This window comes from Pseudomonas sp. PsB, assembly GCF_043658375.1.
GTDB lineage: Bacteria > Pseudomonadota > Gammaproteobacteria > Pseudomonadales > Pseudomonadaceae > Aquipseudomonas > Aquipseudomonas putida_Z.
Genome location: NZ_JBIGLU010000003.1, coordinates 56411 through 287096, shown reverse-complemented (window position 1 = coordinate 287096; position 230686 = coordinate 56411). Strand labels below are relative to the sequence as shown.

The following is a 230686-nucleotide window of genomic DNA, read 5'->3' as shown; positions in this document are numbered from 1 at the left end:
GGATCATGGAGCCGAAGATATCTGGATTGATCTGCTTCCAATCCAGCGCGCCAATATGCAGCAGATAACTGCGGGCGATCTTGGAAAAGCGCGGCACGTCTGGCTCACCAGAGAACAGGCCACCGTTAACGTAGGGAAAAGCATCCGCCCAGCGCGGCAGATTGGCCGAAGCGCGCTGCGCAATCGGTGTGTTCATGGCGCGGAAGATCTCGCCCATAACCTCATGCAGATTGCTGGAATCGCGGTCACTCATCTGCGTGAGGGTATTCGTGAACAGGCCGGTGCCGTTGAAAATGTCGGTGTCTTCAGCGAAGAAGCAGAAGATCAGCCGCGCCATGAAATGGTTCATCTCATGGCGACGCTCAGCGGTGCCCCAAGCAGGGTTGTCCTTGAGCAGCTCCACATAAAGCCGGTTCAGCCGACTGGTCGCACGGATGTCAAAGGAGTTCTCGCGGATCTGCTTGACCGTGGAAATGCCTGCCAGCGGCAGGAAAAATCCGAAGTGGTCAGGGAACTGCGGGTAGTCGCAGGCTACCGTCTCGCCGCTTTCCAGCTCCGCGGCTTCCAGCGTCTCGCCATCGGTAGCGAGCACGTACTTAGCCTTGGCACGGGCCGTGGCAGGGCTGGCCTTGAGCGCCGCCAGGGTTTCGGTGACCTTGCCCGGCTCACACACCGCCAGATGGATATTGCTGGTTTGCAGCACACCGCCCAGATCAGACTTATTGGTTGCGCCCGAACGCAGGCGCTTGAGGGTGGTTTCCTTATTACCGAAAGCCTGCAGGAAGGCATAAGGGAACTCGACCCGGTCAAACGGCTGACTGGCCAGGTCGGTGATGGCTTGTTCGATTTCTACGGCGTTCATATAGGGCTGTTCCGATCACTGCTGCCAAGGCGGCAAAGGGGGCCTCTAGGCCCACCATCCATGCAAAGTGCATGGATGATAAAGGAACGAGCATTGGCATGTGAAAAAGATCCAAGCCGGCGCCCCTAAGGAAACTCCGAACAAGTTGCTCATCAGTCGGAAATGGGCGGCTTAGGGATGCCGAAAAGCCCGCTTTTCAGTCGCTGATTATTGGATAACCAAGGCAAAGTTTCACGTGGCCCGCCAAGTCGGCCACCGTCATGCCATCGGCACCCGGCGCCCCCTTGTTGCTGACTACGCGTTGATACGCACGCCTGAGGTTGGCCGGTGCAAGCACCCGCTCCATCAGCGTGCCCGACTCCGCGCTCGTCCACGCCACTGACGCCATCGATACCTTTGCACTGTCAGGCATCATCCTCGGCTTCTGGCCGGGACTCAGGATGATAGTTTCCGCTGTGGGAAATTTCTGCATTACGGCTACCAACGAGACAGTGACGCCTACTGGCGGCATAACCTGTTCGGCCCTTGGTAGCGTGGTTAACCGCCACTTACTACGGCCTCGGCTGACTTCTGCACGCCCATCCCGTCGCCTCTCGACGCTCGGTAGCACAAAGGCAGGTGTGCAGATCTCCCAGGGTAATTCGCGTGACCTTCCTGCTTATGCCTGTCGGATTTACGTCACAGCGTTCCGTGCAAGTATTGGGCTTCGACGATTTGGGCCGCCTTACCCCGCTGTGCCGCCTCTATCCGCTTCCTGTTCGTCAGGCCAGCATTTTGCCTCGGGCTTCCTTCAGATTCGCAGTCACCCGCGACACCCTTGCCTCTGGCTAACACTTCCCCTTGCCGGGTGTGTAGAGGACTTCCACCTCCAAGTCACCCGCCTGGTCACCACAACCAAGCGGGTTGCGCTGACGCGCAACGCGCCATGCCTGGCGCACCCAATGAAGCGCATTGAGGCCTGACTCAATGCGCCCAAACTAGACATGCAAGGCAGCGGCTATCAGAGCCTGCTTGCACCGAAACCATGCTGGCCATTCCCATAGACCTTAGTAGCGACCTTACAGAGGTAGCTGGCTCTGTAGAAAAAGTCAGCCTGGCTCTGTGGATCGTTACGAAGCAGGCAATAGGTTGGGTTGGCAGGTATCTCTACCAGCCCCCTAACGCCTTCCACTGGTAGCCCCAAAGCACTTGCCCAAGCCTGAGTAAGTCGGTTGAACATGTTGTCTCTCCCTGGCTCGAATTTGCCCAGAGAATTGAAGGCTTCGAAGTTCAGCAAAATAGCCATGTGATAGTGGGGCCTGCCATACAGCCCTACTTCCCGTGCCCATACAAATCGTACATTGCTGCCATGCGCATACCTGTTCTCTTGGCGTGCCATATACCGATTATGACGGATCTTCGCCTTGAGGGACTCGACAAAGCGCTCTACTACGTGATTCGAATAGACTTCCGGCAGATCTATTCCAGCAGGAAACCTCAAATCAACCCTAAAAGCAAAGACCCTCGAATATTGCTGAAGCGCATTTTCAATCGTGTTATGCAGCCTTTCCAGATACTGCTGAACAAACGGACCCTTATCACCCTGAATAGGCAGACCACAGTAGTCTGCCCCATGATGAATCTTCAGATTGTGATTTGCATGATGACGCTGCATTGCTAGATACCTCGCTGTTGATTACATAACCTTCTAACAGCGAGTAATTTTTAACAGACACCAATACACAAATTATCAACAAGCACTGTAAGTGCTTGCCATACACACAGTCACACCAGAACAAGACAAGTTAAAGCATACTACCAATACCGAGAACCGAAACACCAAAATACAGAACAAACAACACACACGTCATGGCATACACCGCAATAAGCCACAAAAATCTCACTCCGGGAAAATATCACCATGACCGGGCACGCCCGGTCATGGTGATAGCCAAATACCCTTAAACCAGCCTTGCCTTCACGCCATAGCGACTTCTTGCAAGTCTCGTTCTGACACTCTTTCCAGAATCCACTCAGCTACCTCACTCTCCAGCCAACCCACACTCCTCCCGCCCAAGGGAATTGGCTTCGGAAACCAGCTTTCAGAAACATACTTGTAAATAGTGGAGCGCCCGAGACCGGTCATCTCCATTACCTGCTGCAATCGAATTACTTTCATGATGAGCTCCTAATTTGACTCATCAGATCTGGCTTCCCCGTATTTATTTACATGCCGCCAGGTATCGACCCGGATAACAGACACCCCATTTCACAACCCCTGAACCGCCCCAACATTCCTCCGCCCTCGTCTTTCTCCGCCGCACCCAGAAACAAAAGCTCCAGCAGACTGCGCCCGTCTAACGACTGACTGGACAAGCTCGCTGCGCAGCCTGCCGTCACGCGCTGCCTGGAGTCAGTCTCTTAGCCCCCGACAATCTGATGCTTTTTTCGGTGCGAAAAGCCATTCAGGGCTAGATCCCCCCTGTAGATCCTGATGTACACTGAGATGAAGCTTTAAAAATACACTAGAGAACAAGTAGAAAACCTCATGAAGACGGCATGAATCCCTCACAAAAACCACTATTTTTCTACTAGAGATTATCCTTTCAGAAAGAACCATCCCATGACCAATGCAATCAATGACAGGCTTCAGAAGACGCTCAACGGACTCAATGTCGATAGCAGACTAGGCAACTGGCTATGGCACTTTCTAAAAGGACAAGCCCCACATGCCAACCTGGGTGAACTCGGCAGCCCCGGCATGCGAGACCGCATAGCAGACCTCATCCAAAACACCCCAACAGGCGCAGAATTTGTTGAGGCACAAAGCGCCATGTCCCTGCTGCCCGAGAAAGATCTAGAGTGGATAACAAATAACAAGAGACAGAACTTATTCGTAGCCAGAAAATTAATTGAGAAAAACGGGAACTATCCAATAATTGGAACAACCACCCTGTCAGGCAGACCACTAACCATTACAACAATTGACATATGGACAGTTGAAATAAGCAAAAAACTATGGCTGGTAAATCAGATAAAGTTTGAATGGGAGCAACATTCAAGCTCAGATCACATATTCAAATGGCTAGATGGCGCCGACGCCACACAAAAACTAGAAACAGCCTGGGAAATAACAAAAAGCAAGCACCCCATGCTGACATTCCAGCAAAGCATTCCAAAGGAAAAAGATGACTTTATAACTCTACTCGACTCTCAATTCATTTCCAAACACGAAAAAATATTGCTAATGGACTCCATCAAAAAACGGTGGAGCCAAAACAAATACAGAGCCAAATTAACAGGCAAGAAGCAGTACAACTTCATCCTATCCGACAAAGCAATTAATCGCCTTGATAAGTTAGCCGACAAACACGACTTAAAAAGAACCGAAGTGCTGGAGATACTGCTCCAGATGGAAGAAGAAAAAGGAACTTACATTCAAGAAAAGAAAAGCATCACAAAAGGAATAACTTAGCCCATCTCAACTCAATCGAACCAAGCAGGTGATCAGCCATAAGAAAATAAAAACCCAATTAGATCGCATCCAGAAATCAGAAATCAAGGAAGAGTCTTGGCAATATTTGCGTCAATATCATCAGCCCAAGCCTGCATCATCTGGCGCCGCTCTTCCAGATATTCCGCTTGGTTGTAGCTTGCGCGCACTTTGTTTCTCTCGGCATGCGCCAACTGACGCTCGATAACATCTGAGCGGTAGCCCATTTCGTTCAGCATTGTCGAAGCTGTTGCGCGAAATCCATGAGCCGAAAAACCGATACTGTCTTTACCATTGAACCCCATGCGCTCAAGCGCTCGATTCAATGTCGTTGCTGTCATACATTCGTTCGGTTTTCGATAGTTTGGAAAAAGCAGCCGACGACCACCAGTATGGGCATGCAGTTCACGCAACAGATCCACGGCCTGCCTGGATAACGGAACGATGTGCGGCTCTCGCATCTTCATGCGCTCTGCAGGAATACGCCACTCTGCCCGATCCAGATCGAATTCACTCCACTCCGCCTTGCGGAGCTCTACGGTGCGAACAAATGTGAACAGCATCAGACGCAGTGCGATCACCGTAGTCCTGTAGCCGCCGTATTGTTCCAATGCTCTGAAGAACTCAACTACCTGCTCACGACTGAGCGGCTTGTGATGCTGCACCCTGGGCCGGTGGATAGCGCCTTTCAGGGCTGCCGCCGGATCGGCGTCGGCGCGCAATGTCGCGACGGCGTACCGAAAGATTGCCGACGACCACTGCCTTACGAGCAGAGCCACCGTTGCAGCGCCTCGGGCTTCAATCCGACCGAGAATGTCCAACAGATGCGCGGCAGATACATTGCGTATCGGCAGCCTCCCCACGAAGGGGAAGACGTCGGCCGCCATGGACCTCTCAACCTGCCGCAAGTAGTACGGAGTCCAACTGGGAGCTTTCTTCTTGATCCACTCGCGGGCAACTGCCTCGAATGTGTTCGCATTGGCAGCGCTGCTAGCCAGTCGCTCAGCCTGCCGGTTATGCGATGGATGGATGCCTTGACGAATCAGAGGCTTGGCCTTTTCCCGCGCATCACGCGCATCCGCCAAGCCGATCTGCGGATAAGCACCGATAGCAAAAACGTTTTCCTTACCGCCTATGCGATAGCGCAAACGCCATAGCTTGGTACCGGTCGGCCGAACCTCCAAGTACAGCCCACCACCATCGGTGAGCTTGAGGGGTTTATCGCCAGCCTTAGTGTTGCGGATTTTGGCATCGGTTAGAGGCATGGTGCGGGTATCCGTACATTGATACCCGCAACGATACCCGTATTATCCATAGATGCCAACGGACGCCATGGACACCAACGAACGTGAAAGCCTTTAAAATAGAGGGACTGGGAGGGAGGCGTAGACGCCAACGGACACCAAAAGAAGCCGATGCCGCTTATCGATCATCAGTAACATCGGGTTAAACCTCTTGAATCTACTGACTTCAGAATTCGAACCTTTCTGCACCAGCCAACAGGCGCGGCTTTGCCACAAGGGGCGGTAGACAGGAAGGCAAACGGGGGCGGGCCGGACGGGCCGGCAGGGGATAAAGTCAGGCGCGCCAACGCCAACGGGCGTGGGCCTTGATTACGCGCATCAAGAGTTTGCTGACGATCAACACAGGATAGGTCTCGCTCATACGTCCCGGCACAGTAGCCTACCGGGGCGGCGGGCGCAATATGCCTGTAAACACGGGGAAACGAATGGACTTGGGAGGGATGCACTGCGATTTGCTAAGGTCGATCGGGTTGTCCTTCATAAAAACAAAGAAAAGGATGTTCACCGATGCGAAAAGCACCGTTATTGCGCTTTACCGTTGCCTCACTGGCACTGGCCTGCAGCCAGGCGTTCGCAGCACCCTCGCCCTACTCCAACATGATCGTGTTTGGCGACAGCCTCAGCGATGCCGGGCAGTTTGGCGGGGTGCGCTTCACCAACCGCGATGCCAATGGCAATTATGCGCCAGTGTCACCGATGATCCTGGGCGGGCGGCTCGGTGTGAGCCCGACCGAGCTTGGCCCTTCCACCTCCCCGGTCAATCCGGTGCTGGGCCTTCCCGACGGCAACAACTGGGCAGTCGGTGGCTACACCACCCAGCAGATCCTGGATTCGATCACCACTACCTCCGAGACTGTCATCCCGCCAGGGCGCCCCGGCGCCGGGCAGGTGCTGCGTGATAAACCGGGCTACCTGGCCAATGGCCTGCGCGCCGACCCCAATGCGTTGTATTACCTGACTGGCGGCGGCAATGACTTCCTGCAAGGCCTGGTCAACAGCCCGGTCGATGCCGTGGCCGCTGGCGCCCGCCTGGCCGCCAGCGCCCAGGCCCTGCAGCAAGGCGGCGCCCGTTACATCATGGTCTGGCTGCTGCCCGACCTCGGGCAGACACCGAACTTCAGCGGTACGCCGCAACAAAACCCGCTGTCGCTGCTATCCGGCGCGTTCAACCAGTCCCTGCTCAGCCAGCTGGGGCAGATCGATGCCGAAATCATTCCGCTGAACATCCCCGTGCTGCTGAGCGAAGCGCTGGCCAGCCCCGAGCAGTTCGGCCTGGCCAGCGGCCAGAACCTGGTCGGCACCTGCTACAGCGGCGAAGGCTGCGTGGAAAACCCGGTGTATGGCATCAACGGCGCCACGCCAGACCCGACCAAGCTACTGTTCAACGACTCGGTGCACCCGACCATCGCCGGCCAGCAACTGATTGCCGACTACGCCTATTCGATTATCGCCGCCCCCTGGGAACTGACCTTGCTTCCGGAAATGGCCCACGCCAGCCTGCGTGCCCACCAGGACGAACTGCGCAACCAGTGGCAGACACCCTGGCAGGCAGTTGGCCAGTGGCAAGCCTTCGTTGCCACCGGCGCCCAGGACCTGGACTTCGACGGCCAGCGCAGCGCGGCCAGCGGCGATGGCCGCGGCTACAACCTGACCCTGGGCGGCAGCTACCGCCTGAACGATGCATGGCGCCTGGGCCTGGCCGGCGGCGTGTACCGGCAGAAGCTGGAAGCCGGCGCACAGGACTCGGACTACAAGCTGGACAGCTACCTTGCCAGCGCCTTCGCCCAATACCGCCAGGACCGCTGGTGGGCCGACGCGGCGCTGACCGCCGGGCACCTGGACTACAGCGACCTCAAGCGCACCTTCGCCCTTGGCGTGAACGACCGCAGCGAAAAGGGCGATACCGATGGCGAGGCCTGGGCGGTGTCGGGGCGGCTGGGCTACAACCTGGCGGCCGAGAGCAGCAGCTGGCAGCTGGCGCCGTTCATCAGCGCCGACTATGCGCGGGTGAAGGTGGATGGCTATGACGAGAAAAGCGGGCGCTCGACGGCGCTGGGCTTCGATGACCAGGAACGCACATCACGCCGTTTGGGCGTGGGGTTGCTGGGCAGTGTGCAGGTGCTGCCGAGTACCCGGCTGTTCGCCGAGGTGGCGCAGGAGCATGAGTTCGAGGATGACCAGCAGGATGTGACGATGCACCTGACCAGCCTGCCAGCGAATGACTTCACCCTGACCGGGTATACGCCGCACAGCGACCTGACCCGGGCGAGCCTGGGGGTGAGCCATGAAGTGGTGGCGGGGGTGCATTTGCGCGGCAACTATAACTGGCGCAAGAGTGATGAATTGACGCAGCAGGGGGTGAGTTTGGGCGTCAGCGTCGACTTTTGAATTGATGGGGCCGCTTTACGGCCCTTCGCGACACAAGGCCGCTCCTACAGGCGATCGTGTTTCCCTGTAGGAGCGGCCTTGTGTCGCGATGGGCTGCAAAGCAGCCCCAATGCCCACTGAATTACTTGGCCGAAGTCTGCTCAGCCAACGCCACCGCGCGGAACATCGCCCGGCGCTTGTTGATGGTTTCTTCCCACTCCAGCGCCGGCACCGAGTCGGCAACGATGCCGCCCCCGGCCTGCACATGCAGCTCACCGTCCTTGATTACCGCGGTACGGATGGCAATGGCGGTATCCATGTTGCCGTTCCATGCGAAGTAACCGACGGCACCACCGTAAACCCCACGCTTGACCGGCTCCAGCTCGTCGATGATCTCCATCGCGCGAATCTTAGGCGCCCCCGAAAGCGTACCGGCCGGCAGGATCGCCCGCAGTGCGTCCATCGCCGTCAGCCCTTCGCGCAGCTGGCCAGTGACGTTGGACACAATGTGCATAACGTTGGAGTAACGCTCGATCACCATCTTCTCGGTCAGGCGCACGCTGCCGGTCGAGGACACGCGACCGACGTCGTTACGGCCCAGGTCGATCAGCATCAGGTGCTCGGCAATTTCCTTGTCGTCCGACAGCAGGTCGTCTTCCAGCGCACGGTCGGCCTCTTCGGTAGCGCCACGCGGGCGGGTGCCGGCAATCGGGCGTACGGTGACCAGGTTGTCCTCGACGCGTACCAGCACCTCGGGCGAGCTGCCGACGACATGGAAGTCGCCAAAGTTGAAGAAGTACATGTACGGCGTCGGGTTGAAGCAGCGCAGCGCGCGGTACAGGTCGATTGGCGCAGCCTTGAAGTCGATCGACATGCGCTGCGACGGCACCACCTGCATGCAGTCACCGGCCAGGATGTATTCCTTGATGCGGCCGACGGCGTTCTCGTAATCCTCGCGGGTATAGCTGGAGCGGAATTCCGGCTCGGCAGCCTGCGGGCCACTCAGGTCCAGGCCACGGCGCGGGGTGATCGGCTGACGCAGGGTTTCCAGCAGGCCTTGCAGGCGTGCCTGGCCCTGTTCGAAAGCCTGCTCTTCAGCCGGGTCGACCAGCACGATCGCGTGCATCTTGCCCGCCAGGTTGTCGAACACCACCACCGCATCGGACACCATCAGCAGAATATCCGGCACACCCAGCGGGTCTGGGTTGGGGCTGGCGCCCAGGCGCTTTTCCACATAGCGCACGCAGTCGTAGCCGAAGTAGCCGACCAGGCCGCCGTTGAAGCGCGGCAGGCCAGGAATATCGGCGACCTTGTAACGATCCTTGAATGTTTCGACAAAGGCCAGCGGGTCTTCTACATCGTGGCTTTCCACCTCCACGCCATCCTGCAGGATGCTGACGTGGTAGCCGTGCACACGCATCACCGTGCGCGATGGCAGGCCGATCATCGAGTAACGGCCCCATTTCTCGCCACCCTGCACCGATTCGAGCAGGTACGAGTTGGGCTGGTCGGCCAGTTTCAGGTAGATCGACAGCGGCGTGTCGAAGTCGGCCAGGGTTTCGCAGGCCAGGGGAATGCGGTTGTAGCCGGCAGCGGCCAGGCGCAGGAATTCTTCGCGGGTCATGGGTAGCCTCGTGGCAAGCAGCAATAGGTCAGGCAAACGGACGGGCCGGCACGCGCCGGCAGGCTGAAGTCAGGCGCGCCAACGCCAACGGGCCAGGGCCTTGATGACTTTCATCCAGAATTTGCCGGTAACCGCCACGGTGGACTCTCTGTCTTGTGAGGCTTGAAGGTCCGCCAACGTTATCCCAGTGGCCGGGTCTGCGCAACCGGGCAGCAATGCGCGCAGGTCGTCGATCACCAGGCTGGGGGCTTCGTCGTGGATCGGTCGGCCGTGGTTGTAGCCGTAGGTCAGGCCCACGCACTGCACGCCAGCCGCCTTGGCCGCCAGCACGTCACTGCGTGAATCGCCGACAAACAGCGACTGCTGCGGGGTGACACCAGCCATCTGCATGACGAACAGCAGCGCCGCAGGGTCGGGCTTTTTCTGCGGCAGGGTGTCGCCGCCGATGATCCAGCGGAAGTAGTTGCCGATCTTCATCTGGTCCAGCAGCGGACCAACGAAGCGCTCGGGCTTGTTGGTGATCAGCGCCATTTCCACGCCCTGCTTGCGCAGCCAGCGCAGGGTGTCCTGCACACCGGGGTAGACCACGGTCAGTTCGTGGCTTTCGGCATAGGCGTCCATGAACAACGCCAACGCCTGCTCGGCCAGCGCATCGTCCACGGCAGCGTGGTCGATGCCACCGGCCAGCGCCCGGCGCACCAGCACCTGGGCACCGTTGCCCACCCAGTGGCGCACCGCCTCCAGGCCGGCAGGCGGGCGCCCCAGTTCGAGCAGCATGCGGTCCACGGCGGCGGCCAGGTCTGGCACGGAATCGATCAGGGTACCGTCCAGATCGAACATCACCAGCCTGGGCAGCGTCCCCGGGAACAGCTGCTCGAAGCCGCTCATGGGCGGGCCTGAGCCAGTTCGGAACGCATCCTGGCGATGACTTCCTGGTAGTCCGGGGCGTTGAAGATTGCCGAGCCGGCCACGAAGGTGTCGGCGCCAGCGGCAGCGATCTCGCGGATGTTGTTGACGTTGACGCCACCGTCGATTTCCAGGCGGATATCACGGCCGCTGGCGTCGATCAGCGCACGCGCCTCGCGCAGCTTGTCGAGGGTGCCAGGGATGAACTTCTGCCCGCCGAAGCCCGGGTTGACGCTCATCAGCAGCACCATGTCGACCTTGTCCATCACGTACTTCAGCGCGTCCAGGCTGGTGGCCGGGTTGAATACCAGGCCGGCCTTGCAGCCACCGTCCTTGATCAGCTGCAGCGAACGGTCGATGTGCTGCGAGGCTTCCGGGTGGAAGGTGATGTAGGTGGCACCAGCTTCGATGAAGTCGCCGATGATGCGGTCGACCGGGCTGACCATCAGGTGCACGTCGATCGGGGCGGTGACGCCGTACTTGCGCAGGGCGGTGCAGACCATCGGGCCGATGGTCAGGTTGGGGACGTAGTGGTTGTCCATGACATCGAAGTGGACGATGTCGGCACCCGCGGCCAATACCTTGTCGACGTCCTCGCCCAGTCGGGCGAAATCGGCGGAGAGAATGGAGGGGGCAATAGCGTAGGGCTGCATGGCGCACCTGTTGGCAGAATCACGGTGGCGCGCATTGTAACCCAGGGAAGCGGATGAAGGCTGATTGGTATCAATTGGTGTCCGACACATGGGGGGCGCTTTGCGCCCCGATCGCGACACAAGGCCGCTCCTACAGGGAATCGCGGCCTCCTGTAGGAGCGGCCTTGTGTCGCGAAAGGAGGGCAAAGCCCTCCCACCGGTCAACCAGGCTGCTGGGTCCTCAGCTTCTCGCTACGCCCACGCAACCACTCCAGAGTCAGCAGCAACACTACCGAGAAGGCAATCAGCAAGGTCGCCGCCGCGGCAATGGTCGGGCTCAGGTTCTCGCGAATACCACTGAACATCTGCCGCGGCAGGGTCGCCTGCTCCGGCCCGGCCAGGAACAGGGTCACCACTACTTCGTCAAACGACGTGGCAAAGGCGAACAACGCCCCCGAAATCACCCCGGGCGCGATCAGCGGCAGGGTCACCCGGCGGAAAGTCAGCAGCGGCGAGGCGCCCAGGCTGGCTGCCGCGCGCACCAGGTTGTAGTTGAAGCCCTGCAAGGTCGCCGACACGGTAATGATGACGAACGGCACGCCCAGTACCGCATGCACCAGAATCAACGAGGTGAAGCTGTTGCCCATGCCCAGCGGGGCAAAGAACAGGTAGCTGGCCACACCGATGATCACCACCGGCACCACCATCGGCGAAATCACCAACGCCATCACCAGCGACTTGCCCGGGAAGTCGCCACGGGTCAGGCCGATGGCCGCCAAAGTGCCGAACACCATGGCCAGCACCGTGGCTGCGGGGGCGACGATGATGCTGTTCTTCAAGGCCCGCATCCACTCGGCCGAGCCGAAGAAGTCCTGGTACCACTGCAGCGAGAAGCCCTGCAGCGGGTACACCAGGAAACTGCCACTGTTGAACGACAGCGGCACGATCACCAGCACCGGCAATATGAGGAACAGCAGGATCAAGCCGCAAAGAATGCGCAGGCTGTAGAACCACACCCGCTCCACGGGCGACATGTAAGGGCTCAGCATGACAAGGCTCCTCAGCTCAGGCGCAGGCGGCTGGCGCCGACCAGCCAGCTATAGATCAGGTACAACAGCACGGTCGCCAGCAGCAACAGCCCGCCCAGCGCGGTGGCCATGCCCCAGTTGATGCTGGTATTGGTGTAGAAGGCCACGAAGTAGCTGACCATCTGGTCATTCGGGCTGCCCAGCAGTGCCGGGGTGATGTAGTAGCCGATGGCCAGGATGAATACCAGCAGGCAACCAGCGCCAACCCCGGCGTAGGTCTGCGGGAAGTAGACCCGCCAGAAACTGGCGAACGGGTGGCAGCCCAGCGAGATCGCCGCACGCATGTAACTTGGCGAAATGCCCTTCATCACGCTGTACAGCGGCAGGATCATGAACGGCAACAGGATGTGCACCATCGAGATGTACACGCCGGTGCGGTTGAACACCAGCTCCAGCGGCTGGTCGATGATGCCCATGGCCATCAGCGCGCTGTTGATCAGGCCACCCGACTGCAGCAGCACGATCCACGCCGCCACCCGCACCAGGATCGAGGTCCAGAACGGCAGCAGCACCAGGATCATCAGCAGGTTGCTCTGCCGGGTCGGCAGGTTGGCCAGCAGGTAGGCCAGCGGGTAGGCCAGCACCAGACAGATGGCGGTAATCACCACACCCATCCACAGGGTGCGGGCGAAGATATCCAGGTAGATGGCCTGGTCCGGGGTGGCCTTGGCCAGTTCGCCAAGGTCATCGATGCGGTGGTCGAGCGAAGCCAGCAGGTAGAACGAGGTGACCGTACTGGTGTTGCGGCGGATCGCCTGCCAGTAGGCCGGGTCGCCCCAACGCTCGTCGAGGGCCTGCAAGGCATCTTTATAGGAAGCGGGTTCGCTCTTGAACGGCAGCGCCCGCGCGGTCTTGGCCAACAGGCTGCGGTAACCGGCCAGCTCCATGTTCAGGCGCTTGGAAAGGTCGCCCAGGGTCTGGTTCTTGCGCGACTCGGCCAGGTCCTGGCTCAACGCCTTGTACACGTCCTCGCCCGGCAGGCTCTTGCCATCCCACTGGGTGATGACGCCCACGGTGCGCGGCAGGCCGCCAACCACTTCCGGGTTGCCGACGCTCTTGTACAGCAGCGCCGCGATCGGCACCAGGAACACCAGCAGGAGAAACAGCGCCAGCGGCGCGATCAACGCCTGCGCCTTCCAGCGGTTGACCCGCTCGGCGTGCTTGAGGCGCTGCTTGAGACTTGGACCTGCGCCTTCTTTGAGGGGCACTGCAATGGCCATGGCGAACTCCGCGATACAGGCTGAAATGGGGGCTGCAATGCAGCCCCACACACTGGTCGTTTACTTCTTCGCCGCCCAGGCGTTGAAGCGTTGCTCCAGCTGCTCGCTGTTGTCAGCCCAGAAGGCCACGTCGATCTGCACCTGGTTGGCGATGTTTTCAGGCGTGGTCGGCATGTCCTTCTTCACCGCGTCCGACAGCAGGCTCACGGCCTTGGAATTGGCCGGGCCGTAGGCGATGTTCTCGGAGTAGGTCTTCTGCTGCTCGGGCTGCACGCTGAAGGCGATGAATTTCTTCGCTTCCTCGGCATCCTTGGCGCCTTTCGGGATGGCCCAGGCGTCGAAGTCGTAGATGCCGCCGTTCCACACCACCTTCAGGTTGCTCTCTTTCTGCACCGCAGCGATGCGGCCGTTGTAGGCAGAGCTCATGACCACGTCACCCGAGGCCAGGTACTGCGGCGGCTGGGCGCCGGCTTCCCACCACTGGATGCTTGGCTTGAGTTCGTCGAGCTTCTTGAAGGCGCGGTCCACGCCCTCTTTGGTGCCCAGCACCTGGTACACGTCCTTCGGCGCCACGCCGTCGGCCATCAGGGCGAATTCCAGGGTGTACTTGGCGCCCTTGCGCAGGCCGCGCTTGCCCGGGAATTTCTTGGTATCCCAGAAATCGGCCCAGCTGGTCGGTGCGGTCTTCAGCTTGTCGGCGTTGTAGGCCAGCACCGTGGACCATACGAAGAAGCCCACGCCGCATGGCTGGATGGCACCCGGCACGTAGTCGGCCTCATTACCGAACAGGGCCGGGTCGAGTTCTTCGAACATGCCCTCGTCACAGCCGCGGGCCAGTTCTGGCGACTCGACTTCCACCAGGTTCCAGGACACGCTCTTGGTGTCGACCATGGCTTTGACCTTGGCCATCTCGCCGTTGTACTCGCCTGCGACGATCTTGCCCTTGCCGGCCTTCTCCCACGGTTCGTAGAACGCCTTGACCTGGGCCGCCTTGTTGGCACCGCCGAACGAGACCACGGTGAGGTCTGCGGCCATGGCCTGGCCAGCGGCGAACAGCCCCAGGGCCAGGGCGGTCAGTTTCAACTGCTTGCGCATTATTATTCTCTCCACAGTACAGGGTTGGTGAAGCAATCCATCAATGGGCTTCGGCAATAGGATCGAGCGCGCGGGCGTGCTCCACCTCCCAGCCCAGCGGTACCACATCGCCCACGGCCAGGGCCGGGTCGAGCTCGGCAATCGGCTGTTTCACGAAGAAGTCGCCCTTGCCGCAAACTTCCAGGCGCACCCGCACGTGGTCGCCCAGGTAAATGAATTCGGCCACCCGGCCCGAGAAGCGGTTCACGCAGCTTTCGCTGTGGCCGTTCAGGCGCACGCGCTCCGGGCGGATCGACAGGGTCACCGGCTCGCCGGCCTGGCCGACATTCACCGCCAGCGCCTCGACCCGCTCGCCACGTGGCAACTGCACCTGGCAGCGCTTGCCATCACTGGCCAGCAAGGTGCCATTGATGCGGTTGTTCTCGCCGATGAAGTTGGCGACGAAGGTATTGCAGGGTTCTTCGTACAGCGTGCGTGGGTCGGCGATCTGCTGGATTTCGCCCTGATGGAACACGGCCACCCGGTCGGACATGGTCAGCGCTTCGCCCTGGTCGTGGGTCACGTACACCACGGTCACGCCCAGGCGCTGGTGGATGTGCTTGATCTCCATCTGCATGTGCTCGCGCAGCTGCTTGTCCAGCGCGCCCAGCGGTTCGTCCATCAGCACCAGCTGCGGCTCGAACACCAGTGCGCGGGCCAGGGCCACACGCTGCTGCTGGCCGCCGGAAAGCTGGCCGGGGTAACGCTTGGCGAAGGCATCGAGCTGGACCATGTTCAGCACCCGCTTGACCCGCTCGCTGATGTCGGTCTTGCTCAGGTTGCGCACGGTCAGCGGGAAGGCCAGGTTCTCGGCCACGGTCATGTGCGGGAACAGCGCGTAGTTCTGGAACACCATGCCGATGTCGCGCTTGTGCGGCGGCACGTTGTTGATCGAACGCCCGGCCAGCTGGATTTCACCGGCGGTGGGGGTTTCGAAGCCGGCCAGCATCATCAGGCTGGTGGTCTTGCCCGAGCCGGACGGGCCAAGCAGGGTGAGGAACTCGCCCTTGCGAATATCCAGGTTGAGGTCTTTGACGATCAGCGACTCGCCGTCGTAGCTCTTCTGCACACCACGGAAGCTGACCAGCGTTTCGCTGGTTGCAGCGTTCGACTTCGCCTCGCTCATGCCTGCACCTTCTTGTTGGATGACTGCGTAGGCAAAGACTAGACAAGCGGCAAGCACCGGAAAATCGGGGGTGCTGAGAGAATGCCATCATCCGGATGGAAGATTTGTTGTAGGGATTCCCCTACAAAGATGGCGGGTTTGGAATACTTCCCTCAGCCCTCCGGCGCGCCCGTGTGGGAGCGGGTTCACCCGCGAAGAGGCCGGCCCAGGCACCGCAGATGGCAGGTCAGGCCCTTTCGCGGGTAAACCCGCTCCCACAGGGATTCGCTACAGGCGGCAGGAAGCGCATGTCGCAATCAGACCAGCTTGTGCTCCATCGCGTACTTCACCAGCTCAGCCAGCGAGTTCACTTTCAGCTTCTGCATCAGGCGCGCCTTGTGGGTGCTGATGGTCTTGCTCGACAGCGCCAGCTGCTGGGCGATGTCGTTGACGTTGGCGCCCTGGGCCAGGCGTTCGAACACCGAAAACTCCCGCTCGGACAGCAGCGTGTGCAACGGCCGCGACTCCGTCAGGCCCACTTCGAAGACCATGCGGTCGGCCAGAGCCGGGTCGATATAACGCCCGCCAGCGGCAACCCGGCGAATCGCGGTCAGCAACAGCGCCGGGTCGCTGTCCTTGGTGGCATAGCCCGCCGCCCCGGCCTTCAGCGCCCGCGCCGCCATCTGCGCTTCATCGTGCATCGACAGCATCAGGATCGCCGGGGCGTCGTGCAACGCGCGGATCCGCGGGATCGCCTCCAGGCCATTCACACCCGGCATCGAGATATCCAGCAGTACCACCTCGCACGGCGTGTGGCGCAGGGTTTCCAGCAACTGCTCGCCGTTACCGGCCTCCCCCGCCACCTGCATGTCCTTGGCCAGGCCAATCAACTGCTTGATGCCCTCACGGACAATGGTGTGGTCTTCGGCCACCAGCACTCGAATCACGATCGCTCTCCTACTCCAACGGTATGGCCACGCTCAGGCTGGTGCCTTCGCCCGGTTCACTGTCCAGCGCCATGCTGCCGCCCAGCATCAGCACCCGCTCACGCACCCCTACCAGGCCGAACGAGGTGGGCCGGGGCTGGTCGCGGAAAAAGCCCTGGCCGTCATCGCTGACGGTCATGCGCAATTGCCCGTGCTCACGCACCAGTTCGATCTCCACGCTGTGCGCCTGGGCATGGCGCATCACGTTGGTCAGCGCCTCCTGGAGGATACGGAACAGCCCGGTGGCCTTGGCATCGCTCAATGCTGGCAGATTATCCGGTACTTGCACCAGGCAGGGGATCTGCGTGCGTGCTTCAAAGCGCCGCGCCTGCCATTCGATGGCCGAGGCGATGCCGGCATCGAGAATCGGCGGGCGCAAGGCGGTGGCCACGTCGCGCACCAGCTGGAACAGTTGGGCGATCAGGCGTTTCATGCTGGTCAGGCGCTCGTTCAGGCCCGGGTCCAGCTCGGCGAAAGCCAGCTCGCACATTGACACCTCCAGCTTGAGCACGGTCAGCATCTGCCCCAGTTCATCGTGCACTTCCCGGGCAATGCGGGCCTTTTCTTCCTCTCGCACGCTCTCCAGGTGGGCCGACAGTTCGCGCAGTTGCTCCTGGGACCTGGCCAGCGCCAACTCGGCCCGCTTGCCCTGGGTGATGTCCCAAACCACGCCGTCCCACACCACCTGGCCGTTGCCCAGGCGCCGGGTGCTGGCCTTGATGTCGGCCCAGCGCTGTTCACCCTGGCGGGTGAGGATGCGCCCCTGCCAGGACCAGTCCTGGTCACTGGCCAGGGCCAGGTCCTGCACTCGGTGGTAATCGGCGCGGTCCTCGGGATGTACCAGATTGCGCAGGCCCATCTGCGGGTGCTGGATCTCGCTGGGCGAATAGCCCACCAAGGCCTCGCTGCCCTCGCTGATGTAGGGGAATTCCAGGTCGCCCTCGGCCGGGTCGCGCTCCAGGCGGAACACCAACCCCGGCACGTTGCCGGCAATGCCCTTGAGCCGCGCCTCGCTTTCGCGCAGGGCCGCAAGGGCGCGGTGGCGCTCGGTAACGTCGGCGAGGTAAACCACCAGGTACTCGGAATCACGAAAGCGCAGAAAACTCAGCGACAGCTCGACCGGCAGCAGGCTGTGGTCAGCCCGGCGGCACTGCGTCTCGAACTGGCCGACACCGCCCGCCCCGGTGCGCGCGCCCTTCCACAGCTCCAGCCAGCGATCCATGGTCAGGCTGGGTTCAAAGTCGCTCAGCGGCCGCTCCAGCAGCGCGCCTTCGCCATAGCCCAGCATGCGCTCGGCGGCATGGTTGGCGTAGCGTACGTGGCTGTCCCAGTTGACCCAGAGGATGCCCACCGTGCTCTGGTCGATGGCGAACTGGCTCAGGCGCAACGCTTCTTCGCGCACCTGCCGCTCCACCAGGCTTTCGCGCGTGGCCAGCAGGCTGCGCTCCAGCTGGCGCTGCTGCCGACGCTGCCACACCAGGGTGGCCAGCACGCACAACAGCAGCATGCCGAACAGCAGGGCCAGGTTCTGCCAGAACCCCGTCGACTCGCTCAGGCGTGGGTACTTTGGCTGCAGCCAACGCTGGTGCAGTTGCTCCAGTTCCTTGGCCGGCAGCGTCTGCAGGCCACGCTCGAGCACATCGGCCAGCAGTGGCCAGTCGCGCCGCGAACCGATGCGCAACAGTTGCGGCAGGCCGATATCGCCGACCACCGCCAGCTCGCCGAACTCGCTTTCGCGCGACAGGCGGCTGAGCTGGGCTTCGTCCAGCACTGCGAAACTGGCCTGGCCGCCCACCACCAGTTGCAGGGCCTCGCGCTCGTTGGGCACCCCTTGCAGGTTGAGGTTGCTGTAGTTGCCACGCAGGTAGTCCGCCAGCTGGCTGGGCATGCGCACCGCCACCCGCTGCTCGGCCTCGAGCGTTTCCAGTTCCACGGCCATGGTCCCGGTGCGCGGCCCAACCACCAGTTGCGGCACGCGCATGTAAGGGTCGCTGAACAGCCACAAACGCAGGCTGGCGGGGGTCTGGGTAAGCCCCGGGGCAAAGTCGATTTCGCCGGCCTGTAGGGCATGCTCGAGGCTGGCCTGGTCGGCGAAGTTGCGCCAGGTAAGGTCCAGCCGCAGCGCCTGCGCCAGGCTGCTCACCAGTTCCACGTTGGCCCCGTACAGCTGCTGCAGGCGCCGGTCGAACTGAGCGTAGGGCGCCTGCAACACCAGGCCGACACGCAGGCTGCGGTGTGTATCCAGCCATTGCTGCTGGGCCGGTTCCAGGGCAACCGTGGGCACCGCTTCGGGCCTGGCCAATGCAATCAAGGGCAGCCACAAGCAGCCGATAACCAACAGGCGACGCACTCGCTTCATCTACACGCTCGTCTTGGCAAGGCGGCCATGCAGCATGGCCGTCACGGGCAAATACTATTAGGCTGCCGGTATCATTCTGGCCCTGGGTTGACTCATGTCCACACTTTATCGCACGACGCTGGCAATGTGCTGCCTGGCCTCGATCCTTCCACTCGGCGCCCTGGCCGCCGATGCCGAAAAACCATCCACCACCACCGAGGCACCCGCTGCCCAAGCCCCTCGCCCGCCGCTGCTGGAGCGCAGCCAGGAGGACGCCCAGGCGCTGGAGCGGCTGGTGCCCAAGGCCGAACAGCAGACCCTGCAGGCCGGTGCCGACAGCTTCCTGGCCCTGTGGAAACCGGCCAACGACAGCGACCCGCAGGGGGCAGTCATCATCGTCCCGGGGGCTGGCGAAACGGCTGACTGGCCAAAAGCGGTCGGCCCGCTGCGGCAGAAGTTCCCCGATATCGGCTGGCACAGCCTGAGCATCAGCCTGCCCGACCTGCTTGCCGACAGCCCGCAGGCGCGGGTCGAGGCCAAGCCGGCTGCCGAGCCGCAGCCAGACAACGGCGAAAGCGCCCCGGCCAAGGACGTGCCGGCCGATGCCAATGCCAACGTTGCCCAGGCTACCGCAGCCGATGCCGACACCGCGGAAAGCACTGACGCCAAACAGGCCAGCGAGCAAACCGACCCGGCCGATGCCGAGCGCATTTTTGCCCGCCTGGATGCTGCAGTGGCCTTTGCCCAGCAGCACAACGCCCGCAGCATCGTGCTGATCGGCCATGGCAGCGGCGCGTATTGGGCGGCCCGCTATCTGAGCGAGAAACAGCCACCGCAGGTGCAGAAACTGGTGATGGTTGCCGCGCAGACACCGGCGCGCGTGGAGCATGACCTGGAAAGCCTGGCGCCGACCTTGAAAGTGCCGACTGCCGACATCTACTACGCCACCCGCAGCGCTGACCGCAATGCTGCCGCGCAGCGCCTGCAGGCCAGCAAGCGGCAGAAGGACAGCCAGTACCGGCAGTTGTCGCTGATTGCCATGCCGGGGAACAAGGTGGCCGAGCAGGAGCAACTGTTCCGCCGGGTGCGGGGGTGGATGAACCCACAGGGTTGATCCAGGAATGCTGGGGCCGCTTTGCGGCCCTTTCGCGACACAAGGCCGCTCCCACAGGTGCCGCGCAAAACCCGAGGGCTGCGCTGTACTTGTGGGAGCGGCCTTGTGTCGCGAAGGGGGTGCGAAGCGCCCCCGCTTTTACAGGCCGCGCCGCTTACGGATCATTGCATAGGCCTGATGCAACTCCCGGGTCCGCTCGGTCGCTTCACGCACCTGCGCCTCACTGGCACCAGTGCCCGCCAGCTTGTCCGGGTGGTGCCGGCTGACCAGCCGACGATACGCCTGCTTGACCTTGTCGGCATCGGTATCCGCCTCGACCGCCAGCAAGCGCAACGCCGCCGCATAGGTCATGGCGACCCCTTCCGGCCCCGCCGCCTTGCGTGGTTCGTACTCCAGCGACATGGCTTGCACCTGCCGCCGGCTCAGGCCCAGTTTCTGCCCCCAATCCAGCAGCAGTTCACGCTCCTTGTTGCCCATCTTGCCGTCGGCCCAGACCATGCGCCAACAGGCACGCAGGGTGCCCTCGGCCGCATGCGGCTGCTGGCGAATGCGCCGCAGGTGCCCACTCAGCCGGTCCTTGCCCGCCTTGCCACGGTTGAACGCGGCAATCGCACGCAGCCGGGCCGCTTCGGCCAGGTCCAGGCGCACCATCTCCTGGCGCGCCTGCTGGATATGCTGCTCGCCCACCCGGCCATCGCACTTGGCCAGGCGCCCGAGCATCACGAACAGCAACTCATCGTCCTGCAAGGCCGGGCGCCCGCCCAGGCGCTCACGCATGTCCTCCCAGCCCTGCAAACGCAGGCGGCGGTCCATGGCCTGGCCGAGCAACGCGCCGAGCAAGGCCCCGGGGATGCTGGCAACGGCAAAGCCGGCACCGGCACCAATCACCGTGCTTGGCCACCACATGTCAGGCGCGCTCGCCGATCAGGCGCTCGGCCTCGGCCAGGCGTTCGAGCGTACCGACATCAACCCAGTGACCCCGGTAGTGCTCGCCACTGACCTGGCCCGCAGCCATGGCCTGGCGCAGCAACGGCGCCAGCTTGAAGGCGCCAGGCTGGCAGCCTTCGAACAGCGCCGGGTGCAGCACCGAAAGGCCGCTGAAGGTCAGCGTGCCAGGGCCATCATCACCATCGACCACCCGCTCGCCCACCAGGCGGAAGTCGCCGCGGCCGTGATGGCCTGGGTTATCGACCAGCACCAAATGGGCCAGGCCTTGCAGGGGAGCCAGCAGGCGCGCGAAGTCGTAGTCGGTCCAGACATCGCCGTTCACCAACAGGAACGGCGCGTCACCCAGCAATGGCAGGGCCTTGAAGATGCCACCGCCGGTTTCCAGCGGCTCGCCTTCGGGCGAATAGCGGATGCTCAGGCCGAAACGGCTGCCGTCACCCAGGTGGTCCTCGATCTGCTGGCCGAGCCAGGCATGGTTGATCACCACCTCGGTGATGCCCGCCGCAGCCAGGGCCCGCAGGTGATATTCGATCAGTGGCTGGCCGGCGACCGGGACCAGCGGCTTGGGGGTGTGCAGGGTCAGCGGGCGCATGCGCTCGCCTTTGCCCGCTGCCAAAATCATTGCCTTCATGCACGCGCTCCGGCCTGCAGCTCGGCAATCAGCTCACCCAGCTCCGCCAATTCGGGCCGGCGGCTGATCACTTCTTCTATATAGGCGAAGAAGCGCGGCACGTCGCCCAGGTAACGGGGTTTGCCGTCGCGGTGGCAGATACGGGCGAAGATGCCGATCACCTTCAGGTGGCGCTGCACACCCATCAGGTCGCTGGCACGCTGGAACGCCTCGAAGTCGGCCTGCACCGGGATGCCGGCAGCCTGCGCCTTCTGCCAGTAGTCGCGCAGCCAGCCTTCGACCCGCGCCTGCGGCCAGCTGAGGAAGGCGTCCTTGAACAGGCAGGTGATGTCGTAGGTGACCGGGCCGTACACGGCATCCTGGAAGTCCAGCACGCCGGGGTTGGGCGTGCTCTGCATCAGGTTGCGCGGCATGTAGTCGCGGTGCACCAGTACCTTGGGCTGGGCCAGTGCGCTGTCGATCAGCAGCTGGCTGATTCGTTGCCAGGTGGCTTTCTGGGCATCGCTGAAGGTCAGGCCAAGCTCACGGCCCACGTACCACTCCGGGAACAACTCGACTTCACGGCGCAGCAGCGCATCGTCGTAGCTGGGCAACGGCGCGTCCATCGGCAGGCGCTGGAACGCCAGCAGCGCGTCGATGGCATCGGCGAACAGGCCGTCGGCGTTGTTGGCATCAATGATATCAAGGTATGTCTGGTGGCCCAGGTCACCCAGTAGCAGGAAGCCGCGCTCCAGGTCCTGAGCATGGATCAGCGGCACGTGCACGCCGGTGCTGGCCAGCAAGTGGTCGATGGCGACGAACGGTCGGCAGTTTTCCTGCGGAGGTGGTGCATCCATGATCACGAAGCTGTGGCCGGCGCCCTGCCAGCGGAAATAACGACGGAAGCTGGCATCGCTGCTGGCCGCGGTCAGGCTGCCTGCGGGCACTTCGCCCCAGGCGTTTTTCCGGAAAAGATCATTGAGCTGCTCATCGAGCCAGACCGTCAGTTGTTGCAGGCGTACATCGTGTTCAGGCATTACAAGGGTCTCCGACGGCCCTAGCCGTCAAGCGGGTCATGCTTTATTATCCAGCATCTTTTTCAGACCATCGAGAGGCGTGCGGCCCCACACGCGGGCAGATGGCACGCAGGAAGCCCGGACTAATAAGATGGCATTGAAATCCCCCGCGTTTCGTAGAAAGTTTCCGTTGCTGGTAACCGGCGGTTTGCTGGCCCTGCAACCTCTGGCCACGTCTTACGTGGTGGCAGCCGAACAGTTCGACTGCCAAGTGTCCGCCTCCGGTGGTTGGGACTGCAAGCCCAAGACCCCAGCCAACAACCTGCCGCCGCGCCCGGTGCACGAGGGTGCTGCCGTCAGCACCGGCACCGAAGCCGCGAGCGAAGGCGAAACCGCGGACCGGCCGATGCTGGTCACCGAGGCCAAGGGCCGTGGCCTGAAGTCGCGTAGCGAAGACTACAGCCACCTGGACTGGGTTCCGCGTGAAAAGCTCACTGCCGCACAGCTGGCCGAAACCGGCCCGTACTGCGGTGGCGCCTACATCGAGCCAACCCGCCCGGGCATGGCCGACACCACGCCGAAGGACGAGTCGCCGACCTACATCAACGCCAAGGTATCCAAGTACCAGCAGGAGCAGCAGATCGCTACCCTCGCCGGTGACGTGGTGATGCGCCAGGGCAGCATGCAGGCCGAGGCCGACGAGGCCAACCTCTACCAGACCGAAAACCGTGGCGAGCTCAAGGGCAACGTCAAGATCCGTGACAACGGTTCGCTGGTGGTCGGTGACGAGGCACAGATCCAGCTCGACACGGGCGAAGCCCAGGTCGACAACGCCGAATACGTGATGCACAAGTCGCACATCCGCGGCAGTGCCCTGTACGCCAAGCGTGGCGAGAACGCCATCATCCGCCTCAAGGACGGTACGTACACCACCTGCGAACCGGGCAGCAACGCCTGGCAGCTGAAGGGCAACAACATCACCCTGAACCCGGCCACCGGTTTCGGTACCGCGACCAACGTTACGCTGCGGGTCAAGGATTTCCCGGTGTTCTACACACCGTACATCTACTTCCCGATCGACGACCGTCGCCAGTCCGGCTTCCTGCCGCCATCGTTCAGCAGCACCAGCGACACCGGCTTCATGCTGGTCACGCCGTACTACTTCAACCTGGCGCCGAACTACGACGCCACGTTGTACCCGCGCTACATGACCAAGCGCGGCCTGCTGATGGAAGGCGAGTTCCGCTACCTGACGCCTTCCAGCGAAGGCCAGTTCGGTGGCGCGTACCTCAACGACAAGAACGACGACCGCAAAGACCAGACTGACTACAAAGAGCAGCGCTGGATGGTCAACTGGCAGCACAAGGGCGGACTGGACGAGCGCCTGATGGCCGAGGTGGACTACACCGACATCAGCGACCCGTTCTACTTCCAGGATCTGGAAACCGACCAGATTGGTGTCGAAAGCCAGGACTTCCTGAACCAGCAGGGTGCACTGACTTATCGCGGCGATAGCTATACCGCGCGACTGAATGTGCATGCCTACGAAATGGCTACTATCTCGCAGATCACGCCGTACGATCGCCTGCCGCAGATTACCTTCAATGGCAAGCTGCCGTTTGAACCGGGCGGGCTGAACCTTGCGTATGAGACTGAGGCTGTTCGCTTCGATCGCGACTTGAAGACAGGTCCGGTCTATAACGAAGATGGAATATTGGACACTACAGCTGGCCCCAACGGCCAGCGTCTTGATGAAAATGTCGCAGGCATCGCCCGCGCTAACGGCACACGCCTGAATTTCGCCCCATCGATCAGCCTGCCAATGAAAGCCAGTTATGGCTACCTGACACCAAAGCTGAAATACGCCTATACACACTACGATCTTGACTTGGATAGCAAAGGCAAAGCCGGAGCGATTAACCTTAAGAATCAGGACCCGGTGGCATACGGTACTTACAGCGGTACGGTGAACCGTGATGTACCAATTTTCAGCGTAGACAGCGGACTGTACTTCGACCGCAATACGTCATTGTTCGGCACCAACTATAAGCAGACCCTCGAACCGCGCATGTTCTATCTCTACGTCCCCTACAAGGACCAGAGGGACATACCACTGTTCGACTCCGGTGAAACCCTGTTCAGCTACGACTCGCTGTTCCGTGACAATCGCTTCAGCGGCACCGACCGTATCGGCGACGAGAACAAGCTGTCGCTGGGCGTGACTACTCGCTGGATCGAAGAGAACGGTTTCGAGCGCCAAAACTTCAGCATCGGTCAGGCATACTACTTCAAGGACCGCAAAGTCCAACTGCCGGGTATTAATTACAAAACCCGCAAAGACACGCAGTCCGATGTATCTCCGTACGCGCTGGTGTACAACTACTTCTTCAACCGCGACTGGCGCTTCAATTCGGACTTCAACTGGGACCCGGACAGCCGCAGCACCCGCTCGGGCAGCGCGATGTTCCACTACCAGCCTGAAGACAACCCGAACAAAGTGGTCAACCTCGGTTATCGCTACCGTAACGACACCATCTCCTACGACTCCACGACCGGTACCTGGAAAGTGGGCGGCGGCGACTACGGCACCCCGGGCGACCCGAACTACATCAAGGACTACTACAAGATCCAGCAGCATGACTTCTCGGTCATCTGGCCGATCGTTCCGCAGTGGAGCGTCATCGCTCGCTGGCAGCATGACTACAACCGCAACCGCACCCTGGAAGCCATGGGCGGCTTCGAGTACGACAACTGCTGCTGGAAGCTGCGTCTGATCAACCGTTACTGGATCGATTACGACGACTTCAGCCAAGCACTTCCGACGAACGAAAAAGGCGACCACGGCATCTTCCTTCAGATCGTCCTGAAAGGCCTCGGTGGTGTAGTCGGCAACAAGGTCGAATCTTTCCTCGACCAAGGCATTCAAGGTTATCGTGAACGTGAAGACCAAGCTTATTGATCGACTGCGCCCGGCGTTGCTGGGCGTTGCATTGCTGAGTGGCGCGGTGCATGCCGCGGTGCAACCTCTTGATCGCGTGGTGGCCATCGTCGACAACGACGTGGTCATGCAAAGCCAGCTGGACCAGCGTGTCCGCGAGGTCCAGCAAACCATCGCCAAGCGCGGCGGCGGCATGCCGCCTGCCGGTGCTCTGGACCAGCAGGTACTGGAACGTCTGATCGTCGAGAACCTGCAACTGCAGATCGGCGAGCGCTCCGGCATCCGCATCACCGACGAAGAGCTGAACCAGGCCATGGGCACCATTGCCCAGCGCAACGGCATGTCGCTGGAGCAGTTCCGCGCCGCCCTGGCCCGTGACGGCATGTCGTTCGACGACGCCCGCGAGCAGGTCAAGCGCGAGATGATCATCAGCCGCGTGCGCCAGCGCCGCGTGGCCGAGCGTATCCAGGTCTCCGAGCAGGAAGTGAAGAACTTCCTCAACTCCGACCTTGGCAAGATGCAGATGTCGGAAGAGTACCGCCTGGCCAACATCCTGATCCCGACCCCGGAAGCGGCCAACTCGGAAGCCATCCAGGCCGCCGCACGCCAGGTTGGCGATGTGTACCAGCAGCTCAAGCAGGGCGCGGACTTCGGCCAGATGGCCATTGCCCGCTCCGCCAGCGAAAACGCCCTGGAAGGCGGCGAGATGGGCTGGCGTAAAGCCGGCCAGCTGCCGCCAGACTTCGCCAAGATGCTCAGCAGCATGCCGGTTGGCGAAATTACCCAGCCTATCCGCATCCCCAACGGCTTCATCATTCTCAAGCTCGAGGAGAAGCGCGGTGGCAGCGAGAACGTGCTGCGTGACGAAGTGCACGTTCGCCACATCCTGATCAAGCCTAGCGAGATCCGCAGCGAGGCTGCCACCGAGCAACTGGCCGAACGCCTGTACGAGCGCATCAAGAACGGCGAAGACTTCGGCGAGCTGGCCAAGAGCTTCTCGGAAGACCCGGGTTCGGCGCTCAACGGCGGCGACCTCAACTGGGTTGACCCGAACAGCCTGGTACCGGAGTTCCGCGAGCAGATGGCCAACGCCGCCCAAGGCGAAGTCACCCGTCCGTTCAAGACCCAGTACGGCTGGCATGTCCTGGAAGTGCTGGGCCGTCGCGCCACCGACAGCACCGAGCAGGCTCGTGAGCAGCAGGCCATGAACGTACTGCGCAACCGCAAGTACGACGAAGAGCTGCAGACCTGGCTGCGCCAGATCCGCGACGAGGCCTACGTTGAAATCAAGCTGCCTGGCGCTGACCAGGCCGCCCAGTGAAGCCCCTGCGCTTCGCCGTCACCCCCGGCGAGCCGGCCGGCATAGGCCCCGACCTGTGCCTGCTGCTCGCCGCAGACGCCCAGCCCCACCCCCTGATCGCCATCACCAGCCGTGACCTGCTCGCCGAGCGGGCCACGCAGCTGGGGCTGGCCGTCAACCTGCTGCCGGTAGCGCCGGGCCTATGGCCCGAGCAGCCGGCGCCAGCGGGTAGCCTGTACGTCTGGGATACCCCCCCGGCGGCCCCGGTAGTGCCGGGCCAGCTCGACAAGGCGAATGCCGCGTTCGTGCTGGAAACCCTGACCCGTGCCGGGCAAGGCTGCCTGGACGGGCACTTCGCCGGGATGATCACCGCCCCTGTACACAAGGGCGTGATCAACGAAAGCGGTATCGCCTTCTCCGGGCATACCGAATTCCTTGCCGAGCTGACCCACACCGCGCAAGTGGTGATGATGCTGGCCACCCGTGGCCTGCGCGTGGCCCTGGTGACCACACACCTGCCACTGCGCGACATTGCCGACGCCATCACTGCCGAGCGCGTCGAGCGTGTAACCCGTATCCTGCATGCCGACATGCGCGACAAGTTCGGCATTGCCAACCCGCGCATCCTGGTGTGCGGCCTCAACCCGCACGCGGGCGAGGGCGGCCACCTGGGCCGCGAGGAAATCGACATCATCGAGCCGACCCTGGCCCGCCTGCGCACCGAAGGCATGGACCTGCGCGGGCCGCTGCCGGCCGATACCCTGTTTACCCCCAAATATCTGGAGCACTGCGACGCGGTGCTGGCGATGTACCACGACCAGGGCCTGCCTGTACTCAAGTACAAAGGCTTCGGCGCTGCAGTCAACGTGACCCTGGGCCTGCCGATCATCCGCACGTCAGTCGACCACGGCACCGCCCTGGACCTGGCCGGCACCGGCAAGGTCGACACCGGCAGCCTGCGCGTCGCGCTGGAAACCGCCTACCAGATGGCCGAGAACCGACCATGAACGAGCAATACCAACACCGGGCGCGCAAGCGCTTCGGCCAGAACTTCCTGCACGACGCCGGCATCATCGACCGCATCCTGCGCGCCATCAACGCCAAGGCCGGCGAACATCTGCTGGAAATCGGCCCCGGCCAGGGCGCCCTGACCGAAGGCCTGCTGGGCAGCGGGGCACAGCTGGACGTGGTGGAACTGGACAAGGACCTGGTGCCGATCCTGCAGCACAAGTTCGCCGGTCGCAGCAATTTCCGCCTGCACCAGGGCGACGCCCTGAAGTTCGACTTCAACCAGCTGGGCGTGCCACCGCGCAGCCTCAAGGTGGTGGGCAACCTGCCCTACAACATCTCCACCCCACTGATCTTCCACCTGCTCAGCCATGCCGGGCTGATCCGCGACATGCACTTCATGTTGCAGAAGGAAGTGGTCGAGCGCATGGCCGCCGGCCCTGGCGGTGGTGACTGGGGGCGTTTGTCGATCATGGTGCAGTACCACTGCCGGGTCGAGCACCTGTTCAACGTTGGCCCTGGCGCCTTCAACCCGCCGCCGAAAGTGGACTCGGCCATTGTCCGCCTGGTGCCGCACGAAGTGCTGCCGTACCCGGCCAAAGACGCAAAGCTGCTGGAGCAGGTGGTACGCGAAGCCTTCAACCAGCGCCGCAAGACACTGCGCAACACCATGAAAGGCCTGCTCGACAGCGCGGCCATCGAAGCTGCCGGTGTGGACGGCAGCCTGCGCCCTGAACAGCTGGACCTGGCCGCCTTCGTGCGCCTAGCTGACCAGTTGGCTGACCAACAAGCCTGATATCTCCTGTACCGGCCTCTTCGCGGGTAAACCCGCTCCCACAGGTACTGCACAGCCCTCAAAATCTGCGCAGTACCTTGTAGGAGCAGCCTTGTGCTGCGAAGAAACCAGTAGGGCAAAAAATTTCTTCGACAGTAATGACCTCTTCGCAGCACAAGGCTGCTCCTACAGGTCCTGTGCATGCCTTGAAACCCATGCTGGCCAGGTGGGAGCGGGTTTACCCGCGAAAGGGCCGGGACAGACAACACAAATCCCCAAGCCCCTCACCGCTGGCCCTCCCCCCTCCCAATGGCCTAGACTGCATTATTGCGTCAGTTCGCCCAAGGCCCTTGCATGTCCGACCCCCGCTATCAGATCGACGTCAGCGTCGTGACCCGCTACCTCAAAGAACAATCCGACCCCGAAAACAGTCGTTTCGCTTTCGCCTACACCATCACCGTGCAGAACAATGGCTCGCTCAAGGCCAAGCTGCTGTCGCGCCACTGGCTGATCACCAACGGTGACGGCGAGGTCGAGGAGGTGCGTGGCGCCGGCGTGGTCGGCCAGCAGCCCAATATCGACCCGGGCCAGAGCCATACCTACAGCAGCGGCGCGGTCATCAGCACCCGCGTGGGTACCATGCAGGGCAGCTACCAGATGTTCGCCGAAGACGGCAAACGCTTCGATGCCGAGATCGCCCCCTTCCGCCTGGCGGTGCCCGGGGCGCTGCACTGATGGCTACCTACGCCGTCGGTGACCTGCAGGGCTGCCTGCAGCCACTCAAGTGCCTGCTCGAACGGGTCAACTTCAACCCCGCCGTCGACCGCCTGTGGCTGGTCGGTGACCTGGTCAACCGCGGCCCCGAGTCACTGGAAACCCTGCGCTTCCTTTATTCGATCCGCCAGTCGCTGGTGTGCGTGCTGGGCAACCATGACCTGCACCTGCTGGCCGCCTGGCACAACGTCGAACGCCTGAAGAAAAGCGACACCCTGCGCGAGATCATCGAAGCGCCGGACGCCGACCAGCTGTTCGACTGGCTGCGCCAGCAAAAGCTGCTGCATTACGACGAACCCCGTGGCATTGCCCTGGTTCACGCCGGCATTCCACCGCAATGGACCTTGGGCAAAGCCCTGGAGCTGGCCGCCGAGGTCGAGGAAGTGCTGCGCGACGACGAGCGCCTGAAACTGTACCTGGACGGCATGTACGGTAACGAGCCGAACAAGTGGAGCAAGAACCTCAGCGGCATCGAACGCCTGCGGGTCATCACCAACTACCTCACACGCATGCGCTTCTGCACCGCCGAGGGCAAGCTCGACCTCAAGAGCAAGGAAGGCCTGGATACCGCCCCCAAAGGCTACAAGCCCTGGTACGCACACAAAGGCCGCCGCTCACGCCACGTGAAGATCATCTTCGGCCACTGGGCCGCCCTGCAGGGGCAGGTCGACGAGCCCGGCATCATCGCCCTGGACACCGGTTGCGTGTGGGGCGGTGCCATGACCCTGTACAACGTCGACAGCGGCGAATACCACCGCTGTGACTGCAGCGACGACGGCAACTTACGCCTCCCCACCCAAACGCCTACACTGAACGATCAATCCTGAAGGAAGCCGTACCCATGAGCGAATTCAAGCGCATCCCTCCCGAACAGGCCCTGGCCCTGCGCGCGCAAGGTGCGGTAGTCGTCGACATTCGCGACCCGCAGGCCTTTGCCGCCGGCCACATCACCGGTGCCAAGCATCTGGATAACCATTCGGTCGCCGAGTTCATCCGCAATGCCGACCTCGATGCCCCAACCCTGGTGGTGTGCTACCACGGCAATTCCAGCCAGAGCGCTGCGGCCTATCTGGTGGGCCAAGGCTTCTCGGACGTATACAGCGTCGACGGCGGCTTTGAGCTGTGGCGCGCCACCTACCCGGCCGAAACCGCCCAGGGCACTGCCGAATAATTTTTTCATTTTTACTGCAGCCCGCGCCCCATGCGGGCTTGCGGCTTATCTGACGAACGGTCGTTCGCAACTTCTCCGCCCCTCGCCCTTGACCTTGCGGATAACCAACTATTCTTAAGCGCAGGCCATCCAGAAAAAGGGGAGAGCCGGTACACCGGCGTGCGGGTCATCGGTAGCGTTACAGGGTGTTCTGGGGGGTATACAGCAATCGGCAACCCCGGTTGCATGCCAGCATCAGCTGACTGATCCGGCGTCGTCTCCACGTATCGAGCGAGGTGACGTCATGAGTATTTTTAGCCACTTCCAACAACGTTTCGAGTCTACGCGCCAGGAAGAACTCTCGCTGCAGGAGTACCTCGAGCTGTGCAAAGAGGATCGCAGTGCCTACGCATCGGCGGCCGAACGGCTGTTGCTGGCCATCGGTGAGCCGGAGCTGATCGACACCTCAACCAACTCCAGACTGTCGCGAATCTTCTCCAACAAGGTTATCCGCCGCTATCCGGCCTTTGCCGACTTCCATGGCATGGAAGAGTGCATCGACCAGATCGTGTCCTACTTCCGCCACGCCGCCCAAGGCCTGGAGGAAAAGAAACAGATCCTCTATCTGCTGGGCCCGGTGGGCGGCGGTAAGTCGTCGCTGGCCGAAAAACTCAAGCAGCTGATGGAAAAGGTACCGTTCTACGCCATCAAGGGCTCGCCGGTATTCGAATCGCCCCTGGGCCTGTTCAACGCCACCGAAGACGGGGCCATTCTCGAGGAAGAGTTCGGCATCCCGCGGCGCTACCTGAACACCATCATGTCGCCCTGGGCTACCAAGCGCCTGCAGGAGTTCGGCGGCGACATCAGCAAGTTCAAGGTGGTGAAGCTGTACCCGTCGATCCTCAACCAGATCGCCATCGCCAAGACCGAACCCGGTGACGAGAACAACCAGGACATTTCGGCGCTGGTCGGCAAGGTGGATATCCGCAAGCTCGAGGAATTCCCGCAGAACGACGCCGACGCCTATGCCTATTCGGGCGCGCTGTGCCGGGCCAACCAGGGCCTGATGGAATTCGTCGAGATGTTCAAGGCACCGATCAAGGTCCTGCACCCGTTGCTCACCGCCACCCAGGAAGGCAACTACAACAGTACCGAAGGCCTCGGCGCCATCCCCTACTCCGGGATTCTGCTGGCCCACTCCAACGAATCGGAGTGGCACACCTTCCGTAACAACAAGAACAACGAGGCGTTCATCGACCGGATCTACATCGTCAAGGTGCCGTACTGCCTGCGCGTCAGCGACGAAATCAAGATCTACGACAAGCTGCTGATCAACAGTTCGCTGGCCAAGGCCCACTGCGCGCCAGACACGCTGAAGATGCTCGCCCAGTTCACCGTACTATCGCGCCTGAAAGAGCCGGAAAACTCCAACATCTATTCGAAGATGCGGGTGTACGATGGGGAAAACCTCAAGGACACCGATCCGAAGGCCAAGTCGATCCAGGAGTACCGCGATGCCGCCGGCGTCGACGAAGGCATGAACGGTCTGTCGACCCGCTTCGCCTTCAAGATCCTGTCCAAGGTGTTCAACTTCGACCCGCATGAAGTGGCCGCCAACCCGGTGCACCTGCTGTATGTGCTGGAGCAGCAGATCGAGCAGGAACAGTTCCCGGCCGAGGTGCGCGAACGCTACCTGCGCTACCTGAAGGAGTACCTGGCCCCGCGCTACATCGAGTTCATCGGCAAGGAAATCCAGACCGCCTATCTGGAGTCCTACAGCGAATACGGCCAGAACATCTTCGACCGCTACGTGCTGTACGCAGACTTCTGGATCCAGGACCAGGAATACCGCGACCCGGAAACCGGGGAAATCCTCAACCGTATCGCCCTCAACGAAGAACTGGAGAAGATCGAGAAGCCGGCAGGCATCAGCAACCCGAAAGATTTCCGCAACGAAATCGTCAACTTCGTGCTGCGTGCCCGGGCTAACAACAACGGCAAGAACCCGAGCTGGCTGAGCTACGAAAAGCTGCGGGTGGTGATCGAGAAGAAAATGTTCTCCAACACCGAGGACCTGCTGCCGGTCATCAGCTTCAACGCCAAGGCAAGCAAGGAGGACCAACAGAAACACAACGACTTCGTCACACGGATGGTGGAGCGTGGCTACACCGACAAACAGGTTCGTCTGCTGTCGGAATGGTACCTGCGGGTCAGGAAATCGCAATAAAGCGACAAGCTACCCGCCGCGCGCCCAGGGCTGCTATGCCAGCCCTGGGCGGCGGCAGCTGCTTTGCTGCCTTTACGCGCAGCAGCTCGTAGCTTGAAGCGTGCAGCTGTTCCCAGCTACCGGAGGGACCATGAGCTACGTTATAGATCGACGCCTGAACGGCAAGAACAAGAGCACGGTGAACCGCCAGCGCTTCCTGCGGCGGTACCGCGAACACATCAAGAAAGCCGTCGAAGAGGCGGTTAGCCGCCGTTCCATCATGGACATGGAACATGGCGAGCAGATCAGCATCCCGGGGCGCGACATCGACGAACCGGTGCTGCACCATGGTCGCGGGGGCAAGCAGACCATCGTGCACCCAGGCAACAAGGAATTCACCGCCGGTGAACACATCCCCAGGCCACAAGGCGGTGGCGGTGGCAGCGGCCGAGGCAAGGCCGGCAACTCCGGCGAAGGCATGGACGACTTCGTCTTCCAGATCACCCAGGAAGAATTCCTCGAGTTCATGTTCGAGGACCTCGAGCTACCCAACCTGGTCAAACGTCACCTGACCGGGGCCGACACCTTCAAGACCGTGCGCGCCGGTATCGCCAACGAAGGCAACCCGTCCCGCATCAACATCGTGCGCACCCTGCGTTCGGCCCATGCCCGGCGTATCGCCCTGACCGGCAGCAGCCGCGCACTGCTGCGCGAAGCGCAGAAGGAACTCGCCCGCCTGAAGGTCGAGGAGCCAGACAACTTCACCGATATCCAGGAAGTCGAACACGAGATCGAGCGCCTGAAGGCACGCATCAACCGCCTGCCCTTCCTCGACACCTTCGACCTCAAGTACAACCTGCTGGTCAAGCAGCCCAACCCCAGCTCCAAGGCGGTGATGTTCTGCCTGATGGACGTGTCCGGCTCGATGACCCAGGCCACCAAGGACATCGCCAAGCGCTTCTTCATCCTGCTGTACCTGTTCCTCAAGCGTAACTACGACCGCATCGAAGTGGTGTTCATCCGCCACCACACCAGCGCCCGTGAAGTCGACGAGGAAGAATTCTTCTATTCGCGGGAAACCGGCGGCACCATCGTTTCCAGCGCACTCAAACTGATGCAGGAGGTCATGGCCGAACGCTACCCGGCCAGCGACTGGAACATCTACGCCGCCCAGGCTTCCGACGGCGACAACTGGAACGACGACTCGCCGATCTGCCGCGACATCCTGGCCAAGCAGATCATGCCGCATGTGCAGTACTACACTTACGTTGAAATCACCCCGCGTGAACACCAGGCGCTGTGGTACGAATACGAGCGCATCGGCGAAGCCTTCCCCGACACGTTCGCCCAGCAGCAGTTGGTATCGGCCGGCGATATCTACCCGGTCTTCCGTGAACTCTTCCAGCGCAGGTTAGCCACATGACCGCCAGAGCACAGAGACGCCAACCTATTTCCACCGGGTCCGAGTGGACGTTCGAACTGATCCAGACCTACGACCGGGAAATCAGCCGCCTGGCCGAGCGTTACGCCCTGGACACCTACCCCAACCAGATCGAGGTGATTACCGCCGAGCAGATGATGGACGCCTACGCCTCGGTCGGCATGCCGCTGGGTTATCACCACTGGTCCTACGGCAAGCAGTTCCTCAGCACGGAGAAGTCCTACAGCCGTGGCCAGATGGGCCTGGCCTATGAGATCGTGATCAACTCCGACCCGTGCATCGCCTATCTGATGGAAGAAAACACCATGTGCATGCAGGCACTGGTGATCGCCCATGCCTGCTACGGCCATAACAGTTTCTTCAAGGGCAACTACCTGTTCCGCACCTGGACCGACGCCAGCTCGATCATCGACTACCTGGTGTTCGCCAAGCAGTACATCGCCCAGTGCGAAGAGCGCCATGGCATCGATGCCGTGGAAGACCTGATCGACTCCTGCCACGCCCTGATGAACTACGGCGTCGACCGTTACAAGCGGCCTTATCCGATTTCCGCCGAAGAGGAGCGGCGGCGGCAGAAGGAGCGCGAGGAGCACCTGCAGCGGCAGATCAATGACCTGTGGAGGACCATTCCGAAGAGTGCCGACAAGGGTAACGAGCGCGATGATGCGCGCTTCCCCGCCGAACCGCAGGAAAACATCCTGTATTTCATCGAGAAGAACGCCCCACTGCTGGAGCCCTGGCAACGTGAAGTGGTGCGCATCGTGCGCAAGATCGCCCAGTATTTCTACCCGCAGCGCCAGACCCAGGTGATGAACGAAGGCTGGGCGACGTTCTGGCACTACACGCTGATGAACGACCTGTACGACGAGGGGCTGATCACCGAAGGCTTCATGATGGAGTTCCTGCAGTCGCACACCAGCGTGGTGTTCCAGCCCGGCTTCGACAGCCCCTACTACAACGGCATCAACCCCTATGCACTGGGCTTTGCGATGTATACCGACATCCGCCGCATGTGCGAAAACCCGACCGAAGAAGATCGACGCTGGTTCCCCGACATTGCCGGCAGTGACTGGCTTTCTACGATCAAGTTCGCGATGAGCAGCTTCAAGGACGAGAGCTTCATCCTGCAGTACCTGTCGCCGAAGGTCATGCGCGATCTGAAGCTGTTCAGCATCCTCGATGACGACCAGCGCGACGACCTGTACGTACCTGCCATCCACGACGAGGCCGGCTACCGGACCATTCGCGAACTGCTGGCGGCGCAGTACAACCTGGGCAACCGCGAACCGAACGTGCAGATCTGGAGCGTCGACCGCCGCGGCGACCGCTCGCTGACCTTGCGTCACCAGCAACACAACCGCAAACCGCTGGGCGACTCTACTGATGAAGTGCTCAAGCACCTGCACCGCCTGTGGGGCTTCGACATCCACCTGGAGACCGTCCAGGGCGAGCAGGTGATGAAGACCCACCACATGCCACCACGCGGCGAGCACGGCGAAAGTGCCGACTACGGCCGCATGGACCTGGCCGTCATCCACCACCTCTAGTGCCACGCCATGAGTGCCGACAGGGTATCCTGTCGGCAGTTATGGAGAGCTGCACATGCACATCTACAAAGTTGGCGGCGCCGTGCGCGACCGCCTGCTCGGCCGCCCTGTCAGCGATATCGACTGGCTGGTGGTCGGCGCCACGGTCGAGGAAATGCACGCCAAGGGCTTTCGCCCGGTCGGCGCTGATTTCCCGGTGTTCCTGCACCCGAAAACCGGCGAGGAATATGCCCTGGCGCGCACCGAGCGCAAGAGCGGGCGCGGCTACGGCGGCTTCACCTTCCACGCCAGCCCCGATGTGACCCTGGAAGAAGACCTGATCCGCCGTGACCTGACCATCAATGCGATGGCCGAGGACGAGACGGGTACGGTGTACGACCCCTATCACGGCCAGAGCGATCTCGACCAGCGCCTTTTACGCCATGTTTCCCCGGCATTCGCCGAAGATCCATTGCGTGTGCTGCGTGTTGCGCGCTTTGCTGCCCGTTATGCGCCGCTGGGTTTCCGGGTTGCCGATGAGACGCTTGAGCTGATGCGCCAGATCAGCGCCTCGGGCGAACTGCAGGCGCTGACCGCCGAGCGCAGTTGGAAGGAAATCGAGCGGGCGCTGATGGAGGCACAGCCGCAGGTGTTCTTCCAGGTGCTGCATGCTTGTGGGGCCCTGCAGGAGCTGCTGCCAGAGCTTGGTGACGCCCCCCAGGCCCTGGCGGCGCTGGAACAGGCGGCGATGCACGAACAGCCCCTGCATGTACGCTGGGCCTGCCTGCTGCAGTCGCTGACACCGGCCGCGATCAAAGCCATCAACCAGCGCCTGAAGGCGCCGCGGGAGTGCCAGGAGCTGGCGCTGCTGACGGGTGAGTGCCTGAAGCTGGGCAACCAGGCGCAGGAGCTGCCTGCCACGGCACTGCTGGAGCTGTTGCAGAAGTTCGATGTGTACCGGCGGCCACAGCGGTTCGAAGACTTCCTGATCGCTTGCGAGATGACAGCGCTGGGCGAGGGCAAAGCGGGTTATCCACAGGCCGACTACCTGCGAAGGGCAGCGGCGGCGGCGCGGGCAGTGGATGTCAAGCCGTTGGTGCAGGCTGGGCTGACTGGCCAGGCCTTGGGGGAAGCGCTCAAAGGTGAACGGCTGAGAGCGCTCGAGGCTTACAAGCTCGGCTGAACATACCGGCCCTTTCGCGGCTAAAGCCGCTCCCACAGGTACGGCGTTGCTCTCGAGGTTGTCGCTGTACCTGTGGGAGCGGCTTTAGCCGCGAAAGGGCCGGTACAGGCTTACGCGGGAGTCAGCTGCAACCCACGCCACTCAAAGGCAACCGGGGCCAACACCTGATCAATCCGCGCCTCCTGCCACAACTGCGCCATTGTCTTGCCTACCCCCGGATGTACCAGCTCCGGCGCCAGCAGCGACAGCGGCCACAACACAAAGGCGTTCTTCAGGATCTCGGCTCGAGGCAACACCAGCCCATCGAACGTGCCGTGCAGGCCGTCATACATCAGCACGTCGATATCCAGCGGCAGGCCCTTGCGGTCCGGCGCATAGCGACCATTGTCGGCCTCGATGAACTTCAACCGGCGGTCCAGTTCCATCAACGGCAACGCAGTCTGCCCGGTCACCACGAAGTTTATGAACGGCCCGCTCTTGATCCCCACTGCCTGGCTTTCGAACGCAGGCGAAAAGCGCATGTCGGTCAGGATGCCCGCCAACGCATCGAGCCCGGCGCACAAGTGCGCCTCGCGGTCGATGTTGCTGCCAAGGCCCAGGTAAACCGTGCTCAGAGACATCCGCGCTCGATCTCCACGCCAACACCACCACGGGCCGCCGGCACCGCACCCGGCTTGGTCAGTTTCAACCGCACCCACGGGATGTGGAACTCTTCCATCAACGTTGCCACCAGGCGCTCGGCGAAGGTTTCCACCAACTCGAAACGGGCCTGTTCGGCAAACGCCTGGATGCGCGCCGACACACTGGCATAGTCCAGCGCCAGGTTCAGGTCGTCACCGGCCGCAGCCGGGCGGTTGTCCCAGGCAAAGCTCAGGTCCAGGCGCAAGCACTGGCGAATATCCCGCTCCCAGTCATAGGCACCGATGACGGTATCGACTTCCAGGCCTTCGATGAACACTCTGTCCAAGCACTTCTCTCCACAGCACGACAAGGGCGACTGGCGCCGTTAGAATCAGGGCGTCCTCGCCCGGAATAGTTAGCATGTTTTGGTTACTGGCGTTGCTCGCCTACCTGCTCGGCTCGCTGTCCTTCGCCATCGTCCTCAGCCGCCTTACGGGCAGCCCGGACCCGCGTTCCAGCGGTTCAGGCAATGCCGGCGCCACCAACATGCTACGCCTGGCAGGCCGCAAACTGGCGATCCTGACCCTGCTTGGCGACCTGTGCAAGGGCCTGTTGCCGGTATTGCTCGCCCGCGGTGCCGGGCTGGACCTGCACGCGCAGGCCTGGGTTGGCGTTTGCGCAGTGCTGGGCCACCTGTTCCCGCTGTACTTCCGCTTCCAGGGCGGCAAGGGCGTGGCAACCGCCGCCGGCATGCTCATGGCCCTGTACTTCCCGGCCGCGCTGCTGGCCATTGGCGCCTGGCTGCTGACCTTCTACCTCACCCGCACCAGCTCGCTGGCGGCGCTGATCGCCACACCGCTGACCTTGCCATTGCTGGCCTGGCGCGAGCCAGAGGCCCTGCTGCCGATCACCGTGCTGACAGCGATGATCGTATGGCGCCACCGCAGCAACCTGCGCGACCTGTTCGCAGGCCGCGAACGGCACTTCTAACGCTTAAACCGGCGGCAACTGCTCCATCGGCCAGCGTGCCTGCACGCTGATTGCCAGGTCCTGCTTTTGCCCGGCCAACAACCGCTGGCAGCCGGCATAGGCGATCATCGCGCCGTTGTCGGTGCAGAACTGCGGGCGCGCGTAGTACACGTTGCCCTTGATGCTGCCGAGCATGTCCTCGAGGGACGCACGCAAGGCCTTGTTGGCGCTGACGCCACCAGCAATGACCAGGCGCTTGAGGCCAGTCTGCTTCAACGCCCGCTTGCACTTGATAGTCAAAGTCTCCACCACCGCCTGCTGGAATGCCAGGGACAGGTCGCAACGGGTTTGCTCACTGTCGTCGCCGGCATCGCGGCACTGCTGCCAAGTGTTCAGGGCAAAGGTTTTCAGGCCGCTGAAGCTGAACTCCAGGCCCGGGCGGTCGGTCATCGGCCGCGGGAACACGAAGCGGCCAGGCACGCCGCGCTCGGCCAGGCGGGCGATTTCCGGGCCACCGGGGTAGTTCAGGCCGATCAGCTTGGCGGTCTTGTCGAACGCTTCGCCGGCGGCGTCATCCAGGCTCTCGCCCAACAGCTCGTACTGGCCGATGCCATCGACCCGCACCAACTGCGTGTGGCCACCAGAAACCAACAAAGCGACGAACGGAAACTCCGGCGGGTTTTCTTCCAGCATGGGTGCCAGCAGGTGGCCTTCCATGTGGTGTACGCCAATCGCCGGGATGTCCCAGGCAAAGGCCAGCGCCTGGGCGCAGGAGGCCCCCACCAGCAGGGCACCGACCAGGCCAGGGCCCGCGGTGTAGGCGATGGCGTCGATCTCGGTGGCGACGCAGCCGGCCTCATCCAGCACCTGGCGGATGAGTGGCAGCATGCGCTTGACGTGGTCACGCGAGGCAAGCTCTGGCACCACACCGCCGAACACGCGGTGCAGGTCGATCTGGCTGAACAGCGCGTCGGCCAACAAACCGCGTTCGCTGTCGTATAATGCGACGCCAGTTTCGTCGCAGGATGTTTCCAATCCCAGTACTAGCATGGGTTCGTCCCTTGTGGGGGCTGAATTCGAAGCCGCGCATGATAGTCCCCGTGTCGGATGCCGACCAGCGGTTTTCGATCAGAGGCTTTGCATTCCGGCTTGCTAAGGGTTAACATCCGCAACCCTTGAAAACCGACGTTCTCCAGCACACCTTTGTTTTGCCAGGAGCACGTCTACCCCGGTAATGAATTAAGGTAGCCCTGGATGCCAGCCGTCAAAGTTAAAGAGAACGAACCCTTCGACGTAGCTCTGCGTCGTTTCAAGCGCTCCTGCGAAAAAGCCGGTGTACTGGCTGAAGTTCGTAGCCGCGAGTTTTACGAGAAGCCGACCGCCGAGCGTAAGCGCAAAGCAGCTGCTGCTGTTAAGCGTCACGCCAAGAAAGTTCAGCGCGAACAGCGCCGCGCCGTTCGTCTGTACTAATACAGACGTTCTACGCAAAGCTTCTGCCCTGCCCGGCTAACCGCCGGGCGATGGCAGTGGTCGCTTCAAACTTGAGCAGCTAGCTCAAGGCCCTGCACAAGCTTCATGCGAACTGCACATGGGCAACCTGCCTGAAACGTCAGAGCTGGTCCTCCTTGTTGTATGACCAGACGTGCACGTCCGACTGACGGGCCCTCAGGGGCCGGCGACGAGCACACATTCCCTCGCACTTTCCCAAGCGGCACTCGCCCCATCCGGCGCGTGAGCGATTAGACTTGCCAGCTGCCAGATGACGAGACTGCCATGGCCGGGCTGATTCCCCAGAGTTTCATCGACGACCTTATCAACCGCCTCGACATCGTCGACGTGGTGAGCTCACGCGTCCAGCTGAAAAAAACCGGCAAGAACTACTCCGCCTGCTGCCCGTTCCACAAGGAAAAGACCCCTTCCTTCACGGTCAGCCCCGACAAGCAGTTCTACTACTGCTTCGGCTGCGGTGCCGGCGGCAACGCCCTGGGCTTCGTCATGGACCACGACAACCTGGACTTCCCCCAGGCCGTCGAGGAGCTGGCCCGCGCCGCCGGCATGGAAGTGCCCCGCGAGCAAGGCCGCCGCGACCACAAGCCGCGCCAGCCAACCGATTCGCCGCTGTACCCGCTGCTGGACGCCGCCTCGGAGTTCTACCGCCAGGCCCTGCGCAGCCACCCGACCCGCAAGGCGGCGGTGGATTATCTCAAGGGCCGTGGCCTGTCCGGGGAAATCGCCCGCGACTTCGGCCTGGGCTTCGCCCCGCCAGGCTGGGACAACCTGCTCAAGCACCTGGGTGCCGACACTCTGCAGCAGAAGGTGATGATCGATGCCGGCCTGCTGATCGAGAACGCCGAAAGCGGCAAGCGCTATGACCGCTTCCGCGACCGGGTGATGTTCCCGATCCGCGACAGCCGCGGGCGCATCATCGCCTTCGGTGGCCGGGTGCTCGGCGACGACAAACCCAAGTACCTGAACTCCCCGGAAACCCCGGTGTTCCACAAGGGCCAGGAACTCTACGGCCTGTACGAGGCACGCAAGCACAACCGCAACCTCGACGAAATCATCGTCGTCGAGGGCTACATGGACGTCATTGCCCTGGCCCAGCAGGGCCTGCGCAACGCCGTGGCCACCCTCGGTACCGCCACCAGCGAAGAGCACCTCAAGCGCCTGTTCCGCGTGGTACCCAGCGTGCTGTTCTGCTTCGACGGTGACCAGGCCGGGCGCAAGGCCGCCTGGCGCGCCCTGGAGTCGACCCTGTCGAACCTGCAGGACGGCCGCCGCGCGCGCTTCCTGTTCCTGCCCGAAGGCGAAGACCCGGACAGCCTGGTGCGCGCCGAAGGCACCGATGCCTTCATGGCCCGCATCAACCAGCACGCCCAGCCGCTGGCCGATTACTTCTTCGAGCAACTAGGCGTCGAAGCCGACCCGCGCTCGCTGGAAGGCAAGGCGCATATGGCGACCCTGGCCGCACCGCTGATCGAAAAGATCCCCGGCGCCAACCTGCGCCAGCTGATGCGCAACCGCCTGAAGGAAATCACCGGCCTCGACCCGCAGCAGGTCGAACAACTGGCGCAACACGCCCCGGCCGCCAGCAGCGTGCCGGACTACGACCCTGGCTACGACTACGACGCCATGGCCAGCTACACCCCCGACTACGGCGACATGCCGCAGCATGACTTCGCCCCCGTTCATCAGGAACAGGAGTGGAAGCCGAACAAGGGCGCTGGCAAGAAGCAGTGGAGCGACAAACCCTGGGACAAGAACCGCAAGGGTGGCAAGCCATGGCAGCAACGTGACGAAGCGCCACCACGCGTACCAGCCCCGGTCGAGCCGCCCACCCTGGCCGCCCTGCGCACCCTGCTGCACCACCCGCTGCTGGCCGGCAAGGTGGAGGATGCCAGCCACTTCGCCGACGAAGAACACCTGTATAGCCAGCTTCTGGTGGCACTGATCGAAGCCGCGCAGAAAAATCCTGGGCTAAGCTCAATGCAGTTGATCGCACGTTGGCACGGCACCGAACAGGGGCGCCTGCTGCGGGCCCTGGCGGAAAAGGAATGGCTGATCGTGGCCGACAACCTTGAACAACAGTTTTTCGACACTATAACTAGCTTGTCCGCCCGCCAACGCGAGCGCAGCCTGGAACAACTGCTCAGGAAATCACGTCAAAGCGAATTGACCAGCGAGGAAAAAACCCAGCTCCTCGCCCTGCTGAGCCGGAATGTTCCCGCACAAACGCCGACCTCATCTGGCGCGTGAGGCCCATGCTCGGGTATAATCCTCGGCTTGTTTTTTGCCCGCCAAGACCTTCAGTGGATAGGGTGTTATGTCCGGAAAAGCGCAACAGCAGTCTCGTATCAAAGAGTTGATCACCCGCGGTCGTGAGCAGGGCTACCTGACTTACGCGGAGGTCAACGACCACCTGCCTGAGGATATTTCAGATCCGGAACAGGTGGAAGACATCATCCGCATGATCAACGACATGGGGATCAACGTATTCGAGAGTGCTCCGGATGCGGATGCCCTTCTGTTGGCGGAAGCCGACACCGACGAAGCCGCGGCCGAAGAAGCCGCTGCTGCGTTGGCGGCAGTTGAAACCGATATCGGCCGCACGACCGACCCGGTGCGCATGTACATGCGCGAAATGGGTACCGTCGAGCTGCTGACCCGCGAAGGCGAGATCGAAATCGCCAAGCGTATCGAGGAAGGCATACGTGAAGTCATGGGCGCCATCGCCCACTTCCCGGGCACTGTCGACTACATTCTCGGCGAATATGACCGCGTCACCACCGAAGGTGGCCGTCTGTCCGACGTTCTCAGCGGTTACATCGACCCTGATGACAATATCGCCGCGCCGACCGAAGAAGTGCCGATCCCGGGCACCAAGGCCGCCGCCGCGAAGGAAGAGTCCGACGACGACGAGGAAGAATCCGAAAGCGGTGACGACGAGGAAGAGGCCGAGAGCGGCCCGGACCCGGAAGTCGCTCGCCAGCGTTTCGGTGCGGTCAACGACCAGCTTCAGGCCACCAACAAGGTCCTGAAGAAGAACGGTCGCGCCCACAAGGAAAGCATCGACGCCCTGCAGGCCCTGGCCGACCTGTTCATGCCGATCAAGCTGGTGCCGAAGCAGTTCGAGGTACTGGTAGAGCGTGTTCGTGACGCCCTGAACCGCCTGCGCCAGCAGGAACGCGCCATCATGCAGCTGTGCGTGCGTGACGCCCGCATGCCGCGTGCCGACTTCCTGCGCATGTTCCCGAGCAACGAAACCGACCAGACCTGGAGCGGTGACCTGGCCAAGCGCAACACCAAGTGGGCTGCCGCCCTGGGTGAAAAGGACGCTGCCATCGTCGCTTGCCAGCAGAAGCTGATCGACCTTGAGACCGAAACCGGCCTGACCGTTGCCGAGATCAAGGAAATCAACCGTCGCATGTCGATCGGTGAAGCCAAGGCCCGCCGCGCCAAGAAAGAAATGGTCGAGGCGAACCTGCGTCTGGTGATCTCCATCGCCAAGAAGTACACCAACCGTGGCCTGCAGTTCCTCGACCTGATCCAGGAAGGCAACATCGGCTTGATGAAAGCGGTGGACAAGTTCGAATACCGTCGCGGCTACAAGTTCTCGACCTACGCCACCTGGTGGATCCGCCAGGCGATCACCCGTTCGATCGCCGACCAGGCGCGCACCATCCGTATTCCGGTGCACATGATCGAGACGATCAACAAGCTCAACCGTATTTCCCGCCAGATGCTGCAGGAAATGGGTCGCGAACCGACCCCGGAAGAGCTGGGCGAGCGCATGGAAATGCCTGAGGACAAGATCCGCAAGGTACTGAAGATCGCCAAAGAGCCGATCTCCATGGAAACCCCGATCGGTGACGACGAAGATTCGCACCTGGGCGACTTCATCGAGGACTCGACCATGCAGTCCCCGATCGACGTGGCCACGGTCGAAAGCCTCAAGGAAGCCACCCGTGACGTGCTCTCGGGCCTGACCGCACGCGAAGCCAAGGTGCTGCGCATGCGTTTCGGTATCGACATGAACACCGACCACACCCTCGAAGAGGTGGGCAAGCAGTTCGACGTGACCCGCGAGCGGATCCGTCAGATCGAAGCGAAGGCGTTGCGCAAACTGCGCCACCCGACTCGCAGCGAGCATCTGCGCTCCTTCCTCGACGAGTAAAGACAAAACCCCGGCCCAGGCCGGGGTTTTTCTTTTCCGCCTGTTGCGCAAAATCTGAATTCTGGCGCGATCTCTGTAGGAGCAGCCTTGTGCTGCGAAGAGTCCATTGCAACAGTAGATGATCTTTCGCCTAACTGGCGTCTTCGCAGCACAAGGCTGCTCCTACAGGGCGCGCGCATGCCATGTAGGCACTGCAGGCCGCCCCACAGCCGCAGACCCTGCTGTCTCTGACAAAAGACCCTGCCCTTCCACCGCACACCTGCAGCAATGCCCGTCTACACTCGACTTCATACCACTTGAATGTGAGGCCGCTATGCCGCTGATGCCGGCCATCCTGTTGCTGCTCCTGATTTTGTGGAACACAGCGGCCGGCGCCCTGACCCTGACAGACGAGGAGAAAGCCTGGTTGGCTGCCCACCCGCAGCTGAGCCTTGGTGTAGACGCCTCTTGGCCACCGTTCGAGTTTCGCGACCAGGAGGGCCGATACCAGGGATTGGCCGCCGATTACATCGCCACGATCCAGCAACGCCTGGGTGTGACGCTCAAACCGGTCGAACCCAGCAGCTGGACCGAGGTACTGGCGCAAGCACGCGAAAGCCGCATCGACCTGCTGCCCGGCATCATGTCCACCCCCGAACGCCAAGGCTACCTGGCCTTCACCCGGCCGTACCTCGACTTCCCCATCGTCATCCTCGCCCACAAAGGCGGCGCACAGCCGCGCAACCTGGACGACCTGTACGGTCTGAAGATTGCCGTGGTCGAAAACTACGCCCCGCACGAACTGCTGCGCACCCACCACCCGGACCTCAACCTGGTGGCCCTGCCCAACGTCAGCTCCACCCTGCAGGCCCTGGCCACCGACGAAGTGGACGCGGTGGTCGGTGACCTCGCTTCAAGCATCTGGAGCCTGCGCCAGCTCAAGCTCGATGGCCTCTACGTCAGCGGTGAAACGCCCTACCGCTACCAGCTGGCCATGGCCGCCCCGCGCGACAAGAAGGTGCTGGTCGGCATTCTCGACAAAGTGATGGCCGACATGAGCAGCGCTGAAGTCAGCCAGATCCAGCAACGCTGGGTAGGCAATGTGGTCGACCAACGGATGTTCTGGTCGGACCTGCTGGTATACGGCCTGCCGGCGGTGCTGGTATTGATGGCCGTGCTGGCAGTGGTCATCCGCATCAACCGCCGGCTCAGTTCGGAAATTTCCCGGCGCATCGCCCTGGAACAGGAACTGCGCAGCAGCGAGTACCACTATCGCAGCCTGGTCGAGAGCCTGTCCGCCATCGCCTGGGAAGCCGACGCCAACGACTTCACCTACAGCTACGTCTCACCCCACGCCGAAGGCCTGCTCGGCTACCCATTGGCCGACTGGCTCAAGCCCGGCTTCTGGCGCAGCATCCTGCACCCGGAGGATGCCCTCTGGGCCCAGGCCTACTGCGACAGCGAAACTGCCGCCGGGCGCGACCACAGCCTCGACTACCGGGTAATCCGGGCCGATGGCCAGCCACTGTGGGTACGCAACATCGTCAGCATGATCGAGCATGGCCACCAGCCGGTGATGCGTGGCCTGATGATCGACATCAGCGAGACCAAGCGCACCGAGGACGCCCTGCGCCTGTCCGAGCAGAAGTTCGCCTCGGTGTTCCAGCAGTGCCCCGACATCCTGCTGATCGCCCGCCACAGCGACGGCTGCCTGCTGGAGGTGAACGAAGCCTTCGAAGAGCAGATCGGCCTCACACCGGGCCAGGTAATCGGCCGCACCGCCACCGAGCTCAACCTGTGGGGCGTCGAAGGCACCGGCCCGCGATTGCTCGAACGCCTGCACCGGGGCGGTATCCGCAACCTGGAAATGAGCTTCCGCCGTAGCAACGGCCAACTGTTCACCGGCCTGACCTCGGCCGAAACCTTCGAGCTCGACGGCAACCTCGCGCTGGTGGTAGCGGTACGCGATATCAGCCAGCTCAAGGAAACCCAGGAGCAGCTGCAAATCTCGGAAGAGAAATTCGCCAAGGCCTTCCATGCCTCGCCCGATGGCCTGCTGCTGTCGCGCCAGAGCGACGGCTTGCTGCTTGAAGTGAACGAGGGCTTCTGCCGCCTGACCGGCTATGACCTCAGCCCGACCCTCGACCAGACCTCGCTGGACCTGGGCATCTGGGTCGACCTCAACGAACGCAAGCGCCTGGTCGAACAGCTCAACCGCGACGGCTTCGTACGCGACTTCACATGCCACCTACGCCGCAGTGATGGGCAGATTCGCCTCTGCGAGCTCTCTGCACGGCCGCTGCCGATTGCTGGCGACGACTGCATGCTGACCATCGCCCGCGACATCACCGAGCGCCACCTGATGCAGGAAAAACTGCAGCTGGCCGCCACCGTGTTCGAGAACACCGCCGAAGGCGTGCTGATCACCGACATCGACCAGCGCATCAGTGCCGTCAACCGCGCCTTCAGCGAAATCACCGGCTACAGCGAGATCGAAGCCCTCGGCCAGACCCCGCGCCTGCTTGCCTCCGGCCAGCACGACAGCGCGTTCTATGTCGCCATGTGGCACCAGCTGACCGACGAAGGCCACTGGCAAGGCGAGATCTACAACAAGCGCAAGAACGGCGAGCTGTACCCCGGCTGGCTGACCATCAGCGCCGTGCGCAACAGAGAGCGCGAGATCACCCACTTCGTCGCCGTGTTTGCCGACATCTCCAGCCTCAAGCACGCCCAGGCCAAGCTCGACTACCAGGCCCACCACGACCCGCTGACCGGCCTGCCCAACCGCGCCCTGTTCGAGAACCGCCTGCAGGCCGCGCTCACCTGCTCGCAGGTGTCCAACCGCAAGGGCGCGGTGCTGTTCCTTGACCTCGACCGTTTCAAGCACATCAACGACAGCCTCGGCCACCCGGTCGGTGACCTGCTGCTCAAGGGCATTGCCCAACGCCTGAAGGAGCAGGTGCGTGATGTCGACACCGTGGCCCGCCTGGGCGGCGACGAGTTCATCATCCTGCTGCCCGGCTTGCACAAACCCAGTGACGCCAGCGCCATCGCCAACAAGCTGCTGGCCTGCTTCAACGCGCCGTTCCAGGCCGGCGAGCACGAGTTCTTCACCAGCGCCAGCATCGGCATCAGCCTTTATCCACAGGACGGCACAGACGTTGCCACACTGATTCGCAACGCCGACGCAGCCATGTACCGCTCCAAGGCCAAGGGCCGCAACCGCGTCGAAGCCTACACCCTCGACCTCACCGCCCAGGCCAGCGAACGCATCGCCCTGGAGCACGAACTGCGCCGCGCCATCGAGCGCAACGAACTGAGCCTGTGCTTCCAGCCCAAGCTCAGCCTCAAGACCCAGAGCCTGGTCGGCGCCGAAGCGCTGATCCGCTGGAGCCACCCGACCTTTGGTGAAGTGCCGCCAGAGCACTTCATCCACCTGGCGGAAGAGAACGGCACCATCCTCCAGATCGGCGACTGGGTACTGGAACAGGCCTGCCGGCAGATGCAGGCCTGGAAGATGCACTACGACCCCTTCGGCCCACTGTCGATAAACCTCGCCGGCGCCCAGTTACGCCACCCCCACCTTGCCCGGCGCATCGAACAGTTGCTGAAGCACTACCAGCTCAAGGCCGGCGACCTGCAGCTGGAGATCACCGAAAACTTCATCATGAGCCAGGCAGAGGAAGCCCTGGCCGTGCTGTACCAGCTGAAGAAGCTGGGCGTGCAGCTGGCCATCGACGACTTCGGCACAGGTTATTCATCGCTGAGCTACCTCAAGCGCCTGCCGCTGGACATCCTCAAGATCGACAAATCGTTCATCCGCGGCCTGCCCGACGACCCCCACGACGCCGCCATCGCCCGCGCGATCATCGCCCTGGGCCGCAGCATGCAGCTGACCATCATTGCCGAGGGTGTGGAAAACCAGGCCCAGCAACGCTTCCTGGCGGCTGAAGGCTGTGAACAGATCCAGGGCTACATCGTCAGCCTGCCCCTGCCCCCGGACGACTTCGCGGCGACGTTTCTTCGCATAGCACTATCGGATCTTTCAGATGGCACAGGTGCGAAACCCTCGTTATAATCCGGCCACTTACTGAGGGCCTATAGCTCAGTCGGTTAGAGCAGAGGACTCATAATCCTTTGGTCCACGGTTCGAGTCCGTGTGGGCCCACCAGATGCGAAAAAGCCGCGCGATTGCGCGGCTTTTTTTTCTGTGTTCAGGCGGTGAATCACGCTCGCTTCTTCGGGGCATGCCCGGCCGCCTCATTTGCGAAGCTTCCAGGCAGGTGATAGGGCACACGGCTCACTTCCATGTCAGCCATTCGAAGTGCTTCCCATCCCTTCATCGCCAAAGCGACCGTCCTCGGCACAGGTTTTTCTCCACTACGATAGTAAGCCAACATGCGCCTGCTCAAGCCCAATTCCCGAGCTGCGCGATCCAATGTCAGCTCATGCTTAGCCATCCAGTTCCAGATGAGCTCATGTGAACACTCCCCTGCCTGCTCCACCGCCCGTGCGCGCAGGTTGTCCGCAGCAAGTTCAAGACTGTCGTCATTGGCCCAGATGACTGTGTCTTGCCACTCACCAATCGCAGCCGTTGCAAATACCTTGGGATCCGCAAGCGGGCCCAGAGTCGCGTGCTTCTCAATGATTTCATCCAGCGCCACGGTGAATTGCTGCCCATCCGCAAAAGTCAGTAGCAAGGTGCAAGGGGCAGTGACGGCCACCTCTGTGAGTTGAAAATGTTTGTTGGTCATGGATTCAGCTCCTCCCACATTGCTAGTAGTCGAGCCCTGTTCCGCGAAGCCCATTCAAGCGCCTCGCTCATCTCGCGCAAGGAAACCCGTGAACCACCGAAACCGGCCAGCGGGGACAGGTCATTGATCCCAATCAGTGCCTGACGGCCATCACTGAAACGCAGATGGAAATGCGGTGGTAGATGGTCGTTTGCATAGAGATAGATTACGCAATTGGATAATCGATGGATCGTGGGCATGAGCTCATCATATAGTGCAATGGTTGCACCAAACAATACCATCCGACCAATCTGTTCACAGCCCCAAAAATGTAACTCTTTTGGTTATTCCCCTCTCGACCGCGTCTCAGCCTGCCGCCGATTGCAGAAGGTCATACCCGCCGTAAAGTCCTGCGCGCCCAGCGACATCGCCCCGATCATCAGGTCGCACCAGATTGGACCGCGTCAGCGCAGCCAGCTGTGACTGCCCTTGCTCTGGCCAGCCCTGGCTGGCTAGGCTAGCGGGTCAACCGTAGAGACTCGCCATGTCGGATTCCCGCTCCATCACGCTGGATGAAATCGATCGCCAGCTGATCGCCCTGCTGCAGATAAACGCCCGCGAAAGCGTCGCCACCCTCGCCCGCCAGTTGGGTATCGCCCGCACCACCGTCAACTCGCGCCTGGAGCGGCTGGAGAAGAACAAGGTCATCTCCGGCTATGGCGTGCGCCTGGGCCAGCGGGTGATGGGTGGGGGGCTGCAGGCGTATGTGGGGATCAAGGTGCAGCCGCGCTCGGGCAAGGAGGTGGTGCGGCGCCTGAGTGCCATGGGCCAGGTGCAGCAGCTGTGCGCAGTGAGCGGCGAGTTCGACTATGTGGCCTGGCTGCGTACGGATTCGCCCGAGCAACTGGACCAGCTGCTTGACCAGATCGGCAGTGTCGACGGGGTGGAGAAGACCACCACGTCGATCATTCTCAGCAGCAAGGTGGACCGCGGGCAGCCGCTCTGAACCTGGCTGGCGGTCAGGCCTCCTGGCCGTCGAGCAGGCCTTCCAGAATCGCCGAAAGGCTTTCGGCGGAATGCTGCATCGACCAGACGATGTCACGGCTGCGCTCGGGGGCGTGATGCTGGGCGTAGTCGGTGGCGATCTGATCGAGGCCACGGGCCAGCAGGCAGGCGTGGACCAAGGCGTCTGCGGCATCGATGCCGGGGCGTATGGCGAATAATGGCGGGTGGCTGGATTCGCAGTTGCAGAAGGTTTTTTCTGCGGTGGGTTTCAGTTTTTCGGGTTGGTCGGAATAAGTCTTCTTCATGATGCAATTTCCAAATTGAGTCCTGAGGAAACCGCCTACCAACTCCTTCTCACGGGAAATAGGTGGCAGCCATGCACGGGGTGAGAACCGGCCAACTTGGAAATCCGGCCAGGCGAAAGCCTGCCCGCGCACGGCTGCCATGACATAAGCCTTGGTGCGAAGTTGGAGATGGGTTCTCACACCCAGTCGCCCGAACAGCGGCGACCCAGTGAAGTTAACGATGAGGCGTTTCCCACGCAGCCAGACCGAGGCTATAGCGGGCGTAGGGTAATTCTTTAAATCATGGCATGGGTGTAGGAACTGTCTGATCACACCCTGTGGGAGCGGGCGTGCCCGCGAACACGGGCGCAGCCCGTGCCATACACCGCGGGGGCTTCTTCGCGGGCTCGCCCGCTCCCACAGGGGGCCGATGCTGTGCTTGAGATGGGCAGGCTTCCTGTTCGTCATAAAGCTATCTGGTTTATACATTTCGACGAGACAAGCTACATTCAGACAACAATCTGCACCTTAATAACGAACACCCCACTCCCTAAAATGGCCCCCAGGCATCTCCTATACTCAGGCTCCGCCCGCTGCGCAGCCTCTCTGGCAAGGTCACTTCATGAACAAGAAAAACCGCCACCCCGCCGATGGTAAAAAACCGGTCACCATCTTCGGCCCGGACTTCCCCTTCGCCTTCGACGACTGGCTGGAACACCCCGCAGGCCTGGGCAGCATCCCGGCCGAGCGCCATGGTGAGGAAGTGGCAATCGTGGGCGCCGGTATCGCCGGTCTGGTGGCGGCCTACGAGCTGATGAAGCTGGGCCTCAAGCCGGTGGTGTACGAAGCATCCAAGCTTGGTGGCCGGCTGCGCTCGCAAACCTTCAACGGTACCGACGGGATCATCGCCGAACTGGGTGGCATGCGCTTCCCGGTGTCATCCACTGCCTTCTACCACTACGTGGACAAGCTGGGCCTGGAGACCAAACCGTTCCCCAACCCGCTGACCCCGGCCTCGGGCAGCACGGTGATCGACCTGGAAGGCCAGACCTACTACGCCGAAAAACCCACCGACCTGCCCAAGCTGTTCCACGAAGTGGCCGATGCCTGGGCCGACGCGCTGGAAAGCGGTGCCCGGTTCGCCGACATCCAGCAGGCCATCCGCGACCGTGACGTACCGCGCCTGAAAGAGCTGTGGAACAAGCTGGTACCGCTGTGGGATGACCGCACCTTCTACGACTTCGTCGCCACCTCGCGCTCGTTCGCCCAGCTGAGCTTCCAGCACCGCGAAGTGTTCGGCCAGGTCGGCTTCGGCACCGGCGGCTGGGACTCGGACTTCCCCAACTCGATGCTGGAAATCTTCCGCGTGGTGATGACCAACTGCGACGACCACCAACACCTGGTGGTCGGCGGTGTGGAGCAGGTACCGCAAGGCATCTGGCGCCATGTACCGGAGCGCTGCGTGCATTGGCCGGAAGGCACCAGCCTGAGCGGGCTGCATGGCGGCGCACCGCGTACCGGGGTCAAGCGCATCGCCCGCGCTGCCGATGGCCGTCTGGCGGTCACCGACAACTGGGGCGACACCCGTCACTACAGTGCCGTGCTCGCCACCTGCCAGACCTGGCTGCTGACCACCCAGATCGACTGCGAGGAATCGCTGTTCTCGCAAAAGATGTGGATGGCCCTGGACCGCACCCGCTACATGCAGTCGTCGAAGACCTTCGTCATGGTCGACCGGCCGTTCTGGAAGGACAAGGACCCGGAAACCGGCCGCGACCTGATGAGCATGACCCTCACCGATCGCCTCACCCGTGGCACCTACTTGTTCGATAACGGTGACGACAAGCCGGGGGTGATCTGCCTGTCCTACTCGTGGATGAGCGACGCGCTGAAGATGCTGCCGCACCCGGTGGAAAAACGCGTGCAACTGGCTCTGGATGCACTGAAGAAGATCTACCCGAAGACCGACATCGCCGGGCACATCATCGGCGACCCGATCACCGTTTCCTGGGAAGCCGACCCGCACTTCCTCGGCGCCTTCAAGGGCGCGTTGCCTGGGCACTACCGCTACAACCAGCGCATGTACGCGCACTTCATGCAGCAGGACATGCCTGCCGAGCAGCGCGGCATGTTCATCGCCGGTGACGATGTGTCGTGGACGCCGGCCTGGGTGGAAGGCGCGGTACAGACATCGCTGAATGCGGTGTGGGGTATCATGAATCACTTCGGTGGCCGCACCCACCCGGACAACCCCGGCCCAGGCGACGTGTTCGACGAAATCGGCCCGGTCGCCCTGCCGGACTGAGACAAGGAGGCAGCATGCGCATCGCTCTGTTCCAGGGCGCACCCAAGCCACTGGACATGCCCGGCAACCTGCAACGGTTGCGCCACCAGGCACAACTGGCGGCCGAACGCGGCGCCAGTTTGCTGGTGTGCCCGGAGATGTTCCTGACCGGCTACAACATCGGCCTGGCCCAGGTCGAGCGCCTGGCCGAGGCCGTCGATGGCCCGGCGGCCATGGAGGTGGTGGAGATCGCCCAGGCGCACCGCATCGCCATCGTCTACGGCTACCCGGAGCTCGGTGATGATGGCGCGATCTACAACAGCGTGCAGTTGATCGATGCGCACGGCCGCAGCCTGAGCAACTATCGCAAGACCCACCTGTTCGGCGAGCTGGACCGCTCGATGTTCAGCGCAGGTTCCGACCACTTCCCGGTGGTGGAGCTGGATGGCTGGAAGGTCGGCCTGCTGATCTGCTACGACATCGAGTTCCCGGAGAATGCCCGGCGTTTGGCGCTGGACGGTGCCGAGCTGATCCTGGTGCCGACGGCGAACATGTCGCCGTACGACTTCATCTGCCAGGTGACCGTGAGGGCGCGGGCGCAGGAGAACCAGTGCTACCTGGTGTATGCCAACTATTGCGGCTCGGAAGGCGAGATCCAGTATTGCGGGCAGAGCAGCATCATCGGCCCGGATGGCAGCCTGCTGGCCATGGCCGGGCGGGACGAATGCCAGTTGCTGGCGGAGCTGGAGCATGAGCGGGTGGTGCAGGGGCGCGGGGCGTTTCCTTACCTCACCGATTTGCGCCAGGAGTTGCATCTGCGTAAGGGCTGATGGCCCTTTCGCGGGCACGCCCGCTCCCACAGGGTCTGCGCTGCCTTTCATACCTGCGCCATTCCTGTAGGAGCGGGCGTGCCCGCGAAGAGGCCGGGCCTGCAAACAAATGGGTTAGCATGGACAGCAGTTACCGGAGCCCCCATGCCTGACGCCACCCGCCACCTCACCCTCGCCAACGGCCTGCAGCTGACCCTGCGCCACGCCCCGCGCCTGAAGCGCTCGGCCGCGGCCCTGCGGGTGCACGCGGGTAGCCACGACGCGCCGACCAGATGGCCCGGCCTGGCCCATTTCCTGGAGCACCTGTTCTTCCTCGGCACCTCGCGCTTCCCTCTGGACGACGGCCTGATGCGCTACGTGCAGGCCCTCGGCGGCCAGGTCAATGCCAGCACCCGCGAACGCACCACCGACTTCTTCTTCGAGGTCCCACCCAGCGCCCTGGCCGGGGGGCTGGAGCGCCTGTGCCAGATGTTGGCCGAACCAGACCTGGGCATCGAGCGCCAACGCCGCGAACGCGAAGTAATCCATGCCGAGTTCATTGCCTGGTCGCGCAACCCTCAGGCCCAGCAGCAGTTCGCCTTGCTGCAATCGGCAGCGCCCGGCCATCCATTGGGCGCTTTTCATGCCGGTAACCGGCACACCCTGGCTTTGCAGGATCCTGCCTTCCAGCAAGCGCTCGGTGGCTTTCACCGGCGCTTCTACCAAGGCGGCCAGGTCACCCTGAGCCTGTGCGGCCCGCAATCGCTGGATGAACTGGAATTGCTGGGCCGGCAGCATGCCAAGCTGTTCGCAACGGGTGAACGGGTGCCACAAGCTCTGCCACCGCCTTTATCGGCGACCGACACGCACCTGCTGTTCAGCCACGAAAACCTCTCGGCAGGTGCCGAGCAGGCCCTTGAGTTGCTGATAACCTGCCTCAGCGATAGCCGCCCAGGCACCTGGCTGGATGCGCTTCGCCAGCGTGGCTGGCTGCAAGGCTTCAAGGCCGAGGCGCTGTATGCCTTCGCCGGGCAGTTGCTGTGGCACATTGATCTGAAGCTGAGCGAGGACGCCTGCCCAGAGGAAGCCGATGCCCTGTTGCAGGGCTGGTTCGGCTTCATCCGCCAGGCAGCCCCTGAGCAATTGAGTGCCGAATTCGAGCTGCTGCAGCAAAGCCGCGAACGCAGTGCCAGTGCGCTTGAGCTCGCCCGCCGGGACAGCGCCGGCCAGCCGTTCACCGGCCTGGACACACAAGGTTTGCAGGCCCTTCGTGCCCTGCTGGAAGGCCTGCCGGGCCGCGCACATGGGCATTGGCAACTGCCCGCCGTCGACCCCTTGCTCCTGGCAGACTTGCCTGATGCCAGGCCGCAGCCGCTGCCAGCGGCACTGAAGGTCAGCGACCAGCTGCCTGGCGCCCGTCAGTACGCGGCGCTGTACCTGCGCTGGCATGCCCCGTCCCCCTTGCGCCAGCGCCTGCATGCGCTGCTCGAACGCGCCTTGCATCCCCTGCAGGAGCGCTGCGAGCGCGTATCGGTGCAGTTGCAGTTCAGTGCCGCTGGCGAATACTGGCAACTGCGCTGCGCAGGTCTACCGGCAGCGGTGCTGCGCACTGTAGAACAGGCCTTGGCACTGATGCTCAAGCCCCCGGCAGGCAGCTGGCTGCCCAGTTCGACGCAGCCTCCAGCACTGATCCCCATCCGGGCCCTGCTCAAGCAGCTGCCCGACGCCGTGTTGGGCGCCGCGCCTGCACCTGCGCCGGCCTGCACCCTGGCCCAGACGCATCTCGAGAGCCTGTGGCAGCAAGCACGCTGGCACGGCCTGGCTACTGGTTTCGACGATGCCGCCCTGAACGCATTGGGCACCGTGCTGCAGCACTGCCCTGGCCAAGGCTCGGCGCCTGGCCCCCTGCCCGCCTGGGCCAACCACCGTTGGCAACATGCCGAAGTACCTGGCAGTGAGCATGCCCTGCTGCTGTTCTGCCCACTGCCGGCGGCCATGGAAGCCGCTGGCCGCCTGCTCGCCCAATTGCTGCAAGGGCCGGTTTACCAACGGCTGCGGGTAGAATTGCAACTCGGCTATGCGGTATTCAGTACCTTTCGTCAGGTCGAGGGGGTCGGCGGCCTGCTGTTCGGGGTCCAGTCGCCTCATGCCAGCCAGGTACAGATCCTCGACCACCTGCTCACCTTGCTGCGCCAGGGCGTCACCCTGGCCCCTGCCGCTGGTCAGGCCCTGGCCGGGCAATTCGATGAACCGGCGATGGGCAACGCCGAAGTCGCCGAATGGGCGTGGCAGACATTCCTGGCCACACAACCCGGCAGGCTGGATGCGTTGCGCAGGTCTATCCTGAAAACGCGGCAGACGGATCTGGACCAGCTGCTGAGCCACTTGCTCGATAAGGGCTCCACTTGGCTATGCCTTGCCAACGCTGCCGCACCAGATGCTTCCTGGCTGGGTTCAACCCCATGATTGTTACGAAAACCGCAACGGAGTTTTCGAATAATTAACCTTTCGGTACAAATTTTTCTTGTAAGATAGCGCAATCCCAGCCATGGGAACCTCCAGCCAATGGCGGTACCCAAGTAGTAGCTGACAAACCCACCCCCTCATCCGGAAGGAGTAATTCCATGTGGACCAAACCTGCATACACTGATCTGCGCATCGGCTTCGAAGTCACCATGTACTTCGCCAACCGCTAAGCCCGGCTTACGGTTCAACGCCTCGGCCTGCCGGGGCGTTTTCGTTTTTTCGCTACGGTTTCTGCAGAGAGAGTGGCCATGTACATCCAGGTTCTCGGTTCCGCCGCCGGCGGCGGGTTCCCACAGTGGAACTGCAACTGCGTCAACTGCAAGGGCTTGCGTGACGGCACCCTGCGGGCCACGCCACGCACTCAGTCGTCCATCGCCCTGTCCGACGACGGCGTGCACTGGGTGCTGTGCAATGCCTCGCCCGACATTCGCGCCCAGCTCCAGGCCTTTGCGCCGATGCAGCCGGCCCGCGCCCTGCGCGACACCGGCATCAACGCCATCATCCTGCTGGACAGCCAGATCGACCACACCACCGGCCTGCTCAGCCTGCGCGAAGGTTGCCCGCACCAGGTGTGGTGCACCGACATGGTCCACCAGGACCTGACCACCGGCTTCCCGCTGTTCAACATGCTCAGCCACTGGAACGGCGGCCTGCAGTGGAACCGCATCGAGCTGGAAGGCAGCTTCGTCATCGACGCCTGCCCCAACCTGCGCTTCACCCCGTTCCCCCTGCGCAGCGCCGCACCGCCCTACTCGCCGCACCGCTTCGACCCGCACCCGGGCGACAACCTTGGCCTGCTGGTCGAGGACACCCGCACCGGCGGCAAGCTGTTCTACGCCCCGGGCCTGGGCCAGGTGGACGACAAGCTGCTGACGATGATGCACGGCGCCGACTGCCTGTTGGTCGACGGTACCCTGTGGGAAGATGATGAAATGCAGCGCCGTGGCGTGGGCACCCGTACCGGCCGCGAGATGGGCCACCTGGCGCAGAACGGCCCCGGCGGCATGCTGGAGGTGCTGGATGGCTTCCCGCGTCAGCGCAAGGTACTTATCCACATCAACAACACCAACCCGATTCTCGACGAAGACTCGCCCGAGCGTGCCGAAGTGCTGCGCCGGGGTGTGGAAGTGGCCTTCGATGGCATGAATATCGAGTTGTAAAAAGGTCTGCGAGTTGACACAACCCCCTGTAGGAGCGGGCATGCCCGCGAAAAATCCAACACGGTGTATGGCACCGGCTTCGCCGGTGTTCGCGGGCACGCCCGCTCCCACAGGGGGCGAGGTGAGCCGAGACTCAGCTATACAGGAGCCAGCCGAATGAGCGACGCACTGCCAATGTCCCCTGCCGAATTCGAGCAGGCCCTGCGCGCCAAGGGCGCCTACTATCACATTCATCACCCGTACCACGTGGCGATGTATCAGGGTCGCGCCACCCGCGAACAGATCCAGGGCTGGGTGGCCAACCGCTTCTACTACCAGGTCAACATCCCGATGAAGGATGCCGCGATCCTGGCCAACTGCCCGGACCGCGAAGTACGCCGCGAGTGGATCCAGCGCCTGCTCGACCACGATGGCGCGCCCGGCGAGGACGGTGGTATCGAAGCCTGGCTGCGCCTGGGCCAGGCCGTGGGCCTGGACCCGGACCAGCTGCGCTCCCAGGAGCTGGTACTGCCCGGTGTGCGCTTTGCGGTGGACGCCTACGTCAACTTCGCCCGCCGGGCCAGTTGGCAGGAAGCGGCCAGCAGCTCGTTGACCGAACTGTTCGCCCCGCAGATCCACCAGTCGCGCCTGGACAGCTGGCCGCAGCACTACCCGTGGATCGACCCGGCCGGCTACGAATACTTCCGCACCCGTCTGGGCCAGGCCCGGCGTGACGTGGAGCACGGCCTGGCGATTACCTTGCAGCACTACACCACCCGCGCGGGCCAGGAGCGTATGCTGGAGATACTGCAGTTCAAGCTGGATATTCTCTGGAGCATGCTCGACGCCATGAGCATGGCCTACGAGCTGAACCGCCCGCCCTATCACTCCGTCACCCAGGAACGGGTGTGGCACAAAGGGATCACCCTATGAGTTTCGACCGTAATCAAGTGCCAGCCTGGCGCCCCGGCTACCGCTTCCAGTACGAGCCGGCGCAAAAGGGCCATGTGCTGCTGTACCCCGAGGGCATGATCAAGCTCAACGACAGCGCGGCCCTGATCGGTGGCCTGATCGACGGCCAACGTGACGTTGCCGCGATCATTACCGAACTCGAACAACAGTTCCCCGGTGTCCCGGAAGTGGCCGATGACATCGAGCAGTTCATGGAGGTGGCCCGTGCCGAACACTGGATCGTCCTCGCCTGAGTTACCGCCCACGCCCGCAGTCGGCCTGCCGCTGTGGCTGCTGGCCGAGCTGACCTACCGCTGCCCGCTGCAGTGCCCGTACTGCTCCAACCCGCTGGACTTCGCTGCCCAGGGCCAGGAGCTAAGCACCGCGCAGTGGTTCAAGGTGATGGCCGAAGCCCGGGAAATGGGTGCCGCGCAAATCGGCTTTTCCGGCGGAGAACCGCTGGTACGCCAAGACCTCGCCGAACTGATCGGCGAGGCCCGCCGGCTGGGCTACTACACCAACCTGATCACCTCGGGCATCGGCCTGACCGAGGCGCGCATCGCCGACTTCAAGAAGGCCGGCCTGGACCATATCCAGATCAGCTTCCAGGCCAGTGACGAGCAGGTCAACAACCTGCTGGCCGGCTCGAAAAAGGCCTTTGCGCAAAAGCTGGAAATGGCCCGTGCGGTGAAGGCCCATGGCTACCCGATGGTGCTCAACTTCGTCACCCACCGGCACAACATCGACAAGATCGACCGCATCATCGAGCTGTGCATCGCCCTGGAAGCCGACTTCGTCGAGCTTGCCACCTGCCAGTTCTACGGCTGGGCCCACCTCAACCGGCTGGGCCTGCTGCCGACCCGCGCGCAGCTGGAACGGGCCGAACGCATCACCAACGAGTACCGGGACAAGCTCAAGGCCGAGGGCAACCCGTGCAAGCTGATCTTCGTCACCCCGGACTACTACGAGGAGCGCCCCAAGGCCTGCATGAATGGCTGGGGCAGCCTGTTCCTCACCATCACCCCGGACGGTACCGCCCTGCCCTGCCACGGCGCGCGCCAGCTGCCGGTGCAGTTCCCCAACGTGCGCGACCACGACCTGCACCACATCTGGTACGACTCGTTCGGCTTCAACCGCTTCCGTGGCTATGAGTGGATGCCCGAACCCTGCCGTTCCTGCGACGAGAAGGAAAAGGACTTCGGCGGCTGCCGCTGCCAGGCCTTCATGCTCACCGGCGATGCCAGCAACGCCGACCCGGTGTGCGCCAAGTCGGCCGACCACGGCATCATCCTCAAGGCCCGCGACGAGGCGGAAAGCGCCCAGCTCACCATTGAAGAGATGACCTTCCGCAATGAACGAAACTCCCGTGTCATCGTCCGCGGCTGAGTTCAGCGCGGCCCAGGCAGTTGCCGCCGGCACCGACTTCGCCGAACTCAAGGTCAGCGCCGCGGGGCTGTTCTGGAACGAGTTTCGCCCGGCCGATGGTGCCTGTCGCATCTGGCACTGGCAGCACCAGCAGGCCCGCTGCCTGACCCCCGATGGCTTCAGCGTGCGTAGCCGGGTGTACGAATACGGCGGTGGCAGTTTTTGCCTGGGTGGTGACGGGCTGCTGTTCGTCAACGAAAAGGACCAGCAGATCTATACCCAGGCCCTGGAAGGCGCGGTACCACGTGCCCTGACCCATGATGCCAGCTGCCGCTATGGCGATGTGCAGTGGCACGACGGCCTGGTGCTGGCGGTCGAGGAGCAGCATGGCGAACGGGTCGAGCATCGCCTGGTCGCCCTGGGTGAACAAGCCCGCGAAGTGCTCGCCGAGGGTGCCGACTTCTATGCCTCGCCTACGGTGAGTACCGACGGCCAGCGCCTGGCGTGGGTCGAATGGGACCGCCCGGCACAACCCTGGACCGTCACCAGGCTGATGTGCCGCACACGTGATGCAAGTGGCCACTGGGGGCCCGCGCAATGTGTGGCCGGCGCTGACGAATCGCTGCAGCAGCCGCGCTTCGATAGCGAAGGCCGACTCTACTGCCTGTCTGACCGCAATGGCTTCTGGCAACCCTGGGGCGAGGTCGATGGCTGCTGGCAGGCCCTGCCTGCCGAGCCCGCGGACCACGCCGCGGCACCCTGGCAACTGGGCGCCAGTACCTGGTTGGCGCTGGGGCCACAAAGCTATCTGGCGAGCTGGTTCGAAGACGGCTTCGGGCAACTGGGGCTGCGTACTGCCGATGGCCGCCTGGAGCGTTTCGCCAGCGCCTACACGCGCTTTCGCAGCCTGGCCATGGATGCCGAACACCTGTACGCGATTGCCGCCTCGCCGATCAGCCCGCCGGCGGTCATCGCCATCGCCCGCAGCAACCACGAGGTCAGCGTATTGGCTGGTGGCGCCGAAGTGCTGCCGGCAAGGCATATCAGCCTGCCGCAGTCGATCCACTACGGCAGTGACGGCCAGCGCGCCCATGGCTTCTTCTACCCAGCAGCCCGGTCGCAAGGGGCCGCACCGCTGGTGGTGTTCATCCACGGCGGGCCGACTTCGGCCTGTTATCCCGTGCTCGACCCGCGCATCCAGTACTGGACCCAACGCGGCTTCGCCGTCGCCGACCTGAACTACCGGGGCAGCACCGGCTATGGCCGTGAATACCGCCAGGCCTTGCATCTGCGCTGGGGCGAGAGCGATGTGGCCGATGCTTGCGCGGCGGTGGAATACCTGGCCGGACGTGGGCTGATCGACAGCCGCAAGGCGTTCATCCGCGGCGGTAGCGCGGGCGGCTACACCACCCTGTGCGCCCTGGCGTTCCATGATGTGTTCCGCGCCGGCGCCAGCCTGTACGGGGTCAGCGACCCGGTTGCCCTGGGCCGGGCCACCCACAAGTTCGAAGGGGACTATTTGGACTGGCTGATCGGCGACCCGCTGCAGGATGCCGAGCGCTATCGCCAGCGTACGCCGCTGCTGCATGCGGGGCAGATCAAGGTGCCGGTGATTTTCTTCCAGGGTGAGCTGGATGCGGTGGTGGTGCCGGAGCAGACGCGGTCGATGCTGGCGGCGTTGCAGGCTAACGGGATAGAGGCCGAAGGGCACTTCTATGCGGGGGAGCGTCATGGGTTCCGCAAGGCGGAGAACCTGGCGCATGCCTTGGAAGAAGAGTGGAAGTTCTATTGCCGGGTGTTGGAGGGCTGAGATTCTGGGGCCGCTTTGCGGCCCATCGCGACACAAGGCCGCTCCTACAGGGATCGCACAAGCCCGAATGTGGCGCTGTACCTGTAGGAGCGGCCTTGTGTCGCGATGGGCTGCAAAGCAGCCCCAAAAATCTCAGCGCTTGGCGATGATATACACCGCATGCACGATCCCCGGAATGTACCCCAGCAAGGTCAGCAAGATATTCAGCCAGAACGCCCCGCCAAACCCCACCTGCAGGAACACGCCCAGCGGTGGCAGGATGATGGCGATGATGATGCGTATAAAGTCCATGCGAGTCTCTCCTGAAGGGGTTACATCAGAGACTAGCCGCCCGCCACAGAGGTTCAACAGGCAAAAAAAAACGCCCCGGGCCGAATGAAACAGGCCAAGGGCGATGCGCAGGAACGCCAGACGGTTCGTAGAATTCTCGATGTCACCAGGCCGCTAGGCTGGCACTTCGCGGCGGGCCTGCTGCTGGGCGTGCAAGCGGGCAAAGGCACGGGCCAGGCGCAGCAGCATTTCGTCGATGTTGCCCTTGCTCACGGTCAGCGCTGGCGAAAAACGCACCACATCCGCCTGCGGTGCGTTGAGCAACAGGCCTTCGTGCAGGGCTGCCGCCACCAGCTCGCGGGCCAGGTTTTCTTTCATCTGCAGGGCCCACAGCAGGCCTTGCCCGCGCACTTCGCCCTGGCCGTAGCGCCCGGCCAGCCGGCTCAGGCCTTCACGCAGGTGGCGGCCGTTGTCTTGCACGTGGGCGAAGAAGCCAGGCTCCAGCACGGTATCCAGCACGGCCAGGCCGGCGGCGCACATCAGCGCGTTGCCATGGTGGCTGCCTTCCAGTTCGCCAGGCTCGGCGCAGCACGCCGTGCCCCGGGCCAGCAAGGCCGCCAGCGGCACGCCACCGCCCAGGCCCTTGCCCAGGGTGATGATGTCGGCGCGCACGCCGTAGGTTTCCTCGGCCAGCAGTGCGCCACAGCGGCCGATGCCGGTCTGCACCTCGTCGAGGATCAGCAGGATGCCCAGTTCGCGGCACAGCGTTTCCACACCCTTGAGGTATTCCTGCGTGGCCGGGATGACACCTGCCTCGCCCTGGATCGGCTCGAGCATGATCGCCACGGTGCGCGAGTCCACCTCGGCGTGCAGCGCCGCCAGGTCGTTGAACGGCACCTTGCTGAAGCCCGGCAGGCCCGGCTCGCAGCGGTTGCATGGCAGCGGGTCGGACGCCGACAACGCGCCCAGGCTGCGGCCATGGCAGGCCTGGCTGGCGGTAATGATGTGATAGGCGCCGTTGCGGTGCAGTTGGCCCCACTTGCGCGCCAGCTTGATCGCACCTTCGCAGGCTTCGGCACCGCTGTTGAGCAGGTAGGCCTGGTCGCTGCCGGTGCTCTGGCACAGGCGGTTGACCAGCCCCAGCAGGCCACGGCTGTGGAAGCCCGAGCCCGGGTTGATCAGCGCCTGGGCCTGGTTGCCCAGCGCCTTCACCAGCACACTGGGGCTGTGACCCAGGCTGTTGACTGCACCACCCTGGGTGAAGTCCAGGTAGGCATGCCCTTCGTTGTCCCACAACCAGGAGCCCTGGCCACGCACGAACACCTGCGCTGCGCGTTCGGTGCTGGGCATCAGGCGCTCACGCGACAGCTGCGGCGCTTCCGGCACGATCACCGGCGCACGCTTAGGCTCGGCGACGGCGGCAGGGGCCGGGCGGCGCAGGTTGAACAGGTTCATCAGGGCTCCAACCAATCACGACAGGGGCGGCCACGGTGCGGTCTGGGTGCCGGCACTCGATATTTTGCCTTGCCTATCAAAAGTGTTTTTCATTCGGGGTAACAATCGATCGATTCATCGCTGTAACCCGTTGGAATACGGCGATAGACTAGGCCTCGAGAGGGTTTTCGACCATTTCGTTTTTCCAGCATTTTCGATAAGTGTCACTTATGGATTTCCGCCAACTGCGTTATTTCGTCGCGGTGTATGAAGAAGGCCACGTGGGCCGCGCCGCCGAACGCCTGTCGCTGTCCCAGCCAGCGCTTTCCCAGCAGATCCGCCAGCTGGAGCACAGCCTCGACCTGAGCCTGTTCGAGCGCAGCAACAAGCGCCTGCTGCCGACTCTGGCCGCCCACACCCTGTACAACCACGCCCTGCCACTGCTCGACGGCCTGCAGCGAGCCCACGAGGCCATGCGCAACTTCAAGGGCCAGTCGCTGCGTACTTTGGCCATCGGCGTGCTGCAGACCGTGCGACCGAGCCTGGTGCCGCAGCTGCTCGAACGCCTGCGCAGGGCACAGCCGCACCTTGTGGTGCAGATCTACGAATTGTCGGGGCTGGAGATCGAACGGCGCTTGCTCAATGGCAGCCTGGACATCGGTATCAGCTACCTGCCGCCACGCCAGCCGGGGCTGCATGGTCTGCTGCTGTACGAAGATGAGCTGCAACTGGTCATCCCCGCTACCCACCCGCTGAAGGACTTCAAGAAGGTGTCCATTCGCCAGGCCGCCGAGCTGCCCATGCTGATGCTGGGCGAGGAATTCCAGATCCGCCAGATCTGGCAGGCACAGCTGGCCAGCCAGGGGCGTCGGCCGCAGGTGCAGGCAGAGATGAACAACATGGCGGGGATTCTCGACAGCCTGGCCCATACCGCGCTGGCCACCATCCTGCCGGGGCGGGCCAAGGAGGCCGCCGAGGATGATCAGGGGCTGCTGTGGAAGCCGTTGAGCGAGCCGCGGGTACCGCTGAAGGTTGGCTTGGTGTTCCGCGACGCCCAGCGCCAGCAGGCCTCTGTGGAGCTGCTGCGCACGCTGCTGGAGGAAGAGACGGACGCCCGCCTGTTGGGTGCATCACCGCTGGATGTGCTGGGCTGAAAAACACGCGCACAAAGAAAACCCCGCCGAAGCGGGGTTTTCCAGACTGTTTCCCTGTGACATCCGTATCGCCCCGCCATCCTGGCAGGTGGTCCTTCGTCGTCATCCTTGATCTGTCCTTTGCGCTTCCTGCGCAACGTCCATGTGGTAAAGAATAGCCGTGGATCCAATCTGAGAACAGTGGTGAAAAGTCACCGCGTCGTGTAGGAAAAAGCTTACACGGCAGGGGCCGCTTTGCGGCCCATCGCGACACAAGGCCGCTCCTACAGGGGAACGCATAGCCATTCGAGCTTGCGCGGTACCTGTAGGAGCGGCCTTGTGTCGCGATGGGCTGCAAAGCAGCCCACAAAATCCCTCAGAACTGCTCGGCATCCAGCAGGTACAACGACTCACTCCCCGCCTTCACCGAAGCCACCAGCGAATCCACCCGCGGCAGCAACCGCGCAAAGTAGAACCGCGCCGTACCCAGCTTGCCCGCATAGAACGCTTCATCCCCCTCACCCGCCTGCGCCGCCCGCGCCATCAATGCCCACATGTAGGCATAGGCGACATAACCAAAGGCATGCAGGTACTCGACCGAAGCCGCGCCAATCTCGTTCGGGTTGCCCTTGGCCTGTTCCAGCACCCACTCGGTCAGCCCGTCGAGTTGATCGAGACCGGCAGCCAACGGCTTGGCAAATTCATCCAGCTCGCTATCCGCGCTGGCAATGAACTGGCGAATCTCGTCGGAGAACAGCCGGTAGTACGCCCCACCACTGGCCACCACCTTGCGCCCCATCAGGTCGAGGGCCTGGATGCCGTTGGTGCCTTCGTAGATCTGCGTGATACGCACATCGCGCACCAGTTGCTCCTGCCCCCATTCGCGAATGTAGCCATGCCCGCCGAACACCTGCTGGCCGTGCACCGCGCACTCCAGGCCCAGGTCGGTTAGGAAAGCCTTGGCCACCGGCGTCAGCAGTGCCACCAGCTCTTCGCTGCGCTTGCGCACGGCGGGGTCTTCGCTGTACTTGGCACTGTCCAGTTGCATGGCCACGTAGCTGGAGAAGGCACGGCCACCCTCGATCAGCGCCTTCATGGTCAGCAGCATGCGGCGCACGTCCGGGTGGACGATGATCGGGTCAGCGGCCTTGTCCTTGGCTTGTGGCCCGGTCGGGGCGCGGCTTTGCAGGCGATCGCGGGCGTACTCCACGGCATTCTGGTAGGAGCGCTCGGCCGAGGCCAGGCCCTGGATACCAACACCCAGACGCTCGTAGTTCATCATGGTGAACATGGCCGCCAGGCCCTTGTTCGGCTCACCGACGATATAGCCGACCGCTTCGTCGAAGTTCATCACGCAAGTGGCCGAGGCCTGGATGCCCATCTTGTGCTCGATCGAGCCACAGGTGGCCGGGTTGCGCGCACCCAGGCTACCGTCTTCATTGACCAGGAACTTCGGCACCAGGAACAGCGAAATGCCTTTCGGCCCCGCCGGTGCGTCCGGCAGCTTGGCCAGCACCAGGTGGATGATGTTCTCGGTCAGGTCGTGCTCGCCGCCGGTGATGAAGATCTTGGTGCCGCTGACCTTGTAGCTGCCGTCGGCCTGGGGCTCGGCCTTGGTGCGGATGATGCCCAGGTCGGTACCGGCGTGCGGCTCGGTCAGACACATGGAACCGGCCCACACGCCGGCGTACATGTTCGGCAGGTACTTTTCCTTCAGCGCTTCACTGGCGTGGGCATTGATCGACAGGCAGGCGCCGGCAGTCAGCATCGGGTACAGGCCGAAGGACAGGCTGGAGGCGTTGACCATTTCCTCGACCTGGGCCGAGATGACCTTGGGCATGCCCATGCCGCCGAACAGCGGGTCGCCGCCCACGCCCACCCAACCGCCTTCGGCGTAGGTGTTGTAGGCCTCGATGAAACCGGCCGGTGTGCGCACTGCGCCGTTGTCCCAGTGGCAGCCCTCTTCATCCGCGGCGCGGCTGAGCGGCGCAATGGATCTGGCAGTGACCTTGCCGGCTTCTTCCAGCACCGCCATGGCCGTGGCGGCATCGACAACCTCGGCCAGCCCGGGCAACTGCGCCCACTGCTCGGCCACGTTGAACACTTCATTCAGTACGAAGCGCATGTCGCGCAGGGGCGCTTTATATTCAGCCATGACAACCTCTCGCTAGTCGGGTCGGGGCGGTCTCGGGGAACCGCGACACTGGGTTGCAGGCAGTGTAACCGAACAACTTTTACGAGACATAGGGTCATCACTAGACCGTATAGTCTATTTCGGTCACGCCGTGCGCACTGCCCCTCGCTGCGATTGTTGCCCATGCACCATGACACAATTGCGCCCCGCACCCTTGGCGCTGTACAACGCCTGGTCGGCGGATTTCAGCACGGCTTCGGGGTTACGATGATCGGCCTGGCGCTCGGCCACGCCGATGCTGATGGTGACCGACACCGTGCCACCACTGCTGCCCGCCCGCCGTTGGCGCCCGGTGGTATCGTCCTGCGGGCGGTTGTGCTGGTCGCGCAGGTGCATCACGTAGTTGGCGATCACTTCGCGCACGGCCTCCACGTGCGGCACGCATTCCTCGGCGGTCTTGCCAGCAAACACCAAGGCGAATTCCTCGCCGCCATAGCGGTAGGCGCGGCCACCCCCGGTGACCTTGGACAGGCGGCTGGCAACCAGGCGCAGCACCTGGTCGCCGACGTCGTGGCCGTGGGTGTCGTTGAATTTCTTGAAGTGGTCGACATCGGTCATGGCGATCACATAGTTGCGCCCCAGGCGCTGCATGCGCTCGTTCAGCGCACGGCGCCCCGGCAGGCCGGTCAGCTCGTCGCGGAAGGCCATCTGGTAGGCCTCGTGCGCCACCGCTGCGGCGATCATCAGCATCACCTGGCTGCACATGATGTTCAGGGTGAACGGCAGGATGAAGGTTTGCGGCAGCATCCAGAAGATGCCCAGCAGGCCCATCACCTGCGCAGCGTGCAGCGGCCGTGGCGCACGCAGGTATTGCACCACCAGCAGGATGAATATGCCGAGGAACAGCGGGTAGACCATCTGGATCAGGCTCATCCACTGGCCATGCAAGGTTGGCCAGCGGATTTCGGCCAACCAGGTCAGCAGCGCTTCGGGGTAGCTTTGCTCCAGGGCCACTGCCACGCTGCCCACGGCAAACAGCACGGCGCCACGGGCGACCAAGTCCTGCAGCAGGTGGGTGCGCTCCTGCCAGGCACCATACAGCCCGAACAGGGTGGGCAGCAGCAGGCACACCAGGTGGAAGATCACCGCCGCGTCCTCGCGCACGCGGCCATGGTCACGGTAGAAGTCGGTCTGGGTGTCGAGCAGGTAGTAGGCGATGTACACCGTGAGCATCAGGAACAGCTCGCGCTGGCGACGGTACACCGCACAGTAGGCTCCGCCCAGCAGCAGGACCAAGGTGGGCAGGACGTTGAACAGCGATGTGAAAAAGACACTGAGGTCTCTCACATAGGCCGCGGCGAGGCCTGCCAGCAAAAGAATCAGCGAAGGCAGGAAGTGGCTCGCGCGAACAGCGTTAAAACGAAACAAGGGTAATCTCCAACCCGGCAGATCAATGGTGGCATTGTGCCCTTACTTCATCGGCAGTGCACATGAACAGTTGAATTTCGAATCAGACTCGATTCCGTGTAGGAGCGGCCTTGTGTCGCGATCGGGGTGCGAAGCAGCCCCAGGATTTCTGCCACAGATTGCTGGGGCTGCTTTGCAGCCCATCGCGACACAAGGCCGCTCCTACAAGGGACCGCGCTGGACCTGAAGAAATAAAAAACCCGCCTGCCGGTGAAGGCAGGCGGGTTTCGTTTACAGCGGCAGGATCAGTACGACAGGCCGAAGTGCTGTTCGTCCATCGCCATCAGGTTGTTGGCACCCGACAGCATGGTCGCCACGTGGGTACGGGTACGCGGCAGGATGCGCTGGAAGTAGAAGCGCGCGGTCTGCAGCTTGGCGGTGTAGAACGCTTCTTCGCTGGTGCCGGCAGCCAGTTTCTCGGCCGCCAGGCGGGCGATGTCGGCCCAGAAGTAGGCCAGGCAGGCGTAGCCGGAATACATCAGGTAATCGACCGAGGCCGCACCCACTTCTTCGCGGTCTTTCATGGCGGCCATACCCACTTTCATAGTCAGCTCGCCCCATTCCTTGTTCAGCGCCGCCAGCGGTTCGACGAACTCCTTGACCGCTTCGTTGCCTTCCTGCGCCTGGCAGAACTTGTGCACGATCTTGGTGAAGCCCTTCAGCGCTTCGCCCTGGGTCATCAGCACCTTGCGGCCGAGCAGGTCCAGGGCCTGAATGCCGGTGGTGCCTTCGTACAGCATGGAAATGCGGCTGTCGCGCACGTTCTGCTCCATGCCCCACTCGGCGATGAAGCCGTGGCCACCGTAGATCTGCACGCCGTGGTTGGCGGCTTCGAAGCCGACCTCGGTCATGAACGCCTTGGCGATCGGGGTCAGGAACGCCAGCAGGGCATCGGCCTTCTTGCGCTCTTCTTCATCCTGGCTGTACTTGACGATGTCCACCTGCTTGGCAGTGAAGTACACCATCGCGCGGTTGCCTTCGGCGAAGGCCTTCATGGTCAGCAGCATGCGACGCACGTCCGGGTGGACGATGATCGGGTCAGCAGCCTTGTCCGGTGCTTTCGGGCCGGTCAGGGAACGCATCTGCAGGCGCTCGCGGGCGTACTTCAGGCCACCCTGGAACGCTACTTCGGCGTGGGCCAGGCCTTGCAGCGCGGTACCCAGGCGAGCGGTGTTCATGAAGGTGAACATGCAGTTCAGGCCCTTGTTGGCCGGGCCGATCAGGTAGCCGGTAGCGCCGTCGAAGTTCATCACGCAGGTGGCGTTGCCGTGGATACCCATCTTGTGTTCGATCGAGCCGCAGCTCACGCCATTGCGCTCGCCCACACCGCCTTCGGCGTTGGGCAGGAACTTCGGCACGATGAACAGCGAGATGCCCTTGGTGCCAGCCGGTGCGTCCGGCAGGCGGGCCAGGACGATATGGACGATGTTGTCGGCCATGTCGTGCTCACCGGCAGAAATGAAGATCTTGGTGCCCGACACCTTGTAGCTGCCATCGGCCTGTGGCTCGGCCTTGGTGCGCAGCATGCCCAGGTCGGTACCGCAGTGCGGCTCGGTCAGGCACATGGTGCCGGTCCACTCGCCGGATACCAGCTTGGTCAGGTAGGTGTGCTGCTGCTCGGCAGTACCGTGCGCAGAGATGGTGTTCATCGCGCCGTGCGACAGGCCCGGGTACATGCCCCACGACCAGTTCGAACCGCCGACCATTTCGCTCAGGGCCAGGCCCAGCGACTCCGGCAGGCCCTGGCCGCCGTGCTCGACGTCATGCGCCAGGCTCGGCCAGCCGCCTTCGACGAACTGCTGGTAGGCCTCTTTGAAGCCGGTAGGGGTTTTCACGCCCGATTCGCTCCAGGTGCAACCTTCCTGGTCACCCACGCGGTTCAGCGGCGACAGCACCTGCTCACAGAACTTCGCGCCTTCTTCGAGGATCGCGTCGACCATGTCGGGCGTGGCGTCCTGGCAACCCGGCAGGCTCTGATAGTGCGCCTCATAGCCGAGCAGCTCGTCGCGAACGAAGCGGATATCACGCAAGGGGGCTTTGTAATCAGGCATTGCGATGAACCTCTAGGTGAGTTCTGTGGGGTGACCCGCACTTGGCGGCCGTCGATCAAACAGTTGTTTGAAACTTACGTTTAGCTCCGCCTTATGTCAAGGATGGACTATGGTGCCATTTACGCCACGAAAAATGGCAAAAGCGCCAAGCCATGATATGTACCCCTGTGGGAGCGGGTTTACCCGCGAATGGGCCAGCCCGGAAAACAGAGGTGTCCGGGCGGACGCATTCGCGGGTAAACCCGCTCCCACAGAGATAGCGTTAGGTTCGGGAAGGGCCGCCGTATCAGGCGTAGGTGTCGATGATCCGACCGAGCATTTCGTCGGATGCCTTGGCAACCTTTGCGCCAAGTTCGACTTCTAGTTTGCCCACGGCCAGCTGCACGGTGCTGGTGGCCAGGTCCATCTGCTGGCTGCGGTCGACCGCGCGCAGGCGTTCGGCCTGAAAATCGCTGGACTGGCTGGTGGCGCTACGTTCGGCGGTGGTGCTGGCGATCTGGCTGGCGGCCTGATCGACGCGGTTCTGGCCGGTCTGGATTGCGCTCAGGCCCGCGTAGTAGGCGGAGCTACCGGTGATTTCCATGTCAGGACTCCATTGACGCTGGATGACGAACAGGCCCAATTAAAGCAGGCCAGGGGTGAAAAGGCCCGTTTAAATCCCTAATGGCCTGGTGCCATTTGATAGGCCTTGGGTATTCCTGCACTGGCCTCTTCGCGGGTAAACCCGCTCCCACAGGTACTGCACAAGTCTCAAAAACTGTGGAGATCCTGTAGGAGCGGGTTTACCCGCGAAAGGGCCGGGCCTGGAAACGGCTAATCCAGCAGATCCAGCTGAAGGTGTTCAGCCACCATGTCGGCACTGGCCTGCTTCAATTTGGGCACCCGCCCCAGGCATGGCGCCGGCAAACGCTCGGCCAGGCTGGCCAGGTTCTCTTCCAGGCGCGAAGTACGCGGCTCGATGATGTTCGCTACCCATCCCGCCAATTGCAGCCCGTCACGGGCAATCGCCTCGGCGCTGAGCAAGGCGTGGCTGATGCACCCCAGTCGCACCCCCACCACCAGGATCACCGGCAACTTCAAGGCAATGGCCAGATCGGACAAGTTGGCCTGCCCCGACAACGGCACGCGCCAGCCGCCGGCCCCCTCGATCAGGGTGAAGTCGGCATTTTGTTGCAGCACTTTGCGCATCGCCGCCAACAGTTCCGGTACGGCAAGCGTTACTCCCGCCTCGCGCGCTGCCACATGGGGTGCGATAGCCGGCTCGAAGGCAAACGGGTTGACCTGTTCGTAGGGCAGCTTGATCGTGCTTTCATCGATCAGCGCCTGGGCGTCGCTGTTGCGCAAGCCTTTGGGCGTCATCGTGCAACCGGAGGCCACCGGCTTGGCCCCCAGCGTGCTCATGCCCTGCAACCGTGCCGCATGCAACAGTCCGGCAGCGATGGTGGTCTTGCCAACATCGGTATCGGTACCGGCAATGAAATAGGCCTGGCTCATCTCGCTCCCCTTACACCTGTGGCTTGCGCAACAAACCATAGACCACCTGATAGGTGGCTGGCAGCCCCTCAGGCTGGCGAAATGCCTCATAAGCCTGCAGCAGGCCCTGCATGCGTGCCCGGCCGGTAAGCCCGGAAGGTCGGCCAGGGTTCAGGTTGTGGGCACCGAGGGCCTTGAGTTCATGGGTCAGGCTGCGTACATCCGGGTAGTGCAGCACGTGCGGGCAGCGCTGCAGCCCCAGCTGTTCGAAGCCGCTGGCTGCGCACAGGCGTTGATAGTCCTCGAAACGGCGGAAGCGGTTCACATGCACCAGGCCATCCACCGCCTGCCAACTGGCGCGCAGTTCATCGAGGGTACCCACACACAGGCTGCTGAAGGCCAGCACGCCGCCCGGGCGCAGCACTCGCAGGGCTTCTGCCAGCACGCTGGCGAACTGGTCGCACCACTGCACGGCCAGGCTGGTGAACACCAGGTCGACGCTGGCATCACGCAGCGGCAAACGCTCGGCGTCACCGGCCACGTGATAGAGCGCCCCGCCCTGTTCGTTGCGGGCATGGCACAACATGCCCTCGGCGATATCCACCGCCACACCGCTGGCCTGGGTGAAACGCTCGGCCAGCGCCCTGCTGAAATGACCGGTGCCGCTGCCCAGGTCCAGCCAGCGTGACGGCTGCAGGCCTTCTGGCAACTGCTCCAGCAAGCTCGAACCCACCGCACGCTGCAAGGCTGCCACGCTGTCGTAGCTGGCTGCGGCGCGGGAAAACGAGGCCGCAACCTGGCGCTTGTCGGGCAGCGCGCCGGGCAGGGTCGGACGGGAAAGGTCAGTCATCGCCACTCTCATGCAGGAAACTTTTGATGCCCGCCGCCAGTTCCTGCGGGTACTCCAGCAGGAACGCGTGGGAACTGTCTTCGACCAGGCCCACTTCCACATCGGGCAGCAGCTCGCTCAACGCTTTTGCCGCCTCTGCCGGCACCAGCGCATCGCTGCCGGCGAACAGGTGCAACTGCGGGCCACCGTAGGCCTGCAGTGCTTCGCGGGTGTCCAGCTTGGCCAGCACCTCAAGGCCGGTGGCCAGGTACAGCGGGTCGGTGTCCGGTACGCCGACACCCAGCTGGCGCAGCAGGGTACGCGGTTGCAGGGCACCGTCGCTGCACAAGGTACGGAAGCGCTTCAGGGTGACCTGGGTATGGCTGCGGCAGCCGTCGAGGAAGGTGCCGAAAGTGTCTTCGGCCATGCCGTGGGGCCAGTCGGGGCGAGCCACGAAACTGGGGTTGCTGGCCAGGGTCAGCAGGCCGCAGCAATGGTCGCCGCGCTTGTGCGCCAGCGCGCTGGCCAGCATGCCGCCTAACGACCAGCCGCCCAGCCAGACATCGCTCGGCAGCTTGCGGTCGAGGTGGTCGACCCAGGCCTGCACATCGCTGTGGGCCAGTTCCGGCAAGGGCATCAGCTCTACCTGCAGGCGGGCGTCCTGGGCACGCAGGCTGGCGGCCAGCGGCTCCAGGGAAGCAGTGCCCAGGCCCCAGCCGGGCAACAGAACAAGTCGATTACGCATCGGCGCTCTCCAACTGTGGATAACACTCGGCCAATGCATTCAACAATAGCTGCACCTGCGCCTCGCTGTGCGCGGCGCTCAATGTCACCCGCAGGCGTGCGCTGCCCGCCGGCACGGTGGGCGGGCGGATGGCCGTCACCAGCAAGCCGCGCTCGCGCAGCATGCGTGACAGGCGCAGGGCCTGTGCGCTGTCACCGATGACGATCGGCTGGATCGGCGTCGGGCTGTCCATTAATGCCAGGCCGATCTGCTGCGCGCCTTCACGGAACTGGCGGATCAGCGCGGCCAGGTGCTCGCGGCGCCAGGCCTCGCGGCGCAGCAGTTCCAGGCTCTTGAGGGTGGCGCAGGCCAGCGCCGGTGGCTGGCTGGTGGTGTAGATGTACGGGCGGGCGAACTGCACCAGCGCCTCGATCAGCTCTTCGCTGCCGGCCACAAAGGCGCCAGCGGTACCACAGGCCTTGCCCAGCGTACCGATCAACACCGGCACATCTTCAACGCCCAGGCCGAAGTGCTCGACGATACCGCCACCCCGGGTGCCGAGGGTGCCCAGGCCATGGGCATCATCGACCATCAGCCAGGCACCACGAGCGCGGGCGACATCGGCCAGCGCCGGCAGGTCGGCCAGGTCGCCGTCCATGCTGAACACGCCATCGGTCACTACCAGGGTATTGCCGACGGCCTTGTCCAGGCGGCTGGCCAGGCTGGCCGGGTCGTTGTGCAGGTAGCGGTTGAAACGGGCGCCGCTGAGCAAGCCGCCATCCAGCAGCGAAGCGTGGTTCAGGCGGTCCTGCAGCACCGTGTCACCCTGCCCCACCAGCGCGGTGATGGCGCCCAGGTTGGCCATGTAGCCGGTGGAGAACAGCAGCGCACGCGGGCGCCCGGTGAGTTCGGCCAAGGCCTCTTCCACCTGGTGGTGCGGCGTACTGTGGCCAATCACCAGGTGCGAGGCACCGCCACCGACACCCCAGCGCTCGGCGCCGGCCTGCCAGGCGGCAATCACCTCGGGGTGGTTGGCCAGGCCCAGGTAGTCATTGCTGCAGAAGGCCAGCAGGCGCTGGCCATCGACCACCACTTCCGGCCCCTGCGGGCTTTCCAGCAGTGGCCGCTGCCGATACAGGTCTGCGGCGCGCCGTTCGGCGAGGCGCGCCGCCAGGTCGAAGGCCATTTCAGGCTGTCGCGGCGTTGTAGAACATCTCGCTGCTGCGCTGCTCGACCAGCGCCTGCTCGATGGCCGCCTGGTGCACTTCGTCGGCGTGCTCTTCACGCGCTTCGGGTTTGATGCCCAGGCGTGCGAACAGCTGCATGTCCTTGTCGGCCTGCGGGTTGGCGGTGGTCAGCAGTTTTTCGCCGTAGAAGATCGAGTTGGCGCCAGCCATGAAGGCCAGGGCCTGCATCTGCTCGTTCATCTGCTCGCGGCCGGCGGACAGGCGCACGTGCGACTTGGGCATGAGGATACGGGCAACGGCCAGCATGCGGATGAAGTCGAACGGGTCGACGTCTTCTTCCTCGGCCAGCGGCGTGCCGGCCACCTTGACCAGCATGTTGATCGGCACCGACTCCGGGTGCTCGGGCAGGTTGGCCAGCTGGATCAGCAGGCCGGCGCGATCGTCCAGCGACTCGCCCATGCCGAGGATGCCGCCGGAGCAGATCTTCATCCCGGCATCGCGCACGTAGGCCAGGGTCTGCAGGCGCTCGCTGTAGGTGCGGGTGGTGATGATGCTGCCGTAGAACTCCGGCGAGGTATCGAGGTTGTGGTTGTAGTAGTCCAGGCCGGCCTGGGCCAGGGCCTTGGTCTGCTCCTGGTCGAGCTTGCCGAGGGTCATGCAGGTTTCCAGACCCATGGCCTTCACGCCTTTGACCATCTCCAGCACATAGGGCATGTCTTTGGCCGACGGATGCTTCCACGCCGCGCCCATGCAGAAGCGGGTAGAACCGATGGCTTTGGCTCGCGCGGCTTCTTCCAGCACCTTCTGCACTTCCATCAGCTTCTGTTTTTCCAGCCCGGTGTTGTAGTGGCCGGACTGTGGACAATATTTGCAATCTTCCGGGCAGGCGCCGGTCTTGATCGACAGCAGGGTCGAAACCTGCACGCGGTTCGGGTCGAAATGCGCGCGGTGCACGGTCTGCGCCTGGAACAGCAGGTCATTGAACGGTTGCTGGAACAGCGCCTTGACCTCGGCCAGGGACCAGTCGTGACGTGTTGTTGCAGTTGTGCTGGCGCTCATTGGCGTTTCCTTGTTTAGGCTGAAGCAGGCGCCGGGACAGGAAAGCCCGCCAGCGCATCACGGATAGCTCGCATAGTCATGGAAGGCCTATGAACTGTCAACCACACTGGAAAAGACTGGTTTACAAGTGCTCACTTATTAACCAAACGTGTTTGTTGTGCGATGAGCCTGCCGAGCAGGCCTATCCGCTGTGCGTTGCCTGCGAGCAGGAACTGCCCTGGGTGGATGATCACTGCCTGCGCTGCGCCCTGCCGTTGCCCATGGCCGGCCTGACCTGCGCCCAGTGCTGCCGCCGCGCACCGGCCTTCGAGCAGGTGATTGCACTGTGGCATTTCGGCTTTCCAGTGGACACGCTGATCAGCCGTTTCAAGCACAACCGCCAGTGGCCCTTGGGGCACCTGATGGCCGAATTGCTCGCGCATGGGCTGCTGCACTCCTTTACCGAAGGGCTGCCGCGCCCCGACCTGTTGTTGCCTGTACCCTTGGCCAAACGTCGACTACGGGAGCGGGGTTTCAACCAGGCAGGGATGCTCGGGCGCTGGCTTTCGTCGCACGTGGGGGTACGTTGCGACGAGCGGTTGCTGCTGCGCACACGGGAGACACCTGCGCAGCAACAACTGGACGCCAAGGCCAGGCGACGCAACTTGCGCCAGGCGTTTACCGTCACGGGCAAGCTGACGGGCAAGCACGTCGCCATTGTCGATGACGTGTTGACCACCGGTGCTACCGCGCAGGCGATTGCCCAAGTGCTGCGCAAGGCCGGTGCGCGGCGGGTGGATGTGTATTGCCTGGCGCGCACGCCCAAGCCGGGGTATGTATGAGCAAGCGCGGATCGCCCGGTGTAGGAGCGGCCTTGTGTCGCGATCGGGCTGCGCAGCAGCCCCAGCGATATTTGCCAAGGCATGAATCGTGGGGCCGCTTCGCGCCCCTTTCGCGACACAAGGCCGCTCCTACAAACTATCCACCCTCAGGCCCCCACAAGACCGAATGCCCATGTCCCTGCCCCCCCACCTCACCCAGCACATCGCCCGCCGCCCCCAGCGCATCGCGCTGCTGCAGCACATTGCCGAAGAAGGTTCGATCACCCGCGCCGCCAAGGCCGCGGGCATCAGCTACAAGGCCGCCTGGGATGCAATCGACGAACTCAACAACCTGGCCAGCCAGCCCTTGGTCGAGCGCAGCACCGGTGGCCGTGGCGGTGGCGGTGCGCGTTTATCGACGGAAGGCGAGCGGGTGCTGCGCCTGTATCAGAGGCTGCAGACACTGCAGGCGCAAATCCTTGAAGCAGCCGAAGAGTCCAGTGACCTGGACCTGCTCGGCCGGCTGATGCTACGCACCAGCGCGCGCAACCAGTTGCAGGGCCAGGTCAGTGGCCTGCGCCGCGAGGGACGGCATGATCGCGTCAGCCTGGCGTTGGGCGGAGGGTTGGAGATCGAGGCGCTGATCACCCACGACAGCACCGCACGGCTGGAGCTGACGCTGGGGACGACGGTAGTGGCGCTGCTCAAGGCGGGGTGGGTGAGGTTGCTGGCCGACGAGGAACAGGCCGAAGCGGGGAGTAACTGCCTGCGGGCGACAGTGGAGGAGGTACTGGCGGAGGCTGATGGGCCTGGTGAGGTCCGGTTGGCGTTGGGGAATGGGCAGACGTTGTGTGCGTTTGCCGAGACGGATTGGTTGGCTGGCCAGCGGGTGACAGCAGGCAGTTCGGTGCGGGTTCAATTTCATCCCTCTTATGTATTGCTTGGGATTCCTGCATAGCCTGGCCGCCAGGGAAACGATGCACCTGTGGGAGCGGGTTTACCCGCGAAGAGGCCGGTACAGGCATAACGCGCTACCATGGCCCCCACGCCGCCTACCCCCGGAGCCACCATGTCCCACCCCTTCGACACCCTCACCCCCGACCTGGTCCTGGACGCCGTGGAAAGCCTGGGCTTTCTCAGCGATGCCCGGGTGCTGGCGCTGAACAGCTACGAAAACCGCGTCTACCAGGTGGGCATCGAGGGCGCGCAACCGCTGATCGCCAAGTTCTACCGCCCAGGCCGCTGGAGCGACGCGGCCATCCTCGAAGAGCACAGCTTCACCGCCGAACTGGCCGATTGCGAAGTGCCGGTGGTCGCCCCGCTGCAGCACGACGGCCGCACCCTGTTCGAACACCAGGGCTTCCGCTTCACCCTGTTCCCCCGCCGCGGCGGCCACGCGCCAGAGCCGGGCAACCTCGACCAGCTCTACCGCCTCGGCCAGTTGCTCGGCCGCCTGCACGCCGTGGGCGCCAGCAAACCGTTCGAGCACCGCGAAGCGCTGGCCGTGGACAACTTCGGCCATGCCTCGCTGAATACCCTGCTGGAAGGCGACTTCGTCCCCCGCGAACTGCTGCCAGCGTTCGAATCGGTGGCCCGCGACCTGCTCAAGCGGGTGGAGGACATCTATGCCCGCACGCCGCACCAGCTCATCCGCCTGCATGGCGACCTGCACCCCGGCAACCTGATGCACCGCGACGATGTGTACCACGTGGTCGACCTCGACGACTGCCGCATGGGCCCGGCGGTGCAGGACCTGTGGATGATGCTGGCCGGCAGCCGCGAGGAACGCCTTGGGCAACTGGCCGAACTGATCGACGGCTATAACGAGTTCCACGACTTCGACCCGCGCGAGCTGGCCCTGATCGAGCCCCTGCGCGCCCTGCGCCAGCTGCACTACAGCGCCTGGCTGGCGCGGCGCTGGGACGACCCGGCATTCCCGCCGAGCTTCCCTTGGTTCGGCCAGCCACGCTACTGGGGCGACCAGATTCTCGCCCTGCGTGAACAGATGGCCGCATTGGATGAACAGCCGCTGAGGTTGTTCTAGAACTTGCATCAAAAAAGATTTAGCTAGCAAACGCCGTATTACGCAAGCCGGCATCCGGGATGGCGGCATGCTGCCCTGCAACTTCCTTAGATGCTGAACCTAGTATTTTTGCCAGTAGGCAAGGGGGGAGGCTGAGTGTAAAAAATCTTAGGTCAGCGTGGGACTATTAGCAGTAGGTCAAACAAACTGGGCATTTGCTGAGCAGACGCAGCGTCCGGCCAAGTCCCCTTTGTCGAAGCGGCCAACTTAGGGGCATAAGCTCACGCAGATACCTACCTTACAAAACCGGCTCAAGGCGATAAATTTATGAATAACTCGACTAACCAATCGCTCGAAAAGCTCCTGGAAGAACTGGGCACGGCACGGAAAAACTTTGGATACCCCGTAATCGTGGCTTTCGATAGAAAAGCTTCAAACAATGTATTAAAACAAGAGTTTATTGAGCGCTACTCCGGCGGGCTATTCATAGCCCCAATGAACAGCGAAGTTGATATTGAAGCGGGTATTTCCTATCACCAGCTTGAGCGTTTTTCCCTGGATGAGCCCCGACTATCCTTTGAGAATGCAGACCTCAGCGGCTCTAAAGCCGTGCTGATGATGCGAGCCGTGCAAGGCAAACAGATTCAGTTAAGCCAACCGATAGGCAGCACACGCAGGCGCGTCACTCGGTTGGCAGAGGCGACGCCTATCAATGGCCCATCTCTGGTATACGATATTGAGTTGAAAAGTCTGAAGGGGGAGGTTTCGCAGGAAGGCCGGGCTTATTTCAACCTTGCAGCAGGCAAGAATTATGCTTTCTATGGCGGATCAACACAGTATGAACTGGACAAACTTGGTGAGCATTTCAAGAAATACTTTGAAGGCTACGATGAAACCCCTGGAGACAGAGATATCATCGAATACACCTTGGGCCAAATTGCTCACGTGCAGGGTTCGCCACTGAAGCCAAATAAATTTGCGATTCGCACCCACGGCGCATCCAAAAACACAATACAATCTGGCGACGGCGCAGTCGTTTTATTCGTCGAGCTAGAAGGATTCAACAGTGAAAATGCTGCCCCGCCAGACGAAAACAAAAAGCTTCCTTATCTTTTACCGAACGGATATAGCGCCAATGTGCTTGTCAACACCGACTTCCTCGCACTGAACATTATCGCCGCCCAAATAGAAGCACTTCCAGAGAACAGGTTTCAACTGAAGTTCAAACTGGAGAATGCCGAAAAACTTGAGTATCGAGCAGAGGGGAACATAATATTTCAAGAGGCGCCGCTGCCCCAACCCGGCTCTCAGCTTTACATCAATGAAGTCACGTGGATTGCACCAAAAGAAAATGACGCAAATAATGGACTCACTTTAGAGTTCATAAATAATAGGCTCACTGTAAATTTCACTGGGCACATGCAGGCAGATGTCAGAGTGAAGCCTAAGGATAGGGACTGGATACAGGGAACCGTCACACTTAAATGGCGTATTCTCATCAAATACAAAGTTGAACTTGTCGAGATCGACGGCAACCGCAAAATGGTACTTATCGATGATAGCGACCACGATGTAGAATTTAATCTGAATTATGAATGGTCCCGGGAAATAGAAGCCGCTTTCGATGTATTTTTAATTTCGACAAAACGAGTAGAAACGGAATATCTATCTTATTTCCATGCCACATTCTCCAGATTGCGCGACGCCCTCACGAACCTCCATTTAGAGGTCGAAACCTTCATCATGTCATCGCTACTGTTCCGCAATTCGCAGATCGCTATTGATTCCCTGCACCAGCCAAATGATTTTATCACCCTAGGCCAATTGGCTGAAGACCTAAACAAATTCTCTATCACGCCAAGCGAAAATGGTGAAATAAGCGTACTGGCCAACGAGAAAATATTCTTCAAAACTAAACCCTACCTCCAGGACGTCAAATGGAGCGTACGTCATCTCCCTGATTACACCGGTGATGACCTCAAAGGGGAAATCAACGAAAACACGGGCGAATACACCGCACCTGCTGCCGACAAATTCAAAGGTAGCCACATCAAGGTCATGGTTAGCGCTCAAAAAGGCACTCACATTTCTCATGTTCTCGTGAGCGTTTTGCGAACCACTATCCATGTCTACCCCTCCATCGCTAGCGTAAACATAGGGTCCTATGCCGAAATAATTGCTGGCGAAATAAATGGAAAAAACATCAGCATGAAAGTCGAAGGGCTCGGTGAATTAGCCGACTCTTCCAGACCCGACCCTCTAGCACAGGCAACCCAAAAGTACCTCGCCCCCAAGCAGGTGCCAGAATGGGAAGAAGGCATGCCCATAGTTGATAAGGTACTGCGTCTTGATAAAGTAGTGGTCAGCAATGGGACTGCCACCAATACCGTCCATATACTCTTGCCTGTTGCAATGGATGGCCCTTATTGGCTGAAGCCGAAGCAGGGACAAGCGGGTTTGGAGTTTGAGTTCTGGAGGAAACCCTCAGGCAAGCCGGAAGAGCAAGTAGCAAAGGAAGAAACCTCATGGCATGTGCGTGTCGGCAATGGCACAATCGACGACGGTGTTTACACGCCACACCCTTCCAGGCCGGACGGTGAGTACATTGTCATCGTGGCGATCCACGAGGACCAAATCATCGATCTATACGCCAGTATGATTGTGCCCATTCCCTTTGTTAGTGCTGAAAAATTCCTGGCGCTTTATGCGTCTGTTGAAGCTAGTGACAATTCGCGTAGGGCGCGCATCAACCGGAAGTGATCGGTTGGGCGTGCATTTGACGGCCAGATTCTCCATGCCGTTGACGCCGAAAACCAGGGCCATGCCCTGGTTTTCGCGTTTCATAAGTGCCTGCACAACTCGCCAACGTGTGCTGAAATAGCCCAGCGCTTCATTTAGCTACCTAAGCAAGGATTCTGCATGCACGCCGCAAACCCGCGTCGCGGGTACCTACTGGGCCTCAGCGCCTACATCATCTGGGGGCTGTTCCCCCTGTACTTCAAGGCAATCCAGAGCGTCCCGGCGGTGGAGATCATTGTCCACCGGGTGCTCTGGTCGGCTTTGTTCGGCTCGTTGCTGCTACTGGTGTGGAAACACCCAGGCTGGTGGCGTGACCTGCGTGACAACCCGCGCCGGCTGGGCATCCTGGCCCTGAGCGGGGCGCTGATCGCCGGCAACTGGCTGACCTACGTATGGTCGGTGAACAACGGGCGCATGCTCGAGGCCAGCCTGGGTTACTACATCAACCCGCTGATCAATGTGCTGCTGGGCATGCTGATTCTCGGCGAGCGCCTGCGGCGTCTGCAGTGGCTGGCCGTGGCCATGGCCGCCGTGGGTGTGGCCCAGCAGGTGTGGCAGGTGGGCAGCCTGCCGTGGGTGTCGCTGGTGCTGGCGCTGAGCTTTGGCTTCTATGGGCTGATTCGCAAACAGGCACCGGTGGCGGCACTGCCGGGCCTGGTGGTGGAAACCTGGATGCTGGTACCGCTGGCACTTGGCTGGCTGTTGCTGCACCCGGCGGCGACAAGTGCCCAGGGCGCGTTCTACACCAGCAGCGAAGCGTTGTGGCTGATGGCTGCGGGGCCGGTGACACTGGTGCCGCTGGTGTGCTTCAACGCTGCCGCGCGGCACTTGCCGTACACCACGCTGGGCTTCCTGCAGTACCTGGCGCCGACCCTGGTGCTGCTGCAGGCGGTGCTGCTGTTCGATGAGCACTTGTCGTCGAGTAACTTGGTGGCGTTCATGTTCATCTGGGCAGGTCTGGCGATTTACAGCGTCGATGCGTGGGTCAGTTTGCGCAAGCGTAGCTGATCAAAAAATGATCAAAACTCTGCAGGCTTTATGATTCGTGGCCTGCAGAGACATCTCCAAAGGTTATCCACACCCTCGTCCCCGTGCTTTGTGCACAAGCTGCTGATTTTTGAGTGTTTTTTGATCAAAGCCGTGCAAGGCGCGCGCCGTCTGGGCTGGAGAGGGGAACCCCCAGGTTATCCACAGGCCCTTCCCCGTGATATCGGGATAACCGCAGGGGGCTGCTTTGCAGCCCATCGCGACACAAGGCCGCTCCTACAGGGGAACGCGTAACCTTGTAGGAGCGGCCTTGTGTCGCGATGGGCCGCGAAGCGGCCCCGGCAATCTCGGATCAATCCTCCGCTCGCAGTTGCAACTCAACCATCAGGTCATCCGCCAGGCTCTCCAGTCGCTGCTGCAGTTCTTCGAGCGGCAGAGTCAACGGCAAAGCCAACAACGCATCTGCATGAAACAACGGCTCGCTGCTCATCGGCGCCGGCCGCACTTCTGTTGAAAACCGCTCGACGTTCACCTGCAATTCAGCCAGCAAGCGGGTGATATCACGCACGATCCCCGGCCGGTCATTACCTACCAGCTCCATGGCAATCGGCTTCCAGGTGCACGACGGCTCGATTCCGCTCTCGGCAATCAGCACGCGAATGTCATAGCGGACCAACCCCTGCAGCGAAGCCACCAGCTCGTCGTAGTTTTCCGCCGGCACCGCCACCCGCAGGATGCCGGCAAACTGCCCGGCCATGCGCGACATGCGGCTTTCCAGCCAGTTGCCATTGTGGTCGGCGATGCACTGGGCAATGCGCTCGACCTGGCCGGCCTTGTCAGGGGCAATCACAGTCAGTACAAGATGATCCACAAGCCCTTCCTCGTGTCGGACCGCGCCGTGCGGCAGAAAATCGGGGGATCGACTCAGTATAGGCAAGGCGCGGCAACCTGCCGCAGGGCAATCCGCATAACGAATCGTGTACTGTTTCAAGATTTATCTGGAACAATCCACCTGTTTTTTGCGAACATACTCACTCCCAGCGTGACCATACGCGACCAACGGGTCGCATAACGGCGCTTTTAGTCTGATTTTGCCCCGCCTACTGCTTCATGTAGTATCCCGTGGCGCGGACTACAAAACGTCGTTTGGATGTCTGCCAAGGCGCCTGTGAAAATACGCACACTGTCTGCCAGCCGGTCTGGCAGGCCGCACCCAGCCGCGCTCGGGGCTTTACTCGGGGGCATGCACTGGTGCCGTGTTTAGAGAAGCGCTACAGGCTTAATACAGAAGAGCGAAATAGCTGAGCAGAGTGAGGCAAGCAATGACTGGATACGTTCAAGTCGGTGGCCTTCAGGTCGCCAAGGTCCTGTACGACTTCGTGAACAACGAAGCCATCCCAGGGACCGGCATCGTCGCCGAGCAGTTCTGGGCGGGTGCAGAGAAGATCATCAATGACCTCGCTCCAAAGAACAAAGCCCTGCTCGCCAAGCGCGACGAGCTGCAAGCCAAGATCGACGCCTGGCACCAGGCACGCAAAGGCCAGGCCCACGACGCCGTAGCCTACAAAAGCTTCCTCCAGGAAATCGGCTACCTGCTGCCACAAGCCGACGATTTCCAGGCCACCACCCAGAACGTGGACGAAGAAATCGCCCACATGGCCGGCCCGCAGCTGGTCGTACCGGTGATGAACGCCCGCTTCGCCCTGAACGCCGCCAACGCCCGTTGGGGTTCGCTGTACGACGCGCTGTATGGCACCGATGCCATCAGCGATGAAGGCGGCGCCGAGAAAGGCCAAGGCTACAACAAGATACGTGGCGACAAGGTCATCGCCTTCGCCCGCGCCTTCCTCGACGAAGCCGCGCCACTGGCGGCCGGCTCGCACGTCGACTCCACCGGCTACCGCATCGAAGGCGGCAAGCTGGTAGTTGCCCTGAAAGGTGGCAGCAACAGCGGCCTGCGTGACGACGCCCAGCTGATCGGCTTCCATGGTGATGCCGCCGCGCCGACTGCCGTGCTGCTCAAGCACAACGGCCTGCACTTCGAAATCCAGGTCGACGCCAGCACCCCGGTCGGCAGCACCGACGCCGCCGGCGTGAAAGACATCCTGATGGAATCGGCGCTGACCACCATCATGGACTGCGAAGACTCGGTTGCCGCCGTCGACGCCGACGACAAGGTGATCGTCTACCGCAACTGGCTGGGCCTGATGAAAGGCGACCTGGCCGAAAGCGTGAGCAAAGGTGGCAAGACCTTCACCCGCACCATGAACCCGGACCGCGAGTACGCCGCGCCCAACGGCGGCAGCGTGACCCTGCACGGTCGTTCGCTGCTGTTCGTGCGCAACGTTGGCCACCTGATGACCAACCCGGCGATCCTCGACGCCCAAGGCAACGAAATCCCCGAAGGCATCCAGGACGGTCTGTTCACCAACCTGATCGCCCTGCACAACCTCAATGGCAACACCAGCCGCAAGAACACCCGCAGCGGCAGCGTGTACATCGTCAAACCGAAGATGCACGGCCCGGAGGAAGTAGCCTTCGCAGCCGAGATCTTCAGCCAGGTCGAAGACCTGCTGGGCATGAAGCGCAACACCGTCAAGGTCGGCATCATGGACGAGGAGCGCCGTACCACGGTCAACCTCAAGTCGTGCATCAAGGCCGCAGCCGAGCGCGTGGTGTTCATCAACACCGGCTTCCTCGACCGCACCGGCGATGAAATCCACACCTCGATGGAAGCCGGCGCCGTGGTGCGCAAGGGCGCCATGAAGAACGAGAAGTGGATCGGTGCCTACGAGAACAACAACGTCGACGTCGGCCTGGCCACCGGCCTGCAAGGCCGTGCGCAGATCGGCAAAGGCATGTGGGCCATGCCCGACCTGATGGCGGCCATGCTCGAGCAGAAGATCGCCCACCCGCTGGCCGGTGCCAACACCGCCTGGGTGCCGTCGCCGACCGCCGCCACCCTGCATGCCCTGCACTACCACAAGGTGGACGTACAGGCGCGTCAGCGTGAACTGGCTTCGCGCACCCCGGCGTCGGTGGACGATATCCTTTCCATCCCGCTGGCCGCCGACACCAACTGGTCGGCCGAAGAGATCCGCAACGAACTGGACAACAACGCCCAGGGCATCCTCGGCTACGTGGTGCGCTGGATCGACCAGGGTGTGGGTTGCTCGAAGGTGCCAGACATCAACAACGTCGGCCTGATGGAAGACCGCGCCACCCTGCGCATTTCGGCCCAGCTGCTGGCCAACTGGCTGCGCCATGGCGTGGTCAGCCAGGAGCAGGTGCTGGAAAGCCTCAAGCGCATGGCCGTGGTGGTCGACCAGCAGAACGCCGGCGACGCCCTGTATCGCCCGATGGCACCGAACTTCGACGACAACGTCGCGTTCCAGGCTGCGGTAGAGCTGGTGGTGGAAGGTGGCAAGCAGCCGAACGGCTATACCGAGCCGGTATTGCACCGCCGTCGCCGCGAGTTCAAGGCGCGTAACGGGTTGTAAACGACATCTGCGACAGGGGGCCGCTTTGCGGCCCTTTCGCGACACAAGGCCGCTCCTACAGGTACCGCGCAAGGCTGAGGTCTGGCGCAGTACTTGTAGGAGCGGCCTTGTGTCGCGAAAGGGCTGCAAAGCAGCCCCACTCCTGCACTACTCGATCTTCAGTTCTTTCTTCACCAGCTCCAGCAGCCTGTCCAGATCGACCGGCTTCAGCAGAAAATCCACCACCCCCAGGTGCATCACGTCCACCGCCTCTTTCACATCGGTGTCGCCCGACACCACGATGATCGACAACGCCGCCCGTTCCGACTTGCGAATCTGCCGGATCAGGTCCAGGCCATCCTCGGGCTGCATGCGCAAATCCGTGATCATCAAGCCGATTCTTTGTTGGTGGTACAGGTATAGCCTGGCTTCCTCGGCCCCATCCGCTCCGACACAGTCGATCCCCCGGCTCTTCAGGTACAGGACCAGCGCCTCACGGTTCACTGCATTGTCATCCACCACCAGCACCAACGGCTTGGCTGCCACAGGCGCACTTACGACGGCCAATGCCTCGCGCTCGGCGTCGCTCAGGATGTCGTGTTGCTCAGGCATGCTAATCTCGTCAAAAAAATTCCGCTTCAGCATTAGGACCGCAGAACTTGCGTAACCCGGCTGGCCTTTCGTCGGGTCTTTGACAGGGGCGCTCATAGACTTACGTCCAATGGGCACCACCCCGCCGCAAGCCGACCATGGAGGCAGAGAACAACATGGCCGGCACCTATATATAGATATATATAGTTCGGCATAGCGATACGGTCAGTTTCATGAGCAAAAAGGACGCCTACAGCCAGGCGGGCAGGACAGCAGTGCTGCAGAACATCCAGGGCACCCTGCAGTTCCTGCAGCGTTTTCCGCCGTTCAACCAGATGGAACACAGCCACCTGGCCTACCTGGTCGAACAGTGCCAGCTGCGCTTCTATGCCAGCGGCGAAAGCATCGTCAAACCTGCCGACGGGCCGGTCGAGCACTTCTACATCGTCAAGCAGGGCCGCGTGGTGGGTGAGCGCCAGCACCTGGTCAAGCCTGGTGTGGAGACCACCTTCGAAATTACCAGCGGCGAATGCTTCCCGCTGGCTGCTCTGCTCGGCGAGCGAGCGACCCGTACCGAGCACCTGGCCGGTGAGGACACCTTCTGCCTGCAGCTGAACAAGGCCGCGTTCATCCGCGTGTTCTCGATGTCGGAAGTGTTTCGGGATTTTGCCCTGCGCGGGGTCAGCAGCCTGCTCGACCAGGTCAACCAGCAGGTACGCCAGCGCGCGGTGGAAACCCTCGGCACCCAGTATTCGCTGAACACGCCACTGGGTGAACTGGCCATGCGCCACCCGGTGGTGTGCAGCCCCGACACGCCCCTGCGCGACGCCGTGCGGCTTATGCACGAGCAGCAGGTCGGCAGCATCGTGGTGGTCGACCCGCAGCGCTACCCCACCGGTATCTTCACCCTGCGCGACCTGCGCCAGGTGGTGGCGGCGGCCGATGCCGACCTGGGCGCGCCCATCGCGCGGCACATGACCGCCCAACCGTTCTACCTCAGCCCCCAGGCCAGCGCCTTCGACGCAGCCATGGCCATGACCGAGCGGCATATCGCCCACGTATGCCTGGTGGAAAACCGACGCCTGTGCGGTGTGGTTTCGGAGCGCGACCTGTTCTCCCTGCAACGGGTCGACCTGGTGCACCTGGCGCGCACCATCCGCCATGCGCCACGCCTGGATACCCTGGTCTCGCTGCGCGGCGAAATCAGCCAACTGGTCGAGCGCATGCTGGCCCATGGCGCGTCCTCCACGCAGATCACCCAGATCATCACCCTGCTCAACGACCACACCGTGTGCCGGGTGATCGAACTGGCGCTGGCCGAGCGCGGTGACCCGGGCGTGCCGTTCAGCTGGCTGTGCTTTGGCAGCGAAGGGCGGCGTGAACAAACCCTGCACACCGACCAGGACAACGGCATCCTCTTCGAAGCCGCCGACAGCGCCGAAGCCGACGCCATCCGCGCACGCCTGCTGCCGCTGGCGCAATACATCAACCAGTGCCTGGCCCAGTGCGGCTTCACCCTGTGCAAGGGCAACGTCATGGCCGGCAACCCCGAGCTGTGCCTGTCGCGTAGTGAGTGGGGGCGGCGTTTTGCCGGTTTTGTCCGAGAAGCCAGCCCGGAGAACCTGCTGGGCTCGAGCATCTATTTCGACCTGCGCGTAGTGTGGGGCGACGAGCAAGGTTGCGAGCAGCTGCGCCAAGGCCTGCTGGACCAGGTGGCCGACAACCGCATCTTCCAGCGCATGATGGCTGACAACGCCCTGCGCCAGCGCCCGCCGGTGGGCCGCCTGCGCGAGTTCGTGCTGACCCGCCAGGGCAACGACAAGGCCGCCACCCTCGACCTCAAGGTCCAGGGCCTGACGCCCTTCGTCGATGGTGCCCGGCTGCTGGCCCTGGCCAACGGCATCGGTGCCTGCAATACCCTGGAACGCCTGCGCCAGCTGGTGGCCAAGGGCGTGATCGAGGCACTGGACGGCGCAGCGTATGAAGAGGCCTACCACTTCATCCAGCAAACCCGCATGCAGCAGCACCAGCGCCAGGCCCGCGACAACCTGCCCTACTCCAACCGCCTGGACCCGGACAGCCTCAACCACCTGGACCGGCGCATCCTGCGCGAGTCCCTGCGCCAGGCCCAGCGCCTGCAAAGCAGCCTGGCCTTGCGGTACCAGCTATGAGCCTGTTCGCCTGGCTGCGCCCCAGTGCGCCCGAACTGGACCATGCCACGCGCCAGCGCCTGGCCCGGCTGCCCAAGGCCGCGCCCCTGGGGGTGTGTACCCTGCGCGAGCAGCGTTGGGTGGTGCTCGACCTGGAGACCAGCGGCCTGAACCCCAACCGTGACCAGGTGCTGTCGGTCGGCGCCGTGGCCATCGAAGATGGCGCCATCGACTTTGCCCAGCAGTTCGAACGCACCCTGCACCGGCCTTTGCAGAAGACCAACGCCAGCGTGCTGATCCATGGCCTGGGCCCGAGTGCCCTGGCTGCCGGTTGCGACCCGGCCGAGGCCTTGCTCGACCTGCTCGACTTCATTGGCAATAGCCCGGTGCTGGCATTCCACGCGCCGTTCGACCAGCGCATGCTGGCCCGTGCGCTGAAGGAAAGCCTCGGCTATCGCTTGCACTCGCCCTTCCTGGATGTTGCCGAACTGGCACCGATGCTCAACCCCGACACAGTGCTGCGCGAGGCCGGGCTGGATGACTGGGTCGCGCGGTTTGGCCTGCAGGTCGAGGAGCGCCATCATGCCAGCGCCGATGCCCTGGTGACCGCCGAGCTGGCGCTGATCCTGTTCAGCCAGGCCCGGCGCCAGCAGCTGGACAGCCCGCTGCAGCTGGAGCAGCGCTTGCGCGGGTGGCGCAGGCGCAAGGTGCACAACCACGGCCTGTAGCTTTTCACCGCCCTTGCTGGTCTCTTCGCGGGTAAACCCGCTCCCACAGGGACTGTACTGCCTTTGATGCCCTGGAGATCCTGTGGGAGCGGGTTTACCCGCGAAGAGGCCAGCACAGGCATAACATCTGCACGACTTGGATGATGGCCATCCGATAAGCGTCCATTGCACCCACCCCCTCCCCTCTGCAACAATCGCGAATAATTATCGTTAGTTAATGCATTCGTTCCGGGGGGACGCTGCTTGTCTTCTGCACAGAGCCCACACGCCGATCTGGTCGGTGCGCTGTACCGCGACCACCGCGGCTGGCTGCTCGCCTGGCTGCAACGCAGCATGGCCTGCCGCCAACGTGCCGAAGACCTGAGCCAGGACACCTTCGTGCGCCTGCTCGGCCGTGAGCAACTGGATACGCCCCGCGAACCCCGCGCGTTCCTGGCCGCCGTGGCCAAGGGCCTGATGTTCGACCACTTCCGTCGCGCCGCGCTGGAACAGGCCTACCTGGCCGAACTGGCTCTGATGCCGGAAGCCGAACAACCTTCCCCGGAAGTGCAGCACCTGATCCTCGAGGACCTCAAGGCCATCGACCGCCTGCTCGGCAAGCTGTCGAGCAAAGCCCGTGCAGCATTCCTGCACAATCGCCTGGACGGTATGAGCCATGCCGAAATCGCCGAGCGCATGGGGGTTTCGGTGTCGCGGGTGCGCCAGTACATCGCCCAGGGCATGCGCCAGTGCTACGTGGCCCTGTACGGGGAGCCGACGTGAGCAGTGCACCGGTTTCGTCCCGGGTGCTGGAAGCCGCCATTGCCTGGAAACTCAGCCTCGACAACGGCAGCGGCACACCCGACGAGCGCAGCGAATTCATGCGCTGGCATGCCGCCAGCGAGGAGCACGCCCGCGCCTGGCGCCAGCTCGGCGCCATGGACCAGCGCGTGAGCGCCGCTGCCGGCCCGGCACGCCAGGCCCTGCTGCAATCGCGCGCCGGCCTGCGCCGACGCATCGGCAAGGTCGGCGGCGGGCTGGCCGGCATGTTTCTTTTGGGCTCGCTGCTGGCCTGGGTCGGCGCACCATCGCTGGCACCGAGCTACTGGCTGGCCGACCAGCGTACCGCCACCGGCGAGCTGCGTACCCTGCGCCTGGAAGACGGCACCTTGCTGAGCCTGAACAGCCACACTGCCGTGGATATCGACTACGCCGGCGAGCAACGGGTGATCGTGCTGCACCAGGGCGAGATTTCGGTCGAAACCGGCCATCAGGACCCGCGCCCGCTGCTGGTGCGCACCGACGATGGCCGCCTGCGCCCATTGGGCACGCGCTTCCTGGTACGCCGCGAGGACGACGGCACGCGCCTGGAGGTGTTGCAGGCCTCGGTCGCCGCCATGCCGCTGAACAGCGGCGACGAACAGGTGCTGCGCGAAGGCCAGCAGGTGCTGATGAACGCCAACGGCCTTGGCCGGATCGGCACGGTGCCAGCCGGTGCCGACGCCTGGACCCGCGGCATGCTGGTGGTGGACAACGTGCGCCTGGCTGACCTGCTGGCCGCGCTCGGCCAGTACCGCAGCGGTTACCTCGGGGTGGACGACCAAGTCGCTGACCTGCGAGTGACCGGCAGCTTCCCGCTGACCGACACCGACCTGGCACTGTCGTCGCTGGTGCCGGCACTGCCGGTGAAGGTCGAGCGGCATACGCCGTGGTGGGTGACCGTCGTTCCGAAGTAAACCTGTACCGGCCTCTTCGCGGGCTCGCCCGCTCCCACAAGTACCCCACCGTGCTTGAAACCTGTGTGGTACCTGTGGGAGCGGGCAAGCCCGCGAAAGGGCCGGTACAGGCAAAAACCAACTTCAAATAATTCTCAATTTTTTTCAGATTCGCCCTGTCACTTTTCAAATCTCGCTCGGCAAGGAAGCAGAAAGCACTTATCCGTCGAGGAGCCGCTGCATGTCCCGTGCTGTTGATCGTATCCTGCGCCCCAGCCTGATGGCCCTGGCCATCGCCGTGGCCGCGCCATTGGCCAGCCCTGTACTGTTCGCCGCCGAGCAATCCGCTCAGCGCGCCTACGACCTGCCCAGCGCCCCGCTGGCCACCACCCTCAACCAGATCGCCAGCCAGGCCGGCATCACACTGGCCATCGACCCGGCACTGGTCAGTGGTCGCACCTCGGCCCCGGTGAGCGGGCAGTACGATGGCCTTGGTGCCCTGCAGGCCGCCCTGCGCGGCACCGGCCTGCAGCTGCAGCAAAGCAGCGTGGGCAGCTACAGCCTGGTGGCTACGCCGGAAGGGACACTGGCGTTGCCGGAGACTGCGATCAATGCGACTTCCAACTATGAAAGCGCCTGGGGGCCGGTAGAAGGTTACACCGCGACCCGGACAGCAGCTGGCACCAAGACCGACACCGCCATCGCCGAACTCCCCCGCTCGGTAAGCGTGATCACACGCCAACAGATGGAAGACCGGCCGGTGCTCAGCCTGAACGATGCCCTTCGCTACACCGCTGGCGTGCAAAGCAGCGGCTATGGCTCCGACTCGCGCAGCGACTGGTTGCTGGTACGTGGTTTTGAGCCTACCCAGTTCCTCGATGGCCTGCCATTGCCCAAGGGCAACTACGCCACCCCCAAGATCGAACCCTGGAACCTGGAGCGCATCGCCGTGCTGCGTGGCCCGGCTTCTTCGGTCTACGGCCAGACTCCACCAGGCGGCCTGCTGGACATGACCAGCCGTCGGCCGCAATTGGAAAGCAGCCACGAAGTCGAAGCCCAGGTTGGCAGCAACAACCACAAGCAGATCAACTTCGACAGCACCGGCAAGCTCGACGATGCAGGCCAGTTCCTGTACCGAGTGAGCGGCACCGTGCGTGACAGCGGTGCGCCGGTAGACCACATCCCGGACAAGCGCTACAACATCGCGCCCAGCCTGACCTGGAACATCAACGACGATACCAAGCTGACTTTCATCAGCCAGTACACCCGCGATGACACCGGCATCACCGGCCAGTTCCTGCCACTGCAAGGCACCAAGCTGGATAGCCCCGCAGGCAAGATTTCGCACCACAAAAACCTGGGCGACCCGGATTGGGAGTCTTACGACCGCACCTACTACCACCTGGGCTATGCGTTCGAGACCCGCCTGAACGATACCTGGCAATTCCGTCAGAACCTGCGCTACGCGCGTAACGAACTGGCCAGCCGGCCCGGACGAAGCTGTCAGCGCCGATGGCACCGTGCAACGCACCGCCGGTATCGTCGAGGAGGACATCTCCCAGTTCGCCCTGGACAACAACTTCCAGGCCGACTTCCAGACCGGTCAGGTTGCCCATACCCTGCTGCTGGGTCTCGACCACCAGCGCTCGGACAGCAATGCCCGCTGGCGCTGGGGCTCGGCTGGTGTGCCACCGAGCAATATCCACAACCCAATCTACGGTCAGGATTTCTCGAACGTTCAGTACTTCGACATGTACGACTACGACCAGAAAACCCAGCAGACCGGCCTGTATATCCAGGATCAGATGGCTCTGGACAACTGGCGCCTGACCCTTGGTGGCCGTGAGGACTGGGTGCACACCGGCACCACCTTCCACAACAAAGGCGACGCCACCAACACCCAACGCGACAAGAAATTCAGTGGTAACGCAGCACTCAGCTATGTATTCGATAACGGCCTGACGCCTTACATCTCCTATGCCGAGTCGTTCCAGGCCGCCACCGGCTCCACCGTCAACAGCACCGATGCCTTCAAACCGACCGAAGGCAAGCAATACGAACTGGGCATCAAGTACCAGCCTCCAGGCAGCAATAGCCTGTTCACCGCTGCTGTGTTCGACCTGACGCAGGAGAACATGTCGGTGACCGAGGGTGGTGTAACCCGCCAGGTTGGCGAAGTGCGTGTCAAAGGCCTGGAGCTGGAGGCTACCTCGGATGTGACCGAGAACCTCAAACTGGTGGGCTCGTACACCTACAACGACAGCGAAATCATCAAAGGCACCAGTGACGAGAAAGGCAAGCGCATGGCGCAGGTGCCGCGCAACCAGGCCACTGCCTGGGCTGACTACACCTGGCACAGCGGACCACTGGATGGGTTTGGGGTCGGCGTTGGTGTGCGCTACGTGGGGGACACCTACGGTAATACCACTAACACCGATTGGGGCCATGTGGGGTCCTACACCGTCTACGACGCATCGGTGCACTACGACCTGGGCCGCCTGAACAGCACTCTCAAGGGAGTGACCGTGGCCGTGGATGCGAAGAACCTGTTCAACAAGGACTACTTGTCTACCTGTGACGGGTACTACTGCTACTACGGCGACGAGCGCAACGTGGTGGCCAGTGTCAATTACAAGTTCTGAGTGAGCCGGGCCATTCGCAGCACAAGGCTGCTCCTACAAAGGCCAACTCGGTCCCTGTAGGAGCAGCCTTGCGCTGCGAAAGGGCTGCGCAGCAGCCCCAGCTTCCAACAGGCAAAAATCGGTACCGTGATGAAAAGCCCAACCATCCGCCGCTGGTCGGTGATCCACACCTGGAGCAGCCTGGTCTGCACCCTGTTCCTGCTGTTGCTGGCAGTCACCGGCCTGCCGCTGATCTTCCACCACGAACTCGAACACCTGCTCGGCGACGCCCCCGAACTGCGGGAAATGCCGGCCGATACACCACACCTCGACCTACAGCAGTTGGTGATCAAGGCCGAGCAGCACCGCCCCGGCGAGGTCATGCAGTACTTCGGCTACGACGAGGACGAAGCCAATGGCGTAGTGGCCATAACCGCCGCCACCGCCGGCACCGAACCCAATTCGTCGCACACCTTCATGCTCGACGCCCGCACCGGTGAAGCCGTGGCCATGCCGGCCGCCAACGGCGGCTTCATGATGACCATGCTGCGCCTGCACGTGGACATGTTCGCCGGCCTGCCCGGCAAGCTGCTGCTGGCCTTCATGGGCATACTGTTCGTAGTGGCGATCATCTCCGGCACCGTACTCTATGCACCGTTCATGCGCCGCCTGGACTTCGGCACAGTGCGCCACGGCAAATCCCGTCGCCTGCGCTGGCTCGACCTGCACAACTTGATCGGCGTGGTCACCTTGGCCTGGGCACTGACGGTAGGCGTGACCGGTGTCATCAGCGCGCTGTCGGACCTGGTCATCGCCGCCTGGCGCAACGACAGCCTGGCCGCCATGGTTGCCCCGTACCGTGATGCCCCACCGCTCACCGAACGCGCCCCGGCCACCCACCTGCTGACCATCGCCGAACAGGCCGCCCCCGGCATGCGCCCGGACTTCATCGCCTTCCCGGGCACACGCTTTTCCAGTGAGCACCACTATGCGGTGTTCATGAAGGGCGCCACGCACCTGACCTCGCACCTGCTCACGCCCGTGCTGATCGATGCGCGAACACTGGCGGTGACCGCCGTCGGCGAACGCCCCTGGTACATGAATGCCATGGGCCTGTCGCAACCACTGCACTTCGGCGACTACGGCGGCCGGCCAATGCAAATCCTGTGGGCGCTACTCGATGTGCTGACCATCATCGTCCTCGGCAGCGGCTTGTACCTGTGGTGGGGTAAACAACGCACGAAGCGGGAGGCGCGGGCATGAGCCACAAGTCACAGCCGACCTGGCGCATCTTCATCTGGCCGATGGTCGTGGCCTTGCTCACTGCCGTGGGGCTGTTTGCCGCCTTGCTGGGGGACGGGGTCTGGGACAGCCTGGCCTGGCTCGGCCTGGGGGTGTCGGCGGCTCTCGGCCTGCAAGGTTTCTACCCTCGTCCACGGCAGTAACCGGGTAATACCCGCACCCTCTTTTGCCGCGACATGGTTGGCTCCCATTTTCCAAGGAGCCATACCATGACACCTTTGCAGCGCCTCGAAGCGCTCGATCAACAACTCATCGCCCTTGAGCAAGGCAAACCTGAACTGGCGGGCGAAACGGAACCGGCCGCCATGCGTCAGCGTTTTTTTGGTGACCTGGCAGCGTTCTGGAACGACCCTGTCGAAGCAGGCCACAGCCGCGTCCGGCAACTGCGCGAACTGCGTCATGAGCAACTTCTGGCCGAACTGGAACTGCGCCTCGCCGACCAGACCCTGGACTACAGCCACATCAGCCTGCTGCGCACCTCCCTGGAGCTGCCGCTACCCTGGCAGCGCAACCACCTGCCAGACGCCCACCGGGCCCAGGTTTATCGGCCGGTATTCAACCGTTCAAGCCCCCATGGCCGGTTGCCGTTACCCGGCGTGCTGGTATTGGTGGCAGACGCACCGGAAGGGGCCGTTGCCGAGCCTGCAACAGCCACGGGCCAGGCACTGCTGTGCAGCGTTTCTCATGGCGTTGAAGGCTTCGCCAACCTGGCCGAACTGCATAGGGAGCTGTGCGAGCGCCTGGACGACCCCATGCAAAGCCAGCCAATGCTGCAATTGCTTCCCCGCCTGCAGGACCAGCAACTGGTCCGGTGTGCCGACCGGCTGCGCTACGAGTGGTTTACCGGCGACCTGGTCGAACAACAGGCCACTGACGTGGTCGACGCGCAGCATCAACGGCTTACCATCGCCTGGCACGCCGCCTGGGCGCTTGACCAAAACCCGGATCTGCCGGCGCTGAAAACCGCCCTTGCCAAACAGCAGTCACTGACCGATCTCATGGGCAGCCAATATGCGTTGTCCACCCGTTATGCGCTGCTGCTGGAAAAACACCTGCCCGCCTGGCTGCGCCAGAGCTCCACGCAAAGCCTGACGCACATCATGCAAACGATCCAGGAGCTCGCCGGGGCCATCACCCAGGCTGCTGCACCCGGCCTTTTGACCCTGGAGGCGTTCGGCAATCGCCACCACCTGCTGGCATGGGTGCGCGAACGCCTTGGCAAGGCGCTGCGGCGCGAATTCTCCATCGACTTGCCTGCCGAAAAAGTCTGCATAACCGTCACGCTTGCACACCGCACCGGCCCGCTGATCAACCCGCTGGCCCCTTCGGGTTACGTGGCCGTTGCCAACCGTCGCCATGTCGGTGGCACCATCGAGCTGGTAACCACCACCTACCGCCTGGACGAGCTGGCCCTGCTGAACATCGGCTGGTTCGACGTCGATTACTGGCTGACTGCCCGAATACACCACGAAGACGGTTCCACGCTGGAATCGATATCCGCCGAAGGGGTAAAGCGCCTGGTGCGCGAGCTTGACGCAGGCAGTGGCTACATCCGCTACCTGCGAACCCACCTGCTGGAGTCTCCCGGTGCGCGCTGGCGCATGCAATGCCACGGCAACATGAACCGCGCCCGCATGCGCGCCGAGGCGGCCAAGGCCCGCTATGCCAGGCACTTTCTGAACGATACCCACGAGCGAGGCTATCGCTGGGTCAAAGCCGTCACCGACCACCCCGACAACAATTGGCGCCCTACCATCGACGAGCATCGTATCGCGGTGCGCCAGCTGATCATCGACGGGCACACGCTGCAAGGGGTACTGCTGATCAATGCCGAGAGCGACAACCAGCCGTCGCTGGTGCTGTATACGCCGGACGCTCCCGACCGGCGCGCATGGCGTGAATACCCCGATACCCGGGCGCTGCTCAGAAACCTTCGCAGCACGCCGTCCTTGCGAAAGTACCTGATCCAGCGCGCGCCTCTGGCTGATGGCAAGCGGCTCGACAAATTGGTGCGCAAGGGCCGCCTCGGGCCATATGTGCAAAGGCCAATGATCAACGGCAACCTCTTCGATGCCCTTTACAAGGCCCAGGTCCACGCCATGATCGCCGAGGCCGATACCAACAGCCGCAGCAACCGCGAGCTGCTCGGCGAGTACGGGCTGTCGACGCTGCGCCTGGTTCTCGACATGATCAGCCTCGTGCTACCGGCCCCGACAATGTCAGCCCTGGCCTTCGGCCGTATGTCGATTTCGCTGTGGGACGGCTTCGAAGCCCTGGAAAAAGAGGATTATGCAGCAACCTTCCACCACGCCATGGCCGCTTTGAGCCACAGCGCCGACGGGGTGTCCAGTTTCGCTGGCTCGCCCCTCATGCGCAGGGCGATGCGCGGCCTGCCACCGCAACCCCCGCGCCCACTGCCGAAAACCCACGAAGCGGCCGTGGACGTGAGCAAGCTGCGCTACCGGATCGATGGGGTTCATGGCGAGGAAGTGTACGAACAGATCAACAGCGTGCCAGGCCCGGACCGGTACTTCGTCAAGGACAGCCAGGGGCGGTTGTACAACGTCCACTTCGACGGCTATCGCTGGCGGGTGCTCGACCCCAGGCAGCCGGATGCCTACGCGCAGCTGCCGATCAAACGGCTGCGCAATGGCAATTGGGTGGTCGATTCCATCGTGCTTTGGCATGACGGGTTGCCTGACGTAGCCCAGCTGTTGGAAGAGGTACGCCTGCAACCGCCGCTCGAGGGCGAACCGGTGGCAGGGGAAGCCGACCTGCACGACGCCGGGGGGCAACTCTATCTGCAGCTGGGTGACCAGCAGTTGCCGGTTCGTCGGCACCTGCTCGCCGGGCATTACCATCTGCTGCTGCCCGAGAAGGCACTGGGCGCAGTCCACGCCTGGGCAGTACTGCGCCAACAGGGCGGCCAATGGCGCATTCGCGTGCGCCAGCCAGGCCGCAGCAGCGACTGGCTGGCACTGCCGGCGGATTACTCGGCCAGCTTGGGCAGCAGCCGGTCCAGCCGCTGATGCAAGGCACTGCCACTCGGCCAGTTGCGCAGCAGCCGCGCCCGATCACGGGCGTAGGCCGGGGCAAAGCTGAGCTGGGTGGCGTGCTGGCACATGGCGTCGAGGTCGATCAGCGACCACTGGCCGTTGTGCCAGAACAGGTTGTGGCCCTTGAAGTCGCCGTGGCTGATACGCTCGCGAATCAGTTGCTGCATCACGTGCACCAGGGCATCCACCTGCTCCTCGGGCGCATCGCCGTTATCCACATAGGGCGCGAAGCATTCGGCCAGGTCCGGGCCATCGATATACTCGGTGACCAGGTAGGCACGGCTTCGCAGCCCCATCACCCTCTGCTCCAGCACCGCGAGTGGACGCGGCGTGGCAATGTCGAGGAATTCCAGGCGGTGGCCTTCGATCCAGGAATGCCAGGCCCGGCTCGGGCGCCAGAAGCGCTTGAACCAGTGCGCGGTGTTCTTGATGTTGTAGCGTTTGAGCACCAGTGTGCGGCCGCCAACCTCGATGCGCGCCACGCTGGCCGCACCACCGGTCTTGTACAGGTGGCCCTGGTCGATAAACGCGTCGGCCTGCTCCAGCACCGGCAACATGGCTTCGACCTCGTCACGGCGGACTGCCCGCAAGCCCGAAAGGCTGCGCTCGACACTGAACAGGCTGCATTCACGACCAGCCTTTTCCAGGTAATCCTTCTGGCGCCAGCTGCGCACCTTGTCCACCTGCTTCTGCAAAGCTTCCAGCGGCAGCGCATGCTCGGCGTTGGCCAGCAGGTAGTGCACCAGCAGCTCTTCGATGAACGGCTCCAGGCGCTTGGGTAGCTGGGCGAAGAACACCCCCAGGTTTTCCAGCACACGTGGGCGCGACAGCTGCTGGCCAGGCGTTTCGGCCTTGATGCCGGCACCGTCGATCAGGTACAGCTTGCCGCCGTGGCGCAGCAGGTTGTCCAGGTGCAGGTCTTCCTGCCACAGGCCCCGGGCGTGCATGTGCGCCACTGCGGTGAGCGCCTCGCCCAGCACCAGGTGCTGCTCGTCGGCCAGTACCGGCAAGCTCTCCACTGCCGCCCAGGCATCGGCCAGGCTTTCGGCACCGTCGAGGAATTCGAACAGCAGCCAGCCGCCCTCGCCTTCCTTGAGGCCGTCGGCCAGCAGCTTCGGCGTGGTCAGGCCCTGCTCGGCCAGCAGCTTCACGCCCTGCAGTTCGCGCTGGAAATGCCGTGCAGCGTTACCACCGACCAGCAACTTGGCCAGCACCGGGGTACCGCGCCAAACACCGGCGCCCACATAGCGCTGGCCCGGCAGCACGCGCAGCAGGCTGAGCAATTGCAGGTCGGCCGTGCCAGCGGCATCGGCCAGGGTGATGCTCAGGGGCAACGAGGGGCTGCGCCCGGCCTCTTTCAATTCAGACAAACGCATCAGCGGGCCTCTTTTTCACGACGGCGTTGCGTCAGGCGTTGCAGCCAGGTATCGACCAGCGTGCCATCGGCAGGCTGCGCCAGGTAGCTGGCCAGCAAGGTACGTACATCACGCTCGCTCCAGACCGGGGCACGACGCAGCAGCGGCTCCAGGTCCTTGAGACGGTCACGCATGCCGAACAGCAGGGGGCGGGTCTTCTCCAGGTCGATCAGTTGCGCGTCCCAGCCTTCGCGGCGCTGGCGCAGGAAGATGTGCTTGGGGTAGAAGCAGCCATGCACCTGGCCGGCGCTGTGCAGGGTGCGCGCCAGCTGGCCGCAGGCCTGCAGGACGCCATTGCGTTCAGCATCGCTCAGTTGTGGCCACCGGGCCAGCAGGCTGTCGAGGTCGGCCCACTCGTCCAGGGCGCGAGTCATCAGGATCGCCCGGTGCGTGCCACCTTTCTTGCGCTCGCCATAGAACACCGCCTGCAAGGCCGGAATGTGCAGCTTCTGGTAACGGCTGATGTTGCGGAATTCGCGGGCGAAGGTCGGCTCGCCGAATGGCCGGTGCAGGGTACGGGTCAGGTAGTCGCTCTGGCGCTTGAGGTAGTAGCCCTTGCCTTCGAGCTCCAGGCGGAACACGCTGCTCCAGCCACCGCGGCCGGTGTTCGGTTCGTCCACGGCATCCAGTTGCAGCGCCCACAGCGCCTCGAAGTCGTCCAGGCCATGGCGTTTGAGCAGCGCGAGGTCCGCGCTGGCCAGGTAATCGGTCATTCCCTTCCCTCGAAAAAGCTCACCACCTGGCGAATGCGCTTCTTGTCACGCACATTCAGCCGGTCGCGGCCACGGTATTGCAGGTAGAAACGCAGGCGCTGGGTTGCCGACAGGTGGTATTTGGCCACTTTGTCCAGGCACGCCAGGTCCTTGATCATCCGGTGCCGCCACATGAAGCCGCGCCAGAAATCGCCGGTGGGGCAGTCGATGAAGAATAGCGTGCCCTGGTCGTCGACCAGCAGGTTGCGCCATTTCAGGTCGTTGTGGGCGAAGTGGTGCTGGTGCATGACCCGGGTGTGGCGCGCCAGCTGGCTGCTGACATGCCCGACCCAGGCGCGATCGGCCAGGCGTGCATCGTTGCGCTCGGCCAGCGCCGACAGGTCTTCGGTGCGCGGCAGTTCGCGGGTGATCATGGCCCCCCGGCCAAAGGCCAGGCCATTGCGCTCCAGGCCCCAGGCCACCACTTCGGCAGTGGGGATGCCCCACTTGTCGAACTGCTTGAGGTTCTGCCATTCGGCCTTGATCCGCGGCCGGCCCAGGTAACGGCGCATGTGCTTGCCGGCCCCGGTGTAGCGCTTGACGTAGTAATTGACCCCGTCACGCTCGATACGCACCACCTCGCTGATCGGGTCGCGGGTCAGGCGCTCGCCTTGCAGGGCAAATACCGCTTCCAGGCTGCCGAAGTCCGCCGCCAGGTGTTCATAGCCTGGCGCCAGTGTCCACCCCGCCATCAGAGTGCATCCCCATAACGTTGCTTGCGGTCGTAGAGTTTCTGCGCCTTGCGCTCCAGCCAGGCGAGCAGCGCGGCTTCATCCTTCAGGACCTGCCGCAGCGGGCGCTGGAAGTAACCGCGCAGGAAGCGCAGCTTGTCGCGCTGGGTCAGGCCGATGTCCAGCGCCGAGAAGTACAGCGCGGCCAGGTCCTTGTCGCGCCAGCGGCGGCTGATTTTCGCCCGGGTCTGCGCGCGGTGCAGGTCGATCACCGACAGTTTGAAGTCATCCGCCGTCACCGGGCGGTCGGTGTGCAGCAGGAAGTGGCAGATGTAGCAGTCGCGGTGGTTGACCCCGGCGCGGTGCATGCCGCCGGTCATCTTCGCCACTTCGGCGATCAGCGCGCGCTTCAGGCGCGGCTCGGGCGGCTGCCTGACCCAGTCGATGCTGAAGTCTTCCAGGCTGATGGTCGGCGCCAGTTCTTCGGTGATGATGAACGAATGCTGCGCGGCCGGGTTGCTGCCACGCTCGCCATAGGCGACGGCAGTCATGGTCGGCACGCCAACCTGGTGCAGGCGCTGGATGGCCTGCCATTCCTGGCCGGCGCCAAGCACCGGCAGCTTGGCGGTAAGCAGGTTCTTGAAGATCTCGCCCCAGCCGATGCCGCGGTGGATCTTGACGAAGAAGCCCTCGCCAGCGACCTCGGTGCGCAGCGTGCGGCGCCCTTCCAGTTCGCGATAGACCTCGCCTTGCAGCGCCTCCACGGCATCGAAGGCATCACGCCCGGCCCACAGGCGCTTGAACGGTTCGGCCAGTATCAGCTTCATGCGGACTCCTGCCCCAGGATCACGTCGGCGGCATGCTGCGGCATGCTGTACAGATCGGCGGTTTCAGCAAACGCCAGGCCGTTGCGCGACCAGCTGGCGCGGGCCTGTTGGTCTTCGAGCATGCGCTGCAGGTAGCCATTGAGCTGTTCCTGCTCGAATGGCTCGTCCAGCACCAGGCCGCTGTCGGCCTCGGCAATGTAGTGGGCGTAGCCGCACACCTTGGAGACCAGCACCGGCAGGCCGGCCACCAGCGCCTCGAGCAGCACCGTGCCAGTGTTCTCGTTGTACGCCGGGTGGATCAGCAGGTCGGCGCCCAGCAGGAAACGCGGGATGTCGCTGCGGCCCTTGAGGAACTGCACCTGCTCGCCCAGGCCCAAGGTAGCGCTTTGCAGCTGGAACACCTTGGGGTCATCCTGGCCGATCACCATCAGCCTGGTGCGCTTGCGCAGGGCCGACGGCAGTGCGGCCAGGGCCTTGAGGCTGCGGTCAACGCCCTTGGTCTTGAAGCCCGAGCCAATCTGCACCAGCAGCAGGTCGTCATCGCCCAGGTTGAATTCCTTGCGGAACTCGGCGCGGATTTCGCCGGCATTGGCCGGCGCGCGGCGGTCCTGGGAAATGCCCGGCGGCAGCAGGTGGAAACGCTCCACCGGGGTGCCGTAGTGCTTGATGAACAGCGGCTGCTGCACTTCGGAAATCATCAGCACTTCGGTATGGGCGTCCTTGGCGAACACCGCACGTTCGTACTCGGCAAAGTGCCGGTAGCGGCCCCAACGGCGGTACAGGCCGCCACGCAGGGTCTGCGCCTTGTCCTCGAAGCAGCCGTCGGCGGCGTAGTACACGTCCAGCCCTGGCATCTTGTTGAAGCCGATCAGGCGGTCGACCGGGCGCTTGGCCAGGTCGGCGGCCATCCAGGCGCTGAGCTTCTCGTTGCGGCGGTGGTTGAAAATCGCCTTCACCGGCGCCACCAGCACTTCGAAGCCCGGCGGAATGTCACCCTCCCAGATCAACGTGTACACACGGATCTGGTGGCCCCGCTTCTGGCATTCCAGGGCAATGCGCATGAAGTCGCGCTGCAGCCCGCCGAAGGGGAAATATTTGTAAAGCACGAAAGCCAGTTGCATCAACGGACATCCTCAGCCAGCAGCAACGCGCTCAAGCGGCTCGCCACATGCTCGGGATTCAGGCGAGTGAAGCACAATGGCCACTCGCGTTTCAGATCGAACCGGCGCAGGTCGTCGGCGCTCGGTTTGTAGGTGCACTTTTTCTGCAGGCAGGGCGCGCAGGGCCAGTCACTGGCCTGGTGAATCTGGGTCCGTCCGTAGGCGCCGGTCAGGCCCGGGTTGGTCGGGCCGAACAGCGAAATGGTGGGCACATCGAGTGCCGCCGCCAGGTGGCCGAGGCCGGTATCGACCGCCACGCAGGCTTTTGCCGCCGCCAACACGCGTGCGACGCCGGCAAGGTTCAATTTGGGGAGCACCTGGCAGTTGTTCAAGCCCTGGGCGATGCGCTCGGCCCGCGCCTTCTCGGCCGGGTTGCCCCACGGCAAACGCACCTCCAGCTTGCGCCGGCCCATGCGCTCGGCCAACTCGCGCCAGTAGGCTTCGGGCCAGTGCTTGGTCGCCCAGGTGGTGCCATGCAGGAACACTACATAGGGGGCGGCCGGCGGCAGTTGCAGGCGCTCGAGGTCGAGGCCGTAGTTGCCGATGCCTTCCGGCAGGTCGTAGGCCAGGGCCATGGCGAACAGCTGGCGCACCCGCTCCACCGCGTGCTGGCCGGTGGCAACCGACAGGCGCCGGTCATAGAAGCGGCTGGCCCAGCCTTCGCGGGCCGAGTAGCGGTCCAGGCCAGCCACCGGCGCCTTCACGTAGCGGGTCAGCCAGGCCGATTTGACCAGGCCCTGGGCGTCGATCACCAGGTCGTACTTGCGCTCGCGCACACGTTGCTTGAAGGCCTTCCACTCGCCGCTCTTGATGGTTTGCCAGAGGTTCTTGCGCCAGCGGCGAATGGCCACCGGGATCACCTGGTCGACCGCCGGGTGCCAGCTGGGGATTTCGGCGAAGCCTTCTTCCACCACCCAGTCGAAGCGGATGCCCGGGATGGCGTGGGCGGCATCGGTAAGCGCCGGCAAGGTGTGGATCACATCACCCAGCGACGAAGTCTTGATGATCAGTACCCGCACTTAGTCGACCTCGGCCACGGTATCGATCAGGTCCGGCCCGGTCAGGCTGTGCAGGGCAGCGATGACTTTGCCCGGTTCCAGCAAGCGCAGGCAGTTGTAGTGGCCGAAGCGGCAGGTGCGGTCGAAGCACGGGCTGCACTCGATGCCGGTGCGCACCACTTCCACGTGCTCGGCCAGCGGCGGGGTGAAGCCTGGCGAGGTCGAGCCGTACACCGCCACCAGCGGGCGGTTCAGCGCAGCGGCCACGTGCATCAGGCCCGAGTCGTTGGACACCACGGCATGGGCGCAGGACATCAGGTCGATGGCCTCGGCCAACGAGGTTTCGCCGGCCAGGTTGGACGACTCTTCACGCAAGCCCGGGATCAGCCGGTCGCGGATCTGCTCACCGACCGGGTGATCGTTCTTCGAGCCGAACAGCCACACCTGCCAGCCCTGGCGGATCATCGCATCGGCCACGGTGGCGTAGTGCTCGGCCGGCCAGCGCTTGGCCTCGCCGAACTCGGCACCGGGGCACAGCGCTAGCACCGGGCGGTCCAGCTCCAGGGCGAACTTGGCCAGGGCGGCGTCGCGGCTTTGCGCTTCGATCTGCAGGCTGGGGCGCGGGTACGGCTGCGGCAGCTCGGCGCCGGGCGCGTAGGCCAGGGCCATGAAGCGCTCGATCATCAGCGGGTAGCGGGCCTTGTCCAGCTTGCGCACGTCGTTGAGCAGGCCGAAGCGCATTTCGCCACGCCAGCCGGTGCGCTTGGGGATACCGGCAAAGAACGGCACCAGCGCCGACTTGAGCGAGTTGGGCAGCAGGATGGCCTGGTCGTACTGACCGGCCAGGGACTTGCCGATGCGTCGCCGCGTGGCCAGTTCCAGTGCGCCGTGGCCGAGCGGGAAGCTCAGGGCCTGACGGACCTCGGGCATGCGTTCGAGGATCGGCCGGCTCCACTCGGGGGCCAGCACATCGATCACGCAGTCGGGGTGCTGCTGTTTCAGGCACTGGAACAGGGTCTGCGCCATCACCATGTCGCCGACCCAGCTGGGGCCAATGATCAGTATTCTCATGCTTAGTCCAGAAACGCTCGGGGAGGCTACAGGCTGCGGTACAGCCTGGCCTCCCCTCTTTATATTCAGGCTATGTGGCGGACAGTGTACCACCGGTGGTGAGGCATGAGCCTTTGGGGCTGCTTTGCAGCCCATTGCGACACAAGGCCGCTCCTACAAGGGAATGCGATCTCCTGTAGGAGCGGCCTTGTGTCGCGATGGCCGCAAAGCGGCCCCAGCAATCTCAAGTCAAACCCAATTCACCCCAGATCCGCCGCACCTCACGGCGTTCATCGGCAAACTGCGCCGCATCGATAACCCCGGCCTGCTTCTGCAGGGCCTGGCGGTGCGAGGCCGAGCGGAACGCCTTGTACACTTCACGCAACAGCACCGCGTCACTGGCCGGCATCAAACCCGCCTGCTCCAGCTCTTCCAGAATGCGGATGTTATCGGTCCATCGGAGTATGGCCGGGTGGTCGTGGGACCAGGCCAAAGCGGCGTATTGCACCATAAATTCGATATCGACGATACCGCCGGCATCCTGCTTGATATCGAACGGCACACCGGCCTCGAAGGCATTGGCCGCGGTACCGGCTGCGGTGGCCTTGGTGCCGAGGTTGTCGCGCATCTTGGCGCGCATTTCGCTCACTTCGCTGCGCAGTTTTTCCAGGTCGCGGGCCTGGCCCAGCACCTTGGCGCGCACGCCTTCGAACGCCGTGCCCACCTGCTTGCAGCCCACCAGCACCCGGGCCCGCACCAGGGCCTGATGCTCCCAGGTCCAGGCCTCGTTCTGCTGGTAGCGCTCGAACGCTCCCAGCGAACTCACCAGCAGGCCCGAGGCCCCCGACGGGCGCAGGCGCATGTCCACGTCATACAGCTGGCCCGAGTTGGTCTGGGTGGTCAGCAGGTGAATGATGCGCTGGCCCAGGCGGGTGAAGAACTGCGCACTGTCGATCGGCTTGGCGCCGTCGGTTTCCGCCTGCGGGTCGCCGTCATGGATGAATACCAGGTCCAGGTCCGAACCGTGGCCCAGTTCCAGGCCACCTACCTTGCCGTAGCCGATGATGATGAAGCCCGGGTCGCACAGGCTGCCGTCGCTGCGCTTGGGCTGGCCGTGGCGGGCCACGGTCTGGCGCCAGGCCAGGGCCAGTACCTGGTCGAGAATGGCCTCGGCCAGCCAGGTCAGGTAGTCGCTGACTTTCATCAGCGGCAGGTTGCCGCTGATTTCCGAGGCGGCCACGCGCAGGCTGTGGGCCAGCTTGAAGTGGCGCAGCGCCTCCATTTGCTGTTCCAGGTCATCCTCGGGGATGCGCGTCAGGCGCTCGCGCAGTTCGCTGGCCAGCTCCGGCGCCAGTGGCGGGCTGAACAGGCGGCCTTCATTGAGCAGTTCGTCGAGCAGCAGCGGGTAGCGGGCAATCTGCTCGGCAATCCACGGGCTGGCGGCGCACAGGGTCAGCAGGCGGCGCAAGGCGCCGGGGTTTTCAGTGAGCAGCACCAAGTAGGCAGAACGCCGTGCCACGGCCTCGACCAGCGGCAGCACGCGCTCGAGCACCAGGTCGGGGTTGTCATGTTCCACAGCCTGGGCCAGCAACCGCGGGATAAAGGCGTCCAGGCGCTCACGGCCAATCCGCTGCATCGAACGCAGCTGCGGGCTGGAGCGCAGCGCGGCCAGGCGCCGCAGGGCTTCGGCGGGCTGCTGGAAACCGGCCTCCTGCAACTGACGGCCAGCGGCATCTTCATCCTGCGCCTGCTCCCACAGCGGCGACCATTCGCCACCCACCACCAGCTCGCCCTCGCCGTCTTCATCATCAGGGTCGGCGATCACCTGGCGGAAGTGCCAGTCAATGCGGCCACGCCAGTGCGTCAGCTGGTCATGGAAGCTTTGCCAGTCGGCATAACCGAGCATGTAGGCCACCCGCGCCTTATCGGTCTCGCTGTCCGGCAGCATCTGCGTCTGGCGGTCGGCGATGGCCTGGATGGCGTGTTCGGTATAGCGCAGGAACTCATAACCCTCGCGCAGCTCGGCGACCACGGCTGGCGGCAGGTAGCCCTGGCCCTCGAGGGTGGCCAGCACTTTCAGCAGCGGCCGCTGTTGCAGGCTGAGGTCGCGCCCGCCGTGGATCAGCTGGAAGGCCTGGGCGATGAATTCCACCTCGCGAATGCCACCGGCACCCAGCTTGATGTTGTCGGCCATGCCCTTGCGCCGCACTTCCTGCTGGATCAGCTGCTTCATGATGCGCAGCGCTTCGATCGCGGAAAAGTCCAGGTAGCGGCGGTACACGAACGGCCGCAGCATCTCCTGCAACTGCGCGCCGGCCGCCTGGTCGCCGGCCACCACCCGCGCCTTGATCATCGCGTAGCGTTCCCAGTCACGGCCCTGGTCCTGGTAGTACTGTTCAAGGGCATTGAAGCTGAGCACCAGCGCGCCGGCCGAGCCATACGGGCGCAGGCGCATGTCGACGCGGAACACGAAACCGTCGACGGTGACCGGGTCCAGCGCCTTGATCAGGCGCTGGCCCAGGCGGGTGAAGAACTCCTGGTTGTCCAGCGAGCGCTTCACCCCTTCGGTTTCGCCGCCTTCTGGGAAGGCGAAGATAAGGTCGATGTCCGACGACAGGTTCAGCTCCACCGCGCCCAGCTTGCCCATGCCCAGCACCACCATGTGCTGTGGCTGGCCGCTGCGGTTGCCGACAGGCGTGCCGAACTGCTGGCAGTGGCGCGGGTACAGCCATTGGTAGGCTTCGTCGATGGCGGCGTCGGCCAGGTCGGACAGGTCGCGGCAGGTTTCGCCCAGCGCGGCCTGGCGGGTGATGTCGCGCCAGATGATGCGCAGCTGTTGACGGTTGCGCTCGCGGCGCAGGTTGCGCGCCAGCTCGTCCTCGCTCTGCGCCGCCTGGGCGGCTGCAGCGATGTGCCCGCGCAGTTCACCCGCGGCGTAACGCCGATCCAGCTCGCCACTGGCCAGCAGGCCGAACAGCATGGCCGGCTCGCGTCGGACCAGGCCGAGCACGAAGTCGCTGGCGGCGGCTACCTGGTCGAACTGTTGCCGGTGCAGCGGGCTCCAGGCCTGGAGGTCGAGTTCCGGGTGGGCAGCCACCGCATCGCTGATGAATTGCTGGTTGCGCGCGACCAGCGGCTGCAGGGTAGCGGGCAGATCGGACGGCAAAGGTAGGCGCATGGTCTATCCTTGATCGGCGTGAAATAGAGGGGAAGAAGCGGCCAAGGGGAAGCCGGACCACGGTTGGACTGTCGTACAAAAGTTGGAAATAGCTGAAAGAAACGAAAAATTGGCAACAAACATCAAGAGTTACCCGTTCGCGACACAATGCCAACCAACATGAACGTTTTTCCTCACAAGCCAGCATGCGACGAAACGTCGCACAAATGTAGTTTTACTACTACTCGTGTCGTGTAAAAGCATGAAATGCGAAAGCAAATGTAGTAAAACTACACGGCGCCGGAGGACACCCCGGTAATCCAAGAATTCACGACGTCTGCCCATAAGGCCAGTCGCAATCTCAGGCAATCGATTCTGGTTGCCTTTCCGCCCTGGAGCAAGCCATGCAAGACCTCGATCCAATCGAAACCCAGGAATGGCTGGATGCCCTGGAGTCGGTCCTCGACAAAGAAGGCGAAGACCGCGCTCATTACCTGATGACCCGTATGGGCGAGCTGGCCACCCGTAGTGGCTCCCAGCTGCCGTATGCGATCACCACGCCATACCGCAACACCATCCCTGTCACCCACGAAGCACGCATGCCTGGCGACCTGTTCATGGAACGCCGCATTCGCTCGATGGTGCGTTGGAACGCCCTGGCCATGGTCATGCGCACCAACCTGAAAGACTCGGACCTGGGCGGACACATCTCCAGCTTCGCCTCCAGCGCCACCCTGTACGACATCGGCTTCAACTACTTCTTCCAGGCCCCGACCGAAGAACACGGCGGCGACCTGATCTTCTTCCAGGGCCACGCTTCGCCAGGCGTCTACGCCCGTGCGTTCATGGAAGGCCGCATCAACGAAGACCAGATGAACAACTTCCGTCAGGAAGTGGACGGCAACGGCCTGTCTTCGTACCCGCACCCATGGTTGATGCCTGATTTCTGGCAGTTCCCGACCGTTTCGATGGGTCTGGGCCCGATCCAGGCCATCTACCAGGCACGTTTCATGAAGTACCTGGAAGCCCGCGGCTTCATCCCGGCCGGCAAGCAGAAGGTCTGGTGCTTCATGGGCGACGGCGAGTGCGACGAGCCGGAATCCCTGGGTGCAATCGCCCTGGCCGGCCGCGAGAAGCTGGACAACCTGATCTTCGTCATCAACTGCAACCTGCAGCGCCTCGACGGCCCGGTTCGCGGCAACGGCAAGATCATCCAGGAACTCGAAGGCGTGTTCCGTGGCGGTGGCTGGAACGTCAACAAGGTCGTCTGGGGCCGTTTCTGGGACCCACTGTTCGCCAAGGACACCAACGGTGCCCTGCAGCGCCGCATGGACGAAGTCATCGACGGCGAGTACCAGAACTACAAAGCCAAAGACGGCGCGTACGTTCGTGAGAACTTCTTCAACACCCCAGAGCTCAAGGCCATGGTCGAAGACCTGTCCGACGAAGAGATCTGGAAGCTCAACCGTGGCGGCCACGACCCGTACAAGGTCTACGCGGCGTACCACCAGGCGGTCAACCACAAGGACCAGCCTACCGTCATCCTGGCCAAGACCATCAAGGGTTACGGTACCGGTGCCGGCGAAGCCAAGAACACCGCGCACAACACCAAGAAGGTCGACGTCGACAGCCTGCGTCACTTCCGTGACCGCTTCGACATCCCGGTCAAGGATGCCGACCTGGAGAACCTGCCGTTCTTCAAGCCGGAAGAAGGTTCTGCCGAAGCCAAGTACCTGGCCGAGCGCCGTGCTGCCCTGGGCGGTTTCGTGCCACAGCGCCGCGCCAAGAGCTTCAGCGTACCGACCCCGCCACTGGAAACGCTGAAAGCGATCCTGGACGGCTCGGGCGACCGCGAAATCTCCACCACCATGGCCTTCGTGCGTATTCTGGCGCAGCTGGTCAAGGACAAGGAAATCGGCCAGCGCATCGTCCCGATCATCCCGGACGAAGCCCGTACCTTCGGTATGGAAGGCATGTTCCGCCAGCTGGGCATCTACTCGTCGGTCGGCCAGCTCTACGAGCCAGTCGATAAAGACCAGGTGATGTTCTACCGCGAAGACAAGAAGGGCCAGATCCTCGAGGAAGGCATCAACGAAGCCGGCGCCATGTCGTCGTTCATCGCTGCCGGTACCTCGTACAGCTGCCACAACCAGCCGATGCTGCCGTTCTACATCTTCTACTCGATGTTCGGCTTCCAGCGTATTGGCGACCTGGCCTGGGCCGCTGGCGACAGCCGCACCCGTGGCTTCCTGATCGGCGGTACCGCCGGCCGTACCACCCTGAACGGTGAAGGCCTGCAGCACGAAGACGGTCACAGCCACATGATGGCGGGCACCATCCCGAACTGCCGCACCTACGATCCGACCTACGGCTACGAGCTGGCGGTGATCATCCAGGACGGCATGAAGAAGATGACCGAAGAGCAACAGGACATCTTCTACTACATCACCGTGATGAACGAATCCTACCAGCAGCCAGCCATGCCGGCCGGTGTCGAGGAAGGCATCATCAAGGGCATGTACCTGCTGGAAGAAGACACCCGCGAAGCCGCGCACCACGTACAGCTGATGGGCTCCGGCACCATCCTGCGCGAAGTCCGCGAAGCAGCGAAGATCCTGCGTGAAGAGTTCAACGTCGGTGCCGACGTGTGGAGCGTCACCAGCTTCAACGAACTGCGTCGCGACGGCCTGGCCGTGGAACGCGCCAACCGCCTGAAGCCTGGCCAGAAGCCACAGCAGACCTACGTCGAGCAGTGCCTGAACGGTCGCAAGGGCCCGGTCATCGCCTCCACCGACTACATGAAGCTGTTCGCCGAGCAGATTCGCCAGTGGGTACCGAGCAAAGAGTTCAAGGTCCTGGGTACGGACGGTTACGGTCGCAGCGACAGCCGCAAGAAGCTGCGTCACTTCTTCGAAGTCGACCGCCACTTCGTGGTGCTGGCTGCCCTGGAAGCCCTGGCTGACCGTGGCGAGATCGAACCAAAGGTTGTTGCAGACGCTATCGTCAAGTTCGGTATCGACCCGGACAAGCGCAACCCACTGGACTGCTGAGGAGTATTTTTAAGTGAGCGAACTCATTCGCGTACCTGACATCGGCAGCGGTGAAGGTGAAATCATCGAGCTGTTCGTCAAGGTCGGTGATCGTATCGAGGCTGACCAGAGCCTGCTGACCCTGGAGTCCGACAAGGCCTCCATGGAGATCCCGGCCCCGAAAGCCGGCGTCATCAAGGAGCTGAAGGTCAAGCTGGGCGACCGCCTGAAAGAAGGCGACGAGCTGCTGGTCCTGGAAGCCGAGGGCGCCGCTGCTGCGGCCCCTGAGGCCCCGGCCGCAGCCCCGGCCCAGGCTGCTGCGCCGGCTCCGGCCGCCGAAGCCGCCCCTGCCCCTGCTCCGGCAGCAGCCCCGGCTGCCGCCAGCGTGCAGGACATCCACGTGCCGGACATCGGTTCGTCGGGCAAGGCCAAGATCATCGAAGTGCTGGTCAAGGTCGGCGACACCGTCGAAGCCGACCAGTCGCTGATTACCCTGGAGTCCGACAAGGCCTCCATGGAAATCCCGTCGCCGGCTGCCGGCGTGGTCGAAGAAGTCCTGTGCAAGCTGGAAGACGAAGTCGGCACTGGCGACCTGATCTTCAAGCTGAAAGTCGCGGGCGCTGCCCCGGCTGCTGCTCCGGCACCTGCCGCCGCTGCTGCCCCGGCCAAGGCTGAGGCGGCTCCAGCCACCGCACCTGCCGCTGCTGCCCCGGCTGCTGCCCCTGCACCGGTTGCTACCGCACCGGCTGCCGGCAGCAACGCCAAGGTTCACGCAGGCCCGGCGGTTCGCCAGCTGGCCCGTGAATTCGGCGTCGACCTGGGCGCGGTTGCCGCGACCGGTCCGCACGGCCGCATCCTGAAAGAAGACGTGCAGGTCTACGTCAAGGCGATGATGCAGAAGGCCAAGGAAGCACCGGCAGCTGCTGGCGCAACCGGTGGCGCCGGCATCCCGCCGATCCCTGCCGTGGACTTCAGCAAGTTCGGTGAAGTGGAAGAAGTTGCCCTGACCCGCCTGATGCAGGTCGGTGCTGCCAACCTGCACCGCAGCTGGCTGAACGTGCCGCACGTGACCCAGTTCGACTCCGCCGACATCACCGAGCTGGAAGCCTTCCGCGTTGCGCAGAAGGCCGTGGCCGAGAAGGCTGGCGTGAAGCTGACCGTGCTGCCACTGCTGCTCAAGGCCTGCGCCTTCCTGCTCAAGGAACTGCCGGACTTCAACAGCTCGCTGGCGCCAAGCGGCAAGGCCATCATCCGCAAGAAGTACGTGCACATCGGCTTTGCCGTGGACACTCCGGACGGCCTGCTGGTCCCTGTGATCAAAAACGTCGACCAGAAGAGCCTGCTGCAACTGGCTGCCGAAGCGGCTGCGCTGGCCGAAAAAGCCCGCACCAAGAAGCTGTCGGCCGACGAGATGCAAGGCGCCTGCTTCACCATCTCCAGCCTCGGCCACATTGGCGGCACCGGCTTCACGCCGATCGTCAACGCGCCGGAAGTGGCTATCCTGGGCGTCTCCAAGGCGACCATGCAGCCGGTATGGGATGGCAAGGCCTTCCAGCCGAAGCTGATGCTGCCGCTGTCGCTGTCCTACGATCACCGTGTGATCAACGGCGCTGCCGCCGCGCGCTTCACCAAGCGCCTGGGCGACGTGCTGGGCGATATCCGCACCATGCTGCTGTAAGGCAGCCCACTGCCCCTCCCCGCGAGGGGCAGTACCCTTTTCGAGCTGCCACGCTCGTACCTCAACCCCGTCGATTGGCGGGGCTTTTTTTTGCCTTGAGAAAGCCGGGAGGGCTTTGCCCTGCTATCGCGACACAAGGCCGCTCCCACAAGGTACCGCGATCGCCTGCGATGGGCCGCAAAGCGGCCCCGGAACTATCAGCCAGACTACAGATTCCCACCCACCAGCCGATAACCCGTCCACAGCATCACGCATGGCTGCTTGCCAGTCCCCGGGACATGATGCAACCTTGCCAGACCTGCCGCCCCCAAGGCCGCGTTTCCTCTTCAAGCGAGTCTTCGATGAAAAGCCAACCCGATGCCGCCAGCCGTGTGGCGGCCGAGGTCGTCACGCAGTTACCCGTGCCCTCGCGGCTCGGCATGCTGCGTTTCGAAAGGCTCAACGAAGCCAGCTGGACCATGCTCTACCTCGACCCGGCCTGCGAGCGCCAGTTCGGCCTGCACGCCGGCGACCTGTGCGCCCTGGTAGACGCACCCTATGCCAGCCTGATGGAACCCGAAGCCCGCTACCGGCTGCACGACGAGATCCAGCTGCAACTGGCCCAGCGCGGCTACTACCGCGTGCGCTACACCTTGCACACGCCAACTGCATCGCTACGCCTGCTGGAGGCTGGGGAAGCCTACAAGCAGCACAACCGCCACCTGTTGCGCGGCTACCTGAGCGTGCTCGACGACCTGGCTGAAGATACCGGCGAGGCCGGTGCCAGCGACCTGGAATCGCGCAACAACCGCCTGCAACTGGCCCTGTAACTGAACCAGCGCGCGCAGCAGGAACAACTCGAGCATCTGGACCGGGTACGCGGCCAGCAGGACCTGATCCTGCGCCTGGCCCGCCAGCGCTACAGCGCCGGGAACTCGCTGCGGGAAGCCGCCCAGCTGATTACCCAGAGCGCCTGCGAGATCTACAAGGTGGACTGCGCCAGCATCTGGCACCTGGAAGACCAGCGTCTGGAGCCGATCATCGCCTGGTACCGGGACGCGCAAGAGCACCGCCAGCCCGAAGCCATCGATGCCAGCCACTTCCCCGATTATCTCGACGCGCTGCACGCCAGCCGCGCCATCGACGCCCACAATGCCGGCCACGACCCGCGCACCCGCGCCCTGGCGCAAAGCATGTGCCCGGAAAACAAGGCCATGCTCGATGCCAGCATCCGTGTCGATGGCCAGGTAGTCGGCGTGCTGTGCCTGGAACAGACCGGCCAGACACGAGCCTGGCAGTCGGACGAAATCGCTTTTGCCGGCGAACTGGCCGACCAGTTCGCCCAGGTCATCACCAACCACAACCGGCGCACCGCCGCCAGCGCCCTGCACCTGTTCCAGCGTGCGGTCGAGCAGAGCGCCAACGCATTCCTGCTGGTCAACCGCGACGGTGTGGTGGAGTACGTCAACCCCAGCTTTACCGCCATCACCCAGTACAGCACCGAGGAAGTGCAAGGCCGCCACCTGGGCGAGCTGCCGGCGCTGGAGAACCTGAGCGAGCTGCTGTTCGACTCGCCGTCGAGCCTGGCCATGGGCAACAGCTGGCAGGGCGAGTTCAAGAGCCGGCGCAAGAACCTCGAGCCCTACTGGGGCCAGCTGTCGATTTCCAAGGTATACGGCGACAACCGTGAGCTGACCCACTACATCGGCATCTACGAAGACGTCACCCAGACCAAGCTGGCCCAGCAGCGCATCGAGCGCCTGGCCTACACCGACAACCTGACCAACCTGGGCAACCGCCCGGCGTTCATCCGCAGCCTGGACGAGCGCTTTGCCCGCGATGGCGAGTACTCGATGTGCCTGCTGCTGGTGGACATCGACAACTTCAAGCGCATCAACGACAGCCTCGGCCACCAGACCGGCGACAAGCTGCTGATCAGCCTGGCCCGGCGCCTGCGCAACAGCCTGCACACCGGCGGTATCCTGGCGCGCTTTGCCAGTAACGAGTTCGCCGTGCTGCTGGATGACACCAGCCTGGAAGATGGCCAGGGCGTCGCCCAGCAACTGCTGCGCACCCTCGACAAGCCGATGTTCGTCGACAACCAGCTGATCAACGTCACCGCCTCGGTGGGCCTGGCCTGCGCGCCACTGCATGGCGCCGACCCGGCCAGCCTGATGAAGAACGCCGGCCTGGCGCTGCACAAGGCCAAGGCCAACGGCAAGCACCAGGTGCAGGTGTTTACCGAAGTGCTCAATGCCGAAGCCAGCTACAAGCTGTTCGTCGAGAACAACCTGCGTCGCGCCCTGACCCAGAACGAGCTGGAGGTGTTCTACCAGCCCAAGCTGTGCCTGCGCAGCGGCCGCCTGCTGGGGCTGGAAGCACTGCTGCGCTGGAACCACCCCGAACGCGGCATGATCCGCCCGGACCAGTTCATCAGCGTGGCGGAAGAAACCGGCCTGATCATCCCCATCGGCAAATGGGTGGTGCGCCAGTCGTGCCGCATGAGCCAGCAACTGCGCGAGGCCGGCATGGGCAACCTGCATGTGGCCATCAACCTGTCGCCCAAGCAGTTCTCCGACCCGGACCTGGTGGCGTCGATCAGCACCATCCTCGAGGAAGAGGCCCTGCCCCCGCACTTGCTGGAGCTGGAGCTGACCGAAGGCCTGCTGCTGGAGGCCACCGAAGACACCCACCGCCAGCTGGATGAGCTGAAGGCACTGGGCCTGACCCTGGCCATGGACGATTTCGGCACCGGTTATTCGTCGCTGAGCTACCTGAAGAAGTTTCCGATCGACATCCTCAAGATCGACCGCAGCTTCATCAACGAGATCCCGGACAACCAAGACGACATGGAGATCACCTCGGCGGTGGTGGCCATGGCTCACAACCTCAAGCTGAAGGTGGTGGCCGAGGGTATCGAGACGCCGGAGCAGCTGGCGTTCCTGCGCCGGCACCGCTGCGACGTGGGCCAGGGCTACCTATTCGACCGGCCGATTCCGGGGCGCGAGCTGGCTGAACGGCTGAAGCGCTATCCGCGTGGTCCGGTGGCCTGACAGCCGCGCAAACCTCGGGCACTATAGAGCCCATTCGGGCCCTATCGCCGGCAAGCCAGCTCCCACAGGGACCGCTCATATCTCAAAATCTGTGATATCCCTGTGGGAGCTGGCTTGCCGGCGATGGCCCCACCACCTATCCAACTGAATAAACACAGAGGAACGGCCATGGTCCTGCGTTCGGAAATCCTGGTGAACAAAAACGTCATGCCAACCGCGGAACAGGCCCTGCCTGGCCGCGAAACGCCAATGAGCCTGCCCGAGTTCCACTACGTGTTCAAAGACACGCCGCTGCTCGGCCCTTTCTTCGAAGGCGCCATCGACTTCGCCATCTTCGGCCTGGGTTGCTTCTGGGGCGCCGAGCGTCGCTTCTGGCAGCGTGAAGGTGTGGTCAGCACAGTGGTCGGCTACGCCGGCGGCTTCACTCCCCACCCCACCTACGAAGAAGTCTGCTCGGGCCTGACCGGCCACACCGAAGTGGTGCTGGTGGTGTTCGACAAGGACAAGGTCAGCTACCGCGAGCTGCTGGCAATGTTCTGGGAGCTGCACAACCCGACCCAGGGCATGCGCCAGGGCAACGACATCGGCACCCAGTACCGCTCGGCCATCTACTGCACCAGCCCTGAACAGCTGGAACAGGCCAAGGCCAGCCGCGACGCCTTCCAGGCCGAACTGAGCAAGGCCGGCTTCGGCGAGATCACCACCGAAATCGACCAGGCACCGACCGTGTACTTCGCCGAGGCCTACCACCAGCAGTACCTGGCCAAGAACCCGGACGGCTACTGCGGTATCGGCGGTACCGGCGTGTGCCTGCCACCGAGCCTGCAGGGTAACTGAAGCATGAGCACGATGACTCTGTTCCACTCGCCGTTGTCGCCTTTCGTGCGCAAGGTCATGGTGGTGTTGCACGAGACTGGCCAGCTTGAGCGCGTGCAGCTGCAGCCGGTGAACATCAGCCCGGTCAGCGGTGACCCACAGCTCAACCAGGACAACCCGATCGGCAAGATCCCGGCCCTGCGCCTGGAAGACGGCACCGTGCTGCATGACAGCCGGGTGATCTGCGAGTACCTCGACCTGCAGCACGTCGGCCTGCCGCTGCTGCCGCGCGAAGGCTCGGCGCGCTGGCGGCGCATGACACTGGTGTCGCAGGCCGATGCCATCATGGATGCGGCGGTGTCGAGCCGCTATGAGAGCTTCCTGCGCCCTGAAGACAAGCGCTGGGATGGTTGGCTGCAGGCACAGGGCGACAAGATCCGCCGTAGCCTGGCCAATCTGGAGCAGGAGCATTTGCCCGAGTTGATGTCCGGGTTCGACCTGGCAGCGATCGGCGTGGCCTGTGCGCTGGGGTATCTGGATTTGCGCCAGCCTGAGTTTGGCTGGCGTGAACACCAGCCTGGATTGGCGGCGTGGTATGCCGAGGTGGCCAAGCGGCCGTCGATGGTGGCAACAGCACCGGCAGCCTGACAGGCCCATTCGCAGCACAAGGCTGCTCCTACAGGCACTCGTGCTCCCCTGTAGGAGCAGCCTTGTGCTGCGAATGCCTCACCTCGGTATCACAGGAAACAGCTGCCCGATCCTGAGGGCCAGCCACCGCCCGATCTCTCTGTCCTCCCTCATGCCGCCCTCCCCACCCGGGCCCAATCCAGCCGCCGGGTCAGCACCATGAATACCCCCAGCAGGCCGAAGCACAGCAACGAGCCCATCAACAGCGCATAGTCCTCGGCACTCAGCAGCCCGTAGAGCAGCGCATACAACGCCGCCAACCCCACCGCAAAGCCCACTCCACGCCCCAGGCTGCGCAACACATGGCTCAGGTAGAAGCCGATCAGCAGCACACATGCCGAAGCTGACAGCCCATACGCCAAACCAAAGCCGATGTGCTCGGACAACGACAGCAACAGCAGGTAGAAGAAGGCCAGCGCCACCCCCACCAGGATGTACTGCACCGGGTGCACGCTGAGGTTCTTCAGCACTTCGAACAGGAAGAAGCCGGCGAAGGTCAGGGCGATGAACAGCAAGGCGTACTTGATCGCCCGCTCGCTCTTCAGGTACTGGTCAACCGGGTCGACGAAGCTGACACCGAAGCTGCGCTCGCTGAAGTCCGCACACTGCCCGGCGGTGGCGCACTGGCGCAGGGCGTCTTCGAGGTTGGTGGCAAAGAACGAGGTCTGCCAGTGGGCACTGAAGCCTTGGGCGTCGATGTCGCGACGACTGGGCAGGTAGTTGCCGACGAAGCTCGGGTGCGGCCAGTTGGCGCGCAGGTCCACGGCGCTGGTGCGGCCTACCGGCACCACGTGCAGCTGGCCGGTGCCTTGCAGTGCGAGATCGAAACCGTAGCTGAATTCACGCGCCTGCAGGCCGTCCAGCCCCGGCAGGCTGGCGTGCACGCCACCACGCATCCAGTCGAGCCGGGTGCCGGCTTCGAACGGCACTTTCTGCTCGCCCATGCTCAGCTCCAGGCCGTTCTCGATGCCGCGGATATCGCTGATGCCTACCACCAGGAACGGCTTGTCGAAGCGGTAGTCGTCGAAGTCCTTTTCGATACCCCAACGTTCCGGGAGCTTGAAGCGGCCACTGATACGGCCCTTGGCGTGGAACAGCCGGGCCTGGTAGATGCCACGGGCGCGCAGTTCGGTGTCCACGCCCAGGTTGGCGTCGAAGGTTTCCGGCAGGAAGTACAGGTGGCCGGCAATGGTGCTGGTCTCCTGGGTGCGCTCGCCGTCCTTTTCGATCCAGCGGCGCTGGTACTTGCGGTAGGGCACCACCAGCAGCGGGCCGCTGAGTTGCTGGTCGAAGCTGGCGCTCTGGGCGATATCGCGCAGCACATTGTCGCGCAGGGCCTGGCGTTCACCGATCAGGCCGCTGATCAGCAGTAGCGGGACGAGCAGCAGCAAGATCAATACGGCGATCATGCCGAGTTTGAAACCGAGGGTCTTGTTCATGGGGCCTCCTGTGGCAGTGGGCGCAGTGTCTGCGCCTTGCGTGGAGGCTTCGGGGAGATGGTGTGGAGATTGTGTGTTTTTGGGGCCGCTTTGCGGCCCATCGCGACACAAGGCCGCTCCTACAGGAGGACGCGCGCTCTTGTAGGAGCGGCCTTGTGTCGCGATGGGCTGCACAGCAGCCCCGGCAATGTCAGCTGATACGCCGCACCGGCAGCCACAACCTCACCCGCACCCCTCCATCGACGTTATCCACTGCCAACGCCCCGCCATGCAGCTGCATCACCTCGGCCACAAAATTAAGCCCCAACCCGGTGCTCTTGCGTCCGCTCCCCGGCCGCGGCAGCGAGTAGAACCGCTCGCTCACCCGCCCAATGGCATAGGCCGGTATCGCCTGCCCCTGGTTGAACACACTCAGCGCCACCCGTTCGCCATCGCGCTCCAGGTCGAACAACAGCGCGCCTCCCTCCGGGGTGAAGTCCAACGCGTTGTCGAGCAGGTTGGCCAGCGCCTGGCGCATCAGGAATGGGTCACACAACAAGCGCAAACCAGCCGGCACCCGCTGGCGCACCTGCAAATCGGCACCTTCGATACGCGCCGCATGGGCCAACAGCAACTCGTCCACCAACGCCGCCAGCGCCACCTGCTGCTCATCCTCCAGCGCCTGCATCTGCTCGACCCGGGCCAGGTTGAGCAGGCGTTCGATCATCTGCTGCAAACGCTCGCTCTCGCGCTCGATGTTGCCGGCAAAGCGCGCCCGCTGGTCAGCCGGCATATCATCGCCCTGCAACAGCTCGGACGCACCACGAATGGCCGCCAGCGGGCTTTTCAGCTCGTGTGTCAGGGTATGCACATACCGCTCGACATAGGCCTTGCCCTCCAGTTGCGTGCGCATGCGCTCGACCGCCTGGGCCAGGTGCGCCAGTTCGCCACCCTTGTAGTGCGGCAGGGCGGCGCGCTCGCCCTCGCTGACCGCCTGGGCGTAGCGGGCCAGCCGGCGCAGCGAACGCGCCAACCACCACGACAACGCGGCACCGATCAGCAGGCCCAAGCCAATCAGCCCAAGGCCCAGGGTCAGCAAGCGCCGTTCGGAGCGGTCGATGTACGGTTGCAGCGAGCTGTTGGGCTTGGCCACGGTGACCACGCCGATGATCTTGCCATCGTCGATTATCGGCGCGCCCACGTGCATCACCGAGGTGCTTTCATCGTCGGGGTCGCTGCGGGTGGAGCGGGCGCCGTACTGGCCACGCAAGGTCAGGTACACGTCATTCCACTTCGAGTAGTCCTTGCCCAGGTCCTCGCCACTGGAGTCCAGCAGCACGGTGCCCTTGGCATCGGTGACATAGATGCGGTGGCTGACCTGGTTCTTGGCCAGGCCCCAGATCTGCGCACCCGGGCTGCGCGAGCCATAGGCCTTGAGCACTTCGGGCAAGCGGCTCTGGTTCAGGGTGCCGGCCTTGACGTCATCGTGCAGGATCTCGGCCAGCAGGTTCGCGGTGTCTACCAGCGTTTCTTCAGAGGACTGGCGCACCACCGGACGAATCTGTTCGCGCACCGTGTTGAGCAGAAAGTAGCCCGCCAGCCCGACGAACAGGAAGTACACCAGGAAGATCCGGATGCCCAGGCGCATCAGGCATGGTCCGGGCTGTAGCTGTAGCCGAGGCCACGGTGGGTCTGGATCGGTTCGGCATCGCTGGCCACCTGGCGCAGCTTGGCGCGCAGGCTCTTGATATGGCTGTCGATGTTGCGCTCGTAGCCGACGTCAGAGGCCACGCCCACGGCGTCCAGCAGCTGTTCGCGGCTGAATACCCGGTACGGTTGCTCGAGCAGGCATTGCAGCAGGCGGAATTCGTGACGGGTAAGGGGGAGTGGCTGGCCGCGGTAGGTAATCTGCATGCGCAAGGTGTCGAGCTGGAACAGCGTGGCCTCGACAGCGGGCTCGACCCTGGGGCCCATGCGCTTGAGAATCGCCCGTACCCGCGCCGCCACTTCACGCGGGCTGAAGGGTTTGACCACATAGTCGTCTGCGCCGATTTCCAGGCCCACCACCCGGTCGATTTCGCCATCGCGGGCGCTGAGGAACATTACCGGTACTTCGCTGAAGCGGCGCAGCTGGCGGCAGGTTTCGAAGCCACTGATATCAGGCAGGCCGATATCGAGGATGACCAAGTCGGCCGGGCGCTGGCGCTGCTGGTCGAGGGCGGCGCCGCCCAGGGTTACCCATTCGGTGCTATGGCCGTCGGCCTGCAGGGCGTAGACCAGGGTGTCGGCGATGGCAGCTTCGTCTTCGACGATGAGGATGTGGGGCATGGCGTCCGGGCCTGTGCAGATATCTATGGCGACGCACTATTGTGTAGGAGCGGCCTTGTGTCGCGAAAGGGCCGCAGAGCGGCCCCGACAATGTCTGCATCAACGCTGGAATCGTGGGGCCGCTTTGCGGCCCGATCGCGACACAAGGCCGCCCCTACAATGGAGGGACCAATGCGGTTTCGAATCAGCAGCCTGGCTTGCCAGCGGTGAACTTCTTGGCCGGGTTGACCGCCGCCTTGAACTCGCGCAAAGCCTTGGAGCCCACCAGCAGCGGGTAGTTGAAGCTGCTACGGTCCACCAGGTTTACCTCGACGGTGCGCTTCACATCCCCCAGGCACAGCTCCAGGTCGACCACCGGGCGCTTGGAGATTTCCGGCGCATCGCCTTCCTCCTCTTCATCGGCACGGCCCTTGATCTTGCTGATGCGCGAGACCTTGTGCTCGTACACCTTGCCGTCCGAGTCCTTGGTAGCCAGGCGGAAGCGCACCCACTCGTCGCCATCACGGGTGAACAGCTCGATGTCCTTGGCCGACAGCGACGCGGTGAAGGCACCGGTATCCATCTTGGCTTTCAGGGTTTCGCCCAGTTCGGGCAGGGCTATGTTCTCGTAACGGCCATAGATTGTGGGCTCGGCGGCCATGACCGGCAGCGCCAACAACGACAGCAGGGCAAGCAGAGGTTTCACAGGCAAGCTTCCTTGAGGAGGGTCAGTGCTTAGACTGCACTGGCAGGATAGGTTCGCTGTCACAAGCCTAACCAACATAATGTGAAACATTTGTCCTCGCCGCAGGGCACTGGAAATTTGGCGTAGGCCACTGCCCTGCTTATCATTGCCAACCGTTTATCTCCCACAACAAGAGTCTCTTTATGCGTCGCCTGCTGACCGGCATCCTCACTACCACCCTGCTGCTGCTCAACACCCTGGTGTTGATCTGCCCGCTGCTGGTCTTCGCCCTGCTCAAACTGGTGCTGCCGGGGCGTGGGCGTGACTATGCCTCATGGGCGGTGATGTGGGTGGCCGAGACCTGGTCGGAGATCGACAAGGCTATCTTTGCCCTGTGCATTCCTACCCAGTGGGATATCCGTGGCGTCGAGAACCTGCGCAAGGACACTTCGTACCTGGCCGTCAGCAACCACCAGACCTGGGTCGATATTCCGGCGCTGATCGAGAGCCTCAACCGCCGTACACCGTTCTTCAAGTTCTTCCTGAAGAAGGAGCTGATCTGGGTACCACTGCTGGGCCTGGCCTGGTGGGGGCTGGATTACCCGTTCATGAAGCGCTACAGCAAGGCCTTCCTGGAGAAGCACCCCGAGCTGAAAGGCAAGGACCTGGAAATCACCAAGGCTGCCTGTGAACTGTTCAAGCGCCAGCCGGTGACCGTGGTGAACTACCTGGAAGGCACACGCTTCACCGAAGCCAAGCGTCAGCAGCAGCAATCGCCGTATCGCTACCTGCTCAAGCCCAAGGCTGGTGGCGTGGCGTTCGTGCTGGCGGCATTGGGCGAGCAACTGGATGCCTTGCTGGATGTGACCATCGTCTACCCCGGCAACAAGGCGCCGGGTTTCTGGGATTTGCTCAATGGCAGCATCAGCCGGGTGATTATCGACATTCGTGTGCGTGAACTGGACCCGATGCTGTGGGCGGGGGATTACGAGAATGATGCTGAGTTCAGGCAGACCGTGCAGGCCTGGGTGAACCAGTTGTGGGTGGAGAAGGACTTGCGGATCGAGCAGCTGCGGGTGGAGATGGGCTGAGATTTCCATTGCCTGACCAGGCCTCTTCGCGGGTAAACCCGCTCCCACAGGTACTGCGCAGAACTCAAGACCTGTGAGCCCCCTGTGGGAGCGGGTTTACCCGCGAAGAGGCCGGAACAGGCATTACAAATATCCGATTAAAAACCTGGCTAATAATCAGCATTAGGATTACTTCTTTGTCACACCCCACCTAAGTGGATAAAAATCGACCAAAGCACAACTACAAAAAAGCTCTGGATCGAACGATGGCCAACCCACCCAGCTCTACCCCCGTCCAGCTCCGCCGTGTCCTCGGCCTGCCCGCCCTGGTGTTCTTCGGCCTGGTGTACATGGTCCCGCTGACCATCTTCACCACTTACGGCATCGTCACCGAACTTACTGGTGGTCGCACGGCCGGCGCCTATATCGTCACCCTGGTGGCCATGCTGTTCACCGCCACCTCCTACAGCTTCATGGTCAAACGCTTCCCGGTTGCGGGCTCGGCGTACTCCTACACCAACATGGCCTTCGGCCCGAACGTTGGCTTCCTGGCCGGCTGGTCGCTGCTGCTCGACTACCTGTTCCTGCCGATGATCAACTACCTGCTGATCGGCTTGTTCCTGAACATCGCCTTTCCGGCCTTCCCCGCGTGGTCGATCGCGCTGGCCTCTATCGCCCTGGTCACGGTGCTCAACGTGGTCGGTATTCACTCTGTGGCCAAGACCAGCAACCTGATCGTCGGTGCACAGATCGTCTTCATCGTGGTGTTCGTCGCCCTGTCCTGCCAGTCCCTGGCCGGCCAACCGCTCGACCTGCTTTCACCACTGCTGGGCGACGGTTCGCAGCCGGGCTTCGGCGCGCTGATGGCTGGTGCGGCGGTGCTGTGCCTGTCGTTCCTCGGCTTTGACGCTGTCTCGACCTTGGCCGAAGAATGCCGCGATGCCCGCCGCGATGTGCCACGGGCAATCATCCTCACCACCCTGTTCGCCGGGGTGCTGTTCACCGTGCTGGCCTATGTCAGCCAACTGGTACTGCCGGGCACCACCTTTGCCAATGCCGATGCGGCGGCCAACGAGGTGATGTTCAAGGCGGGCGGGCAGTTCCTGGCCAACTTCTTCACTGCGGCCTATGTGGCCGGCAGCCTGGGCTCGGCGCTGGCCTCGCAGGCGGCTGTGTCGCGCATTCTGTTCACCATGGGCCGTGACAAGGTGCTGCCGCAGCGAACGTTCGGCTACCTGTCACCGCGCTTTGGCACGCCGGTGTTCGCCATTCTGCTGGTTTCGGCGTTCTCGTTGCTGGCGTTGGTGATCGACCTGGCGACCCTTGCCTCGCTGATCAGCTTTGGTGCGCTGGTGGCGTTTTCGGCGGTGAACCTGGCAGTGGTGAAGACTCACCTGATGGACGATGGTGCACAGCGTAACCTCAAGGGGCTGCTGTGCTATGGCGTGGTGCCGTTGGTGGGGTTGGCGCTGACCTTGTGGCTGTGGACCAGCCTGACGGCACTGACTTTGGTGATTGGCCTGTGCTGGTTTGCCCTGGGCCTGGCGTACCTGGCGGTACTGACCGCCGGCTTCCGTCGCCCGGTGCGCCTGGTGGACTTCAGCGAAGCTGCCTGATCTGCTGGCCTGACGCAAATCTGCTTTTTTGGAGCAGGCATGGCGTGGCGCCGAACTGCTCGGCAAGGGCCGCGCAGCGGCGCCTCCAGTCCGCCGCTGTCGGGTGACTGCAGCAGCAAACACACATTGCTACGCCAAGCTTGTAGACATCGCACTTGCCCATGCATACCTAACATTTTTGCCAGTTGCGGCCCCCCTGCGTCCAGCTAATACTCATGATGAAAACTCAAATCAATGATGAGTACTGGCCATGAGTGAAAGTAAAAAAATCTTCTACATGAACGGGCTTCCACTAAATATAAAAAGCAAAAATGCCACCCAAACGTTGTTTCGATCGCACATCACCCCGTTGGCAGAGTGGCAAGACGAGCCTGATTCGACAACAAAGCTTTACTCGACAGATGACTCAGCGAGTATATTGCAAACATCTGCCAGCCCTGAGCAAACTATCGTTTATACCCCATACGGGCACAGACCTGATGCTTCAGCGATGCCGCTATTAGGGTTCAATGGTGAACTGCTGAATACTGCAATAGGTTTTTATTTATTGGGGATTGGCTATCATCGCTCTTACAGCCCCGCTCACATGAGATTCTCTTGCCCTGATTCCATGAGCCCTTTTGGCGGTGGCGGAATAAATGCGTACGCCTACTGCAGCAACGACCCCATAAACAAAATCGACCCTTCAGGCCATGTTAACCTTCGGAAAGCGATTGGAAACTTCTTCGGCCGCAAGGAAAAACTTACTCAGCAAGTCAATATCTATAATACTGAAACTGAAGCCAGAGCAAACGCAATAGGCAGATTGAAATTCCCAGACCAGCCTAAAACTTCCCAAGACTACCATTTGACCTCCATTAAAATGGAAAAAAATATGGAGGAACTTCCCCAAGTACCAACCCTCAGCGGCGAGGCAGAAAAATATAGAGACAAGCATTTCAAGGGCGAAAGCCCTATCATTGCAGGGGTCTTGAGCGAGCTAGCAGAAGAAGCATCAAAAAAACTTAATGCTTTCCGCATGCAGCAAAGAGAATTTGAAAAAAAAGGCGAGGAATGGCGTTCTGCGGCTAGAATCAAAGCGCACGAAGAACAAAGATTAAAAGAGGAGAAAGCCCGGGAAATGCGCGACCAGATTAGACGTGAAAGAAGGGAAAATGGCGTTCGTCATCCGTAACAGCGTTGGATAGAAAACCCCTTCGCTAAAACATAGCCGCTACGTACCTGAAGCCCCTCTACGCGAGGGGGCTCGTTTCGCTTGGATCAGACCGACGGCTGAGCCAACGGCGCCGGCACTGGCGTAGTCCACAAACTCCCCAGGTTCTGCAACAACGCCCCGGCAATCCCCTGCTGCCCCAGGTACTGCAGCAGCAACGGCGCAAACTGTCCGATCATCCCGGTATCCATGCCCAGCGCCTTGAACGCATTGTCCAGGTCGCTGCGGTTCTCCACATTGCCACCCAGCGCATTGCTCAACGCCGACGGGTTCTCGCTGTTCTTGCCCAGCAAATCACCCAACCCACTTAAACCACCCAGCGCGCTGGCCCCGGCCAGCAAGTCCAGCCCCGGTACTGCCTTGGTCAGCTGGCCATAGTCTTCGCTGCTGAGGTTGTTACGCGCCAACCCCAACATCGCCCCCGCCCCGCCCACGGCTTGCTCGGGGGTGATGTTCAATTGGCTACCCAGGGTATTGAGCAAATTGGCTTGCGCTGCGGGCGCCTGCACCTGGCCTTGCGGTTGCTGGTTCTGCATGGCGGACACGGCGTTGGCGGCATCGCTGAGGTTGAAGGCGAACACCGGGCTTGCGGCCAGGGTCATCAGGGTTGCCAGGGTGAATGCTTTCATCGGGAGGGACCTCGTTGGCCGGGATGGCCTGGGAAACGGGGCATTTGACTGATAATTCATTGCTTTGTTCCGAGCCGGTCATCAGGGCGCGAGCGAATAAAGCTGCTTTGATGGACACCTATCATTTTTGCCAGTAGCGACACGTAACAAACCGATTAATACTGCCACCATCGATTCAGATTTCATCAGCTAAAAATATGAGTATGCCCAGAATGGAAGTAAACAGACGTTCAGCATTCCTCTACCAAAACAGTAAGCTAGCGACCATAATTTCAGGAGCGCACTCCAGAACAGTTCTCCGTGCAGGCGAGCAGCTTCTTGCGGAAAGAAAGTCTGACAATGCACCTCGTACAGGCCTGCTGGTAACAGACGCTGCAGGTTCGGTTCTGCAAGCGTATGGCTGGGGTGGGCCGCACGCTGCTTACACAGCATACGGCCATTGTGGAAACTTGCCCGAACTTAAAACATCTCTAGGATTTAACGGCGAGCTGCATAACGCCTTTGTAAACGGCTATTTGCTTGGCAATGGACATAGGCTTTATGGGACGAGCAGATTCTACTCACCTGACTCCTATAGCCCCTTCGGAAAAGGTGGAATTAATACCTACGCTTACTGCGAAGGAGACCCAATAAACTTTCATGACCCTAGCGGCATGTTCATTATGCGTTTCTTCAGATGGGTCGGAAATCTTTTTTCCCGCAGTGCTCCCACGCAGAATGTATCTGTCGTAGAACGGGGCCGCGAGGAACCTGCCCCTCCATATACCAAAGAAGCTGCACCACCTTCTTACCAAGTCGCTAAAAGTAGAAGCCATGTCACGTCAAATCAAAAACTTAAAACACTTAACAGAAAACTCAATGATAAATATGAAGACTTAGCTTTTATCGAGGCCGAAATACTTCCCAATCCTGCAATCATGAAACGCAAACAAAAAGACATCGATAGACTAACCAAAAAAATAGAAAAAAAGCGAATCATTATTGAAAAAGCAGAAACCGACCTGGCTTTTTTAGAACACAACTCATTAGCCAGCACGCCGACTAGAAGGCATAGCATTTCTACAATCCGCCCCAGCCAAACTCAAGAAAACGCTCTTTCTATCAGAAGAAACTCTGTTGATGGGCATAACTAATTTTTGGGCGGCCATCTGCACCAACCCAGATTACTGCCCTGATACTCCTGTACAAGACCCACGCGCTATTTTGTATCGCGCCCGGTATTCCTTGCCAGTATGCCCGTGACCACGCCTCGGAACTGATGGGCTATGTGCGGGACATGACCATTGACGGGCTGATGGAAAACAAGCCGCAGTTGCTTTGGGCGTCACATTACCTGAGCGCGTTGGCCAAGGCACTGATGGATGATGCTGAGTTGGGGAATGATGCGCTGAGTTTTGGGTTGCCTGGGCTGGCCTATTCGTGGGCACGCCCGCTCCCACAGTGCGCGCCGTCAATCTCCCTGGCTGGCTCGGCTCCTGGTAGGAGCAGCCTTGTGCTGCGAAGACGCCATTGATGCCAGAGATGAGCTTTCGGCTTGCCGGCCCTTTCGCAGCGCAAGGCTGCTCCTACAGGGCTCAGTGCTGGCTTTGAAGTCAATGACACAGCCATGAAAAAGCCCCTCAATGCGAGGGGCTCTTGTCAAACAACAGCTGTTACGCCGCCCCCCACATCTTGTGCGGGTCGATCACGAACTTCTTCGGCACACCCGCATCAAACTCGCCATACCCTTCCGGCGCTTGATCCAGGTTGATCACCTGCACACCAACCACTTCAGCGATGTTGATTCGATCCCACATGATTGCCTGCATCAGCTGGCGGTTGTATTTCATGGTCGGGGTCTGGCCGGTGTGGAAGCTGTGCGACTTGGCCCAGCCCAGGCCAAAGCGGATGCTCAGCGCGCCGATCTTGGCGGCAGCATCCACCGCACCCGGGTCTTCGGTCACATACAGGCCTGGGATACCGATATTGCCGGCAACGCGGGTAACCTGCATCAGCGAGTTCAGCACGGTAGCCGGCGCTTCATGCTTGGCACCTTCGTGACCATGGCCGCGGGCTTCGAAGCCGACGGCGTCAACGGCGCAGTCCACTTCCGGCTCACCGAGAATGTCGACGATCTGCTCGTGCAGCGGGGTGTCCTTGGACAGGTCGACCACTTCGAAGCCTTGGGACTTGGCGTGAGCCAGGCGGGCTGGGTTGAGGTCGCCGACGATGACGCAGGCAGCGCCCAGCAGGCGTGCCGAGGCAGCGGCAGCCAGACCGACCGGGCCGGCACCAGCAACGTAGACGGTGCTGCCTGGGCCTACGCCGGCAGTCACGGCACCGTGGTAGCCGGTCGGCAGGATATCGGACAGGCAGGTCAGGTCACGGATCTTTTCCATGGCCTTGTCGCGCTCTGGAAGTTTCAGCAGGTTGAAGTCGGCGTACGGCACCAGCACGTACTCGGCCTGGCCGCCGGTCCAGTCGCCCATGTCGACGTAACCGTAGGCACCGCCAGCGCGGGCAGGGTTGACGGTGAGGCAGACACCGGTGTGCATTTCCTTGCAGGAGCGGCAGCGGCCACAGGCGACGTTGAATGGCACCGAGACCAGGTCGCCAATCTGCATGCGCTCGACGTCACGGCCCTTCTCGACGATCTCGCCGGTGATTTCGTGGCCCAGGACCAGACCGACCTGGGCAGTGGTGCGGCCGCGGACCATGTGCTGGTCGGAGCCGCAGATGTTGGTGGAGACCACCTTCAGGATCACGCCGTGCTCGATCTTCTTGCCGCGTGGGTCCTGCATTTTCGGGTAGTCGATCTTCTGCACCTCGACCTTGCCGGCGCCGAGATATACCACTCCACGATTGCCAGACATGCTCTTACCTCGCTTGATTTTTATTTATGCAGCGGTGGTTGAACGCGCCGCCATCCGTGGGCGGCATGTGTTACTGGAATGCAGGGAATTGTGGGCCTGATGGGGCCGGATGCGCTGACTGGAAACGACAGGCAAATGCCTCTGAACGGCAATCGGCCAGGTGGTGGTCGCGCGTATGCACAGGACGATGAATATCTACCGCAATACGTCGGCGAACGAGTGTTTCGATAGGGATGCAGTAACCCATCGTCTATCAACCTGGAGAACCATCATGACAGATATTGAACGCCCTGAAGATGGCTTCTGGCCCTACTGGGACGAGGCTGCCAGGCAGCAGGGCCTCGACCCAGAGATCGAAGCAGCATTGTTCCAAAATACAGGGGAATACTTCTACTTGGGCCTCGATACGATCTTCTATTACGCGGCTTATGGGTCCAGCTACGACATCGACAAAGAAGCCGTAAACTTTGATCTTCACGAGTTCAAAGAGCTGTCCTACGAAGGCGATCCAATTGCAGGTAAAAACCTGGGGGCGGACATGCGCCAGAAGTTCATTACAGCCATCCGCGAAACCCTGAAAGCCCATGCCCGCGATAAAAGTTAGACGCGGTCAGAGCACCACAGTCCTGTTCGCATTGAGGAACACTCGTCGCTCGATGTGATACCCCACCGCCCGCGCCAAGGTCAGGCACTCGATGTCGCGCCCTTTGGCAATCAGGTCTTCGGGGTAATGGCTGTGGTCGACCACCTCCACGCCCTGGGCGATGATCGGGCCTTCGTCCAGGTCGTTGTTGATGTAGTGCGCCGTAGCGCCAACCATCTTTACGCCCTTGTTGTACGCCTGGTGGTAAGGCTTGGCGCCTTTGAACCCTGGCAGCAACGAGTGGTGAATGTTGATCGCCCAGCCATCCAGGCGCCGGCACAGCTCTGGCGAAAGCACCTGCATGTAGCGCGCAAGAATCACTAGCTCGGCGCCGGTTTCCTCGATCACCTGAAGTACCTTGCGCTCTTGCCCAGGCTTGTCCTTGGGGTCGAGGGCGAAGTGGTAGTAAGGGATCTTGTGCCAGTGCGCCAGGGGTTCGAGATCAGGGTGGTTGGACACCACCGCGACCACGTCCATGGCCAGCTGACCGATACGCTGGCGATACAGCAGGTCGTTAAGGCAGTGGTCGGCCTTGGACACCATGATCACCACCTTCGGGCGGTGATTCGGTGCGGTCAGCTCGAAGGTCATGCCGAACGCCTCGCTGCGCTCGGCAAGGCCGGCGCGGAAGCCGGCTTCATCGAAATCGTCCGGCTGGCGGAACTCCACGCGAATGAAGAAACGCCCAGACTGCCGGTCATCGAAGGAGTGGTGCTCCGTCACGTAGCAGCGCTGCTCGAAGAGGTAACGCGTCACCACGTCGACGGTGCCGAGCATGCTCGGGCAGTCGGCGGTGAGAATCCAGGTATCCGGTGCCCGACTCATGTTCTGTTCTCCTTAAGCCTCGATGCTCAGGCCGTACTCGGCCGAAGCGTCCTGCAGCCACAGCCACCAGTAGTCGGCGAAGCTGCGGCGAATCACCAGCTCCCAGGTGTCTTCGGCGGTGCGGCGGATCACCAGTTGCGACTTGGCGAACACGGTGCCGACTGCCTTGCCCACCGGGAAGTTGTTCGGGTGAACATCATAGCTGGTGGATTTCATCAGCACTTCGCGCACGTTCGGGCCGCGCAGTTCCAGCAGGCTCTGCCCGCCGCTGACGTTGACCACCTGGATGTGCTGGCCTTCGAGGGCTGCGCGCAGTTTCTGCTCGACCGCCAGTTCCTGGCCGCCAGGCACGATCAGCAGCCACTCGTCGGGGCCGACCCATTGCAGCGACATTTCGTTGTTGGCGACCACGGTCAGGGCCACTGGCAGCTCCAGGCCCAGGGCCTTGTGCACGCCGGCGGCGAATTCCGGGTTGTGGCCGTCGCCACGGATGGTCAGGTGGCCGAGGAACTTGCGTTCACGCAGGGTCACGCCTGCGTTCTTGCGGCCTTTGCCAACCAGGCTGGCCAGATCGGCGTGGTGCAGTGGCGACTGGGCCTTGGCCTCGGCGCCGGGGTTTTGCTGGAAGACGTTGATAGCGCTCATTTCTTACCTGCCTTGAATTCTGTTGATCGCGAAGACCTGAGGTAGAACCTGTAGTCACAGACTGAGGAGACCCAGTGTGGGAGCGGGTTTACCCGCGAAGAGGGCGGTGAATCCACCATCGCATTCGCGGGTGAACCCGCTCCCACAGAGGTCGCATTCCAATCAGAGCTACCGGTGAAGCCTCAAACGTTCTGCCGCTCACCCTTCGGATCGAAGAACACCGAAGACACGATCTCCGCCTCGATCACGCTGCCATCCGCCTGCGGCGAGTAGACGCGCTCGCCCATGCGCTTGAGGCCGCCTTTGACCACACCCATGGCGAACGAGTAGCCCAGGGAGTTGGACGCGTAGCTAGAGGTGACGTGGCCAACCATATCCATCGGGATCGGCTGTTTCGGGTCGAACACCAGCTGGGCGCCTTCCGGCAGCCACTGGTTCGGGTCGACCGGCTTCAGGCCTACCAGTTGCTTGCGGTTGTCGCGCAGGCAGTCTTCGCGGTTCATGCCACGCAGGCCGATCCACGAGAACGGCTTGTTACGGCCCACGCACCAGCTCATGTTCAGGTCGTCCGGGTTCATCGAGCCATCGGTGTCCTGACCAACGATGATGAAGCCCTTCTCGGCACGCAGTACGTGCATGGTCTCGGTACCGTACGGGGTCAGGTTGTACTTCTTGCCTGCCTCGATGATCTGTTCCAGCACGCCCATGGCGTAGTTGGCCTGCACGTTGACTTCGTACGACAGCTCGCCGGTGAACGAGATACGGAACACCCGGGCCGGTACGCCGCCGACGTTGCCTTCCTTCCAGGTCATGAACGGGAAGGCTTCCTTGTCCATGTCGATGTCGGTCAGCTCGCTCAGCAGCTTGCGGCTGTTGGGGCCGGACAGGGTCATGGTGGCCCAGTGGTCGGTGACCGAGGTGAAGTACACCTTCAGTTCCGGCCATTCGGTCTGGTGGTACAGCTCCATCCACTGCAGCACGCGGGCGGCGCCGCCAGTGGTGGTGGTCATGATGAAGTGGTTGTCGCCGACGCAGGCGGTCACGCCGTCGTCGAAGACCATGCCGTCTTCCTTGCACATCAGGCCATAGCGGGCCTTGCCCACGTCGAGCTTGGTCCAGGCGTTGGTGTAGATGCGGTTGAGGAACTCACGCGCATCCGGGCCCTGGATGTCGATCTTGCCCAGGGTCGAGGCGTCCAGCAGGCCCACGCTGTCGCGCACGGCCTTGCACTCACGGGTCACGGCGGCGTGGATGTCTTCACCGGCTTTCGGGAAATACCACGGGCGCTTCCACTGGCCGACGTCTTCGAACTCGGCGCCATTCTTCACGTGCCAGGCATGCAGGGCGGTGAAGCGTACGGGCTCGAACAGGTGACCACAGTGACGGCCCGCTACTGCACCGAAGGTAACCGGCGTGTAGTTGGGGCGGAACATGGTGGTGCCCATTTCCGGGATGGTAATGCCGATCGAACGGGCGGCGATGGCCAGGCCGTTGATGTTGCCCAGTTTGCCCTGGTCGGTACCGAAGCCCAGCGCGGTGTAGCGTTTCACGTGCTCGACCGACTCGAAGCCTTCGCGGGTGGCCAGTTCGATGGCGGCCGCGGTGACGTCGTTCTGCTGGTCGACGAACTGCTTGGGTGCGCGGGCAGTGCCCTTGTCGTGCGGCACCTGGAACAGCGCCACGGTGGCCTCTTCCTTGCGCGCAACGGTTTTCGGCAGGCTGCCGACGGTGGCCTTGAAGCCCGCTTCGGTGGCTGCGCGAACGCCGCCTTCGAAGCCATCGGCAATCACGTCGCCCAGGGCGTAGACGCCGTTGATGCCACCCACGCATTCGCGTTTTTGCGGGGCATCGCCCGGCACGAAGCCGAGGATGTCTTCACGCCATACCGGGCGACCGCCCAGGTGCGAAGCCAGGTGCACGATCGGGCTGTAGCCGCCGGAGGTGGCGATCAGGTCGCACTCGAGGGTTTCGCCAGGGCTGGTGACCTTGTGTGCCTGCACATCGATGGCGGCCACGCGGGCGCCGGTGACGTGCTTGCTGCCCTTGGCCTCGATCACGGCGCTGGAGGTGAGGATGCGAATGCCTTTGGCACGTGCTTCTTCAACCAGCGAGCCACGCGGGTTGTGGCGGGCGTCGGCAATGGCGACCACTTGCAGGCCGGCGTCGTGCCAGTCCAGCGCGGCGCGGTAGGCGTGGTCGTTGTTGGTCGACAGCACCAGCTTGCGGCCCGGGGCCACGCCGTAGCGGCGTACGTAGGTGGACACGGCACCGGCCAGCATGTTGCCCGGCAGGTCGTTGTTGCCGTACACCAGCGGGCGCTCGTGGGCGCCGGCAGCCAGCACCACGCGCTTGGCGCGGACGCGGTGTACGCGGTGGCGTACCTGGCCGATCGGGGCGCGGTCGCCGAGGTGGTCGGTGAGGCGCTCGTGGATGGTCAGGAAGTTATGGTCGTGGTAGCCGTTGACCGTGGCACGTGGCAGCAAGGTCACTTCCGGCAGGCTTTCCAGCTCTTTCACCACGGCGCTGACCCAATCGGCAGCAGGCTTGCCGTCGAGGGTTTCGCGGGTGTCGAGCAGGCTGCCGCCGAACTCTTCCTGCTCGTCAGCCAGGATCACGCGGGCACCGCTGCGGGCTGCGGCCAGTGCAGCGGCCAGGCCGGCAGGGCCAGCGCCGACGATCAGCACGTCGCAGTGCTGGTTCATGTAGTCGTAGCTGTCCGGGTCGTTCTGCAGCGGCGCGCGGCCAAGGCCCGCGGCTTTGCGGATGTACTTCTCGTAAGTCATCCAGAACGATTTCGGGTACATGAAGGTTTTGTAGTAGAAGCCCGGCGGCATCATGCTGCCGCCCACCTTGCCCAGGATGCCCATGACGTCGTTGTTGACGTTCGGCCAGCCGTTGGTGCTGGTAGCTACAAGACCTGCGTACAGCGCCTGCTGGGTGGCACGCACGTTGGGGATCTGGGTGGCTTCGCTCGAGCCGATCTGCAGGATGGCGTTCGGCTCTTCGGTACCGGCGGCGATGATGCCGCGTGGGCGCGAATACTTGAAGCTGCGGCCGACGATGTCGACGCCGTTGGCCAGCAATGCGGCGGCCAGGCTGTCACCGGCATAACCTTGGTAGGTCTTGCCGTTGAAAGTGAAGTTCAGGACCTTGCTGCGGTCGATACGGCCGCCGCTGGCGAGGCGATAGGTCTGGCTCATACTTTTTCCCCTTGGCCTTTGACGGTCGACGCGGCGCTGCTCTGCTTGCCGCTGGCGGTCACTTGCGGCTTCTCGCCAATCTTGTAGGTTTCCAGAATCTCGTAGGTCACGGTGTCGCGGGTGACGTTGAAGTACTGGCGGCAGCCGGCAACGTGGTCCCACAGTTCGTGGTGAATACCGCGTGGGTTGTCACGGTAGAACATGTAGGTACCCCACTCCTCGTCGGAGCAGGCGTTAGGGTCCAGCGGGCGGGCGATGTGCGCCTGGCCAGAGGCGTGGAACTCTTCTTCGGAGCGCAGCTCGCCGCAGTGGGGACAGAAAATATGCAACATGACGGTGTCTCCGGTTAGTGGGCGACGGCGGCGGCGCCGTGTTCGTCGATCAGTGCGCCGTTGTAGAAACGGTCCATGGAGAACGGCGCGGCCAGTGGGTGCATTTCGCCCTTGGCCAGGCTCGCGGCGAAGACGTTGCCCGAACCCGGGGTCGCCTTGAAGCCGCCAGTACCCCAACCGCAGTTGAAGAACATGTTCTTGACCGGGGTCTTGGTGATGATCGGGCAAGCGTCCGGCGAGGTATCGACGATGCCGCCCCACTGGCGGTTCATGCGCACGCGCGAGAGGTTGGGGAACATCTCGACGATGGCCTGCAGGGTGTGCTCGATCACCGGGTACGAACCGCGTTGGCCGTAGCCGACCCAGCCGTCGATACCGGCACCGATCACCAGGTCGCCCTTGTCGGACTGGCTGATGTAGCCGTGCACGGCGTTGGACATGATCACGCTGTCGATGATCGGCTTGATCGGCTCGGATACCAGTGCTTGCAGCGGGTGCGATTCCAGCGGCAGGCGGAAGCCGGCCAGCTTGGCCATGTGCCCGGAGTTACCGGCGGTGACCACGCCGACGCGCTTGGCGCCGATGAAGCCTTTGTTGGTTTCCACACCGATGACCGCGCCGTTTTCCTTGCGGAAGCCGATCACTTCGGTCTGCTGGATCAGGTCCACGCCCAGGGCGTCGGCGGCACGGGCGAAGCCCCAGGCCACGGCGTCGTGACGCGCCACGCCGCCACGGCGCTGCACGGTGGCACCGAGGATCGGGTAGCGGGTGTTCTTCGAGCAATCCAGGTACGGGATCTCGGCCGCGACCTGGGCGGTGTTGAGCAGCTCGCCATCCACGCCGTTCAGGCGGTTGGCGCTGACCCGGCGCTCGGAGTCACGCATGTCCTGCAGGGTGTGGCACAGGTTGTACACGCCGCGCTGGGAGAACATCACGTTGTAGTTGAGGTCCTGGGACAGGCCCTCCCACAGCTTCATGGCGTGCTCGTACAGGTGCGCCGATTCGTCCCACAGGTAGTTGGAACGCACGATGGTGGTGTTACGGGCGGTGTTGCCGCCGCCCAGGTAACCCTTCTCGATCACGGCAACGTTGGTGATGCCGTGTTCCTTGGCCAGGTAGTAGGCCGTGGCCAGACCATGGCCGCCACCGCCGACGATAACCACGTCGTAGACCTTTTTAGGGGTTGGCGTGCGCCACATGCGCTGCCAGTTCTCGTGGTGGCTGAGGGAGTGCTTGAAAAGGCCGAAGCCCGAGTAACGTTGCATGGTGTGTGACTCCACTCAGCGGTAAACAGGGAAATCTGCGCACAGGGCCGCGACGTTCTTCGCCACATCGGCTTCGACGTCTGCGTCACCGAGGTTGTCGAGGATGTCGCAGATCCAGCCGGCCAGGGCCACGCACTGAGCGACCTTGAAGCCGCGGGTGGTGACGGCCGGGGTGCCGATGCGCAGGCCCGAGGTGACGAATGGCGACTGCGGGTCATTCGGCACGGCGTTCTTGTTGACGGTGATGTGCGCGCGGCCCAGGGCGGCGTCGGCATCTTTGCCGGTGAGGCCCTGGCGGATCAGGCTGACCAGGAACAGGTGGTTGTCGGTGCCACCGGAAACCACGTCGTAGCCGCGGTCGATGAACACCTGGGCCATGGCCTGGGCGTTTTCGATCACTTGCTGCTGGTAGGCCTTGAATTCAGGCTCCAGCGCTTCCTTGAAGCACACGGCCTTGGCGGCGATAACGTGCATCAGCGGGCCGCCCTGGGCGCCAGGGAACACCGCGGCGTTCAGCTTCTTCTCGATCTCTTCGTTCGACTTGGCCAGGATCAGGCCGCCGCGTGGGCCGCGCAGAGTCTTGTGGGTGGTGGTGGTAACCACATCGGCGAACGGGATCGGGTTCGGGTACAGGCCAGCGGCAACCAGGCCGGCTACGTGGGCCATGTCGACGAACAGCAGCGCACCGACCTTGTCGGCGATGGCGCGGAAGCGTGGGAAGTCGAGGGTCTTGGAGTAGGCCGAGAAGCCGGCAACGATCATTTTCGGCTTGTGCTCGACAGCCAGGCGCTCGACTTCGTCGTAGTCGATCAGGCCGGTGTTGGTGTCGATGCCGTATTGCACAGCGTTGTACAGCTTGCCCGAGGACGACACCTTGGCGCCGTGGGTCAGGTGGCCGCCGTGGGCCAGGCTCATGCCGAGGATGGTGTCACCAGCCTGCAGCAGGGCCAGGTAGACCGCACCGTTGGCCGAGGAGCCGGAGTGCGGCTGGACGTTGGCGTAGTCGGCACCGAACAGCTGCTTGGCGCGCTCGATGGCCAGGGCTTCTACCTTGTCCACGTGCTCGCAGCCACCGTAGTAGCGCTTGCCAGGGTAGCCTTCGGCGTACTTGTTGGTCAGGCCGCTGCCTTGGGCCTGCATCACGCGCTTGGAGGTGTAGTTTTCCGAGGCGATCAGCTCGATGTGGTCTTCCTGGCGCTGTTCTTCGGCATTCATCGCCGCCAGCAGTGCATCGTCGTAACCCTGGATCTGGTCTTGCTTGCTGAACATCGTGTATCTCCCGGCAGCGATCATTTTTTGTCGTGGGGCACTGTGGCCCTTTGTGGCGATGTTATGACTGGCCGGGGCGGGTCAGATGCCTGCGCACGCCTTGCAATGGCGCGTTTACGACATTCGTTGCGGTGTTGGCTTCTTCGCGGGCACGCCCGCTCCCACAGGGATCTGCACAGGCCCATGGTTCCTGGCCTGCGCGGTCCTTGTGGGAGCGGGCGTGCCCGCGAAGAGGCCGGCACAGACAACACAGCCATCAGCCCATGCACAGCTTGTATAGGCAACTGCTGAATCGATGGTTTAGAGTGCTGTTCTGCGTCGTTCACAGGACAGTGTCATGACAGATAAGAGCCAACAATTCGCCAGCGACAACTATTCCGGCATCTGCCCCGAAGCCTGGGCAGCGATGGAAAAGGCCAACCATGGCCACGACCGCGCCTATGGCGACGACCAGTGGACCGAACGCGCCGCGGAATACTTCCGCAAGCTGTTCGAAACCGACTGCGAGGTGTTTTTCGCCTTCAACGGCACCGCCGCCAACTCCCTGGCCCTGGCCTCGCTGTGCCAGAGCTACCACAGCGTGATCTGCTCCGAGACCGCCCACGTCGAAACCGACGAGTGCGGTGCGCCGGAGTTCTTCTCCAACGGCTCCAAGCTGCTGACCGCGCCCAGCGTCAACGGCAAGCTGACACCGCAGTCGATCCGCGAAGTGGCGCTGAAGCGCCAGGACATCCACTACCCCAAGCCACGGGTGGTGACCATTACCCAGGCCACCGAGGTGGGCACCGTCTATCGCCCCGACGAGCTGAAAGCGATCAGCGCTACCTGCAAGGAGCTGGGGCTGAACCTGCACATGGACGGCGCACGCTTCAGCAATGCCTGTTCGTTCCTGGGCTGCAGCCCGGCAGAGCTGACCTGGAAGGCCGGCGTCGATGTGCTGTGCTTTGGCGGCACCAAGAACGGCATGGCGGTGGGCGAAGCGATCCTGTTCTTCAACCGTCAACTGGCCGAGGACTTCGACTACCGCTGCAAGCAGGCCGGGCAGCTGGCATCGAAGATGCGCTTCTTGTCGGCGCCTTGGGTGGGCCTGCTGGAAGATGGCGCCTGGCTGCGCCATGGCGCGCATGCCAACCATTGTGCGCAGTTGCTCGCCTCGCTGGTGAGTGACTTGCCGGGGGTGGAGCTGATGTTCCCGGTTGAGGCCAACGGGGTGTTCCTGCAGATGCCGGAGCACGCGATCGAAGCACTGCGCGGCAGGGGGTGGCGGTTCTATACCTTCATTGGCAGTGGCGGGGCGCGGTTCATGTGCTCGTGGGATACCGAGGAAGAGCGGGTGCGCGAACTGGCGGCGGATATCCGCAGCATCATCAGCGCCTGACAGGCCGCATTCGCGGGCATGCCCGCTCCCACAGGAATATCGCAGCCGTCGAGAGCTGTGCAGTACCTGTGGGAGCGGGCAAGCCCGCGAAGAAGCCAACACTGATCTAAAGCCTGAACCCACCCATCTGCCGCGCCAGGTCATCCGCCAAGCCACGCAGCGCCTGGCACTCCTCGCGACAGCCCTGCACCTCTGCCGCGGTCTCCCGAGCAAGGTCGGAAATCCCCTGCACCGTACGATTGATCTCCTCGGTCACCGCCGACTGCTCTTCGGTCGCAGTAGCCACCTGATGGTTCATGTCGCTGATGTGCTCCACCTGGTCAGTGATCGCCCCCAATGACGCCCCGGTGCGCTGGCTCGACTCCACCCCGCTACCCGTCGCCTGCTGCCCCGCCTGCATCGAACTCACCGCCGAACCCGCGCCCTGCTTCAAGCGCTGGATCATCTGCTGCACTTCGTCGGTGGACAGCTGCGTGCGCCGGGCCAAGGTACGCACCTCATCGGCCACCACGGCAAACCCACGGCCCATCTCCCCTGCCCTGGCCGCCTCGATGGCAGCATTCAGCGCCAGCAGGTTGGTTTGCTCGGAAATGCTACGAATAACCGCCAGAACTTCGTCGATCGAGGCCACTTCATCGGCCAGCTGGCTGACTGCATCTGCCGCCTTGCCGATATCACCCGACATCCCCTCGATACCACGGATCGAGCGTTGCACCACTTCACGCGCCTGCAGGGCTTCGTCCCTCGCCGACTGCGAGGCCTGGGCCGCATCGCCGGCATTGCGAGCAATGTCCTGCACGGTCAAACCCATTTCGTGCACGGCGGTAGCGACCATTTCGGTCATTTCCTGCTGGCGCCCGGAACGCTCGGCGGTGTTGTCCACCACCTGTGTCACCTGCTCGACCGCTAGGTGCAGCCGCTCGGAAGTGTGCAATACCTCGCCGATCAACCGGCGCTGGCTGTCGAGGAAGCGGTTGAAGCCACGCGCCAGGTCGCCCAGTTCGTCCTGGCGTGAATCGTCCAGCCGGTGGCTGAGGTCGCCCGCGCCACTGCCAATCTGCACCAGCGCCGCTGTGACGCGGCGGATCGGCCGCACCAGGCCACGCGCCAGCAGCACCACCAGCAGCAGCGATACCAGGGCCACGGCACCACCGATCAGGCTGGTCAGCCATACCGCCTGGTGCATTGGCGCGTAGATTTCCTCCTCCGGCACCTCGGCCACCAGGGTCCAGTTGAGGTCGCGCAGGGGCAGGCCGAGCGCCAGGTAGCTTTCGCCGTCACGGCTGAAGCGGCTGCTGCGCAGGCCTTCGCCGCCGGTCATCAGCGCCTTGGCGGCATCCGCGCCGAGCTGTTCGGTGAGCTGGCGTTTGCCGCTGAAGGCAGCGTCCGGATGAACCTGGATCAGGCCATCGTTACGCACCAGGAACACCTTGCCGTGCTCGCCAAATTTGAAGTCATGAATCAGCTTCGACAGTTCGGTCATGCGCAGGCCCATGCCAGCCACACCGACCAGTTGGCCGTTCTTTTCCACGCGATAGTCGATGAACAGCGCGAGCTCGCCGGTGGCACCGTCGATGTCGATGTTGATCAGGCGTTCGGCGCCGCTGTCGATGTAGCCGTAGAACCATTTGTCCTTGGGGTTGCTGCGGCTGAGGGTACGGTCCAGTCCATTCTCGTTGTAGTAGTGACCGGTTTCGGTCGAGACGAACAAGGTGGTGAAGGCCTGGTTGCGCTGCTTGGCGGCGGTCAGGTATTCGATGAATGGAGCGGCCTGGGCGGGGTCTTCACCGGCGGCAAGCCAGTCGCGCAGCAGGGTGTTGCCGGCAATATCCGCCGCCGCCACCAGCGGCTGGCCGAGCATGCGCTCAATGTCGTTGCGGATGGCCTCGATGCTGGCGGGCAGCGCGGTATCAACCAGGTAGCGTTCGGTGAGGCGGTTTAGCGCCACCGTGAAAATGATGACCACCACCAGGATGCTCGCCAGCAGGGCGGCACCCATGCTGGTGATCAACTGCCACTGGATGCTCTTGCGCCAGATACGCATGTCTCTACTCCCCGCATAATTATTGTTTTGCGGAAAGTGTATACACTTGCGTATCCAGTTAATCCAGTGACCTGAAGCAATCAGATACCCTGTGGGAGCGGTTTACCCGCGAATGCGATGCTGAATGCACTGACGCATTCGCGGGTGAACCCGCTCCCACAGAGGTCGATGCAAGACCTTATTGTTCGGCTATGGTCCGCACGATGGCGTCCACCGTGGCGTCGATCTGCGCCTGGGTACGCTCCAGCGTCTTGCGATGCTCATCCTGCAGCTCGATCTGCCGCGAACACAGGTTCAGCGCGGCCAGCACCAGCAGCTTGTCGCCGATCAGGGTCGGGTACTGACGCTTGGTCTGGGCCAGGGCGGTGTTGAGCATCTGCACCGCCTGGGCCAGGGTCGCCTCCTGGCCTTCAGGCGCCTTGATCGAATAGTCGTTGCCGAGGATCGACACGACATTGATCGGCTGCGCTCGCAGTGTCATGCGCCTACGACGCCGGCGTTGGCGCGCTCGAGCAGGGCCTGCAGGCGTGCGGCGGTGCTGCCGTTCTTCTCTTCCTGCTCCATCAGCGACAGCTGCAGGGTTTCGTTCTCTTCCTTGGCCTGGGCCAGTTCCTGGCCGAGGACGGTGTTCTGCTCGGTGAGTTGAGCGTTCTTCTGCATCAGGTCGCTGACCAGTTGCTCGATTTCGTTCAGGGAAGCTTCCAGCATGGGTCTATCTCAGGTTGTTGCGAGGGGCGCACACGATAAAGAAAAGTACGGCCCATCGCCATTAAATATCGGATTCACAAGGTGTCTAACCCGCAGATTGACAGAGGAACCACCCCCTTGTTCCGACATGGGTCAACCGCCGGTCAGGAAAAGGTTAGCAACCTCACAATTTTCGCCAACAGCACTCAAGACTGAGCAGTCACAACCGATAGCCCGGCAAGTCATGTTCTGTCGCACTTTGCGCACCCTTTTCCCTTTGCCTGGATCGTCCCTTCATGTCTCTACGTAATATGAACATCGCCCCGCGCGCGCTGCTCGGCTTCGCGCTCATCGGCCTGCTGATGCTTGGCCTCGGCATCTTCTCCCTCATCCAGATGGGCAACATCCGCCAGGCTGGCGTCGTCATCGAACAGGTCAGCGTGCCCAGCATCAAGATCCTCGACGAACTCACCGCCCTGAACCTGCGCATGCGCACCCTCTCCTACCGCCTGCTGCTCAACCGCGAGCCGGCGACCCAGCGCGAGACCCTGAGCCTGCTGGACGAGCGCAACAGCCAGATCGACCGTGCACGCCAGGCCTACCTGCCGTTGATCGGCGCCGCCGACGAACAGGCTGCGTTCGACCAGTACGGCCAGTTGCTCAACCAGTACCGCCAACTTGAGTCGCGCATGCGCAGCCTGAGCCAGGCCGACCGCACCGACGAACTGCGCGACCTGCTCAACCGCGACCTGCTCGCAAACTCCGAACAGATCAACAAGGTCATGGACACCCTGGTGCGCATCAACACGGACCAGACCCGCGCCACCAATGAGAAGGCCGCCAACCAGTACGACGCTGCCTTCGCCCTGGTGATCGGCCTGCTGGTCGCCGCCACCGTGCTGACTTTCGTCTGCGCCTTGCTGCTGACCCGCAGTATCGTCAAGCCGATCGAAGAAGCCCTCAAAAGCGCCGAACAGGTCGCCGACGGTGACCTGACCCACGTCATCCGCGCCGAAGGCACCGACGAAGCCGCCCGCCTGCTGCGTGCCATGGCCCGCATGCAGGACAAGCTGCGCGATACGCTGCAACAGATCGCCGGCTCCGCCACCCAGCTGGCCTCGGCGGCCGAAGAGTTGAATGCCGTCACCGACGAAAGTGCCCGTGGCCTGCAGCAGCAGAACAACGAGATCGAGCAGGCTGCCACTGCGGTAACTGAAATGACCAGCGCCGTGGAAGAAGTGGCGCGCAATGCCGTGAGCACCTCGGAAGCGTCCAGTGAAGCCAGCCGCTCCACCGGTGATGGACGTGACCTGGTGATGGAGACCGTGGGTGCCATCGAGCGCATGAGTGGCGATGTGCAGGCCACTGCCAAACTGATCACTCACCTGGCCGAACAGTCACGCGATATCGGCAAGGTGCTGGACGTGATCCGTGGCCTGGCCGACCAGACCAACCTGCTGGCGCTGAACGCCGCGATCGAGGCGGCACGTGCCGGTGAGGCGGGCCGTGGCTTTGCCGTGGTGGCGGATGAGGTGCGGGCGCTGGCTCATCGTACCCAGCAGTCGACCAGCGAGATCGAGCGGATGATCGGCAGTATCCAGGGCGGTACGGAAGAAGCGGTGGAATCGATGCGCACCAGCACCGAGCGTGCCGAATCCACGTTGAACATTGCCCGTGGCGCAGGCATGGCGCTGGACACCATCGCCGGGGCGGTGGCGCAGATCAACGAGCGTAACCTGGTGATTGCCAGCGCGGCGGAAGAGCAGGCGCAGGTGGCGCGTGAAGTGGATCGTAACCTGGTGAACATCAATGACCTGTCGGTGCAGAGTGCTACCGGGGCGCATCAGACCAGTGCGGCGAGTGCGGAGTTGTCGCGGTTGGCCGTGGATCTGAATGGGTTGGTGGCGCGGTTCCGTACTTGAAAAAACTGGGGCCGCTTTGCGGCCCATCGCGACACAAGGCCGCTCCTACAGGAAGTACGCAATCCCCTGTAGGAGCGGCCTTGTGTCGCGATGGGCTGCAAAGCAGCCCCCTGCAATTTCAGATCAGTAATCGATCCGCACATCCCCTTTCGGCACGCTGCAGCACGACAGGATGTAGCCCTCGGCTTCGTCCTCTTCGGTAATGCCGCCGTTGTGTTCCATCTCCACTTCGCCGCCCAGCTTGAGCACCTTGCAGGTGCCGCAAATGCCCATGCCGCAGGCTTTCGGGATCATCAGGCCAACCTTGGCCGCCGCCGCGTGCACGGTCTCGCCCGGGGCGATGCGGATGCTCTTCTCGCTGCCGATGAACTCCACCAGGTTGAGATCGGCCGCATCCAGTTCCGGCGCGTCGGCAGCCTGCTCGGCATGCTCCACCGCATCGGCCTTGGCCTCGGGCGGCGTCGCGCCGAACGATTCCTCGTGATAGTTCTTCATGTCGAAGCCGACCGCTTCGAGCATGCGCTTGACCGCAGTCATGTATGGCGTCGGGCCGCAGCAGAACACCACGCGGTCCATGTAGTCCGGCGCGATCAGCTCCATCAGGCGCTGGTTGAGGTAACCGCGATAACCCGCCCACGGCTCACCCAGTCCATGCTTTTCACAAATGATGTGCAGGCTGAAATTGGGGATGCGCGAGGCCATCTGCTCCAGCTCGCGGTGGTAGATGATGTCCTTCGGCGAACGGGCGCTGTGCACGAACACCATGTCGACATTGCCGTTGGTGTCGTAGAACCAGCGCGCCATCGACATGACCGGGGTGATCCCGACACCGCCCGAAAGGTAAAGCACCTTCTGCGCCGGGAAATCGATAGCGTTGAACAGCCCCACCGGGCCGTGCACCGGCAGCTCGGCGCCTTCGTGCATGGTGTCGTGGAGGAAGTTGGACACCAGGCCGCCCGGTACACGCTTGACGGTGATCGAGAAGCTGTAGGGCACCGACGGTGAACTGGAGATGGTGTAGGAACGCATCACCGGCTTGCCTTCGATCTCCAGCTCCAGGGTGACGAACTGCCCCGGCTTGAAGAAGAACATGATCGGCTGATCGGCCATGAAGCAGAACGTGCGCACGTCCCAGGTCTCCTGGATGACCTTGACGCAGCGCACGATGTGACGGCCGTTGGCCCAGGTCTGGGTAGTGACCGGATTGAGGAAGGTATCGGACATGTTCATCTCCAGCAGCCGACTATTGGCCTTTTTATGGCTTGGATAATGCGCAAGCTGAAGACGACGTACATTCCTGCCAGCGACATCGGCGTGCTTATCGCGACCAGCCCCGCGCTGCAAGGGCTGGCGCGTCGTAATTCAAATCGGCCATGTCGCCCATGGATACGGTTCATGACGCCTTCGGACGCACACTCCACGGCAAAACAACCAGCTGTTTCTTGATAAGCAGCCTTGCGGCACCACAACAACGATTAGCCACCTTTTGCCGGCCGCACACGGCCCCGAGGAATACACGATGGACGTCACCGCAACCCTGAGCCTGGGCGATCCACTGGAACCTGCACGCAAGGCCACCGCCGAGATGCTGCAGACCCGCGAGCGCACCTACTCGCTGCCCCAGCCTTTCTACACCGACGAGCGTCTGTTCCAGATCGACATGCAGGAGATCTTCCACAAGGAATGGCTGATCGCCGGCATGACCTGCGAGATCCCGGCCAAGGGCAACTACATCACCCTGCAGATCGGCAAGAACCCGATCATCGTGGTGCGTGGCGCCGAAGGTAAGGTGCACGCCTTCCACAACGTCTGCCGCCACCGCGGTTCGCGCCTGTGCGTCAGCGACAAGGGCAAGGTGGCCAAGCTGGTCTGCCCGTACCACCAGTGGACCTACGAGCTGGACGGCCGCCTGCTGTTCGCCGGTACCGAAATGGGTGCCGACTTCGACATGAACCAGTATGGCCTGAAGCCTGTGAACGTGAAGGTCGCCGGCGGCTACATCTTCATCAGCCTGGCGGAAAACCCGCCTGCCATCGACGAGTTCCTGGCCACCCTGGACCACTACATGGAACCGTACGACATGGAAAACACCAAGGTGGCGGTACAGACCACCTTGATGGAAAAGGCCAACTGGAAGCTGGTGCTGGAAAACAACCGCGAGTGCTACCACTGCAACGGTTCGCACCCGGAGCTGCTGCAAACCCTGCTGGAATGGGACGACACCAACGACCCGCGCGCCAGCCAGGAATTCAAGGACCACGTGGCCGCCTCCGCTGCCGCCTGGGAAGCCGAGAAGATCCCGTACCTGCACAAGAGCCATGGCCTGCGTAACCGCATCGTGCGCATGCCGCTGCTCAAGGGCACCGTGTCGATGACCATGGACGGCAAGCAGGCCTGCCAGAAGCTGATGGGCCGTATCAAGAACCCGGACCTGGGCTCGATGCGCATCCTGCACCTGCCGCACTCCTGGAACCACTGCATGGGCGACCACATGATCGTGTTCACCGTGTGGCCGATCAGCGCCCAGGAAACCATGGTCACTACCAAGTGGCTGGTGCACAAGGATGCCGTAGAGGGTGTGGACTACAACCCCGAGAACATGCGCAAGGTGTGGGACGCCACCAACGACCAGGACCGCCGCCTGGCCGAAGAGAACCAGCGTGGTATCAACTCCACTGCGTACCAGCCTGGGCCATACTCGAAGACCTACGAGTTTGGCGTGGTCAACTTCATTGACTGGTACAGCCAGCGCTTGCTGAACAACCTGGGGGCGGAGCCGGCGGCGTATCTGAAGGAAGTGCAGGCGCAATAAGTAATCAGTAACCTGACAGCGCTCTGCCTGCTTGCGAGGCAGAGTGCGTCAGGCAACCAGTTGTGTCTACGAATCAATGCTACACCTGAACACTGTGGGGTCGCGGGTTCGTCCTCCTTATCTTATTTGCAGCTGCTATCAACATAAGGCCTGCGTTATTCAGTGCATCTGGCAACATTGTGACATCCGCTAGAGTCTCTAAAAGTATCATAGGAGTCTCTGTCGGATATGCCTTCAGGTAGCCCAGCACCTCCGAGAGTCCATCGAAGTTTCCTGTCCAACCGCCCACAGTATTCGTATACACGGCCGTGATGCCGGCTATATCGCCTACCGTCTGCGCTCTAGGTACATCGCCTACGACAAAACTGTATACGTTACCCGTTACACCAGCGACGCCTGTAAAGAAGTGATGCATATTCGCGATTCTATCTTTATCACTCAGCTCCTTATGGCCCTGATAATTCTCGGGCCGTAGGATTTCCCCTCGCGTAATTTTCACATCGCGCCTGCGCCCCACAATATTACGAGCAGTGCGTATAACCGCTCCAAGCCCCGTGGTGGCGCTGGATACCGTAAAGCCAGCCCTAAGCCCAACGAAGTACCATTCCGCACCACCTGGGTCATGCCGATTCACGGGATCACCGCCACAATAGGCGTATCCATTGATGTCGCCCCTGGAGAATGGGCTTAGCGAGTCAGGCGAGATAAACCGCATCAGGACCGGGCTGTAGTAACGACGGCCGTTCCCCAGCGGGTAATTACCAGTCAATGGATCACGATATTGGCCGCAAAAAGCCAGACTTGGTGTCGGAGTAGATTTCGAGTCACCATAGGGTGAATACGCACGCGGTTCGGACGGTCTCCCCCACATCACTGACTGTTGCCGATCAGTGCTTAACAATAGCTTCGACATGGTTTATCCACAGTTCCCGGATCTTGTGGATACCTTAGCGATAGCGTGAAAATGTGGGTACTGGCAAAAATACTAGGCGGATTGATCATTATTTGATCAATCCCATGCAGGCCTTATGAAACCTTGCCTGTAGAGAATTCCGTACACCTTATCCACAAGGACACCAACAGAGATTGTGTGCAAAACTTCGCGCGACTGAAAGTGCTTGTGGATAACGCGAGAAAACCTCGATCCTTGCCACATCTGTAGAGCAGAAGCAGATCATGATCACTTTTTGCCCAAATCTTCGTAACGCTTGAATCCAGAGGCCTGCAGCGAAGCACAAACACTTTATCCACACCTTGACGAACAGATTTGGTGGGCAAAAGCACTCGCTCGGTTCTGAGTACGGAATGTGGGAGCGGCCTTGTGTCGCGAAAGGGCTGCGCAGCGGCCCCGGGTTTTTAGTCACTGCAGAAATGGATGGGGCCGCTAACGCGGCCCTTTCGCGGCACAAGGCCGCTCCCACAGAGAAATCTCCAATCCTCCAGCTTCAGCGCAGCACGCCCTCTTCCACCAGCAGCTTGAGGATGGCCTCGGCGCCTTCCTGTGGAGAAACGTCCTTCAACACCTTGCCACCGCCACCACTGGCCTTGGCCGTCGCCGCTTTCATCCGGTCGGCACCGCTCTTGGCCTTGATCACCTTAAGCCGCTTGGGCCGCGGGCGGGCCGGTTGCAGCTCGGCTTCGGCCAGCAGTTCGTCTTCGACGATGGCCACGTTGCGCGCCGCCAGTACACCCCGACGCGCCGGCCCGAAAGCGCTCTGGCGCGGCTTGGGCGCTGCGTTATCCACAGTCGCCAGCAACGGCAGGCGCACCTTCAGCCGACGCCGCTGACCGCGCGGCAGCGCCTGCAATACCTGGGCGGTGCCGTTGTCGATCGACTCCACTTCAGCCAACCCCACAATCAGCGGCCAGCCGAGCTTTTCGGCCAGCAGGAACGGCAACATGCCCGACCCTTCGCCGGTCTCGGCCTGGCTACCGGTCAGCACCAGCTGTGCCCCGGCATCGCGCAGGTAATCCCCGAGCACGCCCAGCACATCGGCACCAGCCGGCTGCTCCAGCACATCCAGATGGTCCAGGCCCATCCCCAGGTAGGCGCGCAGCGCCTCTTCCCGTGGGTCGCCGGCATGCACCACCTGCAAGTTATCCCCAGCCAGCTGCAAACCCAGCTCCACGGCGCGCGCATCTTGCTCGGCGCGGCGAGCGCGGCCGGAGCTGGGGTGGGCACCGATGGAAACCAGGCTGATCACTTTCGTACTCATGCTCGTGCCCTTATGCCGCGTCGCGCTGGCCGCCGCTGCGGTAGTTGTCCACAGCCTCGATCAGTGCCTGGAGAATCGCCGAACTGTCGCCAATTACCGACAGGTCGGCCCGTTTGATCATGTCGCAGCCCGGGTCCATGTTGATCGCCACCACCTTGTCGCAGGCGCCGATGCCCTGCAGGTGCTGGATCGCGCCCGAGATACCCACAGCCACGTAGACCCGCGCGGTAACCCAGGTACCAGTGGCACCCACCTGGCGGTTGCGCGGCATGAAGCCGTCGTCCACCGCCACCCGCGAGGCGCCTTCGGTGGCGCCAAGGGCCGCGGTGGCCTTGTGATACAGGTCCCAGTCCTTGACCCCGTTGCCGCCCGAGACGATGAACTCGGCTTCGGCCATGGCAATGGTGGCCGGGTCCACGGCCACCGAACCGAGGTCTTCGATGCGCGACAGGCTGCGCGCCACGCTTGTGGACAACTCCACCGGCAGCGCTTCGTGACGGGTTTCGCTGACCGGCTCGGCGCACTCGGCCGCCGCCAGGATCAAGCGTGGTACGGCGCGCTGCAGGTCTTGCTGGCCGGCACCGGCACGGCCGATGCACTGGCCGTCCTTGACCTGCCATACCCGCGTCGCCGGGCGCTCGCCCAGTGCCGCGCCCAGGCGCCGGCCCAGTTCGCCACCACCGGTGCGGCTGTCGGGCAGCAGCCAGTGGCGCGGGGTGAACTGGTTATCCACAGCCCGCAGGCCTTGTACCAGTTGCTCCGGTGCATAACCTTCGAAAGCCTCGCCTTCGATGACCAGCAGGCGGTCGACCCCGGCTGTGGAAAAGTTGCTTTCCTTGTGCTCGCCAAACACCACTGCCAGCACCGCACCGTCGCTGCCGGCCAGGCTGTGGGCCAGGCCGAGCAGGTCGCGGTCGTGGCTGCTCAGGCGGCCACCGACCATGTCCGGCACCACGGCGATGTAGAACGCCGGCGCCGGCACCTGGTGCAGCGGCAGCTTGACCTCGGCCGCCGCCGTGCGTCGCCCGCCCACGGCGGTGCCCTGCTGGGCGCCGCTGCGGTCGATGCGCTTGATGCCGGCCGGGCCGATGAAGCCTGCGGCAATCGCATGGGGGTTCTTGCGGATGAGGCCGTTGGGCCCCATCCAGCTGGTCTGCTGCGTCTGCATCGCTGCATGCAGCGGGTGCAGACGGTTACGGGCGATCCACTCGGCGCGTGGGTCGCGGCGGATAATGTCGCTCATCAGTGCACCTCCGCAGGTTCACGTTTGGCCGTTTGCGGCTTTGGGGCAGAGGGTGCGTCCTCTTCGATCAGCACGTCGGCCACCAGTTCGGCCAGGTCCTTGATCTGCGGGCGCGGTTCGACGACACCTTCGAGCATGGCGGTGCACTGTGGGCAACCCACGGCCACCAGCTCGGCCTCGGTCTCGCGGATGTCGTCCATGCGCATGTCCGGGATACGCTGCTTGCCAGGGATGTCGGTGATCGGCGCACCGCCACCACCGCCGCAGCAACGGGAACGGAAGCCCGAGCGCTGCATCTCGCGCACTTCGATACCCAGGGCCTTGAGCACGGCACGCGGAGCTTCGTACTCACCGTTGTAACGGCCCAGGTAGCACGGGTCGTGGTAGGTGACGCTGCCGCCCTTGTGCTGGCCGAGGTTGAGCTTGTTGGCCGCGATCAGTTCGGCGATGTAGGTGCTGTGGTGCTGCACCTGATAGTCGCCACCCAGGGCGCCGTACTCGTTCTTCAGCACATGGAAGCTGTGCGGGTCGCAGGTGACGATGCGCTGGAACTTGTACTTGGCCAGGGTCTGGATATTGCGTTTGGCCAGTTGCTGGAAGGTCGCTTCATCGCCCAGACGGCGCGCCACGTCGCCACTGTCGCGCTCTTCCAGGCCGAGCACGGCAAAGTCCACGCCCGACGCCTTGAGCACTTTGACGAACGAGCGCAGGGTGCGCTGGTTGCGCATGTCGAAGGCGCCGTCACCGACCCAGAACAGTACCTCGGTGGTTTTCACCTCCGACAGCAGTTGCAGGTTGAGGTCGGCGGCCCAGTTCATGCGCCCGCCAGGGGCGAAGCCGCCTGGGTTGTCGGTAGCGATCAGGTTGTCCAGCACTTCGGCGCCCTTGTTCGGGGTGGCGCCTTTTTCCAGGGTGAGGTGACGGCGCATGTCGACGATGGCATCGACGTGCTCGATCATCATCGGGCATTCCTCGACGCAGGCACGGCAGGTGGTGCACGACCACAGCGTTTCGGCGTCGACCAGGCCATTGACGATCGGCTGGTGCGGGTGGCCGCCATGCTCACCGACCGGTTTGCCCGGGTATGGGCTGCCGGCGAACTGCGCGTCGGTGCCACCGGCCAGGCCGATGACCATGTCCTGGATGAGCTTTTTCGGGTTCAGCGGCTGGCCGGCGGCAAAGGCCGGGCACATGGCTTCGCATTTACCGCACTGCACGCAGGCGTCGAAGCCCAGCAGCTGGTTCCAGGTGAAGTCCACCGGCTTTTCCACGCCCAGCGGCGCGTTCGGGTCTTCCAGGTCCAGCGGCTTGAGGCCGGTGGAACGGCCGCCGCCGAAGCGTTCGGCGCGGCGGTGCCAGGCCAGGTGCAGGGCACCGGCGAAGGCGTGTTTCATCGGGCCGCCCCAGGTCATGCCGAAGAACAGCTCCGACACGCCCCACAGCACGCCCAGGCCGAGAATGCCCACCATCACCCAGCCACCGGTGTTGGCCGGCAGGATGCCGGCGACCGGCAAGGTGGCGATGAAGAAGCTCACGGCAAACGCCAGCAGGCTCTTCGGCAGGCGCATCCACGGGCCCTTGGACAGGCGCGAAGGCGGGTTGAGGCGGCGCTTGAAGACGAAGATGGCGCCGCTGAACATGATCACCGTGGCCACCAGCAACGCGTAGCCGAGGATTTTGCTCTGCAGGCCGAAGCCGTGCACCAGGATCGCCAGCACGGCCGACAGCACGAAGCCGCCAGCGGTGGCCACGTGGGTCTTGGACATGTACTTGTCGCGCTCGACCACATGGTGCAGGTCCACCAGGTAGCGGCGCGGCATGGCCAGCAGGCCGCCGATCAGGTTGACCTTGGACGGCCGGCCACGCCGCCACATGCGCACCCGGCGCAGGGCGCCGAGCACTGCCAGGCCAAGGGCAGCGAACAGCAGGATCGGTAGAAGGGTGTTCAACATGGGAGGCTCCCACAACAGCTGGATTCTTGCGCCACACATCAAGAGGTGGCGCGGACCCCTGTAGGAGCGGCCTTGTGTCGCGATGGGCTGCGCAGCAGCCCCAGGGTGAGCGGCGCTGCACAAATCCTGGGGCTGCTGCGCAGCCCATCGCGACACAAGGCCGCTCCTACAGGGGGGCCAGTCCCGCCTCTAGAGAGGCGGTGCGATCAGAAGTCCTTGCACAGGCGCAAGGCGTCGTAGATCGCCGCATGCACGTTGCGCTGGGCCACGCAGTCGCCGATGCGGTACAGCAGGTAGCCTTCGCCCGGCTGGCTGAGGATCGGCTGTGGCTTGATGGCGAACAGTGCCTCCACGTCGATCTGGCCTTTGTTGCGCGAACCTTCCTTCAGTGCGTAGTACAGCTGCTCGTCAGGACGCACGCCGTTCTCCACCACCACCTGGTCGACCACGCGCTCTTCCTTGGCGCCGGTGTATTCGTTTTCCAGCACCGCCACCAGCTTGTCGCCTTCGCGGTAGACCTTTTCCAGCATCATGTCGCCGGTCATGATCACTTCTTTCGGATACATGCTGCGGTAGTAGGTCGGGAAGGTAGTACCGCCCATTGCCACGCCCGGCTTGATGTCGTCGGTGACAATCTCGACCTGGCTGCCCTTGTCGGCGATGAAGTCAGCCACCGACATGCCGGTGAACTCGCAGATGGTGTCGTACACCAGCACGTTCTTGCCCGGCGCAACCTTGCCGTCCAGCACGTCCCAGCTGCTGACCACCAGCCCTTCGGCGGCGCCCCAGTGCTCGTTCTGCTCCAGGAAGGAATGCCCACCTACCGCCAGCACGATGATGTCGGGGCGCAGGTCCTGGATGGCAGCCACGTCGGCGGCGGTGCCCAGGCGCAGGTCGACCTTCAGGCGCGCCAGCTCCAGCTGGTACCAGCGGGTGATACCGGCAATCTGGTCGCGCTGCGGGGCCTTGGCGGCGATGGTGATCTGCCCGCCGATCTGCTCCTTCTTCTCGAACAGGGTCACATCGTGGCCACGTTCGGCAGCCACGCGGGCCGCTTCCATGCCGGCCGGGCCGGCGCCAACCACCACCACCTTGCGCTTGGCGCCGGTGGTCTTCTCGATGATGTGCGGCACGCCCATGTATTCACGGGAGGTCGCGGCGTTCTGGATGCACAGTACATCCAGGCCCTGGTACTGGCGGTCGATGCAGTAGTTGGCACCGACGCACTGCTTGATCTGGTCGATCTGGCCCATCTTGATCTTGGCGATCAGGTGCGGGTCGGCCATGTGCGCACGGGTCATGCCGACCATGTCCACGTAGCCGCCTTCGAGGATACGCGTGGCCTGGTTCGGGTCCTTGATGTTCTGCGCGTGCAGCACCGGGACCTTGACCACTTCCTTGATACCGGCCGCCAGGTGCAGGAACGGCTCCGGCGGGTAGCTCATGTTCGGGATGACGTTGGCCAGGGTGTTGTGGGTGTCGCAACCCGAACCGACCACGCCGATGAAGTCGAGCATGCCAGTGGCGTCGTAGTAGGCAGCGATCTGCTTCATGTCCTCGTGGCTGAGGCCATCGGGGTGGAACTCGTCGCCACAGATACGCATGCCCACGCAGAAGTCGTCACCGACTTCGGCGCGCACGGCCTTCAGTACTTCCAGGCCGAACTTCATGCGGCCTTCAAAGGTGCCGCCCCATTCGTCGGTACGCTTGTTGACCCGCGGGCTCCAGAACTGGTCGATCATGTGCTGGTGCACGGCCGACAGTTCCACGCCGTCCAGGCCGCCTTCCTTGGCGCGGCGGGCAGCTTGCGCGTAGTTGCCGATCACGCGCCAGATCTCTTCCACCTCGATGGTCTTGCAGGTGGCGCGGTGCACGGGTTCACGGATACCCGACGGCGACATCAGGGTCGGCCAGTTGAAGCCGTCCCAGCGCGAGCGACGGCCCATGTGGGTAATCTGGATCATGATCTTGGCGCCATGCTTGTGCATGGCGTCGGCCAGGTTCTGGAAGTGCGGGATGATGCGGTCGGTCGACAGGTTGACCGACGCCCACCACTCCTGCGGGCTGTCGATGGCCACCACCGACGAGCCGCCGCAGATCGCCAGGCCGATACCGCCCTTGGCCTTTTCTTCGTAGTACTTCACGTAGCGGTCGGTCGTCATGCCGCCGTCAGTGGCGTAGACCTCGGCGTGCGCGGTGCTGAGCACACGGTTGCGGATGGTCAGTTTGCCGATCTGGATCGGCTGGAACATTGCTTCGAATGCCATGACGCTATCTCCGGCTTACAACGGCTTTGTAACGAACAGGCCATCTTCGTGGCCTTCTTCCGACCCGCCATAGACCTGTTCGGCCACAGTGCGGATCGAGCTGCCGCGGGCAGCGAGAATCTGGTCCATGGCGCCGGCGAACCAGCCGGTGAACATGTAGTCGACCTTGCGGCCGCACTTGCCATAGACGTACACGAACGCGGAGTGCTTGAGCTTGACGCTGCAGGTGCCCTTGTCGAGATCGATGTCCTGGATTTCGAACAGGCCCCAGCCGCGCTGGCTCAGGCGCTTCATGTAGTGCTCGAACACCGCCACGCCTTCCAGGCCATGGCACTCGGCTTCTTTTTCACACCAGTGCCAGGCGGACTTGTAGCCGGCCTTGTAGAGGATCTCGGCGTACTTGTCGGCGCCCAGGACTTCTTCGATGCCCATGTGGTTGTTGACGAAGAAATGGCGCGGCACATACAGCATCGGCAAGGCGTCGCTGGTCCAGACACCGGTCTCGCTGTCTACTTCGATTGGCAATTGCGGGGCGATCTTGGCCATGGAAACTCAACTCCATAAAATTTTTTATTGGGATGCCCCGGCGTTGCTGGCAGGGGCTTTCAGGCTTGGAGAGCGGCTTACTCGCCCCACACGTCCTTGAGGACGTTGACCCAGTTCTCACCCATGATCTTGCGCACCACGCGCTCGGAGTGGCCGCGCTTGAGCAAGGTTTCGGTGAGGTTGGGGAATTCGCCCACAGTGCGGATGCCCAGCGGGTTGATGATCTTGCCGAAGTTGGTCAGGCGACGGGCGTAACCCTTGTCGTGGGTCAGGTACTCGAAGAAGTCCTGGCCGTGGCCCTGGGTGAAGTCGGTACCGATACCGATGGCGTCTTCACCGACGATGTTCATGGTGTACTCGATGGCTTCGGCGTAGTCGTCGATGGTCGAGTCGATGCCCTTGGCCAGGAACGGCGCGAACATGGTCACGCCGACGAAACCGCCGTGGTCGGCGATGAACTTCAGTTCTTCATCCGACTTGTTGCGCGGGTGCTCTTTCAGGCCCGAAGGCAGGCAGTGCGAGTAGCAGACCGGCTTTTTCGACTCGAGGATGACTTCTTCGGAGGTCTTGGAGCCGACGTGGGACAGGTCGCACATGATGCCGACGCGGTTCATTTCGGCAACGATCTCGCGGCCGAAGCCCGACAGGCCGCCATCACGCTCGTAGCAGCCGGTACCGACCAGGTTCTGGGTGTTGTAGCACATCTGCACGATGCCCACGCCCAGCTGCTTGAACACGTCGACGTAGGCGATCTGGTCTTCGAAGGCGTGGGCGTTCTGGAAGCCGAAGAGGATGCCGGTCTTGCCCAGCTCCTTGGCCTTGCGGATGTCGGCGGTGGTGCGTACCGGCATCACCAGGTCGCTGTTATCGCGGATCAGCTTCTGGCTGGCGGCGATGTTGTCGACGGTAGCCTTGAAGCCTTCCCAGACCGACACCGTGCAGTTGGCCGCAGTCAGCCCGCCTTTGCGCATGTCCTCGAACAGCTCGCGGTTCCATTTGGCAATGATCAGGCCGTCGATGACGATGCTGTCGGCGTGAAGTTCGGCTGGGCTCATCAGGCTGTCCCCTTTTATTGAATGGGTTTGCGCCAAACCTTATTGCCGGCGCTTTGGGGCCAGCATATGCCTGTGCCCAAAGGCGCCCCGATGCAAAAACGACAGGGGGTTTGCCGAAAGCGTCAATGCGCGACATCGCGCCCTCTGGCGCGCCGTCTGGCGATGAGAGACAGTCTCGATAACGACATTTCCGGCGGCTTTATGAACATTTCGTCAGGGAGCTACCGCCTTGCCTTCGGCTGAGCGAGAATCCCAGCGATTCGTCAGCCTGTTGAGGAGAAAACGGATGAAATCAATGGCATGGCTGGTACTGCTGGCTGTCGTATCGGGCGCCCAGGCCGGCGAGGAAGAAAGCACCCCGTGCGACAACGTCGAGACCGACCAGCAGACCTACGCCTGCGCTGCGTTCAACAAGCAGACCGCCGAGCGCGAGCTGAAAGCGGCGTATGACGAACTGATCCAGCGCATCCGCGACCAGTATGCCGATGAAGGCGACAAGGCCACTGCGCTGGTCGCGCGCATGGACGCGGCCGAGAAGCTGTGGGCACAGTTGCGCGATGCCGACTGCAAGGTCGAGACCTATGCCGAGAAGCCCGGCAGCAAGGCGTTCCAGGCGGCGTGGGATACCTGTGTGGCGCAGCGCAGTGATGACCGTTCGGAGTACCTGCAGTCCATCGGCCAGCAGTAAGCCTGTACTAGCCCCTTCGCGGATAAACCCGCTTCCACAGGCGGAGGTTTTCCTGTGGGAGATTGCCCAGCCCTTTTGGGCTGCGCTGTCGCGCAGAGAACAAATATCGCTCGTCTGACGCGTCCTTTGTAGGAGCAGCCTTGTGCTGCGAAGAGGCCGGTACAAGCAACAGACAGGCTTTGTCAGTACCGGCCTCTTCGCAGCACAAGGCTGCTCCTACAGAACCTCGCCGAACCAATGAGTCATGTGTTGTTCTATGAGAGCGGGTTTACCCGCGAAGAGGCCGGTACAGGAGGGAATCAAACCGCCCGGGCCAAGCGGTCCTCCCGCGGGCAACGCTGGTACCGTGCCCGATAGCAGCGGGTAAAGTACGAAGCCGACTCGAACCCGCACGCCACCCCCACCTCCAGCACACTCATGTCGGTCTGGCGCAACAACTGCCGTGCCTTGTCCAGGCGCAGTCGCAAATAGAACCCACTGGGCGTGTCGTCCAGGTGCACGCGGAACAACCGCTCCAGTTGCCGCCGGGTCACCTGCACCGCTTCGGCCAGCACCTGGGTATTGAGCGGCTGCTCGGTGTTGCGCTCCATTTCACCAATCACCTTCACCAGCTTCTTGTTGCTAATGCCATAGCGGCTGGCAATCTGCATGCGCTGGTGGTCCTGTCGCTGGCGGATACGTCCGAGCACGAATTGCTCCGACACCTGCACCGCCAGTTCACTGCCGTGGGCCTGGGAAATCAGGTCGAGCATCAGGTCGATCGAAGCGGTGCCACCGGCACAGGTGATGCGCCGCCGGTCAATTTCGAACAGTTCCTGGGTGGCCTGCAGGCTCGGGTAGTTCTCCTTGAACGCCTCCAGCGCCTCCCAGTGCACGGTGGCGCGGTGGCCGTCGAGCAGGCCGGCCTCGGCCAGCACCACCGCGCCGGTATCGATGCCACCCAGAACCACCCCCTCATGGTCCAGGCGGCGTAGCGCCTGCTGCAGCGCCGGTCCGTAACAGGCCAATGGCTCGAAACCGGCGACGATCAGCAGGATGCCACCAGGCTCGCCCGCCGCCAGCGCTGCATCGGCGTTCACCGACATGCCATTGCTGGCCTGCACCGCCCCACCGTCCAGGCTCAATACCTGCCAGCGATACAACGGGCCCTTGAAGCGGTTGGCCACCCGCAGTGGCTCCAGGGCACTGATGAAACCCATGGCCGAGAACCCGGGCAACAACAGGAAGTGAATGATTTGCGGCATTGCATGCTCCACGGCAAAGGTGGTCGCCTCCGTGCAAATGTTGGTCGCCAGGGTGCGATTTTCCACCCTGACAGCAGCGTAGCTTCTTCATACGACCCAGAGAGGTCGAACCCCAATAACAATATGCACTGCCGATGGAGAGCCACCATGCACAGCTTGATCCGCCGCAGCCTGTTGACCCTTGCCCTGAGCAGCATCGCCACTTCCCCACTATTCGCCGCCGAGCCTGCGGCCTGCAAGAACGTCCGTCTGGGCGTGGTCAACTGGACCGACGTCATCGCCACCAGCGCCATGGCACAGGTGCTGCTCGATGGCCTTGGCTACCAGACCAAACAGACCAGCGCCTCGCAGCAGATCATCTTCGCCGGCATCCGCGACAAACGCCTGGACATGTTCCTGGGTTACTGGAACCCGATCATGACCCAGACCATCACCCCGTTCGTCGACGCCAAGCAGGTCAAGGTGCTCGACAAACCCAGCCTGGAAGACGCCCGCGCCACCCTGGCGGTGCCCAAGTACCTGGCCGACAAGGGCCTGAAGACCTTCGCCGACATCCACAAGTTCGAAAAGGAACTGGGCGGGAAAATCTACGGCATCGAACCGGGTTCCGGCGCCAACACCCAGATCAAGGCGATGATCGCCAAGAACCAGTTCGGCCTGGGCAAGTTCCAGCTGGTCGAGTCCAGCGAGGCCGGCATGCTCGCCGCCGTCGATCGCGCGGTGCGGCGCAACGAAGCCGTGGTGTTCTTTGGCTGGGCACCGCACCCGATGAACGTGAATATCGACATGGTCTACCTGGGCGACAGCCAGGACGCCCTGGGCCCTGACGAAGGCCGCGCGACAGTGTGGACGGTGACCGCGCCGGACTACGCCGAACGCTGCCCCAACGCCCACCGCCTGCTGGCCAACCTGAACTTCAGCGCCGAGGACGAGAGCCGCATGATGCAGCCGCTGCTCGACCACAAGGATGCGCTGGAGTCGGCCCGCCAGTGGCTCAAGGACCACCCCGAGGACAAGGCCCGCTGGCTGGAGGGTGTGACCACCTTCGATGGCAAACCGGCTGCCGACAACCTCAACCTCACTGCCAACTGACAGGCCTTTCGCAGCACAAGGCTGCTCCTACAGGTACAGCGCAAAGGTCAAGGTCTGCGCAGACCCTGTGGGAGCGGGCGTGCCCGCGAAAAGGCCACAACGGTTACCACAAGGAACCAAGCCATGAACCACGACGTCATCATCACCTGCGCCCTAACCGGCGCCGGCGACACCGCCTCGAAAAGCCACCTTGTTCCAGTCACCCCCAAGCAGATCGCCGAGTCTGCCGTAGAGGCCGCCAAAGCCGGCGCCACCGTGGTCCACTGCCACGTGCGCGACCCGCAAACCGGCCGTTTCAGCCGTGACGTGGCGCTGTATCGCGAAGTCATGGAACGCATCCGCGAAGCCGACGTGGACATCATCGTCAACCTTACCGCGGGCATGGGTGGCGACCTGGAAATCGGCCCGGGTGAAACACCACTGGAATTCGGCCCGGGTACCGACCTGATCGGCCCACTGGAGCGCCTGGCCCACGTCGAAGCGCTGCTGCCGGAAATCTGCACCCTCGACTGCGGCACCCTCAACTTCGGCGACGGTAACTCGATCTACGTCTCCACCCCGGCACAACTGCGCGCCGGCGCCAAGCGCATTACCGAGCTGGGGGTAAAAGCCGAGCTGGAAATCTTCGACACCGGCCACCTGTGGTTCGCCAAGCAGATGATGAAGGAAGGCCTGCTCGACGACCCACTGTTCCAGCTTTGTCTGGGCATCCCGTGGGGCGCGCCGGCCGATACCACCACCATGAAGGCGATGGTCGACAACCTGCCGGCCAACGTCACCTGGGCCGGGTTCGGCATCGGCCGCATGCAGATGCCGATGGCCGCACAGGCGGTGCTGCTGGGCGGCAACGTGCGGGTGGGCCTGGAGGACAACCTGTACCTGGACCGTGGCGTGCTGGCCAGCAACGGCCAGTTGGTCGAGCGCGCGGTAGAGATCATTTCGCGCCTTGGCGCCCGTGTGCTGACCCCGGCCGAAGGCCGGGAAAAGATGAACCTCAAACGCCGCTGACACTTTCAGGAGCCCAACATGACCTTCATCACCGAGATCAAGACCTTCGCCGCCCTGGGTAGTGGCGTGATCGGCAGCGGCTGGGTCGCGCGCGCCCTGGCCCACGGGCTGGACGTGGTCGCCTGGGACCCGGCGCCAGGCGCCGAGCAGGCCTTGCGCAAGCGCATCGCCAACGCCTGGCCGGCATTGGAAAAGCAAGGCCTGGCACCCGGCGCCTCACAAGAGCGCCTGAAGTTCGTCGCCACCATCGAGGAATGCGTCCGCGATGCCGATTTCATCCAGGAAAGCGCCCCTGAACGCCTGGACCTGAAACTCGACCTGCACGCAAAGATCAGCGCTGCCGCCAAACCCGACGCGATCATCGGTTCAAGCACCTCGGGCCTGCTGCCCAGCGAGTTCTACGAGTCGGCCACCCACCCCGAGCGCTGCGTGGTCGGCCACCCGTTCAACCCGGTGTACCTGCTGCCGCTGGTGGAAATCGTCGGCGGCAACCGCACCGCCCCCGAGGCCATCGAAGCTGCCAGGGCCATCTACACCAACCTGGGCATGCGCCCGCTGCACGTACGCAAGGAAGTGCCCGGGTTCATCGCCGACCGCCTGCTCGAAGCCCTGTGGCGCGAAGCCCTGCACCTGGTCAACGACGGCGTGGCCAGCACCGGCGAAATCGACGATGCCATCCGCTTCGGCGCCGGCCTGCGCTGGTCGTTCATGGGCACGTTCCTCACCTACACCCTGGCCGGTGGTGACGCAGGCATGCGTCACTTCATGGCTCAGTTCGGCCCGGCGCTGCAACTGCCGTGGACTTACCTGCCGGCACCAGAGCTGACCGACAAGCTGATCGACGATGTGGTCGAAGGGACCTCCGAGCAACTGGGCGACCGCAGCATCGCCGCCCTGGAGCGCTATCGTGATGACACCCTGTTGGCAGTGCTGGAAGCGGTGAAGACCAGCAAGGCCAAGCACGGTATGGCTTTCGGCGACTGAGGAGACCGCGATGCCCGCACTGATCACCTACCGCACCCCAGTCCAGGAGGACTGGGTCGACTATAACGGGCACCTGCGCGATGCCTTCTACCTGCTGATCTTCAGCTACGCCACCGACGCGCTGATGGAGCGCATCGGCCTGGATGCCGACAGCCGCGGCCAGAGCGGTAACTCGCTGTTCACCCTGGAGGCGCACATCAACTACCTGCACGAAGTGAAGCTGGGTAGCGAGGTGTGGGTGCAGACACAGATCATCGGCTTCGACCGCAAGCGCCTGCATGTCTACCACAGCCTGCACCGGGCAGGGTTCGACGAAGCACTGGCGGCCAGTGAGCAGATGCTGCTGCATGTGGACCTGGCGGGGCCGAAGTCGGCGCCGTTCAGTGAGCGTAGTGTCGGGTTGCTGCAAGGATTGGTGGGTGAGCAGCAGGATGTGCCTCCGACTGAGTTCGTCGGCCGGGTGATAGCCCTGCCTACGCCAAACTGAGCAGCAACACATAACCTGTGGGAGCGGGCGTGCCCGCGAATGCGATGGTGGATTCACCGCCGCATTCGCGGGCACGCCCGCTCCCACAGGTCGTGTATTCAGGCAAAAAATAACCCCGGAAAGCCGTGAGCATCCGGGGCCAAGAGCGAGCAACATCCACTGTGCACGAACGAGGGTGACCAAACCCTCCGTTGCTTTGAGGGCTCAGTGTGGCCAGCCCCCGAGCCTGATTACAATGCGCTATCTTGAGCTACTTATGCCATCGACCATATTGTTGATAGAGCCTCCGCCAGAAGACCACTCAATACCGACATCAACATCTGGATAATCGCCAAATTGGTAAACGGGCAAAATACCGCTGTACGTTTTACTTAAGAACGACTCATAAGCATGCTTGTCATGTGTAAATTTCACGCTGACGCCCGGGGCCATGCCGATAACCTTTGCAGAGCTCACAATAGTCCCCCATTCCTCCCCGCACTGCGCTCGCACATCAGTTGAAGAACCGATGCCCTGAACAAATTGACAAGATCGCCCGTTAAAATTACTGCCATCGTAAAGTATGAACTCAAGTACCGGTGGATAAAAACCTTCAACCGTTTCCCTGCGCTCATTGAACCGTCGGGCTACATCATGATGTTCTGCCGTTCCGACGGGGATACCTTCATACGTCACGCGCGGATTAGAATGGTAGGGTATGCGCGGGCATGCCGGGCTGCATGCGTACGACATCTGTGTACTGAAGCGAGGCGTTCCCGCCTGGTAGCGATAACCGAACATGTAGGGTGGATTGCGCTCGTTATCGCCCTCATGCCAATTGTGGTCTGCCCCAAGATTATGCCCTAACTCATGGCCCAGAGAGCCAAAACAAGCGATGCCGGAAAAAGCATTACTCTTATTGGAAGTGATGGAGGCCCAACCGCAGTATTCGGGATTGACGAGCAAAATAGATACCAAGTGAGCACGTAAGGCATCTCGCCGCTCACCCACTGCTTTGCCAAAAGGCTGATCGGTTTGGCGGAGGGCATACACCATTTCTTTGAATGTTTTTCCCTGCTCACTGATAGCGCCGTCGTAGTACCCGGCCAGTTCATAGGTGATATCCACTTTACTATTGATCATGTACTGATTGGCGCTCTGCAACGCATTGGCCAACGTGCCTTTATAATCAGCATACCTTGCCCGAGACTCTTCAGTGGTCACGAACATGACACGAATGATGCTTCGCTGTGATTTCGGTACATATCCAGACGTCGTGTCCGGTGCAGAAGTGCTATTTTCTAAAAGCGGCTCAGCTTCAGGCGGCAATTTTGACTCATTAACCTTCACCAGCACGTGCTGGCCTCGCCCGACAGGCTGCAACTCATAGCGCATACCATCAAAGTTGATACTGCCTATCAGGTTTCCTTCATGAAGCACCAACGATATCCAGTCTTTATCAAAATCACCTTCTGCCGTCGACGTGAACTTCTTCCGCCGATCAGTCGACACATCACCTACCCACCCCACCATACCCGGTGCCGGAGGGTCGGCCCGTCGCAGCTGGAATGTAACGCTGTCTTTTTCGTTCAGAGAGACGGTCAATGATTTCGTATCTGGCGAAACCAGCGAAGTGTCCACGGTAACCGGCCGAATGTCCTCGTTAGCCGGGTCGCTTACAAGTGCATTCAAATAGGGCGCCACCCCCACTGCTGCCTGGAGTTCCGTCAGGCTGTTGCTACCGCGAAACTCGAACAATTTCTTCGCCTGGACCGAGTGATGCGATGTACACGCCACCAGCAGCCCAAGGCTCGCAGAGGCGATTAGGCTCGTCATTTTCCTTATACGCATGGTGCTGCTCCATTAAGGTACTTACGCCTCAACTAAGCGCCCTACGCAGCAAGCTTCACAACTGGCAAAAATATCAGGTCAGGAAAAAAATAACCCCGGAAAGCCGTGAGCATCCGGGGCCAAGAGCGAGCAACATCCACTGTACACGAACGAGGGTGACCAAACCCTCCGTTGCGGCAGATGGCTTGAGTTTGCGCACTTCCCGAACACTGGATTTAGCCGTAAACGACCTGTTCTTAGCCAAAGCAGCCATGGCGCCATTCTGTTGTTGCGGGCATGTCGCCGGCGTCACAGAATCGGTCGTAAATCACAGCAGCACTCTCTTAGCGATAAAAGGGACAACAGCCATGATGCATGCGGATTTGATTGACCAGGACGATCTGGCAGGCCACCTGCGCGCGCGCGGGTTCGAGATTCCGGCCGGCGCTACTGCCGAGCAGGCGTGCGAAGCGGTGGTGCGTGGGTTGACCGAGCCCAATGCACGGGCGCTGAAGGGGATGGTGGAGCAGATGTATACCGGTAGTGCGACGATCCTGCCGGCGGTGCGCCAGGCCATCGACAAACAGCTGTTGCCGGCGTTGGCGCAGTTCAACAAGCGCGGCTGATTCGTTTTCCTGTACTGGCCTCTTCGCGGGTAAACCCGCTCCCACAGGTACTGCACTGAATTCAAAAGCAGTGCAGTACCTGTGGGAGCGGGTTTACCCGCGAAGAGGCCAGTGCTGTTTCAGAGCCTTACACTGGCAAAGGTCGACTCGTTGCGCGCCTGGCTCAGGGCCGCCATCGGCCCGCTGTGCGGCGACAGGGTCATGGCCTGCGGGATCGGCATCATCGCCACCTGCTGCGCGGTGTTGGAGCCCACGCGCTCGTCACGCGGCGGAATGCCGAAATACTCGCGGTAGCATTTGGAGAAGTGCGGGGTAGACACGAAGCCGCACACCGACGCCACTTCGATGATCGACATCGGCGTCTGCTTCAGCAGCTGCCGGGCGCGGATCAGGCGCAGCTTCAGGTAGTAACGCGACGGCGAACAGTGCAGGTACTTCTGGAACAGGCGCTCGAGCTGCCGGCGCGATACCGACACGTATACCGCCAGTTCGTCCAGGTCGATCGGCTCTTCGAGGTTGGCCTCCATCAGCGCAACGATTTCCTGCAGCTTCGGCTGGTTGGTGCCAAGCATGTGCTTGAGCGGCACGCGCTGGTGATCCTGCTCGTTGCGGATGCGCTCGTAGACGAACATTTCGGAGATCGCCGCCGACAGTTCACGGCCGTGGTCGCGGCTGATCAGGTGCAGCATCATGTCCAGCGGCGCAGTACCGCCGGAGCTGGTGAAGCGGTTACGGTCGAGGGTGAACAGGCGGGTGCTCATGTTGACGCGCGGGAAAGCCTCTTGCATCGCGGCCAGGCATTCCCAGTGCACACTGCAATCGAAACCATCCAGCAGCCCGGCACAGGCCAAGGCCCAGCTGCCGGTGCATACCGCGCCCAGGCGGCGCGACTGGCGGGCCTGGGTTTGCAACCAGGTGACATGCTCGCGGGTGACACTGCGCTGGATGCCCACGCCGCCGCAAACAATCACGGTATCGATGGGAGGCGCACTGTGCATCGCGGCGTCAGGGGTTATCTGCAAGCCATCGCTGGCCCACACCTGTCCACCATCGGCGGTGAGGGTGTGCCAGCGGTACAGCTCGCGGCCGGACAGCTGGTTGGCCATGCGCAGCGGCTCGACGGCCGACGCCAGGGAAATCAGGGTGAAATTGTCCAATAGGAGAAACCCGATGGACTGGGGGGCTGTGCGGTTCTGGGTTGGGTTCCCGGAGGTGTACGACGTCATCGCGATTTCTCCTCACACAAATGCAGGGGGTGCCTCAGGCGAGCACTGATTTCTTGTTATGTATGGCCCCGGTTTCATGTGTGGGGGCCTTGGTACCAATCTCTACGCAAACGCCGTGCCTGAAGTTGAACGGCCATCCAAAAAAACCTGAAAACGACGCCTTTGTTAGGCAAATCAGGTGCTTTGATCGAGTTGGTCAATCATCGTAGAACGGGCGTGCTAGGCGGTGTGCGTGGAATGGCTGAGCAATTTGGTGACACGCGCAGTGTAGGATGCCCAGAAACGACACTCTTGAGTGTCACCGACAATGCCCGCACTGATTACGACACCCGACGATTGGTATGCGTCGCACTGCACCATAAGGATGCATTGGGGGGCTGTGCTGCACCTGCGTCAAACTCAAGGGCCTCTTCACGGTTTCACCCGCGAAGAGGCCGTTGAGGTCCGGTCAAGCTATCAGCACTCGATCGCGCTGACCGCCAAACCACCGCGCGAAGTCTCTTTATACTTGTCGTGCATGTCGGCCCCGGTATCGCGCATGGTGCGGATCACCTGGTCGAGGGAAATGAAGTGCTCGCCGTCACCACGCAGGGCCATCTGCACAGCGTTGATGGCCTTGACCGCGGCAATCGCGTTGCGCTCGATGCACGGAACCTGCACCAACCCACCGACCGGGTCGCAGGTCAGGCCCAGGTTGTGCTCCAGGGCGATCTCGGCAGCGTTCTCCACCTGTGGCGGGGTCGCGCCCAGCACTTCGGCAAGCCCCGCCGCTGCCATGGCGCAAGCCGAACCGACTTCCCCTTGGCAACCCACTTCGGCACCAGAGATCGAGGCGTTCTTCTTGCACAGGATGCCCACCGCGGCAGCACCGAGGAAGAAGTCGACCACGCTGGACTCGTCCACCGCATCGCTGAAGCGCATGTAGTAGTGCAACACCGCCGGGATGATGCCCGCCGCACCGTTGGTCGGTGCGGTAACCATACGCCCGCCGGCAGCGTTTTCTTCATTGACCGCCAAGGCGAACAGGTTGACCCACTCCATGGCGCTCATGGTCGAGCCGATCACGTTGGGTTTGCCGATTTCCTGCAGGCTGCGGTGCAGCTTGGCGGCGCGGCGGCGCACGTTCAATCCGCCGGGCAGCGTGCCTTCGTACTTGAGGCCGTTGTTGACGCATTCCTGCATGACTTCCCAGAGCTTGTGCAGGCCGGCGCGGATCTCTTCCTCGCTGCGCCAGACCTTCTCGTTGGCCATCATCAATTGCGACACGCTGAGGTCGTTTTGCTTGCACAGGCGCAGCAGTTCGGCAGCGCTATTGAAATCGTAAGGCAGCACCGTCTGGTCAGCATCCAGCACGCCGCTGGCGGCCTGGGCGGCATCGACCACGAAGCCGCCACCCACCGAGTAGTAGGTGTCGCGGTGCAGCTCGCCCTGTTCGCCTTCGGCAACCAGGGTCATGGCGTTGGGGTGGTACGGCAAATTCTCGTCCAGCAACAGCATGTCGCGGGCCCAGACGAATTCGATGGGCAGGCGGCTGTCCAGCTGCAGGGTGTTGGTTTCGCGCAGGTCGGCTATACGCGGCACGATCTGGGTCGGGTCGATGGCGTCAGGCCATTCACCCATCAAGCCCATGATGGTGGCATTGTCGGTGCCGTGCCCCACACCTGTGGCCGACAGCGAGCCATACAGGCGCACTTCGATCCGCTTCACACGTTCCAGCTCGCCGCGTTCGCGCAGGCCCTGGACGAACAGGGCGCCAGCACGCATGGGGCCTACGGTGTGGGAGCTGGAGGGCCCGACACCGATCTTGAACAGGTCGAACACGCTGATGGCCATTGTCGAATCACCTCTTGCTGGGCTTGTCTCTGCGCGCCATGCGCAGGGCGGGGCAACTGCTAGGCTGAAGCAGCGGGCCGCCTTGAATGCACGCATCATCGGGCTTTTACCAACCCCCTCGCCGTCTGCAACCGACGTACTTTTGTCCAGCAGCGCCGCGCTGTTTTCAACCGGGGAGCTGCCCTTGCCACGCCGCTTTACGGCGGCCTGGTGACGTAAAAATGCGGCTGAGGGGGTGGAAAAATCCATAAACGACATCGCCCATACTGGATACGACCCGTTCCGTACTGGTTACGACCCCACCAGTAGGCGATTGCCCGGCGCTGGAGGATTATCGAAAGCGACTCGTAAAGCACGGCCACGCATCCTGCCCTCTGCAGGCCTGGTCGACCGGACCCTGAGAAAGCCCGGCGACCCACGCGAACCCGAAGACAAAATCACAGGAGTCCATCCATGAAAGGTTCACCCTCGCTGTTGCTGGTTGCGTTGCTGTCCGCGCCTTTGCTGGCCCAGGCCGCCGAACCCGAGCAATGCCAGACGGTACGGTTCTCGGATGTCGGCTGGACCGACATCACGGTCACTACCGCGACCACCAGCGTTGTGCTCGAAGCACTGGGTTACAAGACCCACACCACCATGATCTCGGTACCGGTGACCTACAAGTCGCTGGCCACCGGCAAGGACCTGGACGTGTTTCTCGGCAACTGGATGCCGACCATGGAGAACGACATCAAGCAGTATCGCGACGCCGGCACCGTGGAAACCGTGCGCGCCAACCTGGAAAACGCCAAGTACACCCTGGCCGTGCCCCAGGCGCTGTATGACAAGGGCCTGAAGGATTTCAGCGACATTCCCAAGTTCAAGCAGGAACTGGACGGCAAGATCTACGGCATCGAGCCCGGCAACGATGGCAACCGCACCATCCAGAGCATGATCGACAAGAACGCCTTCGGCCTGAAGGACGCCGGATTCAAGATCGTTCAGTCCAGCGAGGCCGGCATGCTGTCGCAGGTCGACCGCGCGCAGAAACGCGGCGAGGCCATCGTGTTCCTCGGCTGGGAACCGCACCCGATGAACACCCGCTTCAAGATGCAGTACCTGACCGGCGGAGACGAATTCTTCGGCCCCGACTTCGGCAAGGCGACCGTATTGACCAACACCCGCAAGGGCTATGTGCAGGAATGCAGCAACGTTGGCCAGCTGTTGAAGAACCTGTCGTTCGAGCTCAAGGATGAAAGCACCATGATGGGCTATGTCCTGGACGACAAGATGAAACCCGAGGCGGCTGCCAAGAAGTGGCTCAAGGACAACCCTGGCAAACTGGATGCCTGGCTGGCCGGCGTAACCACCGTGGATGGCAAACCCGGCCTTGAGGCGGCCAAGGCCAAGCTGACGCAATAACGAAATACGCAATAGCGCTACCTCGGGGCAGGACCGTGCCTGCCCCGGGTTGAGTTCAATCTATGCAGGTGGAAGCTCGCTATCATGCTTATCGATCAGAAAATACCCCTGGGCCAGTACATCGCGTCGTTCGTCGAGTGGCTGACCCAGAACGGCGCGAATTACTTCGACGCCATCGCGCAAGGCCTGGAGTTCATGATCCATGGCGTAACCAGTGCCCTGACTTTCTTCAATCCGTTCGTGCTCATCGCTCTGTTCGCCGCCCTGGCGCATTTCATCCAGCGCAAGTGGGCGCTGACCGCATTCGTCGCCCTGTCGTTCCTGCTGATCCTCAACCTGGGTTACTGGCAGGAAACCATGGAAACCCTGGCGCAGGTCACCTTCGCCACAGTGGTTTGCGTGGCCATCGGCGTGCCACTGGGCATCGTCGCCGCGCACAAACCAATGTTCTATACCGCCATGCGCCCGGTACTCGACCTGATGCAGACGGTACCTACCTTCGTCTACCTGATCCCCACCCTGACCCTGTTCGGCCTGGGTGTGGTGCCGGGGCTGATCTCGACGGTGGTGTTCGCCATCGCCGCGCCGATCCGTCTCACCTATCTGGGCATCTGCGACGTCCCGCAGGAGCTGATGGACGCCGGCAAGGCCTTTGGCTGCTCGCGGCGCCAGCTGCTCACCCGTATCGAACTGCCGCACGCGATGCCAAGCATCGCCGCCGGCGTTACCCAGTGCATCATGCTGTCGCTGTCGATGGTGGTGATCGCCGCCCTGGTCGGCGCTGACGGCCTGGGCAAACCTGTGGTCAACGCACTGAACACCGCCGATATTTCCCTGGGCTTCGAAGCGGGCCTGGCGATCGTGCTGCTGGCGATCATGCTCGACCGTATCTGCAAGCAACCGGACCTGCCGGTAAGGGGTGAAGCATGAGCATCATTCGTTTCGAAGACGTCGACGTCATCTTCTCCAACAAGCCGCGCGAAGCGCTGGCCCTGCTCGACCAGGGCCAGACCCGCGAGCAGATCCTCAAGCAGACCGGCCTGGTGGTGGGTGTCGAAAAAGCCAACCTGGATATCCAGAAGGGCGAGATCTGCGTGCTGATGGGCCTGTCCGGTTCTGGCAAGTCGAGCTTGCTGCGCTGCATCAACGGTCTGAACACCGTCAGCCGCGGCAAGCTGTTCGTCGAGCACGAAGGCAAGCACATCGACATTGCCCACTGCACCCCGGCCGAGCTGAAGATGATGCGCACCAAGCGCATTGCCATGGTGTTCCAGAAATTCGCCCTGATGCCCTGGCTGACGGTGCGCGAGAACATCAGCTTTGGCCTGGAAATGCAGGGCCGCCCCGAGAAGGAGCGGCGCAAGCTGGTCGACGAGAAGCTCGAGCTGGTGGGCCTGACCCAGTGGCGCAACAAGAAGCCGGACGAACTGTCTGGCGGCATGCAGCAGCGCGTGGGCCTGGCCCGGGCGCTGGCGATGGATGCCGACATCCTGCTGATGGACGAACCGTTCTCGGCACTGGACCCGCTGATCCGCCAGGGCCTGCAGGACGAGTTGCTTGGCCTGCAGGCCAAGCTGAGCAAGACCATCGTGTTCGTCAGCCACGACCTGGACGAGGCGCTGAAGCTGGGTAGCCGCATCGCGATCATGAAGGACGGGCGGATCATCCAGTACAGCAAGCCGGAAGAGATCGTGCTCAACCCGGCCGACGAGTATGTGCGCACCTTCGTCGCCCACACCAACCCGCTGAACGTGCTGTGCGGGCGCAGCCTGATGCGCAGCCTGGACAATTGCAAGCGGGTGAATGGTTCGGTGTGCCTGGACCCGGGTGGCGATTCGTGGCTGGACCTGGGCGAAGGCAACTCGATCAAGCGCGCACGCCAGGGGCAGAACGGGCTGGAGATGCAGAACTGGGCGCCGGGGCAGTCGGTGGAAGGGCTGGGTCGCAGGCCGACCCTGGTGCACGCGGATATCGGCATGCGTGATGCGCTGCAGATTCGTTACCAGACCGGGAACAAGCTGGTGCTGCAGGAAAATGACAAGGTGGTGGGGATTCTGGGCGACAGCGAGCTGTATCACGCGCTGCTCGGCAAGAATCACGGTTGATGCCATTGGGGCCGCTTTGCGGCCCTTTCGCGACACAAGGCCGCTCCTACAGGGGGACGCGTATCCCTGTAGGAGCGGCCTTGTGTCGCGAAAGGAGGGCAAAGCCCTCCCAACAATGGGTCAGCGAACGACGATCCCGCGCGAAGCCATGTAGGCCTTGGCTTCCGGCACCGTGTACTCACCAAAGTGGAAGATACTGGCCGCCAACACCGCACTGGCGTGCCCTTCCAGAATGCCGTCAGCCAGGTGCTGCAGGTTACCCACCCCGCCCGAGGCAATCACCGGAATACCCAGCGCATCACTGATCGCACGGGTAACACCCAGGTCGAAGCCGTTCTTCATGCCGTCCTGATCCATGCTGGTCAGCAGGATCTCGCCGGCTCCCAGGCCTTCCATCTTCTTCGCCCATTCAACGGCATCCAGCCCGGTAGGCTTGCGCCCGCCGTGGGTAAAAATCTCCCAGCGCGGCTGCTCACCCGGCCCGGAAACCTTCTTGGCGTCGATGGCGACAACGATGCACTGCGAACCGAAACGGTCCGCGGCCTCGCCGACAAACTCCGGGTTGAACACCGCGGCCGTGTTGATCGAGACCTTGTCGGCACCGGCATTGAGCAGGTTGCGGATGTCCTGCACGGTGCGCACGCCACCGCCCACGGTCAGCGGGATGAACACCTGGCTGGCCATGCGTTCGACGGTATGCAGGGTAGTGTCGCGGCCGTCGACGCTGGCAGTGATGTCGAGGAAGGTGATTTCGTCGGCACCTTGCTCGTCGTAGCGACGGGCGATTTCCACCGGGTCGCCGGCATCACGGATGTTCTCGAACTTGACGCCCTTGACCACCCGGCCGTTGTCCACGTCCAGGCAAGGGATGATGCGCTTGGCCAGTGCCATGGTTCAGTCCTCAGCCTTGGTAGTTGTCGCAGAAGGCCTGGGCCTCGGCGACATCGAGGGTGCCTTCGTAGATGGCACGGCCGGTGATGGCGCCGATGATGCCCGGGGCCTTGGCGTCCAGCAGGGCCTTGATGTCGCCCAGGTTGTGGATGCCACCCGAGGCGATCACCGGGATCGAGGTAGCTTCTGCCAGCGCCTTGGTGAACGGCACGTTGCAGCCTTGCATCATGCCGTCCTTGGCGATGTCGGTGTAGACGATCGCCGAGACGCCATCGGCCTCGAAACGCTTGGCCAGGTCGATGACCTGCACCGAGCTCACCTCAGCCCAGCCGTCGGTGGCGACGAAGCCATCCTTGGCGTCCAGGCCAACGATGACCTTGCCCGGGAAGGCCTTGCACGCTTCGGCGACGAACTCCGGCTGCTTGACCGCCTTGGTGCCGATGATCACGTAGCTGACGCCAGCCTTGACGTAGTGCTCGATGGTTTCCAGCGAGCGGATGCCACCGCCGATCTGGATCGGCAGGGTCGGGTAGCGCTTGGCAATGGCGGTGACCACTTCACCGTTGACCGGCTGGCCTTCGAAGGCGCCGTTGAGGTCGACCAGGTGCAGGCGGCGGCAGCCACCCTCGACCCACTTGGCGGCCATGCTCACCGGGTCGTCGGAAAATACCGTGGAGTCTTCCATGCGGCCTTGGCGCAGGCGCACGCAGGCACCGTCCTTCAGATCGATAGCGGGGATAATCAGCATCTTGGGAACCTGTCTGTTCTTGGGTTTTCAGGGCTTCTCGAGCGCCCACAGATCGCTTTCGATGCTCTCGAACCGCTCCTTGAGGTGCAGCTGAACATCGGCAATCGCCCTGTTGTAGTAAAGGGGTGCAATTTCTTTGCTGAACAGCTCGAGGACTTCGGCCACTTCGAACGACCCCAGCTCCAGCTCGAAACGGTCTTCGAGGAAGCGCTTGAGCGTGTGCAGCGCATCGCGCTCCTGCTCGGGGGCCAGGGTGATGACCGGGGCCTTGGTCTTCGACCTGCTCATTTACCAGCGCCCGTCCCAGGCGACGAAGTTCTGCAGCAGCTGCAGGCCATGGGTATGGCTCTTCTCCGGGTGGAACTGCACGGCAAAGCGCGAGCCATCGGCCAGCGCAGCGGCGAAATCGACACCGTAATGGCCGCGGCCGACCACCTGGGCCGGCTTGCCGGCATTGATGTAGTAGCTATGCACGAAGTAGAACCGCGCACGGTCGGGGATGTCGTGCCACAGCGGGTGGTCGTTGGTCTGGCCAACTTCGTTCCAGCCCATGTGCGGCACCTTCAGGTGCTCGCCGTCTTCCTGCAGGTCTTTGCCGAAGAAGCGCACCTGGCCGGGGAACATGCCGATGCAGTCGACACCGTCGTTTTCTTCGCTGTGGTCGAGCAGTGCCTGCATACCCACGCAAATGCCGAGGAACGGCCGGTCCTGGCTGACTTCGCGCACCAGGCTGTCGAAGCCCAGGCGGCGGATTTCGGCCATGCAGTCGCGAATCGCGCCCACGCCCGGGAATACCACGCGGTCGGCTTCGCGGATGACCGTGGCATCGCTGGTGACCAGCACCTTACCGGCCCCTACATGCTCGAGCGCCTTGGCCACCGAGTGCAAGTTGCCCATGCCATAGTCGATTACGGCTACCGTCTGCATTTACAGGCACCCTTTGGTGGATGGCATCTGCCCGGCCATGCGCTCGTCGAGGGTAATGGCCATGCGCAGGGCGCGGCCGAAAGCCTTGAACACGGTCTCGATCTGGTGGTGGGTGTTGTGGCCACGCAGGTTGTCGATGTGCAGGGTCACCAGGGCGTGGTTGACGAAGCCCTGGAAGAACTCCTGGAACAGGTCGACATCGAAGCCACCGACGCTGGCGCGGGTGTACGGCACGTGCATCTGCAGGCCCGGGCGACCGGAGAAGTCGATGACCACGCGCGACAGCGCTTCGTCCAGCGGCACATAGGCGTGGCCGTAGCGGAAGATGCCCTTTTTGTCACCGATGGCCTGGGCGAATGCCATGCCCAGAGTGATGCCGACGTCTTCGACGGTATGGTGATCGTCGATAAGCGTGTCACCCTTGCACTCGATATCCAGATCGATCAGCCCATGGCGGGCAATCTGGTCCAGCATGTGTTCAAGGAAAGGCACACCGATATCGAATCGGGCCTTGCCACTGCCATCGAGGTTGATCGAGCACTTGACCTGGGTTTCCAGGGTATTGCGCTCGACGGAAGCCTTACGTTCGACCATCACCAGCTCCGCAAAATCATTAGGCGAAAAGGGCTTCATTATAGGCCTAGAACGCGCCGGCTTGAAACGCGGATGACATATGGCAGAACGAGGAGTTACGCAGGCTGGATACCGTTACAGGTCTATACAACCGGGGGCCTGGGGCTGCTTTGCAGCCCATCGCGACACAAGGCCGCTCAGGGTTCACCTGTAGGAGCGGCCTTGTGTCGCGATGGGGCGCAAAGCGCCCCCAATCAATGGAACAGCACAGCCGTCTTCTGCAGGGTAATCCAAACGCCCCAGGCCAACGGCACGACCACCACTGCCCAGGCCAGCAGCACCAGCGGCAGGCTACCCGGCGCCGCCTTCCACTCCAGCGAGCGCGCCCCGTCGGCGCCCTTGTCATGGCTCAACGCCCGCTCGGCAGCCAGTTCGGCATCGCTCATGAAATGCTTGTCGGCCACCGGCCGCACCAGCATGTTGCAGACAAAGCCCAGCACCAGCAGGCCGGCGAGGATGTACAGGGTCATGTCATAAGCAGCCGCACGCTCCACCCCGGCCGCCAACTGGTACTCGCGCAGGTAGGTGATAAGCACCGGGCCCAGCACCCCCGCCGCCGCCCAGGCGGTCAGCAGGCGGCCATGAATGGCGCCGACCATCTGCGTGCCGAACAGGTCGGCCAGGTAGGCCGGTACCGTGGCAAAACCACCACCGTACATCGACAGAATGATGCAGAACGCCGCCACGAACAGCGCCACGTTACCCAGGTGCCCCATGTTCGGCACCAGGCTGTACAAGCCCACGCCCAGGGCGAAGAAGGCGAAATAGGTGTTCTTGCGGCCAATGTAGTCCGAGAACGACGCCCAGAAGAACCGCCCGCCGATGTTGAACAGGCTCAGCAGGCCGGTGAAGCCGGCGGCGATCGCGGCAATCTGCGCCAGCTGGGCGCTGTTCAACTCGCTGAAGCTCAGCCCGTTGCCCAGCAGCTTGCCGGCGAACACTTCCTGCAGCAACGGCGAAGCCATGCCGAGGATGCCGATACCCGCCGACACGTTCAGGCACAGCACCAGCCAGATCAGCACGAACTGCGGGGTCTTCCAGGCCACGCTGACGTGCACGTGGCGGTCGGTGACCATGGCGTTGCCAGCCTTCTTCACCGGGGCGCTCCAGCCTTCTGGCTTCCAGCCGGTCGGCGGTATGCGATACGCCAGGGCACCGGCGGTCATGAACACGAAGTAGATCGCTGCCATGACGACGAAGCTCTGCCACACGCCCACTTCCTGCGCATTGCCGAAATGGCCCATCAGCGCGGTGGCCAGCGGTGCACCGACCATGGCCCCGCCACCGAAGCCCATGATCGCCATGCCGGTGGCCATGCCACGCTTGTCCGGGAACCACTTGATCAGGGTCGACACCGGCGAGATGTAGCCCAGGCCCAGGCCGATACCACCGATTACGCCGGACCCCAGCCACATCAGCCACAGCTGATGGGTTTTTACGCCAATCGCCGAAATCAGCATGCCACCGCACCAGCACAGCGCCGACACCAGGCCGGCCTTGCGCGGGCCGGCGTGTTCCAGCCAACCACCCAGCACGGCCGCCGAGCAACCGAGGAAGACGAAGAACAGGGTGTAGATCCAGCTCAGCATGGAAATCGGCCAATCGCATTCGGCGCTGAACATACGGGCCATGAAGCCCATGTCTGCTGCGCAGGCAACCGGGGCGGTGATGCCGAGGGCTTGCGACAGCGGCAGCCAGAACACCGAGAAGCCATAGGCCATGCCGATGCACAGGTGGATGGCCAGGGCGGCCGGCGGGACCAGCCAGCGGTTGAAGCCCGGACGGGCGATGATGCGCTCCTTCGACAGGAAGCCTGGCGCACTGGCCAAGGTCCCCGCCGCGACGGTACTGCTCATGGATCAGATCCTTCTTATAGGTAGGGTGCAGGCAAAGCGGCGCAAGGGTAGCAGCATCAAGTAGCGTGAAAGCAATCTGATATCGTTAATTTTTGCTCGGCTGAAACGGTCCTCTTTCCGAAAACCTGCTCTCCCCTGTAGGAGCGCATTTCATCGCGGGCTGAAAAATCAAGGTCGAAAGCCGTACCATCTGCCATACACGTAGGAAATGCCCTGTATCTCTAGTCGAATACGCAGGGGCAACCACTGCGGCGCTATACTCTGGCGCTTGAATTTCAAAAACGGACTACAAGGACTCGCCCATGAAAGCGTTCGGCAAAATCCTGGGACTTGGGCTTCTCGGGTTGCTGCTGATCATCGTGGCGCTGGGCTTCGCCCTGACCCACCTCTTCGATCCCAACGACTACAAAGACGAGATTCGCCAGCTGGCACGTGACAAGGCTCACGTCGAGCTGACCCTCAACGGTGACATTGGCTGGAGCCTGTTCCCGTGGCTGGGCCTGGAGTTGCACGAAGCGAGCATTGCCACCTTGAACAAACCCAAGGAACCGTTCGCCGACCTGCAGATGCTCGGGCTTTCTGTACGTGTGCTGCCACTGCTGCGCCGCGAAGTGCAGATGAGCGACGTACGCGTCGAGGGCCTGAACCTGACCCTGGCCCGTGACGAACAGGGCCATGGCAACTGGGAAGACATCGGCAAGCCGCTGCCCGCGCAGAACGGCGCCAGCGCCGATGCGCAGGCCAGTGCTCCGGCCCAGGCACCGGCCGAACAGGCGTCGGCACCGGTCGCCAGCAACGAACGCGCCGTCAAGCTGGACATCGACAGCCTGACCGTGAACAACGCCCGCGTGCAGTACACCGATGCCAAGACCGGCCAGAGCTACAGCGCCGAAAGCATCCAGCTGAGCACCGGCCCGGTCCACGAAGGGGCGAACATTCCGCTCAAGGCCAGCGCCTTCCTCAGTGCCAGCCAGCCGAACATCAAGGCCCGCACCGAACTGGCCGGCGAGCTGCGCTTCGACCGCAAGCTCAAGCGCTACAACTTCGAAGACATGCGCCTGTCGGGCGAAACTTCGGGTGAGCCCACCGGCGGCAAGACCGTGACCTTCGCCGCCCAAGGCCAGTTGCTGGTCGACCTGGCCGCCAATGTCGCCTCGTGGAACGGCCTGAAAGTCTCGGCCAACCAGCTGCGCGCCCTGGGTGAGCTGAACCTGCGAGACCTGGACAAGGCGCCACAGCTGAGCGGCGGCCTGTCCATCGCCCAGTTCGACCTGCGCACCTTCCTCGACAGCATCGGCCGCCCGCTGCCGGCCACCAACGACCCGGCGGCCTTCGCCAAGCTGGAACTGGTCACCCGCCTGCAGGGCACGCCGAACAGCCTGGCCCTGGAAGACCTGGCGGTGAAGCTGGACGACAGCACCTTCAGTGGCCGCGTGGCCGTCGAAGACTTCGCCAAACAGGCCCTGCGCCTGCAGCTCAAGGGCGACACCTTCAACGCCGACCGCTACCTGCCGGCCAAGAGTGAAGAGGCCAAGGGCGCCACCGCCGCGCGCCAGGCCGAGGTCAAGCAACAGGAAGCCAGCGCGGTCGCCGGCCCTGGCACCACGCCGCTCCCCAACGCCCCGACCCAGGTCGCCTGGAGCGACGACAAGCTGCTGCCGGTCGACCGCCTGCGCGCCCTCGACTTGCAGGCCGACCTGGCCTTCGGCTCGCTGACCCTGGACAAACTGCCGATCGAAGACGCCCAGCTCAAGGCCATCGGCCAGGGCGGCCTGCTGACCCTGCAAACCCTGCGCGGTGAACTGTACAACGGCACCTTCGAGGCCAAGGGCACCGTCGACGTGCGCCCTGCCGTGCCGCAACTGGGCGTCAACACCAGCATCCAGCGGGTGCCGGTAGAACACTTCATCAAGACCGAGGGCAAGGAACAGACGCCACCGGTCAAAGGCCTGCTGACCCTGACCAGCGACCTGACCGCCACCGGCAACAGCCAGAAGGCCCTGGTCGACACCCTCAACGGCAACGCCAACTTCGTCATCAACGACGGCGTGCTGGTCAATGCCAACCTGGAACAGCAGCTGTGCAAGGCCATAGCCACGCTGAACCGCAAATCGCTCACCGGCGAGCCTCGCGGCAAGGACACCCCGTTCCAGGAACTGCGTGGCAGCCTGGTAGTACGCAATGGCGTCGCCAACAACCCGGACCTCAAGGCACGCATTCCGGGCCTGACCGTCAATGGCCATGGTGACCTCGACCTGCGTGTATTGGGCATGGACTACAACGTTGGCGTGGTCGTCGAAGGCGACCAGCGCGCCATGCCGGACCCGGCCTGCCAGGTCAACGAACGCTATGTGGGTGTCGAAATACCGCTGCGCTGCCGTGGCCCTCTGGAGCTGGGCGCCAAAGCCTGCCGCCTGGACCAGGACGGCCTGGGCAAGGTTGCCGCCAAGGTGGCCGGCAACCGCCTGCAAGACAAGATCGATGAAAAACTCGGAGACAAAGTGAGCCCGGAATTGAAAGACGCGCTCAAGGGGCTGTTCAAGCGATGAGCCCCGAGCAGTTCTCCAGCGCAGTGCTGGATTGGTATGACGAACACGGCCGGCACGACCTGCCCTGGCAACAGGGCATCAACCCGTACCGGGTGTGGGTGTCGGAAATCATGTTGCAGCAGACCCAGGTCAGCACCGTGCTCAACTACTTCGACCGCTTCATGCAGGCCCTGCCGACCGTGCAGGCCTTGGCCGAGGCGCCGGAGGACGAAGTGCTGCATCTGTGGACGGGCCTGGGCTACTACACCCGGGCACGCAACCTGCAAAAGGCCGCGAAGATCGTGGTCGAACAGCATGGCGGCGAATTCCCGCGCAGTGTCGAGCAGCTCACCGAGCTGCCCGGCATCGGCCGCTCCACCGCCGGCGCCATCGCCAGCATCAGCATGGGCATCCGCGCACCGATCCTCGACGGCAACGTCAAGCGCGTGCTGGCCCGCTACACCGCCCAGGCCGGCTACCCCGGCGAACCCAAGGTAGCCAACCAGCTGTGGGCCACGGCCGAACGCTTTACCCCGCAGCAGCGAGCCAACCACTACACCCAGGCGATGATGGACATGGGCGCCACGCTGTGCACCCGCAGCAAGCCCAGCTGCCTGATCTGCCCGCTGCAGCGAGGCTGCGAAGCGCACCTGCACGGTGAAGAAACCCGCTACCCCGAGCCCAAGCCGCGCAAGGCACTGCCGCAACGCCGCACACTGATGCCGCTGCTGGCCAACCACGAAGGCGCCATCCTGCTTTACCGCCGCCCGTCCAGCGGCCTGTGGGGTGGTTTGTGGAGCCTGCCGGAGCTGGACGACATCGCCCAACTCGACGATCTGGCCTACCAGCACGGCCTGCGCCTGGCTGACAGCCGCGCCATGGACGGCCTGACCCATACCTTCAGCCACTTCCAGCTGGCGATCGAGCCCTGGCTGGTGCGCGTCGACCCGGTCGGCCAGCACGTGGCCGAGGCCGACTGGCTCTGGTATAACCTCGCCACCCCGCCGCGCCTGGGCCTCGCCGCCCCGGTGAAAAAGCTGCTCAAACGCGCGGCCGACGAACTGATTGCAGGAGACGCCCGATGACCCGCACCGTGATGTGCCGCAAGTACAAAGAAGAACTGCCAGGCCTGGAGCGCCCGCCCTACCCCGGCGCCAAGGGCCAGGACATCTTCGAACACATCTCGCAGAAAGCCTGGGCCGACTGGCAGAAGCACCAGACCATGCTGATCAACGAAAAGCGCCTGAACATGATGAACGCCGAGGACCGCAAATTCCTCCAGGGCGAGATGGACAAGTTTTTCGCCGGCGAAGAATACGCCCAGGCGGAAGGCTACGTTCCACCCTCGGAATGACCCCACGGAACGTAAGCGACGGAATTAATTTAAAATTTTTTCAAAAAGTCGTTGACGAGCGGTCTGAAAGTCTATTTAATTCACCTCGTCGCCCAGATAGCTCAGTCGGTAGAGCAGAGGATTGAAAATCCTCGTGTCGGCGGTTCGACTCCGTCTCTGGGCACCACCTTCAAGCTTCTGGTGGTTGCAAAGTTACCCGAAGCGACAACAAGAAACCCGCCTAGTGCGGGTTTTTTGTTGTCTGTGAGTTTTCATAATCCAACAGCTTCAATCCTCAAATCCCCTCACGTCTCATTGATAGACATCAAATAGCTATCACTCGCTCACCTTCACAATCGAAGACGGACATCCGACTCGACCCGCAAGGACCTCCATGAGCGAAGAATCCCCCCTCCTGCTCCCCGCCCCCAGCGAGCCCGCCATCACCCCAGCCCGCACGCGCCGCCCACGCCAGCGCAAGCCGGAGCCGACGATTACCAGCATCAGCCAGCAACCTGCGGCACTGGAAGTCGCCACCGCCCCCAAGGGCAGCAACGAAGACAGCACCTCGGCCCGCCTGCCGGCCAGCTACCCCTACCGCACCCGCCTGCGCCGCCAGGACTACGAAAAGGCCAAGCACGCACTGCAGATCGAGTTGCTGAAGGTACAAAGCTGGGTGAAGGAAACCGGCCAGCGCGTGGTGATCCTGTTCGAAGGGCGCGATGCCGCAGGCAAGGGCGGCACCATCAAGCGGTTCATGGAGCACCTCAACCCTCGTGGTGCACGCATCGTTGCCCTGGAAAAGCCTTCCGAGCAGGAAAAAGGCCAGTGGTACTTCCAGCGCTACATCCAGCATCTGCCCACTGCGGGGGAAATGGTGTTCTTCGACCGATCCTGGTACAACCGCGCCGGCGTCGAAAAGGTGATGGACTTCTGCACGCCGCTGCAATACCTGGAATTCATGCGCCAGGCCCCGGAGCTGGAGCGGATGTTGTGCAACAGCGGCATCCTGCTGTTCAAGTACTGGTTTTCGGTGAACCGCGAAGAGCAACTGCGCCGCTTCATCTCGCGCCGGGACGACCCGCTGAAGCATTGGAAGCTGTCACCCATCGACATCAAGTCGCTGGACAAGTGGGAAGACTACACGGCAGCCAAGGAGGCGATGTTCTTCCATACCGATACTGCCGATGCGCCATGGACCGTGATCAAGTCCGATGACAAGAAGCGTGCGCGGATCAATTGCATCCGGCACTTTCTGCATTCGCTGGATTATCCGGGGAAGAACCACAGTGTGGCGCATGCGCCGGATGAGTTGCTGGTCGGTCGGGCTTCGCGGGGGTTCGAAGAAGATGGGTTGGCGCAACCATAGACTGAAGGTTCACGCCAACGCCAGCCATCCGCGACCCAAGAAGGTCTGCGGATCGAACCTTAGTCCTCGTCAGCTTCTTCGTCTGCCCCCACATCAGGCATGGAGCGAAGATGTTCGAAGGCGTCTTCGGTCATGTAGCCCAGGTAGGAGACACTATGCAAACCGAGGCCGCTCTTGAAACGTTTATCGTTCTCATAAAGATCGTCCATAATTGCGCCGAGATCCTCCTTCGTGATCCGCGGCCCATCGCAGGGGGCGAATCCGCTCGGAAAGACAAGGCGACCTTTTTTGGTATAACCGTATAGGGTGACAAGATAGAAATGCTTCATTGTTCTCTCCTTTTGCGCAGACCTACGCGTGCTCAAAGCGCCGATCCATTATCGAAATTGGCTGTCGCCTGGCGTGAGTGACAGCAGGAGAGAAGCTACTGACGTTGCGCAATCGCCATAATCGGGATACGAATCCCTGGTACATCTGGCAGCCTATGCCGAAAAGGGGCACAGCTTGGGTTTCTCTGGTAATTGCGCTTCAATACGCGCACTTTTCAGACACGCCCAAGGATTCCCCATGGCCACCCCCACCAAGCAACAGAAACGCGCCAAGCGCGCCGCCAGCAAGGCCAAGCAGAACCGCATGGTCCGCAGCGGCCAGGCAGTCAAGGCCAGCGCAGGCGACAGCGCCAGCATCGAGCAGGTGTACAACAAGGCCATGGAATCGGGCAGCTACGACCCGCTGTTCAAGAAAATGAAGGAAGCCCAGGAAGGCGGCCTGGTGCCGATGATTTCGGTGTTCCTGGTAGACCCGCTGCTGGCCCTGGTGCTCAAGGGGCACAAGGAAGAACACGCCACCGACTACATCGTGCTGGTGTTCAATGCCTACCGCAAATGGCTGGACGGGGCCGACGAAGAGGCCACCATGGCCTGGCTGGAGAGCGATGAGTTCCAGGCAGCCTATGTGGCGGCTTCGGAGCTGGTTGCCAAGCAGCAACAGCAGCAGAAGCAGTTTGGCTGACAGGGCCATGTGACCTGCCCCGGCCCATTCGCGGGTAAACCCGCTCCCACAGGGATATCACAGCAATTGAGATATGTGGTGTACCTGTGGGAGCGGGTTTACCCGCGAAGAGGCCGGTACAGTCAACAAAAAAGGCCGCGCCCTTCACAGGACGCGGCCTTTTCATTTCAGCCAGCGCGGATCAGTTATCCAGCGCCACCCGCCCGGCAGCTTCACGCTTGCGGTGCACCAGCAAGCCAGCCGCCACCACACCAATGCTCAGCAATGCGGTCGCGATGATTTCGGCGCGGTGGTCCTCACGCAGCGCCATTACCACCAGAATGGCAATGATGAAGGCAATGGTCGCCCAGGTCAGGCCCGGGAACAGCCACATCTTGAAGGTGATCTTCTCGCCGCGGGCCTCACGCTGGGCACGCATGCGCAGCTGCGATACGGCAATCACCAGGTACACCAGCAGCGCAATGGCACCTGAGCTGGCCAGCAGGAACTCGAACACCTGGGCCGGGGCCACGAAGTTGGCGAACACACAGAGGAACGCCGCTGCAGTGGACAGCAGAACCGCCACATGCGGGGTAGCCGACTTGGTGGTGCGCTGGGCAATGGCCGGGGCGTCACCACGCTTGCTCAGCGAGAACAGCATGCGCGACGAGGTGTACAGCGCCGAGTTCAGGCAGCTGGTCACGGCGATCAGCACGACGATGTCGACGATCAGCTTGGCATTCGGCACGCCGATGCGGCTCAGCACGGTCTGGTAGGAACCGGTCTCGGCCAGGGCCGGGTCGTTCCACGGTACCAGGGCCACGACCAGGAAGATCGACACCAGGTAGAACAGGCAGATACGCCAGATCACCGAGTTGGTGGCGCGGCTGATCTGCTTGCCCGGGTCCTTCGACTCGGCAGCGGCGATGGTAACGATTTCGGTACCCATGAACGAGAACATGGTGGTCAGCATGGCTGCCAGCACCGCGCCCAGGCCGTTAGGCATGAAGCCCTGGGTGTCGAACAGGTGGCTGGCACCGCTTACCTGGCTGCTCGGCACAAAGCCGAACATGGCAGCACAACCCACAGCGATGAAGCCGATGATCGCCAGTACCTTGAGCAGGGCGAACCAGAACTCGAACTCGCCGTAGTTCTTCACGCTGCACAGGTTGGTCAGGGTCAGCGCCAGGGTGATGACCAGGGAGAACGCCCACAGGTCGACCGCAGGGAACCAGGCATGCAGGATGGCCGCGGCGGCGTTGGCCTCCAGCGGAATTACCAGTACCCAGAACCACCAGTACAGCCAGCCAATGGTGAAACCGGCCCAGCGCCCGATGGCGCGGTCGGCATATGTAGAGAACGAACCGGTGTCAGGCGAGGCGACAGCCATTTCACCCAACATACGCATCACCAGCACGACCAGCGTACCGGCGGCAGCGTAAGCCAGCAGCACGGCTGGGCCGGCAGCAGCGATGGCGTGGCCGGAGCCAACGAACAGGCCGGCACCGATGACGCCAGCGATGGACAGCATGGTCACATGCCGTTGTTTGAGCCCCTGAGCGAGGTCATTGGAATTGTTACCGCTCATTAAAACTACCTTTGTAAGGAGTGGACCACTCCGACTGCGGTTACGGAGCGCGCCTGGGGTTGACCTAGGCATCGCTGCAATCGGCGGTTTCCTACTGGCAATAAGCGCGCCATGTGCTGAATGCATTCGTCAGAAAAGTCGGCAGGCCTTTTAGCATGCGGTTTGGAGGGCTTTCGGCCAACGGCTGACCGAAAGGCCGCCAAATCATCGGATTACTGAAATACCCACTTACAAACGCACCAAAGGTGCTCCCCGGTAACACCTGTGCACCGCTGCAATGCAAAAAAGTGCAACCTAGAGGTACAACCTGAAGACCCGACCGCCCCCGTTCGCGGGCACGCCCGCTCCCACAAGTCAGGTGCAACCATTTGAGCCTTTTAAAGAGCCTGTGGGAGCGGGCGTGCCCGCGAAAGGTCTAAAACCGCTTCCATGAGCGGGCCAAAGCTGGCACCATCGCGCCTTTTTTCATCAAGGCTCTGGTGCTGGGCGACACCTTCGCGGACATCCGCGCGACGTTGCGCTGCAACGATGCGACAAACCGCCCCACCAGCGCCCCGAGTCCCCAGCGACCCTGTTGGCCGTGATAATGCCGCTATGCTAGCTTGGCGCACGCCAGGAAGGCCGCCAACAGCTGGGAACGCACCCGTACACATGAGGACCGCACATGGCTCAGGCCACGCCCGCGCTGGAAATCCGCAATCTGCACAAACGCTACGGCGAGCAGGAAATTCTCAAGGGCATTTCGCTGACCGCACGCGACGGTGACGTGATCTCCATCCTGGGGTCGTCCGGCTCCGGCAAGTCCACCCTGCTGCGCTGCATCAACCTGCTCGAGAACCCGCACCAGGGCGAAATCCTGGTCGCCGGTGAAGCCCTCAAGCTCAAGGCCGCCAAGAACGGCGACCTGGTCGCCGCCGACAACCGCCAGATCAACCGCCTGCGCAGCGAGATCGGTTTCGTCTTCCAGAACTTCAACCTGTGGCCGCACATGTCGATCCTCGACAACATCATCGAGGCGCCACGCCGCGTGCTCGGCCAGAGCAAGGCCGAGGCCATCGAAGCCGCCGAAGCCCTGCTGAACAAGGTGGGCATCTACGACAAGCGCCACAGCTACCCCGCCCAGCTTTCCGGTGGCCAGCAACAGCGCGCCGCCATTGCCCGTACCCTGGCCATGAAGCCCAAGGTCATCCTGTTCGACGAGCCAACTTCGGCGCTCGACCCGGAAATGGTCCAGGAAGTGCTAAACGTTATCCGCGCATTGGCCGAAGAAGGCCGTACGATGCTGCTGGTGACGCACGAGATGAACTTTGCCCGCCATGTGTCCAGTGAAGTCGTCTTCCTGCACCAGGGCCTGGTCGAAGAGCAGGGATCGCCGCAGCAGGTCTTCGAGAACCCGACCTCGGCGCGTTGCAAGCAATTCATGTCCAGCCACCGCTAACGGAGCAATACATGCACACTTACAAGAAGTTCCTCCTGGCAGCTGCTGCCACGCTGGTGATGTCGGCCAACGCCCTGGCCGCAGAAAAACTGCGCATGGGTATCGAAGCCGCCTACCCACCGTTCAACAACAAGGATGCCAGCGGTAACGTGGTCGGCTTCGACAAAGACATCGGCGACGCCCTGTGCGCCAAGATGAAAGTCGAGTGCTCGGTCGTCACCTCCGACTGGGACGGCATCATCCCAGCCCTGAACGCCAAGAAGTTCGACTTCCTGGTGTCGTCGCTGTCGATCACCGACGAGCGCAAGCAGGCCGTGGACTTCACCGAGCCGTACTACTCCAACAAGCTGCAGTTCATCGCGCCGAAAAACGTCGACTTCAAGACTGACAAGGACTCGCTCAAGGGCAAGGTGATCGGCACCCAGCGCGCCACCCTGGCCGGCACCTATCTTGAAGACAATTTCCCGGGTGTAGACGTCAAGCTCTACGACACCCAGGAAAACGCCTACCTTGACCTCGTTGCCGGCCGCATCGACGGCATCCTGGCCGACAAGTACGTGCAGTACGAGTGGCTGAAGAGCAAAGACGGCTCGAACTTCGAGTTCAAGGGCGAGCCGGTGATGGACAGCGACAAGATCGGCATTGCCGTGCGCAAGGGTGACACCAAGCTGCGCGACGACCTGAACAAGGCCCTGGCAGAAATCAAGGCCGACGGCACGTACAAGAAGATCAACGACAAGTACTTCCCGTTCAGCATCGAATGATCCGCCCCGACCGGCGCGCCCTTGCGGCGCGCCAGTCCCTAGAATGACCTGCCCATGAATATCGACCTGCACGGATTCGGTCCGGCCATGATGGCCGGCACCCTGATGACCGTAAAACTGGCGCTTTGCGCCTTGCTGCTGGGCCTGGTCCTGGGCCTGCTCGGCGCCCTGGCCAAGACTTCCTCGATCAAGCCACTGCAATGGCTTGGTGGCTTCTATTCGACCCTGGTTCGCGGCGTGCCCGAACTGCTGTGGGTACTGCTTATCTATTTCGGCACCGTCGGCTTGATGAACGCCCTCGGTGAAGCCCTGAACATGCCGGGCCTGGAGCTCAGCGCCTTCGCTGCGGGCGTGATCGCCCTGGGCCTGTGCTTCGGCGCCTATGCCACCGAAGTGTTCCGTGGCGCCATCCTGGCGATCCCCAAGGGCCACCGTGAAGCCGGCCTGGCGCTTGGCCTGTCCAAAGGCCGCATCCTGTCGCGGATCATCCTGCCGCAGATGTGGCGCATCGCCCTGCCCGGCCTTGGCAACCTGTTCATGATCCTGATGAAGGACACCGCCCTGGTGTCGGTGATCGGCCTGGAAGAAATCATGCGCCACGCACAAATCGGCGTGACCGTGACCAAAGAGCCGTTCACCTTCTACATGGTTGCGGCCTGCATCTACCTGAGCCTGACCATCATTGCCATGACCGGCATGCACTTCATGGAAAAACGCGCCGCTCGCGGCTTTGCGAGGGCCGAATAATGAATTGGGAAGTCATCATCAAATGGCTGCCACGCCTGGCCCAGGGTGCGACCCTGACCCTGGAGCTGGTGGCCATCGCGGTGGTTGCCGGGTTGATCCTGGCCATCCCGCTGGGCATCGCCCGCTCCTCGCGCCACTGGTATGTGCGCGCGGTGCCGTTCAGCTACATCTTCTTCTTCCGTGGCACGCCGCTGCTGGTGCAGCTGTTCCTGGTCTACTACGGCCTGGCGCAGTTCGACGCGGTGCGTTCGAGTTCGCTGTGGCCGTACCTGCGCGACCCGTTCTGGTGCACCGTGCTGACCATGACCCTGCACACTGCTGCCTACATCGCCGAGATCCTGCGCGGCGCGCTGCAGTCGATCCCCAAGGGTGAGATCGAGGCGGCGCGGGCGCTGGGCATGTCGCGGGGCAAGACGCTGTTCTACATCATGCTGCCACGCGCCGCGCGCATCGGCCTGCCGGCGTACAGCAACGAAGTGATCCTGATGCTCAAGGCCAGCGCCCTGGCCAGTACCGTGACCCTGCTGGAACTGACCGGCATGGCCCGTACCATCATCGCCCGCACCTACCTGCCGGTAGAGATCTTCTTTGCCGCCGGGGTGTTCTACCTGGTCATCTCGTTCGTGCTGGTGCAGGGCTTCAAGCTGCTGGAGCGCTGGTTGCGCGTGGATGCGTGCCAGGGCCGCTGAGACCACTTAGCTTTCTTCGCGGGTAAACCCGCTCCCACAGGGACCCCACAGCCCTCAAGCTGTGCACTATACCTGTGGGAGCGGGTTCACCCGCGAAGAGGCCCTGAAAACCAACACACATCCCATGCCCAACCACCTCCACAGCCCCCACCTAAGCACCCGCTTCCAGGCCCTCGACCAGTTCCTGATCGAGCACCAGCAGCTGTGGAAACCCCGCCCCTTCACCAGCCTGCAGCTGGCCTGGGAAACCGCCCACCCCGAGCTTGCCGCCCACCTGCGCCAATGCTCCCTGGCAGACGCCGAAACCGACACCACCGCTGCCTCGTTGCCCGCCCCGTTCCCGCAACTGGCCCAGCAAGCCCGACAGCTTTCGGCACTCGGCAACCTCCCGGAAACCGACCTGCCCCCCGCCGCGCATCGCCTCGACGTAGCCGTCCCCGGCCGCAAATGGCAGCAGATCGAAGCCTTCGCCAGCCACCTGGCCTTCCGCGAACAGCCCAGTCACTGGCTGGACTGGTGCTCCGGCAAAGGCCACTTGGGCCGCCGCCTGCTGCAACCCGGCCAACACCTGACCTGCCTGGAATACGATGCCGAACTGGTCGCCGCCGGCCAGGCCCTGAGCGCGCACCACCACTTGCCAGCGCAGCATGTGCACCAGGACGTGATGGCCAACGACAGCGCCCGCCACCTGGCTGGCGACAAAAGCGTGGTAGCCCTGCACGCCTGTGGCGACCTGCATGTGCGCCTGATGCAACTGGCCAGCCAGCAAGGTTGCCGGCAACTGGCCGTGGCCCCCTGCTGCTACAACCGCATCGCGGCGCAGCAGTACCAGGCGTTATCCACAGCAGCCCAAGCCTCCAGCCTGCGGCTGTCACTGGACGACCTTGGCCTGCCCCTGAGCGAAACCGTTACCGCCGGCGCCAGCGTGCGGCGCCAGCGCGACACCTCGATGGCCCGGCGCTTGGGCTTCGACCTGCTGCAACGCCAGCAGCGCCAGACCGACGAGTACCTGCCAACACCGTCGCTACCCGTGGCCTGGCTGGAGAAGCCCTTCGAGCAGTACTGCCGCGACCTGGCCGAACTCAAGCATTTGCAGCTGACTGGCAACCCGGACTGGGCAGCCTTGGAAGCCGCCGGCTGGCAACGCCTGGCCGAGGTCCGCAACCTGGAGCGCGTGCGCAACCTGTTCCGCCGGCCGCTGGAGCTGTGGCTGGTAATCGATCGTGCCCTGTTCCTCGAAGAACAAGGCTACAACGTGCGCCTTGGCCTGTTCTGCGACTACCCACTCACCCCGCGCAACCTGCTTATCCTCGCCGAACGCGACCGTTAGCCGCAGCACAACCTGTGGATAACTCTGTGAACAAGCTTGTGATTACCTGTTGGATCCAAGCGCTATTTCAAGCGTTTGGCTTATTCCGGCTTGCGCGTCAAGGCCAGTAAAAACAGGCCTTTGCGCAAAGACCGGCGGTGTATCGATCCGGCATGCCTTTCGCGCAAGGCGCCGATGCCACTTGTGCATAAACATTTCTTGTGGTTGGCGACTGCGTCTAAAGCCTTACCCAGAATGGCCTGATTTACGCGGTCCCTTGTAGGAGCGGCCTTGTGTCGCGAAAGGGCTGCAACGCAGCCCCAGCGATCTCTGCAAATACGCCAAAAACGGGGCCGCTTTGCGGCCCATCGCGACACAAGGCCGCTCCTACAATGACCGCGTGAGCCTTCAATGCGCCTTATTCTTGGCAATCTCGATATCGTTCATCAGCGCCTTGGCCATGTCGCACAGATAATCGGCGGCGCCCAGGAATTTATGGTCATCCTCCATATCCCCCTCGCGCACCAGATGCTTGATGTAGCCCATCAGAATCGAGACATGCTCATAGGCAGCATCGACGGGGACGCCAGGCTCGACGCGTAGCAGATTGAGGGATGGGTTACCGGCTGCGAGGAAGGTTTCCACGCCTGCGGTGGTGATTGGCTTGGGGCTGCGGGGATCAGTATCGATCGTTTTCAATTTTCAAACTCCCTAGTTCAAAGGAGTTGCCGTGTTCATTCTTTCTCACGGAACAAAGGCGGCAACCGTGCACGAGGTGAGAAACCGAGTGAACATAGGAAGCTCGGCCAGACCAAGGTCTGCCCGCGCACGGTCGCCATTACGCAGCCGATACGTTCAAAATCGGGTTCTCACACCCGGTCGCCAGAGCGACCCGAAAAAGGTATCCGTGAGCCATTTCCCCGACAACAGCGATACTTCGGCGGCGCGCGTAGGATAGTTCCGAAGCCACCAAACCCTGAAGCTGTTAGCCCCCTAGTTCAGAATTTTCGTACGGCTGATGGCCCTTTCGCGGGTAAACCCGCTCCCACAGGAATCTCACAAGGCTTGAGAACAGTGATATCTCTGTGGGAGCGGGTTCACCCGCGAAGAGGCCCGAACAGGCAACAAAAAGCTAAAGCCTCACCGCTGATCCCGCCCAACGGTGTATCATCCGCCCCCCAAATCATTAAAAAGTGACGTCGCGCGCTGCCCGCCAGCCCCGCGACCTTCTGGCGTTGCGCCAGAACCGACAATGGACTAACGGACCCGACCATCGTGACCCAAGCCAAGCCCCTCGCCCTGCTGACCCTCGCCCTGGCCCTGACCGGCTGCGCCAGCGGCACCGCTCCCCACTCCAACAGCAGCCTGGGCTGGAACCACCCTGGCATGCAGCTGGGCGGCGACAACGGCTTGCCCCTGCGCACCGAAAGCCCCTGCCGCAAGCGCGGCTGCGACAACGACAAGCTGTTCTTCAACCCGGGCAAAACCGAGCCGAGCGTCACCACCATCCATCGCGGCTGGTAGGAAAATTCTTCTTTCAGGTCGGTGACTTAGGTCATTTGCGAACATTCGCAACGAAGTGGTTTACAGGCGCCAACCGATCGTTATAATGACGCCCCATTGCCGGTATAGCTCAGATGGTAGAGCAACTGACTTGTAATCAGTAGGTCCCGGGTTCGATTCCTGGTGCCGGCACCATACGCAGTATCAAAAAAGGCTCACCGAAAGGTGGGCCTTTTTTGTTTTCAGGGTCGCCCAACCACATCAGCCTCGGCCTTGAGGTCGATGCGCTCGGTGTAGGAGCTGGCTTGCCTGCGATGGGCTGCGCAGCGGCCCCCAGCGATCCCAAAGAAGAGCGCAGCCAGAGACCAGACACGTCTTCCAACATAAACGCTTTGACTCGCCCACCTGGCCCCGCCACGCTTTATCGTAAATTTTAGATATTCCCGCTGAGGCAAGCCGATGGCGCTTCAATTCCACGAAAGCCCTTTCCACGCCACCCACGATGCAGACACGGCCAGCAAAATGGCCTTGAAAATGGACCTGTCCATTTTCATCACGGACTGCATCAAGAAAATGGGCCTCAAGCAGCATGATGCTGCGGTCAGGCTAAACGTAACCCAATCCCGAAAATCCGAGCTTGCAAATGGTTGATTCTCGATGAAGCGCGAGAGTGGGGCCAGTGATACCAGTGAGGCGATGACTGTGCCCTCGAATACGGCGCATGGGGCCCGGCATTGCGACACCTCCCCGCTCGATTACTCGCTAGAAAAACTCTGGGCGCTTGTGTCCTCTGACATGCCCCCCTCTGATCAACATGCCCGTCAGGCACTTGAGCACCTGGTCGTTCAAGCTACAAAAACCTCGCTGGACAAGCTCGACAAGGCCGTTGCCGAGACTTTCGCTCTCCTCTTCTGGTATAGAAACGAGGATATGCGCGAAGCACTGGAAAATCGCTTGAACATGCCAAGGCTCGCCCCCGTAAGGAAGCGGCGCCTGATGTATCTGGTTGACCGGCTTCGCCGTTTTCCATGCATGAAGCCGGAACAAGCCGAGCAAATGAAGAAGCTGGTCACCCGCTGGAAGGACCTGGCTCAAGATCTGAATGGAAAACAGGTAGAAAAGGCGCAAGCGGTAAACCGTTACGACAAGGTTGCTGCTACGTGGGGCGTGTCTGAGCCCGTATCCAGCCTGATGAGCCTGGTACTAGACCTGCAAACCCGGCACTTCGTAGATGCCCATCATCTGCCGAACGGCTATTCCCAGTTGGCAACGCGTCCCCCTCACCACTGATCTATCCAACACGGTACGAAAGGTGGCCGCTCCGGCACCTCGGCGTCACGTTGGATTTCGGTTGATGACTACGTACTTGATGCGCTTGCATTGGCGGATCAGGTGTCGCCTCTGGGTAGCCGCAACTTGATTGCGCCAAATGAAAGCTACTTGAACGTTTTGCAGGAAGTCTCCGCCCGGCGCGGGACATCCTTCATACACAGAATCTTAAAGGCCTCCACGAGTCACGAGCAGCGTTCGCATGTGAAAGATATGAACGGATCACGCTTATAAATCATGTAGTCATGAATATTTTTGACTCCTGGCGCCGTATCAAAAAAGCTCACCGAAAGGTGAGCCTTTTTTGCCTTCTGTGCCCAGCGATCCCAGCGCCCCTACCAATTTCAAACCACCCCATGCATGAAAAATTCAACCGGCACGCTGAAAAACTCAGCAAAGCCCTTTATCTGGGCAACCGTCATCTTCCGCTTGTTGTTCAAAATCTCTGAAACCGCACTCTGGGTTGCTATCGAGGCAAGGTCCTTCTGCTTCACGCCCCTGTCCGACAGCAGGAAGGCCAACGCTTCGGCCTGGCTCGCAAACGGCACGAGTACCGACTCACTCTCATACTCGTAGACACGATCCGCCACCATCTCCGCAAAGCGCGCTGCTGCGTGACTTTCGCTGTCGGCATGCGAGTAGAGCTCATCGATCAATGCCATCCGCGCCTGGAGCTCTGCATCGTCCTTGATAGGGTCATGGCAGGCAGCAAGAAGCTGGGCCATGGTTGCCATCTGGGCGTTCAGGCCATCCAGCATGGGTGAGATATTAGCGATGAAGGCATCTAGTCCATTGGCTTCGATTTTATCCCGCTTCATGGTTGTCACCTGTCGAATCGGTAGGTTTTGGGCAAGTGCCAGGCGGCTACCTGACATCGCTCTTGCACCACTTGTCGTACTCCGCGTGCGACAGAATGGCCTTGATATAGAGGGTGCCCGTTCGTGTGTTGAGCCATGCGATCAGGCGGCATTCGTTTTTCTTGATATCGAATACATAGACATCAAGCGGCCCTTTTCGGCTGGCGGGCCTGAGTTTTGAACAAGGAATGCGGTCAACGTTCCAGCCAGAGGCGGTAGACCACGTATCCCTTAGCTGCTCAAAAGACTCGAAGCGCAGCGTCGCCCTATCAAAGGTCGTGAGCCACAGACTCAGGGGGGCTTTCCACTGGGCGTGAGCTTCGACGGCTTTGGTAACCGCCGCTTTCGTTATCACCCGCATTGTGTTGTCCCGGCGTACCAAGGTGCCTACAGATTATTCCGGATCCAGATATCTGTCAAGCAGATATCTGGATCCGGAATATACGCTCCGCTGAGGGTCACCTGGATATTGATGTCGATCAAGCTGAGTAGCGGGCCGAGGTATAGGTTGGGCACATAGTCCTGAGGGAAGCTGACCATGGCCAAGAAATTCCCCACAAACCCCAGCCACCCGGAGCGCATCTGCTGGGGCTGCGACCTGTACTGCCCGGCCAAGTCACTGGCCTGTGGCAATGGGGCGAGTCGGACCATGCACCCGGTGGAACTGTTTGGTGAGGACTGGGACAGTTTCGAGGACCGGCTGGAGAAGTCGATTGAACAAGAGCAGGACACAAGGCCGCTCCTACACCTGGCTGCGCCAGCCAGATCAGAACGCTGTGCTGACCGTCAGCGACAGGTTGCGTGGGTCACCATAAATTGCCCCGGCATAGAACCCGTAGCGGGTGTAGTAGTGCTTGTCGAACAGGTTGTTGGCGTTGAGGCTGACGCTGGTGTCGTCGGTCAGCTGGTACTTGGCCATGGCATTCCAGATGGCATAACCGGACCAATTCACATCAGTGGCACCGTTGCTCACACCATTGCTCGGCTGGCCCGCCGGGCTGGAGATTGCGCGGATGTTGCTCTGCGCAGTCACCCCGGCGCCCAGGGTCAGGCGGTCGAGCGGGCCGGAAAGGCGGTAGGTGGTCGAGGCCTTGAACAGGTGCGATGGGTCGCTGCGGCCGTCGCTGTCGACGCGGCGGAAGTGCAGGTAGGTGTAGCCGGCATACAGGTTCCAGCTGGGAGTCAGGGCGCCGGCGATTTCCAGGTCGATACCGTCGGTTTCCTGGCCGGAACCGGCCTTGTAGGCGTCACCACCGGTGGGGGTGGTCAGGTCGCCGTCGAGCACTGCCTTGTTTTCCTGCTTGGTGCGGAAGTACGCCGCCGAGGCGTTCAGGCGGCCATCGAACCACTCTCCCTTGATACCCGTCTCGTAGCTTTGCCCGCGAATCGGCTCGACCTTGCTGCCGCTGCTGGTTTCAGCGGTTTGCGGGGTGAAGATGTCGGTGTAGCTGGCATACAGCGAGTAGTTGTCGTTGAGGTCGTACACCGCGCCCAGGTACGGGGTGACGATGCCGTTCTCTTCCTGGCTGGTACGTGCGCCAGCCACGCTGCGGGTGGTGGCCGAGTAGTTGCTGGTGCGCACACCGAGGATGACCGACAGTGGGTCGGTGATGCTCAGCCGGGTTGCCGCGTACATGCCCTGCAGGCGGGTGGTGGTCTTGCTGTGGCGGCCGGTGCGCGAGGCGATGATGTTGTAGTCGTCATCCACGCCATTGCGCCAGTCGGTCAGCGGAAAGCCGTTGTTGGCGCGGAACTGGCAGCCCAGCGCAGGCGCACTGGCCATGCCGTCGCCAACCATGGTGCAGGTGTATTCCGGCGACCAGGCCACGGTGCGGCTGTCGTTGTAGCCAACCATCGCCTGGTGGGTACGGCCAAACAGCTGGAACGGGCCGGACAGGTCGATCTGCGCCGACTGCTGGGTGGTGTCGGTGGAGCTGTGCAGGCCGTTGAGCACGGCACCGCTGCCATCCTGGTCCCAGTAGCCGCCGTAGCTGCCACGGCCCGCCGAGTTGACCTTGGCCAGGCCGCGGTGGTTGAGGGTTTCGGCGGTGCTCTGGGCGGCTTTCAGGTCCAGCGTCCAGTCGTTGTCGAAGCGGTGCTCCAGCGAGCCGAACGCGGTGCGGGTGGTGTACTCGCCAAAACTCCAGCTGGGTACCACGTTGGTGCTGCGCGGCAGGTCGGTCTTGCTGCCATCGCGGTACCAGATCGGGATGTTCGCACCCCAGCCACCGCCAACAATCTTGTTGTACTCGTACTGGTAGCCGGCACCAAGGGTGGTGGCGTCGTCCAGGTCGAACTCGAAATTGGCCAGCGCGGCGCGGGATCGTTCGGACTGGTTGTCGCGAAATGAGTTGGCGTCCTGCTGGGTCATCACGAAGCGCGAACGCAGGCGGCCGTCTTCGGACAGCGGCAGGTTGAGGTCGGCGCCCAGGCGGCGCTTGTCCCAGCTGCCGTAGGTGGCATAGGCGCTACCGCCGAACGTCCTGGTCGGCGCCTTGCGGATCAGGTTGACGGTGGCCGACGGGTCGCCGGTACCGCCCAGCAGGCCGTTGGCGCCGCGCACGATGTCGATGCGCTCGTACAGGTCCATGTTCAGTGCGTTGCCGCCGCCACTGAAGTCGGAGCCGCCCTGAAACTGCAGGCCATCGACCTTCCAGTTGCTGATCGAGTAACCACGGGCTCGGTAGTCGGTACGCCCGCCCACTTCGGACTTGCTCGCTGTCACGCCTGGGGTGGTTTCCAGCGCTTGCTCGATGGTGTGGATGTCGCGGTCATCCATCTGCTGGCGGGTAATGGTGGTGACCGACTGCGGCGTCTGGCGCGGCGTCAGGGCCAGGCCGGTGGAGCTGCGGGTGCTTTCGACCGTGTAACCCAGCTGGCCGGCTTCGTCGGCGGGCAGCAGGGCGCTGTCTTCGATCTGCGTGGCCTCCAGTTCCAGCGGCTTGCTGTCGGCAGCCATCGCGCCACCGCTGACGGCCACGGCAATGAACAGGGCCAGCGGTTTGAGGCGCGTGCCGCCTCGGCTGCTGGAGGGGAAGGCGTTAGGGGTGCTCTCGGAGTTCATTTGGGAAGGCTTCGTATTTGCAGATGATTTTTTGTTAGGATTCTAGGGATCGGCCCCTCGGGCTCCAGACCCGGCTTGTACGGGGATGTAATCGAACGTAACGAGCGCCACCGGCCCTCACCGAACAGGTGTTTTTCTGCATGAGCACAACTTTGCTTGTTGTCGACGATGACGACGAGATCCGCGAACTTCTTTGTGATTACCTGACGGATGCCGGCTATAACGTGCTGGCAGCGGCTGACGGCGAGCAGATGCGTGAGCAACTGGCCCGGCACAAGGTGGAGCTGGTGGTGCTGGACCTGATGCTGCCGGGCGAAGACGGCCTGAGCCTGTGCCGCCAGCTGCAAGCCACGCCGGGGCTGGCGGTGATCATGCTGTCGGCCAAGGGCAGCACGCTGGACCGCATCATCGGCCTGGAGGTGGGTGCCGATGACTACCTGGCCAAGCCCTTCGAGCCACGCGAGCTGATCGCCCGGATCAAGGCCGTGCTGCGTCGTCCGCAACGCCTGGATGCGCCCGCTGAAGAGCCGGTAGAAGATGCCCAGCTGTTCGCCGGCTTCCGCCTGGAACACGTGAAGCGCCTGCTCACCCGCCCCGATGGCGAGACCCTGACCCTGCCCCGCTCCGACTACCGCGTACTGCGCGAACTGCTGGAAGCCAACAACCGCGTGGTGTCCCGCGACCAGCTGACGCGCAGTGCGTTCGGCCGCGACCACCTGCCAGACGACCGTTCGGTGGACATGTGCGTCAGCCGCCTGCGCCAGCACCTGCGCCACGCGCCGGCGGGTGCCGCGCAAATTCTCACTATCCGCAACGAAGGCTATTTGCTGAGCATCGCCGCCAACGGGGCCGATACCTGACATGCGCTGGCTGCGCCGGCTGTGGCCACGCACGTTGTTCGGCCAGTTGCTGCTGATAATGGTCAGCGGCACCGTGCTGATCCAGTTGATGTCCAGCAGCATCTGGTTCGATGTGCGTTTTGCCCAGGTTCTCGAGGCCCCTGTCCGGCTGATTGCCGCACGCAGCGCGCCGTTGATAGCCCAAGCCGACTGCCGTGCCGGTGCACTGCAGGCGCCAGCGCATTACCAACTGCGTTGCAGCGAAGCCCTGCCCACGCCGGTGCAGGACGAGCGCCGCGGGCGCAGGCGTGTCGAGCTGTTGCTGCACCAGGCCCTCGAGTACGAGTTGGGGCATGCCCAGGACGTGCGCCTGATGAAGGTGCAATTGACCGACGAACAGGGCCAGCCGATCGTCTGGCGCAGCCTGTTCGGCCTGCGCACGGCCCAGGCGCATTTGCAGTTCGCGGTGCCGTTGGCCGATGGGCACTGGCTGACCATCGAGGGCCAGGAACTGCAAGGCTGGAGCGGCGAGTCGGCCTGGGTGTTGATCAGCGATTACCTATTGCGGGTGTACGCGCTGCGCATCGTCGCGGTTTTGCTGGTGTGCCTGATAGCCGTGCGCCTGTGCCTGCGCCCGTTGCGGCGCCTGGCCGATGCCGCGCGCGGCCTGGGTAGCAACCTCGAGCAGCCGCCCTTGGCGCTGGATGGCCCGGAGGAAGTGCGCCAGGCGGCCCAGGCCTTCAACGCCATGCAGCAGCGGCTGATCGCGATGGTCAACGACAAGGCCTACTTCCTGGCCGCCGTGTCCCACGACCTGCGCACCCCGCTGACGCGCATGCGCCTGCGCCTGGAGCGCCTGCCGGACGACGAAAACCGGCAGCGCCTGCGGCAGAACATCGCGCAGATGGACAACATGATCGGCCAGGTGCTCGATTACCTGCGCGCGGGGGAGCAACAGAACTTGCAGCAGGTGGACCTGGACCGGCTGGTGGTGCGCCAGTGCGCGGAGTTGGCCACTGCCGAAGAGCCACTGCCGGTGCATGGCCAGGCGGGCAGCCTGCGGGTCGATGCCCTGCTGTTGCAGCGCTGCCTGCAGAACCTGCTGGTCAATGCGTTGCGTTATGCCAAGGAGGTTTCGGTCACGCTGGAGCAGGCGACCACGGGGGTGTTCATCCATATCGATGACCGCGGCCCGGGGATTGCGCCGGGCCTGCTGGCGACCATCATCGACCCGTTCGTGCGTGGAGAAGGGTCGCGCAACCAGGCGTCCGGGGGGTATGGGCTGGGGTTGAGCATCGCCCAGCGGATTGCTGCCAGCCATGGGGGCGAGTTGCTGCTGGCGAACCGCGAGGGGGGTGGGTTGCGGGTCAGCGTGTTGTTGCCCAATCAGCCTTTACGCGCCCCCCTGTAGGAGCGGCCTTGTGTCGCGATGGGCTGCGCAGCAGCCCCGGATTCTGGAGTTGATGCAAAGAGTGCCGGGGCCGCGTTGCGGCCCTTTCGCGACACAAGGCCGCTCCTACAAAGGACCGCATGAGCCTGGAAATACGCGATCAGGTAACAGTCTTTTACCGATTACCCAGGTTTTCCCCTCCCCGCCTTTGCCTATCCTATGCCCGGTCATCCTGCCTGCGATGGACCCATGAAACACTCTCTACCCAGCCGCTACGCCTGCCTCGCCCTCTGCCTGCTGTTCACCTTCACCAGCCTGCCGCTGCTACCCCAGCATGCCTGGCTATGGCCGTTGACACTGATCACCGCGCTGCTCAGCCTGGTCGGCCTGAACGACCTGCGGCAAAGCCACCACGCCGTGCGCCGCAACTATCCGATCCTGGGCAACATCCGCTACCTGATCGAAACCATCCGCCCGGAAATCCGCCAGTACCTGATCGAGGGCGACGACGACAAGCTGCCGTTCTCCCGCTCGCAGCGTTCGCTGGTCTACGCCCGGGCCAAGAACGAAAGCGCCGAGAAGGCCTTCGGCACCCTCAACGATGCCTACTTGCCCGGCTTCGAGTTCATCAGCCATTCCATGCTGCCAGTGGCCACGCCAGACCCGGCATCGTTCCGCATCGCCATTGGCGTGCCGCAATGCCGCCTGCCCTACTCGGCATCGATCTTCAATATCTCGGCCATGAGCTTCGGCGCCCTCAGTGCCAACGCCATCGCTGCCCTGAACCGCGGTGCACGCATGGGCCGTTTTGCCCATGACACCGGCGAAGGCAGCATCAGCCCGTACCACCGCGAACATGGCGGTGACCTGATCTGGGAAATCGGCAGTGGCTACTTCGGCTGCCGCACCGAGGACGGCCGCTTCGACCCACAGCGCTTCGCCGAGCAGGCGCGCTCGCCGCAGGTGAAGATGATCGAGATCAAGCTCAGCCAGGGCGCCAAGCCGGGCCACGGCGGCATCCTGCCGGGGCACAAGGTCAGCCCCGAAATTGCCGCAACCCGTGGTGTGCGCGTGGGCGAGGATTGCATCTCGCCGGCGGCGCACAGTGCCTTCCGTACCCCGGTCGAGTTGCTGCAGTTCGTTGCCAGCCTGCGCGAGCTGTCGGGCGGCAAGCCGGTGGGGTTCAAATTCTGCCTGGGCCACCCTTGGGAGTTCATGGGCATTGCCAAGGCCATGCTGGCCACTGGCATTACTCCGGACTTCATCGTCGTCGATGGCAAGGAAGGCGGCACCGGGGCGGCGCCACGCGAGTTCAGCGACAACATGGGCGTGCCGATGCGCGAGGGCCTGATGTTCGTGCACAACACCCTGGTCGGCCTGAACCTGCGCGCCAGTATCCGCATTGGCGCGGCAGGCAAGATCGTCAGCGCCTTCGACATCGCCAGCGTGCTCGCCATCGGGGCGGACTGGGTCAACTCCGCGCGCGGCTTCATGTTCGCCATTGGCTGCATCCAGTCGCAGAGCTGCCATACCAACAAATGCCCGACCGGCGTGGCCACGCAAGACCCGCTGCGCCAGCGCGCCCTGGTGGTGCCGGACAAGGCCGAGCGGGTGGCAAGCTTCCACCGCAACACGCTGCATACGTTGGCCGAAATGTTGGCTGCCGCTGGCCTGGAACACCCTTCGGAGCTCAAGCCCAAGCACTTGGCGCGGCGTATCAGCCCTAGCGAAATCGGGCTGTTCTCGGACCTGCACACATTCCTCAAGCCGGGCGAATTGCTCAGTGGCTCGATTGAAAGCGAGTTTTATGCGCGGATGTGGCAGATGGCGCGTAGTGACAGCTTTGCGCCGGAGACTGGGGCGGGGGAGGTGAAGGTTGCTGGTGTGCGGCGCAGGGAAGTGGAGCCTGCGTGAAAGCCGGGGGCCGCTTTGCGGCCCTTTCGCGGCACAAGGCCGCTCCTACAGGAGTACGCAATCTCATGTAGGAGCGGCCTTGTGTCGCGATGGGCTGCAAAGCAGCCCCTAGGCCATCAGATCAGGATCAGAAGATGCTGATCGGGTACTCGACGAATACGCGGACTTCGTTGCCGTCGTCGTTGTAACCGTTCTGCTGCACGGCGTTGTTGGTACGCACGAACGAGCTACGCAGCTTGATCGACAGGTCCTTGGCCGGGCCGTCCTGCACCACGTAACGGATCTGGTTGAAGATCTCGCGCTCTTTACCTTCACCGAAGCCCTGCGGGTTGTCGACGTTGCGGGTGTTGATGTTGTCACCCACCACGTAGGCCAGCTTGTAGGTCAGGCCCGGGATGCCGTAGGCACCGAAGTCCAGGCCGTAGCCCAGCTGCCAGGAGCGCTCGTCTTCGGCGTTGAAGTCGGACCAGTACGAGTTGGCCAGGTAGATGGTCGAACCACCGTCACCCACGCCACCCTCGTTCTGGTACCAGCCGTAGTTGTAGCCGGTGCTGCCGGTGCTGCGCTGGTGGGCGATGGTGAACGAGTGCGCACCGAACGCGTAGGTAGCTGCCAGGCTCCAGATGGTGTTGGAGTCGCCGTTGAGTTTGGCGCTCTTGACGAACTTGTTGTCGATGTCCGACTTGTAGCCGTTGAAGTCCAGGGTCAGGGACTGGTCGTTGGCGATCGGGAAGACGTAGTTCAGGCCCAAGTAGTGCTTCTTCATCACGTCTTCGTTGTCGGCGGTGTACAGCGAAGCGGTGAAGTTGTCGGTGAACTTGTAGCTACCACCAAGCACGTTGATCGACTTCAGGCCACCACCGTCACGGCGCTCGGCGCTCTTGCGCGCTTCCTGGGTGAAGCGGCCGGCGTTCAGTTCCAGGCCCTGGATCTCTTTGGAGGTGATCAGGGTACCGGTGAAGCTTTCTGGCAGCAGACGGGCGTCGTCGTACTGCAGCACTGGCAGTGCCGGCATCTGGTCACCGTACTTGAGCACGGTGTTGGAGATGCGGAACTTCACTGCAGCGCCACCACGGGCCAGGTTGTGCGGCGAGTTGGCGTTGCCGTTCTCGTCCTTGAAGTCCGAAGGCTTGAAGAAGTCGACACCGGCGCCACCGTTGTGGCCCTTGCCGCCGTCCAGACGCACGGCGTACAGGCCGAATGCATCGACGCCGACACCGACGGTGCCCTGGGTGAAGCCGGAGGAGAAGTTGGCGATGACGCCCTGGCCCCATTCGATCTGGTCGTCGGTGCCGTGCTTCTTGTCACGATTGATGTAGGCGTTACGCAGCAGGACATTGGCGTGGCTGTCCTCGATGAAGCCTTTGCTTTCGGCCTGTTCACTGGCCTGTGCCTGGGTCGCGGCGACCATCGCCAGGGCGACCAGGCTGATCCTGGTTTTCAACATGTTGTTTTCCTTATTTCTTAATCAAAAACGCTCTGCAATATGACGCCAGGAACCAACGCCCCTTCGTAGGTTCGACGCTATGCGGATCCAGACTGGAAGGCCTGCCGATAATCACACGGCGGCCTCTGGCAGCAGCATGGCCAAGATCATGGCCAGCAGGCGTTGGCCGAATCCTAGCCGTGTGCGATTACAAATGTCAAAAAGTCGTGAAATGCAGGTTGATATAACCAAAATTGCCTGTGGGTCTGGTGCATTTCCATGCAGGGTTGCGCTATCAGCGGACAATTTATCTTGTGTAGGAAATAGCCTTTTGATCGAACGGACAATTTCCGGTGAGGGCGCTTTCGCAGCACAAGGCTGCTCCTGCACGGAAACGCGGCGCAGCAGCGACCGTAACAAACTGACACAGATGTAATGACAACCCTTTACAAATACTCAAGCAAGAGCAAATAACAAGCATTACCATCCGCACCTCTTTTTCACCTGCTCGATCCGGATGTGCCCATGCTTGTACCCTGCCGTCTTTCACCCCTGACGCTTGGCCTGTCGCTGCTGTTCGGCGCCAGCCTGGCCAGTGCCGCCACCACCACCCTGCCGGAACTGTCGGTAACCGCCGACAGTGAGCGCGAAGAGGACAACCCGCGGGTCAAGGAGGTAAGCACCGCGACCCGCACCTCGACGCCGGTACGTTATGTGCCGCAGGCCATCGACACGGTGAAGACCGTCAACGTGCTGGATTACGGCAGCAACACCCTGGGCAAGGCGCTGGAAGGCATCCCCAACGTCAGCAGCGGTGCCGACACCCGCTTCGACAGCGTGCGCATCCGCGGCTTCGAAGCCAGCAACGACTTCTACCTGGACGGCATTCGCGACGACAGCCAGTACATCCGCGACCTGCATAACATCGAGCGGGTCGAAGTACTCAAGGGGCCGGCAGCGGTGCTTTATGGCCGTGGCAGCCAGGGTGGTATCGTCAACCGGGTGAGCAAGGCGCCGGAGCACGGCCGCCGTTCGAGCATCGAGGCACAGGCTGGCAGCGAAGACCTGCGCAGCCTGTATGCCGACCTCAGTGCCGACCCCAGCGACACCGTCAGCCTGCGCCTGAACATGGGCAACCAGGACAACAACAGCTTCCGCGACGGCATCGACGGCAGCCGCCAGCTGTTCGCCCCGTCGATCAGCTGGCAGGTCACCCCCGACCTGAACTGGCTGGTGCAATACGAATACAGCCGCTACAACCGCACCCCGGACCGTGGCATCCCCGGGGTCAACGGCCGCCCGGCAGATGTCAGCCGCAGCACCACCTATGGCGACACCCAGCGCGACTACATCGAGGACCGCGCCCAGTCGCTGCGCTCGCGCCTTAACTACCAGCTGAACGAAACCTGGCAGTTGCGCCATACCTTGGGCCTGTTCAAGCTCGACAGTGAGTTCGACAACACCTATGTCACGGGCTACGACGCCAGCACCGACACCTTGACCCGCCAGCGCTGGCAGCAAGACCTGAACACCCGCAACCTGTTCAACAACCTGGAGGCCGAGGGCGACTTCGACACCCTGGGCCTGGAGCACAAGCTGTTGCTGGGCCTGGAGTTCGGCAACCAGAAGCGCGACCCGGTGCTGTACAAAGCGGTCGACCAGAAGCTGCAGGGCCTGGGCAAGCCCGGCCGCGACCAGCAGCTCAATGGCCCGATGACGGTGTTTAGTGACAACCATACCGTGGTCGATAGCCGCGGCCTTTATCTGCAAGACCAGATCCGCTTGAACGATCAGTGGCAAATCCTGGCTGGCGTGCGCTTCGACCAGTTTGAAGTGGAAACCACCAACAAGGATGGCGTGCGCGAAACACAGGACAGCAACAGCACCAGCCCACGCCTGGGTGTGGTCTACACACCGTGGCGCGACCATTCGTTCTACGCCTCGTGGAGCAAGACCTTCTCGCCTGTAGGTGGCGGTCTGATCGGCATCACCCCAGGCGCAAAGGGCAACGGTAACGATGCCAAGCCGGAAGAAACCCGCCAGAAAGAAATCGGCGTGAAAAGCGACTGGCTGGACCAGCGCCTGACCACCACCCTGGCCATCTACGAGCTGGAACTGTACAACCGCCGCACCCGCGACCCGATTGTTCCGGAAAACATCTTGCTCAGCGGCATGCAGCGTTCGCGCGGTATCGAGCTGACCGCCACTGGCAACATCGTTGGCAACTGGTACGTGCGCGGTGGCATCGGCCTGCAGGACGCGACCATCGTCAAGGACAACAACGGCCAGGAAGGCAACCGCATCAATGACGTGGCCAAGCGCAACGGCAGCCTGTTCGTGACCTGGAAACCGGAACTGGGCTGGTACGCCGAAACCGGCCTGACGCTGGTGGGCGAGCGTTATGCGGACAACCAGAACACCACGGTGCTGCCGGGGTATGGTCGCTGGGATGCATTGGCGGGGTACCGCACGCAGGACTGGGATGTGCGGGCGGCGCTGAGCAACATTGCCGACAAGACCTACTACAGCTCGGCGACCAGTGCGGCGCAGATCCAGGTGGGTGACCCGCGTAGCCTGGTGGTGACTGGCAGCTACAGCTTCTGATTTTTATTGCCTGTGCCGGCCTCTTCGCGGCTAAAGCCGCTCCCACAGGTACCCCACATGTATCGAGCCCAGTGGGGTACCTGTGGGAGCGGCTTTAGCCGCGAAGGGGCCAGCACAGGTTTAAGCAATCGATCAGTGCCACACCGCCATCAGCGCCTGCATTTCTGCTTCGCTGATCAGCCCTTGGGGGTATCGTCCGGCAAGCAGACGTTGTGGGTCGGTCGTCCTGACCCTGATGCTTCCATGGTGTTTCAACCACTTCGCCACAAGCCTGAGCGATTGGTGATTCACTGCCGATGGGCGCAAAGCCGACTCACTTGCTGCGTTCATCTCTACACGTACTCCCTGGCCCGTGAGCGGCTAATCTACGTAAGGATTGTTACAGATCCGAGAGCGCGGCATGGCCGAGCTATCTGACTGAAAACAATACAAAACATATGCCAGCACAGGCCTGCGGACGGCCCCGGAAACAAAAAAGGCCCGTCATCTGACGGGCCCCTTCATTCAACGTGCGCTCAACGCTTGACCGGTGCCGGCTGCTGCTGGGTCAGGCAGTGGATGTTGCCACCGCCCAACAACAACTCGCGACCTGGGATCATCACCACCTCGTGGTCGGGGAAGATCTTCGCCAGAATCGCTCTGGCTTCGGCATCTGCCGGGTCGTCGAAGCTTGGCGCGATGATGCCGCCGTTGACGATCAGGAAGTTCACGTACGAGCCGGCCAGGCGCACCGACGGGTCACGCTCCTGGCTGCCGGCCACCTGATCGACACCGGCACACTCTTCGGCGGTGGCGAACAGCGGACCCGGGATTGGCATCTTGTGCACGATGAATTCACGGCCCTTGGCATCGCGGGTGTTCTTCAGCACCTCCATGGCGGCATGGCAGCGTGCATAGTTGGGGTCGTTGGAATCATCGGTCCAGGCCAGTAACACTTCGCCCGGGCGCACGTAACAGCAGAAGTTGTCGACGTGGCCATCGGTCTCGTCGTTGTACAGGCCATCCGGCAGCCAGACCACGGTGTCCACCGCCAGCTGGTCGCGCAGCACCGCTTCGATCTGCTCGCGGTTCAGGTGCGGGTTGCGGTTGCGATTGAGCAGGCACTCCTCGGTGGTGATCACGGTGCCTTCGCCGTCCACGTGGATCGAGCCGCCCTCGAGCACGAAACCTTCGGTGTGGTAGCGCTGGCAGCGCTCCATTTCCAGGACCTTGGCCGCCAGCTCCTCGTCGCGGTTCCACGGTGCGTACAGGCCGCCGTCAAAGCCGCCCCAGGCATTGAAGCCCCAGTCCACGCCACGCACTTCACCCTGGTCGTTGATGACGAAGGTCGGGCCGGTGTCACGCACCCAGGCGTCGTCGTTGCTGATCTCGACCACGCGGATGTTCGGCTGGTCGAGCTTACGACGAGCATTTTCGTACTGGCCAGCGGAAACCGCGACGGTTACCGGCTCGAAGCGGGCAATGGCCTTGGCCAGGGTCACATGGGCAGCCTGCGCCGGCTTGCCGCCCAGGCGCCAGTTGTCGGGGCGCTCCGGCCAGACCATCCACACCTGGGTTTGCGGGGCCCACTCGGCGGGCATGTGGAAACCATCGGCACGGGGAGTGGAGTTGAGGGTTTTCATGGTTAACCTCTGTGATGGCCCTGAGCCGGACTGTGCTGGGGCGTTTGTCAATTTATAACCGATATATATCGATATTTGAAGCCCGACAATCGGGAAATCTATGAACGAATACCGCTAGTAAATCGATAACAATCGAAACATACGCAACCTTGGCCGAGAACCAAAGCGGCACGACCTCTACCATAGCCAGCCCTTGTGAATGCCGTTGAAGCCCAAGGCGGAAAAAACGGCCAGACCGGCTAGGGTCAATACATGAGCAGAACGGGCCAGCGAACCGCCATGAACATCATCCCTACCGCGATCCCTGAAGTACTGATCATCGAGCCAAAGATTTTTAGTGACAGCCGTGGTTTTTTCTTCGAGGCGTTCAACGCCCGTGAGTTCGCCCGGCAAACCGGCGTGAATGTCGAGTTCGTCCAGGACAACCATTCGCGCTCCATCAAGGGTGTGCTGCGTGGCCTGCACTACCAGGTGGCAAACACCCAAGGCAAGCTGGTGCGCGTGGTGCAGGGGGAAATCCGTGATATTGCCGTGGACGTGCGCAAGAGCTCGCCAACCTTCGGCCAATGGGTCGCGGTGCAGCTGTCGGCCGACAATCATCGCCAGTTGTGGATTCCGCCCGGCTTCGCCCATGGCTTTGCAGTGATAAGCGAGTCGGCCGAGTTTCTCTACAAGACCACCGACTACTACAACCCGGGCGCCGACCGCTGCATCCGCTGGGATGACCCGACGCTGGCCATCGACTGGGGGCTGCAGCAGCCACCGGTGCTGTCGGACAAGGACAAGCTCGGCCTGCCGCTGGCAGAGGCGGAACTGCTGCCTTAACTAGCGCATAATTGCGGCAGACTTTTCTGGCGCCTTTACGTGATGATTGCAAAACCCACGCCCCCACGCCGTCCCCGCTGGCGCAGCCTGGCCCTGTTGGCCCTGTGCCTGGCCCCGTTACTGTGGCCCCTGCATCACCTGGCCGAACGTTACTACCAGGAAGAACTGGCCTCGCAGAACCGCCAGACCCTCGACCTGTACGTCGCCAACCTGCTCGGTACCCTGCACCGCTACGAAACCTTGCCGCAGATACTCGGCGACCTGCCGGCGCTGCGCGGGGTGCTGGCCGACCCGTTCCGCCTGGAAGCAGTGACCAATGCCAACCGCCTGCTCAAGGACATCGTCCAGCAGACTGGCGCCGAGGTGATGTACCTGATGGACGTCAGCGGCAATACCCTGGCCGCCTCCAACTGGGACAAGCGCGACAGCTTCGTCGGCCGCAACTTCGCCTTCCGCCCCTACTTCAACGAAGCCATGGCCGGCCGCCTGGGGCGCTTCTTTGGCCAGGGCACCACATCGGCCAAGCGCGGTTACTTCTTCGCCGCCGCCGTGCGAGACCGTGAACGCATCGTTGGCGTACTGGTGGTCAAGGTCGACCTCGACCATACCGAAACCCTGTGGGGCCGAACCCCCGAGCAGCTGTTGCTGACCGACCACAATGGCGTGGTCATCCTGACCTCGCGGCCCGACTGGCGCTTCCGCGCGACCCGCGCGCTGACCGAGGCCGAGCGCCAGGCCATCATCGCCATCCAGCCCTACCCGACCCAGGCCCCGCAACCGCTGGTGCTGAACCAGGATGCCTGGATCAGCCAGACCCGCGACATCAAGGAAACCGGCTGGCAGGTCAGCATCCTCGCCCCGCGCATGCTGGTCGACCGTTCGGTGCAAACCGTGATGGCCATCGGCGCTGGCACCCTGCTGGTGCTGATGCTGCTGGCCGGCCTGGTGATGCAGCGGCGCCGTCACTACATCGACCGCATCGACTTCGAGGCACGTGGCCGCCAGGAACTGGAAAAACGCGTGGCCGAGCGCACCGCCGACCTCGAAGGCCTGAACACCCGGCTCAAGAGCGCCGTACTGGAGCGCGAGAACGCCCAACAGGAGGCTGTGCGCGCTCAGGACGAACTGGTGCAGGCCGGCAAGCTGTCGGTGCTCGGCACCATGTCAGCCAGCATCAGCCACGAACTCAACCAGCCGCTGGCCGCCATCCGCAGCTACGCGGAAAACGCCGAGATCCTGCTCGACCACCAGCGTACCGAAGACGCCCGCGGCAACCTCAAGCTGATCGGCGAGCTGACCGGGCGCATGGCCTCGATCATCGCCCACCTGCGCGCCTTCGCCCGTCGTGACCGCCATGCCCCGGAGAGCGTGGCCCTGCAGCCGGCCCTGGACGATGCCCTGGCGCTGCTGGCCAAGCGCCGCCGGGCGATGGCCGTCGAGCTGATCCGCGACCTGCCGGAAGCCACCTTGTGGGTACAGGCCGGCGAGACCCGCCTGCGCCAGGTGCTCGGCAACCTGCTGGCCAATGCCCTCGATGCCCTGACCGAAAAGGCCAACCCGCGCCGCCTGTGGCTAAGTGCCGAGCAGCGCGATGACTGCGTCTACCTGTACATTCGCGACAACGGCCCCGGTTTCAGCCGCCAGGCCCTGGAGCACGCCAAGGAGCCGTTCTTCACCACCAAGACCCGCACCCAGGGCCTGGGCCTGGGCCTGGCCATCTGCGAAAGCCTGATGCGCGCCCTGGGCGGTGAACTGCTGCTGGCCAACCACCCGGAAGGTGGCGCACTGCTGACCCTGCAGCTGCGTGTGGCCGCGCCTGGCGCTACTTTGCCCAATTCGGAGGACCCCTCGGCATGACCACCGAGACACTGATCGACAGCCGAGCCCAGGTCATCCTGGTCGATGATGACCCGCACCTGCGCCAGGCCCTGAGCCAGACCCTGGACCTGGCCGGGCTCAAGGTGGTCGCCCTGGCCGATGCCCAGGGCCTGGCCGAACGCATCGAAGCCGACTGGCCCGGGGTGGTGGTCAGCGACATCCGCATGCCGGGCATCGATGGCCTGCAGTTGCTGGAACAACTGCACGGCCGTGACAATGAACTGCCGGTGCTGCTGATCACCGGCCACGGCGATGTGCCGTTGGCGGTGCAGGCGATGCGCGCCGGCGCCTACGACTTCCTGGAAAAACCCTTTGCCAGCGATGCCCTGCTGGACAGCGTGCGCCGCGCCCTGGCCCTGCGCCGTCTGGTGCTGGACAACCGCAGCTTGCGCCTGGCCCTGAGCGATCGCCAGCAACTGGCCACCCGCCTGGTGGGCCAGTCGCCGTCCATGCAGCGCCTGCGCGAGCAGATCGGCGCCCTGGCCGGCACTCGCGCCGATGTGCTGATCCTGGGTGAGACCGGTGCCGGCAAAGAGGTGGTGGCCCGCGCCCTGCACGACCTGTCCAGCCGCCGCGACGGGCCATTCGTGGCGATCAACGCCGGCGCACTGGCCGAGTCGGTGGTCGAAAGCGAGCTGTTCGGCCATGAGCCCGGGGCGTTCACCGGCGCGCAGAAACGCCGCATCGGCAAGTTCGAGTTCGCCAACGGTGGCACGCTGTTCCTCGACGAAATCGAGAGCATGAGCCTGGATGTGCAGGTGAAACTGCTGCGCATGTTGCAGGAACGGGTGGTCGAGCGCCTGGGTGGCAACCAGCTGATCCCGCTGGACATCCGCATCATCGCCGCGACCAAGGAGGATCTGCGCCAGTCGGCCGACCAGGGGCGTTTCCGCGCCGACCTGTATTACCGCCTGAACGTGGCGCCGCTGCGTATTCCACCGCTGCGCGAACGCGGCGATGACATCCTGGTGCTGTTCCAGCACTTCGCCGACGCCGCCAGCCAGCGCCATGGCCTGCCGCCACACGCCCTGCAGCCGGCCCAGCGCGCCATGCTGCTGCGTCACGACTGGCCCGGTAACGTACGCGAGCTGCAGAACGCCGCCGAACGTTTCGCCCTTGGCCTGGAACTGGCCCTGGACGGCCAGGCGCCACCTGCGGCAATGCCTGCGGTACCGATGCCGAGCGGCAACCTCAGCGAACAGGTCGAGCAGTTCGAACGCTCGCTGATCGCTGCCGAACTGGCCCAGCCACATAGCTCCATGCGCAGCCTGGCCGAGGCGCTGGGTATCCCCCGCAAGACCCTGCACGACAAGCTGCGCAAGCATGGCTTGAGCTTCGACGGCGGTAGCGGCGGGCATGACGATCAAGAGGACAACCGTTAATGAACACCGATAGCCAGTACTTGCAGTCCGTCCTGCACGGCGACATCCCCCTGACCCGCGAAATGGGCCTGGAAGTGCTCGATTGGCAGCAGCACACCCTGCGCCTGCAATTGCCGCTGGCGGCCAACGTCAACCACAAAAGCACCATGTTCGGCGGCAGCCTCTACTGCGCCGCGGTGCTGGTGGGTTGGGGCTGGCTGCACCTGCGCCTGCGCGAGCTGGGGATCGATGACGGGCATATCGTCATCCAGGAAGGGCAGATCAGTTATCCGCTGCCGGTTACCGGGGCGGCGGTGGCCCGCTGTGCGGCGCCGGATGAAAAGACCTGGGAGCGGTTCTTGACCATGTACCAGCGCCGCGGGCGGGCACGGTTGACGCTGGAGACCACGGTGAGCAATGCCGGTAGTGACGAGCCTGCTGTTACCTTCAGCGGCCAGTACGTGCTGCACCGCTGAAACCAATGGACTGTCGCGACTCCTGTAGGAGCGGCCTTGTGTCGCGATCGGGCCGCGAAGCGGCCCCGGCAATTAATGCGGCAATGCTGAAACCCTGGGGCCGCGCTGCGGCCCGATCGCGACACAAGGCCGCTCCTACACGATCATGTCCGCCTGGCAGATCAGGCTCAGGAAGGCTTGGCGCCACGCAGCATTTGCCGGCAACGCCAGGAAATGCGGGTTGAGCAACGACTCCCGCGCCGGGTACCGGAACGGCAAGCCATCCAGCCCGATTACCTCCCCACCAGCCCCTTCCACCACGCCCTGCGCCGCCGCGGTATCCCACTGCGAGGTCGGTGCCAGGCGTGGATAGCAATCGGCGCTACCCTCGGCCAACAGGCAGAACTTCAGCGAACTGCCGATATTGGCCAGCTCCAGCTCACCCACCGCAGCCCCCAACCCGGTCAACAAGGCTTCCTGTTCCGGGCTGGAATGGCGACGGCTGGCAACCACGGTGAAACGCCCACCCGCCGGCGGCGCGTTGCGTACCTGGATCGCCTGGGCGACCTCACCCACTTCCGCACGCCAAGCGCCCAACCCGCGACCACCGAAGTAGCAGCGCCCGTTGGTCGGCATGGAAACCACGCCAAACACCACCTCGCCGTTTTCGACCAGGGCGATGTTGACCGTGAACTCTTCGCTGCCGGCAATGAATTCCTTGGTGCCGTCCAGCGGGTCGACCAGCCACCAGCGGCTCCAGCCCTGACGCTCGGCCAGCGGAATGTTGCAGTCCTCTTCTGACAGCACCGGGATCTGCGGCGCCAGCGCCAGCAGGCCATCGGCAATCACCCGGTGCGCCGCCAGGTCGGCGGCGGTGACCGGCGAATCGTCGGCCTTGTTGGTCACGGCCACATCGGCGCGCCAGAACGGCAAGATCGCTTCGCCCGCCAACAGGGCCAGCTTGACCACTTCGTGCATCAATTGCAGGTCGTTCATGCTTCCAGCAGCCCCCGCTGAATCAGCAGGTCACGCGCCAGGTACAACGCCGCCAGGGCACGCCCCTCGGTGAACTGCGGGTGCATGGCCAGGGCCGAAAGTTCGCGCAGGTTGACCTTGTCGACCCGCATCGGCTCCGGCTCGTCGCCCTCCAGGCGCTCCTCGTAAAGGTCGCTGGCCAGCACCACCTGGATCTTCTGGCTCATGTAGCCCGGCGACAGCGACAGCTCGGTCAGGTGCTCCAGCTGGCGCGCGCCATAACCGGCTTCTTCCTTGAGCTCCCGGTCGGCTGCCGCCAGCACGTCCTCGCCCGGCTCGATCAGGCCTTTGGGCAACGACAGCTCGTATTCGTCGGTGCCGCCGCAGTATTCCTCCACCAGCACCGCGTGCTCGGCATCGAGCATGGCCACGATCATCACCGCGCCGTAGCCATTACCCCGGCCCACCAGGCGCTCGTAGGTACGCTCGTTGCCATTGCTGAAGCGCAATTGCACGGCTTCGACGCGAAACAGGCGGCTGCTGGCGACGATTTCGCGGCTGAGGACGGTGGGTTTCTGGCGCATGGGGCGGCTCCTTGGCGTGAACGGGTTACTATACCGTGGCTTGCCGACTGATCGAGAGTTTCCCATGCCTGTTCTTCCCTGGTCCGCCATCGATACCGTCCTGCTGGACATGGATGGCACCCTGCTCGACCTGCATTACGACAACCGCTTCTGGCTGGACCACCTGCCCCAGCGCTATGCCGAGCTGCACGGGGTGAGCCGGGCCATGGCGGAAATGGAGCTGCAGCCGCTGTTCGAACGCAATGCCGGCACGCTGAACTGGTATTGCCTGGACTTCTGGAGCCGCGAACTGCGGCTGCCGATCCGCGAGCTGAAACAGGAAATCGCCGACCTGATTGCCCTGCGCCCGGATGCCGATACTTTCCTTGCCGCGATCCGCGACGCGGGCAAGCGCGTGGTGATGATCACCAATGCGCACCGGGATTCGCTGTCGCTGAAGCTGGAGCGGGTGGAGCTGGCGCCGTATTTCGAACGGCTGATCAGCTCGCATGACTACGGCTACCCGAAGGAAAGCCCGCAGTTCTGGGACGCATTGCAGGCGGACATCGGCTTTGAACCGGAGCGCAGCCTGTTCATCGATGACACTCTGGCGATCCTGCGCAGTGCGCGACGGTTTGGCGTGGGGCATCTGCTGGCGGTACGCCAGCCGGATAGCCAGGCAGGGCCGCGGGATACCGAGGAGTTTGCGGCGGTCGAGGATTACCGGGAATTATTGGTAGGCCTGTGAAGGCCCTTTCGCGGGTAAACCTGCTCCCACAGGATCACCACAGGTCTGAACTGTGTGCGATCCCTGTGGGAGCGGGTTTACCCGCGAAGAGGCCGGTACAGGCTGCAGATATCAGTCAGGAATACGCAACACCTGCCCCGGATAGATCTTGTCCGGGTGCTTGAGCATCGGTTTGTTGGCCTCGAAGATCTTCTGATACTTGTTGGGGTCGCCATACACCTTCTTCGAAATGGCGCTCAACGTATCACCCTTCTCCACCGTCACGAACCGCGCGGCCTGGGCCACCGGTCCGGTCACGGTGATCTGGTCATCGACACTGGCCACGCCAGCGACGTTGCCCGCCGCCAGGATGATCTTCTCCTTCTCCTCCTGGCTGGCCACCTCACCCTTGAGGATGATCGTGTCTCCCTCTACAGTGGCCGTGATATTCGGGTTGCCCAGGCCGACACTTTCCACGTGTTTCTTCAGCTGCTCTTCGGCATTGGCATTGCCGGGGGTCAGCAGGTCGATCAACTTCTCGCCCGCTTCCTTGACGAAACTGAACAAGCTCATAGCGCTCTCCTTGTTGACGAAACCTCGGACACAGCAGTCTAGGCCAGCTTTTCCCCTGGCGCCCCCATGCGACCAATCGACGCGGTCTATCAAGGCATAGACCCTAGCGATTAGACGCCGCCAGCCCGCACGCCTAGGCTTGTGCTATCTGAAAGCTGCCGATAGCCCCGATGAAAAGTCAGCCCCGATGAACAGCAAACCTCCGGTCTGCGCGGCCTCATCGCCCTTGACCATGCCCGCCGCCAGCAACACCTACGATTACGTCCAGCTCAATGACGCCAGACGCGACAGCACGCCCCTGGCCGAAGAAGTGGCCCTGGCCATTGTCTACAACGGCCTGAACCAGGCGGTGATGCTGGTCAGCCCAACCGACCTGGAAGACTTCGCAGTCGGCTTCAGTGTCGGCAGCGGCATAGTGGAAGGCACCACGGAAATCTACGACCTGAAACTCTCCGGCAGCGGCTCGGCAATGTATGCCGACCTGGAGATTTCCAGCCGTGCGTTCTGGAACCTGAAAAACCAGCGCCGCCAGCTGGCCGGCACCAGTGGTTGCGGCCTGTGCGGGGTCGAAGCACTGGAGCAGGCACTGCCAGAGCTGGCCAAGTTGCCTGGCGCACCCTTGCCACCAGCGCAATGGCTGGTCGGCCTGCGTGAGCGCATCGATGCCTTCCAGCCTCTGGGCCAGCACTGCGGCGCGGTGCATGCGGCGCTGTTCATGGACCGCCACGGCGAACTGCTGCTCGGCCGCGAAGACATCGGCCGGCACAACGCCCTCGACAAGCTGATCGGCGCCTTGCTGCGCCAAGGCATCGACAGCCAGGGTGGCCTGGCCATCGTCACCAGCCGCTGCAGCCTGGAGCTGATCCAGAAGGTGCTGCGGGCCGGTATCCAGACCCTGGTCAGCCTGTCGGCGCCCACCGGCCTTGCCCTGCAATGGGCGCGCAAGCACAACCTCAACCTTATCCATCTGCCCAAGCACAGCGCACCGCGGGTCTACAGCCCAGCGGCGGAGTCGTAACAGTCGTGACCTCGTACCAGCACCTCCCGGACAACGCCCCAGCCTCCTCCCCTCGCTACAAGCCCTACCACGGCCCCGCCGGTGGCTGGGGCGCGCTGCGCAGCGTGGCCAAGGCCTGGGTTGGCAGCGATAACGCGCTGAAGAACATTCGCGCGCTGCTCAAGACCAACCAGAACGGCGGCTTCGATTGCCCCGGCTGCGCCTGGGGCGACTCGCCGGAAAGCGGCATGGTCAAGTTCTGCGAGAACGGTGCCAAGGCAGTGAACTGGGAGGCGACCAAGCGCCGCGTCGATGCCGCCTTTTTCACCCGCTACAGCGTCACTTCGCTACTGCAGCAGAGCGACTACTGGCTGGAGTACCAGGGGCGCCTGACCGAGCCGATGGTCTATGACGCGTCCAGCGACCGCTACCAGCCGATCAGTTGGGACGCCGCCTTCACCCTGATCGCCCGCGAACTGAACAAGCTGGCCAGCCCTGACCAGGCCGAGTTCTACACTTCGGGGCGCGCCAGCAACGAAGCGGCGTACCTGTACCAGCTGTTCGTGCGGGCCTACGGCACCAACAACTTCCCCGACTGCTCGAACATGTGCCACGAGGCCAGCGGCGTGGCCCTGGGGCAAAGCGTCGGGGTCGGCAAGGGCACCGTCACCTTCGACGACTTCGAGCACGCCGACGCGATTTTCGTCTGGGGCCAGAACCCCGGTACCAACCACCCGCGCATGCTCGACCCGCTGCGCGATGCGGTAAAGCGCGGTGCCCAGGTGGTGTGCATCAACCCGCTCAAGGAGCGTGGCCTGGAGCGCTTCCAGCACCCGCAGAACCCGCTGGAAATGCTGACCAACAGCGACCGACCGACCAACACCGCATTCTTCCGCCCGGCCCTGGGCGGCGACATGGCGCTGCTGCGCGGCATGGCCAAGTTCGTCCTGCAATGGGAACGCGAAGCCCAGGCCAACGGCGAACCGGCAGTCTTCGACCACGCCTTCATCGCCGAACATGGCCATGGCGTCGACGACTACCTGGCGGTAGTGGATGCCACCTCGTGGGAGCACATCCAGGCCCAGTCCGGCCTGGCGCTGGCCGACATCGAACTGGCCGCGCGCATGTACTGCCGTGGCAAGCGGGTGATCATGTGCTGGGCGATGGGCATTACCCAGCACCGCCACTCGGTGCCGACCATCCAGGAAATCGTCAACCTGCAAATGCTGCGCGGCAATATCGGCGCGCCAGGCGCAGGCCTGTGCCCGGTGCGTGGTCACAGCAACGTGCAGGGTGACCGCACCATGGGCATCAACGAGCGCCCGCCGGTGGCCCTGCTGGACGCCATCGAGCAGCGCTTCGGCTTCCCCGTGCCCCGGCACAATGGCCACAACACCGTCGAGGCGATCCACGCCATGCTCGACGGCCGGGCCAAGGTATTCATCGGCCTGGGCGGCAACTTCGCCCAGGCAACGCCGGACACCGAGCGCACCGCCCAGGCACTGCGCAACTGCGAGCTGACCGTGCACATCAGCACCAAGCTCAACCGCAGCCACCTGGTGCACGGCAAGCAGGCACTGATCCTGCCGTGCCTGGGGCGCACCGACATCGACCTGCAGGCAGAAGGGCCACAGGCGGTAACGGTAGAGGACTCGTTCAGCATGGTCCACGCCTCCAATGGCCAGCTCAAGCCGCTTTCGACGCAGATGCGCTCGGAGCCGGCGGTCATCGCCGGTATTGCCGCCGCCACCCTGGGCAAGAAGCCCGTGGACTGGCACTGGCTGGTGGCTGACTACGACCGTATCCGCGAGCTGATCGGCGACACCATCGCCGGCTTCAGCGGCTTCAACCAGCGCCTGCGCGAGCCGGGCGGTTTCTACCTGGGCAACAGCGCTGCCAGCCGCGAATGGAATACCAGCACCGGCCGCGCCAACTTCAAGGCCAACCTGCTGCCCGACACGCTGCTCGACGAGCGTGTACGCGCCAGCGGGCAGGTGCCTGACCTGATCATGCAGTCGATGCGCTCGCACGATCAGTACAACACCACCATCTACGGCCTGGACGACCGCTACCGCGGCGTGCGTGGCCAGCGCGAGGTGCTGTTCGCCAACGAAGCCGACATCATCCGCCTGGGCTTCCAGCCGGGGCAGCAGGTCGACATCGTGTCGTTGTGGGGGGATGAGCATGTGCGCCGTGTGCACGGCTTCACCCTGCTGGCCTTCGACATCCCGGCCGGGCAGGCGGCGGCGTACTACCCGGAGGTGAACCCGCTGGTGCCGCTGGAAAGCATTGGCGACGGCAGCCATACGCCAACGTCGAAGTTCATCGCCATCAAGCTGGAGCGGGCGCGGGACGACGGGCGCATCCTGTAGGAATGGTGTTGGCCTCTTCGCGGGTAAACCCGCTCCCACAGAGGCAACTCAAGGACTGAGAGCGGTGGTATCCCTGTGGGAGCGGGTTTACCCGCGAAGAGGCCGGAAGCCCCTGCGCAAAAATCAAAAAAGCCCTGTTCCATAGCGGTTCAGGGCTTCGTCATAAAGGTCTCAGACAGCGAAAAAACGATAAAGTTTCACAGTAAATACAGTAAGTTAGAGAATTGTGTACAACTCGTGTTACTCGTCGGATTTCCGTTGCCAGGCGTGCCTGCAAGGCTCAAAAATCGCCTCGTCATCCTTATGAGGCTCTCTTGATGAAGAAGTACTCCTCGATACTGTTGTTGTCTTTCAGCTTGCTCAGCGGCGTTGCCATGGCAGGCGGCACCACCGAGGCCGGCATTGGCGGCGCATTGGGTGGGGTACTGGGCTCCGTGGTGGGCAACTCCATCGGTGGTAGCACCGGCGGCGCCATTGGTGCCGGCCTGGGCGGCGCGGCTGGCGGTGCCTTGGGTGCCGACAAGCGTCAACGTGGGGAAGCCGCTATCGGCGGCGCGCTGGGCGCAGCAGGCGGTAACGTGGTCGGCCGCTCCGTGGGCGGCACTACCGGTAGCTACATTGGCGCAGCAGCCGGCGGTGGTGCCGGTGGCGCACTGGGTAACTACCTGGGTAAAGAGGCCGACAGAGACGATTACCACGAAGGCCGCCGCTACCGTCGTGGCTATGACGACGACCGCCGCCACTGGGACCGTGGCCACCACTACGGCCATCGCAAGCACAAGCGCCACTGGCGCGACTAACGCCTGAGGGCCTTGCCCCGGCAACAAAGCCCCGCCCCTGCCAGCGGGGCTTTTTTATGCCTGCTGCTCCAGCAGTACGCCAGACAGGATCACCTGCAGCGCTTCTGGCAATGCCACTGGCCGGCCATTGGCGCGTTCGATGAACACCTGCACCACCGAGCCTGCCGCACACGCCTCCGGCTCGCCTGGGCGGAACAGGGCCAGGCGGTACTCCACCGTACTGCCCGCCAGGCGTGCCACCCCCAGCCCCACTTCCAGCACGTCCGGGAAGCCGGGCAGCGCGTAGAAATCCGCCGCCGAACTGACCACGAAGGCCGCCAGCTCGCCGTCACGCAGGTCCAGTTCGGCCTGTTCGACGAGGAACGCCTGGATGGCGGTTTCGAAGAAGCCGTGCACGGTGGCACCGGCGATGTGGCCGTTCAGGTCATTGTCCTGGGGGCGGGTGAGGATGGGGTGGAAGTGGGAGAAGGCAGTGCGCTGAGGGGATTCGGTCATCTGGCTGGCTCTTGTCTTCGCAATGGATGCTGACAGTGAAACAGAAAAACCGGATTTCCGCTGCTTGTGCCGGCCTCTTCGCGGGTCGCGATCCTCTGTAGGAGCGGCCTTGTGTCGCGATGGGCCGCAACGCGGCCCCGGGGGTTTCAGCTTCCATGCCTGAATTGCCGGGGCTGCTTTGCAGCCCATCGCGACACAAGGCCGCTCCTACAAGAGACTGCACCCGCCGGGAATCAGAAAACAAAAAAGCCGCCCCAAGGGGCGGCTTTCTCGTTGCGGGCGGGTGCAGCTTACAGCTGCGGGCCAGCGGCCTTGATGGCGTCGGAAACTTCGAACTTCTTGAAGTTTTCGATGAACAGCTTGGCCAGGCCTTTGGCGGCCTCGTCGTAGGCAGCCTTGTCAGCCCAGTTGGTGCGCGGGTTGAGCAGCTCGGTATCAACGCCCGGAACGGCCTTCGGCACGTCCAGGTTGATGATGTCCAGGTGCTCGGTTTCGGCACCGATCAGCGCGCCGCTCTGGATCGCAGCGATCACGGCACGGGTGGTCGGGATGCTGAAGCGCTTGCCAACGCCGTAGCCACCGCCGGTCCAGCCGGTGTTGACCAGGTAGACCTTCGAGTCGAAGCCCTTGATACGCTTGATCAGCAGCTCGGCGTACTCGCCAGCCGGGCGCGGGAAGAACGGTGCGCCGAAGCAGGTGGAGAAGGTCGACTTGATGCCGCTGCCCGAACCCATTTCGGTGGAACCGACCAGCGCGGTGTAGCCGGACAGGAAGTGGTAGGCCGCCTGCTCGTTGTTCAGGATCGAAACCGGAGGCAGAACACCAGTCAGGTCGCAGGTCAGGAAGATGACTGCGTTCGGCTCGCCGCCCAGGTTCGCTGCGGAACGCTTGGCAACGTGCTCCAGCGGGTAGGCCGCACGGCTGTTCTGGGTCAGGCTGACATCGGTGTAGTCGGCGTGCTTGTTGGCGTCGAGTACGACGTTTTCCAGCACGGCGCCATGCTTGATGGCTTTCCAGATGACCGGCTCGTTCTTCTCGGACAAGTCGATGCACTTGGCGTAGCAGCCGCCTTCGATGTTGAAGACCACGCCCTCGCCCCAGCCGTGCTCGTCGTCACCGATCAGGTAACGGCTTTCGTCGGCCGACAGGGTGGTCTTGCCGGTGCCGGACAGGCCGAAGAACAGGGTCACATCGCCTGCTTCGCCGATGTTGGCGGCGCAGTGCATTGGCAGCACGTCGGCAGCCGGCAGCAGGAAGTTCTGCACCGAGAACATGGCTTTCTTCATTTCGCCGGCGTAGCGCATGCCAGCGATCAGCACCTTCTTCTGGGCGAAGTTGATGATCACGCAACCGTCGGAGTTGGTGCCGTCACGCTCAGGCTCGCACACGAAGTTGGCGACGTTGAGGACCTGCCACTCGCCACGGCCAGCCGGGTTGTACTGCTCCGGGTTGATGAACAGGCAACGGCCGAACAGGTTCTGCCAGGCAGTCTGGGTGGTCATCTTCACCGGCAGGTAGTGCTCGGCGGCAGCCCCTACGTGAACGTAGGAAACGAAGTGATCCTGGGCGTTGTTGAACGCCTCGACGCGGTCCCACAGGGCATCGAACTTGTCGGCCGGGAACTTGCGGTTGATCGGGCCCCAGGAAATGGCGTCCTGGGTGGAAGGCTCTTCGACGATGAAACGGTCAGCCGGCGAACGGCCAGTACGGTGACCGGTCTCCACGACCAGTGCGCCAGTATCGGCTAGTACGCCTTCACCGCGTTGCAGCGCTTCTTTTACCAGCTCATCGACGCTCAGGTCGGTGTACACGGTGTTGTTGGCTTGCGTCATGAGATACCCCATCCGGCCCGAGGCCGAGTGCTCCAAACGTTTTGTAGTTGTCTTGAAAAAACTACTACAGCGAAAAAAGTGGCCGGATTATGCCAGAAACGCCCAAAAAAAGTAGGCCCCTCCTGTCAGAACTGCGCTTTTGCGCAATTCGACAGGAGATTGTCCTGTAGTTAAACGTTTCAGTGACGAGTTTCTGAGGCTACGTCAGTGCCGCCACCGGCAAACAGTTGCGCCACATCGCTGGCGTCGAAGAAATAGCGCTCGTTGCAGAACTGGCAATCGATCTCCACCTGCCCGCCGCATTCTTCCACCAGCGCCTTGGCATCGTGCTCGCCCAAACTGACCAGCGCATTGCCGGATCGTTCGCGCGAGCAGCTGCAATTGAAGCGCAGCGGCTGGATATCGAACAGGCGCACGGCATCTTCGTGATACAGGCGGTGCAGCAGGGTTTCGTTGTCTTCCGACCACTCTTCGGGCTTGAGCGTCTTGGCAAGGGCTACCACATGCTGCCAGCTGTCCTCGCGCTCTTCGTCGTCCGGCTGGCGATCGCGCGGCAACTGTTGCAGCAGCAAGCCACGGGCCTTGCCACCCACGGCGTTGAGCCAGAAGCGGGTGTTGAGTTGCTGTGACTGCACAAAGTAGTTGGTGAAGCATTCCGACAGGTCGGCGCCGTCGAGGTCGACGGTGCCCTGGTAGCGCTGGCCCTTGACCGGATCGATGGTCAGGGTCAGGTGGCCGTCGGGCATCAGCTGCGACAGGGTCGCATCCGCCGGGATCTGGTCCGCTTCGTAGCGGGCCATGCCACGGATGTCCCGGTCACCGGAACATTCCACCATCAACAGCGGGATCGGCCCTGCGGAACGCGCCTGCAGAATCAGCAGGCCGTCGAACTTCAGCGCCCCCACCAGCAAGGCGGTGGCGGCCATCAGCTCGCCCAGCAGTGCCTGCACCGGCTGCGGGTACTCATGACGCGCCAGCACCGCGGCGTAGCTGTCATCGAGAGACACCCACTCGCCGCGCACATCGCGCTCGTCGAAGATGAAACGTTGGGTGAAATCGGTATCAGGCAAGTCGCTCATAGGTTTTGGCTATCTGAAAATGATGACAAAATGGTTACAAGGGTTGTCGAAAAACATCCGAGAACCCCGTGACAGAGCGCTCACAAGGCGCTCCGATTCCTGTTTGCAATAGAGGTATTTTATGGATAATCGACCACTGTTCCAAGCAAGGTGGTCCTGGGGGCCATTGGCAGCCTGTACGCTGCTTCCTATCGCTCTACTGTGTTTCTGGTTATGGCCCATTGGCCAGATCTTGTGCCTGACTTTCGACGAGTGGCTGTTCCACAGCCTGAATGCGCCGCTGGCCGACAACACCACCTGGCGCTACATCTGGACCGTCGGTAGCCTGCGCCCATTCGACATCGTCGTCGGCCTGATCCTTCTGGCAGTGCTTATCCGTGGCGACTGGGTGTTCAAGGCAACCCAGGTGCGCCAGGCCTTTTTCGGCTTCCTGGTCACGCTAATCCTCTTAGTGGTGATTCGCGCGCTGTTTTCCAAGTGGGTGGATGCAGCCGGCTGGCAGCACAAGAGCCCTTCGATGATGTTCGACGAGGTGGTGCACCTCAGCGACTACTATCCGAACCTGGAGGCGGCCTGGGAGCTCAAGGACCGTTCCAGCAAGAGTTTCCCGGGGGATCATGCCTCGGTGCTGCTGGTCTGGGCGCTGTTCATGAGCGTGTTCAGCCGCCGCCTGGTGCAGTATCTGGTGGTCTGGGGGATGGCGGTGTTGTTCATGTTGCCGCGCCTGGTGGCCGGTGCCCACTGGGGGCAGGATGACTACATCGGCGGGCTGCTGATGGCAGTGCTGGCGTTGGGCTGGAGCTGCTACACGCCGCTGGCGGCCAAGGGGAGTGCAGTGCTGATGCGCTGGACGGCGCCGTTGTTCGCGATCGCGGCCAAGTTACCGTTGGTCGGGCGCTTGGCGGTGACCCGCTAGATCCTTGGGGCTACTGCGTAGCCCATCGCGACACAAGGCCGCTCCTACAGGGATTGCACAAGTTTCAAGGCTTGCGCAGTACCTGTGGGAGCTGGCTTGCCGGCGATGGGCCGCAAAGCGGCCCCGGCTATTCGAAGCTCCCATGCAATTGGTGAATCTGCCGCCGCTGCTTCTTGGTCGGCCGCCCATCAGTGGTCACGCCCATCGCCCCGGCCTTGCGCAGTTCCGCCGCCTGCTCACGCCGGCGCACGCTGTCCTCGGTCTCTTCGTACAACGTCTGCGCCTCTGGCGCCCCACGCCGTACTACCGACAGAGCCTTCACCACCACGGTGCGCTCGTCGAACCCGGTGCGCAGCACGAACTCGTCACCCACCCGCGGCTCCTTGCCCGGCTTGCAGCGCTCACCCCGGCAATGCACCTTACCGCTCTCGATCGCCGCCTTGGCCAGCGCGCGGGTCTTGTAGAAGCGTGCCGCCCACAGCCATTTGTCCAGGCGGACCTTGTCGTCGTCTTCGGCTTTTTGTGCCATCCCGTTACCTCGAACGCTGTGTTTCATCGAACTGTACTACCGTAACGATCGGATGCAAAAAATCCCCGCCGTGCTTACAGTTCACCACCTCATCCGCAGGGTGCGTTTCGTGAAGACATTTGACCATTTGACTGTGATCGGCCTGCGCGAGTGGGTCGCCCTGCCCGACCTTGGCGTGGCCGGGCTGCGCGCCAAGATCGACACTGGCGCCAGCACCTCCAGCCTGCACGCCACCGAGGTGGAACCGTTCGAGCGCGACGGCCAGCCCTGGGTCCGCTTCACCGCACACCTGGGCTCGGTGGTGCAGTTGCGCCACCGCCGCTGCGAGGCACCGCTGGTGACCATGAAAACCATCAAGAGCTCCAACGGCCAGGCCCAGACCCGCTATGTCATCCGCACGTCACTGGCCCTGGGCGATGGTGTGTGGGAGGTGGAGTTCACCCTGGCCTGCCGCAAGAACATGCGTTATCGCCTGTTGCTGGGTTCCAAGGCCCTGATCCATGGCCAGCTGGTGGTCAACCCTGGCCTCAAATACGTACAAGACAAACCGGCCTTCCCGGCCACCCTTTCTACTGCCACAGGTGCTGCATGAAGATCGCTGTGCTGTCGCGCAATCCGCGTCTGTATTCCACCCGCCGCCTGGTCGAAGCCGGTACCCAGCGGGGCCACGAAATGGTGGTGATCGATACCCTGCGGGCCTACATGAACATTGCCAGCCACAAGCCGCAGATCCACTACCGCGGCAAGCCGCTGGAAGGCTTCGACGCGGTGATCCCGCGCATCGGTGCCTCGGTGACCTTCTATGGCTGCGCGGTGCTGCGCCAGTTCGAGATGATGGGCGTGTATCCACTCAACGAGTCGGTAGCGATAGCCCGCTCCCGCGACAAGCTGCGCTCGCTGCAACTGCTGTCGCGGCGCGGCATCGGCCTGCCGATTACCGGCTTCGCCCACTCGCCGGACGACATCCCCGACCTGATCCAGATGGTCAACGGCGCCCCGCTGGTGATCAAGGTGCTGGAAGGTACACAGGGCATCGGCGTGGTGCTGTGCGAAACCACCAAGGCCGCCGAATCGGTGATCGAGGCGTTCATGGGGTTGAAGCAGAACATCATGGTGCAGGAATACATCAAGGAAGCGGGTGGCGCGGATATCCGCTGCTTCGTGGTCGGCGACAAGGTCATCGCGTCGATGAAGCGCCAGGCCAAGCCGGGGGAATTCCGCTCCAACCTGCACCGCGGTGGGGTGGCCAGCCTGATCAAGATCACCCCGGAAGAACGCATGACCGCCATTCGCGCGGCCAAGGTGATGGGCTTGAGTGTGGCGGGTGTGGATATCCTGCGCTCCAACCACGGGCCGCTGGTGATGGAGGTGAACTCGTCGCCGGGCCTGGAGGGGATTGAAGTGACCACCGGCAAGAACGTGGCCGCCATGATCATCGAGCATCTGGAGAAGAATGGTGGGCCTAATCAGACTCGGACCAAGGGTAAGGGCTGAGATTTTGGGGCTGCTTTGCAGCCCATTCGCAGCACAAGGCTGCTCCTACAAGGGATCGCGCGCCCTGTAGGAGCGGCCTTGTGTCGCGAAAGGGCCGCAAAGCGGCCCCGGCAATCACACGGCATTACGCGGCAGCAACAGCCCCAAAGGCAACCGTACCCGCGCCTCGATCCCGCCACCAGAGCGATTGCGCAGTTCCACATTCCCACCATGCTGCGCCGCAATCCGCTTGACGATCGCCAGCCCCAGCCCGGTGCCCTTGCCACCCCGGGCCCGGTCACCACGAATGAACGGGTTGAAGATGGTCTCCAGCTCCGACTCGTCGATCCCCGTCCCGCGGTCCAGCACGCTCAGCACCACATACGGCGCACTCTCGTCGCCCGACACATAGGCGGCCACCTCGACCCCCTTGCCGGCGTGGTGCAGGGCATTGCCGATCAGGTTGCCCAGCATGCGCTTGAGCGAAACCCGGCGCAGCGGGAACGGTGGGATCGGCTCCAGGCACAGCCGCACCCGTTCTTCCGGCTGGTTGTACGGTGCCACCACTTCGCGCACCAGGTCGGCCAGGTCGACCTCCTCAACCGGCTCGTCACGGCCATCGCGGATAAAGGCCAGGAACTGGTCGAGGATCGCGTCCATGTCCTCGATATCGCGGACCATGTCGTCACTCAGTTCGCTGTCGCTGTCCAGCAACGACAGCGACAGGCGCAGGCGCGTCAGCGGTGTGCGCAGGTCGTGGGAAACCCCGGCCAGCATCAGCTCGCGCTCGCGCCCGGCCTGCTCGACATCCTCGGCCATCTGGTTGAAGGCCTTGTACACCTCGGTCATCTCGCTGGGCGTGTCGCTGATCGGCAGGCGCACGCTGCGCCCCTGGCCCAGCTGCCGGGCGGCGAAAACCAGGCGTTTGAGCGGCTGGTTCAGCTGGCGCACGAAGATCCAGGCCGAAGCTGTGGACAACAGGCCGATGGCCAGGAACCAACCCAGCACGTTCCAGATCTTCTGCCCACGCAGCGGGTGCGGGTACAGCGGTACCTTCAACCAACCCGGGCCCAGGCTTGGCGCATTGACCCACAACGCCGGCGGCGCATGAATGCGCAGCCGTACCTCGGTGTCTTCGCCCAACTCGGCCTGCATCTGCCGTTGGTAGATTTCGCTGTAGGGCCAGTGCTGCTCACCCTCGGGCACGCCCGAGCCGGTGACCCGGATAAGGCCTGCCGCTTCGGCGATCTTGTCGCGGTTTTCTTCGTCGGCCGCCCAATAGGCGCGCAGGGTCAGCGCAACACCGTGGCTGTACTGACGGTCGACCAGCACGTCCTCGTTCATCAGCAGGTAGACCAGGGTCAAGGCCTTGGAGAACAGGACGACGATCAACACCAGCCACAGGGTGCGGGCGAAGAAACTTTGCGGAAACCAGAGCGGTGTTTTCATCGACGGCGCGGCATCATTTACCGGCGTTTCCGTCCGGCACGAACACGTAGCCCACGCCCCACACGGTCTGGATATAACGCGGCTTGGACGGGTCCGGCTCGATCATGCGGCGCAGACGCGAAATCTGGACGTCGATGGAGCGTTCCAGCGCATCCCATTCGCGGCCACGCGCCAGGTTCATCAGCTTGTCGCGGGTCAGCGGCTCGCGTGCGTGCATCACCAGCGCCTTGAGCACGGCGAACTCGCCGGTGGTGAGCATGTGCACTTCGTCGCCACGCTTGAGTTCGCGGGTGGCCAGCGACAGCTCGTAGTCGCCGAAGGTGACCGACTCGTCTTCGCTACCAGGCGCACCCGGCACGCTCGGTGCCTGGCGACGCAGCACGGCCTTGACCCGGGCCATCAGCTCGTCCGGGTTGAACGGCTTGCCCAGGTAGTCGTCGGCGCCCAGCTCCAGACCCTTGATACGGCTGAGTTCATCGCCCTTGGCGGTGAGCATGATGATCGGGATCTGGTTGTTCTGCTGGCGCAGGCGCTTGCACGCCGACAGGCCATCCTCGCCGGGCAGCATCAGGTCGAGCACCACCAGGTTGAACACCTCACGCTGCAGCAGGCGGTCCATCTGCTCGGTGTTGGGCACCGCGCGGGCACGGTAGCCCTTGCTGGTGAAGAAACGTTCCAGCAGGCTGCTCAGCCCCGGGTCGTCGTCGACGATGAGAATCTTGTCACCTTCAGCGGTGTTTGGCGTGCCGGTCATGAATAACTCCTCTGATATCGCCGCGCATTATGGCGTAGCCATTGCTGCACGTTGCGTGAGCATTGTTAGCAGATTTTTCCCCCGGCGCCAGTTTCGGCTGGCCGGGCGCCATCACCGCAAGCCGTTTGCGATGGGTATAATGCGCGGCTTTCATCCAGCGCCGCCGGGCGAAAGGCCCACAGGCGACCCCCGTATTCACAAATGTCAGGTGGTTTACATGGACAGCATCAACAGCCGTATCGCCGAGGAACTGGGCGTACGCCCCCAGCAGGTCGAGGCGGCCGTGGGCCTGTTGGACGAAGGCTCGACCGTGCCCTTCATCGCCCGCTACCGCAAGGAAGTGACCGGTAGCCTGGACGACACCCAGCTGCGCCATCTGGAAGAGCGCCTGCGCTACCTGCGCGAACTCGACGAGCGCCGCGCCAGCATCCTGGCCAGCATCGAGGAGCAGGGCAAGCTGACCCCGGAACTGGCCCGTGAGATCAAGCTGGCCGATACCAAGACCCGCCTCGAAGACCTGTACCTGCCGTACAAGCAGAAGCGCCGCACCAAGGGCCAGATCGCCCTGGAAGCCGGCCTCGGCGAGCTGGCCGACGGCCTGTTCAACAACCCCGACCTGGCCCCGGAAAGCGAAGCCGCACGCTTCGTCAACGCCGACAAGGGCGTGGCCGACGTCAAGGCCGCGCTTGAAGGCGCCAAGTACATCCTCATGGAGCGCTTCGCCGAAGACGCCGCCCTGCTCGACAAGCTGCGCAGCTTCCTCAAGCAGGAGTCGGTGCTCAGCGCCCGCGTCGTGCCTGGCAAGGAAGAAGAAGGCGCCAAGTTCCGCGACTACTTCGCCCATGACGAACTGCTGCGCAACGCCCCGTCGCACCGCGCCCTGGCAATTTTCCGCGGGCGTAACGAAGGTGTGCTGAGCGCCTCGCTGAAAGTCGGCGAAGAACTGCCCGGCACCCTGCACCCGTGCGAACTGATGATCGGCAACCACGTCGGCATCGAGAACCGCAACCGCCCGGCCGACAAGTGGCTGGGCGAAGTGGTGCGCTGGACCTGGAAGGTCAAGCTCTACACCCACCTGGAAACCGACCTGTTCGGCGAGCTGCGCGACAACGCCGAAGGCGAGGCGATCAATGTGTTCGCCCACAACCTGCACGACCTGCTGCTGGCCGCCCCGGCTGGCCCGCGTGCCACCCTGGGCTTCGACCCGGGCCTGCGCACCGGTTGCAAGATCGCCGTGGTCGATGCCACCGGCAAGCTGCTGGACCACACCACGGTCTACCCGCACGCGCCGAAGAACGACTGGGACCGCACCATTTCGATCATGGCTGCACTGTGCGCCAAGCACTCCGTGGAGCTGATCGCCATCGGCAACGGCACCGCCAGCCGCGAAAGCGACAAGCTGGTGGCGGAGCTGGTCAAGAAGTACCCGGCGCTGAAGATCACCAAGATCATGGTCTCCGAGGCCGGCGCTTCGGTGTATTCCGCATCGGAACTGGCCGCCCGCGAATTCCCGGACCTGGACGTGTCGATCCGTGGCGCCGTGTCGATTGCCCGCCGCCTGCAGGACCCGCTGGCCGAGCTGGTGAAGATCGACCCGAAATCCATCGGTGTCGGCCAGTATCAGCACGACGTGTCCCAGCTGAAACTGGCGCGCGGCCTGGACGCTGTGGTCGAGGACTGCGTGAACGCCGTGGGCGTGGACGTCAACACCGCCTCGGTGGCGCTGCTGACGCGCATCTCCGGCCTCAACGCCACCTTGGCGCAGAACATCGTCGCCCATCGCGATGCCAACGGCCCGTTCGCCACTCGTGCTGCGCTGAAAAAGGTCAGCCGCCTGGGTGAGAAAACCTTCGAACAGGCCGCCGGCTTCCTGCGCGTGATGAACGGCGACAACCCGCTGGACGCCTCCGCGGTTCACCCCGAGGCCTACCCGCTGGTACAGCGCATTGCCGCCGACACCGACCGCGACATCCGCTCGCTGATCGGTGACAGCAGCTTCCTCAAGCGCCTGGACCCGAAGAAATTCACCGATGAAACCTTCGGCCTGCCGACCGTCACCGACATCCTGCAGGAACTGGACAAGCCTGGCCGCGACCCACGCCCCGAGTTCAAGACCGCCACCTTCCAGGACGGCGTCGAGGACCTCAAGGACCTGGAACCGGGCATGATCCTCGAAGGCGTGGTGACCAACGTCACCAACTTCGGTGCCTTCGTCGACATCGGCGTGCACCAGGACGGCCTGGTGCACATCTCGGCGCTGTCGGAGAAGTTCATCAAGGACCCACGTGAAGCGGTCAAGGCCGGCGACGTGGTCAAGGTCAAGGTCATGGAAGTGGACATCCCGCGCAAACGCGTCGGCCTGTCCATGCGCATGAGCGACACCCCGGGCGAGAAGGTAGACGGCAACCGCGGTGGTAACCGTGGCAATGGCGGCAACCGCCAGCAGCAGGCGCCGCGTCAGCGCGAAACCGCCACTGCGGCACCGGCCAACAACGCCATGGCCGCCCTGTTCGCCAACGCCAAGCAGCTGAAGAAGAAGTGATGGACGTTCCACGCGAATACGTCGAAAGCGCCTTCAGCCAGCTCCTCGGGTGCCGCCTGCAACGCCTGGAGACAGGTGTTGCCGAGGTAGCCCTGGCGCTCGAGCCACACTTGCGCAACCGCGGCCAGAAGCTGCACGGCGGGGCGATCTTCAGCCTGGTGGACATTGCCATGGGCCTGGCCTGCTCGGCCAGCCATGGCTTCGACCAGCAAAGCGTCACCATCGAGTGCAAGATCAACTACATGCGCGCCGTCAGTGACGGCGAGGTGCTGTGCACCGCCCGTGTGCTGCACGCCGGGCGGCGCACCCTGGTGGTCGACGCCGACGTAGTTCAGGGCGACAAGCTGGTGGCGAAAGCGCAAGGAACCTTCGCGGTTCTCTAGCTCACCAAGCAGTATCTGCGGTATTTTCGGCAACAGCCGGGGGCCGCTTCGCGCCCCATCGCCGGCAAGCCGGGCTCCCACAGGTAATCCACAAGCCTGAATATCGTGGTTTACCTGTGGGAGCCCGGCTTGCCGGCGATGGGCTGCGAAGCGGCCCCCGAAGTCGGCGCTGCGCAATGCCGGAACCGCGTAAACCAGGCGACAACGCCAGTTCCTTTTCCCACTACCCTTGTAGACCGTCTTTTCTACCCCCATATTGGGGCGACTGACGCGTGAAGGAATACATCTTGAGCGACCTCCTCAACCGCCGCCTGAGCCTGCTCGGCGCCAATCTCCCCCTGCTCAAGCAGTGCCTGCACGGTATTGAGCGCGAATGCCTGCGCGTGACCGACGAAGGTCGCCTGGCCCAGACCCCGCATCCGCAAGCCTTGGGATCGGCGCTGACCAACGAGCAGATCACCACCGATTATTCCGAGTCGCTGCTGGAGTTCATCACCCCGGCCCTTCCCGACCCGGCCAAGGTGCTGGAAAGCCTCGAAGAGACCCACCGTTTCGTCTACAGCAAGCTGGGCGACGAATACCTGTGGAGCCCGTCGATGCCCTGCACGCTGCCGGCCGAGGAGGACATCCCGATCGCCGAGTACGGCAGCTCGAACATCGGCAAGCTCAAGCACGTCTACCGCAAGGGCCTGGCCCTGCGCTACGGCCGCACCATGCAGTGCATCGCCGGTATCCATTACAACTTCTCGCTGCCCGAAGCGCTGTGGCCGTTGCTGCGCGCCGCAGAAGGCGGCAGCGAGAGCGACCGCGACTACCAGTCGTCGGCCTATATCGCGCTGATCCGCAATTTCCGCCGCTACAGCTGGCTGCTGATGTACCTGTTCGGCGCCTCGCCGGCCCTGGACAAAGGCTTCCTGCGTGGCCGCCCGCACCAGCTCGAAGAGCTGGACGCCGAAACCCTGTACCTGCCCTACGCCACCAGCCTGCGCATGAGCGACCTGGGCTACCAGAGCAACGCCCAGGCCGGCCTCACGCCGTGCTACAACAACCTGGCCAGCTACACCGACAGCCTGCGCAAGGCGGTGGGCACGCCCTACCCGCCTTACGTCGAAGTCGGCACGCACGTGGATGGCGAGTGGGTACAACTGAACACCAACATCCTGCAGATCGAAAACGAGTACTACTCGAACATTCGCCCCAAGCGCGTCACCTACACCGGCGAGCGGCCGATCCAGGCCCTGACCTCGCGCGGCGTGCAGTACGTGGAAGTGCGTTGCCTGGACATCAACCCGTTCCTGCCGGTGGGCATCGACCTGACCGAGGCGCGCTTCCTCGACGCGTTCCTGCTGTTCTGCGCGCTGGAAGACAGCCCGCAACTGGACAACGGCGAATGCGGCCAGTGCACCAACAACTTCCTGACCGTGGTCAAGGAAGGCCGGCGCCCGGGCCTGGAACTGCACCGCAATGGCCAGCCGATCGGCCTGAAGGCCTGGGCCAGCGAGCTGATCGAGCGTATTCGGCCACTGGCCGAGCTGCTCGACCAGGCGCAAGGCGGTGCAGAACACGGCAAGGCCCTGGATGCCCAGCAGGCCAAGGTCGACGACGCCTCGCTGACCCCGTCGGCCCAGGTACTGGCGCGCATGACCGAGCATGACGAAAGCTTCGTCAAGTTCTCCCTGCGCCAGAGCCGCATCCACGCCGAAACCTTCCGCGAGCAGCCACTGCCGGTCGAGCGCCAGCAGGCCTTCGAAACCCTCGCCCGCGACTCGCTGGCCGAGCAGTCGCGCCTGGAACAGCAGGAAGTCGGCGACTTCGACCTGTTCGTCGGCGCCTACCAGGCCAGCATCCTGGCGATCAGCAACTGATGACCCGCACTGCCACCCCGCGCAAGCCGCGCGCCAGCAGCCAGGCCAGGATCGAGGCGATCCTGGCGGCTGCACGCGAGTTGCTGGCCGAGCTGGGGGTGGCGAGCCTGTCGATCTACAGCGTGGCCGAGCGCGCGCAGATTCCACCGTCGTCGGTGTACCACTTCTTCGCCAGCGTGCCGGCGCTGCTGGAGGCGTTGACGGCCGATGTACACCGGGCCTTCCGTGAAGCGCTGAGCGCGCCGATCGACAGCAGTGCGTTCAACACCTGGCACGAACTGTCACGGCTGATCGAGCAGCGCATGCTGGATATCTACAACGAGGACGCCGCGGCGCGGCAACTGATCCTGGCCCAGCATGGCCTGAGCGAAGTGGTGCAGGCCGACCGGCAGCACGACATGGAACTGGGCGACTTGATGCACAAGTTGTTCGACCAGCACTTTCATCTGCCTGTGATGCCGGCGGATGTGGATGTGTTTGCCCTGGCCATGGAGTTGAGTGACCGGGTGTATGCACGGTCGGTGCAGCTGCATGAGGCGATCACCCCGCGCATGGCCGAGGAAGGCAAGCGAGTGTTCGAGGCGTATCTGGGGTTGTATCTGCCGCCATTTCTGGCCAAGCGTTCCAGCTGAGATCATTGGGGCCGCTGTGCGGCCCTTCGCGGGCACGCCCGCTCCCACAGGGTCCGCGCAAAACCTGAAACCTGCGCAGTACCTGTGGGAGCGGGCGTGCCCGCGAAGGGCTGCAAAGCAGCCCCATGGCCCACACCCATCACAGCTTGGCGATGGACACTTCAGTCGACTTCACGAAGGCAATCACCTCACTGCCCACCTGCAGCTCCAGCTCACGCACAGAGCGGGTGGTGATGACCGAAGTGACGATGCCCGAGGCGGTCTGCACGTCGATTTCCGACAGTACCGGGCCTTCCAGGATTTCCTTCACGGTGCCTTTGAACTGGTTGCGAACGTTGATGGCTTTGATGGTCATGATTTGATTCCTTCTCTATGGCTTCAGTCTGGTAAGTGAGTCAGTGCGCCCAACGCAGTTGCGTGGGCAAAGGGGCTACAGGATCCGGCTCGGGCGCAGCGCCCGGAGCCGACAGAACACGGTTGAGCACTTCGCTTTCCAGCGCGGCCAGGCGGTGCGAACCACGCGCCCGAGGCCGTGCCAGGTCGACAGTGAGGTCGAGCCCGACCTCGCCGTCCTCGATCAGGATCACCCGGTCAGCCACGGCGACTGCCTCGCTGACATCGTGGGTAACCAGCAACACGGTGAAGCCGTGCTGACGCCACAGGCGTTCGATCAGTTGCTGCATCTCGATACGGGTCAATGCATCCAGCGCACCGAGCGGTTCGTCCAGCAGCAGCAGGCGCGGCTGGTGAATCAGCGCCCGGGCCAGGGCCACGCGCTGCTTCTGGCCGCCCGACAGAGCCGCCGGCCATTCATTGGCGCGATCGGCCAGGCCAACCGACTCCAACGCTTCCAGCGCACGCGGGCGCCAGTCGCCGGACAGGCCCAGGCCAACGTTGTCGATCACTTTCTTCCATGGCAGCAGGCGCGCGTCCTGGAACATCAGGCGGGTTTCTTCACGGGCCTGCTCCAACGGCGCGGCACCGGCCAGCAACTGGCCTGCAGTGGGCTGGTCGAGACCGGCCAGCAGGCGCAGCAAGGTGCTCTTGCCGCAGCCACTACGGCCGACGATGGCGACGAACTGGCCGGCAGGAATATGCAACTCGATGCCCTTTAGTACCTCGCGCTGGCCAAAGGTCTTGCGCAGGCCGCTGGAAGCCAGCGGGATGCCACGCAGCAGGCGTGGCGGCTGTTCTTTGAGTACGGTCATGCGCCCTCCTTCTTCGCCACTTGATAGCCCGGGTGCCAGCGCAGCCACACACGCTCCAGGCCGCGGGCGGCGAGGTCGGCAAGCTTGCCGAGCACGGCATACAGGACGATGGCCAGCACCACCACGTCGGTCTGCAGGAACTCACGGGCGTTCATCGCCAGGTAACCGATGCCGGCATTGGCCGAAATGGTTTCGGCAACGATCAGGGTCAGCCACATGAAGCCCAGGGCAAAGCGCACGCCGACCAGGATCGAAGGCAATGCCCCGGGCAGGATCACCTGGCGGAACAGGCTGAAGCCGGACAAACCATAGCTGCGCGCCATCTCCACCAGCGCCGGGTCGACGTTGCGGATGCCGTGGTAGGTGTTCAGGTAGATCGGGAACAGCGTGCCCAGCGCGACCAGGAAGATCTTTGCCGACTCGTCGATACCGAACCACAGGATCACCAGCGGGATCAGCGCCAAGTGCGGCACGTTGCGGATCATCTGCACCGAGCTGTCGAGCAGGCGTTCGCCCCAGTTCGACAGGCCGGTGATGAAGCCCAGCACCAGGCCGATGCTGCCACCGATGACGAAGCCCAGCCCGGCACGCCAGCCACTGATGGCCAGGTGG

Annotated in this window: 192 protein-coding genes, 3 tRNA genes and 8 pseudogenes (2 of these 203 cut by a window edge); 104 read left to right on the top strand and 99 right to left on the bottom strand. The window is 62.7% G+C overall.

Annotation, left to right across the window (positions count from 1 at the left end):
- From ACGLHT_RS07540 to ACGLHT_RS07525, 4 genes and pseudogenes are all read right to left on the bottom strand, one after another.
- Window positions 1–862: the 5' end (the start) of a DNA methyltransferase gene (locus ACGLHT_RS07540; RefSeq protein ID WP_009408476.1), read on the bottom strand. It extends 1904 nt beyond the left edge of the window; the window shows 862 of its 2766 coding nt (coding positions 1–862); it begins with the start codon at window positions 860–862; the stop codon falls past the left edge of the window.
- A 229-nt stretch (window positions 863–1091) separates the two neighbouring features.
- Window positions 1092–1373: pseudogene (locus ACGLHT_RS07535) on the bottom strand (group II intron reverse transcriptase/maturase); the annotation flags it as partial.
- Between the two features lie 489 nt (window positions 1374–1862).
- Complete coding sequence (locus ACGLHT_RS07530; RefSeq protein ID WP_023663491.1) at window positions 1863–2516, bottom strand: inovirus Gp2 family protein; 654 nt, start codon at window positions 2514–2516, stop codon at window positions 1863–1865.
- Between the two features lie 303 nt (window positions 2517–2819).
- Window positions 2820–3020: an AlpA family transcriptional regulator gene (locus ACGLHT_RS07525; RefSeq protein ID WP_009408457.1), complete on the bottom strand. Its 201-nt coding sequence runs from the start codon at window positions 3018–3020 to the stop codon at window positions 2820–2822.
- Between the two features lie 444 nt (window positions 3021–3464).
- Here ACGLHT_RS07525 and ACGLHT_RS07520 point away from each other — a divergent pair, with 444 nt between their 5' ends.
- On the top strand, window positions 3465–4316 hold the full coding sequence (locus tag ACGLHT_RS07520; protein ID WP_009408455.1) for a hypothetical protein: 852 nt from the start codon (window positions 3465–3467) through the stop codon (window positions 4314–4316).
- An 83-nt stretch (window positions 4317–4399) separates the two neighbouring features.
- Here the strand turns inward: ACGLHT_RS07520 and ACGLHT_RS07515 are convergent, their stop codons facing one another.
- A complete protein-coding gene (locus ACGLHT_RS07515; RefSeq protein ID WP_033999474.1) occupies window positions 4400–5599 on the bottom strand; it encodes an integrase arm-type DNA-binding domain-containing protein in 1200 nt (399 codons plus the stop codon).
- Window positions 5600–6145: 546 nt separating this feature from the next.
- Here ACGLHT_RS07515 and estP point away from each other — a divergent pair.
- Window positions 6146–8026, top strand: a complete 1881-nt coding sequence (gene estP / locus ACGLHT_RS07510) for an esterase EstP (RefSeq protein ID WP_274079909.1) — start codon at window positions 6146–6148, stop codon at window positions 8024–8026.
- A gap of 121 nt (window positions 8027–8147) precedes the next feature.
- Here estP and trpE read toward each other — a convergent pair whose 3' ends face one another.
- The 9 genes from trpE to ACGLHT_RS07465 all read right to left on the bottom strand — a co-directional run bounded on the left by trpE (window position 8148) and on the right by ACGLHT_RS07465 (window position 19059).
- The gene (trpE, locus tag ACGLHT_RS07505) at window positions 8148–9629 is read right to left on the bottom strand and encodes an anthranilate synthase component I (RefSeq protein ID WP_013970606.1); all 1482 of its coding nucleotides are present in this window, start codon (window positions 9627–9629) and stop codon (window positions 8148–8150) included.
- A gap of 69 nt (window positions 9630–9698) precedes the next feature.
- Complete coding sequence (locus ACGLHT_RS07500) at window positions 9699–10517, bottom strand: phosphoglycolate phosphatase (RefSeq protein WP_075044417.1); 819 nt, start codon at window positions 10515–10517, stop codon at window positions 9699–9701.
- Complete coding sequence (gene rpe, locus ACGLHT_RS07495) at window positions 10514–11188, bottom strand: ribulose-phosphate 3-epimerase (protein WP_075044416.1); 675 nt, start codon at window positions 11186–11188, stop codon at window positions 10514–10516. The genes ACGLHT_RS07500 and rpe overlap by 4 nt, the downstream gene beginning before the upstream one ends.
- A gap of 200 nt (window positions 11189–11388) precedes the next feature.
- Window positions 11389–12216 carry an ABC transporter permease gene (locus ACGLHT_RS07490; RefSeq protein WP_013970603.1) on the bottom strand — a complete coding sequence of 276 codons (828 nt, stop codon included), beginning with the start codon at window positions 12214–12216 and terminating at the stop codon, window positions 11389–11391.
- A gap of 11 nt (window positions 12217–12227) precedes the next feature.
- Entirely contained in the window at window positions 12228–13475 is a 1248-nt protein-coding gene (locus ACGLHT_RS07485; RefSeq protein WP_013970602.1) for an ABC transporter permease, read from the bottom strand.
- A 60-nt stretch (window positions 13476–13535) separates the two neighbouring features.
- On the bottom strand, window positions 13536–14570 hold the full coding sequence (locus tag ACGLHT_RS07480; RefSeq protein WP_075044415.1) for an ABC transporter substrate-binding protein: 1035 nt from the start codon (window positions 14568–14570) through the stop codon (window positions 13536–13538).
- A gap of 40 nt (window positions 14571–14610) precedes the next feature.
- On the bottom strand, window positions 14611–15735 hold the full coding sequence (locus ACGLHT_RS07475; protein ID WP_012270208.1) for an ABC transporter ATP-binding protein: 1125 nt from the start codon (window positions 15733–15735) through the stop codon (window positions 14611–14613).
- A 296-nt stretch (window positions 15736–16031) separates the two neighbouring features.
- Window positions 16032–16664, bottom strand: a complete 633-nt coding sequence (locus ACGLHT_RS07470; protein WP_170929296.1) for a response regulator transcription factor — start codon at window positions 16662–16664, stop codon at window positions 16032–16034.
- 7 nt (window positions 16665–16671) lie between these two features.
- The gene (locus ACGLHT_RS07465) at window positions 16672–19059 is read right to left on the bottom strand and encodes a PAS domain S-box protein (RefSeq protein WP_137162847.1); all 2388 of its coding nucleotides are present in this window, start codon (window positions 19057–19059) and stop codon (window positions 16672–16674) included.
- 94 nt (window positions 19060–19153) lie between these two features.
- Here ACGLHT_RS07465 and ACGLHT_RS07460 point away from each other — a divergent pair, with 94 nt between their 5' ends.
- Window positions 19154–20152, top strand: coding sequence for an alpha/beta hydrolase family protein (locus ACGLHT_RS07460; protein ID WP_274120073.1), 999 nt, complete (start codon window positions 19154–19156; stop codon window positions 20150–20152).
- Window positions 20153–20290: 138 nt separating this feature from the next.
- Here the strand turns inward: ACGLHT_RS07460 and ACGLHT_RS07455 are convergent, their stop codons facing one another.
- From ACGLHT_RS07455 to ACGLHT_RS07445, 3 genes are read right to left on the bottom strand one after another with little or no spacing between them, the layout of a single operon-like run.
- Entirely contained in the window at window positions 20291–21058 is a 768-nt protein-coding gene (locus ACGLHT_RS07455; RefSeq protein ID WP_025337464.1) for a TerB family tellurite resistance protein, read from the bottom strand.
- A 1-nt stretch (window position 21059) separates the two neighbouring features.
- The gene (gene murU / locus ACGLHT_RS07450; RefSeq protein WP_274078758.1) at window positions 21060–21731 is read right to left on the bottom strand and encodes an N-acetylmuramate alpha-1-phosphate uridylyltransferase MurU; all 672 of its coding nucleotides are present in this window, start codon (window positions 21729–21731) and stop codon (window positions 21060–21062) included.
- Window positions 21728–22747, bottom strand: coding sequence for an aminoglycoside phosphotransferase family protein (locus ACGLHT_RS07445; RefSeq protein WP_137162844.1), 1020 nt, complete (start codon window positions 22745–22747; stop codon window positions 21728–21730). The genes murU and ACGLHT_RS07445 overlap by 4 nt, the downstream gene beginning before the upstream one ends.
- Before the next feature lie 130 nt (window positions 22748–22877).
- Here ACGLHT_RS07445 and ACGLHT_RS07440 point away from each other — a divergent pair, with 130 nt between their 5' ends.
- The 11 genes from ACGLHT_RS07440 (at window position 22878) to ACGLHT_RS07390 (ending at window position 37027) form a co-directional block, all read left to right on the top strand.
- Window positions 22878–25685, top strand: a complete 2808-nt coding sequence (locus ACGLHT_RS07440; RefSeq protein WP_274120072.1) for an LPS-assembly protein LptD — start codon at window positions 22878–22880, stop codon at window positions 25683–25685.
- Window positions 25666–26985 (top strand): peptidylprolyl isomerase, encoded by a 1320-nt coding sequence (locus tag ACGLHT_RS07435; protein WP_085591413.1) that lies wholly within the window; start codon window positions 25666–25668, stop codon window positions 26983–26985. Before ACGLHT_RS07440 ends, ACGLHT_RS07435 begins: the two co-directional genes overlap by 20 nt.
- Window positions 26982–27971 carry a 4-hydroxythreonine-4-phosphate dehydrogenase PdxA gene (pdxA, locus tag ACGLHT_RS07430; RefSeq protein WP_274120071.1) on the top strand — a complete coding sequence of 330 codons (990 nt, stop codon included), beginning with the start codon at window positions 26982–26984 and terminating at the stop codon, window positions 27969–27971. Before ACGLHT_RS07435 ends, pdxA begins: the two co-directional genes overlap by 4 nt.
- On the top strand, window positions 27968–28768 hold the full coding sequence (gene rsmA / locus ACGLHT_RS07425) for a 16S rRNA (adenine(1518)-N(6)/adenine(1519)-N(6))-dimethyltransferase RsmA (RefSeq protein WP_025337458.1): 801 nt from the start codon (window positions 27968–27970) through the stop codon (window positions 28766–28768). The genes pdxA and rsmA overlap by 4 nt, the downstream gene beginning before the upstream one ends.
- Window positions 28769–29101: 333 nt before the next feature.
- On the top strand, window positions 29102–29482 hold the full coding sequence (gene apaG, locus ACGLHT_RS07420; protein WP_012270198.1) for a Co2+/Mg2+ efflux protein ApaG: 381 nt from the start codon (window positions 29102–29104) through the stop codon (window positions 29480–29482).
- Window positions 29482–30348 carry a symmetrical bis(5'-nucleosyl)-tetraphosphatase gene (locus ACGLHT_RS07415; RefSeq protein ID WP_085618945.1) on the top strand — a complete coding sequence of 289 codons (867 nt, stop codon included), beginning with the start codon at window positions 29482–29484 and terminating at the stop codon, window positions 30346–30348. Before apaG ends, ACGLHT_RS07415 begins: the two co-directional genes overlap by 1 nt.
- A gap of 14 nt (window positions 30349–30362) precedes the next feature.
- Window positions 30363–30692, top strand: coding sequence for a thiosulfate sulfurtransferase GlpE (gene glpE, locus ACGLHT_RS07410; RefSeq protein WP_025337456.1), 330 nt, complete (start codon window positions 30363–30365; stop codon window positions 30690–30692).
- Window positions 30693–30975: 283 nt separating this feature from the next.
- Window positions 30976–32898 (top strand): PrkA family serine protein kinase, encoded by a 1923-nt coding sequence (locus tag ACGLHT_RS07405; RefSeq protein ID WP_015268718.1) that lies wholly within the window; start codon window positions 30976–30978, stop codon window positions 32896–32898.
- A 130-nt stretch (window positions 32899–33028) separates the two neighbouring features.
- The gene (locus ACGLHT_RS07400; protein ID WP_013970586.1) at window positions 33029–34300 is read left to right on the top strand and encodes a YeaH/YhbH family protein; all 1272 of its coding nucleotides are present in this window, start codon (window positions 33029–33031) and stop codon (window positions 34298–34300) included.
- The gene (locus tag ACGLHT_RS07395; RefSeq protein ID WP_025337455.1) at window positions 34297–35865 is read left to right on the top strand and encodes a SpoVR family protein; all 1569 of its coding nucleotides are present in this window, start codon (window positions 34297–34299) and stop codon (window positions 35863–35865) included. Before ACGLHT_RS07400 ends, ACGLHT_RS07395 begins: the two co-directional genes overlap by 4 nt.
- A 55-nt stretch (window positions 35866–35920) precedes the next feature.
- Entirely contained in the window at window positions 35921–37027 is a 1107-nt protein-coding gene (locus ACGLHT_RS07390) for a multifunctional CCA addition/repair protein (protein ID WP_274078759.1), read from the top strand.
- Window positions 37028–37137: 110 nt separating this feature from the next.
- On the opposite strand, the gene folK is transcribed toward ACGLHT_RS07390, so the two are convergent.
- Both folK and folB read right to left on the bottom strand, forming a co-directional pair.
- Complete coding sequence (gene folK / locus ACGLHT_RS07385) at window positions 37138–37647, bottom strand: 2-amino-4-hydroxy-6-hydroxymethyldihydropteridine diphosphokinase (RefSeq protein ID WP_137162842.1); 510 nt, start codon at window positions 37645–37647, stop codon at window positions 37138–37140.
- Window positions 37638–37994, bottom strand: a complete 357-nt coding sequence (folB, locus tag ACGLHT_RS07380) for a dihydroneopterin aldolase (RefSeq protein ID WP_004375185.1) — start codon at window positions 37992–37994, stop codon at window positions 37638–37640. The genes folK and folB overlap by 10 nt, the downstream gene beginning before the upstream one ends.
- A 74-nt stretch (window positions 37995–38068) precedes the next feature.
- Between folB and plsY the strand changes: the two genes are divergently transcribed.
- Window positions 38069–38638 carry a glycerol-3-phosphate 1-O-acyltransferase PlsY gene (gene plsY, locus ACGLHT_RS07375; protein WP_013970581.1) on the top strand — a complete coding sequence of 190 codons (570 nt, stop codon included), beginning with the start codon at window positions 38069–38071 and terminating at the stop codon, window positions 38636–38638.
- Window positions 38639–38641: 3 nt separating this feature from the next.
- Here the strand turns inward: plsY and tsaD are convergent, their stop codons facing one another.
- Window positions 38642–39667 (bottom strand): tRNA (adenosine(37)-N6)-threonylcarbamoyltransferase complex transferase subunit TsaD, encoded by a 1026-nt coding sequence (gene tsaD / locus ACGLHT_RS07370; protein ID WP_025337452.1) that lies wholly within the window; start codon window positions 39665–39667, stop codon window positions 38642–38644.
- Window positions 39668–39871: 204 nt separating this feature from the next.
- Here tsaD and rpsU point away from each other — a divergent pair, with 204 nt between their 5' ends.
- The 5 genes from rpsU to ACGLHT_RS07345 all read left to right on the top strand — a co-directional run bounded on the left by rpsU (window position 39872) and on the right by ACGLHT_RS07345 (window position 48441).
- Window positions 39872–40087 carry a 30S ribosomal protein S21 gene (rpsU, locus tag ACGLHT_RS07365; RefSeq protein WP_003255575.1) on the top strand — a complete coding sequence of 72 codons (216 nt, stop codon included), beginning with the start codon at window positions 39872–39874 and terminating at the stop codon, window positions 40085–40087.
- 303 nt (window positions 40088–40390) lie between these two features.
- The gene (gene dnaG / locus ACGLHT_RS07360) at window positions 40391–42373 is read left to right on the top strand and encodes a DNA primase (RefSeq protein ID WP_025337451.1); all 1983 of its coding nucleotides are present in this window, start codon (window positions 40391–40393) and stop codon (window positions 42371–42373) included.
- A gap of 67 nt (window positions 42374–42440) precedes the next feature.
- The gene (gene rpoD, locus ACGLHT_RS07355; protein ID WP_025337450.1) at window positions 42441–44291 is read left to right on the top strand and encodes an RNA polymerase sigma factor RpoD; all 1851 of its coding nucleotides are present in this window, start codon (window positions 42441–42443) and stop codon (window positions 44289–44291) included.
- A 313-nt stretch (window positions 44292–44604) separates the two neighbouring features.
- Window positions 44605–48348 carry an EAL domain-containing protein gene (locus tag ACGLHT_RS07350; RefSeq protein WP_238067184.1) on the top strand — a complete coding sequence of 1248 codons (3744 nt, stop codon included), beginning with the start codon at window positions 44605–44607 and terminating at the stop codon, window positions 48346–48348.
- A gap of 16 nt (window positions 48349–48364) precedes the next feature.
- A tRNA-Ile gene (locus ACGLHT_RS07345) sits at window positions 48365–48441 on the top strand.
- A gap of 55 nt (window positions 48442–48496) precedes the next feature.
- Here the strand turns inward: ACGLHT_RS07345 and ACGLHT_RS07340 are convergent.
- Together ACGLHT_RS07340 and ACGLHT_RS07335 are read right to left on the bottom strand one after the other, a co-directional pair.
- On the bottom strand, window positions 48497–49024 hold the full coding sequence (locus ACGLHT_RS07340; RefSeq protein ID WP_170978807.1) for a DUF2442 domain-containing protein: 528 nt from the start codon (window positions 49022–49024) through the stop codon (window positions 48497–48499).
- Window positions 49021–49263, bottom strand: a complete 243-nt coding sequence (locus ACGLHT_RS07335) for a DUF4160 domain-containing protein (protein ID WP_075046929.1) — start codon at window positions 49261–49263, stop codon at window positions 49021–49023. Before ACGLHT_RS07335 ends, ACGLHT_RS07340 begins: the two co-directional genes overlap by 4 nt.
- Window positions 49264–49547: 284 nt before the next feature.
- On the opposite strand from ACGLHT_RS07335, the gene ACGLHT_RS07330 reads away from it, so the two are divergent.
- The gene (locus tag ACGLHT_RS07330) at window positions 49548–50009 is read left to right on the top strand and encodes an Lrp/AsnC family transcriptional regulator (RefSeq protein WP_015268712.1); all 462 of its coding nucleotides are present in this window, start codon (window positions 49548–49550) and stop codon (window positions 50007–50009) included.
- Window positions 50010–50022: 13 nt separating this feature from the next.
- Here ACGLHT_RS07330 and ACGLHT_RS07325 read toward each other — a convergent pair whose 3' ends face one another.
- The gene (locus ACGLHT_RS07325; RefSeq protein ID WP_137162838.1) at window positions 50023–50313 is read right to left on the bottom strand and encodes a hypothetical protein; all 291 of its coding nucleotides are present in this window, start codon (window positions 50311–50313) and stop codon (window positions 50023–50025) included.
- Between the two features lie 601 nt (window positions 50314–50914).
- Between ACGLHT_RS07325 and ACGLHT_RS07320 the strand changes: the two genes are divergently transcribed.
- From ACGLHT_RS07320 to ACGLHT_RS07280, 9 genes are all read left to right on the top strand, one after another.
- On the top strand, window positions 50915–52597 hold the full coding sequence (locus tag ACGLHT_RS07320; protein WP_274120070.1) for an NAD(P)/FAD-dependent oxidoreductase: 1683 nt from the start codon (window positions 50915–50917) through the stop codon (window positions 52595–52597).
- A gap of 14 nt (window positions 52598–52611) precedes the next feature.
- Window positions 52612–53406, top strand: a complete 795-nt coding sequence (locus ACGLHT_RS07315; protein ID WP_274120069.1) for a carbon-nitrogen hydrolase family protein — start codon at window positions 52612–52614, stop codon at window positions 53404–53406.
- Between the two features lie 144 nt (window positions 53407–53550).
- Window positions 53551–55851: a pyrroloquinoline quinone biosynthesis protein PqqF gene (pqqF, locus tag ACGLHT_RS07310; protein ID WP_274120068.1), complete on the top strand. Its 2301-nt coding sequence runs from the start codon at window positions 53551–53553 to the stop codon at window positions 55849–55851.
- Between the two features lie 158 nt (window positions 55852–56009).
- Complete coding sequence (pqqA, locus tag ACGLHT_RS07305; protein WP_003243383.1) at window positions 56010–56081, top strand: pyrroloquinoline quinone precursor peptide PqqA; 72 nt, start codon at window positions 56010–56012, stop codon at window positions 56079–56081.
- Window positions 56082–56159: 78 nt separating this feature from the next.
- Window positions 56160–57071 carry a pyrroloquinoline quinone biosynthesis protein PqqB gene (gene pqqB / locus ACGLHT_RS07300; RefSeq protein WP_274078762.1) on the top strand — a complete coding sequence of 304 codons (912 nt, stop codon included), beginning with the start codon at window positions 56160–56162 and terminating at the stop codon, window positions 57069–57071.
- A 156-nt stretch (window positions 57072–57227) separates the two neighbouring features.
- Window positions 57228–57983 (top strand): pyrroloquinoline-quinone synthase PqqC, encoded by a 756-nt coding sequence (gene pqqC, locus ACGLHT_RS07295; RefSeq protein WP_003255592.1) that lies wholly within the window; start codon window positions 57228–57230, stop codon window positions 57981–57983.
- The gene (pqqD, locus tag ACGLHT_RS07290; RefSeq protein ID WP_137162833.1) at window positions 57980–58255 is read left to right on the top strand and encodes a pyrroloquinoline quinone biosynthesis peptide chaperone PqqD; all 276 of its coding nucleotides are present in this window, start codon (window positions 57980–57982) and stop codon (window positions 58253–58255) included. Before pqqC ends, pqqD begins: the two co-directional genes overlap by 4 nt.
- On the top strand, window positions 58227–59387 hold the full coding sequence (gene pqqE / locus ACGLHT_RS07285) for a pyrroloquinoline quinone biosynthesis protein PqqE (RefSeq protein ID WP_085618925.1): 1161 nt from the start codon (window positions 58227–58229) through the stop codon (window positions 59385–59387). Before pqqD ends, pqqE begins: the two co-directional genes overlap by 29 nt.
- On the top strand, window positions 59353–61176 hold the full coding sequence (locus ACGLHT_RS07280) for a S9 family peptidase (RefSeq protein WP_274120067.1): 1824 nt from the start codon (window positions 59353–59355) through the stop codon (window positions 61174–61176). The genes pqqE and ACGLHT_RS07280 overlap by 35 nt, the downstream gene beginning before the upstream one ends.
- Window positions 61177–61308: 132 nt before the next feature.
- Here the strand turns inward: ACGLHT_RS07280 and ACGLHT_RS07275 are convergent, their stop codons facing one another.
- Together ACGLHT_RS07275 and ACGLHT_RS07270 are read right to left on the bottom strand one after the other, a co-directional pair.
- Window positions 61309–61467 (bottom strand): YqaE/Pmp3 family membrane protein, encoded by a 159-nt coding sequence (locus tag ACGLHT_RS07275; RefSeq protein ID WP_009681539.1) that lies wholly within the window; start codon window positions 61465–61467, stop codon window positions 61309–61311.
- 153 nt (window positions 61468–61620) lie between these two features.
- Window positions 61621–62901 carry an aspartate aminotransferase family protein gene (locus tag ACGLHT_RS07270; RefSeq protein ID WP_137162831.1) on the bottom strand — a complete coding sequence of 427 codons (1281 nt, stop codon included), beginning with the start codon at window positions 62899–62901 and terminating at the stop codon, window positions 61621–61623.
- Between the two features lie 209 nt (window positions 62902–63110).
- Between ACGLHT_RS07270 and ACGLHT_RS07265 the strand changes: the two genes are divergently transcribed.
- A complete protein-coding gene (locus ACGLHT_RS07265) occupies window positions 63111–64034 on the top strand; it encodes a LysR family transcriptional regulator (protein WP_004375209.1) in 924 nt (307 codons plus the stop codon).
- A 355-nt stretch (window positions 64035–64389) separates the two neighbouring features.
- On the opposite strand, the gene ACGLHT_RS07260 is transcribed toward ACGLHT_RS07265, so the two are convergent.
- From ACGLHT_RS07260 to bioB, 9 genes are all read right to left on the bottom strand, one after another.
- The gene (locus ACGLHT_RS07260) at window positions 64390–66168 is read right to left on the bottom strand and encodes an acyl-CoA dehydrogenase C-terminal domain-containing protein (protein WP_274120066.1); all 1779 of its coding nucleotides are present in this window, start codon (window positions 66166–66168) and stop codon (window positions 64390–64392) included.
- Window positions 66169–66291: 123 nt separating this feature from the next.
- Window positions 66292–67575, bottom strand: a complete 1284-nt coding sequence (locus tag ACGLHT_RS07255; RefSeq protein WP_274078767.1) for a diguanylate cyclase — start codon at window positions 67573–67575, stop codon at window positions 66292–66294.
- A 284-nt stretch (window positions 67576–67859) separates the two neighbouring features.
- Entirely contained in the window at window positions 67860–69665 is a 1806-nt protein-coding gene (locus ACGLHT_RS07250; protein ID WP_274120065.1) for a phenylacyl-CoA dehydrogenase, read from the bottom strand.
- 286 nt (window positions 69666–69951) lie between these two features.
- The gene (locus ACGLHT_RS07245) at window positions 69952–70248 is read right to left on the bottom strand and encodes a hypothetical protein (protein ID WP_003258614.1); all 297 of its coding nucleotides are present in this window, start codon (window positions 70246–70248) and stop codon (window positions 69952–69954) included.
- 230 nt (window positions 70249–70478) lie between these two features.
- Entirely contained in the window at window positions 70479–71159 is a 681-nt protein-coding gene (bioD, locus tag ACGLHT_RS07240) for a dethiobiotin synthase (RefSeq protein ID WP_137162828.1), read from the bottom strand.
- A gap of 10 nt (window positions 71160–71169) precedes the next feature.
- Entirely contained in the window at window positions 71170–71988 is an 819-nt protein-coding gene (gene bioC, locus ACGLHT_RS07235) for a malonyl-ACP O-methyltransferase BioC (RefSeq protein WP_075044392.1), read from the bottom strand.
- Window positions 71981–72712, bottom strand: a complete 732-nt coding sequence (locus tag ACGLHT_RS07230; RefSeq protein WP_054573687.1) for an alpha/beta fold hydrolase — start codon at window positions 72710–72712, stop codon at window positions 71981–71983. Before ACGLHT_RS07230 ends, bioC begins: the two co-directional genes overlap by 8 nt.
- Window positions 72705–73877 (bottom strand): 8-amino-7-oxononanoate synthase, encoded by a 1173-nt coding sequence (bioF, locus tag ACGLHT_RS07225; RefSeq protein ID WP_274078769.1) that lies wholly within the window; start codon window positions 73875–73877, stop codon window positions 72705–72707. The genes ACGLHT_RS07230 and bioF overlap by 8 nt, the downstream gene beginning before the upstream one ends.
- A gap of 1 nt (window position 73878) precedes the next feature.
- The gene (gene bioB / locus ACGLHT_RS07220; protein WP_013970556.1) at window positions 73879–74937 is read right to left on the bottom strand and encodes a biotin synthase BioB; all 1059 of its coding nucleotides are present in this window, start codon (window positions 74935–74937) and stop codon (window positions 73879–73881) included.
- 89 nt (window positions 74938–75026) lie between these two features.
- On the opposite strand from bioB, the gene ACGLHT_RS07215 reads away from it, so the two are divergent.
- From ACGLHT_RS07215 to rarD, 5 genes are all read left to right on the top strand, one after another.
- Window positions 75027–75758 (top strand): ComF family protein, encoded by a 732-nt coding sequence (locus ACGLHT_RS07215; RefSeq protein ID WP_137162826.1) that lies wholly within the window; start codon window positions 75027–75029, stop codon window positions 75756–75758.
- A gap of 172 nt (window positions 75759–75930) precedes the next feature.
- Window positions 75931–76695: a TOBE domain-containing protein gene (locus tag ACGLHT_RS07210; RefSeq protein ID WP_274120064.1), complete on the top strand. Its 765-nt coding sequence runs from the start codon at window positions 75931–75933 to the stop codon at window positions 76693–76695.
- 111 nt (window positions 76696–76806) lie between these two features.
- Window positions 76807–77781 carry a serine/threonine protein kinase gene (locus ACGLHT_RS07205; protein ID WP_274078770.1) on the top strand — a complete coding sequence of 325 codons (975 nt, stop codon included), beginning with the start codon at window positions 76807–76809 and terminating at the stop codon, window positions 77779–77781.
- 306 nt (window positions 77782–78087) lie between these two features.
- Window positions 78088–80520, top strand: a complete 2433-nt coding sequence (locus tag ACGLHT_RS07200; RefSeq protein WP_274120063.1) for a hypothetical protein — start codon at window positions 78088–78090, stop codon at window positions 80518–80520.
- Window positions 80521–80679: 159 nt separating this feature from the next.
- On the top strand, window positions 80680–81567 hold the full coding sequence (rarD, locus tag ACGLHT_RS07195; protein WP_137162822.1) for an EamA family transporter RarD: 888 nt from the start codon (window positions 80680–80682) through the stop codon (window positions 81565–81567).
- A gap of 331 nt (window positions 81568–81898) precedes the next feature.
- On the opposite strand, the gene ACGLHT_RS07190 is transcribed toward rarD, so the two are convergent.
- Entirely contained in the window at window positions 81899–82417 is a 519-nt protein-coding gene (locus ACGLHT_RS07190; protein ID WP_137162821.1) for a glycine cleavage system protein R, read from the bottom strand.
- A gap of 451 nt (window positions 82418–82868) precedes the next feature.
- On the opposite strand from ACGLHT_RS07190, the gene ACGLHT_RS07185 reads away from it, so the two are divergent.
- A complete protein-coding gene (locus tag ACGLHT_RS07185; RefSeq protein ID WP_274078772.1) occupies window positions 82869–85046 on the top strand; it encodes a malate synthase G in 2178 nt (725 codons plus the stop codon).
- Window positions 85047–85193: 147 nt separating this feature from the next.
- Here the strand turns inward: ACGLHT_RS07185 and ACGLHT_RS07180 are convergent, their stop codons facing one another.
- On the bottom strand, window positions 85194–85733 hold the full coding sequence (locus ACGLHT_RS07180) for a response regulator (RefSeq protein WP_274120062.1): 540 nt from the start codon (window positions 85731–85733) through the stop codon (window positions 85194–85196).
- A gap of 116 nt (window positions 85734–85849) precedes the next feature.
- Here ACGLHT_RS07180 and ACGLHT_RS07175 point away from each other — a divergent pair, with 116 nt between their 5' ends.
- From ACGLHT_RS07175 to ACGLHT_RS07140, 8 genes and pseudogenes are all read left to right on the top strand, one after another.
- A complete protein-coding gene (locus ACGLHT_RS07175) occupies window positions 85850–87787 on the top strand; it encodes a DUF294 nucleotidyltransferase-like domain-containing protein (RefSeq protein WP_137162818.1) in 1938 nt (645 codons plus the stop codon).
- Window positions 87784–88494, top strand: coding sequence for a PolC-type DNA polymerase III (locus tag ACGLHT_RS07170; RefSeq protein WP_075044380.1), 711 nt, complete (start codon window positions 87784–87786; stop codon window positions 88492–88494). Before ACGLHT_RS07175 ends, ACGLHT_RS07170 begins: the two co-directional genes overlap by 4 nt.
- A gap of 243 nt (window positions 88495–88737) precedes the next feature.
- Entirely contained in the window at window positions 88738–89256 is a 519-nt protein-coding gene (locus ACGLHT_RS07165) for an RNA polymerase sigma factor (RefSeq protein WP_025337420.1), read from the top strand.
- Window positions 89253–90209 carry a FecR domain-containing protein gene (locus ACGLHT_RS07160; protein WP_025337419.1) on the top strand — a complete coding sequence of 319 codons (957 nt, stop codon included), beginning with the start codon at window positions 89253–89255 and terminating at the stop codon, window positions 90207–90209. The genes ACGLHT_RS07165 and ACGLHT_RS07160 overlap by 4 nt, the downstream gene beginning before the upstream one ends.
- 220 nt (window positions 90210–90429) lie before the next feature.
- A pseudogene (locus tag ACGLHT_RS07155) lies at window positions 90430–92830 on the top strand (TonB-dependent siderophore receptor).
- A 129-nt stretch (window positions 92831–92959) separates the two neighbouring features.
- The gene (locus ACGLHT_RS07150; protein ID WP_137162816.1) at window positions 92960–94072 is read left to right on the top strand and encodes a PepSY domain-containing protein; all 1113 of its coding nucleotides are present in this window, start codon (window positions 92960–92962) and stop codon (window positions 94070–94072) included.
- Window positions 94069–94254, top strand: coding sequence for a hypothetical protein (locus ACGLHT_RS07145; protein ID WP_015268683.1), 186 nt, complete (start codon window positions 94069–94071; stop codon window positions 94252–94254). The genes ACGLHT_RS07150 and ACGLHT_RS07145 overlap by 4 nt, the downstream gene beginning before the upstream one ends.
- A gap of 66 nt (window positions 94255–94320) precedes the next feature.
- Window positions 94321–97140: a dermonecrotic toxin domain-containing protein gene (locus ACGLHT_RS07140; protein WP_274120061.1), complete on the top strand. Its 2820-nt coding sequence runs from the start codon at window positions 94321–94323 to the stop codon at window positions 97138–97140.
- Here the strand turns inward: ACGLHT_RS07140 and ACGLHT_RS07135 are convergent.
- From ACGLHT_RS07135 to glnE, 8 genes are all read right to left on the bottom strand, one after another.
- A complete protein-coding gene (locus tag ACGLHT_RS07135) occupies window positions 97101–98543 on the bottom strand; it encodes a lipopolysaccharide kinase InaA family protein (RefSeq protein WP_274120060.1) in 1443 nt (480 codons plus the stop codon). The two genes, ACGLHT_RS07140 and ACGLHT_RS07135, sit on opposite strands and share 40 nt — an antisense overlap.
- A complete protein-coding gene (locus ACGLHT_RS07130) occupies window positions 98543–99295 on the bottom strand; it encodes a lipopolysaccharide kinase InaA family protein (RefSeq protein WP_274120059.1) in 753 nt (250 codons plus the stop codon). The genes ACGLHT_RS07135 and ACGLHT_RS07130 overlap by 1 nt, the downstream gene beginning before the upstream one ends.
- Window positions 99292–100026: a lipopolysaccharide kinase InaA family protein gene (locus ACGLHT_RS07125; RefSeq protein ID WP_025337412.1), complete on the bottom strand. Its 735-nt coding sequence runs from the start codon at window positions 100024–100026 to the stop codon at window positions 99292–99294. Before ACGLHT_RS07125 ends, ACGLHT_RS07130 begins: the two co-directional genes overlap by 4 nt.
- Window positions 100026–100832 carry a lipopolysaccharide core heptose(I) kinase RfaP gene (gene rfaP, locus ACGLHT_RS07120; RefSeq protein WP_025337411.1) on the bottom strand — a complete coding sequence of 269 codons (807 nt, stop codon included), beginning with the start codon at window positions 100830–100832 and terminating at the stop codon, window positions 100026–100028. The genes ACGLHT_RS07125 and rfaP overlap by 1 nt, the downstream gene beginning before the upstream one ends.
- Window positions 100829–101953 carry a glycosyltransferase family 4 protein gene (locus ACGLHT_RS07115; RefSeq protein WP_013970538.1) on the bottom strand — a complete coding sequence of 375 codons (1125 nt, stop codon included), beginning with the start codon at window positions 101951–101953 and terminating at the stop codon, window positions 100829–100831. Before ACGLHT_RS07115 ends, rfaP begins: the two co-directional genes overlap by 4 nt.
- Window positions 101953–103011, bottom strand: a complete 1059-nt coding sequence (gene waaC, locus ACGLHT_RS07110; RefSeq protein ID WP_015268679.1) for a lipopolysaccharide heptosyltransferase I — start codon at window positions 103009–103011, stop codon at window positions 101953–101955. Before waaC ends, ACGLHT_RS07115 begins: the two co-directional genes overlap by 1 nt.
- Window positions 103012–104061 carry a lipopolysaccharide heptosyltransferase II gene (gene waaF, locus ACGLHT_RS07105; RefSeq protein ID WP_137162813.1) on the bottom strand — a complete coding sequence of 350 codons (1050 nt, stop codon included), beginning with the start codon at window positions 104059–104061 and terminating at the stop codon, window positions 103012–103014.
- 223 nt (window positions 104062–104284) lie between these two features.
- On the bottom strand, window positions 104285–107218 hold the full coding sequence (gene glnE, locus ACGLHT_RS07100) for a bifunctional [glutamate--ammonia ligase]-adenylyl-L-tyrosine phosphorylase/[glutamate--ammonia-ligase] adenylyltransferase (protein ID WP_274120058.1): 2934 nt from the start codon (window positions 107216–107218) through the stop codon (window positions 104285–104287).
- Between the two features lie 383 nt (window positions 107219–107601).
- Between glnE and aceE the strand changes: the two genes are divergently transcribed.
- The 5 genes and pseudogenes from aceE to ACGLHT_RS07075 all read left to right on the top strand — a co-directional run bounded on the left by aceE (window position 107602) and on the right by ACGLHT_RS07075 (window position 116400).
- Window positions 107602–110247: a pyruvate dehydrogenase (acetyl-transferring), homodimeric type gene (gene aceE, locus ACGLHT_RS07095; protein ID WP_025337408.1), complete on the top strand. Its 2646-nt coding sequence runs from the start codon at window positions 107602–107604 to the stop codon at window positions 110245–110247.
- A gap of 13 nt (window positions 110248–110260) precedes the next feature.
- Entirely contained in the window at window positions 110261–111904 is a 1644-nt protein-coding gene (gene aceF / locus ACGLHT_RS07090; RefSeq protein ID WP_274120057.1) for a dihydrolipoyllysine-residue acetyltransferase, read from the top strand.
- Window positions 111905–112245: 341 nt separating this feature from the next.
- Window positions 112246–114936: pseudogene (locus tag ACGLHT_RS07085) on the top strand (putative bifunctional diguanylate cyclase/phosphodiesterase).
- 168 nt (window positions 114937–115104) lie between these two features.
- Entirely contained in the window at window positions 115105–115773 is a 669-nt protein-coding gene (gene msrA, locus ACGLHT_RS07080; protein ID WP_003255654.1) for a peptide-methionine (S)-S-oxide reductase MsrA, read from the top strand.
- Window positions 115774–115776: 3 nt separating this feature from the next.
- Window positions 115777–116400 carry a glutathione S-transferase gene (locus ACGLHT_RS07075; protein ID WP_015268674.1) on the top strand — a complete coding sequence of 208 codons (624 nt, stop codon included), beginning with the start codon at window positions 115777–115779 and terminating at the stop codon, window positions 116398–116400.
- Window positions 116401–116549: 149 nt separating this feature from the next.
- Here ACGLHT_RS07075 and creD read toward each other — a convergent pair whose 3' ends face one another.
- From creD to ACGLHT_RS07055, 4 genes are all read right to left on the bottom strand, one after another.
- The gene (gene creD, locus ACGLHT_RS07070; RefSeq protein ID WP_137162811.1) at window positions 116550–117878 is read right to left on the bottom strand and encodes a cell envelope integrity protein CreD; all 1329 of its coding nucleotides are present in this window, start codon (window positions 117876–117878) and stop codon (window positions 116550–116552) included.
- 190 nt (window positions 117879–118068) lie between these two features.
- Window positions 118069–119505 carry a two-component system sensor histidine kinase CreC gene (gene creC / locus ACGLHT_RS07065; RefSeq protein WP_013970529.1) on the bottom strand — a complete coding sequence of 479 codons (1437 nt, stop codon included), beginning with the start codon at window positions 119503–119505 and terminating at the stop codon, window positions 118069–118071.
- Window positions 119505–120185: a two-component system response regulator CreB gene (gene creB / locus ACGLHT_RS07060; RefSeq protein WP_137162810.1), complete on the bottom strand. Its 681-nt coding sequence runs from the start codon at window positions 120183–120185 to the stop codon at window positions 119505–119507. The genes creC and creB overlap by 1 nt, the downstream gene beginning before the upstream one ends.
- A 184-nt stretch (window positions 120186–120369) precedes the next feature.
- A complete protein-coding gene (locus tag ACGLHT_RS07055) occupies window positions 120370–120870 on the bottom strand; it encodes an ATP-dependent zinc protease (RefSeq protein WP_015268670.1) in 501 nt (166 codons plus the stop codon).
- Between the two features lie 182 nt (window positions 120871–121052).
- Between ACGLHT_RS07055 and ACGLHT_RS07050 the strand changes: the two genes are divergently transcribed.
- The 3 genes from ACGLHT_RS07050 to ACGLHT_RS07040 all read left to right on the top strand — a co-directional run bounded on the left by ACGLHT_RS07050 (window position 121053) and on the right by ACGLHT_RS07040 (window position 124709).
- Window positions 121053–121940, top strand: a complete 888-nt coding sequence (locus tag ACGLHT_RS07050; protein ID WP_025337401.1) for an acyltransferase — start codon at window positions 121053–121055, stop codon at window positions 121938–121940.
- A 245-nt stretch (window positions 121941–122185) separates the two neighbouring features.
- Window positions 122186–123535: an APC family permease gene (locus ACGLHT_RS07045; RefSeq protein WP_274120056.1), complete on the top strand. Its 1350-nt coding sequence runs from the start codon at window positions 122186–122188 to the stop codon at window positions 123533–123535.
- Between the two features lie 250 nt (window positions 123536–123785).
- The gene (locus tag ACGLHT_RS07040; RefSeq protein WP_274120055.1) at window positions 123786–124709 is read left to right on the top strand and encodes an RHS repeat-associated core domain-containing protein; all 924 of its coding nucleotides are present in this window, start codon (window positions 123786–123788) and stop codon (window positions 124707–124709) included.
- Between the two features lie 86 nt (window positions 124710–124795).
- On the opposite strand, the gene ACGLHT_RS07035 is transcribed toward ACGLHT_RS07040, so the two are convergent.
- On the bottom strand, window positions 124796–125377 hold the full coding sequence (locus ACGLHT_RS07035) for a DUF2780 domain-containing protein (protein ID WP_137162807.1): 582 nt from the start codon (window positions 125375–125377) through the stop codon (window positions 124796–124798).
- 212 nt (window positions 125378–125589) lie between these two features.
- On the opposite strand from ACGLHT_RS07035, the gene ACGLHT_RS07030 reads away from it, so the two are divergent.
- Together ACGLHT_RS07030 and ACGLHT_RS07025 are read left to right on the top strand one after the other, a co-directional pair.
- Window positions 125590–126510, top strand: coding sequence for an RHS repeat-associated core domain-containing protein (locus tag ACGLHT_RS07030; protein ID WP_274078782.1), 921 nt, complete (start codon window positions 125590–125592; stop codon window positions 126508–126510).
- A pseudogene (locus ACGLHT_RS07025) lies at window positions 126510–126755 on the top strand (DUF3077 domain-containing protein); the annotation flags it as partial. The gene ACGLHT_RS07030 and the pseudogene ACGLHT_RS07025, both read left to right, overlap by 1 nt.
- A 274-nt stretch (window positions 126756–127029) precedes the next feature.
- Here the strand turns inward: ACGLHT_RS07025 and fdhA are convergent.
- Window positions 127030–128229 carry a formaldehyde dehydrogenase, glutathione-independent gene (gene fdhA / locus ACGLHT_RS07020; protein WP_003255673.1) on the bottom strand — a complete coding sequence of 400 codons (1200 nt, stop codon included), beginning with the start codon at window positions 128227–128229 and terminating at the stop codon, window positions 127030–127032.
- A 271-nt stretch (window positions 128230–128500) separates the two neighbouring features.
- Here fdhA and ACGLHT_RS07015 point away from each other — a divergent pair, with 271 nt between their 5' ends.
- Window positions 128501–128833, top strand: coding sequence for a hypothetical protein (locus ACGLHT_RS07015; RefSeq protein ID WP_274120054.1), 333 nt, complete (start codon window positions 128501–128503; stop codon window positions 128831–128833).
- A 6-nt stretch (window positions 128834–128839) separates the two neighbouring features.
- Here ACGLHT_RS07015 and purU read toward each other — a convergent pair whose 3' ends face one another.
- The 6 genes from purU to ACGLHT_RS06985 form a co-directional block, all read right to left on the bottom strand.
- The gene (gene purU, locus ACGLHT_RS07010) at window positions 128840–129697 is read right to left on the bottom strand and encodes a formyltetrahydrofolate deformylase (RefSeq protein WP_075044363.1); all 858 of its coding nucleotides are present in this window, start codon (window positions 129695–129697) and stop codon (window positions 128840–128842) included.
- 12 nt (window positions 129698–129709) lie between these two features.
- Entirely contained in the window at window positions 129710–130342 is a 633-nt protein-coding gene (locus ACGLHT_RS07005; RefSeq protein WP_025337396.1) for a sarcosine oxidase subunit gamma, read from the bottom strand.
- A gap of 182 nt (window positions 130343–130524) precedes the next feature.
- A complete protein-coding gene (locus ACGLHT_RS07000; protein WP_025337395.1) occupies window positions 130525–133542 on the bottom strand; it encodes a sarcosine oxidase subunit alpha in 3018 nt (1005 codons plus the stop codon).
- Entirely contained in the window at window positions 133539–133874 is a 336-nt protein-coding gene (locus tag ACGLHT_RS06995) for a sarcosine oxidase subunit delta (RefSeq protein ID WP_039613194.1), read from the bottom strand. Before ACGLHT_RS06995 ends, ACGLHT_RS07000 begins: the two co-directional genes overlap by 4 nt.
- 14 nt (window positions 133875–133888) lie before the next feature.
- Window positions 133889–135139, bottom strand: coding sequence for a sarcosine oxidase subunit beta family protein (locus tag ACGLHT_RS06990; protein WP_003255680.1), 1251 nt, complete (start codon window positions 135137–135139; stop codon window positions 133889–133891).
- Between the two features lie 15 nt (window positions 135140–135154).
- Window positions 135155–136408 (bottom strand): serine hydroxymethyltransferase, encoded by a 1254-nt coding sequence (locus ACGLHT_RS06985; RefSeq protein WP_025337394.1) that lies wholly within the window; start codon window positions 136406–136408, stop codon window positions 135155–135157.
- 337 nt (window positions 136409–136745) lie between these two features.
- On the opposite strand from ACGLHT_RS06985, the gene ACGLHT_RS06980 reads away from it, so the two are divergent.
- A complete protein-coding gene (locus ACGLHT_RS06980; protein ID WP_075044361.1) occupies window positions 136746–137786 on the top strand; it encodes a low specificity L-threonine aldolase in 1041 nt (346 codons plus the stop codon).
- Window positions 137787–137892: 106 nt separating this feature from the next.
- On the opposite strand, the gene ACGLHT_RS06975 is transcribed toward ACGLHT_RS06980, so the two are convergent.
- The 4 genes and pseudogenes from ACGLHT_RS06975 to ACGLHT_RS06960 all read right to left on the bottom strand — a co-directional run bounded on the left by ACGLHT_RS06975 (window position 137893) and on the right by ACGLHT_RS06960 (window position 140538).
- Entirely contained in the window at window positions 137893–138621 is a 729-nt protein-coding gene (locus tag ACGLHT_RS06975; RefSeq protein ID WP_371257959.1) for a methyl-accepting chemotaxis protein, read from the bottom strand.
- Between the two features lie 135 nt (window positions 138622–138756).
- Window positions 138757–139785: pseudogene (locus ACGLHT_RS06970) on the bottom strand (cache domain-containing protein); the annotation flags it as partial.
- Window positions 139786–140008: 223 nt separating this feature from the next.
- Window positions 140009–140311 carry a cell division protein ZapA gene (locus ACGLHT_RS06965; protein WP_003257516.1) on the bottom strand — a complete coding sequence of 101 codons (303 nt, stop codon included), beginning with the start codon at window positions 140309–140311 and terminating at the stop codon, window positions 140009–140011.
- Entirely contained in the window at window positions 140308–140538 is a 231-nt protein-coding gene (locus ACGLHT_RS06960) for a hypothetical protein (protein WP_274120053.1), read from the bottom strand. The genes ACGLHT_RS06965 and ACGLHT_RS06960 overlap by 4 nt, the downstream gene beginning before the upstream one ends.
- A gap of 275 nt (window positions 140539–140813) precedes the next feature.
- Between ACGLHT_RS06960 and ACGLHT_RS06955 the strand changes: the two genes are divergently transcribed.
- Complete coding sequence (locus ACGLHT_RS06955) at window positions 140814–142439, top strand: methyl-accepting chemotaxis protein (protein WP_085691997.1); 1626 nt, start codon at window positions 140814–140816, stop codon at window positions 142437–142439.
- A 123-nt stretch (window positions 142440–142562) separates the two neighbouring features.
- Here ACGLHT_RS06955 and gbcB read toward each other — a convergent pair whose 3' ends face one another.
- Window positions 142563–143663, bottom strand: coding sequence for a glycine-betaine demethylase subunit GbcB (gene gbcB, locus ACGLHT_RS06950; RefSeq protein ID WP_015268654.1), 1101 nt, complete (start codon window positions 143661–143663; stop codon window positions 142563–142565).
- A 295-nt stretch (window positions 143664–143958) separates the two neighbouring features.
- Between gbcB and gbcA the strand changes: the two genes are divergently transcribed.
- A complete protein-coding gene (gene gbcA / locus ACGLHT_RS06945) occupies window positions 143959–145251 on the top strand; it encodes a glycine-betaine demethylase subunit GbcA (RefSeq protein WP_137162803.1) in 1293 nt (430 codons plus the stop codon).
- 79 nt (window positions 145252–145330) lie between these two features.
- Here the strand turns inward: gbcA and ACGLHT_RS06940 are convergent, their stop codons facing one another.
- The 7 genes from ACGLHT_RS06940 to ACGLHT_RS06910 form a co-directional block, all read right to left on the bottom strand.
- On the bottom strand, window positions 145331–146122 hold the full coding sequence (locus tag ACGLHT_RS06940) for an RHS repeat-associated core domain-containing protein (protein ID WP_249352864.1): 792 nt from the start codon (window positions 146120–146122) through the stop codon (window positions 145331–145333).
- A 574-nt stretch (window positions 146123–146696) separates the two neighbouring features.
- The gene (locus ACGLHT_RS06935) at window positions 146697–147467 is read right to left on the bottom strand and encodes an electron transfer flavoprotein subunit beta (protein ID WP_003257512.1); all 771 of its coding nucleotides are present in this window, start codon (window positions 147465–147467) and stop codon (window positions 146697–146699) included.
- 10 nt (window positions 147468–147477) lie between these two features.
- Window positions 147478–148710: an electron transfer flavoprotein subunit alpha/FixB family protein gene (locus tag ACGLHT_RS06930; protein ID WP_039613190.1), complete on the bottom strand. Its 1233-nt coding sequence runs from the start codon at window positions 148708–148710 to the stop codon at window positions 147478–147480.
- The gene (dgcB, locus tag ACGLHT_RS06925) at window positions 148710–150662 is read right to left on the bottom strand and encodes a dimethylglycine demethylation protein DgcB (protein ID WP_025337384.1); all 1953 of its coding nucleotides are present in this window, start codon (window positions 150660–150662) and stop codon (window positions 148710–148712) included. Before dgcB ends, ACGLHT_RS06930 begins: the two co-directional genes overlap by 1 nt.
- 206 nt (window positions 150663–150868) lie before the next feature.
- Complete coding sequence (gene dgcA, locus ACGLHT_RS06920) at window positions 150869–152929, bottom strand: dimethylglycine demethylation protein DgcA (RefSeq protein WP_025337383.1); 2061 nt, start codon at window positions 152927–152929, stop codon at window positions 150869–150871.
- A 15-nt stretch (window positions 152930–152944) separates the two neighbouring features.
- Window positions 152945–153475 carry a DUF5943 domain-containing protein gene (locus ACGLHT_RS06915; protein ID WP_013970507.1) on the bottom strand — a complete coding sequence of 177 codons (531 nt, stop codon included), beginning with the start codon at window positions 153473–153475 and terminating at the stop codon, window positions 152945–152947.
- A 77-nt stretch (window positions 153476–153552) separates the two neighbouring features.
- Complete coding sequence (locus tag ACGLHT_RS06910; RefSeq protein ID WP_003257506.1) at window positions 153553–154530, bottom strand: dipeptidase; 978 nt, start codon at window positions 154528–154530, stop codon at window positions 153553–153555.
- A gap of 286 nt (window positions 154531–154816) precedes the next feature.
- Here ACGLHT_RS06910 and ACGLHT_RS06905 point away from each other — a divergent pair, with 286 nt between their 5' ends.
- Window positions 154817–155218: a lysozyme inhibitor LprI family protein gene (locus ACGLHT_RS06905; RefSeq protein ID WP_274079974.1), complete on the top strand. Its 402-nt coding sequence runs from the start codon at window positions 154817–154819 to the stop codon at window positions 155216–155218.
- A 299-nt stretch (window positions 155219–155517) separates the two neighbouring features.
- Here the strand turns inward: ACGLHT_RS06905 and ACGLHT_RS06900 are convergent, their stop codons facing one another.
- Window positions 155518–156462, bottom strand: coding sequence for a GlxA family transcriptional regulator (locus ACGLHT_RS06900; protein WP_137162799.1), 945 nt, complete (start codon window positions 156460–156462; stop codon window positions 155518–155520).
- 147 nt (window positions 156463–156609) lie between these two features.
- Between ACGLHT_RS06900 and choX the strand changes: the two genes are divergently transcribed.
- The 4 genes from choX to ACGLHT_RS06880 all read left to right on the top strand — a co-directional run bounded on the left by choX (window position 156610) and on the right by ACGLHT_RS06880 (window position 160033).
- The gene (choX, locus tag ACGLHT_RS06895; protein ID WP_013970502.1) at window positions 156610–157554 is read left to right on the top strand and encodes a choline ABC transporter substrate-binding protein; all 945 of its coding nucleotides are present in this window, start codon (window positions 156610–156612) and stop codon (window positions 157552–157554) included.
- A gap of 123 nt (window positions 157555–157677) precedes the next feature.
- On the top strand, window positions 157678–158562 hold the full coding sequence (locus tag ACGLHT_RS06890) for a 3-keto-5-aminohexanoate cleavage protein (protein ID WP_046614490.1): 885 nt from the start codon (window positions 157678–157680) through the stop codon (window positions 158560–158562).
- Window positions 158563–158580: 18 nt separating this feature from the next.
- Window positions 158581–159546, top strand: a complete 966-nt coding sequence (locus ACGLHT_RS06885) for an L-carnitine dehydrogenase (protein ID WP_274120052.1) — start codon at window positions 158581–158583, stop codon at window positions 159544–159546.
- 10 nt (window positions 159547–159556) lie between these two features.
- Complete coding sequence (locus tag ACGLHT_RS06880) at window positions 159557–160033, top strand: thioesterase family protein (RefSeq protein WP_137162796.1); 477 nt, start codon at window positions 159557–159559, stop codon at window positions 160031–160033.
- Between the two features lie 240 nt (window positions 160034–160273).
- On the opposite strand, the gene ACGLHT_RS06875 is transcribed toward ACGLHT_RS06880, so the two are convergent.
- Window positions 160274–161863, bottom strand: coding sequence for a reprolysin-like metallopeptidase (locus tag ACGLHT_RS06875; protein WP_137162795.1), 1590 nt, complete (start codon window positions 161861–161863; stop codon window positions 160274–160276).
- Window positions 161864–162210: 347 nt separating this feature from the next.
- Between ACGLHT_RS06875 and ACGLHT_RS06870 the strand changes: the two genes are divergently transcribed.
- On the top strand, window positions 162211–162468 hold the full coding sequence (locus tag ACGLHT_RS06870; RefSeq protein ID WP_003257487.1) for a hypothetical protein: 258 nt from the start codon (window positions 162211–162213) through the stop codon (window positions 162466–162468).
- Between the two features lie 119 nt (window positions 162469–162587).
- Here ACGLHT_RS06870 and ACGLHT_RS06865 read toward each other — a convergent pair whose 3' ends face one another.
- Window positions 162588–163694, bottom strand: coding sequence for a GlxA family transcriptional regulator (locus ACGLHT_RS06865; RefSeq protein ID WP_015268639.1), 1107 nt, complete (start codon window positions 163692–163694; stop codon window positions 162588–162590).
- Between the two features lie 456 nt (window positions 163695–164150).
- Window positions 164151–165527: an L-serine ammonia-lyase gene (locus ACGLHT_RS06860; RefSeq protein ID WP_023661916.1), complete on the bottom strand. Its 1377-nt coding sequence runs from the start codon at window positions 165525–165527 to the stop codon at window positions 164151–164153.
- Between the two features lie 453 nt (window positions 165528–165980).
- On the opposite strand from ACGLHT_RS06860, the gene ACGLHT_RS06855 reads away from it, so the two are divergent.
- The 3 genes from ACGLHT_RS06855 (at window position 165981) to choV (ending at window position 169033) form a co-directional block, all read left to right on the top strand.
- Complete coding sequence (locus tag ACGLHT_RS06855; RefSeq protein ID WP_003257486.1) at window positions 165981–166928, top strand: choline ABC transporter substrate-binding protein; 948 nt, start codon at window positions 165981–165983, stop codon at window positions 166926–166928.
- A gap of 81 nt (window positions 166929–167009) precedes the next feature.
- Entirely contained in the window at window positions 167010–167858 is an 849-nt protein-coding gene (gene choW, locus ACGLHT_RS06850; RefSeq protein WP_169774667.1) for a choline ABC transporter permease subunit, read from the top strand.
- Window positions 167855–169033, top strand: a complete 1179-nt coding sequence (choV, locus tag ACGLHT_RS06845; protein WP_025337373.1) for a choline ABC transporter ATP-binding protein — start codon at window positions 167855–167857, stop codon at window positions 169031–169033. Before choW ends, choV begins: the two co-directional genes overlap by 4 nt.
- Before the next feature lie 120 nt (window positions 169034–169153).
- On the opposite strand, the gene hisF is transcribed toward choV, so the two are convergent.
- The 6 genes from hisF to ACGLHT_RS06815 form a co-directional block, all read right to left on the bottom strand.
- Complete coding sequence (gene hisF, locus ACGLHT_RS06840; RefSeq protein ID WP_025337372.1) at window positions 169154–169924, bottom strand: imidazole glycerol phosphate synthase subunit HisF; 771 nt, start codon at window positions 169922–169924, stop codon at window positions 169154–169156.
- Between the two features lie 10 nt (window positions 169925–169934).
- Window positions 169935–170672, bottom strand: coding sequence for a 1-(5-phosphoribosyl)-5-[(5-phosphoribosylamino)methylideneamino]imidazole-4-carboxamide isomerase (gene hisA, locus ACGLHT_RS06835; protein ID WP_003257484.1), 738 nt, complete (start codon window positions 170670–170672; stop codon window positions 169935–169937).
- A gap of 27 nt (window positions 170673–170699) precedes the next feature.
- On the bottom strand, window positions 170700–170960 hold the full coding sequence (locus ACGLHT_RS06830) for a DUF2164 domain-containing protein (RefSeq protein ID WP_274078857.1): 261 nt from the start codon (window positions 170958–170960) through the stop codon (window positions 170700–170702).
- Window positions 170961–171599, bottom strand: a complete 639-nt coding sequence (hisH, locus tag ACGLHT_RS06825) for an imidazole glycerol phosphate synthase subunit HisH (RefSeq protein ID WP_025337371.1) — start codon at window positions 171597–171599, stop codon at window positions 170961–170963.
- A complete protein-coding gene (hisB, locus tag ACGLHT_RS06820) occupies window positions 171600–172193 on the bottom strand; it encodes an imidazoleglycerol-phosphate dehydratase HisB (RefSeq protein ID WP_394518860.1) in 594 nt (197 codons plus the stop codon).
- A gap of 233 nt (window positions 172194–172426) precedes the next feature.
- The gene (locus tag ACGLHT_RS06815) at window positions 172427–174088 is read right to left on the bottom strand and encodes an OFA family MFS transporter (protein ID WP_137162792.1); all 1662 of its coding nucleotides are present in this window, start codon (window positions 174086–174088) and stop codon (window positions 172427–172429) included.
- Between the two features lie 302 nt (window positions 174089–174390).
- Between ACGLHT_RS06815 and ACGLHT_RS06810 the strand changes: the two genes are divergently transcribed.
- The 5 genes from ACGLHT_RS06810 to ppk2 all read left to right on the top strand — a co-directional run bounded on the left by ACGLHT_RS06810 (window position 174391) and on the right by ppk2 (window position 179318).
- Window positions 174391–176637, top strand: coding sequence for an AsmA family protein (locus ACGLHT_RS06810; protein ID WP_085664139.1), 2247 nt, complete (start codon window positions 174391–174393; stop codon window positions 176635–176637).
- On the top strand, window positions 176634–177701 hold the full coding sequence (gene mutY, locus ACGLHT_RS06805; RefSeq protein WP_013970490.1) for an A/G-specific adenine glycosylase: 1068 nt from the start codon (window positions 176634–176636) through the stop codon (window positions 177699–177701). Before ACGLHT_RS06810 ends, mutY begins: the two co-directional genes overlap by 4 nt.
- Entirely contained in the window at window positions 177698–177970 is a 273-nt protein-coding gene (locus ACGLHT_RS06800) for an oxidative damage protection protein (RefSeq protein WP_003257478.1), read from the top strand. The genes mutY and ACGLHT_RS06800 overlap by 4 nt, the downstream gene beginning before the upstream one ends.
- Window positions 177971–178060: 90 nt before the next feature.
- Window positions 178061–178136: transfer RNA gene (locus ACGLHT_RS06795), tRNA-Phe, on the top strand.
- Between the two features lie 207 nt (window positions 178137–178343).
- Entirely contained in the window at window positions 178344–179318 is a 975-nt protein-coding gene (ppk2, locus tag ACGLHT_RS06790; protein ID WP_025337367.1) for a polyphosphate kinase 2, read from the top strand.
- 59 nt (window positions 179319–179377) lie between these two features.
- Here the strand turns inward: ppk2 and ACGLHT_RS06785 are convergent, their stop codons facing one another.
- Complete coding sequence (locus ACGLHT_RS06785) at window positions 179378–179647, bottom strand: hypothetical protein (RefSeq protein WP_137162790.1); 270 nt, start codon at window positions 179645–179647, stop codon at window positions 179378–179380.
- A gap of 238 nt (window positions 179648–179885) precedes the next feature.
- On the opposite strand from ACGLHT_RS06785, the gene ACGLHT_RS06780 reads away from it, so the two are divergent.
- On the top strand, window positions 179886–180329 hold the full coding sequence (locus ACGLHT_RS06780; protein WP_013970488.1) for a hypothetical protein: 444 nt from the start codon (window positions 179886–179888) through the stop codon (window positions 180327–180329).
- Between the two features lie 181 nt (window positions 180330–180510).
- On the opposite strand, the gene gabP is transcribed toward ACGLHT_RS06780, so the two are convergent.
- Window positions 180511–181896, bottom strand: coding sequence for a GABA permease (gene gabP / locus ACGLHT_RS06775; protein ID WP_025337364.1), 1386 nt, complete (start codon window positions 181894–181896; stop codon window positions 180511–180513).
- A 664-nt stretch (window positions 181897–182560) separates the two neighbouring features.
- Here gabP and ACGLHT_RS06770 point away from each other — a divergent pair.
- The 5 genes from ACGLHT_RS06770 (at window position 182561) to ACGLHT_RS06750 (ending at window position 186864) form a co-directional block, all read left to right on the top strand.
- Complete coding sequence (locus tag ACGLHT_RS06770) at window positions 182561–183334, top strand: ABC transporter ATP-binding protein (RefSeq protein ID WP_075044343.1); 774 nt, start codon at window positions 182561–182563, stop codon at window positions 183332–183334.
- An 11-nt stretch (window positions 183335–183345) separates the two neighbouring features.
- Complete coding sequence (locus ACGLHT_RS06765; protein WP_085618304.1) at window positions 183346–184098, top strand: ABC transporter substrate-binding protein; 753 nt, start codon at window positions 183346–183348, stop codon at window positions 184096–184098.
- Window positions 184099–184152: 54 nt separating this feature from the next.
- A complete protein-coding gene (locus ACGLHT_RS06760) occupies window positions 184153–184845 on the top strand; it encodes an ABC transporter permease (protein ID WP_025337363.1) in 693 nt (230 codons plus the stop codon).
- Window positions 184845–185534 (top strand): ABC transporter permease, encoded by a 690-nt coding sequence (locus tag ACGLHT_RS06755; protein ID WP_015268628.1) that lies wholly within the window; start codon window positions 184845–184847, stop codon window positions 185532–185534. Before ACGLHT_RS06760 ends, ACGLHT_RS06755 begins: the two co-directional genes overlap by 1 nt.
- A gap of 124 nt (window positions 185535–185658) precedes the next feature.
- Entirely contained in the window at window positions 185659–186864 is a 1206-nt protein-coding gene (locus tag ACGLHT_RS06750; RefSeq protein ID WP_274120051.1) for a methyltransferase, read from the top strand.
- Between the two features lie 387 nt (window positions 186865–187251).
- Here the strand turns inward: ACGLHT_RS06750 and ACGLHT_RS06745 are convergent, their stop codons facing one another.
- Window positions 187252–187542 carry a DUF3077 domain-containing protein gene (locus tag ACGLHT_RS06745; RefSeq protein WP_003257466.1) on the bottom strand — a complete coding sequence of 97 codons (291 nt, stop codon included), beginning with the start codon at window positions 187540–187542 and terminating at the stop codon, window positions 187252–187254.
- Between the two features lie 576 nt (window positions 187543–188118).
- On the opposite strand from ACGLHT_RS06745, the gene ACGLHT_RS06740 reads away from it, so the two are divergent.
- From ACGLHT_RS06740 to ACGLHT_RS06720, 5 genes and pseudogenes are all read left to right on the top strand, one after another.
- Window positions 188119–188367 (top strand): hypothetical protein, encoded by a 249-nt coding sequence (locus tag ACGLHT_RS06740; RefSeq protein WP_085618309.1) that lies wholly within the window; start codon window positions 188119–188121, stop codon window positions 188365–188367.
- 98 nt (window positions 188368–188465) lie between these two features.
- Window positions 188466–188541 (top strand) — tRNA-Thr (locus ACGLHT_RS06735).
- Between the two features lie 264 nt (window positions 188542–188805).
- Window positions 188806–188994 (top strand): annotated as a pseudogene (locus ACGLHT_RS06730) (XRE family transcriptional regulator); the annotation flags it as partial.
- A 9-nt stretch (window positions 188995–189003) separates the two neighbouring features.
- Entirely contained in the window at window positions 189004–189636 is a 633-nt protein-coding gene (locus ACGLHT_RS06725) for a hypothetical protein (RefSeq protein ID WP_274120050.1), read from the top strand.
- Window positions 189637–189902 (top strand): annotated as a pseudogene (locus tag ACGLHT_RS06720) (integrase); the annotation flags it as partial. It lies immediately after the preceding gene.
- A 117-nt stretch (window positions 189903–190019) separates the two neighbouring features.
- Here ACGLHT_RS06720 and ACGLHT_RS06715 read toward each other — a convergent pair.
- A complete protein-coding gene (locus ACGLHT_RS06715; RefSeq protein WP_025337351.1) occupies window positions 190020–190493 on the bottom strand; it encodes a type II toxin-antitoxin system HigA family antitoxin in 474 nt (157 codons plus the stop codon).
- A gap of 46 nt (window positions 190494–190539) precedes the next feature.
- Entirely contained in the window at window positions 190540–190893 is a 354-nt protein-coding gene (locus ACGLHT_RS06710; RefSeq protein WP_274120049.1) for a type II toxin-antitoxin system HigB family toxin, read from the bottom strand.
- A 177-nt stretch (window positions 190894–191070) separates the two neighbouring features.
- Here ACGLHT_RS06710 and ACGLHT_RS06705 point away from each other — a divergent pair.
- Window positions 191071–191214: pseudogene (locus tag ACGLHT_RS06705) on the top strand (DUF3079 domain-containing protein); the annotation flags it as partial.
- 84 nt (window positions 191215–191298) lie between these two features.
- Here ACGLHT_RS06705 and ACGLHT_RS06700 read toward each other — a convergent pair.
- A complete protein-coding gene (locus tag ACGLHT_RS06700) occupies window positions 191299–193596 on the bottom strand; it encodes a TonB-dependent siderophore receptor (RefSeq protein ID WP_274120047.1) in 2298 nt (765 codons plus the stop codon).
- A 140-nt stretch (window positions 193597–193736) separates the two neighbouring features.
- Between ACGLHT_RS06700 and ACGLHT_RS06695 the strand changes: the two genes are divergently transcribed.
- The 3 genes from ACGLHT_RS06695 (at window position 193737) to ACGLHT_RS06685 (ending at window position 197739) form a co-directional block, all read left to right on the top strand.
- Window positions 193737–194456, top strand: a complete 720-nt coding sequence (locus ACGLHT_RS06695; protein WP_025337347.1) for a response regulator — start codon at window positions 193737–193739, stop codon at window positions 194454–194456.
- A 1-nt stretch (window position 194457) separates the two neighbouring features.
- Complete coding sequence (locus ACGLHT_RS06690; protein WP_274120046.1) at window positions 194458–195846, top strand: ATP-binding protein; 1389 nt, start codon at window positions 194458–194460, stop codon at window positions 195844–195846.
- 228 nt (window positions 195847–196074) lie between these two features.
- The gene (locus ACGLHT_RS06685; RefSeq protein ID WP_274120045.1) at window positions 196075–197739 is read left to right on the top strand and encodes an FMN-binding glutamate synthase family protein; all 1665 of its coding nucleotides are present in this window, start codon (window positions 196075–196077) and stop codon (window positions 197737–197739) included.
- A 127-nt stretch (window positions 197740–197866) separates the two neighbouring features.
- Here the strand turns inward: ACGLHT_RS06685 and ACGLHT_RS06680 are convergent, their stop codons facing one another.
- Window positions 197867–199186, bottom strand: a complete 1320-nt coding sequence (locus ACGLHT_RS06680; protein WP_137162783.1) for an OprD family porin — start codon at window positions 199184–199186, stop codon at window positions 197867–197869.
- Between the two features lie 504 nt (window positions 199187–199690).
- Here ACGLHT_RS06680 and ACGLHT_RS06675 point away from each other — a divergent pair.
- The gene (locus ACGLHT_RS06675) at window positions 199691–201769 is read left to right on the top strand and encodes a TonB-dependent siderophore receptor (RefSeq protein ID WP_274078837.1); all 2079 of its coding nucleotides are present in this window, start codon (window positions 199691–199693) and stop codon (window positions 201767–201769) included.
- A 132-nt stretch (window positions 201770–201901) separates the two neighbouring features.
- Here ACGLHT_RS06675 and ACGLHT_RS06670 read toward each other — a convergent pair whose 3' ends face one another.
- Together ACGLHT_RS06670 and aguA are read right to left on the bottom strand one after the other, a co-directional pair.
- Window positions 201902–202099, bottom strand: coding sequence for a hypothetical protein (locus tag ACGLHT_RS06670; protein WP_085618334.1), 198 nt, complete (start codon window positions 202097–202099; stop codon window positions 201902–201904).
- A 185-nt stretch (window positions 202100–202284) separates the two neighbouring features.
- Complete coding sequence (aguA, locus tag ACGLHT_RS06665; RefSeq protein ID WP_137162781.1) at window positions 202285–203391, bottom strand: agmatine deiminase; 1107 nt, start codon at window positions 203389–203391, stop codon at window positions 202285–202287.
- Window positions 203392–203670: 279 nt separating this feature from the next.
- On the opposite strand from aguA, the gene rfbC reads away from it, so the two are divergent.
- The 4 genes from rfbC to ACGLHT_RS06645 are packed head-to-tail and all read left to right on the top strand — an operon-like array spanning window position 203671 to window position 207931.
- Window positions 203671–204216 carry a dTDP-4-dehydrorhamnose 3,5-epimerase gene (gene rfbC, locus ACGLHT_RS06660; RefSeq protein WP_137162780.1) on the top strand — a complete coding sequence of 182 codons (546 nt, stop codon included), beginning with the start codon at window positions 203671–203673 and terminating at the stop codon, window positions 204214–204216.
- 42 nt (window positions 204217–204258) lie between these two features.
- Window positions 204259–206073, top strand: a complete 1815-nt coding sequence (locus ACGLHT_RS06655; protein ID WP_025337341.1) for an ATP-binding protein — start codon at window positions 204259–204261, stop codon at window positions 206071–206073.
- Window positions 206070–207476 (top strand): sigma-54 dependent transcriptional regulator, encoded by a 1407-nt coding sequence (locus ACGLHT_RS06650; RefSeq protein WP_025337340.1) that lies wholly within the window; start codon window positions 206070–206072, stop codon window positions 207474–207476. The genes ACGLHT_RS06655 and ACGLHT_RS06650 overlap by 4 nt, the downstream gene beginning before the upstream one ends.
- Window positions 207476–207931 carry a YiiD C-terminal domain-containing protein gene (locus ACGLHT_RS06645; protein ID WP_085664163.1) on the top strand — a complete coding sequence of 152 codons (456 nt, stop codon included), beginning with the start codon at window positions 207476–207478 and terminating at the stop codon, window positions 207929–207931. The genes ACGLHT_RS06650 and ACGLHT_RS06645 overlap by 1 nt, the downstream gene beginning before the upstream one ends.
- 135 nt (window positions 207932–208066) lie before the next feature.
- On the opposite strand, the gene cysQ is transcribed toward ACGLHT_RS06645, so the two are convergent.
- Together cysQ and nudE are read right to left on the bottom strand one after the other, a co-directional pair.
- Window positions 208067–208906, bottom strand: coding sequence for a 3'(2'),5'-bisphosphate nucleotidase CysQ (gene cysQ, locus ACGLHT_RS06640; protein WP_137162778.1), 840 nt, complete (start codon window positions 208904–208906; stop codon window positions 208067–208069).
- Entirely contained in the window at window positions 208903–209469 is a 567-nt protein-coding gene (gene nudE / locus ACGLHT_RS06635; protein WP_013970466.1) for an ADP compounds hydrolase NudE, read from the bottom strand. The genes cysQ and nudE overlap by 4 nt, the downstream gene beginning before the upstream one ends.
- A 64-nt stretch (window positions 209470–209533) precedes the next feature.
- On the opposite strand from nudE, the gene yrfG reads away from it, so the two are divergent.
- Complete coding sequence (gene yrfG / locus ACGLHT_RS06630; protein WP_003257447.1) at window positions 209534–210196, top strand: GMP/IMP nucleotidase; 663 nt, start codon at window positions 209534–209536, stop codon at window positions 210194–210196.
- Window positions 210197–210307: 111 nt separating this feature from the next.
- On the opposite strand, the gene lysM is transcribed toward yrfG, so the two are convergent.
- Window positions 210308–210748 (bottom strand): peptidoglycan-binding protein LysM, encoded by a 441-nt coding sequence (gene lysM / locus ACGLHT_RS06625; protein WP_023661080.1) that lies wholly within the window; start codon window positions 210746–210748, stop codon window positions 210308–210310.
- 187 nt (window positions 210749–210935) lie between these two features.
- Between lysM and fdhD the strand changes: the two genes are divergently transcribed.
- The 3 genes from fdhD (at window position 210936) to ACGLHT_RS06610 (ending at window position 214917) form a co-directional block, all read left to right on the top strand.
- The gene (fdhD, locus tag ACGLHT_RS06620) at window positions 210936–211766 is read left to right on the top strand and encodes a formate dehydrogenase accessory sulfurtransferase FdhD (RefSeq protein WP_075044326.1); all 831 of its coding nucleotides are present in this window, start codon (window positions 210936–210938) and stop codon (window positions 211764–211766) included.
- Window positions 211767–211771: 5 nt separating this feature from the next.
- The gene (locus ACGLHT_RS06615) at window positions 211772–214117 is read left to right on the top strand and encodes an FdhF/YdeP family oxidoreductase (RefSeq protein ID WP_137162776.1); all 2346 of its coding nucleotides are present in this window, start codon (window positions 211772–211774) and stop codon (window positions 214115–214117) included.
- A gap of 317 nt (window positions 214118–214434) precedes the next feature.
- Window positions 214435–214917 carry a glycine zipper domain-containing protein gene (locus ACGLHT_RS06610; protein WP_085599970.1) on the top strand — a complete coding sequence of 161 codons (483 nt, stop codon included), beginning with the start codon at window positions 214435–214437 and terminating at the stop codon, window positions 214915–214917.
- A 54-nt stretch (window positions 214918–214971) separates the two neighbouring features.
- Here ACGLHT_RS06610 and ACGLHT_RS06605 read toward each other — a convergent pair whose 3' ends face one another.
- From ACGLHT_RS06605 to hslO, 3 genes are all read right to left on the bottom strand, one after another.
- On the bottom strand, window positions 214972–215412 hold the full coding sequence (locus tag ACGLHT_RS06605; RefSeq protein WP_137162775.1) for a thioesterase family protein: 441 nt from the start codon (window positions 215410–215412) through the stop codon (window positions 214972–214974).
- Window positions 215413–215702: 290 nt separating this feature from the next.
- On the bottom strand, window positions 215703–217244 hold the full coding sequence (locus ACGLHT_RS06600) for a phosphoenolpyruvate carboxykinase (RefSeq protein ID WP_061550685.1): 1542 nt from the start codon (window positions 217242–217244) through the stop codon (window positions 215703–215705).
- A 179-nt stretch (window positions 217245–217423) separates the two neighbouring features.
- Window positions 217424–218323: an Hsp33 family molecular chaperone HslO gene (gene hslO, locus ACGLHT_RS06595; protein ID WP_137162774.1), complete on the bottom strand. Its 900-nt coding sequence runs from the start codon at window positions 218321–218323 to the stop codon at window positions 217424–217426.
- 121 nt (window positions 218324–218444) lie between these two features.
- Here hslO and ACGLHT_RS06590 point away from each other — a divergent pair, with 121 nt between their 5' ends.
- Window positions 218445–219239, top strand: a complete 795-nt coding sequence (locus tag ACGLHT_RS06590; RefSeq protein ID WP_274078834.1) for a phosphatase PAP2 family protein — start codon at window positions 218445–218447, stop codon at window positions 219237–219239.
- A gap of 127 nt (window positions 219240–219366) precedes the next feature.
- Here the strand turns inward: ACGLHT_RS06590 and ACGLHT_RS06585 are convergent, their stop codons facing one another.
- Window positions 219367–219768 (bottom strand): RNA-binding S4 domain-containing protein, encoded by a 402-nt coding sequence (locus ACGLHT_RS06585; protein ID WP_013970457.1) that lies wholly within the window; start codon window positions 219766–219768, stop codon window positions 219367–219369.
- A 109-nt stretch (window positions 219769–219877) separates the two neighbouring features.
- Between ACGLHT_RS06585 and ACGLHT_RS06580 the strand changes: the two genes are divergently transcribed.
- Together ACGLHT_RS06580 and rimK are read left to right on the top strand one after the other, a co-directional pair.
- Window positions 219878–220360 (top strand): ATP-dependent zinc protease, encoded by a 483-nt coding sequence (locus ACGLHT_RS06580; RefSeq protein WP_003257436.1) that lies wholly within the window; start codon window positions 219878–219880, stop codon window positions 220358–220360.
- Window positions 220357–221262, top strand: coding sequence for a 30S ribosomal protein S6--L-glutamate ligase (rimK, locus tag ACGLHT_RS06575; protein WP_013970455.1), 906 nt, complete (start codon window positions 220357–220359; stop codon window positions 221260–221262). The genes ACGLHT_RS06580 and rimK overlap by 4 nt, the downstream gene beginning before the upstream one ends.
- A 114-nt stretch (window positions 221263–221376) precedes the next feature.
- On the opposite strand, the gene ACGLHT_RS06570 is transcribed toward rimK, so the two are convergent.
- Both ACGLHT_RS06570 and ompR read right to left on the bottom strand, forming a co-directional pair.
- The gene (locus tag ACGLHT_RS06570) at window positions 221377–222690 is read right to left on the bottom strand and encodes an ATP-binding protein (protein WP_013970454.1); all 1314 of its coding nucleotides are present in this window, start codon (window positions 222688–222690) and stop codon (window positions 221377–221379) included.
- 13 nt (window positions 222691–222703) lie between these two features.
- A complete protein-coding gene (gene ompR / locus ACGLHT_RS06565; RefSeq protein WP_012270052.1) occupies window positions 222704–223444 on the bottom strand; it encodes a two-component system response regulator OmpR in 741 nt (246 codons plus the stop codon).
- A gap of 217 nt (window positions 223445–223661) precedes the next feature.
- On the opposite strand from ompR, the gene ACGLHT_RS06560 reads away from it, so the two are divergent.
- From ACGLHT_RS06560 to ACGLHT_RS06545, 4 genes are all read left to right on the top strand, one after another.
- On the top strand, window positions 223662–225986 hold the full coding sequence (locus ACGLHT_RS06560; protein ID WP_025337330.1) for a Tex family protein: 2325 nt from the start codon (window positions 223662–223664) through the stop codon (window positions 225984–225986).
- A complete protein-coding gene (locus ACGLHT_RS06555; RefSeq protein ID WP_003257433.1) occupies window positions 225986–226369 on the top strand; it encodes a PaaI family thioesterase in 384 nt (127 codons plus the stop codon). The genes ACGLHT_RS06560 and ACGLHT_RS06555 overlap by 1 nt, the downstream gene beginning before the upstream one ends.
- A gap of 287 nt (window positions 226370–226656) precedes the next feature.
- Window positions 226657–228234 carry a glutamate--cysteine ligase gene (gshA, locus tag ACGLHT_RS06550; protein WP_274078833.1) on the top strand — a complete coding sequence of 526 codons (1578 nt, stop codon included), beginning with the start codon at window positions 226657–226659 and terminating at the stop codon, window positions 228232–228234.
- The gene (locus ACGLHT_RS06545) at window positions 228234–228866 is read left to right on the top strand and encodes a TetR/AcrR family transcriptional regulator (protein WP_025337328.1); all 633 of its coding nucleotides are present in this window, start codon (window positions 228234–228236) and stop codon (window positions 228864–228866) included. Before gshA ends, ACGLHT_RS06545 begins: the two co-directional genes overlap by 1 nt.
- A 139-nt stretch (window positions 228867–229005) precedes the next feature.
- Here the strand turns inward: ACGLHT_RS06545 and ACGLHT_RS06540 are convergent, their stop codons facing one another.
- The 3 genes in view from ACGLHT_RS06540 to ssuC are tightly spaced (at most 40 nt apart) and all read right to left on the bottom strand, a layout consistent with a single transcriptional unit that may run on beyond the window.
- Window positions 229006–229221, bottom strand: a complete 216-nt coding sequence (locus ACGLHT_RS06540) for a molybdopterin-binding protein (RefSeq protein WP_003255829.1) — start codon at window positions 229219–229221, stop codon at window positions 229006–229008.
- A gap of 40 nt (window positions 229222–229261) precedes the next feature.
- Entirely contained in the window at window positions 229262–230074 is an 813-nt protein-coding gene (gene ssuB / locus ACGLHT_RS06535) for an aliphatic sulfonates ABC transporter ATP-binding protein (RefSeq protein ID WP_013970450.1), read from the bottom strand.
- On the bottom strand, window positions 230071–230686 hold the 3' portion of the coding sequence (gene ssuC / locus ACGLHT_RS06530) for an aliphatic sulfonate ABC transporter permease SsuC (RefSeq protein WP_274078832.1). 182 nt of this gene lie beyond the right edge of the window; 616 of the gene's 798 nt are visible here — the last part of the coding sequence; the start codon falls outside the window, past its right edge; the stop codon is at window positions 230071–230073. Before ssuC ends, ssuB begins: the two co-directional genes overlap by 4 nt.

Excerpts from the sequence above, each read along its gene's own strand:
- lysM (WP_023661080.1), bottom strand. The coding sequence starts at position 210,748 with ATGAGCTTGTTCAGTTTCGTCAAGGAAGCGGGCGAGAAGTTGATCGAC.
- ACGLHT_RS06680 (WP_137162783.1), bottom strand. The coding sequence starts at position 199,186 with ATGTTGAAAACCAGGATCAGCCTGGTCGCCCTGGCGATGGTCGCCGCG.
- ACGLHT_RS06995 (WP_039613194.1), bottom strand. The coding sequence starts at position 133,874 with ATGTTGCATATTTTCTGTCCCCACTGCGGCGAGCTGCGCTCCGAAGAA.
- hisH (WP_025337371.1), bottom strand. The coding sequence starts at position 171,599 with ATGCAGACGGTAGCCGTAATCGACTATGGCATGGGCAACTTGCACTCG.
- ACGLHT_RS06855 (WP_003257486.1), top strand. The coding sequence starts at position 165,981 with ATGAAAGGTTCACCCTCGCTGTTGCTGGTTGCGTTGCTGTCCGCGCCT.
- ACGLHT_RS07445 (WP_137162844.1), bottom strand. The coding sequence starts at position 22,747 with ATGCCTGAACACGATGTACGCCTGCAACAACTGACGGTCTGGCTCGAT.
- folK (WP_137162842.1), bottom strand. The coding sequence starts at position 37,647 with ATGTCTCTGAGCACGGTTTACCTGGGCCTTGGCAGCAACATCGACCGC.
- ACGLHT_RS07415 (WP_085618945.1), top strand. The coding sequence starts at position 29,482 with ATGGCTACCTACGCCGTCGGTGACCTGCAGGGCTGCCTGCAGCCACTC.
- ACGLHT_RS07245 (WP_003258614.1), bottom strand. The coding sequence starts at position 70,248 with ATGGAAATCACCGGTAGCTCCGCCTACTACGCGGGCCTGAGCGCAATC.
- ACGLHT_RS07515 (WP_033999474.1), bottom strand. The coding sequence starts at position 5,599 with ATGCCTCTAACCGATGCCAAAATCCGCAACACTAAGGCTGGCGATAAA.
- bioD (WP_137162828.1), bottom strand. The coding sequence starts at position 71,159 with ATGAGCCAGGCCTATTTCATTGCCGGTACCGATACCGATGTTGGCAAG.
- ACGLHT_RS06590 (WP_274078834.1), top strand. The coding sequence starts at position 218,445 with ATGGATAATCGACCACTGTTCCAAGCAAGGTGGTCCTGGGGGCCATTG.
- ACGLHT_RS06670 (WP_085618334.1), bottom strand. The coding sequence starts at position 202,099 with ATGAACGCAGCAAGTGAGTCGGCTTTGCGCCCATCGGCAGTGAATCAC.
- ACGLHT_RS07315 (WP_274120069.1), top strand. The coding sequence starts at position 52,612 with ATGCGCATCGCTCTGTTCCAGGGCGCACCCAAGCCACTGGACATGCCC.
- ACGLHT_RS06780 (WP_013970488.1), top strand. The coding sequence starts at position 179,886 with ATGGCCACCCCCACCAAGCAACAGAAACGCGCCAAGCGCGCCGCCAGC.
- dnaG (WP_025337451.1), top strand. The coding sequence starts at position 40,391 with ATGGCCGGGCTGATTCCCCAGAGTTTCATCGACGACCTTATCAACCGC.
- ACGLHT_RS07475 (WP_012270208.1), bottom strand. The coding sequence starts at position 15,735 with ATGAGCGAGGCGAAGTCGAACGCTGCAACCAGCGAAACGCTGGTCAGC.
- bioB (WP_013970556.1), bottom strand. The coding sequence starts at position 74,937 with ATGAGCGCCAGCACAACTGCAACAACACGTCACGACTGGTCCCTGGCC.
- ACGLHT_RS07005 (WP_025337396.1), bottom strand. The coding sequence starts at position 130,342 with ATGAGCGCTATCAACGTCTTCCAGCAAAACCCCGGCGCCGAGGCCAAG.
- ACGLHT_RS07280 (WP_274120067.1), top strand. The coding sequence starts at position 59,353 with ATGAACGAAACTCCCGTGTCATCGTCCGCGGCTGAGTTCAGCGCGGCC.
- ACGLHT_RS06645 (WP_085664163.1), top strand. The coding sequence starts at position 207,476 with ATGAACACCGATAGCCAGTACTTGCAGTCCGTCCTGCACGGCGACATC.
- ACGLHT_RS06905 (WP_274079974.1), top strand. The coding sequence starts at position 154,817 with ATGAAATCAATGGCATGGCTGGTACTGCTGGCTGTCGTATCGGGCGCC.
- ACGLHT_RS07400 (WP_013970586.1), top strand. The coding sequence starts at position 33,029 with ATGAGCTACGTTATAGATCGACGCCTGAACGGCAAGAACAAGAGCACG.
- ACGLHT_RS07170 (WP_075044380.1), top strand. The coding sequence starts at position 87,784 with ATGAGCCTGTTCGCCTGGCTGCGCCCCAGTGCGCCCGAACTGGACCAT.
- ACGLHT_RS07350 (WP_238067184.1), top strand. The coding sequence starts at position 44,605 with ATGCCGCTGATGCCGGCCATCCTGTTGCTGCTCCTGATTTTGTGGAAC.
- ACGLHT_RS07265 (WP_004375209.1), top strand. The coding sequence starts at position 63,111 with ATGGATTTCCGCCAACTGCGTTATTTCGTCGCGGTGTATGAAGAAGGC.
- pqqD (WP_137162833.1), top strand. The coding sequence starts at position 57,980 with ATGAGTTTCGACCGTAATCAAGTGCCAGCCTGGCGCCCCGGCTACCGC.
- ACGLHT_RS06830 (WP_274078857.1), bottom strand. The coding sequence starts at position 170,960 with ATGAGCAGGTCGAAGACCAAGGCCCCGGTCATCACCCTGGCCCCCGAG.
- rfaP (WP_025337411.1), bottom strand. The coding sequence starts at position 100,832 with ATGAAGCTGATACTGGCCGAACCGTTCAAGCGCCTGTGGGCCGGGCGT.
- ACGLHT_RS07125 (WP_025337412.1), bottom strand. The coding sequence starts at position 100,026 with ATGGCGGGGTGGACACTGGCGCCAGGCTATGAACACCTGGCGGCGGAC.
- ACGLHT_RS06955 (WP_085691997.1), top strand. The coding sequence starts at position 140,814 with ATGTCTCTACGTAATATGAACATCGCCCCGCGCGCGCTGCTCGGCTTC.
- choX (WP_013970502.1), top strand. The coding sequence starts at position 156,610 with ATGCACAGCTTGATCCGCCGCAGCCTGTTGACCCTTGCCCTGAGCAGC.
- ACGLHT_RS07215 (WP_137162826.1), top strand. The coding sequence starts at position 75,027 with ATGAACTGTCAACCACACTGGAAAAGACTGGTTTACAAGTGCTCACTT.
- gbcA (WP_137162803.1), top strand. The coding sequence starts at position 143,959 with ATGGACGTCACCGCAACCCTGAGCCTGGGCGATCCACTGGAACCTGCA.
- msrA (WP_003255654.1), top strand. The coding sequence starts at position 115,105 with ATGGTCCTGCGTTCGGAAATCCTGGTGAACAAAAACGTCATGCCAACC.
- apaG (WP_012270198.1), top strand. The coding sequence starts at position 29,102 with ATGTCCGACCCCCGCTATCAGATCGACGTCAGCGTCGTGACCCGCTAC.
- ssuB (WP_013970450.1), bottom strand. The coding sequence starts at position 230,074 with ATGACCGTACTCAAAGAACAGCCGCCACGCCTGCTGCGTGGCATCCCG.
- ompR (WP_012270052.1), bottom strand. The coding sequence starts at position 223,444 with ATGACCGGCACGCCAAACACCGCTGAAGGTGACAAGATTCTCATCGTC.
- tsaD (WP_025337452.1), bottom strand. The coding sequence starts at position 39,667 with ATGCTAGTACTGGGATTGGAAACATCCTGCGACGAAACTGGCGTCGCA.
- estP (WP_274079909.1), top strand. The coding sequence starts at position 6,146 with ATGCGAAAAGCACCGTTATTGCGCTTTACCGTTGCCTCACTGGCACTG.
- ACGLHT_RS06965 (WP_003257516.1), bottom strand. The coding sequence starts at position 140,311 with ATGACACTGCGAGCGCAGCCGATCAATGTCGTGTCGATCCTCGGCAAC.
- ACGLHT_RS06870 (WP_003257487.1), top strand. The coding sequence starts at position 162,211 with ATGATGCATGCGGATTTGATTGACCAGGACGATCTGGCAGGCCACCTG.
- dgcA (WP_025337383.1), bottom strand. The coding sequence starts at position 152,929 with ATGGCATTCGAAGCAATGTTCCAGCCGATCCAGATCGGCAAACTGACC.
- ACGLHT_RS07130 (WP_274120059.1), bottom strand. The coding sequence starts at position 99,295 with ATGACCGATTACCTGGCCAGCGCGGACCTCGCGCTGCTCAAACGCCAT.
- ACGLHT_RS06985 (WP_025337394.1), bottom strand. The coding sequence starts at position 136,408 with ATGTTCAGCAAGCAAGACCAGATCCAGGGTTACGACGATGCACTGCTG.
- nudE (WP_013970466.1), bottom strand. The coding sequence starts at position 209,469 with ATGCGCCAGAAACCCACCGTCCTCAGCCGCGAAATCGTCGCCAGCAGC.
- ACGLHT_RS07530 (WP_023663491.1), bottom strand. The coding sequence starts at position 2,516 with ATGCAGCGTCATCATGCAAATCACAATCTGAAGATTCATCATGGGGCA.
- hslO (WP_137162774.1), bottom strand. The coding sequence starts at position 218,323 with ATGAGCGACTTGCCTGATACCGATTTCACCCAACGTTTCATCTTCGAC.
- ACGLHT_RS06810 (WP_085664139.1), top strand. The coding sequence starts at position 174,391 with ATGAAAGCGTTCGGCAAAATCCTGGGACTTGGGCTTCTCGGGTTGCTG.
- ACGLHT_RS06915 (WP_013970507.1), bottom strand. The coding sequence starts at position 153,475 with ATGGCCAAGATCGCCCCGCAATTGCCAATCGAAGTAGACAGCGAGACC.
- ACGLHT_RS07455 (WP_025337464.1), bottom strand. The coding sequence starts at position 21,058 with ATGTGGTGGCCAAGCACGGTGATTGGTGCCGGTGCCGGCTTTGCCGTT.
- ACGLHT_RS06765 (WP_085618304.1), top strand. The coding sequence starts at position 183,346 with ATGCACACTTACAAGAAGTTCCTCCTGGCAGCTGCTGCCACGCTGGTG.
- ACGLHT_RS07250 (WP_274120065.1), bottom strand. The coding sequence starts at position 69,665 with ATGCCTGATTACAAAGCCCCCTTGCGTGATATCCGCTTCGTTCGCGAC.
- gabP (WP_025337364.1), bottom strand. The coding sequence starts at position 181,896 with ATGAGCGGTAACAATTCCAATGACCTCGCTCAGGGGCTCAAACAACGG.
- ACGLHT_RS06700 (WP_274120047.1), bottom strand. The coding sequence starts at position 193,596 with ATGAACTCCGAGAGCACCCCTAACGCCTTCCCCTCCAGCAGCCGAGGC.
- ACGLHT_RS07045 (WP_274120056.1), top strand. The coding sequence starts at position 122,186 with ATGGCCAACCCACCCAGCTCTACCCCCGTCCAGCTCCGCCGTGTCCTC.
- ACGLHT_RS06785 (WP_137162790.1), bottom strand. The coding sequence starts at position 179,647 with ATGAAGCATTTCTATCTTGTCACCCTATACGGTTATACCAAAAAAGGT.
- ACGLHT_RS06710 (WP_274120049.1), bottom strand. The coding sequence starts at position 190,893 with ATGCGGGTGATAACGAAAGCGGCGGTTACCAAAGCCGTCGAAGCTCAC.
- ACGLHT_RS07325 (WP_137162838.1), bottom strand. The coding sequence starts at position 50,313 with ATGAAGAAGACTTATTCCGACCAACCCGAAAAACTGAAACCCACCGCA.
- ACGLHT_RS06930 (WP_039613190.1), bottom strand. The coding sequence starts at position 148,710 with ATGAGCGACATTATCCGCCGCGACCCACGCGCCGAGTGGATCGCCCGT.
- ACGLHT_RS07395 (WP_025337455.1), top strand. The coding sequence starts at position 34,297 with ATGACCGCCAGAGCACAGAGACGCCAACCTATTTCCACCGGGTCCGAG.
- ACGLHT_RS07460 (WP_274120073.1), top strand. The coding sequence starts at position 19,154 with ATGTCCACACTTTATCGCACGACGCTGGCAATGTGCTGCCTGGCCTCG.
- ACGLHT_RS06725 (WP_274120050.1), top strand. The coding sequence starts at position 189,004 with ATGAAGCGCGAGAGTGGGGCCAGTGATACCAGTGAGGCGATGACTGTG.
- bioC (WP_075044392.1), bottom strand. The coding sequence starts at position 71,988 with ATGACTGACCTTTCCCGTCCGACCCTGCCCGGCGCGCTGCCCGACAAG.
- ACGLHT_RS06685 (WP_274120045.1), top strand. The coding sequence starts at position 196,075 with ATGAAACACTCTCTACCCAGCCGCTACGCCTGCCTCGCCCTCTGCCTG.
- aceE (WP_025337408.1), top strand. The coding sequence starts at position 107,602 with ATGCAAGACCTCGATCCAATCGAAACCCAGGAATGGCTGGATGCCCTG.
- ACGLHT_RS07260 (WP_274120066.1), bottom strand. The coding sequence starts at position 66,168 with ATGGCTGAATATAAAGCGCCCCTGCGCGACATGCGCTTCGTACTGAAT.
- waaF (WP_137162813.1), bottom strand. The coding sequence starts at position 104,061 with ATGAGAATACTGATCATTGGCCCCAGCTGGGTCGGCGACATGGTGATG.
- ACGLHT_RS06545 (WP_025337328.1), top strand. The coding sequence starts at position 228,234 with ATGACCCGCACTGCCACCCCGCGCAAGCCGCGCGCCAGCAGCCAGGCC.
- ACGLHT_RS07030 (WP_274078782.1), top strand. The coding sequence starts at position 125,590 with ATGGAAGTAAACAGACGTTCAGCATTCCTCTACCAAAACAGTAAGCTA.
- ACGLHT_RS07485 (WP_013970602.1), bottom strand. The coding sequence starts at position 13,475 with ATGGCCATTGCAGTGCCCCTCAAAGAAGGCGCAGGTCCAAGTCTCAAG.
- ACGLHT_RS07000 (WP_025337395.1), bottom strand. The coding sequence starts at position 133,542 with ATGAGCCAGACCTATCGCCTCGCCAGCGGCGGCCGTATCGACCGCAGC.
- ACGLHT_RS06600 (WP_061550685.1), bottom strand. The coding sequence starts at position 217,244 with ATGACGCAAGCCAACAACACCGTGTACACCGACCTGAGCGTCGATGAG.
- ACGLHT_RS06990 (WP_003255680.1), bottom strand. The coding sequence starts at position 135,139 with ATGCAACGTTACTCGGGCTTCGGCCTTTTCAAGCACTCCCTCAGCCAC.
- trpE (WP_013970606.1), bottom strand. The coding sequence starts at position 9,629 with ATGACCCGCGAAGAATTCCTGCGCCTGGCCGCTGCCGGCTACAACCGC.
- ACGLHT_RS07115 (WP_013970538.1), bottom strand. The coding sequence starts at position 101,953 with ATGCAACTGGCTTTCGTGCTTTACAAATATTTCCCCTTCGGCGGGCTG.
- gbcB (WP_015268654.1), bottom strand. The coding sequence starts at position 143,663 with ATGTCCGATACCTTCCTCAATCCGGTCACTACCCAGACCTGGGCCAAC.
- ACGLHT_RS06935 (WP_003257512.1), bottom strand. The coding sequence starts at position 147,467 with ATGAGTACGAAAGTGATCAGCCTGGTTTCCATCGGTGCCCACCCCAGC.
- ACGLHT_RS07340 (WP_170978807.1), bottom strand. The coding sequence starts at position 49,024 with ATGACCAACAAACATTTTCAACTCACAGAGGTGGCCGTCACTGCCCCT.
- ACGLHT_RS07270 (WP_137162831.1), bottom strand. The coding sequence starts at position 62,901 with ATGAACCTGTTCAACCTGCGCCGCCCGGCCCCTGCCGCCGTCGCCGAG.
- glpE (WP_025337456.1), top strand. The coding sequence starts at position 30,363 with ATGAGCGAATTCAAGCGCATCCCTCCCGAACAGGCCCTGGCCCTGCGC.
- rpoD (WP_025337450.1), top strand. The coding sequence starts at position 42,441 with ATGTCCGGAAAAGCGCAACAGCAGTCTCGTATCAAAGAGTTGATCACC.
- ACGLHT_RS07440 (WP_274120072.1), top strand. The coding sequence starts at position 22,878 with ATGGCATTGAAATCCCCCGCGTTTCGTAGAAAGTTTCCGTTGCTGGTA.
- ACGLHT_RS06890 (WP_046614490.1), top strand. The coding sequence starts at position 157,678 with ATGAACCACGACGTCATCATCACCTGCGCCCTAACCGGCGCCGGCGAC.
- ACGLHT_RS06755 (WP_015268628.1), top strand. The coding sequence starts at position 184,845 with ATGAATTGGGAAGTCATCATCAAATGGCTGCCACGCCTGGCCCAGGGT.
- ACGLHT_RS07520 (WP_009408455.1), top strand. The coding sequence starts at position 3,465 with ATGACCAATGCAATCAATGACAGGCTTCAGAAGACGCTCAACGGACTC.
- ACGLHT_RS06690 (WP_274120046.1), top strand. The coding sequence starts at position 194,458 with ATGCGCTGGCTGCGCCGGCTGTGGCCACGCACGTTGTTCGGCCAGTTG.
- ACGLHT_RS07200 (WP_274120063.1), top strand. The coding sequence starts at position 78,088 with ATGAATAACTCGACTAACCAATCGCTCGAAAAGCTCCTGGAAGAACTG.
- ACGLHT_RS06770 (WP_075044343.1), top strand. The coding sequence starts at position 182,561 with ATGGCTCAGGCCACGCCCGCGCTGGAAATCCGCAATCTGCACAAACGC.
- ACGLHT_RS06815 (WP_137162792.1), bottom strand. The coding sequence starts at position 174,088 with ATGAGCAGTACCGTCGCGGCGGGGACCTTGGCCAGTGCGCCAGGCTTC.
- dgcB (WP_025337384.1), bottom strand. The coding sequence starts at position 150,662 with ATGTTGAACACCCTTCTACCGATCCTGCTGTTCGCTGCCCTTGGCCTG.
- ACGLHT_RS07230 (WP_054573687.1), bottom strand. The coding sequence starts at position 72,712 with ATGCGTAATCGACTTGTTCTGTTGCCCGGCTGGGGCCTGGGCACTGCT.
- ACGLHT_RS07465 (WP_137162847.1), bottom strand. The coding sequence starts at position 19,059 with ATGAAGCGAGTGCGTCGCCTGTTGGTTATCGGCTGCTTGTGGCTGCCC.
- pqqB (WP_274078762.1), top strand. The coding sequence starts at position 56,160 with ATGTACATCCAGGTTCTCGGTTCCGCCGCCGGCGGCGGGTTCCCACAG.
- ACGLHT_RS07275 (WP_009681539.1), bottom strand. The coding sequence starts at position 61,467 with ATGGACTTTATACGCATCATCATCGCCATCATCCTGCCACCGCTGGGC.
- ACGLHT_RS06910 (WP_003257506.1), bottom strand. The coding sequence starts at position 154,530 with ATGAGCCCAGCCGAACTTCACGCCGACAGCATCGTCATCGACGGCCTG.
- ACGLHT_RS06570 (WP_013970454.1), bottom strand. The coding sequence starts at position 222,690 with ATGAAAACACCGCTCTGGTTTCCGCAAAGTTTCTTCGCCCGCACCCTG.
- ACGLHT_RS06885 (WP_274120052.1), top strand. The coding sequence starts at position 158,581 with ATGACCTTCATCACCGAGATCAAGACCTTCGCCGCCCTGGGTAGTGGC.
- rpsU (WP_003255575.1), top strand. The coding sequence starts at position 39,872 with ATGCCAGCCGTCAAAGTTAAAGAGAACGAACCCTTCGACGTAGCTCTG.
- ACGLHT_RS07075 (WP_015268674.1), top strand. The coding sequence starts at position 115,777 with ATGAGCACGATGACTCTGTTCCACTCGCCGTTGTCGCCTTTCGTGCGC.
- glnE (WP_274120058.1), bottom strand. The coding sequence starts at position 107,218 with ATGCGCCTACCTTTGCCGTCCGATCTGCCCGCTACCCTGCAGCCGCTG.
- fdhA (WP_003255673.1), bottom strand. The coding sequence starts at position 128,229 with ATGTCTGGCAATCGTGGAGTGGTATATCTCGGCGCCGGCAAGGTCGAG.
- ACGLHT_RS06975 (WP_371257959.1), bottom strand. The coding sequence starts at position 138,621 with ATGGTCGCTACCGCCGTGCACGAAATGGGTTTGACCGTGCAGGACATT.
- hisF (WP_025337372.1), bottom strand. The coding sequence starts at position 169,924 with ATGGCACTGGCCAAGCGCATCATCCCTTGCCTGGACGTGGACAACGGC.
- yrfG (WP_003257447.1), top strand. The coding sequence starts at position 209,534 with ATGCCTGTTCTTCCCTGGTCCGCCATCGATACCGTCCTGCTGGACATG.
- ACGLHT_RS06555 (WP_003257433.1), top strand. The coding sequence starts at position 225,986 with ATGGACGTTCCACGCGAATACGTCGAAAGCGCCTTCAGCCAGCTCCTC.
- creB (WP_137162810.1), bottom strand. The coding sequence starts at position 120,185 with ATGCCCCACATCCTCATCGTCGAAGACGAAGCTGCCATCGCCGACACC.
- ACGLHT_RS07335 (WP_075046929.1), bottom strand. The coding sequence starts at position 49,263 with ATGCCCACGATCCATCGATTATCCAATTGCGTAATCTATCTCTATGCA.
- ACGLHT_RS06875 (WP_137162795.1), bottom strand. The coding sequence starts at position 161,863 with ATGCGTATAAGGAAAATGACGAGCCTAATCGCCTCTGCGAGCCTTGGG.
- ACGLHT_RS06940 (WP_249352864.1), bottom strand. The coding sequence starts at position 146,122 with ATGTGGGGGAGACCGTCCGAACCGCGTGCGTATTCACCCTATGGTGAC.
- ACGLHT_RS06585 (WP_013970457.1), bottom strand. The coding sequence starts at position 219,768 with ATGGCACAAAAAGCCGAAGACGACGACAAGGTCCGCCTGGACAAATGG.
- creC (WP_013970529.1), bottom strand. The coding sequence starts at position 119,505 with ATGCGCCTGGGCATCCGGATCTTCCTGGTGTACTTCCTGTTCGTCGGG.
- ACGLHT_RS07015 (WP_274120054.1), top strand. The coding sequence starts at position 128,501 with ATGACAGATATTGAACGCCCTGAAGATGGCTTCTGGCCCTACTGGGAC.
- ACGLHT_RS07480 (WP_075044415.1), bottom strand. The coding sequence starts at position 14,570 with ATGCGCAAGCAGTTGAAACTGACCGCCCTGGCCCTGGGGCTGTTCGCC.
- rfbC (WP_137162780.1), top strand. The coding sequence starts at position 203,671 with ATGAACATCATCCCTACCGCGATCCCTGAAGTACTGATCATCGAGCCA.
- ACGLHT_RS07040 (WP_274120055.1), top strand. The coding sequence starts at position 123,786 with ATGAGTGAAAGTAAAAAAATCTTCTACATGAACGGGCTTCCACTAAAT.
- ACGLHT_RS07320 (WP_274120070.1), top strand. The coding sequence starts at position 50,915 with ATGAACAAGAAAAACCGCCACCCCGCCGATGGTAAAAAACCGGTCACC.
- ACGLHT_RS06800 (WP_003257478.1), top strand. The coding sequence starts at position 177,698 with ATGACCCGCACCGTGATGTGCCGCAAGTACAAAGAAGAACTGCCAGGC.
- ACGLHT_RS06540 (WP_003255829.1), bottom strand. The coding sequence starts at position 229,221 with ATGACCATCAAAGCCATCAACGTTCGCAACCAGTTCAAAGGCACCGTG.
- ACGLHT_RS06610 (WP_085599970.1), top strand. The coding sequence starts at position 214,435 with ATGAAGAAGTACTCCTCGATACTGTTGTTGTCTTTCAGCTTGCTCAGC.
- ACGLHT_RS07330 (WP_015268712.1), top strand. The coding sequence starts at position 49,548 with ATGTCGGATTCCCGCTCCATCACGCTGGATGAAATCGATCGCCAGCTG.
- ACGLHT_RS07405 (WP_015268718.1), top strand. The coding sequence starts at position 30,976 with ATGAGTATTTTTAGCCACTTCCAACAACGTTTCGAGTCTACGCGCCAG.
- ACGLHT_RS07035 (WP_137162807.1), bottom strand. The coding sequence starts at position 125,377 with ATGAAAGCATTCACCCTGGCAACCCTGATGACCCTGGCCGCAAGCCCG.
- ACGLHT_RS07525 (WP_009408457.1), bottom strand. The coding sequence starts at position 3,020 with ATGAAAGTAATTCGATTGCAGCAGGTAATGGAGATGACCGGTCTCGGG.
- mutY (WP_013970490.1), top strand. The coding sequence starts at position 176,634 with ATGAGCCCCGAGCAGTTCTCCAGCGCAGTGCTGGATTGGTATGACGAA.
- ACGLHT_RS06695 (WP_025337347.1), top strand. The coding sequence starts at position 193,737 with ATGAGCACAACTTTGCTTGTTGTCGACGATGACGACGAGATCCGCGAA.
- aguA (WP_137162781.1), bottom strand. The coding sequence starts at position 203,391 with ATGAAAACCCTCAACTCCACTCCCCGTGCCGATGGTTTCCACATGCCC.
- rimK (WP_013970455.1), top strand. The coding sequence starts at position 220,357 with ATGAAGATCGCTGTGCTGTCGCGCAATCCGCGTCTGTATTCCACCCGC.
- hisA (WP_003257484.1), bottom strand. The coding sequence starts at position 170,672 with ATGCTGATTATCCCCGCTATCGATCTGAAGGACGGTGCCTGCGTGCGC.
- ACGLHT_RS07135 (WP_274120060.1), bottom strand. The coding sequence starts at position 98,543 with ATGCGTTTGTCTGAATTGAAAGAGGCCGGGCGCAGCCCCTCGTTGCCC.
- ACGLHT_RS06865 (WP_015268639.1), bottom strand. The coding sequence starts at position 163,694 with ATGACGTCGTACACCTCCGGGAACCCAACCCAGAACCGCACAGCCCCC.
- rsmA (WP_025337458.1), top strand. The coding sequence starts at position 27,968 with ATGAACGAGCAATACCAACACCGGGCGCGCAAGCGCTTCGGCCAGAAC.
- choV (WP_025337373.1), top strand. The coding sequence starts at position 167,855 with ATGAGCATCATTCGTTTCGAAGACGTCGACGTCATCTTCTCCAACAAG.
- murU (WP_274078758.1), bottom strand. The coding sequence starts at position 21,731 with ATGAAGGCAATGATTTTGGCAGCGGGCAAAGGCGAGCGCATGCGCCCG.
- creD (WP_137162811.1), bottom strand. The coding sequence starts at position 117,878 with ATGAACAAGACCCTCGGTTTCAAACTCGGCATGATCGCCGTATTGATC.
- ACGLHT_RS06860 (WP_023661916.1), bottom strand. The coding sequence starts at position 165,527 with ATGGCCATCAGCGTGTTCGACCTGTTCAAGATCGGTGTCGGGCCCTCC.
- ACGLHT_RS07175 (WP_137162818.1), top strand. The coding sequence starts at position 85,850 with ATGAGCAAAAAGGACGCCTACAGCCAGGCGGGCAGGACAGCAGTGCTG.
- ACGLHT_RS06900 (WP_137162799.1), bottom strand. The coding sequence starts at position 156,462 with ATGCCGCAAATCATTCACTTCCTGTTGTTGCCCGGGTTCTCGGCCATG.
- hisB (WP_394518860.1), bottom strand. The coding sequence starts at position 172,193 with ATGGTCGAACGTAAGGCTTCCGTCGAGCGCAATACCCTGGAAACCCAG.
- ACGLHT_RS06760 (WP_025337363.1), top strand. The coding sequence starts at position 184,153 with ATGAATATCGACCTGCACGGATTCGGTCCGGCCATGATGGCCGGCACC.
- ACGLHT_RS07205 (WP_274078770.1), top strand. The coding sequence starts at position 76,807 with ATGTCCCACCCCTTCGACACCCTCACCCCCGACCTGGTCCTGGACGCC.
- fdhD (WP_075044326.1), top strand. The coding sequence starts at position 210,936 with ATGAACAGCAAACCTCCGGTCTGCGCGGCCTCATCGCCCTTGACCATG.
- ppk2 (WP_025337367.1), top strand. The coding sequence starts at position 178,344 with ATGAGCGAAGAATCCCCCCTCCTGCTCCCCGCCCCCAGCGAGCCCGCC.
- ACGLHT_RS06655 (WP_025337341.1), top strand. The coding sequence starts at position 204,259 with ATGATTGCAAAACCCACGCCCCCACGCCGTCCCCGCTGGCGCAGCCTG.
- bioF (WP_274078769.1), bottom strand. The coding sequence starts at position 73,877 with ATGGCCTTCGACCTGGCGGCGCGCCTCGCCGAACGGCGCGCCGCAGAC.
- pqqF (WP_274120068.1), top strand. The coding sequence starts at position 53,551 with ATGCCTGACGCCACCCGCCACCTCACCCTCGCCAACGGCCTGCAGCTG.
- pqqC (WP_003255592.1), top strand. The coding sequence starts at position 57,228 with ATGAGCGACGCACTGCCAATGTCCCCTGCCGAATTCGAGCAGGCCCTG.
- ACGLHT_RS07145 (WP_015268683.1), top strand. The coding sequence starts at position 94,069 with ATGAGCCACAAGTCACAGCCGACCTGGCGCATCTTCATCTGGCCGATG.
- ACGLHT_RS06650 (WP_025337340.1), top strand. The coding sequence starts at position 206,070 with ATGACCACCGAGACACTGATCGACAGCCGAGCCCAGGTCATCCTGGTC.
- ACGLHT_RS07050 (WP_025337401.1), top strand. The coding sequence starts at position 121,053 with ATGCGTCGCCTGCTGACCGGCATCCTCACTACCACCCTGCTGCTGCTC.
- ACGLHT_RS07180 (WP_274120062.1), bottom strand. The coding sequence starts at position 85,733 with ATGAGCGCCCCTGTCAAAGACCCGACGAAAGGCCAGCCGGGTTACGCA.
- ACGLHT_RS07185 (WP_274078772.1), top strand. The coding sequence starts at position 82,869 with ATGACTGGATACGTTCAAGTCGGTGGCCTTCAGGTCGCCAAGGTCCTG.
- ACGLHT_RS07210 (WP_274120064.1), top strand. The coding sequence starts at position 75,931 with ATGTCCCTGCCCCCCCACCTCACCCAGCACATCGCCCGCCGCCCCCAG.
- ACGLHT_RS07490 (WP_013970603.1), bottom strand. The coding sequence starts at position 12,216 with ATGCTGAGCCCTTACATGTCGCCCGTGGAGCGGGTGTGGTTCTACAGC.
- rpe (WP_075044416.1), bottom strand. The coding sequence starts at position 11,188 with ATGCAGCCCTACGCTATTGCCCCCTCCATTCTCTCCGCCGATTTCGCC.
- ACGLHT_RS06980 (WP_075044361.1), top strand. The coding sequence starts at position 136,746 with ATGACAGATAAGAGCCAACAATTCGCCAGCGACAACTATTCCGGCATC.
- purU (WP_075044363.1), bottom strand. The coding sequence starts at position 129,697 with ATGAGTCGGGCACCGGATACCTGGATTCTCACCGCCGACTGCCCGAGC.
- ACGLHT_RS06880 (WP_137162796.1), top strand. The coding sequence starts at position 159,557 with ATGCCCGCACTGATCACCTACCGCACCCCAGTCCAGGAGGACTGGGTC.
- ACGLHT_RS07140 (WP_274120061.1), top strand. The coding sequence starts at position 94,321 with ATGACACCTTTGCAGCGCCTCGAAGCGCTCGATCAACAACTCATCGCC.
- ACGLHT_RS06960 (WP_274120053.1), bottom strand. The coding sequence starts at position 140,538 with ATGCTGGAAGCTTCCCTGAACGAAATCGAGCAACTGGTCAGCGACCTG.
- ACGLHT_RS06675 (WP_274078837.1), top strand. The coding sequence starts at position 199,691 with ATGCTTGTACCCTGCCGTCTTTCACCCCTGACGCTTGGCCTGTCGCTG.
- ACGLHT_RS06750 (WP_274120051.1), top strand. The coding sequence starts at position 185,659 with ATGCCCAACCACCTCCACAGCCCCCACCTAAGCACCCGCTTCCAGGCC.
- rarD (WP_137162822.1), top strand. The coding sequence starts at position 80,680 with ATGCACGCCGCAAACCCGCGTCGCGGGTACCTACTGGGCCTCAGCGCC.
- plsY (WP_013970581.1), top strand. The coding sequence starts at position 38,069 with ATGTTTTGGTTACTGGCGTTGCTCGCCTACCTGCTCGGCTCGCTGTCC.
- ACGLHT_RS07500 (WP_075044417.1), bottom strand. The coding sequence starts at position 10,517 with ATGAGCGGCTTCGAGCAGCTGTTCCCGGGGACGCTGCCCAGGCTGGTG.
- ACGLHT_RS07150 (WP_137162816.1), top strand. The coding sequence starts at position 92,960 with ATGAAAAGCCCAACCATCCGCCGCTGGTCGGTGATCCACACCTGGAGC.
- ACGLHT_RS06605 (WP_137162775.1), bottom strand. The coding sequence starts at position 215,412 with ATGACCGAATCCCCTCAGCGCACTGCCTTCTCCCACTTCCACCCCATC.
- ACGLHT_RS06560 (WP_025337330.1), top strand. The coding sequence starts at position 223,662 with ATGGACAGCATCAACAGCCGTATCGCCGAGGAACTGGGCGTACGCCCC.
- ACGLHT_RS06715 (WP_025337351.1), bottom strand. The coding sequence starts at position 190,493 with ATGAAGCGGGATAAAATCGAAGCCAATGGACTAGATGCCTTCATCGCT.
- ACGLHT_RS07390 (WP_274078759.1), top strand. The coding sequence starts at position 35,921 with ATGCACATCTACAAAGTTGGCGGCGCCGTGCGCGACCGCCTGCTCGGC.
- cysQ (WP_137162778.1), bottom strand. The coding sequence starts at position 208,906 with ATGAACGACCTGCAATTGATGCACGAAGTGGTCAAGCTGGCCCTGTTG.